This is a genomic window from Mycolicibacterium psychrotolerans, from assembly GCF_010729305.1.
Classification (GTDB): Bacteria; Actinomycetota; Actinomycetes; order Mycobacteriales; family Mycobacteriaceae; genus Mycobacterium; species Mycobacterium psychrotolerans.
In genome coordinates, this window is record NZ_AP022574.1 from 5,564,001 (window position 1) to 5,732,362 (window position 168,362).

Below are 168,362 nucleotides of genomic sequence, written 5' to 3' on the forward strand. Positions count from 1 at the left end.
GCGCACCAGCACCATCGAGTGCTCCTGCAGGTTGTGGCCCTCGCCCGGGATGTAGGCGGTGACCTCGACCGCGCTGGTCAGTCGCACACGCGCGACCTTGCGAAGTGCCGAGTTCGGCTTCTTCGGGGTCGTGGTGTAGACGCGGGTGCACACACCGCGACGCTGCGGGCTGCCCTTAAGCGCCGCGGTCTTCACCTTGGCGATCTTGTCGCGGCGACCCTTACGGACCAGCTGGTTGATGGTTGGCATGTACCGGCTTCCTGTGTTGCTTGCGTCTTCTTCTTTAAGTTTCGTGTCGCGGGCTACCCCGCATCCGGGCGTGTCGCATGCGGCCGCCGCGTGAATCTCGGAGTAATTTCCAAGGCGCCCGCGGCGCGTTGACATGCAAAGTGGCCCGGCGTGCAGGCGTGCTTGTGACTCAGTCAAGCCTCAAGCGCCTTATCTGCCAGGCACGACGATCCACGATACCAGGGCCGCGGACCTCGACAAAACCCGCTGACCTGCGCAACTGCCGCTGTGACCCGTCATCGGTGCCGCATACCGGCGGCGAGCCGCATCACCATGTCGCTGAACACCGCGTCGGCGTCGAGGCCGCTCATCACCCCGGTCATCTCCAGCAGCACGAACCCGTGCATGGCAGACCAGAACTCCAGCGCGGCGTAGAACGCCGACTCCGCGTCCAGGCCGTAGGCCGACAACACCGCGATCACCGGAGCGGCTGCGGCGTGCGTGGCCTCGGTGAACTCCGGGTCGTCGCCGCCGAGCGGCATCCGGGTGAACGCCGAGTACCGGCCCGGGTGGTGGTGCGCGTAGCTGCGGTAGGCGCCGGCCATCACCATCACCGCGTCATCGGGCGTGCGGCCCTGGCCGACGGTGTTGAGCATGTCGATGATGTCGCCGACCACCCGCATCCGCACCGAGCGGCGCAAATCGTCGAGGCTGTGCACGTGGTTGTACAGCGACGGACCCTTGGTGCCGAGTTGATTGGCCAGCGCGTTGATGGTCAGCGCGTCCCAGCCCTCGCGGTCCAGGAACGTCAGCGCGGCGTTGACGATGGCCCCGCGGCTCAGCTTCGCCGTGCGCGGCGGCCGAGTTGCCATCTCGTGGGTCCCCCTTCGCCGCGGCCGACCCGACGCTACGAGGGTCGACGAGAGACTCTAGTTCACCCGCTCCTGGCTGAGCTGCGCGAGTTGGCCGACGATCGTGCACAGATCGGGCAGCGTCTCGGAGTTCATCGTCTGGATCGACCACGTGATGACATCGCCACCCTTGGCCACGTAGATGCTGCACGCCGAGTCGTCGAAGGCCTTGAAACCCTTGTTCCCGTCGATCGAGAGCTCGGTCAGCGTGCGGCCGGCCTGCTGCTCGAGTTCGCGTTCGGTGTCCATGTCGCTGCCGCGGTACCACCACGTCGAGATGCCCATGCCGGCGCCCACGTTGCCGACCATCGTGTTCTCCTGCCAGAAGCACCCGGCATCGCTGACCACGGCGGGGGTGAACAGGTTCGACCCCGCAGCCTTGGCCACGTCGGCGTCGGAAATGCCATTGCAGTCCACGCTGCGGAACCCGCCACCGGCCGAGCCGGAGCCGGCGTCGGCGGACGGCTCGGCCGGGCGCTCCGGGCCGGAACAGCCGGCCAGGGTCAGCGCCAGGCACAACCCGGCGAACATGCGGACGGCCGTCATCTCACATGTCCGAGCGCAGGGTCGCCGTGAGGAGCTTCTGCGCGTCGACGCACGGGTCGCCCGTCTTCTGTCCGCGGTACTGCACCCACCAGCTGAGCACTCCGGTGCCCGCGGCAGCGGTGGCCGAGCACGCGACGCCGGTGACGTCGCGGCGCGCGGAGAACGCCTGATGCCGCTCCACGACGGTGTCCTTGACGACGGCGCCGCGCCGCGCCGCCAGGTCGTGTTCGCGCGCGAGGTTGCCGGTGTCGAACCACGAGAACGTCACGTCGATGGTGCCGGCGCCGGGCCGGGACAGGATGTACTGGCACACCGCACCGCTGTAGGGCCGGACCACCTCGGCCGCGCCGAGCGTCGCCTGCACGGTGCTGTCGTCGAGCAGCCCGCAGCGGTCGTCGACGTAGCCGTAGGTGCGGTCCGGGTCGGGGACGGTCCCGTCCTCCCGCTGCGCCATGCCTTCGACGGTCTGCGCGCAGCCCCCAGCGGTCGCGGCCCCCAGGACAGCAACGATGAGGACTTCGAGGACACGTCGGCGCATCGCAGCTCACGGTACCCAGCACAACTCGCTGTGGCGACTCGTCCGACGTCGTAGGCTGCCGGTGTGACCACAACGGGACGAGTGCTGGCCGCGTGCGTGCTGACGATGTCCGCGGTGCTGGCGGTGAGCCCGTCGGCTCAGGCCAAGAACGGTGACACCCACATCACCGGCCAGGGCGTCTCCCGCACCATCGACTGCAACAACGCGACGCTGATCGTGGTCGGGACCGGCAATCAGATCACCGCGCTCGGAACCTGCTGGGCGGTGACCGTGCAGGGCTCCTCGAACGTCATCGTGGCCGACAACGTCATCAACGACGTCACGGTGTACGGCTACGACCAGACGGTGTTCTACAAGAACGGCGCGCCCATCGTCTGGGACCGCGGCCGTGAACTCGGGATGACAAACCGCATCGATCGGGTACCCGCCTAGCGTGTATCGCCTTCGACTACTGGGCGGTGTCGCTGTCGCGGCGCTGTCAGCAGCTACGTTCGGACTCTCCGCGTGCGGGTCCACCAGTTCCGACACCGACAGGCCGACGGCCACGGCCGGCTCCTCCGGAGCGCAGGTCGAGATCGGCAACACGATCAACTACGGATCGTTCGGCACGACGGCCGACATCGACTGCGCCGACGGCAAATCCCTGAACGTGGGCGGCTCGAACAACACGCTGACCGTGACGGGCACCTGCGCGAACGTCAACATCGGCGGGGCCGACAACAAGATCACCTTCGACCGCGTCGACGCCGAACTGTCGGTGGTGGGGCTGAACAACACCGTCACCTACCGTGACGGCGACCCGAAGGTCAACGACACCGGCAACAACAACACCATCAGCAAGGGGTAGGTCGCTGCCCGACTTCGCGGCGGCGTTTCACGCGATCGCGGGTCGTTTCCGACACAGGAAGATCAAGTCGACGGCCTTCGACGAGAACAACGGACACGCGCCGTTCAACGCCTCCGGTGTGGTACCGGTCGGTCCTGGCCGGTTCGTGTTCATCGACAACAACGACCCGACAGCCGTCTTCGAGTTGGCGCTCGACACCCATGACGAAGAGGCAGAACGGATTTCGCGGCGCCCCCTTGCCGGCATCCCCGAGGGCCAGTTGCGCGATCCCGAAGGGCTGACGCGCATCGACAGCGACGGCGAGATCTTCCTCATCATCACCTCCTCGCTCTGTGTGTCCGAGGCAGGGCACCGAGTCAGTGACGGACTGGTCCGGGTCCGCTACACCCACCACGGTGACCTTCCCGCGGAAGGCATGCACGGATTCCGCGATTGGCTGCTGCGCCTCATGCCTTCGCTGGCCGCGGCAGGCCGGCGCACCCCCGACGACGGCGGGTTGAACATCGAAGGCCTCGCCTGGGATCCGCGCACCCGCACACTGCTGTTCGGCGTGCGGGCACCCAACGCACCCGGAGCCGCCACCGTGATCCGGATTCCCGTCGACCCGGTTCGTGGTCCGTGGACGGTGCCGTCGCTCGGCGCGCCGTCGGCAGTGCAGATCCGTCTCCCCCGGTCCACCGCGGCGCAAGGTATCCGCGACCTGTCCTACGACGAACAGACCGGAGACTTCCTGGTGCTGCTCGGGCGCTCCATCAGCTCGGGCGACGATCCATTTCAGCTCGGCACATGGAGCGGCGCCGGCGATCAGGTCGAACTACTCGACGTCACCTTCCACCGATCGATGAAGCCCGAGGGCGTCGCCGCGTTCTCCCGCGGCGGCGACCGAAAACTCCTGATCGTAGACGACCGAGGCGGCTACGCGGTCTGTGATCTCCCCGCGGGTGGTCAGTAGAAATAGAGGTTGGAACCGGGCAGCTCCTGATGCACCCTGGCCCTGCCGCCCGGAGTGAGGTCGAGCCCGAACTTCGCCATCTCCGTCGTCCGCGCGCTGACCAGATTGAAATAGCCGGTGTAGGCGAACCGGCCCGGCGGATTCGCCGGATCGGTCACCGGCACGGGGACCGGGGCGATCGTGAACTCTTCGGCGTGCTGGCCGTTGCTCGGCGCGCAGGTGTAGAGATACTTGTGCCCCTGCGGGGTGACCTGCGACGCGCTCGCGTGCAGATTCCGGCTGAAAGCCTTGCTGGCCAACGACTTTCCGGTCCCGAGGTCGTCGAGAGCCCATAGGTCGGCCGGATCGTTGTCGTCCTTGAGCGGTTGGTGGTAGACCTCGAGGTTCGCCGGGGTGGGTGCGCCGGGCGGAATCGACTCGGTGTTGCTCGCATGCAGGCACGCACTCGTGTCGTGCTTGAGGATGTAGACGGGATCGGCCGGGCCCGGCAGACCCGTGGCCATGTATCCGGCCGATTCGGCCAGTCGCAGTTGCTGCCGCACCAAGTCGATTTCCGTGACGACGTCGGGGACGCCGAATCCCGTCAGCAGTGCCTGCATCTCGTTGATCAGGGGCCGAAGGACGGTCTGCTGGTTCTCGCGGCTGAAGACTGTGTCGCGGTAGGCCCGGATCTGGTCGAACAACTGCTTCCGGCGTGCGTCGTCATTGCGCACCAGTTGGGCGATCACGCCGTCACGGCCCAACTTGAACGGCATGCCGGGCTGCAGTGTCTGGTCGATCCCCCAGGGGATCATCTTGAACCTGATGTCGCCCACATCCGGTGCCGCGACGGCGGTGACGTCGTTGTAGAGGTAGGTGTTGTTGGTGTTGTCGGCGTAGCCGTCCCAGTGCTTGAGGAAGAACTCCATCGCGAAGATCTTGAGGAACTGACCCATGTCGAACACCTGGTCGACACCCGCGAGGCCGTTCGCCTTGATGTGAGCGCACGCGAATGTGAGATCGGCTTTGTCCTCGAATTTGGACAGCGCCTCCACGCCGATGAAGTCGAGTCTCTCCTCGACGAGATCGTCGTGGTGCTCGAGCTCGTACAGGTTGCCCTTCATGTTGCCGTTGAAGTTGCGCTCGATGTAGCGCTTCATCACCGGCTCGGCGTTGACGTAGACACCCGGGGCGTTGACGCCGCCGGCGCCCTGACCGATCGGCGTTCCGTTGACGAACACGCGGGCGTAGTTGCAGCGTGAATGGGGCAGCCCCGCCATGCCCAGCAATCGGTAGCCGAGCGTTTGTTTGATGTAGGACCTGTCCTGGATGGAGTTGTTGAGTGTGACGTAGCGCGACCCGATCAGGGCCTCGATGCCGGCCACGTTGGCGTCGCCCAGTCTGCCGAAGTCGACATGCAGGCAGGGCTTGTCGCTGTCGATCGAGCCGCAGAACGACTTCTTCTTGACCCCCACGTCGGTGAACGTGGTCGCAGCCGGGAATCTCGTGCCGGATATCTCGACCGAGGCGGCCTTGCGCCAGGTGTACCTGGCGCCGTCGGTGAATTCGAAGTTGCAGCGACCTCCCTTGGGCTCCTCGTTTCGCAACGCATCCCACTCCGCCGCAGCCATCGTGATCTTGATCGTGATCACATTGTCGATCGCGTAGAACGAATCGAGCGCTTGTTGCTGCAGAGCAGTCATGGTCACGTCTCCCGGTGCGTCGCGGCGTTCCCTCAGGGTGCGACGGGGCATTCCGCTGCGCGTGAGTAGGACGCTACTCGCTTTCCGCAGCCATCGGGCCCGGACCGGGCAGGTATGGCGTCGTCGTCGCCGCGCTTGCCCCGTGGCGCCCCGCGCCGCCGGCGAAACGTGCTGCGCCCTCCAGGGATTCGGCAGCCACCCGGGACATGCTGCCAAACTCGACGTCCATGGCGTCGGCTTCCGACATCCCCCACTGGGTCAGCGCCGACATCCGGTCGTTGCGCAGACACAGCTGCGGGAGCCGGGCCAACTCCGCGGCGAGTTCCTGGGCGCGGGCGCGCGCCTCCCCCGTCGGGACGACCCGGTTGGCGAGCCCGATGGCCAACGCCTCCTCGGCGGCGACGGCCCGTCCGGTCAGGATCAGGTCCATCGCCCGGCTGTGTCCGATCAGCCGCGGCAGCCGTACGGTGCCGCCGTCGATCAACGGCACGCCCCACCGCCGGCAGAAGACTCCCATGACGGCGTCCTCCTCGATCACCCGCAGGTCGCACCACAGCGCCAGCTCGAGGCCGCCTGCCACCGCGTAGCCGCTCACCGCGGCGATGACGGGTTTGGACAGCGCCATCCTGCTCGGCCCCATCGGACCCGGACCGCTGCGGTGCACAGCATTCGACTCCGGGGTGCCGAAGGCCTTGAGGTCCGCGCCCGCGCAGAAGGTTCCGTTGTCACCCCACAGCACGGCCACCGACGCGGAGTCGTCCTTGTCGAACGCGTCGAACGCCGCGTACAGCTCGGCGGCGGCCGGGCCGTTGACCGCGTTGCGGGCCTGCGGCCGATCCATGATCACCGTGGTGACCGGACCGTTCTTCTCGACCCGCACTCCTGCGCTTGAAGTCATCGCGCCTCCATCATCTCGTCGTCGCGCCGCGCGGCCAGTTCCGCGGCGAAGTCGTGATATGCCGCGCGCAGCGCGGCGCCCGGCCAGCCCGCCGGCAGCAGCTCCTCCGGGAGTACCGGGTCGGTGCGCAGGTGCCGCACGATGCCCGCGGCGGCGACGAACCGGCCGGGAACATCTGCGGCAGCGGTGATCTCGGCGAGAAGATCGTCACCGGCCGCGCTCCAGCTCGGCAGATCCCACAGCGCACCGGCCAGTCCCGCCGGATCGTCGTCGTGCACCCGCATCACCCGGGTGTGTCCGGCCACCTCGCCGGGCAGTTCGACGTCGAGGTTGGCCGGACGCAGCCACACCCCCTCGCGCAGCTCGCCGAACCTACTGTCCTGCAACGTACTTCGCATTGACGCGCGAGTGCGCGCGTCGTTGCCGACGCTGGTGACCACGACCGCGGTCCACGACCCGTCCCAGTGCCGGGTGCGCGGATCGAGGGCGGCGTCCTGCCTGCGCTGCCGCGCCAGCAGCCGGTCGGAGAGACGGTAGCCGTCGTCGGAGCGGACGAGGTCGCCGGAGCTGACCATCCGGGTCAGCGCCACCCGCACCGTCGGCTCTTTGAGATCGAAATCCGCGGTGAGTCTGAGCAGTTCGCCAGCGGTTGCCCACGCCGGGTGGGCGCCGAGCAGCACGCTCAGCACCACCGAGCGCGCCGTCATCCGCCTCACCGGCTGCGGCACCTACACCCCCGAGGTGGCGCGGCCGTGGTCACCGAACGGCTCGTCGCGGCGGCGCACCGCCTCCCGGAAGCCGTGCTCGCGCGCCTCGGCGACGAACGCGTGCCCCTCGGGCGTGTGCCGTGCCACGCCGTCGAACACCGTGGAGATCATCGCGCTGTTGGCCACCCCCTGGTTGTAGAGCGCGCTGTTCAGGGCGAGCTTGACCATGATCAGTTGGTTCACCGGCACCGCCGCGATCCGCTCCACGAGGCGCTCGGTGCGCTCGTCGAGATCCTCGGGCGCCGGCGCCTCGACCGCCAGCCCCCACTCGGCGGCCTGCGCACCGGTGATGCAGTCACCGGTCAGCAGAAGGCGTTTCGCACGCTGATCGCCGATCCGGTGCGCCCACAGACCCGCCGCAGGCACACCCCACACCCGGGTGGGCGGGTAACCGAACTTCGCATCCGATGCGGCGATGACCTGATCGGCGTGCAGCGCGATGTCGGTGCCACCGGCCACGCAGTACCCGTGGATCTTGACCACCGTCGGCTTGTCGGCGCGCATCAGGCTGGAGAACCCGCGGACGAACCGGCTCATCATCTGGTAGTCGATCATCGGGTCCCACGGCTGATCGGGCAGGTGGTTGATCGCCTGAGTCTTTCCCGACAGCACGGTGTCGCGGTAGGGGCTTCCGCCGCCCGCCGACGACGAGCCCTCGGCATAGGCCGACAGGTCGAAGCCCGCGCAGAATCCGGCGCCGCGGCCCGACACGAGGATCACGTGCACGTTGGGGTCGAGGTCGGCGCGCTCGACGAGCGCCGACAACTCCAGCGGGGTGTCGGCGACGATCGCGTTGCCCTTCTCGGGGCGGTTGAAGGTGATCCGCGCGACCCGGTCCGTGACCTCATAGGTCATCGTCTTCAGATCGTCGAAGTCGACGGGCCTGATCGCGTGCGTCATGCGCTCACCTTTCCTTCCGCGAGCAGACACAAAGTCGCACGCAGTTGCGAGAATTCGTGCGAGTTCGCGTCTGCTCGGCGGGAGAGGTGGGCGCGGGTCATGCCTTGACCATCGCGCGCTCGAGGATCGGCGCGAGATCCAGGCCGGTGGGCAGCGTGCCGAACGCCCCGCCCCACTGGCCACCCATCCGGGTCGCCAGGAACGCCTCGGCGACCGCGGGATGGCCGTGCCTGACCAGCAAGGAACCCTGCAGCGCGAGCGCGATGTCCTCGGCCACCTGGCGGGCACGGTACTGGATCGACTCGAGATCGCCGAGCTGCGGCCGCAGCGCGCCGACGTGCGCGTCGAGCCGCGCGTCATGACCGGTGGTGATGGCGAGCTCATCGAACAGGACGTCGATGCACTCCGGCCGAGTCATCATGGCGCGCAACGCATCCAGCGCGCTGACGTTACCGGAGCCCTCCCAGATGCCCATCAGCGGCGCCTCCCGGTACAGCCTTGGCATGCCCGAGTCCTCCACGTAGCCGTTTCCACCGAGGCACTCCATCGCCTCGGCGGCGTGCGGTGTGGCGCGCTTGCACACCCAGTACTTGGCGGCCGCCAATCCGATTCTGCGCAGCAAGGTTTCGCGCTCGTCTCCGCGCACGGCGTGATCGGTGGCGCCGGCCATCCGCATCGCGAGCATCGTGGCCGCCTCCGCCTCGACCGCCAGATCGGCCAACACGTTGCGCATCAGAGGCTGATCGATCAGGTAGGCGCCGAACGCCTTTCGGTGCTGGGCATGGTGGATGGCGCGCATCAGGCCATTGCGCATGCTGGTCGCACTGCCCAGCGTGCAGTCCAGCCTGGTGAGATTGACCATCTCGATGATGGTGGGCACACCGCGCCCCTCCTCGCCCACCAGCCACGCCGTCGCGCCGTCGTACTCCACCTCGCTCGAGGCGTTGGCGTGGTTGCCCAGCTTGTCCTTGAGCCGCTGCAGGAACATGCGGTTGCGGCTGCCGTCGGGCAGGATGCGCGGCAGCAGGAAGCAGCTCAGGCCTCCCCCTTTCCCGTCGCTTCGCTCGCCCCGGTCCCGCGCCTGCGCGAGCACCAGGAAGATGTCGCACATCGGCGCCGAGGTGAACCACTTGTGACCACGCAGCGAGTAGGTACCGTCGCCGTTCGGGGTGGCCTCGGTGGTGCCGGCGCGGACGTCGGACCCACCCTGCTTCTCGGTCATCGACATGCCCGCGGTGATGCCGGCCTTCGTGGTGGGCACGGCGAGGTGCGGGTCGTAGCTGCGGCTGGTCAGCAGCGGCTCGTAGACCGCGGCCAGCTCGGGGTTGTGCCGCAACGCCGGGACGACGGCGTAGGTCATCGAGATCGGGCAGATGTGCCCGGGCTCCGGCGTCCACACCGAGGTCTTCGCGGCCCGCACGACGTGTGCACCGGGGCGGTCATCCGCCCAGGGCGCGGCGTGCAGGCCGTGGCCGACGGCGACGCTCATCAGCTCGTGGTAGGCGGGGTCGAACTCGATCTCGTCGATCCGGTGCCCGTTCCGGTCGTGGGTGTGCAGCACCGGCCGGTTCCGGTCGGCCAGCTCGCCCCAGCGCTGGGCCCGGGTCGAGCCGCCGAGCGCCCCCAGTTCGTGGACCTCGTCGGCGCCCCACTGACCGCCCTCGCGGATCAGGGCCTCGGCGAGGACTGGCGAGGCCGCCGGGTTGAAGTTCTCCAGTGGAGGGACCTGGTTGGTGACGACATGGGTGTCCATGCCGACCACTGTTACATTTACGCGACGGTCACACAAGATCTGTAACAGAAACCATGTCGGCCGCACGGCGGCGGCGCGCCTCGAACCGCTTCAGGGCGAGGATCACCACTGCGGCGAGCACCCAGCCCAACAGAAGATCGACCACGTAATGCTCGGCGCTGTAGACGAGCGTGAAGGCCATGACCAAGGGATAGGCCACCAGCAGCGGGCGCCACCAGCGCTGGACACGGGTCCAGAGGAAGGCCGCCAGCGCCGCGGACATGCCGGCGTGCAGGGACGGGATGGCCGCCACCAGGTTGACGCTGGCCTGCCCCTGGTCGAGCAGAGCGGTGGCCGAGTGCAGATTCAACTTGCCCCACCCACGCCCGACAATCCGCTCCACCCAGTCGTGCGCGCCATCCTGGGTGGACTGCATGGCGCCGAGCAGACCGCCGTCGGGCACGCCGCGGGCAGAACGGAACATGCAGCCCGGCCCCGACGGGCCGTCGGCGACGTCACCGGGCGTGCACCGGGCGGCGGCCCACGGCGGGGCAGCGGGCAGCAGCGCGTAGATCAACAGCGCCGTGAAATTGAGCCCGACGAACAACCGGACGAAGGCTTTCCATTCCTCGCGGTCCCGCAGCCACAACACACCGGCGATCACGTACGGGAGGATGAAGAACGACATGTAGACACTGCTGATCACCACCTCCCACCAGGGCGGAGACGGCAGTTTGAGGCGTTCCTGCAACCACACGGTCGGCATGGCACCGAAGAAGATCGCGCGATCGGCGTCCGCCTGCCAGTGCCACAGGGTTGGCCGTCCGATCAGCGTGGCCGCTCCCCTGCTCAGGTCGTAGGCGATGAGCACGAGCGCGAACGGCAGCCAGTCGCGGACCACCTGGAACACGCGCCGGCCCTGCCCGATGCTCGCCGCGATCAGCCCGGTGCAGATATAGACCAACAGCAGCTCTCGGTTGAACGCGAAACCGTCGGTGACGGTGCGCCAGACCACCACCGTCGCCCAGACCGCTACCGCGACCCAGCGTGCGATCCGCAACCGGCGCGCCCGCGTCGGCGGCGACGGGACGTCGGTATCGTGCGTCAGCGCAATCGACGACTGGTCAATTGCGGACACATAAGCCTCTCGACGCAGGAAAAGGGGAGGATTCCCGGCGTAAGCCTAATTAACCGTGCGGCCACCCGCCGTTCAACCTCGGTTCGGCTACGAAAGTGTGACCGTCGCGAGTCCCGTCGTCAGCGCAGATGCTCCCGCAGGAACGCGATGTCGTCCTTGCGTCCCTCGTCGGCCGTCTCGCAGATCACCGGGGCGCCGGCCGCCGAGACCACGGCCACCAGCAGCTGCGGATCGATCTGGCCGGTGCCGAAGTTGGCGTGCCGGTCGGCCCCGGACCCTGCCGCGTCTCTGGAGTCGTTGCAGTGCACCAGGTCGATGCGTCCGGTGATCGCCTTGATCCGTTCGACCGCGTCGATCAGCGCCTCGCCCGCCGCCCATGCGTGACAGGTGTCCAGGCAGAACCCGATGCCCTTGTCCCCGATGTGGTCCCACAGCCGTGCGATCGTGTCGAAATGCCGCGCCATCGCGTGGTCACCGCCCGCGGTGTTCTCCAGATACACCGGCACATCGGTCTCCAGGTAGTCCAGCGCCTTGGCCCAGCGCTCGAAGCCTGCCTGCATGTCGTTGTCGTCGGCGTGGCCGCCGTGCACGATCACCGCGGTGGCGCCGACGTCGGCCGCCGCGTCGCACGTGTCCTGCAGGATCTTGCGCGACGGAATGCGGACCCGGTTGTTGGCCGATGCCACGTTGATCAGATACGGCGCGTGCACGTAGATGGGGGTCGACGACGCCTTGAGCGCGTCGGCGTCATCCCGCGGCTTCGGCTTCTTCCAGCTCTGCGGGTTGCCGAGGAAGAACTGGAGAACGTCGGCGCCGTCGGCCTGCGCCGCGGCCAGAGGGTCGTCACCGTGGACATGGGATCCGATCAGCACGCCGCCAGTTTAGGCGCTGCGCCCGACAGCGATCGGAGCGTGGGGTTTTACTCCCGCAGCCGCGCGGTCACGGCCGCGAGCACCGGTTCCGCCGCGTCGAGGAACACCCCGAAATGCGTCTGGTCGACGATCACGTCGAGTGTCGCCCCGTGTGCGCCCAGTGCGGCGACGTCGGCGCGCACGTGCGGCACGATCCACTCCTGGGAGCCGACGTAGTAGGTGGCGCTGCAGGCGATGGACGCCGGGTCGACGTACCTCGTCGGGCACATCGACCCGGTGACCGCCGCCGCCACCGCGCGTGCGTCGTTGCCGTCCTCGAGCATCGTTCGCACCGCGGGATCGGTGATGCCGAACGCCTCCCAGACGCGGGCCCAGTCGCCGTCGCGCAACATCGCGGCGAAGCGGACCAGGATCCGATCCACCTCCTCCTCGTGGGCGTGCATCGCGTACGCGCCGACCACGAGGCGTTCGACCCGCTGCGGGTACCGGGCGGCCAGATTGACCGCCAGCCACCCGCCCCGGGAGTAACCCCACACGGTGGCCCGCCGTACGCCCTCGGCATCGAGCACGGCGACCAGATCCGCCGTGACGCTCGCGGGACGGTAGGCGTCCGGCTCCTGGGGTCGGTCGCTTGCGCCGTGCCCGAGAGGGTCGATGGCGATCACCCGCCAGTCGCGGGCCAGGGTGTCGACGTAACCGAAGTCCTTCCAGTGCCGGGCCGCCAGCAGGGTCCCCGGGACGAGGACGAGCGGCGGGCCGTCGCCGTCGACGGTGTAGTGGATGCGCAAGCCCCGCGACGTCGTCTGCACATCACCGAGTGTGGGGCGCGATACCCCGAAAGGGGTAAGGAACAGTCATGGCGTCGCAGACGGAGTACGACCTGGTGGTCATCGGCTCGGGACCGGGCGGGCAGAAAGCGGCAGTGGCCGCGTCCAAGCTGGGTAAGTCCGTCGCGGTCATCGAACGGGGCTGGATGCTGGGCGGCGTCTGCGTGAACACCGGCACGATCCCGTCGAAGACGCTGCGCGAGGCGGTCATCTACCTGACCGGAATGAACCAGCGCGAGCTGTACGGCACCAGCTACCGGGTCAAGGACAACATCACCACCGAGGACCTGCACATGCGTACCTCGCACGTCATCACCCGGGAGATCGACGTCGTCCGCAGCCAGCTGATACGCAACAAGATCGACCTGTTCACCGGCCACGGCCGCTTCGTCGACCCACACACCGTGGTGGTCGAGAACGAGAACGACAGTGAGCACACCACCGTCAGCGGCGAGCACATCGTGATCGCCACCGGCACCAAACCCGCACGGCCGGACGGCATCGAGTTCGACGACGAGCACGTGCTCGACTCCGACGGAATCCTCGGGTTGAAGAAGGTGCCGACGTCGATGGTCGTCGTCGGAGCGGGCGTCGTCGGGATCGAGTACGCGTCGATCTTCGCCGCGCTCGGCACGAAGGTCACCGTCGTCGAGAAGCGGCCCTCCATGCTCGACTTCGTCGACTCGGAGATCGTCGAGGCGCTGACCTTTCACCTGCGCGATCTGGCGGTCACGTTCCGGTTCGGTGAGGAGGTGACGGGCGTGGAGATCGGCGACGAGTCGACGTTGACGACGCTGGCCTCCGGGAAACAGATCGCCGCCGACACCGTGATGTACTCGGCCGGCCGCCAAGGCCTCACCGACACGTTGGATCTGAAGGCCGCCGGACTCGAGGCCGACAAGAGGGGGCGTTTGGACGTCGGTGACGATTTCCGCACCGCCGTCGAGCACATCTTCGCCGTCGGCGACGTCATCGGATTTCCCGCGCTGGCGGCCACCTCGATGGATCAGGGCCGGCTCGCCGCGTACCACGCGTTCGACGAGCCTGCGAATGACATGACCGCCCTGCAACCGATCGGGATCTACACCATCCCCGAGGTCTCCTACGTCGGCGCCACCGAAGCCGAGCTGACGGAGCAGTCCATCCCGTACGAGTTCGGGGTGGCCCGCTACCGCGAACTCGCCCGCGGTCAGATCGCCGGCGACTCCCACGGCATGCTCAAGCTTCTGGTGTCGACCGAGGACCGCACGCTGCTCGGCGTCCACATCTTCGGCACGAACGCCACCGAGCTCATCCATATCGGGCAGGCGGTGATGGGGTGCGGCGGCACGGTCGACTACCTCGTCGACGCCGTGCTCAACTATCCGACGTTCTCCGAGGCTTACAAGGTGGCGGCGCTGGACGTGACCAACAAGCTGCGCGCGGTCGAAGAGTTCCGGAAATAGAAAGAACCCCCACTCCCGAGACCGGGAGCGGGGGTTCTTCCCTTACGAACTAGCGGTAGTCCGAGTAACCGTAGTCATCCAGCGGCACCGCAGCGCCGGTGGCCTGACCGAAGTCCGGGCTGTAGTACTGATCCTCGTAGGACGGGATCGTGTACGCCGCGGCGCGGGCCTCTTCGGTCGGCTGAACCTGGATGTTGCGGTACCGGTTGATGCCGGTGCCGGCCGGGATCAGCTTGCCGATGATCACGTTCTCCTTCAGACCCTGCAGCTTGTCGCTGCGGCAGTTGATCGCCGCATCGGTCAGCACGCGGGTGGTCTCCTGGAACGACGCCGCCGACAGCCACGAATCCGTGGCCAGCGACGCCTTCGTGATACCCATCAGCACCGGACGACCCGCCGCGGGCTCGTTGCCCTCGGCGACCACCCGACGGTTCTCCGTCTCGAACTCGCCACGCTCGGTCAGCGAGCCGGGCAGGAACTCCGTCGCACCCGAATCGATGATCGTGACGCGACGCAGCATCTGCCGGACGATGACCTCGATGTGCTTGTCGTGGATCGACACACCCTGAGCGCGGTACACCTCCTGGACCTCCTTGACGAGGTGGATCTGCACCTCGCGGGGACCCTGGACGCGCAGCACCTCGTGCGGGTCGGCCGAGCCTTCCATCAGCTGCTGGCCCACCTCGACGTGGTCGCCGTCGGTCAGCAGTCGCTCGGAGCCGTCCTCGTGCTTGAACACCTTCAGGCGCTGACGACGGGAGAGCTTGTCGTACACGACCTCCTCGCCCCCGTCGTCGGGAACGATGGTGATCTTGTAGAACTTGTCGCTCTCCTCCAGGCGGATCCGCCCGCTGACGTCGGCGATCGGGGCGCGGTTGCGGGGCACGCGGGCCTCGAACAGCTCCTGCACGCGGGGCAGACCACCGACGATGTCCTGGCCACCGGTGACACCACCCTGGTGGAAGGTACGCATCGTCAGCTGCGTGCCGGGCTCACCGATCGACTGCGCGGCCACGATGCCGACGGCCTCGCCGATGTCGACCAGCTTGCCGGTCGCCATCGAACGGCCATAGCACATGGCGCACACGCCGGTGCCCGTCGTGCATGTCAGCACCGACCGGACCTTGACCTCGGTGATCCCGGCGGCCAACAGCGCATCGATGGCCGGGTCACCCAGGTCGTGACCACGCTCGACGACGACGTTGCCGTCGGCGTCGACCGCGTCGGTCGCCAGGGTGCGGGCGTAGGCCGAGGTCTCGATGTGCTGATCGCGCACCAAGGTGCCGTCGTCCTGCTTCTCGGCCAGCGTGACGTTGATGCCGCGCTCGGTCTCGCAGTCGTTCTCGCGAACGATGACGTCCTGCGACACGTCCACCAGACGGCGGGTCAGGTAACCCGAGTCGGCGGTACGCAGCGCGGTGTCGGCCAGACCCTTACGGGCGCCGTGGGTGTTGATGAAGTACTCCAGCACCGTCAGGCCCTCGCGGAACGAGGACTTGATCGGACGCGGGATGAACTCACCCTTCGGGTTCGTCACCAGGCCCTTCATGCCGGCCAGGGTGCGGGTCTGGGTGAGGTTGCCCGTCGCGCCGGACTTCACGATCGTGATGATCGGGTTGTCCTCGGGGTAGTACTCCTCCAGCGCCTTACCGACCTCTTCGGTCGCGTCCTGCCAGATCTTGACCAGGGCCTCGTTGCGCTCGTCGTGGTTGAGCGCGCCGCGCTGGTACTTCTTCTCGATCCCGTCGGCTTCCTTCTCGTACCGGTCGAGGATCTCTTGCTTCTGCGGCGGCACCAGCACGTCGGCCATCGAGACCGTCACCCCGGAACGCGTGGCCCAGTGGAAGCCGGCGTCCTTGAGCTTGTCGACGGTCTGCGCGACGACGATCATCGGGTAGCGCTCGGCCAGATCGTTGATGATCCGGGCCTGCACCTTCTTGTGCATCTGCTCGTTGACGAACGGATAGCCCTTCGGCAGCAGCTCGTTGAACAGCACACGGCCCAGCGTGGTGTCGGCGGTCCAGGCGTCGCCCGGGGTCCAGCCGTTCTCGAACAGCTGCGCCTCGAGGTCGACCGGCGGACGCTGCTGCGTCAGCCGCACCCGGATCTTCGCCCGCACCGACAGCGCGCCGCGGTCGAGCGCCATGATGGCCTCGGCCGGCGAGCTGTACACCCCGGACTCCGGCTGATCCTTGGCGGCCGGCGTGTAGTGGCCGGTGTCGCCCTCGATCTCGGTGGTCAGGAAGTACAGGCCGGTCACCATGTCCAGACGCGGCATGGCCAACGGGCGGCCCGACGCCGGAGACAGGATGTTGTTCGACGACAGCATCAGGATGCGCGCCTCGGCCTGCGCCTCCGCGCTCAACGGGAGGTGCACGGCCATCTGGTCACCGTCGAAGTCGGCGTTGAACGCCTCACAGACCAGCGGGTGCAGCTGGATGGCCTTGCCCTCCACCAGCTGCGGCTCGAAGGCCTGGATCCCCAAACGGTGGAGTGTCGGTGCCCTATTGAGCAGCACGGGGTGCTCACCGATGACCTCTTCGAGGACGTCCCACACCTGCGGACGCTGACGCTCCACCATCCGCTTGGCGCTCTTGATGTTCTGCGCGTGGTTCAGGTCGACCAGGCGCTTCATCACGAACGGCTTGAACAGCTCCAAGGCCATCAGCTTCGGCAGACCGCACTGGTGCAGCTTGAGCTGCGGGCCGACCACGATGACCGAACGGCCCGAGTAGTCGACGCGCTTGCCGAGCAGGTTCTGGCGGAAGCGGCCCTGCTTGCCCTTGAGCAGATCGGAAAGCGACTTCAGCGGACGGTTGCCCGGCCCGGTAACGGGCCTGCCCCGACGTCCGTTGTCGAACAGGGCGTCGACCGACTCCTGCAGCATCCGCTTCTCGTTGTTGACGATGATCTCGGGGGCACCGAGGTCGATCAGTCGCTTGAGCCGGTTGTTGCGGTTGATGACGCGGCGGTACAGGTCGTTCAGGTCCGAGGTGGCGAACCGGCCACCGTCGAGCTGCACCATCGGCCGCAGCTCCGGCGGGATCACCGGAACCGCGTCGAGCACCATGCCCATCGGCGAGTTGGCATTGGTCTGGAACGCTGCGACGACCTTGAGTCGCTTGAGCGCGCGCAGCTTCTTCTGCCCCTTGCCGTTCTTGATGGTGTCGCGCAGCGACTCGGCTTCGGCGTCGATGTCGAAGCTCTCGATGAGCTTCTTGATCGACTCCGCGCCCATGGCACCGGTGAAGTACTCGCCGTAGCGGTCCTGCAGCTCGCGGTAGAGCAGCTCGTCGACGATCAGCTGCTTGGGAGCCAGCTTGGTGAACGTCGTCCAGATCTCGTCGAGCCGGTCGAGCTCACGCTGGGTCCGATCGCGCAGCTGACGCATCTCGCGCTCGCCACCGTCGCGCACCTTGCGCTTGACGTCGGACTTGGCGCCCTCGTCCTCGAGCTCCTTCATGTCGGCTTCGAGCTTCTGGGCCCGCGCCTCCAGGTCGGCGTCGCGCTGATCCTCGATCGCCTTGCGCTCGACAGCCATCTCCGCCTCGAGGGTGGAGAGCTCGTTGTGCCGCATCTCGTCGTCGACCGCCGTGATGACGTAGGCCGCGAAGTAGATGATCTTCTCGAGATCCTTCGGCGCCAGGTCGAGCAGGTAGCCCAACCGCGACGGCACACCCTTGAAGTACCAGATGTGCGTGACCGGCGCGGCCAGCTCGATGTGGCCCATCCGCTCACGACGCACTTTGGCGCGGGTCACCTCGACGCCGCAGCGCTCGCAGATGATGCCCTTGAAGCGGACGCGCTTGTACTTACCGCAGTAGCACTCCCAGTCGCGAGTCGGTCCGAAGATCTTCTCGCAGAACAGACCGTCCTTCTCGGGCTTGAGCGTGCGGTAGTTGATGGTCTCCGGCTTCTTGACCTCGCCGTAGGACCAGTTACGGATGTCGTCCGCGGTGGCCAGACCGATGCGGAGTTCATCGAAGAAGTTGACGTCTAACACGTAACTCCCTTTCCCCTTTCGGGACTAGAAACTTGAAACAGGCCGGTGGACGAGGTTTCTAGGCAAGATCCTCGACGGACGCGGATTCGTTGCGCGACAAGTTGATTCCCAGGTTCGCAGCAGCGCGCTCCAGGTCCTCGTCGTCGCCGTCGCGCATCTCGATCGCGGCGCCGTCGGACGACAGCACCTCGACGTTGAGGCACAGCGACTGCAGCTCCTTGAGAAGCACCTTGAACGACTCCGGGATGCCCGGCTCGGGGATGTTCTCGCCCTTGACGATCGCCTCGTAGACCTTGACGCGCCCGACGGTGTCGTCGGACTTGATCGTCAAGAGCTCCTGCAGCGTGTACGCCGCGCCGTAGGCCTGCATGGCCCAGCACTCCATCTCACCGAAACGCTGACCGCCGAACTGCGCCTTACCGCCCAGCGGCTGCTGGGTGATCATCGAGTACGGACCGGTCGAGCGGGCGTGGATCTTGTCGTCGACCAGGTGGTGCAGCTTCAGGATGTACATGTAGCCGACCGTCACCGGGTACGGGAACGGCTCACCACTGCGTCCGTCGAACAACTGGGACTTGCCCTCCGCGTTCACCATGACGTCACCGTCGCGGTTCGGCAGCGTCGAGCCGAGCAGACCCTCCAGCTCGCCCTCGCGGGCACCGTCGAACACCGGGGTGGCGACGATGCTGTCGGCCGGAGCCGACTTCAGGTCCTCCGGCAAGCTGGCCGCCCACTCCGGGCTGCCCTCGATGTTCCAGCCGGCCTTGGCGACCCACCCGAGGTGGGTTTCCAGGATCTGGCCGATGTTCATACGACGGGGCACACCGTGGGTGTTCAGGATGATGTCCACCGGCGTGCCGTCGGGCATGAACGGCATGTCCTCGACGGGCAGGATCTTCCCGATGACGCCCTTGTTGCCGTGGCGTCCGGCGAGCTTGTCGCCGTCGGAGATCTTGCGCTTCTGGGCCACGTAGACGCGGACCAGCTCGTTGACGCCGGCGGGCAGCTCGTCGTCGTCCTCGCGGGAGAACACCCGGATGCCGATGACCTTGCCGGACTCACCGTGCGGCACCTTGAGCGACGTGTCGCGGACCTCGCGGGCCTTCTCGCCGAAGATGGCACGCAGCAGACGCTCCTCCGGGGTCAGCTCGGTCTCGCCCTTCGGGGTGACCTTGCCGACCAGGATGTCGCCGTCGCGGACCTCGGCGCCGATACGGATGATGCCGCGCTCGTCGAGATCGGCCAGCACCTCATCGGAGACGTTCGGGATGTCCCGGGTGATCTCCTCGGCGCCCAGCTTGGTGTCGCGGGCATCGATCTCGTGCTCCTCGATGTGGATCGAGGTCAGCACGTCCTCTTCGACCAGGCGGTTGGAGAGGATGATCGCGTCCTCGTAGTTGTGCCCCTCCCACGGCATGACGGCGACGAGCAGGTTCTTGCCCAGCGCCATCTCGCCGTTCTCGGTGCACGGACCATCCGCGAGAACCTGCCCGGACTCCACCCTTTGCCCGGCGTCCACGATCGGACGCTGGTTGGCGCACGTGCCGTGGTTGGACCGCGCGAACTTGCGCATCCGGTAGGTGTGCCGGGTGCCGTCGTCGGCCATCACGGTGATGTAGTCGGCGGACACCTCCTCGATGACGCCGGCCTTGTCGGCGACGACGACGTCACCGGCGTCGATCGCGGCGCGCAGCTCCATTCCGGTGCCCACCAGCGGTGCCTCGCTGCGCACCAGCGGAACCGCCTGGCGCTGCATGTTGGCACCCATCAGGGCGCGGTTGGCGTCGTCGTGCTCGAGGAACGGGATCATCGCCGTCGCGACCGACACCATCTGGCGCGGCGAGACGTCCATGTAGTCGACCTCGGAGGCCGAGACGAACTCGACCTCGCCGCCCTTGCGTCGGACCAGCACGCGGTCCTCCACGAAGCGCTCGTCACCGTCGAGCGGCGAGTTGGCCTGTGCCACGACGTGGCGGTCCTCCTCGTCGGCGGTCAGGTAGTCGATCTGGTCGCTGACCCTGCCGTCGATGACCTTGCGGTACGGCGTCTCGATGAAGCCGAACGGGTTCACCCGCGCATACACCGACAGGGAGCCGATCAGGCCGATGTTCGGGCCTTCCGGCGTCTCGATCGGGCACATGCGGCCGTAGTGGCTGGAGTGCACGTCGCGGACCTCGAGTCCGGCGCGCTCACGGGACAGACCGCCGGGGCCCAGCGCCGAGAGGCGGCGCTTGTGGGTCAGACCCGACAGCGGGTTGTTCTGGTCCATGAACTGCGACAGCTGGCTGGTGCCGAAGAACTCCTTGATCGCCGCCACGACGGGACGGATGTTGATCAGGGTCTGCGGCGTGATCGCCTCGACGTCCTGCGTTGTCATGCGCTCACGCACGACACGCTCCATGCGCGACAGGCCGACCCGGATCTGGTTCTGGATCAGCTCGCCGACGGTGCGCAGGCGACGGTTGCCGAAGTGGTCGATGTCGTCCACCTCGACCGGCACCTCGACACCGCCGGGCACCGTCATCGAGGTCTGGCCGTCGTGCAGGCGGACCAGGTACTCGATGGTCGCGACGACGTCCTCTTCGGTCAGCGTCGACGTGGTGATCGGCTGGCCGGCGTTGAGGCCCAGCTTCTTGTTGACCTTGTACCGGCCCACGCGGGCCAGGTCGTAGCGCTTCTCCTTGAAGAACAGGTTCTCCAGCAGAGTCTGCGCGGACTCCTTGGTGGGGGGCTCGCCCGGGCGCAGCTTGCGGTAGATGTCCAGCAGCGCCTCGTCGGTGCCCGCCGTGTTGTCCTTCTCCAGCGTGCCCATCATGATCTCGGAGAAGCCGAAGCGCTCCACGATCTGATCGTTGGTCCAGCCGAGCGCCTTGAGCAGCACGGTGACCGGCTGACGGCGCTTGCGGTCGATGCGCACACCCACCGTGTCGCGCTTGTCGACGTCGAACTCCAGCCACGCGCCGCGGCCGGGGATCACCTTGACGCTGTGCAGCGTCTTCTCGGTGGACTTGTCGATGGTCTCGTCGAAGTACACGCCCGGCGAGCGGACCAGCTGGCTCACCACGACACGCTCGGTGCCGTTGATGATGAACGTGCCCTTCTCGGTCATCATCGGGAAGTCACCCATGAAGACCGTCTGGCTCTTGATCTCACCGGTGTTGTTGTTGATGAACTCGGCCGTGACGAACAGCGGTGCCGCGTACGTCATGTCCTTGTCCTTGCACTCGTCGACGGGTGCCTTCACCTCGTCGAAGCGCGGATCGGAGAAGGACAGCGACATCGAGCCCGAGAAGTCCTCGATCGGCGAGAGCTCTTCGAGCACTTCCTGCAGACCACCCTTGGGGTCCACATCGCCGCGGTCGACGGCGCGCTGGAACCAGCTCTCCGCGCCGATGAGCCACTCGAACGATTCGGTTTGGACGTCGAGAAGCCCGGGAACCTCGAGAGGCTCACGGAGTTTTGCGAAAGAAATCCTGTTTGGTGCTCCGGGAACGGAGTTGTTGGTGGCTACTGACTCGATCTGGCGGGACCCTGCCAAGATGCATCCTTCCAGCACCTCATGCGACCGTGGTTGCCGGTGGACACCGGACCGTCGTGCCGCGATTCTGCGTCGGTTCGGCTGGCTTCACGAGCCTCCCGGACGCACGGCACGCGTCTAGATCTCTGAGCAGGGCTCAGGCTAGAACCACGTGGTGGGTGCGGCGTGGAAAACCGAGATGGGCAGGATGCAGCCAGCGCAACGTCCAACAATAGCGCAGGACGGCAAATTCCTCAACATCCAGCGACAGACCACATGCCACGAAGGCGGGTCCGCTGGCTGGCGTCCTCATCCCGTGCAAACATGCTGGCCAATAGATTGGCCCGGTTTCGCCCTTCCGTCAAGAGATAACGCGGTGTTTGGTCACAGAACATCTGAAGAAATGTGAAAGAGGATGTGATCAGACGGCGAAGCGTGTGCGCGCGGCGGGCCGCTACGTCACAGGCGCACGGATGTATCCGTCAAACCTGATGTTGATTGCTGTAGATGCGCGCGACGACGCACCACGGCACAGTGGAAGCCCGGTGGCCCGGGCGGGTGTCAGCGGTCGCCGGCGACGGGGATGCGCCCGGTGGGCGCGTCATCCTCGGCCCGCTCGCGGTCGTAGTCGCGTACGGAGTGCTGGTTCGAGCCCTCGAGGTCGGCGCGGATGGCTTCCTGCGCGGCCGGCGGCAGCGTGTGCATGATCTCGCGCACGCGGGCCTGGCGGCGACCGACGGCCTTACGCTCGGGCATCCCCGGGGTGGCCATGACCTGCGGCGGCACACCCTCGATCTCCTCCGTGCCACCATCGTGGTGACCGGCGTCGACCATGGCCTGCTCTTCGGCCATCGTCGACTCGTCCTTCTCCTCGGACATGCCGATCGGGCCGATGCGTCGACCGTTGAGGAACTGCTTGACCACCGGCTCGTCGCTGGTCAGCAGCACCTCGCGCGGACCGAACATCACCAGGTGCTTACGGAACAGCATGCCCATGTTGTCGGGCACCGTGCGGGCGATGTTGATGTTGTGCGTGACGATCAGGATCGTGCAGTCGATCTGGGCGTTGATGTCGATCAGCAGCTGCGACAGATACGCGGTACGCACCGGGTCCAGACCCGAGTCGGGCTCGTCGCAGAGAATGATCTGCGGGTCCAGCACCAGCGACCGGGCCAGCCCCGCGCGCTTGCGCATACCGCCGGAGATCTCACCGGGGAACTTGTCCTCATCCCCGCCCAGACCCACCAGGTCCAGCTTCTCCATCACGATCTGGCGGATCTCGGATTCCTTCTTCTTCGTGTGCTCACGAAGCGGGAACGCGGTGTTGTCGTACAGGCTCATCGAGCCGAACAGCGCGCCGTCCTGGAACATCACACCGAACAGCGTGCGGATCTCGTAGAGCTCCTTGGCCGAGCACTCGATGATGTTGGTGCCGTCGACGATGATCTTGCCCCGCTCCGGGCGCAGCAGTCCGATCAGCGACTTCAGGAACACCGACTTACCGGTACCCGACGGGCCGAGCAGCACACTGACCTCACCGGCAGGCAGGTCGAACGTGACGTCTTCCCAGATTCGCTGTGAGCCGAAGGACTTGGTCAATCCCTCAACCTGAATGCCAATGCCCACGCGAATTCCTCTCGCCAGTCCCAGACATGCTCGCCACAGGCTTCCCGCCTGTGGCTTGAGTCACTGTAACCTACCCGGTCACGCCGTAACACTCGGTCGGTGAAGCTGCCAGGACCCCTCTCCGGCACACCGGGCCCATAACGTAGCGCGGGGCTGGTCTGTTTGCCAGACCAGCCCCGCGGCTGACGTCGCCGTCACTGCGTTCCGGGTGCCGGAACGCCAACGGGAACTACTTGACGGTGACCGACGCGCCCGCGGCCTCGAGCTTGGCCTTGGCGTCGTCGGCGGCCTCCTTGGTGACCTTCTCGAGCAGCGGCTTGGGGGCGCTGTCGACCAGATCCTTGGCCTCCTTGAGGCCCAGGCCGGACACGATCTCGCGGACGACCTTGATGACGCCGATCTTCTTCTCGCCGGCGCCCTCGAGGATGACGTCGAACTCCGACTGCTCCTCGGCGGCCTCGGCGGGGGCACCGGCGGCGGGGCCGGCAGCGGCGACGGCGACCGGCGCCGCGGCGGTGACCTCGAAGGTCTCCTCGAACTTCTTGACGAACTCCGACAGCTCGAGCAGCGTCAGCTCCTTGAATGCCTCGAGCAGGTCGTCGGTGGAAAGCTTGGCCATGATGGTCCTTCCTTTGTTACTTCTGAGCTAGTGGGTGGTGAACTACGTGCGGAAGCCGCTACTGCGCTTCCTCAGCGGCCTTCTTCTCTTGCAGCGCGGCGGCCAGACGTGCGACCTGCGACGCCGGAGCGTTGAACAGACCGGCGGCCTTGGCCAGATTCGCCTTCATCGCGCCGGCCATCTTGGCCAGCAGCACCTCGCGCGACTCGAGGTCCGCGATGCGGTTGACCTCGTCGACGGACAGCGCGCGGCCGTCCATGTAGCCGCCCTTGATGACCAGCGCCTTGTTGTCCTTGGCGAAGGTCTTGATCGCCTTGGCGGCGTCGACGGCCTCGCCCTTGACGAACGCGATCGCGGTGGGCCCGACGAACAGCTCGTCGAGGCCTTCGATGCCCGCCTCCGCCGCGGCACGCTTGACCAGCGTGTTCTTGGCGACGGAGTAGGTGGCGGAATCACCGAGCGAACGGCGCAGGTCCTTGAGGTTGGCGACGGTCAGCCCGCGGTACTCGGTGACGAGCGTCGCCGAAGCCTCCTTGAACTGCTCGGCGATGTCGGCAACCGCGGTGGCCTTGTCAGCCTTGGCCATGCATGCCTCCTCGTGGTTGATTACGGTCGTTTCACCTCGACCGACCCGGGAAAGCACAACGCCCCGACGCAGACAGGTCGGGGCGCACACGTAGACGTACTAGCCTCGTCCTCCTGCGTAGGCCGCCGGGTATGACCCGGACCTTCGACCAATTTCTTGGTGACCGACGGTCTTCGGTGGAACCGAGCCAGGATAGCCTGCCGCCGCTCGATCAGCCAAAACGGCCGAGAGCGGCAGCGCCCACCAGCCCGGCGTCGCCGCCGAGCTGCGCAGGCACCACGGTGAGACCGGCCAGGAAATCCAGCCCGGCGTAGGTGCGCAGCGCCGCGCGCAGCGGGTCGAACAACAATGCGCCGGACTTCGCGACGCCGCCGCCGACGACGACCAGGTCCAGGTCGCACACCGCGGCCACCGACGCGATCATTCGGGCCAGGGCGTCCGCACCGCGCTCGAAGGCCTGCAGCGCCACCGGGTCCCCGCGAAGCGCGTCATCGGCGAGTTCCTTCGCACCGGCCTGCGGCGGCGGCTGCCATCCGTGGTCGCGGGCCCACCGGGCCAGGTGCGGTCCGGACGCCACCGTTTCGGCGCAGCCGCGCCCGCCACAGGTGCACGGCGCGCCGCCGGGGTCGACGACGACGTGCCCGACGTGACCCGCGTTGCCGGTGCGCCCGTGGTACGGCGTGCCGTCGAGCACCAGGCCGCCGCCGATGCCGGTGGACACCACCATGCCCAGCAGGAAGCGGGCGTCGCGGCCGGCGCCGCGCCACCACTCCCCCATCGCCATGCACAGGCCGTCGCCGCCCAGCCGGACCGGCAGTCCTGTCACCTCGGCCACTCGCGCGACGACGGGGAAACCGCGCCACTGCGGGATGTTGATGGGGCTGACGGTGCCGGCAGGCACGTCGATGGGCCCCGCGGATCCGACGCCGACGGCGGTCACGTCGGCGCCGCCGGTGGCGCGGACATCGGCGAGCAGCGCGGCGACCGCAGCCCACACGGTTTCGGCGTCACCGAGCGGGGTGGGGCGCTGCTCGTGGTGCGTGAGGGTGCCGTCGCCGTCGACGAGTCCCGCGGCGATCTTCGTTCCGCCGATGTCGAGGGCCAGGATCAGGGCGGCCATCAGTGGGTGTGGGTGTTGTCGGGCTGGCGGGGATCGCCGGGATGTTCGTAGCCGGGGGCGAGCCGCACGAGTTCGGCGCAGCGGGCGTCCAGCCAGCGACGGTAGGCGCGCCGTCGGGCCGACGCGCACAGATGTTCGGCGACAGCACTTTCCGGCATGCGGTCGGGGTGGCGGGCGTGGTAGTCGGCCACCTCGTCGACGTCGACCACCACACCCGCCGTGATGCGGGCGAACACCGCGCGCCCGACCGGGTCGGCGAGCGTGGCCGCGGCGACGCTGCCGACCTCCATGTGGGCCAGTGTGTCGGGCAGCAGTTCGGCGTGCGGTGGCGCCTCGGCGCCGCGCAGTGTCGCGGCCTCGCGGGCGACCACCCGTTCGGTCACCAGCACCTGGGTGAGCCAGCGCCGCAGCTGCCGTGCTTCACGGGTGCCCGGCCGGGGCAGCGCGTGCTCGGGCGCGCGGGCGCGCACCGCCTGTTCGCGGGCGTCCACCTCGACGATCGTGACCGGCTCGCCGGCGACGGTCGCCGCCACCCCCGCCCTCACCGCGTCACCTCGACCGACACCGCAGGGGTGTAGACCAGTTCGCCGGCGCAGGACACCCGGATCAGGGCCCACCAGCGCCCGGGCGGCGTCCACCGCGGCGGCGTCACGTCGAACCGGAGGTCCACCGAGCTGCGTGCCGGAAGCACGTCACCGATGATGTTGGGCGCCAACCAGTCCCAGGTCTCCCAGGGAGATATCACGTGCGCCTCGACGGCGAGGTCCGCGTGCGCGTCGGTGGCGACTGTCACCCGTAACGACGCGGTCCCGCCAGGCGCCAGCGTCACGGGCGCCGGCTCTGCCGCGATGCGCAACACCCGGTCGTCGTGACGACCCAGCGACACCAGACACACGTCCTCGACGGTCTGGTGCCAGGCCGCCGGGATCGCTGCGCCCGTGGCCGCCAGTTCGGCGCGCACGGGGTACCAGCCGGGCACCGCGGCTGCGGGGACCTCCACGTCGAGGACGGACTCGAGGTGCTCGCCGGGCGGCAGCACGAAGGGCAGCTCGGCCACGCCGAGTGTCCACTCCGGCGGCGTGACGATGCGCACCCTGCCGTGCAGCGCGGCGTCGGTCGCGTCGCTGGCGACGGTCAGCCGCAGTGACACCGGTCCGGCGTGCTCGAGCGCGAGACGGTGGGGATGCAGGTGGGCGACCGCGGGCAGCCCGCCCAGGGGTGCCGGTCCACGGTTGTGCAACCAGTAGCGACTGTAGAGCGGTTGAGCCGGTTCGGCGTCGGGCCCGAGCGGTTCACCGGCCGCGTCGAGCACCCTGGGCAGGTTCAATGAGGTTCGCAGCGTGGCGATTTCGTAGCCACCCAACTGCAGCGGATCGGTCGACGCCTCGAGGGGTTCTTCCACCAGGTCGAGGCGCTCCGACGCCGACACGGCGCGCAGCCCCGATTGCAGCGTGACCTGCGCGCTGCGGCCCAGCGTCTCGATCAACCGAATCGCGATGTCGTCGGTCGGTCCGACCCGTCGGGCACTGCCCTGCGCGGTGGGATTGCCCGCCCTCTTGATCGCGCCCACCGCGACGGCCCCGGCGGGGTGTACCTCGAGCAGCGATCCCCACGCGGGCAGGCCTCCGCTGCGCGGATCGTGGTGTGCGCGGACGGCGATCAGTTCGTTGTTGAATTCCGCGCTGCGCGCGGGCATCCCGAGATCGCGCCAGTCGCCGGCACCGGCGAGGACGGCGTAGTCGAAGGTGTGTGTCCAGTGCTGCAGCCCGAAGGCGGACCCGTCGGGCGCGGTGCGGCGTGGCGGGTCTATCCAGGTGCCCGACGGCCAGCCCGTGCAGGAGCGCATCAGCGACAGGTGCAGCGTGCCGTCGGTGTCGACGGCGAAGCCCGGCATGCCGCGGTTCACGACGGCCACGGTGTGGGAGGCGCACTCCTCCGCCACGTCCTGGTCGACGCCGATCTCGCCGTCGGCCAGGTCGGCGGCGAGCGCGGCGACCGCGGCCGCGGTGTCACCGTCGGCGCCCACCACCAGGACCGGGAGCGCTCGTGGCGCCCGCAGGTCGGCGCCGGGCACCCAGACGTCGCGCAGCGGTGCCGACGCGGGCACCCACACCCGGGGCGAGGCTGCGGGGACATCGAGAACCGTTGCGGTGAATGCGTTGTCGCCGATGCTGATCCGAACGTCGGGCAGGTTGGAGTCGACGGACAGATCGCCGTACCGGGGCGCGTCGGCGCTGCTGCAGGTCGCGGTCACCCCGGCCCTGCCGAGCGCGGCCATCAGCTCGCGGACCGCGGCGAGGAGCGGCGTGTCGGCGGCGGGCGGGATCACCACCTCGGCGACCGCGATCGCGCGCGCCGAGGTGCCGCGGAACCGGATCCGCGCGGTCGAGGAAAGGCCGAACCAGCCGTGGGCGGGGTTGTCGAGCGTGTGCGGGTGCACGGCCGTGTCGACCGACTCCGTCGAGCCCGGTTCGTGCAGAAGCGCGAAACCGCGCCCGATCACGGCGTTGCCCACCTCGCTGACCGGCATGGCGCCGGGAACCGGACACGGCCACCGCAGCCGCAGCAGCCGGTCCTCGCCGGTGAAGTCGTCGACGGTGGTGCGGCAGTCCAGCCGGTCGACGCCGTGCCACAGCGTGAGCGTCTGGGTGTAGCGCAGCACCCCGGTGATCTCCCCGGTGACGACCAGACGCTCCCCGATGTCGCTGCGGTACCTGGTCACCGTCGCCGGCGACTGCGCCGATGTGACGACCGGCCCTCGGGGCAGCAGGTGCCATGGCCCCTCCCCGGCGGTCGGGTGCGCGGAATACTCTTCGTAGACGGCGAGTTCGTTGCCGACCCGGTCTGCGGCGAGCAGTTCGCGACCGCAGGCCACCAGTGAGCTGACGCCCCCGCCGCGCGACGCGTCCACCGCGAGAGCGATGGTGCCGTTGGTGATGATATTGCCCGGCAATGCTTTCCAGGCCGTCGCTGCGTCACCCGACTCCAGCCGGTAGGACCGCCAGCCCAGCGAGGGGACGTCGCGCGCCAACCAGGTCAGCGAGTGGCCGCCGTGCTCGGCCACCACGGCCACCGGCGTGCCGTCGTCTTCGACGACGCGGCCGTGCCACGGCTGATCCAGGTGTACGGTGACCACGTCGGAACGGTTGTGCGCCAATGGGTTCCACACCACCACTGAGGCGTCGACGGCGTTGGAGAGCAGCGTGAGCGCGCGGTCGGCGATCCCGCGGCCGAGCTGCCACGCATCACGCCACCCGGTGAGCAGGTCCAGGTACACCTGGTCGGACTCCGAGCCGGTGATCGCGTCGTGGTGCGCGCCGTAGGCCAACTGCACCCAGGCCTTCGCGAGCGCCGCCTCCGGGTAGACGGCGCCGGTCAGTGCACCGGCGAACACCGCGAACCGCTCGGCGGCCAGGACGGCGTTCTCGGCGGCGCGGTTGGCCTGCTTGGTGTCGATGTAGGAGACGTCCTTTCCGGTGTAGATCGGGTTCATGTCGCGGGTCTGCGGCGAGGCCGCCACGCCCCGCGTCGCCGCGTCGGCGCGCACCGCGGCGAAGAACTCCCCGGGCACCGCGCACACGAACCGCGGCCAGGTGTAGCGGGCGTTCCAGTCGCGGTGGATGTCGGTGACCCACTTGTTGGGCGGGGTGTAATCGGTGCCGACGGGCAGCAGCACGTTGCGCGTCAGCGCGACCTTCTTCAGCTGGGTGAACAGCTCGTAGGTGGCCTCCTCGGCCTCGGCCAGCGTCGGGGCGGAGTCCATCCACCAGCCCGCCGCGTAGTGGGCGGGCATGTAGTGGGTGAGAAGCCCGCGGCCCGAGGGCGCCATCCACTCGAATTCGCTGGCGAACTGCATGCGTTCGGGATCGCCACCGTCGGCCATCGGTCCCCACTGGTGGTGCGGCCCGCGGGCCCATGAGCTCGACGTGAGGCCGGCGTCGGCGGCCATGCCCGGGAATTGCGGATCGTGGCCGAAGACGTCGAGCTGCCAGGCGGTCGCCGGCGACGCTCCCAGCACGTCACGCTGAAACCCGATGCCGGCCACGAAGTTCCGGATCGCCGTCTCCGGCCCGGTGAGGTTGGTGTTGGGCTCGTTGTAGGTGCCGCCCATGATCTCGACGCGGCCTTCGGCGAGGAACCTGCGCAGGTCGGCCCGCTCCTCGGGGTGTGTGTCCCAGAACGGTTTGAGGTAGTCGACCTCGGCCAGCACGAACTTGTACACCGGCTCCTGCCGGGCCATCTCGAGGTGCGCGCGGACGAGGTCGAAGCCGTTGGTCTGCCGGCACCGGCCGGGCGGATCCTCGGTCCACAGACTGGTGTAGGCGGCCTGAGTGTTCCACCACACCGGGTCGTAGTGGAAGTGGCTGACCATGAACATCGTCCAGCCCGGCTCGGCGACGACGAAGTCGAATTCGAGCGCGCTCTCACCGACGGTCGCGCGAGCCCGTCGGACGTGCCCGGCCTCCCGATCGGCGACCCGCACCGGAACCTCGATCGAACCGTCCCCCGGTTCGGTGGTCACCAGCCCCGGCGTGGTCAGCCCGGGTCCGTCCACCCGTACGGGACCCCTCGAGGTACTACCGCAGTAAGAGACCCGGACCAGCTGCAGTGCGTCGTCGGGCGGGCCGGAGAAAAGTTCCGTCGACTCCGCGGAAGTGACGTGCACAGGGCCACCCTACGGGCGCCGGTGCGACGATCGACGGGTTCCGCGCGATACGGAGGCACCTAGCGCAAGGGGCCGACGACGCGTTCGGCCGCGGCTGTCACCGCGCCGGTCTGCACCAAATCTGTGACGGCCGCGAGCTCCGGCGCCAGATAACGGTCCGGGCCCGGACCGGCGACGTGCTCGCGCACCAGCTCGATCACGGCGCCCGTGGCGGGGGACGGGGTGAGCGGGCTGCGCATGTCGATGCCTCGGGCAGCAGTGAAGACCTCGACGGCAAGCACGCGACCGAGTCCGTCGATCGCCCGTCGCAGCTTGCGCGCCGCGGACCAGCCCATCGACACGTGATCTTCCTGCATCGCCGAGGAGGGGATCGAGTCGGCGCTCGCCGGGACCGCCAACCGCTTGAGCTCTGACACCATCCCTGCCTGCGTGTACTGGGCGATCATGTGGCCACTGTCCACGCCGGGGTCGTGGGCCAGGAACGCGTTGAGTCCGTGGTTGCGGGCCACGTCCAGGAACCGGTCGGTGCGGCGCTCGCTGATACCCGCCAGATCAGCGACGGCGATGGCCAGGAAGTCGAGCACGTAGCCCACCGGCGCCCCGTGGAAGTTGCCGTTGGACTCGACGCGGCCGTCCAGGGTGACGACGGGATTGTCGATGACACTGGCCAATTCGCGCTCTGCGACGACTCGGGCGTGCGCGGCGGTGTCACGGCCCGCCCCGGCCACCTGCGGGGAGCAGCGCAGCGAATAGGCATCCTGGACCCGGGTGCAGTCAGGGGTCCGGTGGCTGGCGACGATCTTCGAATCAGCCAACAGTGCACGGATGTTCGCGGCGGACGCGACCTGTCCCGGATGGGGGCGCAGACGCTGCAGGTCCTCGGCGAAAACCCGGTCGGTGCCCAGCAGACCCTCGACGCTCATCGCCGCGGCGACGTCGGCGACCCGGAACAGGTTGTCCAGATCGGCGAGGGCGAGCACCAACTGACCGAGCATGCCGTCGGTACCGTTGATGAGCGCCAGTCCCTCTTTCTCGGCGAAGGTGACAGGCTGCAGACCGAGTGCGCCCAGAGCGTCCGCGGCTTCGTGCAGCGCGCCGTCACGGGTGCGCACGTGCCCCTCCCCCATGATGGCGAGCGCGACGTGCGCCAGTGGTGCGAGATCGCCCGAGCAACCCAGACTTCCGTACTCGTACACCACGGGGGTCAGCCCCGCCGACAGGAGGTTGGCGTAGGCCTCGGCCGTTTCTCGGCGCACTCCGGTGCGTCCGCTGGCAAGCGTCGACAAGCGCAACAGCATCATCGCGCGCACGACCTCGCGTTCCACCTCGGCGCCCGAGCCCGCGGCGTGCGAGCGAATGAGACTGCGCTGCAAGGCGGTACGCATGTCGAGCGGTATGTGTCGGGTGGCGAGCGCCCCGAATCCGGTCGACACCCCGTAGACCGGTGTCGGATCGGCGGCGAGTGCCTCGATGTGGCGGCGGCTCTCGTCGATCACCGTGACCGCATCGTCGGCGAGCGCGACGGGCGCGTCGGCCCGGGCGACCGCGACGACGTCGTCGAAGCTGACGGGGCCGATACCGACGGTGACTGTCATCTCGCAAATTTAGAGGCTGCGCAACGGCCTCCGGCCCGGCGCCGGCGACTTAGTGTCTCGGATCTGAGACACTGCTCGTCTCGAACCAGCCGTCGGGTCCGTGGCCCGACAATGCCGTGGTCAGCTCAAATGCGGCGGTGCGGACCGCACGCACCAGGTCCCCGTGGGATGCACGCGGGTGATCCTGGCGCCAGGTCACGCTGATGGCGGCGCAGGGCCGGCCCGAGTGGTCGAACGCGCAGGCCGCCACCGACTGCAGACCGGCGGTGACGAGTCCGATCTCCTCGGACCAACGTCGACGGCGCTCCGCGGCGAGGACCCGCCGGAGGTCGGGGAGCGTCGCCGGTCCCTGCCCTGTGCGGTTGACGAACCCACGGGCGGACGGGAAGAGGGCCCGCACCTGGGCGGCGGGCAGGTGCGCCAGGATCGAGCGGCCGTTGGCCGTCAGATGCGCCGGCAGCCGGACGCCGACATCGGTGACGAGCGTGACCGGGATCCTGGACACAGCGGGCTGTTCCTTGAGCAGGTAGAGGCTCTCGGCGCCGTGTAGCACGCCCAGGTGTGCGGTCTCCCCGACCTGGGCGACCAGGCGCCGCAACACCGGCCGGGCCAGCATCTCCAGCGGCTCATGCCGCAGGTAGGCCGAGCCGATCTCGAAGGCCGCCATGCCGAGTCCGTACGTGCGTCGGTCCGGGAAATGCACGACGAACCCGCGCGCGAGGAGCACGTCGAGCAGGTGGTAGGTCGACGATCGCGGAATCTTCAGGTCGCGGGATACCGCCACGCCCGACACCGGGCCCGGCTTACCGGCGAGGTACAGCAGCACGTCCAGCGCTCGGCCGACTGCCGGTGAAGTACTCGACATCGCTGGACCCTCCAGGTCTCGGATACGAGACACTAGCCGCTGAAATGGTATGGAGCAATAGCCTGCGGTCGGCTGTGCTGGTACCCATGACCACGACCTCTTCGGCCCGCCTGGTACGCGCCCCGCGCGGCAGTGAAATCAGTTGCAAAGGTTGGCAACAGGAAGCCGCGCTGCGGATGCTGATGAACAACCTCGATCCGGAGGTAGCTGAGCACCCCGACGAGCTGGTGGTGTACGGCGGCACCGGCCGAGCGGCCCGCAGCTGGGAGGCGTTCGATGCGATCGTCGCCACGCTGCGCACGCTCGAGGACGACGAGACCATGCTGGTGCAGTCCGGCAAGCCCGTCGGTGTGTTCCGCACGCACGAGTGGTCACCTCGTGTCTTGATCGCGAACTCGAATCTCGTTGGTGATTGGGCGAACTGGGAGAAGTTCCGTGAGCTCGAGGCGGCCGGCCTGACGATGTACGGCCAGATGACCGCGGGGTCCTGGATCTACATTGGTACCCAGGGCATCCTGCAGGGCACGTACGAGACGTTCGGGGCCGTGGCCCGCAAGCGCTTCGACGGCACACTGGCCGGCACCATCACACTGACTGCGGGTCTCGGCGGCATGGGCGGCGCACAGCCGCTGGCGGTCACCATGAACGACGGTGTCGCCATCTGCGTGGACTGCGATCCCAGCCGCATCGAGCGTCGCATCGAACATCGTTACCTGGACACCAGCGCCGAGTCGATCGACGAGGCCCTGCGGCTGGCGGTCGAGGCCAGAGATGCGAAGCGTCCGTTGTCGATCGGACTCCTCGGTAACGCCGCCGAGGTGTTCCCCGAGCTGTTGGATCGCGGCGCCCCCATCGACATCGTCACCGACCAGACCTCGGCGCACGACCCACTGTCCTACCTGCCGATCGGCGTTGCGTTCGACGACATGAAGAAGCTGGCAGACAAGGATGCGGCGTACTTCACCGAGCAGGCGCAGGTCTCGATGGCCAAGCACGTGGCCGCCATGGTCGGCTTCCAGGACAACGGCGCCGAGGTTTTCGACTACGGCAACTCGATTCGCGACGAGGCACGCAAGGCCGGGTACGACCGGGCCTTCGATTTCCCCGGGTTCGTGCCCGCCTACATCCGCCCCCAGTTCGAGGAGGGCCTCGGCCCGTTCCGCTGGGCAGCCCTGTCCGGCGACCCGAAGGACATCGAGGTCACCGACCGCGCCGTGATGGACCTGTTCCCGGACAACGAGCACCTGCACCGCTGGCTGCGCATGGCCGGCGAGAAGGTGGCCTACCAGGGCCTGCCGGCCCGCATCTGCTGGCTCGGCTACGGCGAACGGCACCTCGCGGGGCTCAAGTTCAACGAGTTGGTGGCGTCGGGGGCGGTGTCGGCACCCATCGTGATCGGCCGTGACCACCTCGACTCCGGATCGGTGGCGTCCCCCTACCGCGAGACCGAGGCCATGCTCGACGGCTCCGACGCCATCGCCGACTGGCCGCTGCTCAACGCGCTGGTGAACACCGCGTCCGGGGCCTCCTGGGTGTCGATCCACCACGGTGGCGGGGTCGGCATGGGTCGGTCGATCCATGCCGGTCAGGTGTGCGTCGCCGACGGATCGGCGCTCGCGGGCCGAAAGCTCGAGCGCGTGCTGACGAACGACCCCGGCATGGGCGTCATCCGCCACGTCGATGCCGGCTACGAGCACGCCATTCACGTCGCGGCCGAGCGCGGTGTGCGAATCCCGATGCGAGACAACCGATGACCTCGACGTCCTTCGATGGGCTGTGGGACTCGATCCTCGACGTGGGGCGCGATCCCGCCGGCGGCTACCGCAGGTTCGCCTGGACACATGCAGACCTGTCCCTGCGCGAGTGGTTCGCAGGCGAAGCTCGACGACGCGGCATGACCGTGGACGAGGACCGCAACGGCAACGTCTGGGCATGGTGGATGCCGCAGGGCTGGACCGGCGACCCGGTGGGTGCCTTCGTCACCGGATCACACCTGGATTCCGTTCCCGGTGGTGGTGCCTTCGACGGTCCCTTGGGAATCGTGTCGGCGTTCGCGGCGATCGATCTGCTCGTCGCACGCGGGGTGGACCCGCGAATCCCGGTGGCGGTCGTCGCGTTCTCCGATGAGGAGGGCGGACGATTCGGCGTGGCCTGCGTCGGCTCGCAGCTGTCCACCGGTGCCGTCACGCCCGAACGCGCACTCAATCTACGCGACGCCGACGGCACCACACTTGCCGACGCGCTGCGGGCGGCCGGCCGCAATCCCCACCACGTCGGTATCGACCCTGACCTCGTCTTGCGCGTCGGGGTCTACGTCGAATTGCACGTCGAGCAGGGCCGAGCACTTGATCTGGTGAATCGACCCGTCGCGGTCGCCTCGGCGATCTGGCCACACGGACGCTGGCGGTTCAGGTTCTGCGGGGAGGGCAACCACGCGGGCACCACCCGGCTGCTCGACCGGCGCGATCCGATGCTGACGTTCGCCTCGACGGTGCACGCCGCCCGCGGTCAGGCCATCAGCCACGAGGCGGTCGCCACGTTCGGCAAGCTGGCCGTGACGCCGAACGGCGCCAACGCGATCCCGTCGCAGCTCGAGGCCTGGCTCGACGCACGCGCCGCGGACGAGGACACGCTGGCGGCGATGGTCGAGGCGATCACGGCCGACGCCGAGGGATTCGCCCTCGAAGACTCGGTCTCGCTGCATGTTGCCGCCGAATCCGTCAGCCCTGCAGTGGTTTTCCCCGATCAGCCGCGGACCCGCATCATGCGCGCGCTCTCTTCGCTGGGAACCATCCCCGTACTCCCCACGGCCGCCGGGCACGATGCCGGGGTGCTGTCGGCGAAGGTACCCACCGCAATGCTGTTCGTGCGCAACCCGACCGGCGTTTCACACTCTCCGGACGAGTACGCAGAGATGGCTGACTGCAGAGTCGGTGCCCGAGCATTGGCCGACGTGATGGCCGATTGGGTGGCCGGATGAGCCCGACCTGGTGGTGTGAACACGCGTGGGTCGACGGCCGTGTCGTCGACGGTGCGCTGGTCACGGCGAGCAACGGCGTGATCGTCGCGATAGAGCCGGATCAACCTCCTGCCGGGAAACGGCTGCACGGCTTGGTGATTCCGGGGCTGGCCAACGCTCACTCCCATGCCTTTCACCGCGCGCTGCGAACCCACACCCAGCGTGGCGGCGGCTCCTTCTGGACGTGGCGCGATGCGATGTACCGGATCGCCGAGCGGCTCACCCCGCAGAACTATCTGGAGCTGGCTGCAGCGGTGTACGCCGAGATGGCACTGGCAGGCATCACCGCGGTCGGCGAATTCCACTACCTTCACCACGGTCCCGACGGTGTGCCGTACACCGATGCCAACGAGATGGGCCACGCGCTGGTGGCCGCGGCGGCCGCGGCGGGGATCCGGCTCACGCTGCTCGACGCGTGCTATCTGAGCGCCGGTCCTTCCGGTCAACCGCTCGACGGCCCACAGGTGCGGTTCGGCGACGGTGATGCCGACCGGTGGGCACAGCGAACAGACGCACTGCTGGTAGACACGAAGGGCGACGAGCACGTACTGATCGGTGCTGCAGTGCATTCCGTGCGCGCCGTGCCCGCCGATCAGCTCGAACGGGTGGCCTCCTGGGCCGATGCGCACTCTGCGCCGTTGCACGTGCACTCCAGCGAGCAGGTGGCCGAGGTCGAGCAGTGCCAGGCCGCGTATGGCTGCACCCCCACGGCACTGCTGGGCGAGCACGGTGCGCTCGGGCCGCGCACCACCGCCGTGCACGCGACACACCTGACCGATCAGGACATCGTCGACATGCATGCGAGCTCGACCGGAACGTGCTTCTGCCCGACCACGGAGCGTGATCTGGGTGATGGGATCGGCCCCGCTCCGGCACTGCTGGCCGGGCCAGGTCTGTTCAGCCTGGGCACCGACAGTCACGCGATGATCGACGTGCTCGAGGAAGCACGGGCCGTCGAACTCGACGAGAGACTCGCCGGTCGGCGCCGCGGCACGATCTCGGCCGCACGCCTGCTCGAGGCCGCGACGCGCTACGGCCATCAGGCGCTGGGCTGGGCGGACGCGGGGCGGCTCGAACCCGGCGCTCGAGCCGATCTGGTCGCCATCGACCTGGCTTCGGTGCGCACCGCAGGGGGAGGCGCCACCGCAGAGAACGTCGTGTTCGCTGCATCTGCCGCCGACGTCACGGACGTCATCGTCGACGGGCGTACCGTCGTCGCCGACCGGCACCACCGCGTCGAGGTCGGGCGCGCCCTGGACGACGTCATCGGACGGCTGTGGGAGAACACATGACAGTGCTCTACGACGATATCGGCGAACTCGTCACCAATGACCCGGCCGTCGGAGACGGTAGCCCTCTCGGGGTCCTCACCGACGCCGCCCTGTTGGTCGACGGCGATCGCATCGCGTGGGCGGGGCCGAAAAACGCTGCGCCCGCGGCGGATCGACGGGTCGACTGCCGAGGCGCGAGCGTGTTGCCCGGTTTCGTCGACAGCCACGCCCACCTGGTGTTCGCCGGCGACCGGTCGGCCGAGTTCGCAACAAGGATGAGCGGCGAGCCCTACGACGGCGGCGGCATCGCCACGACGGTGGCGGCCACCCGGGCCGCGCCCACCGAAGCGCTGGCCGCCAACGTGGCCAGGCTCGCCACCGAACTGCGCCGCAGCGGTGTGACGACGTTCGAGACGAAGAGTGGCTACGGCCTGACCACCGTCGACGAGCGGCGAAGTCTGGAGATCGGCCGCCGGTTCACCGCGGAGACGACGTTCCTCGGCGCGCACGTCGTGCCCCCCGACCACCGCGGCGACCGCGACGCCTATGTCCGGCTGGTCGCGGGCGACATGCTCGCGGCATGTCGGGAGCACGCTCGCTGGATCGACGTGTTCTGCGACCGTGGGGCTTTCGACGTCGACGAGGCCAGGTACATCCTGCAGGCCGGACTCGATGCGGATCTGACCCCCCGCTTGCACGCCGGCCAGCTCGCGCCTGGGGAGGGGATCCAGCTGGCGGTCGAACTCGGCGCGGCCTCGGTGGACCACTGCACCTACGCCACCGATGTCGACATCGCGGCGCTTGCGGCGGGCGGCACCGTCGCAACCCTTCTGCCGGGGGCTGAATTCTCCACGCGCGCAGACTGGCCCGATGCCCGCCGGTTTCTGGATGCCGGCGTCACCGTGGCGCTGGCCACCGACTGCAATCCCGGCAGCTCGTACACGACGAACATGGGCTTCTGCATCGCCGTGGCCGTGCGGGACATGGGCTTCACCCCCGCCGAGGCCGTCTGGTCCGCAACCGCGGGCGGCGCCAGAGCGCTGCGGCGCGACGACGTCGGCGCGCTTTCCACGGGGAGACGCGCGGATTTCATCCGGCTCGACGCTCCGTCCTACATCCACTTCGCCTACCGGCCCGGTGTTCCGATCATCGGCGACGTCGTCGTCGGCGGCGTCTCGATCTAGCGGGCGGCGCGGGCGATCCGCTCGGCCACGGTGCGCACCGCGTCGACGACTTCGGGCGGTTCCAGCACCTCGAAGTCGCAGCCGGGCATCGCCAGCCACGGCACCATCCGCTGCGGGTCGTCGGCCCCGGCGGTGAGGATGCAGGCGTCCGGTCCGTCCGGCTCGATGTGCACCGACGACGTCGGAAAGCATTGCGCCACAACATCGTGCGGTGCCGCATAGCGCACCCGTGCGACGTAGGGGTAGGGCGACGAGCTGATCGCCCGGCGCACGTAGGACGCGGCGTCGGGCGCCTCGCGCGGGGTGAACGTGGTGCCGTGCGCGCGCACGTCCGACATCCGGTCCAGCCGCAGGCTGCGCCAGTCCGACCGGTCCCGGTCGTAGCAGAGCAGATACCAGCGCCGGCCCGTCGTCACCAGGTGGTAGGGCTCGACGCGCCGGTGCGTGACGTTGCCGTGCAGGTCGACGTAGCCGGCGGTGACGTGCTCGTGGTCGCGGCCGGCCCGGGCGAGGGTCATCAGCACGTCGGGCTCGACGGGGGTCTCGGTGGGGGTGCCCAGTGTCACCGTCGTCTGGTGCACGGCTGCGACCTGCGAACGCAGCCGCGCGGGCATCACCTGGTCGAGTTTGGACAGAGCCCGCAGCGCCGACTCGCCCACTCCGGCGACGCTGCCGCCCGCCGCGACGCGCAGGCAGACCGCCATCGCGACCGCTTCGTCGGGGTCGAGAAGCAGCGGCGGCAGCGCGGCGCCGGCGCCGAGTCGGTATCCGCCGCCGACACCGGTGCTGGCGTGCACGGGATAGCCGAGCTCGCGCAGCCGGTCGACGTCACGGCGCACGCTGCGGGTGGTGACGCCGAGCCGCTCGGCCAGTTCCTCGCCGCTCCAGACGCGACGGGCCTGGAGCAGGCCGAGCAGTTGGAGGACCCGGCCGGTCGTTTCCGACATGCCGCCATCTTGCCCCACATTGAGGACAGGAACTGTCCGCATCGGGTGCGAGAGTGAGACCCATGAGCATCGATGTGGTGTCCGAATTGGCCGAGCAACTGGATCTGCACTGGCGGACCCAGCTGCGGCCCCGCCTGGACGGGCTCGGCGACGACGAGTACTTCTGGGAACCGGTGCCCGGCTGCTGGACCGTGCACCGCGACGGCGGTGTCGACTTCGATTTCCCGGCGCCGCAGCCCGAGCCGGTCACCACGATCGCCTGGCGGTTGGCCCACGTTATCGTCGGCGTGCTGGCGATGCGCTCGCACGCGCACTTCGGCGGACCGCCGGCCGATTACCAGAGCTGGTCCTACGCCACCGACGCCGCAACGGCGCTGGCTCAGCTCGACGACGCCTACCGGCGCTGGATCGACGGGGTGCGCAGCCTGGACACCGCGCGCCTCGCCGAGCCGGTCGGGCCCGCCGAGGGACCGTGGGCGCAGGCGCCGATGATCGCGCTCGTCCTTCACATCAACCGCGAAGTCATCCACCACGGAGCCGAGATCGCGCTGCTGCGCGATCTGTACACCCACACCCACCTGAAGGAGAGCTGACATGGCTGCCATGCCCCCACCCATCGCCGACGAACGAGCCGGTCTGCGCGAGTACCTCGCCGCGCAGCAGCATGCGTTCCACGCGATCGCGTTCGGGCTCACCGACGAGCAGGCTCGCGCCACCCCGTCAGTGAGCGCGTTGTCGATCGGCGGGCTGATCAAGCACGTCACCACCTGTCAGCGCGGCTGGATGGAACGCGTCGCCGCCGCACCGCAGGCCTGCGCGGACGACAGCCGGCCGATGGAAGAGCGGGCCGCCGACTGGGAGGACGAGTTCAGAATGCGCGAGGACGAGACGCTCGCCGACGTGCTGGCGGCGTTCGACGCCCAGAATGCCGAGACGATCCGGCTGGTCGAAACGGTCGATCTGGGCGCGGCGGTGCCCGTGCCGCAGAACGCGCCGTGGTTCCCCAAGGATGTGTCCGCGTGGTCGGTGCGGTGGGTGTTCTTCCACATGATCGAGGAGCTGGCGCGCCACGCCGGACAGGGCGACATCATCCGCGAGAGCATCGACGGCGCCACGCTGTACGAGCTGCTCGCCGGTGTCGAGGGCTGGCCGGAGACCGACTGGCTCAAGCCGTGGACGCCGGCGACGGCGTCGTGCTCACGCCGTAGTCAGCGCAGCACCAGCTGCAGCGCGTAGTCGACGACGACGTCGAGGTCGTCACCGAGGTGTCCGGCGAGCCACTGCTGGGCCAGCTCGGCCATCGCGCCGGTGTACATCGCGGCGCCGACCATGGCGGCGACGGGGTCGGTGCCGGGCTGTAGCCGCCAGCCCTCGGTGAGGACAGCCTCGCGCAGAAGGTCCTGGGTCGCGGCGCGGCGCGCTGTCAGCACCGGGTTCGCCCGCGCGTCGGTGAACAGGACGCGTCCGCGGCGGGGATCGGTGGAACTGAACTCCAGCACGGCGGTCATGCCTGCGCGGGTGCGCGCCCGCAGCGACTCTCCCGCCGACGTCATCGCGTCGCCCACCGCTTGGGCCAGTTCGCCGCTGACGCGGTCGTAGACCGCACCGAGCAGCTCGTCGAGGTCGGCGAAGCTCTCGTAGAAGTAGCGGGAGTTCAGTCCGCTCTCCCGGCACACCGAGCGCACCGCGAGCGCGGCCTCACCGCCGTCGCCGAAAAGGCGGTAGGCGGCGTCGACCAGCAGCTGGCGCCGCTCCGCGCGGCGGTCGGTGAGCGGGACGCCCGCCCACCGGGTGGGACTCGACACCCGGCCAGCCTAAGCCGCGCCGACCCGGTTCTGGTCACAACCGTCGCCAAACGGTATTCTGGCCACACCCGTGACCACATTGGAGGATGCGATGTTCCTACCGCACCAGCTCGTCGGCCAGATGCTCAACCAGCGGTTCGACCAGGACGTGCGGCGGCGCTTCTTCAAGGGCATGGAGTTCGCCGCGCCCGTCGGGGATCCCGGCTGGTTCGGCCCGGGCAGCGCGGTGTGGCACGTGCACTCCCACATGCACGCGCTGATCTTCGGCCTGCAGTGCGCGGCCTTCCTCGAGCGCCTCGATCCGTCGATCTACTGGATGGGCGTGCACCACTCCCGGCTGGTCCGCGACGACACACGCGACGACCCGATGCCGCAGATCGACCCGAGGGGTGCGCTGACCCGGCTCGGGCACTCGGTCGCGTTCTTCATCGGGACCGCCTACGGGTCGACCGAGACCGCCGAGCGGCTGGCCACCGCCGTGCGCTCGATGCACCACACCATCAAGGGCACCCGCCCCGACGGCGCGCGCTACGACGCCGACGATCCCGAATGGCTGCGGTGGAACTACGCGACCGTGGTGTGGGGTATCGCCACCGCGCACGAGCTCTATCATCCGAATCCGTTGCGCGGCAACAAGATCGATCGGTACTACGGCGAGTTCGTGCGTGTCGGGCACGCGCTGGGCGGCACCGACCTGCCTGCCACCAAGGCCGAGACGCTCGATTGCCTCAAGTCCTATCTGCCCAAGCTCGCCGTCACCTACGGCACCGCGATGGCCACCGGGCCGAATCTGCCCCTGCCGCAGGCCGCGCTGAACTGGGCCGTCCGCGACACCATGCCGTCGTGGGCGCAGGGGCTGATCCAGCACAGCAATCCGAACATCGTCGAGCGCACCGCCCGTCGCGCGCTGGTGTGGTCGATCATCAACGGCGTCCATCTCGCCTCGGGTGCGCCGCCGGAGTACGAGCAGGCGAAGGCGCGGGTCGCAGCAGGGACGACCGTGCCGCACACGCTGCCGACATACCGGCCCGGCACCGACCCGGTACGCACCCGCGAGGAACTCGAGGACGCCTTCGCCTGAGCCCCCGCGGCGCATGGGGCACTGTGACCCGATGCACACCTTTTTTCGCCGACCGGGGCTTTTTGGGACACTGCTGATATGAGCACCACGCGGAAAGCCGACAACAGCCAACATCGCGAGGTTGCCAGACTGGACCGGGTCCCGCTGCCGGTCGAGGCGGCCCGCGTCGGAGCCACCGGCTGGCAGCTCACCCGCACCGGCGCACGCGTCGTCGCGAAGCTGACCGGCCGCGGATCGCTGCAGCAGAAGATCGTCAAGCAGATCCCGCAGACCTTCGCCGATCTGGGCCCCACCTACGTGAAGTTCGGCCAGATCATCGCGTCGAGCCCGGGCGCCTTCGGGGAGCCGCTGAGCAGGGAGTTCCGCAGCCTCCTGGACCGGGTCCCGCCCGCGGACCCGAAGGAAGTCCACAAACTGTTCGTCGAGGACCTCGGCGACGACCCGGCCAACCTGTTCAAGACGTTCGACGAGACGCCTTTCGCGTCGGCGTCGATCGCGCAGGTGCACTACGCGACGCTGCACACCGGCGAGGAGGTGGTGGTGAAGATCCAGCGGCCCGGCATCCGCCGCCGGGTCGCCGCGGACCTTCAGATCCTCAAGCGCGGCGCCCGGCTGGTCGAGTTCGCCAAGCTCGGCCAGCGGCTGTCTGCGCAAGACGTTGTCGCCGACTTCGCCGACAACCTGGCCGAAGAAATGGATTTCCGGCTCGAGGCGCAGTCGATGGACGCGTGGGTGGCCCACATGCACGCCTCCCCGCTGGGTGCGAACATCCGGGTGCCCCAGGTGTACTGGGATCTGACCAGCGCGCGGGTGCTGACGATGGAACGCGTCCAGGGCACCCGCATCGACGATGTCGCCGCGATCCGCAAGAAGGGCTTCGACGGCACTGAGCTGGTCAAGGCGCTGCTGTTCAGTCTGTTCGAGGGCGGGCTGCGCCACGGCCTTTTCCACGGCGACCTGCACGCAGGCAACCTCTACGTCGACGACGACGGCAAGATCGTGTTCTTCGACTTCGGCATCATGGGTCGCATCGACCCCCGCACCCGCTGGCTGCTCCGCGAGCTGGTGTACGCGCTGCTGGTGAAGAAGGACCACGCCGCGGCCGGGAAGATCGTGGTGCTGATGGGCGCGGTCGGCACCGTCAAGCCGGAGGCGCAGGCCGCGAAGGATCTGGAGAAGTTCGCCACCCCGTTGACGATGACGTCGCTCGGGGATCTGAGCTACGCCGAGATCGGCAAGCAGCTCTCCGCGCTCGCCGAGGCCTACGACGTCAAGCTCCCCCGCGAGCTGGTGCTGATCGGCAAGCAGTTCCTCTACGTCGAGCGCTACATGAAGCTGCTCGCACCCACGTGGCAGATGATGAGCGACCCCGCGCTGACGGGCTACTTCGCCAACTTCATGGTGGAGGTATCTCGCGAACATTCTGAGGATCTGGACGCCTGATGCAGGTCCGCACCGGTACCGCGCCGTCGGGCGACATCGGCATCCACTACGAGGACATGGGTGATCCGAGCGACCCGGCCGTCATCCTGATCATGGGGCTGGGCGCGCAGATGATCTTTTGGCGCAACGGCTTCTGCGAGAAGCTGATCAACCAGGGCCTGCGGGTCATCCGCTTCGACAACCGCGACGTGGGACTGTCCGGCAAGCTACCCGGCCACCATTCCGGCGCCCCGCTGCTGCCCCGGATGGCGCGGTCGTTCGTCGGGCTGGCCAGCCCGGCGGCCTACACGCTCGAGGACATGGCCGACGACGCCGCGGCGCTGCTCGACCACCTCGACATCGACCGTGCGCACGTGGTCGGTGCGTCGATGGGCGGCATGATCGCCCAGGTGTTCGGGGCCCGCCACCACGCGCGCACCAAGAGCCTGGGCGTGATCTTCTCGAGCAACAACCAGGCGGCGCTGCCCCCACCCGGCCCGCAGCAGCTGCTCGCCGTCCTGGGCAAGCCCGCAGGCAGCGACCGCGACGCGATCGTCGACAACGCCGTCCGGGTGACCAAGATCATCGGCAGCCCGGGCTTTCCTCGCCCCGACGACGTGATCCGCGCCGAAGCCGTCGAGGGCTACGACCGGTCCTACTACCCGGCGGGCGTGGGCAGGCAGTTCGCGGCGATCCTCGGCAGCGGCAGCCTGCGCCGCTACAACCGGCAGACCACCGCGCCGACCGTGGTCATCCACGGCAAGGCCGACAAGCTGATGCGGCCTTCGGGCGGACGCGCCATCGCCCGCGCCATTCCCGGCGCGCGGCTGGTGCTGTTCGACGGCATGGGTCACGAACTGCCCGAACCGCTGTGGGACGACATCGTCGGCGAACTCGAGACGACCTTCACGCAGGCCGTGTGACCGGCGTCTCCGTCAATTCACAGTTTTCCGAAAAGACGTACCATGCGTGACGGGCACGCGTGACCGCCGTTTCAGGAGAACCTCTTCGGGCAGCGTCCCCAAGGAGCCACCCCATGGCCTCGACCAAAAAACAACTGAAGCCGCATTTCGACGACGTCCAGGCGCATTACGACCTGTCCGACGAGTTCTTCCGGCTGTTCCTGGATCCGTCGCAGATGTACAGCTGCGCGTACTTCGAGCGCGACGACATGACGCTCGAGGAGGCGCAGCGGGCCAAAGTCGACCTCGCGCTGGGCAAGCTGGGCCTCGAGCCGGGCATGACGCTGCTCGACGTCGGGTGCGGCTGGGGCTACACGATGATGCGGGCGATCGAGCGCTACGACGTCAACGTCATCGGGCTGACGCTGAGCGAGAACCAGAAGGCGCACGTCGAGCGGATCTTCGCCGAGTCGGACAGCCCGCGGACCAAGGAGGTGCGGCTCGAGGGATGGGAGAACTTCGACCAGCCCGTGGACCGCATCGTCTCGATCGGCGCCTTCGAACACTTCGGTAAGGACCGCTGGGACGACTTCTTCGCCACCGCCTACCGGGTGCTGCCCGACGACGGTGTGATGCTGCTGCACACCATCACGGCGCTGACGATCCCGCAGATGATCGAACGCGGCATCCCGCTGACGTTCTCGGTGGCGCGGTTCATCAAGTTCATCCTCACCGAGATCTTCCCCGGCGGGTACCTGCCGACCATCGAATTGGTCGGTGAGCACTCCGCCAAGGCCGGCTTCACGCTGACCCGCGAGCAGTCGCTGCAGCCCCACTACGCGCGCACGCTCGATCTCTGGTCGGCCGCGCTGCAGGAGCACAGGGACGAGGCGATCGCCGTGCAGTCCGAAGAGGTCTACGACCGATACATGCACTACCTGACCGGGTGCGCGGACTCGTTCCGCAAGGGATACACCGACGTCAACCAGTTCACCCTGGTCAAACAGCCCGCCTGAGCGGATTGGGTAGGGCGACCCGCCATTAGATAGGCTGGTCGCCCTAGAAGCGTGTTTGCAGCAAGGCAGGGCCGCGTTTCGGTACGGTCGTCGGAACCGCACCATCTCATGAAGCACACGAAGTAGAGGGACGTAGAGAGACATGTCTGACCAATCCACCGGCACGAAGGATCTGACACCTCATTTCGAGGACATTCAGGCTCACTACGACCTTTCGGACGACTTCTTCGGCGTGTTCCAGGATCCGACCCGCAAGTACAGCTGCGCCTTCTTCACCGGTCCTGAGGTCACACTCTCGGAAGCGCAGATCGCCAACGTCGACCAGCACCTCGACAGGCTCGATCTCAAGCCGGGCATGACCCTGCTCGAGGTCGGCTGCGGTTGGGGTCTGACGCTGCAGCGTGCGATGGAGAAGTACGACGTCAACGTCATCGGGCTGACGCTGTCGAAGAATCAGAAGGCCTATTGCGACCAGCTGCTCGGCAAGCTGGACACCAAGCGCACCTTCGACGTCCGGCTCGAGGGCTGGGAGCAGTTCCACTCCCCCGTCGACCGCATCGTCTCCATCGAGGCGTTCGAGCACTTCGGCAAGGACCGCTGGGACGACTTCTTCAAGACCTGTTACGAGATCCTGCCCGAGGACGGCCGGATGACCGTGCAGAGCAGCGTCGGCTATCACCCCTACGATCTGGCCGAGCGCGGCAAGAAGCTGACGTTCGAGCTGGCCCGGTTCGTGAAGTTCATGATCACCGAGATCTTCCCGGGTGGCCGGGTTCCGACCACCCAGATGATGGTCGAGCACGGCGAGAAGGCCGGCTTCGTGGTGCCCGAGACGCTGTCGCTGCGCAACCACTACATCAAGACCCTCGGCATCTGGGCGAGCCGGCTGGAGCAGCACAAGGACGAGGCGATCGCGGCCACCGACGAGGAGAACTACAACCGGTACATGAAGTACCTGACCGGTTGCCAGTACTACTTCATCGACGAGTCCATCGACGTCAGCCTGGTCACCTACCTCAAGTCCGGTGCCGCTGCCTGATCCACACGCGAAAACCCCCCGGAGCCTCGGCCCCGGGGGGTTTTTGTTAGCTGTGCTGCGTCGAGCGCACGCGCCGCCGAACGTGCCCGACATGGGCGTGGAGGGAATTTTCGTCGTTGCCCGCGCCGAGCGCGGTCTCTGGTGCTACGTTGCTGCGCGGGGGTGCTTCTCGGCCACCACTTCGGGGTTCACTGGGGGATGCGACCCCCGAAGTCCGGCCCGCGCACCTGGGCCCCCGTTCGTGGGGGGCGGCGGCTCGGTCAGGTCGGACGGTTGCGGCGGCCGAGAAGCACTCCTGGGAGGCCTACTCCTCCGCGCTCATGGTCGGATCCGGCTGGCGCCTACTCCTCCGTGCCGATGGTCGGATCCGGCTGGCGCCTACTCCTCCGTGCCGATGGTCGGATCCGGCTGGCGCCTACTCCTCCGCGAAGTTCCGGGTGACCGCCGGGTCGACCGGGATGCCCGGTCCGGTGGTCGTCGAGACGACGACCTTCTTCAGGTAGCGGCCCTTCGACGACGACGGCTTGGCGCGCAGGATCTCGTCGAGCGCGGCGCCGTAGTTCTCCACCAGCGACTTCTCGTCGAACGACGCCTTGCCGATGATGAAGTGCAGGTTGGCCTGCTTGTCGACGCGGAAGTTGATCTTGCCGCCCTTGATGTCCGCCACGGCCTTGGTGACGTCCGGGGTCACGGTGCCGGTCTTGGGGTTCGGCATCAGGCCGCGGGGGCCGAGGATCCGGGCGATGCGGCCGACCTTGGCCATCTGGTCGGGCGTGGCGATGGCGGCGTCGAAGTCGAGGAACCCGCCCTGGATCTTCTCGATCAGGTCGTCGCTGCCGACGACGTCAGCGCCGGCGGCCAGGGCCTGCTCGGCCTTGTCACCCACGGCGAACACCGCGACGCGGGCGGTCTTGCCGGTGCCGTGCGGCAGGTTCACGGTGCCGCGGACCATCTGGTCGGCCTTGCGCGGGTCGACGCCCAGCCGGATCGCGACCTCGACGGTGGCGTCCTGCTTCTTCGACGACGTCTCCTTGGCCAGCTTCGCGGCTTCCAGCGGCGTGTACAGCCGGGTCTTGTCGACCTTCTCGGCGGCTTCCTTGTACGTCTTGCTGTTCTTGCTCATTGGTGTCTCCTTGATTCAGAGGTTGTGGTTGGCGAGCCGATGCCAGCTCTCCCACGGACTACTTCGTTGATCCTGCACTCAGGGCGGTCCGCAGTGCGATTTCGCCGCCCTCACCGCAGTCTCGACGAGAGGACTACTCGACCGTGATTCCCATGGACCGGGCGGTGCCGGCGATGATCTTGGCGGCCTGATCGATGTCGTTGGCGTTCAGGTCTTCCTTCTTGGTCTCGGCGATCTCGCGCACCTGATCCCAGGTCACCTTGGCGACCTTGGTCTTGTGCGGCTCACCGGAACCCTTCGGCACACCGGCGGCCTTGAGCAGCAGCTTCGCGGCAGGCGGCGTCTTCAGGGCGAACGTGAAGGTGCGGTCTTCGTAGACCGTGATCTCCACGGGGATGACGTTGCCGCGCTGCGACTCGGTCGCCGCGTTGTAGGCCTTGCAGAACTCCATGATGTTCACGCCGTGCTGGCCGAGCGCGGGACCGACCGGCGGGGCGGGGTTGGCCTGCCCGGCCTGGATCTGCAGCTTGATCAGCCCGGCGACCTTCTTCTTCGGGGGCATGGTTGGGTGCGTTCCTTCTTCTTTCTCGTGGGCTTCCTCGCGGCCGAGGGGCCCTGCTTAAATCTTGGCGACCTGGTTGAAGGTCAGTTCGACGGGCGTCTCGCGGCCGAAGATCGACACGAGCACCTTGAGCTTCTGCTGCTCGGCGTTGACCTCGCTGATCGAGGCCGGCAGCGTCGCGAACGGGCCGTCCATCACGGTGACGGACTCGCCGACCTCGAAGTCGACCAGGATCTCGGGGCGCTCCATCGACGCCTCGGAGGACGCCGCGGCGCCCGCCGTGCTCTTGGCGGGCTTCTTCGCGGCAGCGGGCGGCAGCAGGAACTTCACCACGTCGTCGAGCGACAGCGGCGAGGGTCGCGAGGTCGCACCGACGAAGCCGGTCACCCCGGGGGTGTTGCGCACCGCGCCCCACGACTCGTCGTTGAGCTCCATGCGGACCAGGATGTAGCCGGGCAGCACCTTGCGGTTGACCTGCTTGCGCTGGCCGTTCTTGATCTCGGTGACCTCTTCGGTGGGCACCTCGACCTGGAAGATGTAGTCGCCGACGTCCAGGTTCTGCACGCGGGTCTCGAGGTTGGCCTTCACCTTGTTCTCGTAGCCGGCATAGGAGTGGATGACGTACCAGTCACCCGGCTTGAGGCGCAGCTCCTTCTTGAGCGCGACGGCCGGGTCTTCTTCCTCGTCGGGCTCCGGCGCCGGTGCGTCGGCTGGCTCTGCGGCGTCGTCGGACTCCGCGGCCTCGTCGGTGATCTCCAGCGGCGCATCCTCGACCGCTTCGGCCGGGGTGCTCTCGTCGAGGTGCTCGGCAGCCTCGTCAGCGATCACGACCGCCGGATCAGCCGCCTCGGCGCGCGCCTCGGACACGCTCGCGGCAGTGTCGCCGTCGAAGCTAGTCACGTGTCAGTCCTCTCTCAAATGTCATTGCGTGGCGTCGGCCGACCTCGGGTCAGCCGAACACCAGCGTCACGAGCTTGGCCAGGCCCAGGTCGACCCCGCCGATCAGCGCCACCATGAACACCAGGAACACGAGCACGACCGTGGTGTAGCTGACCATCTGCTTGCGGTTCGGCCAGATGACCTTGCGCAGCTCGGCGACGACTTCCTTCAGGTAATTGAAGATGAAGACGAACGGGTTGCGTGACGGTCCGTCCTTGGGCTTCTTGGCGGTCTTCTTCTTCGCCTTCGGACCCTTGCCGTCGTCCTTGCCGCCGGAGCTGTCGGTCTCGGGCGTCGTGTCGGTGTCCTCGGTATCGACCTCGGCCACCGCCCCACGCCGCGACCGCTTGCCGGTGGGTCGCAGCGGGCGTGTCACGACCGCGGTCTGCGCGCGCGCGTCACCGCCGTCGGTCTCCGCGCCGCTGTCGGTGCCTGCGGAGCTGGCACCGTCGCGCTCGTCGCTCACCGCGTGCTCCCTCGTGATCGTCCGGTGTGGTGGGTCACTGTCCAGTATCCAGAACCGGCCAGTGTGCCCACGTGTCGAGTATTCAGTTGAGCAGGGGCGACAGGACTTGAACCTGCAACCTGCGGTTTTGGAGACCGCTGCTCTGCCAGTTGAGCTACGCCCCTAGGAGGGTTCCCTGCAGGGCCCACACAATTCGCGCGCTCCCCGTTCGGTGACACAAGCCCGACGGACAGCGCGCTCAACTGGGAAAACCCCGAGGTCCGAGTGTAGCGTGCCGCGGGTCGGAGTTACTAATCCGTTCCCGCCGGCGCCGGCACCTGCTCGTCGGCGTCGTCGGCGCCTTCGTGGACGACCGGCTTGCGCATCACCTGTCCCGTCTCGGGATCCCATCCGGCCGAGATCGAGTTCTCGCCGCTGTGGCCCATCAGCGTCGTGAACGACTCCATGACCAGCTCGCCGTGCTGATCGATCAGGGTGTTGCGGGTGGTGACGATGTCCGCGCCGAAGCGTTCGTCGACGCTCTCGACGTACAGCGTTCCCTCGAGTTCGTCGCCCGCCTTGATCGGCCGGTAGAAGTGGAACCTCTGATCCACCTGAACGATCTGCAGGGTCTCGAAGCCGAGGTCGTTGTGTTGGAAGAAGTGCCGTTGGATCATCACCGCGAAGATCGACATGAACGTCGGGGGCGCGATCAGCGCCTCGTGGCCCGCCGCCCGCGCCGCCTCCAGGCTGTGGCTCGTCGCGTCGTTCGCCTTCACGGCGTTGGCATACTGGCGGATCTGCTCGTGACCCACGACGTACGGCTCGGGGTACTTCCAGACCATGCCTCTGATGTCGATTTTGAGTGCCATGACGTGGTCGCCTATGCCAGCTTGGCCGTCGCCACGGCCCTGCCGAAGATCTTCTTGCCGCCTGCGGTGGCGCTCAGCGCCAGGGTCACCGACTTCGTTTCGGGGTCAACGGATTTCACGCGTCCGTTGAACACGATCTCGGCGCCCTTGCCGTCGTTGGGCACCGGCACCACGGCGGTGAAGCGAACGTTGTACTCGGTGACGGCGGCCGGATCGCCCACCCAGGAGGTGACGTAGCCGCCACCGAGACCCATGGTCAGCATCCCGTGCGCGATCGCGGTGTCCAGGCCGACCTGCTTGGCGATGTCGTCGTCCCAGTGGATCGGGTTGAGGTCACCGGAGACTCCGGCGTAGTTGACCAGGTCCGCCCGGGTCAACGTGATGACCTTCTCGGGCAGTTGATCGCCGACCGTGACCGAACTGAACTCACGCAGTGCCATGGGAAAAGCCACTCTCTCCGTCTTCTTCACTACGCCCCGCAAGGGTGGTGTAGGACTCCTGTACGACCTCGCCGTTGCTGTTACTGACGATGTTCTTGGTGACGATGATGTCGGTGCCGTGGGCCGTGCGGACCGATTCGACCCACACGTCACAGTGCAGCGTGTCGCCGGCCTTGATGGGACGGACGAACTTGAGCGCCTGGTCGACCTGGACGATCTTCGCGTCCGTGATGCCGATGTTGGCGGCGGCGAACATCGCCGACTGCGCCTGATAGCCGAACACCGAGATGAAGGTCAGGGGCGCCAGCAGCGCGTCGTAGCCGAGATCGGCGGCGGCCTCCTCGTCGAAGAAGGCCGGGTCGTCGTTCTTGACGGCGGTCGCGTATTCGCGGATCTTCTCGCGTCCGACGACGTAATGGTCGGGATGGCGGTAGTGCAACCCGACGTACTCGTCCAAGAAAGACACGACTTATGAACCTACCTGGTCAGGCGCGGCGCGGCGCGCATCGACGGCGCCCGGCCCGATCGTGCCGCCTAGCGCGACTCTTTGTGGGCCTGGTGCTTACCGCAGTTCGGGCAGAACTTCTTGATCTCGAGGCGATCGGGATCGTTGCGGCGGTTCTTCTTGGTGATGTAGTTGCGGTGCTTGCACACCTCGCACGCCAAGGTGATCTTGGGCCGTACGTCGGTACTGGAGGCCACGGCAGTCGTCTCTTTCTTCTACGTCTCGTTAGTTCTTGTAGCGGTGGGGGGGCTCGATCCCCCGACCTCACGATTATGAGTCGTGCGCTCTAACCAGCTGAGCTACACCGCCCCGCGGACCGTGCAGCGGTCCACCGAGCCCCCTAACGGAATCGAACCGTTGACCTTTTCCTTACCATGGAAACGCTCTACCGACTGAGCTAAGGGGGCCTGTCTCGCGTACTCGGCGCATCGCCAAGCGACGAGCCTTAAAGAGGGTACATTCTCACCGATTGCGGCGCCAAACCGCTGGTCACTGTCGGCGCTCGACCGGCCGGTCCAGCTGACCGCCTACGCTGACCGGCATGGCCGACTCCGACCGCCTCTACTTCAAACAGCTGCTCTCCGGGCGCGATTTCGCCGCCGACGACATGATCGCCCAGCAGATGCGCAACTTCGCGTACCTGATCGGTGACCGGGAGACCGGCGACGCCGTCGTCGTGGATCCGGCCTACGCCGCGCAGGATCTGGTGGAGGTGCTGGAGAACGACGGCATGACCCTGTCGGGGGTGCTGGTCACCCACCATCATCCCGATCACGTGGGCGGTTCGATGATGGGTTTCGCGCTCAAGGGGCTCGCCGAATTGCTGGAACGGGTCAGCGTGCCCGTGCACGTCAACGTCGAGGAGGCCGAGTGGGTCTCTCGCGTCACCGGCATCGCGCCCAGCGAGCTGACCTCGCATCGGCACGGTGACACGGTCAGCGTCGGCGACATCGACATCGAACTGCTGCACACCCCCGGCCACACCCCGGGCAGCCAGTGCTTCCTGCTCGACGACCGACTGGTCGCCGGGGACACCCTGTTCCTCGACGGATGCGGGCGGACCGACTTCCCTGGCGGCAATGTGGACGACATGTTCCGCAGCCTGCAGGCGCTCGCTCAGCTGCCCGGCGATCCGACGGTGTTCCCGGGGCACTGGTACTCGACGCAGCCCAGCGCACCGCTGGCCGAGGTGCGCCGCACCAACTATGTCTACCGCGCCAGCAACCTCGACCAGTGGCGCACACTGATGGGCGCCTGACACATACGTCAATTGTGCGGAATCCGCGCTTTACTTAGCTGATCTGAGCGAATACCGAAGCCTTCGGCGAAATGATCGCCGCATTCCGAAGACAGCAAGCCCCCATCCTGGCAAACTCCTAAGACAGCGCTCACCGCTTGATCGCGTCGGGGGGTCCTCGTGAAGAACATCGCGCTGTGCTTCGACCAGTCCGGCAATCGGGGCAACGCTGCGGCGCTCGGTGAACTGCTCTCCCGCTCCGACCGACAGATCGTCTGGTCGCCGATCGGCACCACGGACAGCCGGCGCCCGGTGCGCAGCCTGCGGCGGCGGCGGGCCCGTGAGGTCGATGTGGCTCGTGCCCACGTGGTCGGGGCTTACGAGTTCCTCGCCGATCGGTGGGAGCCCGGCGACCGAGTGTTCGTATTCGGGGCGGGCCGCGGCGGGAACTGCGCGCGGGCCGTCACTCGACTGCTGGGCACCGTCGGCGTCCTGCCCGGCACCGGCGATGCTCCGGCGCCCGAACTGCGGGACTACGTGCTCGCCACCTACGCGCTGCCCCGGACCGCACGCGAGCCGGCCGACTGGCAGCGCGTGGGCCGACTCGCCGCCGCTCTGAGCGGACGTGCCGACGCGTCGGTCGGGGTCGACTACCTCGGGCTGTGGGACACCATCGGCGTGCCGGGCCTGCCGCGTCGGAACGGCCCCGACCCGCTCTCCCGGGTCCGCGCGGCGCGGCATGCGCTGGCGATCGACGCGCGGATGGCTCCTGTCCTGCTCGGCCACACCGGCCCCGAGGTGGAGGAGGTGTGGTTTCGCGGTGCGCACTGCGACATCACCCGCGGCAGGCACGCCTGCGCCCCGCTGTCGGACATCGCGCTGGACTGGGTGCTCGACGGCGCGATCACCGCGGGTATCCAGCTGGCCGCGACGGCCCGCCACCAGACACCGGCTCCCTGCGCCGTCGACGCGCTGGCCGGCAACAGCCACCCGGTCTCGCTGCGCCGCATTCCCGCCGGCGCCGCGGTGCACGCGAGCGTGGACTGCTACCTGCGGGCGCACCCCTCGTACTGGCGACGGCTTCCCGGCCGCATCGAGTGGGCCGATCCGGACTGGGTGGCGCGCGGCGAACGTCTGACGACTGCCCCGTCGCCGATCGAGACGTCCGCCGCGCAACCCGAACTGGCCTCGGCGTCGTAGCGCAACGCTACTTCCAGCCGGATCCGATCCCGCACTCCCAGAGCCCGAGTTTCGGAACCCCGTTGCCGTCATGGCGTTTCGGCTTGCTCGTCCGACGGGTGTGCCGCTCGGACCCTAGATCGTCTGCCGGCCGCCTTCTGGTGACGCGCATGGTGTCCTCCTTCGTCTGGAGCGCGGCGACCCCTCGTTTCGCCGCGCTGACAAGAACGCTAGGGACGCGCACGGTCGGCGTCGTGCGTAGTCGGCTACCTGTGTTGCGCGCCGCCGCCGCAATCCCGCCGAGGTAGTTTCCCGGGTCGCTTCGCTCCTGCCCGCCGGTGCCTTTCCCGGGTCGCTTCGCTCCTGCCCGCCGGTGCCTTTCCCGGGTCGCTTCGCTCCTGCCCGCCGGTGCCTTTCCCGGGTCGCTTCGCTCCTGCCCGCCGGTGCTAGGTTCGATCCGCCCGACCCACCGGCCCCAGGAGGCACCATGACCAGCACCGTCTCTTACGACCTCGTCGACTCCGTCGCCACCATCACCCTGGACGACGGCAAGGTCAACGTGCTGGGTCCGGCGATGCAGGCCGAAATCAACGAGGCGCTGGACCGGGCCGAGGCCGACAAGGCGAAGGCCGTCGTGCTGGCCGGCAACGCGCGCGTGTTCAGCGGCGGGTTCGACCTCGCGGTGTTCCAGTCCGGTGACGCCGCCGCGGCGCACGACATGCTCGCGGGCGGGTTCAGGCTCTCGGTGCGGACGCTGACGTTCCCGGTCCCGGTGATCATCGCGGCCACCGGACCGGCGATCGCGATGGGATCCTTCCTGCTGCTGTCCGCGGATCACCGCGTCGGAACGCCGAAGTCGCGCTGCCAGGCCATCGAGGTGGCCATCGGCATGACCATCCCCATCTCGGCGATCGAGATCATGCGGATGCGGCTGACCCCGGCGGCATTCGAGCGGGGCACCGCGCTGGCCGCGACCTTCGTCGGTGACGAGGCCATCGCCGGCGGCTGGCTCGACGAGATCGTCGAGGCCGACCAGGTCCTCGCCCGTGCCCAGCAGGTGGCGGCGGAGGCGGCGACGACGCTGCACGCCGGAGCGCATCTCGCGACCAAACTCAAGGCCCGCAAGCCCGCCCTGGACGCCATCCAGGCCGGAATCGACGGGCTGGCAACTGAATTCAGCCTGGGGTAACCACGTGACCCAGGTGCGAGGCCGAATCTGGCGACACGGCGAGCCCCAGGACGACTTCGTGTTCTCTGCGATCTCCGACTACCTGGCCACCGAGGGCAGCCTGGTGTGGTGTGACATCTACGATCCCGACCACGCCATCCTCTCCGACCTCGCCGAGGAACTGCATCTCAACGCGTGGGCCGTCGAAGACGCGCTCGCCGACGCGGAACGCACCAAGGCCGTCGTCTACCGCACCCACACGTTCTTCACCGTGTACGGCGTCACGATGAGCGGGGCGTCCGGCACCGCACCCGCCGACAGCCCGACGTCTCTGCTCGAGGTGCACAGGATTTCGGGTTTCGTGCTGCCGCGCGGGTTGATCACCGTCCGGCTGTCACCGCATTTCGACATCGACGAGGTGTCGCGCCGGTTCGACGAGCTCGGCGGTCAGGAGTACGGGGTGGGCGCGTTGGTCCACGGTCTGCTCGATGTGGTGGTCGACGGGCACTTCACCGCGGTGCAGGCGCTCGACGACGCGATCGAGAGCCTCGAAGACGATCTGTTCGCCGAGGAGACGCCGCGCAAAGGTCTGCAGCGCAAGACTTTTCAGCTGCGCAAAGATCTGGTGGCGCTGCGCCGGGTGGTGCTGCCGATGCGCGAGGTGGTCTCGGCGATCCAGCATCGCAGGCTCGACGCGAAGACAGCGCCGGAGCTGGACCCCGTCTACGCCGACCTGTACGACCACGTGCTGCGCGTCTCCGAGTGGACGGAGTCGCTGCGAGACATGGTCACCACGGTCTTCGAGACGAACCTGTCCCTGCAGGACGCGCGGTTGAACACCGTGATGAAGAAGCTGACCGGCTGGGCGGCCATCATCGCGGTGCCGACGGCGATCACCGGGTTCTACGGCCAGAACGTGGACTATCCCGGCATCGAGACCGTGGCAGGGTTTCTCACCAGCTCGGCGATCATCGTGGTGTTGGTGCTCGTCCTGTACGTGATGTTCAAGCGGCGGGACTGGCTGTAGCGTCCAGGGTTCCCAGGATGGTGCCGGCGCAGGAGTACGTCGCGGTGAACCCGTTGCGCCGCTCGGACACCACGCACGAGTCCCAGCCGGATCCCCAACCGCGGTACTTCAGCGTGAAAGCGCCGATGGTGCAGGAGAATCCGGGCACCCGGTCCCACGAAGCCGGATAGCCGGCGGCGGTCAGTCCCGCGACCAGACCCTGCTGCGCGGCGTCGCGCCAGTGTTCGGCGGCCACCGAGCGACCGGCGACGACGTTGTGCGCGAGCGTGATGTCGCCCGCGGCGAAGACGTTCTGCACCGAGGTGTGCATGTGTTCGTCCACGACGACACGGCCCTCACGGGTATCGAGCCCCGCCTCGACGGCCAGCCGCACGTCGGGACGGACACCGGTCGCGGCGACCACGAGCTCGCCCTCGACCTCCTCACCGGATGCGAGGGTCACCCCACCGTCCCCGACCGCCGCGGCGGGGGCCGACCCGACGAAGCGCACCCCGGCATCGGAGAGCATCTTCACCACGCGCTCGCCGACGTCGACGCCGAAGCGACGCGCCAGCGGCACCGTCTCGGGCGCGACCATCGTGGTGTCGACGCCGCACTCGGCCAGACAGGCCGCCGCCTCGCAGCCGATCAACCCGGCCCCGATCACCACCGCCGAGGGCGCGTGCCGCGCCGCCATCCGCAGCGCGACCGCGTCGGCGAACGAGCGCAGCGGCAGCGCCCGCTCCGCACCGGGCACTGTCAGCGGCACCGCGCGGGAACCGGAGGCCAGCACCAGGTGCCAGTACGGGTAGCGCATCCCGCCGGCGGTGACCACCTCCTGCGCCGCGAGGTCGATGCGGTCGACGGTGACGCCCAGGATCAGGTCGATGTCGTTGCGGTCGAACCAGCCCGCGCTGTGCAGGTCCAGATCAGCAGGCCGGCCGCACAGATACTGTTTGCTCAACGGCGGCTTGGCATAGGGCAGCGCCGGGTCGGCGGACAGGATGCGCACCGGGATGTGCCGGTGTCGTGCGCGGAACGTCTCGGCCGCGCTGACCCCCGCAGGACCACTGCCGATGGCGAGGAATCCCGGTGCCACCATGGGTCGTGGGTACCACGGGCGGGAGCACCCCAACCGCGGCCGGAGCAAACGGGTCAGGGTTTGGTCAGATCCGTTGAGCGCGACCGTCGGAGTGTGCGAGCATCGGCGCATGGAGCCAACCGGGGACCCTGAGGCCCGCATCCGCGACCTCGAACGTCCGCTCGCCGAGCAGGCCGGCGCCACCGAGATGGGCGCGACCGCGCCGATTCCGCCTCCTCCCTACGGTGCGCCCTACGGCATGCCGCCGACCGACCCCTACCAGGCCGCGTCCTCTTCGCAGTACGGCTCGCCCTACTACGCCCCGCCGCAGCAGGTCGTGCACAAACGCGGGCAGCCCGCGCTGTGGCTGATCCCGCTCGTCGTCGGCGTCGCCGTCGTCGCGGGCATCGTTGGTGTCGTCCTGTATTTCGTCGTCGGCAACTCCTCGACCACCGGGGTGTCCGGCGGGGGCGGTTCCGTCGCCGTGCCCACGATGCCGTCGATGCCTACCCTTCCGTCGATGCCCGCCCTTCCCTCGATGCCGTCGATTCCCGGCGTCGGCCCCACCGACGAGGTGCTCACCGTCGAGTCGGGTGGCTCGCTGTCGATCGGCGGCGTCGAAAGGAAGCAGACGGTGATCTGCAACCAGGGCACCGTGAGCATCAGCGGAATGAACAACACCATCGAGGTGCAGGGCTCCTGCGCGGCGGTGACGGTGTCGGGCATGGACAACACCGTCACGGTGGAATCGGCAGGCACCATCGGCGCGTCGGGCTTCGACAACAAGGTGACCTACCGCAGCGGGGAACCGCAGACCTCCCAGTCGGGCACGGGCAACGTCATCGAGCGCGGCTGAATCCAGCGCGACCGGTTCAGTCCGCGCGCGACAGAGCCGCGCGTGGACACTCCGCGATGGCCTGCTCGCCGAGTGCCTCCTGGTCGGCGGGCACCGGGTCGGCACTGACCACGGCGTAATCGTCGTCGTCGAGCGAGAAGATTTTCGGCGCGATCCGCACGCAGACGGCATTGCCCTCGCAGCGATCACGGTCGACTACCACCCGCATGGCTCCTCCTTGACGGCAGTTCGGACGGATCGGTGCAACCGGCCCGGGTCGTGAGCACCGGTGAGGCGCCGGTTCATGGCGGTGGCGATCCTGCCGGCTTGGATCTTGGCGTGTTCGGCGACAGGACCCTGGTACATCTGGTCGACGGTAGCGGTCCACAGGGCGAGCCAGCGCGTGAAATGCAGGGCGGACAAAGGTGTGCAGTCGTTGATGCGTCGATGGACCGTCAGCGCGTTGCGCCGGTACAGCCCGGCCCGGAACAGCACGGTCTCCCAGAAGTCGCACATGACGGGAAGGTGTTGTTCGAGGCCGCGGGAAGCGAGTTCGGCGAACGGCGGGGCGAGAACCTCGTCGCGGAAGGCTTCGTTGTAGAAGCGGCGCAGCAGCACTTCGATGTCCGTACGGGTGCCCAGATCACGAAGACCTGCGGCGGGCGCCCCGGAGTCAGCTGTGCAGTTCACCCGGGCACCGCGATGCGCTCGGTCTGAGAATGCCGCCGCGCGCTCGCCCAGGTGGCAGAGGGCAGCGTCCCGTTGCGCAGGGCCTTGCCGACGTTCGCCAGCACCCGGTGCAGGACGGCAGCGTGGGCGTCGCCGTTGTTCCGCAGATGAGCCAAACCGTGGTGGGTCAGATAGGCGCCGACGCGACGCTCGATCGGCCAGTTGGCGTAGGCGAGGCCGGTGAACTCGGATCCGAGGAAGCCCCAAGCGATCGCGTCGAGGTCGGACTCCGACAGCCCGCGCGGGCTTGCCTGATCGCTCTCCACCCTGGTGACCACCCGCAGTGGAACGGACTTCATTGTTCTCTCCTCATGCGCTGTTCGTTGTTCAGGCGCCTGCCAGCGCTGCGGCACCGCTGATGACCAAGGCGGCGATCTTCACCAGTTCCAAACCGACGTAGCTGTAGTGGACCCTCGACCGGCGGGTCGGCTGGCCGGCCTCGTGCGCAGCGGCGGGCCCGGCGAGAACCAAGTCGGAGCGCCGCGTCAGGCGCGGCCGCACCACCAGCAGTTGCGCGGCCAACACCACCACGACCACCGACACTGCGGCGATGACCGTCGGCGACGGCGGGTCTGCCACGAGGACGATCAGCAGGACCACGGCCAGGACGGCCTCGATGGTGTTCAGCGCGCGGAACACCAACCGCCCGATGCCCAACCCGATCTGCAGGGACACCCCGGGGGCGCGGAACTTCAGCGGCGCCTCGATGAACGAAATGCCGATCACCATGCCCAGCCACGTGAAGCAGACCGCGACGGCGACGGCGTGCGCGGTGCTCATGACGCGCTCCCGGCCGAGACCAGATGCGCAACACAGAGGTCCGGCTCGGCGAACGGAGTGAGGGCGTCGACGGTGATGGGTGCGTCCCACGCTTCCAGTGCGCCCTGCATGATTCCCAGGTGGATCGGGCAGATCACGTCTCTGCGAGTGTCGACCAGTTCGAGGAACGGACAGTTGCGCAGCCGAATCTCATCGGACTTCGTTGGCGCGGAGCCGTTTTCGGGGGCGAATCCCAGTTGGTCGAGCAGCCCGGTGAGGCGGTCGACGGCCTGACGGCGGCTGCGCGTGCGGGCGTGTCCTGCGACTCGCTCGGCGCTGGCGCGCCCTGCCGCCATGGCCCGCGCCGACGGCCGCGGCTGACGGGCGAGGGCGTCGGCGAGAATACCTGCCAGCATCTGGTAATCGCGGGGCCCCGCCGGATCCATGCCCGCGACCGCTCGAAACATCAGAGGCGGGCGTCCGGGCTTCGAGCGACCGACCTCGACCGCCTCGACCTGCCCGGCTTCCGACAGCGCATCGAGGTGGAAGCGCACGGTATTGGGGTGTATCCCCAATACGCCGGCGATCGCCGTGATACTCAGCGGGCCGTCGGCAGCCCGCAGCACCTTCAGCACCTCTGCGCGCCGCCCGGTCACGACTGCTCCCGGCCCTTCACGTCCACACACGGCTCTGCGATCACGTACGTCATGGCGCCGAGTTTACACAACTTTGATCTGTGAAAACTAGACCTTTCGACGATTTTCTCCAACACACGATTGGTTAAAGTGGTGAGGCACGCCTGCTCGTGACCGAGCATGCACCGAGGGAAGGATGATCATGCACAAGCTCTCCCTGGACGCCGTCGCTCGTGAACACCTCGAGAAGGCCGCCACGGCATCCACCGGTCGCAGCGCCGGCACCGTCTACGGCGGTCACGAACAGAAGCTGCGCCAGACGGTTCTCGGCCTGACCGCGGGCACATCGCTGGCCGAGCACGAGAACCCCGGCGAATCAACTCTTTTCGTGCTGAACGGCCGGGTGCGCCTCCATGCGGGCGACGACGCATGGGAGGGCCGCGCCGGCGACCTGCTGATCATCCCCCCGCAGCGGCACAGTCTCGAAGCCCTCGAGGACAGCGCCGTGTTGCTCACCGTCGCGAAGTAACGCTTTCCCTGGCTCGGAGCCTCGCCTCGCCGACCGCGCCCTTCGCGCAGTGGGCCGTGGGATAGGCCCTGATCACCGAGGGCAACGAGAGGCTCAGGGCGTATCCGGCGGTGTGCCGCCCCCGGGTGTCCGAGCCGGGCTCTATCGTGTGAGTTGATGCCGCTACACCTCCATCGGGCCGATCGCACCGATCTGCTCGCCGACGGTCTGGGTGCGATGCTGGCTGTACCACCCCCCGACCCGTTCGCCGAGGACCTCGTGCTGGTCTCGGCGCGCGGCACCGAACGGTGGCTGAGCCAGCGGCTCTCCCACGTCCTGGGTCGCGGCGAGGGCCAGGACGGGGTGTGCGCCGGCATCACCTTCCGCCATCCGCGCTCGCTCGTCGCCGAACTGACGGGCACCACCGACGACGATCCCTGGGCGCCCGACGCCATGGTGTGGCCGCTGCTCGGCGTCATCGACGACGCGCTCGATCAGCCGTGGTGCGCCACGCTGGCCGCGCACCTCGGCCACACCGAGCAGGGCGAGGAGAGGGAGCTGCGCCAGGGCAGGCGCTACGCCGTCGCCCGCCGGATCGCCGGCCTGTTCGCCTCCTACGCCCGGCAGCGTCCGCAGCTGCTCATCGACTGGGCCGAGGGCCGCACCGAGGCTCTCGACGCGGACCTGACATGGCAGCCTGAGCTCTACCGCGCGCTGCTCGCCCGGGTCGACGCCGATCCCCCGCCGGTCCGGCATGCCAAAGCCGTTTCGCGGCTGCAGGCCTCCGCCACCGACCTCCCGGGCCGGCTGTCGCTGTTCGGCCACACCCGGTTACCGCTCACCGAGATCGAACTGCTGCATGCGCTCAGCGCGCACCATGAGTTGCACCTGTGGTTACCGCACCCCAGCGACGATCTGTGGGCGGCGCTGAAACACAGTCACGGACCGGTGCCGCGACGCACCGACACGTCGCACCGCGCCGTGGGTCATCCGCTGCTCGCGACGCTCGGCCGCGATCTGCGCGAACTGCAGCGCGCCCTCCCGGCCACCCCGGCGTCGGACTCGTTCCTCGGCTCCGCCGATCGCCCGCCGACACTGCTCGGCTGGCTGCAGTCCGATATCGCGGCCAATACCGTTCACGCTCAGGGGCGTTCGTTCGACAGCGCCGATCGGTCGGTTCAGGTGCACAGCTGTCACGGTCCCGCGCGGCAGATCGACGTGCTGCGGGAGGTGCTGCTCGGTGTCCTCACCGATGACCCCACCCTCGAACCGCGCGACATCCTCGTCATGTGCCCCGACATCGAGACGTTCGCACCGCTGATCGTGGCCGGCTTCGGTCTCGGTGACGTCGTGACGGGCGCGCATCCCGCCCACCGGCTGCGCGTCAAGCTGGCCGATCGCGCGCTGACCCAGACCAACCCTCTGCTCGGCGTGGCCTCTCAACTGCTCGCCCTGGCCGGCGGCCGCGCCACCGCCAGCGAGGTGCTGAACCTCGCCGAGGCCGCCCCGGTCCGGTTCCGGTTCGGCTTCACCGACGACGACCTCGACGCCATCGGAGAATGGGTGCGGGAGGCCAACATCCGCTGGGGTTTCGACCGCGAGAACCGCCATCCCTATGGCGTGGACTTCGTGCAGAACACCTGGCGGTTCGGCATCGACCGGGTGCTGGCCGGGGTCGCGATGTCCGAGGACGCGCACGCCTGGCTGGACACCACACTGCCCCTCGACGACGTCGGCAGCAACCGGGTGGAGCTGGCCGGCCGGTTGGCCGAGTACATCGAGCTGCTCCGCGTCAGCGTCGAGAACCTCAGCGGCACGCAGACATTGCGGGCGCGGCTGACGGCGCTGCGCGCCGGGCTCGAGGTGCTCACCGCCGCACCGGACGCCGATGCGTGGCAGGGCGCCCAGGTCGACCGGGAGTTCGCCGACATCCTCGCCGACGCCGGCGCGCAGTCCGAGACGATGCTGCGCCTGGCCGACGTCAAGGCGCTGCTGGACCGTCACCTCGCCGGCCGGCCCACCCGCGCCAACTTCCGGACCGGCACGCTGACCGTCTGCACGATGGTGCCGATGCGCTCGGTGCCCCACCGGGTGGTGTGCCTGGTGGGTCTCGACGACGGGGTGTTCCCCCGCCAGGGCGTCACCGACGGCGACGACGCGCTCGCCCGCGATCCGATGACGGGGGAACGGGACAGCCGCTCCGAGGACCGCCAGTTGCTGCTCGATGCGATCGGCGCCGCCACCGAGCGACTGGTGATCACCTACACCGGCGCCAACGAGTACTCGGGTCAGCGTAAACCGCCGGCGGTGCCGCTCGTCGAACTGCTCGACGTACTCGACGTCACCACGCCACGACCGGTTCGCGAGTTCGTCCACATCCGGCATCCGTTGCAGCCCTTCGATGTTCGCAACGTCACGCCGGGGGCGCTGGGCACAGCGGCAGGTGAGCCGTTCACATTCGACACCACCGCGCTCACCGCCGCAAAGGTCGCGACCGCCGAGCGGACGGCCAAGCCGCCGCTGATCGGTGCGCCCCTGCCCATGCCGCCGCCCGACGACGTCGTGCTCGACGATCTGGTCGCCTTCTTCAAGGATCCGGTCAAAGGATTCTTCCGAGCTCTCGATTACACGCTGCCGTGGGACGTCGACGCCGTCGAGGACGGGATGCCCGTCGAGATCGACGCGCTGGCGGAGTGGAAGATCGGCGACCGGATGCTCGAGGACATCCTGCGCGGGATGACCCCGGCGCAGGCGCAGCAGGCCGAGTGGCGCCGCGGCTCCCTGCCGCCAGGGCGACTCGGCTGGCGGCAGGCGCAGGAGCTCGCGAATCGGGTCGCGGCACTGGCGGCCGCGGCCCAGCAGCATCGCACGCCCGCGCCGCGCGCGTTCGACGTCGACGTCGACGTCGGGGCCGGCCGCCGGGTGACGGGCACGGTGCCGCGGGTGCACGGCGAGCGCATGGTGGCCGTCACGTACTCCAAGCTGGACGGCAGGCATCTGCTCGAGTCGTGGATCCGGTTGGTGGCGTTGACCGCCCGCCATCCCGACCGGGACTGGACCGCGGTGTGCATCGGCCGGGCCAAGCGCGGCGACACGCCCCGGCAGCGGCTGCTCGGACCACCCGAGGACGCCACCGGGGTGCTCGCCGATCTCGTCGCGATGTACGACGAGGGGCGTCGTGCCCCGATTCCGTTGCCGCCCAAAACGTCCTACGCGTGGGCTGAGACCGACCACCACCGCGGCGCACCGGCGCGGGAGGCGGGCTGGAAGTGGAAGTCGGGGAAGTATCCCGGCGAGGACGCCGAACCCGCTCACGTCACCGTCTGGGGCCACGGCCTTCCGTTGGTGGACCTCGTCGCCGCGGGCCTGCCGGGCTACGCGGCGCGGCTGTGGTCCCCGATGCTGCGCGCCGAGAGGACCCTCGACTGATGGAACCGTTCGACCTGCTCGGTCCGCTGCCTGCGCCGCGCACCACCACGGTGCTGGAAGCCAGCGCGGGCACCGGGAAGACGTTCACCCTCGCCGGGCTGGTCACCCGCTATCTGGCCGAGGGGGTGGCGACGCTGGACCAGATGCTGCTGATCACGTTCGGCCGCGCGGCCAGCCAGGAACTGCGTGAGCGAGTCCGCGCCCAGATCCTCGACGCGCTGCTGGCTATGGGCGATCCGTCCCGTGCGGGCGACAACGCGTTGCTCGCCCACCTGGTGTCGGGCACGCCCGACGAGGTGGACGTGCGGCGGGAGCGGCTGCGCGACGCGCTGGCCGGATTCGACGCCGCCACCATCGCGACCACGCATCAGTTCTGCCAGCTGGTGCTCAGAAGCCTTGGGGTGGCCGGAGACACCGATTCCAGGATGCAGCTGGTGGAGAGCCTCGACGACGTGGTGTCCGACATCGTCGACGATCTGTACCTCGCGCATTTCGGCCAGGAACGCGACGCGCCGCTGCTGTCCTACGAGGCCGCGCTGCGCCTGGCGCGCGAGGTCGTCGGCGGCGCCCACACCGAACTGCGGCCGGTCGATCCGACGCCCGGCACGGACCCCGCGGTGCGGGTCGAGTTCGCGACCGCGGTCTGCGCGGAGCTGGAGAAGCGCAAACGCCGGCTCGGCATCCTGCACTACGACGACCTGCTGTCCCGGTTGGCCGAGGCCCTGGAAGCCGACGCCTCCCCCGCCCGCGCCCGGATGCGGCGGCGCTGGTCGATCGTCATGGTCGACGAGTTCCAGGACACCGACCCGGTGCAGTGGCAGGTGATCGACCGGGCATTCAGCGGGCACTCCACGGTGATCCTGATCGGCGACCCGAAGCAGGCGATCTACGCGTTCCGCGGCGGCGACATCGTCACCTACCTGCATGCCGCCGCGACGGCGGGCCACCAGCGCACGCTCGCCACCAACTACCGCAGCGACGGACCGCTGGTCGAGAGCCTGCAGGCGGTGATGCGCGATGCCCAGCTGGGCGACTCGCGCATCGTGGTGCGCCCGGTGGCCGCCGCGCACGCCGCGCACCGCCTCGCGGGCGCACCGCACAACGCGCCGTTCCGGCTGCGGGTGGTCACCCGCGACCAGTGCGGGGTCCGTCCGGACAAGGTCATCCCGATAGACCGGCTTCGTCGCCACATTCCCCGCGACATGGCCGCCGACATCGCCGCGCTGCTCGCCGGCGGCGCGACGTTCTGCGGTGAACCGCTCGTCCCCGGCGACATCGCGGTGATCGTGGAGAGCCACCGTGACGGCCGTGCCTGCTTCGAGGCGTTGACCGCCGCCAACATCCCGGCCGTCTACACCGGCGACTCCGATGTGTTCGCCTCCCCCGCCGCCGACGACTGGCTGTGCCTGCTCGAGGCCTTCGACCAGCCGCACCGGTCGGGCCTGGTGCGTGCGGCGGCCACCACGATGTTCTTCGGGGAGACGGCGCAAACCCTTGTCGCTCAAGGTGACCGATTGACTGACCGGATCACCGAGACGTTGCGCGGCTGGGCCGACCACGCCCGGGAACGCGGCGTGGCGGCGGTGTTCGAGGCGGCGCAGCGCGCCGGGATGGGCCAGCGGGTGCTGTCCTGGGTCGACGGTGAACGGCACATGACCGACCTGGCACACCTGACCCAGCTCTTGCAGGAGACCGCGCACCGTGAGCACTTCAGCCTGCCGGCGCTGCGGGACTGGCTGCGCACGCAACGCGAGGAACGCGGCGGTGCGATCGAACGCAGCCGCCGCCTCGACAGTGACGCCGCCGCCGTGCAGATCATGACCGTGTGGGTGAGCAAGGGCCTGCAGTTCCCGGTGGTGTATCTGCCGTTCGCGTTCAACCGCAACATCCAGACCCGCGACGTGGTGCTCTACCACGAAGGCGACACCCGCTGCCTGCACATCGGCGGCGAGCAGAGTCCCGACCACGACGACGTGCAGCGCCGCGGGCGCCGGGAGGCGGCCGGTGACGACGTCCGGCTCACCTATGTCGCGATGACGCGCGCGCAGTCGCAGGTGGTCGCGTGGTGGGCGCCGTCCAACGACGAGCCCAACGGCGGGCTGTCCCGGCTGCTGCGCGGGCGCGGGCCCGGCGAGGCGGTGGTGCCCGATCGCTGCGACCCGCCCCGGATCGACGACCCGGATGCGATGGCGCTGCTGCGGGCATGGGCCGAGGCCGGCGGACCGGTGCTCGAGGAATCGGTCATCGCACCACCGACAGACGTCGAGAAACCGCCTGTCCGAGATGATCTGGATGCGCGCCACTTCCACCGTCGCATCGACACCTCGTGGCGCCGGACCTCGTACTCGGGTCTGATCCGCGCGGCCGAGGAGGCTCCGGGGGTGTCGAGTGAGCCGGAGGTGACCGAGCTCGACGACGAGGTCGCCGACGTCCCGGTGGCCGAGTCCGGCAGCGAACCGGACCTCGGCGGCGCGGACCTGGCTTCCCCGATGGCCGACCTTCCGACCGGCGCCGCGTTCGGCACGCTGGTGCACGCGGTGCTGGAGACCGCGGACCCGTTCGCCGCTGACCTGGCGGCCGAACTCGAGACCCAGATCCGCCGGCATACGCTGTGGTGGCCCGTCGACGTCGCACCGGCCGACCTGGCCGCGGCGCTGGTCCCGATGCACGACACCCCGCTGGGGCCGTTGGCGCCCGGTGCCACCCTGCGGACGGTGGGGCTGCGGGATCGGTTGCGGGAGCTGGATTTCGAGTTCCCGCTCGCCGGTGGTGACCTGCGCGGTGCCGCGCCGGCGATCTCTCTGGCCGACGTAGGCGCGCTGCTGCGCGCGCATCTGCGGCCCGACGACCCGCTGTCCGGGTACGCGGCCCGGCTCTCGAGCGGCGCGCTGGCCGCCCAGTCACTCAGGGGTTATCTCACCGGGTCACTGGACGTGGTGCTGCGGATCGACGGCCGCTACCTGGTCGCCGACTACAAGACGAACTGGCTGGGTGAGCCGGGCGGCGCCCTGACCGCCGCCGACTACGGGCAGCCGCGGATGGCCGAGGCGATGCTGCACTCCGACTATCCGCTGCAGGCCCTGCTGTACTGCGTTGTGCTGCACCGTTTTCTGCGCTGGCGGCTGCCAGGCTACACGCCGGAGCGCCACCTCGGCGGGGTGCTGTACCTGTTCGTGCGCGGCATGTGCGGGCCTGCCACGCCGGTGGTCGACGGGCATCCGGCGGGGGTGTTCAGCTGGCGTCCGCCCGCGGAATTGATCGAGGCCGTGTCGAATCTGCTCGACGGCGCCGCCCGGTCGGAGACACTGGTGCGATGACGGACTCGCCGGCCCCCCGCGTCGCGGTGTACTTCGACTTCGACAACATCGTGATCAGTCGCTACGACCAGGTCAACGGCCGCAACTCGTTCCAGCGCGACCGGTCACGGGACGACGGCAACGGCGAGTTCGCCGAGAAACTCACGCGCGCCACCGTCGACGTCGGCGCGATCGTCGACTTCGCGTCGTCGTTCGGCACGCTCGTGCTCACCCGCGCCTACGCCGACTGGTCGTCGGCCATCAACGCGAACTACCGCGGCCAGCTGGTGGGCCGCGCGGTCGATCTGGTGCAGCTGTTCCCCGCGGCCGCGTACGGCAAGAACGGCGCCGACATCCGCCTCGCCGTCGACGCGGTCGAGGACATGTTCCGGCTCCCCGACCTGACCCACGTCGTGATCGTCGGCGGCGACTCGGACTACATCGCGCTGGCGCAGCGCTGCAAGCGGCTCGGCCGCTACGTCGTCGGCATCGGGGTCGCGGGCTCGTCCAGTCGCTCGCTGGCCGCGGCGTGCGACGAGTTCGTCACCTACGACGCGCTGCCCGGTGTGCCGGTGTTCGAACCCGACGAGCCGGCGGCCGATGCGGCGCCGAAGAAGCGCGGCCGCCGGACCAAGGCCCAGGACGACACCGAGGACGAGCCCGATCCGCTGGATGCGGCGACGGCACTGCTCACCCGGGCCCTGCACATCGGGCTGGAGAAGGACGACGTGGACTGGCTGCACAATTCGGCCGTCAAGGCCCAGATGAAGCGGATGGACCCGTCGTTCTCGGAGAAGTCGCTCGGCTACAAGTCGTTCAGTGAATTCCTGCGCTCGCACGACGACCTCGTCGAGCTCGACGAGAGTTCGACGGCCCGCCGGGTCCGGCTGCGGGGGGAATCGCCGTGACCGCGGCGACGCTCGACGCGTTCGACGAGCTGCTCGAACCCGCTGATGTCCATGTGGCACAGCGCCTCTCAGCATTGACGGGCGAGTCGGACCCGGCCGTTGCGCTGGCCGTGGCATTCGCGGTGCGGGCGGTGCGCGCAGGCTCGGTGTGCGTGGATCTGCGATCGGTCGCCCAGCAGGTCGGTCAACCCGAATTGCCCTGGCCCGCCCCGCAGAACTGGCTACGGGCCGTGCAGGCCAGCCCACTGGTGGACAAGCAGGTGCTGCACGTCATGTCCGATCCCACCGCCGACCTGCTCTACCTCGACCGCTACTGGCGCGAGGAGCAGCAGGTCCGCGACGACGTGCTGGCGCTGCTGGCCTCACCGCTGCCCGCCGCGGTCCCCGGCCTGCAACGGCTGTTCCCCGCGGGCTGGGAGGAGCAGCGTCGCGCCGCGGAAGTGGCTCTGGCGCAATCGCTCACGGTGCTGACGGGCGGGCCGGGCACGGGGAAGACGACCACGGTCGCGCGGCTGCTCGCCCTGCTGGCCGAGCAGGCCGCACTCGCGGGCCGGCCGCCGCTGCGCATCGCGCTGGCGGCGCCGACGGGCAAGGCGGCGGCGCGTCTGCTCGAGGCGGTGCGCGCGGAACTCGACAAGCTCGACGCGCAGGACCGCGACCGGCTTCCCGAGCTGACGGCCTCGACGTTGCACCGCCTGCTGCGGCCGCGGCCGGACAACGCGTCGCGCTTCCGGCACCACCGGGAGAACCGGCTGCCCCACGACGTGATCGTCGTCGACGAGACGTCGATGGTGTCGCTGACGCTGATGGCCCGGCTCCTCGAGGCGGTGCGTACCGACAGCCGGCTGATCCTGGTCGGCGACCCCGACCAGCTGGCCTCGGTGGAGGCGGGCGCGGTACTGGCCGACCTCGTCGACGGTCTGGGTGCCCGCACCGACGTGCGGATCGCGGCCCTGCAGACCTCGCATCGGTTCGGCGCGAGCATCGGCGCGCTGGCCTCGGCCATCCGCGACGGCGACGCCGACCGGGCGGTCGAGGTGCTGTGCGACGGCGGGGATCACATCGAGTGGCTGGCCGTCGACGACCCGGGCGAGCGGCTGCGCCCCGTGCTGCTGCCGCACGCGCTCCGCCTGCGGGAGGCCGCGATCCTCGGTGATGCGCGGGCGGCGGCCGGCACGCTCGACGAGCACCGGCTGTTGTGCGCCCACCGGCGCGGCCCGTCGGGCGTGGCGTACTGGAACCGTCAGGTCGAGAGGTGGCTCACCGAGGCGACCGGTGAGCCGATCTGGGCGGACTGGTATGCCGGAAGACCCGTGCTCGTGACGGCCAACGACTACGGGCGCAAGCTCTACAACGGCGATACCGGGGTGGCGGTCGTGCGGGGCGAGTCGCTGATCGTGGCGATCGGCGAGCAGGAGTTCGCCGCAGGCCGGCTATCCGACGTCGACACCATGCACGCGATGACGATCCACAAGAGCCAGGGCAGCCAGGCCGACGAGGTGACCGTGCTGCTGCCGGCCGAGGAGTCGCGGCTGCTGACCCGCGAGCTGTTCTACACCGCGGTCACCCGCGCGAAGAGGCGGGTGCGGGTGGTCGGCACGGAGGCCTCGGTGCGGGCGGCCGTCGCCCGCCGCGCGGTGCGTGCCTCCGGCCTGGCCCGCCGCCTGACCTGACGGGGTCACCTCCTCTCCGCGAGCGCGCGTGTTTGTACGCCGACGCGCCGCTCAGCGCGTGCATCGACGCGCGCTCGCGGCCCGCCACGACGCACTTTCTGCCAACGGTCGGTCAATTTCTGCCAGCCGAAATGAACCTGCGCAGCCGCCGGTTTCAGACGTCAGATCACCAAGATCAACCCACGAAGAAGGTCCGATCATGTTGAAGTACACCGTCACCACCGCCGCTGCGGCCGCGCTCACCGCCGGAGTTCTCGGCCTGGCCGCTCCCGCGCTGGCCGCCCCGACCGGCGGCAACGCCGCCGACACCATCAGCGCGCTCGAGGCTCAGGGCAACCGCGTCGTCGTGACCCGTCAGTCCAGCACGCCGCTGGACAAGGCGTCCGTCGTATCGGTCACGCGGGGTCCCGCCATCCCGCAGAGCGTGCCCTTCGCCACCTCGCAGGCCGACAACAGCCGCACAGTGCGCAACCAGACCGTGTACGTCACGGTCAAGTAACCCGCTCGCCGAATCAGGGGCGCCCTCGAACCGAGGGCGCCCCTATTTCGTGGAACCAGCTGTAACGGTGGGCCGCCAAAGCCACACCCTGCAGCAAGACAACGTCGTCGACACGAAGGAGCACGACCATGACCAAGACATCCGTCCTCGCGGGCATCGCCACCGGGCTGGCCTCTGCAGCGCTGAGCCTGGCCGGACCGGCCGCCGCCGCACCGACCGGCGCCGGTCAAGCAGACGCCACCATCATGGCGCTCGAGGACCAGGGCAACAGGGTGATCGTCACGCGTCTGTCCGGCACCCCGTTGCAGGACGCCTCGGTCGTCTCCATCACCCACGGCCCCGTCGTCCGTCAGGGCGTGCCGTTCGCCACCTCGCAGGGCGACAACTTCCGGTCGATCAGCAACCAGACGGTCTACGTCACCGTGAAGTGAGGGGCAACCGCTATGATCGTTGAGCCATGCGCGTTGACGGGCGGGACATCGTCGTCTCGGGGAGCCTGCTCCAACCACTGACCCGGCGCACCAACGACATTCTGCGGCTCGCGCTCTCGGGGGTCTTCCTCGTCGTCGTGATCACCAGCTCGCTGATCACCCGCAACGAATGGGAAGCGCTGGAACAGTCGATCTCCGAGATCGTCGGCGTGCTGAGCCCCACGCAGTCCAACACCGTCTATCTGATCTACGGCATCGCGATCCTCGCGCTGCCCTTCGTGATTCTGATCGGCCTGATCGTCGCGCGGCAGTGGAAACTGCTGGGCGCGTATGCCGCTGCGGGGGTCATCGCGATCCTGTTGCTGTCGATCACGGGCAACGGAATCGCGGCGCCGCAGTGGCATTTCGACCTCACCGAGCGCCTCGACACCGTGCTCTCGCAGTTCCTCGACGATCCGCGCTGGATCGGGATGCTCGCGGCCGTGCTGACGGTGTCGGGTCCGTGGCTGCCGGCGCGGTGGCGACGCTGGTGGTGGGCACTGCTGCTGGCGTTCGTGCCGATCCACCTGGTCGTGAGCGCTGTCGTGCCGGCGCGGTCGCTGCTCGGGCTGTCGGTCGGCTGGTTCGTCGGGGCGCTGGTGGTCCTGGTGGTCGGCACGCCGGCGCTCGAGGTCCCTCTCGACGGGGCGGCCCGCGCGATGGCGCGGCGCGGATTCCGGGTGACGGAGCTGCGCGTGGTCCGGCCGGCGGGACGAGGTCCCATGGTGCTGACGGCAACTCAGGACCGGGCCGTCGATCACGCCGATCCCGACGAGGGCGCCGCGGTCGTCGAACTGTACGGACCGCATCAGCGCGGCGGCGGCTTCCTGCGGCAGTTCTGGCGCAAGCTGCGGCTGCGCGACAGCGAGACCGCGCCGCTGCAGACCTCCATGCGCCGGGCGGTGGAACACCGCGCGTTGATGGCCATCGCAGTCGGCGACCTGGCGCTGTCGAACACCTCGCCGATCGCGGTGTCGGCACTCGAACGCGGCTGGACGCTGTACGCGCACCGGCCCGCACGGGGCACGCCGATCGACGCCTGCGTCGAGCACACCCCGGTCACCCGTGTCTGGGATGCGCTCGGAATCCTGCACAGTCAGCAGATCTCGCACGGCGATCTGCGCAGCAAGGAGATCACCGTCGTCGACGGCGCCCCGCAGTTCGGCGGGTTCACCCTGGCCGAATACGGTGCGTCCGAAGCGCATCTGCACAACGACATCGCGCAGCTACTCGTCACCACCACGGATCTGTACGGCGCCGAGAAGGCGGTGGCGGCGGCGATCACGGTGTTCGGCAACGACGCCGTCCTCGCCGCCTCCCGTCGGCTCACCAAAGCCGCGATGCACCAGGGTCTCCGGAACTCTGTGCGGGACGCGGGCACGGTGATGTCGACGGCGCGCGAGGAGGTCAAGCGCCAGACCGGCGCCGATCAGATCACCACCGCGACGATCACGCGCTTCACCCGCAGCCAGCTGATCCAGACGGTGCTGCTGGTCGCGCTCGTCTACGTCGCCTATCCGTTCATCAGCTCGGTGCCGGTGTTCTTCTCCGAACTGCGGTCGGCGAATTGGTGGTGGGCGGTCGCCGGGCTGGCGGTCTCGGCGCTGAAATACCTGGGTGCCGGCGCGGCGCTGTGGGCGTGCGCCGACGGCCTGGTCAGCTTCCGCAATCTTGCAATCATGCAGGTGGCCAACACGTTTGCCGCGACCACCACGCCTGCGGGCGTCGGCGGACTCGCGCTGAGCACCCGGTTCCTGCAGAAGGGCGGACTGGGCGCACTGCGGGCGACGACGGCGGTGGCACTGCAGCAGTCGGTGCAGGTGCTCACCCACATCACGCTGCTGATCGTCTTCAGCGCCGCGGCGGGCGCGTCGGCGAATCTGTCCCGTTTCGTGCCGGGCGCTACTGTGCTGTACCTGATAGCGGGCGCGGCGCTCGGCGCGGTCGGAGTGTTCCTGTTCGTCCCGAAGTTGCGCCGCTGGCTGGCCACCGCGGTGCGGCCGCGGCTCGAGGAGGTCATCGATGACCTCGTCGAGTTGGCCCGCGAACCGAAACGGCTTGCGTTGATCGTACTTGGCTGCGCCGCAACGACTCTCGGGGCAGCCCTGGCGCTATGGGCGAGCATCGAGGCGTTCGGCGGCAGCGCCAGCTTCGTCACCGTCACGATCGTGACGATGGTCGGCGGGACGCTGGCTTCGGCGGCGCCGACGCCCGGCGGGGTCGGCGCCGTGGAGGCCGCGCTGATCGGTGGTCTCGCCGCGTTCGGCGTGCCCGCCGCCGTCGCGGTGCCCTCGGTGCTGCTGTACCGGATCCTCACGTGCTGGTTGCCGGTGTTCATCGGCTGGCCGATCATGCGCTGGCTCACCCGCCGCGACATGATCTGAGCCTCGCGAACGTGCATTCGCTGTAGCCCCGCGACGCATTCCACGACAAGGAATGCACGTTCGCGGGTTGCGGTGTCGACGCCTCAGCAGGCCTGTCCGGCGAACACCGCGCCCGTGACGAGTGCGATCAGGATCGCGACGGTCGGCATCCCGCTGGACAGCGCGAGGACGACACCGGCGACGGCTGCGATAAGCACCGTCGTCATCAGAAAAGCGGCGACCCAGTTGATCTCGTGGGACGCGCGAACCGCGTGCGATGGCTCGACCTGCTGCGGGACCATCGCGCCCTCGCCGAATCCGACCATGTCCGCCCTTTCTGTGATTACGGACACACTATAACGCCGCCATGAGCTACATCACAGCAAAGGCAGCGATCTCGTGACCTACGAAGAAATCGAAAGCTGTACTAACAGAACTGTTCAGCGTGACTAATCGCACGATCGTGCGCGGGTACGGTGGTCGGCGGTGAGGTTCGGGAGGCTGGTCGCGCTGGCGGCCGTGGCGATGACGCTGGTGCAGTGCGCGCCGCCGCCGGATCCGACACCGCCGAGCCGATCATCCGCGCCGCGGCCCTCGACGGCGGCGTCCGCGCCGCCGCAACCCCCGACCGTCAGCCCGGTCACCGCCGCCGAACTCGGGGCGACCTGGCGGCCCGGCTGCCCGGTGGGCCCGGACGCGCTGCGCCGCGTCGAGCTGGACCACTGGGGCGTCGACGGGCGGCGCCACCGCGGCGAACTGGTCGTCAACGCCGACGTGGTGGACGCCGTCGTCGCCGTGTTCGCCGAGCTCACGGCCCTGCGCTTCCCGATCGAGAAGATGCAGAGCCCAGACCGCTACCCCGGCGCCGAGGACGAGCTGTCGATGCGGGACAACAACACCTCGGCCTACAACTGCCGCGGCATCCCGGGCTCGGACAGCTGGTCGCTGCACGCCTACGGACGTGCCGTGGACATCAACCCCCGCATCAACCCCTACCTCGATGCCCGCGGCCACTTCGAACCCGCCAACGGCGGCCCCTGGCTGGACCGCACCCGCACCGACCCGGGTATGTTCCACGACGGCGACCCGGCCGTCGAGGCCTTCACCGCGCGGGGCTGGCAGTGGGGCGGTCACTGGCGCACGCCGCTGGACTACCAGCACTTCGAATTGCGCTGAGGTCGTCACATCACGATTTCGTCAGATCGTGAACCCCCGCGAGGTTTCTTCCGTGTCGTAAATTTAGGCGCTTCTCGAGAACACGGGAGACAGAGCTGCTTCACCGTATCGCTTCGCTCGCTCTCGCCGCCCCACGCAGGATCGTGGGAGCGGCGGCGGCGCTCACCGTCGCGCTCGCGATCCTCGGCGTGCCGGTGGCCGCCGGCCTGTCCCCCAGCGGCTTCGCCGACCCCGGCTCCGAATCGGCGCGCGCGTCGCAGACACTGACCGAGAAGTTCGGTCAGGGCGACGTCGTGATGCTGATCGTGGTGTCCTCACCCGACGGTGTCGACAGCGCCGCCGCGCGCGACGCCGGGCAGCGCATCGCCGAGCGCGTCGCCGACCATCCGCACGTCGCGACCGTCTCGTCGGCCTGGACCACCCCACCCGCCGCCGCGGCGGACCTTATCAGCCGGGACCGCAGATCGGGGCTCGTCGTCGTGGGTATCACCGGCACCGAGGCCGAGCAGCAGACGTACACGAAGGAGATCGATCGGGACGCCACGCGCGACGTCCCCCCCGGCGTCACGGTGCGCACCGGCGGAACCGCGATGGTCAACGTGCAGATCACCGAGCACTCGCAGCGCGACCTGCTGTTGATGGAGGGCCTGGCGATTCCACTGAGCTTCCTGGTGCTGGTCTGGGTGTTCGGTGGGCTGCTGGCCGCGGCGCTGCCGGTGGCCATCGGCGTGATGGCGATCGTCGGGGCACTGGCGGTGCTGCGGGTAGTCAACTTCGCCACCGACGTGTCGATCTTCGCGCTGAACCTGGCCACCGCGATGGGCCTGGCCCTGGCCATCGACTACACACTGCTGATCCTGAGCCGCTACCGCGACGAGCTCGCCGGCGGCGCCGGCCGCACCGAGGCCGTGCGCCGCACCATGGCCACCGCCGGACGCACCGTGATCTTCTCCGCGACGACGGTCGCGCTGTCGATGTCGGTGATGGTGCTGTTCCCGATGCACTTCCTCAAGTCGTTCGCCTATGCGGGCGTGGCGACGGTCGCGTTCGCCGCGGCCGCCGCCGTCGTGGTCACCCCGGCCGCGCTGGTGCTGCTCGGCGACCGGCACGACTCGCTCGACGTGCGCCGGCTGGCCCGCCGGCTGCTGCGCAGGCCCGACCCGCAACCGGTGCCCGTCGAGCAGCGCTTCTGGTACCGGTGCGCGCAGACGGTGATGCGGCGCGCGCTGCCGCTGGGCCTCGCCGTGGTGGTCCTGCTGATCGTCGCGGGCCTGCCGTTCCTCGGCGTGCGGTGGGGCTTCCCCGACGACCGGGTGCTGCCTCAGTCGGCGTCGGCGCATCAGGTCGGCGACCAGCTGCGGCGCGACTTCGCCGACAACACCGACACCGCGGTCACCGTCGTCGTACCCGACACCCGCGGCCTCGGCCCGGCAGAGCTGTCCGCCTACGCCGGCGCACTGTCACGGGTGCCCGACGTGGTCGCCGTCTCCGCACCGACCGGCACGTACGTCGACGGCGTCGCCTCGGGCCCGCCGTCGGCACCGACCGGCGAGAAGGACGGCAGCGCGTTCCTCACCGTCGCCAGCAGCGCGCCGTTGTTCTCCGACGCGTCGGAGCGGCAACTCGACGGGCTGCACGCCGTGCCGGGGCCCGGCGGTCGCGCCGTCGAGATGACGGGCACCGCGCAGACCAACCGCGACAGCGTCGACGCGATCACCTCCACCCTGCCGCTGGTGCTCGGCCTGATCGCCGTCATCATGTTCGCGCTGCTGTTCCTTCTCACCGGCAGCATCGTCGTCCCGCTCAAAGCGCTTGTACTGAACGTCCTTTCGCTGACCGCGGCGTTCGGCGCGCTGGTGTGGGTGTTCCAGGACGGCCACCTGGGCGGGCTGGGCACCACCCCGACCGGCACGCTGGTCGCCAACATGCCAGTGCTGCTGTTCTGCATCGCCTTCGGCCTGTCGATGGACTACGAGGTGTTCCTCGTCGCTCGTATCCGTGAGTTCTGGCTCGCCACCGGGCAATCCGACGAGTCGGTGGCGCTGGGCATCGCCTACACCGGCCGCATCATCACCGCCGCGGCGTTGATCATGTCGATCTCGTTCGCGGCGCTAGTCGCGGCAAGCACGTCGGTGATGCGGATGTTCGGCCTCGGCCTGACGCTGGCCGTCCTCGTCGACGCGACGCTCGTGCGCATGGTCGCCGTGCCGGCGTTCATGCGCCTGATGGGGGGCTGGAACTGGTGGGCACCGCACTGGCTCAAGCGGATCCACCGCCGCCTCGGCCTCGAGGAGGCACCGGCGGCCCCGCCGCCACGAGAACCCACAGAACGGATATCACCATGAATACTGTCAGTGTCATCGCCGGCGTCCAGGGCGCCCTGCCGCCGCACCGCTACAGCCAGCAGGAGGTCACCGACGCGTTTCTCGCCGTGCCGGCGTTCGCCGGACTCGACGAGGTGGTGCGCGGTCTGCACGAACACGCCAAGGTCAAGGCGCGCCACTTCGTGCTGCCCCTCGACCGGTACCCGGCCCTGCAGGACTTCGGCGAGGCCAACGACATCTATCTCGAGCACGCCGTCGACCTCGGCTGCGAGGCGCTGGCCGCGGCGCTCGACGAAGCAGGCCTGCGCGCAAGCGATCTCGACCTGATCATCACCACGACGGTCACCGGCGTCGCGGTGCCGTCCCTGGACGCCCGCATCGCCGGGCGGCTCGGCCTGCGGCCCGACGTGCGCCGCGTCCCGCTGTTCGGGCTGGGGTGCGTCGCCGGGGCGGCGGGCATCGCGCGCATGCACGACTATCTGCGGGGGGCGCCCGGGCACACCGCCGCGCTGGTGTCGGTGGAACTGTGCTCGCTGACCTACCCGGCGGCAGAGCCGACGATGGCGAGTCTGGTGGGCAGCGCGCTGTTCGGGGACGGCGCGGCCGCGGTGGTCGCGGTCGGCGAGAATCGTGCCGAGCAGATGGACCCCGGGGGTCCCGCGGTGGTGGACACCCGCAGCCGGATGTACCCCGACTCGCTGGACACCATGGGGTGGCGGGTCGGCAGGAACGGCTTCGCGCTGATCCTGTCGGCCGAGCTGCCGGACCTGATCGACCGCTACCTCGCCGACGACATGTCCGCGTTCCTCGGCGGGCACGGCCTGGCTGTCGACGACATTGCCGCCTGGGTGTCGCATCCCGGCGGGCCGAAGGTGATCGAGGCGATCACCGCCGCGCTCGGCCTCGGCGACGACGCCCTGGAACTGACCTGGCGCTCGCTCGCCGAGGTCGGCAACCTGTCGTCGTCGTCGGTGCTGCACGTGCTGCGCGACACCATCGCCAAGAAGCCACCGACCGATCAGCCCGGGCTGCTGATGGCGATGGGGCCGGGCTTCTGCTCGGAGCTCGTCCTGCTGCGCTGGCGGTGAGAGGTGCTGGCCTATACGCTGCTGATCGCCGCGGTCGCCGCCGAGCGGATCGCCGAACTGGTTGTCTCGCAACGTAATCTGCGATGGAGCCGGGAGCGTGGCGGCGTGGAGTTCGGCGCCGGCCACTACCCGTCGATGGTGGTGCTGCACACCGCGCTGCTGATCGCCTGCCTGGTCGAGGCCGCGCACCGCGAGTTCCTGCCCGCGCTGGGGTGGCCGATGCTGGCGGTCGTGGCGGCTGCTCAGGGCCTGCGGTGGTGGTGCATCGCCACGCTCGGACCGCAGTGGAACACCCGGGTCGTCGTCGTGCCCGGCGGGGGCCGCGTCACGGCCGGCCCCTACCGGTACCTGCGTCACCCGAACTACGTGGCGGTCGTCGTGGAGGGCGTCGCGCTGCCGCTGGTGCACTCCGCGTGGATCACCGCGGTCGTCTTCACCGCACTCAACGCCGCGCTGCTGCGGACCCGGATCGCCTGTGAAGACCGGGCTTTGGAGCGGCTGCCGTGATCGACCTGCTGGTCGCGGGCGGCGGACCCGCGGGCCTGGCGACCGCGATCCACGCCGCGCGCCGCGGTCTGCAGACCGTGGTGATCGAGAAGCGCCCCGGTCCGCTCGACAAGGCATGCGGTGAGGGGCTGATGCCGCACGCGGTGCGCGAACTGGATCTGCTCGGCGCCCACCCCGCGGGTATCCCGTTCCGCGGCATCACCTACCTCGACGGCCGGCGCGCCGTCAACGCCGCCTTCGCGTCGGGGCCGGGCCTGGGCGTGCGCCGCACGGCGCTGCACCGGGCGCTCCTCGACGCCGCCGCCGCGGCCGGGGTGCGCATCGAGACCGGCACCGTGGGGGCCATCACCCAGGACGACGACGGCGTGTGCGTCAACGGAATTCGAGCGCGCTACCTGGCTGCCGCCGACGGGTTGCACTCCCCCGTCCGCGCCGGCCTGGGCCTGCACCGCCCCGGCCCGGCGATCCGCCGGTGGGGGTTCACCCGGCACGTCGGTGTCGCACCGTGGTCCGACTGTGTGGAGGTGTACTGGGCTCCGGACCCGGCGGCCGGGGAGGCGTACGTGACGCCCGTCGCCGCCGACTGCGTCGGGGTCGCGATCCTGAGTTCACGGCAGGGCGGTTTCGACGAGCACCTGGCCGCGTTCGGAGCGCTGCGCGACCGGCTCGCCGGCCACCCGCACGAACCCGACCGAGCGGCGGGACCGCTGCGGCAGCGGGTCGCACGCCGGGTGGCGGGCCGTGTCCTGCTGGTGGGCGACGCGGCCGGCTACGTCGACGCGCTGACCGGGGAGGGACTCGGGCTGTCGTTCGCGGCGGCCCGCGCGCTCGTCGACAGCGTCGCCGCCGACCGGCCGGCCGACTACGAACGGCGCTGGCGGCAGACCACCCGGCGCTACCGCCTGATGACCGCCGGGATCCTGCGGGCGAGCGGATCGCCGCTGCGGCCGCTCATCGTGCCCGCCGCCCGTGCGGCACCGCCGGTGTTCACCCGCATCGTGAACCTACTCGCCGAGTAGCACCGCGCCGTCGCGGTAGATCGAGATCGCGTTGCGTCCCTCGGATTTCGCGGCATAGAGCGCCTTGTCGGCGCGGTCGAGCAGCTCGCGCACCGCGGTGTCGGGATCCGCTTCGGTGAGCCGCCACGGCCGCAGCGTCGCCACGCCGACGCTGATCGTCACGGTGCCCGCGTCGGCGCCGCCGTGCGGGATCGCCAGCGAACGGATCGCCCGCACCAGCCCTTTGGCGAATCCGGACGCGTCGTCGCAGCCCGACAGCACGACCGCGAACTCCTCTCCGCCGTAGCGGGCGGCCACGCACACGCTGGGATCGGCCAGATGCGACAGCACCTCGGCGATGTGGCGGAGGCATTCGTCGCCGGCCTGGTGCCCGTAGAGATCGTTGAACGACTTGAAATGGTCGATGTCGATGAACAGCGCCGTCACCTGCTCACCGTCCTGGCCTGCCCGGCACCAGATCTCGGCCGCCCGCTGATCGAGCCCGCGCCGGTTGGCCAACCCGGTGAGCGGATCGGTGTTCGCCATGTCGGTCAGCGAGTCCTGCACCTGGCGTTCCAGCGTCACGTCCCGCATGATCGCGGCGGTGAGACCGTCGGCGGTCCGCCGGCTGTGCAGCACGTACCAGCCCCACGACCCGTCGGTGCGCCGGACGCGGAACGGTGCAGACGCCCCGGGATCCGAGGCCGGGAAGTCGGCGCGGGCCGCGCGATCGTCGGGGTGGACGTGGTCGAGCCAGCGCTCCTTGGTGATGGGGCCGTCGGGGATGTCGAGGATCTCGTGTCCCTCGCTGGCGCGGTGCAGCACGTTGCCTGCGGCGTCGACGAGGATCACCACGTCGCCGGTGAGTTCGGCGATCAGTTCGTAGGCCTTGTGGCTGGCGTCGTCGAGGGCGACGAGGCGCTCACGGTCCTCGAGTGCGGCGGCGACCAGCACCACCATCGTGAACGCGCCGAGCACGAACACCTGCGCGGAGATCATCGCCTGGCCGGAGTCGTCGAGCGACGCCGCGAACGGGCCGTAGCCGGCGAACGTGCTGCCGAGCACCAGGGCCGAGCCGATCGCCATCTCGGCGAACGCCGACGCGATGCCCGAGCGGATCAGCACCAGCAGCGCAGGCAGCCCGGTGAGGAACACCAGCACGAAGCTCGACTTCGTCGCCGACGCCGCACAGAGGCCGACGGTGACCGCGGTCATCGTGGTGAACCACGCCACCTCGCGCCAGGTGTGCCGGCGGGCGTAGTGCCGCCACCGCAGCATCAGCGGGACCAGGAACGCGATGCCGACGGCCTCGGTGAGGTACCAGGCCATCGCGGCGAAGGCCAGGGCACGCGGCTCCGTGCCGACCTCCCCGTTGACCGCCAGCCCGGCGACACCGATCGGGCTCGCCAGCACCGGGGCGAGCAACACGCCGTAGAACAGGAACCGCTGCCAGCTGCGCAGCGAGTCGCTCCGGCCGCTCACCCACTCCTGGTCTGAGTGCAGCATCACCGCGGCGAACACCACGGCGGTCAGCGTCGAGAGCACGCCGATCTCAGGGGAGAGCCCGAGCGCGAACCGGGCCGGGATGATCTGGATGGCCGCGAACGCGGCCAGGTACACCGGCCACTGCCGGCGCGGCGCCATCAGCAGCGCGACCAGCTGAGGCGCGACGGCGGGCCACACCATCGCGTAGGACCAACTGTCCAGGTACACCAGCCCGCGAACCAGGAAGCACAGCGCACCGACCGTCGCCGTCCAGCCCAGGAGCTGCGGCAGCGGGGGGATCGCGCGCCTCACCCCCGCCCAGCGGAGCGAGCCGGTCGTCATCAGGACAGTCAACCGCGTCAATAATCCGGTCGGCAATCCCCGGTGGCGATCTGTGCCGAAATTTTCCTCGTTCACAGCCCCGACCCATTCCCGAAACATGGGGTCGCCACAATGACGCCCGTGACAGACCTCGTGAAGGCCCCGTCCGGACAGTCCGCCCAGGTCAACGGCCAGGCCGGCCCGACCGGGCAGACCCGGACCGGCATGACCGCCGACGCGCTGGGTGCCGCGGTGTCCGACCACCTGGTGTACTCGATCGCGCGCCCGCCCGCGGTGCTGCAGGCCGAGCACTACTACCGCGCGCTGGCGCTGGCCGTCCGGGACCGCATGCAGAAACGCTGGATGGCGACCACGCAGGACTGGCTCGACCTGTCGGCGAAGGTCACCTGCTATCTGTCCGCGGAGTTCCTGATGGGCCCGCAGCTGGGCAACAACCTGCTCAACCTCGGTATCGAAGACGCCGCCCGGCAGGCGCTGGCCGATCTGGGTCAGGACCTCGACGTGATCCTCGACTGCGAGGGCGAGCCTGGCCTGGGCAACGGCGGCCTGGGCCGGCTGGCGGCCTGCTATCTGGATTCGCTGGCGACGCTGGAGCGGCCGTCGATCGGGTACGGCATCCGGTACGAGTTCGGCATCTTCACCCAGGAGATCGCCGAGGGCTGGCAGGTCGAGAAGACCGACAACTGGCTGGTGCACGGTAACCCGTGGGAGATCGACAAGCCCGACGCGAACTACTTCGTGAACTGGGGCGGGCACACCGAGCAGTACCAGGATGTGACGGGCCGGCTGCGGGTGCGCTGGGTGCCGCAGCGGGTGCTCAAGGGCGTCTCCTATGACACCCCGGTACAGGGCTACGGCGTCAACACGTGCAACACGCTGACGTTGTGGAGCGCGCGGGCGGTGGAGTCCTTCGCACTCGACGCGTTCAACACGGGCGACTTCTACAAGGCCGTCGACGAGGAGGTCGTCTCCGAGACGGTGTCGAAGGTGCTCTACCCCAACGACGAACCCGAGGCGGGCAAGCGGCTGCGGCTGCTGCAGCAGTACTTCTTCGTGACGTGCTCGCTGCAGGACATCCTCAACATCCATCTGCAGCGCGCGCACCTGCCGCTGAGCGCGCTGCCGGACAAATGGGCCATCCAGCTCAACGACACCCACCCGTCGATCGCGGTGGCCGAGCTGATGCGGCTGCTGATCGACGAGCACCAGCTGAGCTGGGACGAGGCGTGGGACCTCACCGTGCGCACGTTCGGCTACACGAACCACACGCTGCTGCCGGAGGCGCTGGAGACGTGGCCGCTGCGCATCCTCGGCGAGGCACTGCCGCGCCACCTCGAACTGATCTACGAGATCAACGAGCGCTTCCTCACCGAGGTGCGGGCCCGCTTCCCCGATGACGAGGCGCGGGTCGCGCGGATGTCGCTGATCGGCGAGGAGGGCGGCAGGAGCGTGCGGATGGCGCACCTGGCGACGGTCGGCAGCCACGCCGTCAACGGTGTCGCCGCACTGCACTCGGAGTTGCTGAAATCCAGTGTGCTCAAGGACTTCTACGAGTTGTGGCCGGAGCGCTTCGGCAACGTCACCAACGGCGTGACGCCGCGGCGGTTCCTGGCGCTGTCCAACCCGGGTCTGCGGGAGCTGCTCGACGAGACGATCGGCCCCGGCTGGCTGACCGACCTGGAGCGGCTGCACGGACTGGAGTCGTTCGTCGACGATCCGGCGTTCCGGGCGCGGTGGCGGGAGGTCAAGCGGGCCAACAAATCCCGGCTCGCTGAGTACGTCCATTCGACGACCGGCATCGAGCTCGACCCGACGTGGATGTTCGACGTGCAGGTCAAGCGGATCCACGAGTACAAGCGCCAGCATCTGATGGTGCTGCACATCGTGGCGCTCTACCACCGGCTCAAGACCAACCCGGGGCTGGCGATCCCGCCGCGGGCGTTCCTGTTCGGCGGCAAGGCCGCACCGGGCTACACCATGGCCAAGCGCATCATCAAGCTCATCACCGCCGTCGGCGCGACGGTCAACAACGACCCCGACGTCAACCGGTACATGAAGGTGGTGTTCCTGCCGAACTTCAACGTCAAGAACGCCCACTTGGTCTATCCGGCCGCCAACCTGTCCGAGCAGATCTCGACCGCAGGCAAGGAGGCGTCGGGCACCGGGAACATGAAGTTCATGATCAACGGCGCGCTGACGATCGGCACGCTCGACGGTGCGAACGTCGAGATCCGCCAGGAGGCGGGCGCGGAGAACTTCTTCTTGTTCGGGCTGACCGAGGATCAGGTCGAGGCGGTCAAGGCCGACGGGTACCGGCCGCAGAGCTTCGTCGAACGCGACCCGGAGCTGGCCGCGGTGCTCGAACTGCTCGCGGCGGGCACCTTCACCCACGGCGACACCGAGGTGCTGCGCCCGGTCGTCGACAACCTGATCCACCACGATCCGTTCCTGGTGCTCGCGGACTACCGCTCCTATGTCGACCGCCAGGCCGAGGTGTCGCGGGTGTGGCTCGACGATGACGTGTGGTCGCGGATGTCGATCCGCAACACCGCCCGCAGCGGCAAGTTCAGCTCCGACCGCGCGATCCGCGAGTACTGCGACGAGATCTGGGGCGTCGGCCCGATGTCGGTCGATCTCTAGCGATTTCGGCGTGCTTTTCGTCGCTCAGCGTCGACAAGCACGCCGAAATCGCACCGATCCGGACGGTCGCGCGCTCCGAATCCCTCGGTGACCACAACTTCGACCACGAACTCCCCGTCGGTGCGGCCGTGGCGCCGCGTGCTCGTCGTGCTGGCGGTGAGTCAGTTGATCGCGCCGCTGGTGGTCAGCGCGCTGGCCGGTGACTTCCTGCGCTCCGGCGCCACCAACGAAGCGTTGATCACGCCTGCGGGGTACGCGTTCGCGCTGTGGAGCGTGATCACGCTGCTGTGCGCGGCGACGGCGCTGGCGGTGTGGCGGTTCGGGTTGGGCTCCTCGTGGGAGACGAGCCTGCTGATCGACGCCTCGGTGGTGTTCGTCGGGTTCAGCGTCTGGCTCGCGGTGGCCGCGCAGAACTGGCTGTGGATCACCGTGGTGGTGTTCGCGGTGATGGTCGGTGCGCTCGTCCACATCATGCTGCTGCTGGTGCGCCGCCGCGGCGATCTGTCCTGCCCGCCGTGGCTGGCCACGCTGGCGACCGTCACGTTCGGTCTCTATCTCGGCTGGTCGTCGATCGCGGTGTTCGCCAACGTCGCAGCCGCGCTGATCGATTCCGGGGTGTCACCGGACGCCGCGCTGTGGCAGGGGGTGGTGCTGGTCGCGGCGGCGGGCTTCGCGGTGCTGCTGACGGTGACGCTGCGCGGGACGGTCGGATATGCGACCGGGGTGCTTTGGGCGCTGGTGGCGATCACGGTCGGCGCGGCCGGGCGCGACAGCGTGGTGCTCGCGGTGACGGCGGCAGTGGCCGCGCTGGTGGTTGCCGCGGCGACGGCGGGGGGCCGGCGCGTGTCCTAGCGCGCGAACCATCGCCGCCGTCCGGGACCGTCGGTGGGCTCAGGGGCGACCGGCTGAGCCGTCAGGCGACACAGCACGCCGAAGTGGTCCGACGGGAAGATCCTCGGCAGCGACGGCGCGATCGGTTCCCGACCGAGCAGCCGGATGTCGTCGGCCCTCCACGCCTGCGCTTTGACCAGGACCCGGTCGAATCGGACCTGGCGGTGCTTGTTCTTCATGTCGTACCGCATGTGGTTGATCGAGGTGTCCTCGGTGAATCCCGGGTCGTCCGGCCGCAGGTGCGGCCACACGTCCCGATACCGCGGGTCCAGGGCGCCGTTCTCGCCGTCGCGAATGTTGAAGTCGCCCAGTATCACGACATCGCCGTCGTCGCCGAATGCGCGCCACAGACTCGACATCTGGCGAGCTCGCAGCTGTCGTGCGTTCTTTCCGCTCTCGAGGTGGACGGACACGATCACCAGATCGCGTCCGTTCACGGTGAACTCACCCGCCAGGTACCCACGCGACAGGCGGCTGGGCAACCGTGTGTAGGTGCATCGGCGCACCGGGAGCCGGGAGAGCATGAGCATGCCGTAGTTGTCGTCGCCGACCACCGCGGCGCGGCGATAGCCCTCCCGTATCCACGGTTGCGCCAGGAACACCTCGAGCGCTGAACGGGTCACCTCCTGAAAGACCATGACATCGGGGGCTTCCCGGGAGAGCAGCTCGCCGATCGCGCGATAGCGCTGCTCGCGGTGAAGCCCGTTGAACCAGATGTTGAACGTCGCCACCGTCAGCTGGTGACATGCGGCGATTCCGTCGTCGTCCAGATCCCGCCATCGACCGGCGTCCGCGTCGAAGCGGCCCACGGGGACGAGCATGCGGCGCCGACGGAACAGATTCATCGCGCGTCCGCGTCGAGTCCGCTTTCCAGCGCACGCAGCAACGACAGCGCCGCGGCGATGTCGTACTCCTGCCCCGACGCATCGAGCGCATCACCGACCAGCCGCGCCCAGATGGCGCGCAGTCGCGCCAGGTTGTCGGCGGCCCGTCGGGTCGAGCGCAACACGATCTGCCTGCTGTCGGCGGGATCGGGCGACCGTCGCACCAGCCCCTTGGCCTCGAGGTTTCGCAGTGCCCGACTCATATTGCTTCGCTGCAGGCCGGTCGCGTCGGCGACGGCACTCGGGGCGACGTCGGGGTGGTGATCGAGGTAGCGCAGCACGACGATCTCGGTCGCAGACAGCTCCACGACCTCCGCATCGACGGCGGCCCGCGACCTGATCGCGCGCGCCACCGCCATCACGACGTCGGCGAGGTCCGCGAGCTGCTCGGCGCGGGGCGGGCGGGCTTGCACGATCCCACCCTACCTGATAGTTATGTATTGATAATTATTTGTTGATAACTAACCTGGGAGTTCGTATAACCGCCACCGTTGACACGACGGCGCGTCGCGCGACCGCACCGCAGATCACCGTCGGGCTGCTCGTCACACTGGCCCTGCTGTCGGCCGTCGCACCCTTCGCCACCGACCTCTACCTGCCCGCGTTCCCGCAGATGGTCGACGATCTGCACACCTCGCCGACCAACGTGCAGCTGACATTGACCGCGTTCCTGCTCGGCCTCGCGGCCGGTCAGCTCATCTTCGGGCCGCTCTCTGATCGCTTCGGCCGCGTCAAGCCCTTGGTGCTCGGTGCGGCGATCTGCGTCGTCGCCAGCGTGGTCGCCGTCCTCGCGCCGACCATCGAGGTGCTGGTGACGGCTCGGCTCGCGCAGGGGCTCACCGGCGCCGCGGGCATGGTGATCGGCCGTGCGATCATCTCCGACCTGGCCACCGGACGCGCCGCGGCTCGCGCGTTCAGCCTGATGATGATCGTCGGCGGCATCGCCCCGATCGCCGCGCCGCTGGCGGGTGGCTTCCTGGTGCAGCCGCTGGGCTGGCGCGGTGCGCTCGCGGTGATCCTGGCGCTCGTCGTCGCCATGCTCGTCGCCGCGCTCGTCGTGATCCGCGAGACCCACACCGGGGAACGTCGCGCCGCGCTGCGCGCCGAGAAGGCCTCAAAGGGTTCACCGCTGCGGGACCTGACCCGACGCGCCTACCTCGGTCATCTGGTGGCATTCGGCTTCGCGTTCGCGGTGATGATGGCCTACATCTCGGCGTCGCCGTTCGTCTACCAGACGATGATGGGCCTCACTTCGGCGCAGTACGGAGCGATGTTCGGCGTCAACGCCTTCGGGCTGCTGCTGATGAGCGCGACGAGCGCTCGCCTCACCGCGCGGGTCGAGCCGCGCCGGCTGGCCGGCGTCGGCCTCGCGGTCATCCTGGCGGCCGGCATCGCGGTGCTGGCGCTCGCGGTCGCCGGCGTTACCGCGGGCTGGCTCGCGCTGCCGCTGTTCTTCGCTGTCGCCGGCATGGGTCTGATCTTCGGCAACACGACTGCGCTGGCCTTGTCCGCTGCGCCGCGCGCCGCAGGCACCGCGTCGGCTCTGCTCGGTGCCACGCAGTTCGGGCTCGCAGCCGTGGTGTCGCCGCTGGTCGGTCTGGGCGGGGAGCACACCGCGACACCGCTGGGCATCGTGATGGTGTCCGCCGCGGCGATGGCCGGCCTCGGCTTCCTCACCGCCCGCCCCTGACCCGCCGAAACTGTATTCCGCGCGCCGAAATTCGCGAAAACGCCGCGTTGAATACAGTCTCGGCGCAAGAAAATCCGTGGCATCCCATCCCGGCGCTGTGCCACCCTCGCGGCGTGGTTGATGTCGAATCCTTCGAAACCGACGGCTACGTCAAGCTCGAGCAGGCCGCACCGCGCGCCGTCGCCGACGAGGCCCGCGAGCTGCTCTGGCTGCGGCTCGGCGTCTCGCAGGATCCCGCGACCTGGACGCAACCCGTGGTGTGGACCGCCGACCTGACCGGTGACGGACCGTTCGGCGAACTGGCCCGCAGCCCGGTACTGGCCGAAGCACTCGACGCGATCTGCGGCCAGGGCGGCTGGATGCCCCGCGGCGCGCTCGGCAACATCCCAGTCCGCTTTCCGGTGTCACCGGCGGCCGACGACCGCGGCTGGCACATCGACCTGAACACCCCCGGCGGCTCCGACGACACATGGTTCGTGACGAACCGGCCCCACACCCTGCTGGTGCTGACGCTGCTGTCGGAGGTGACGATCGACGACGCACCGACGCGCATCCGGGCCGGATCGCACCGCGACACCGCCCGTGTCCTCGGCGACGAGCCGCTGGACGCCGTGCAGGCGGGTGCACTCGTCGAGGCGGCCAGCGCGGCGCGGCCAGTGCACCACGCCACCGGCGCGCCCGGTGACATGTACCTCCTGCATCCGTTCACCGTGCACGCCGCCGACGAACACCGCGGCAGCACACCACGATTCATGTCCCAGGCACCGGTGCTGCTGACCCATCCGCTCACCACCTGACAACAGCTCGGTAACAACCCGGTCACCGGCCCGCGCGGCCCGCAGGCGGCGGCGCGGGCCCCGGATAGGTTCGCGCGCGTGGCCTCCTTCGGACGCCGGCTCCGTCGCGCCGGCACACGTGTCGTCCTCGCCGCGCTGCTCGCCGTCACCGCACTGACCGTCGGCCCGCACCCGCAGGCGCACGCGTTCTCCCGCGAAGGGTTGCCGATCGAGCAGCTCGATGTGCCGTCGCCGTCGATGGGGCGCACCATCCGCGTCGAATTCCAGGGCGGCGGGCCGCATTCGGTGCTACTGCTCGACGGGTTGCGCGCCCAGGACGACTTCAACGGGTGGGACATCAACACCTCCGCGTTCGAGTGGTTCTACGAGTCCGGCGTGTCGGTGATCATGCCTGTCGGTGGGCAGTCGAGCTTCTACGCCGACTGGTACCGACCGGCCAAGAACCGGAACGGGACGCTGACCTACAAGTGGGAGACGTTTCTGACCAACGAGCTGCCGACATGGCTGGCCGCCAACCGCGGGCAGGATCCGTTCGGCAACGCCGTTGTCGGGCTGTCCATGTCGGGCAGTGCCGCGTTGACGATGGCGGCCTACTATCCGCGTCAGTACAAGTTCGCGGCGTCGCTGTCGGGGTATCTGGCTCCGTCGCAGAAGTTCTGGCCGCCGCTCATCGACATCGCCATGCAGGACGCCGGCGGGTTCGATTCGTTCGACATGTGGGGTCCGTCCGGTTCACCGGCCTGGCTGCGGGCCGATCCGATGCTCAACATCAACCGGCTCGTCGCCAACCGCACCGCGCTGTGGATCTACTGCGGCAACGGGATTGCGTCCGACCTCGACACCGGTGCCGACCTGGGCATCAACCTCAGCGCCGGCTCTCTGGAGACGATCACGATCGCGACCAACAAGGAGTTCCGCGACAAGTACCTCGCCGCCGGGGGACGCAACGCGATCTTCAACTTCCCGCCCAACGGCACGCACAGCTGGGGGTACTGGGGTGCGCAGCTGCAGGCGATGAAGCCCGACATCGTGCGACTGCTGGCTCCCCCGCCGCCCCCGCCGCCGCCACCACCGCTGCCGGGAACCCGCCACCGCCGCCTGCCGCGCCGCCCGCGCCTGCGCCTCCGCCGCCGCGCTAGCTCCGGAAGTACGGGTCCAGCAGCGTCGACCACGCCTTGTCGAGCTGCTGCCACTCGTCGGCGCATCCGCCCGCGCGGTCCTCGGGCAGCTGACCGTCGGTGACCAGGTCGCCGTTGGCCTCGGGGTCGGACCCGTAGATCCAGCACTCCAGGTTGTAGACGCGCTGCTTGTCCAGCGAGTGCACGTCGGCCATGTCGTCGTCGGTGACATCGGTGTCGCCCGAAGCGTTGAACACCCGCGCGAAGTCCTTCACCGACTGCACCGACTCCGGGTCGGCTTTGCCGTCGTCGCCGGGCGTCAACAGGATGTACGCGGCAAGCTGATCGGCGACGTCCTCCTCCCGCCCGGTGACCGGCAGGTCGTACAGGGTGACCGCCATGTGTCCGACCTCGTGGAAGAACGTCGCCCATTCGGCGTTGATCGCGCTGGCCGCCGGATCGGGATCGCCTGCTTCGGTGAAGATCCGCTCGCTGTTGGCGGCGTCCTCGTAGCAGATCGTGACGGTCTTGGCGGTCGGGTCCCAGAAGGCGTTGGCTTCATCGCACTGCACCCCGAGCAGCGGGACGTCGTAGGGCAGCGCGAGCGTCTGGTTGACGTCGTCGGCCATGTCCTCGAGCACCTGGTTGTTCACCAGCAGGTCGCGGCCGGCGACCGCCTCGGGCGTCGTCGCATCCTCGTAGTCGACGATCATGGACCCGCTGGGCTCGCCAGCGGCCTTGTCCGCCTTGGGCGTCGGGGCGGCCGACGCTACCGGGGTGGACGACTCAGCAGACGGGGCTGCGTTCCCGCAACCTGCCGTCAGCAGTCCGATCACCGACAACGCCGCCACCAGCACACGCATGGTGGACACCGTCGCAGATTCGCCGGTGCCGCGGGGTCACTTCGAGTAATCGGTGCTCAGCCACCGTTGGGGACGCATGCGGATGACGACTGAGGTCTGCGTCAGGTTCTCGTCGGTGAACTGGTTACCGGCCTCCTCGCCGAGATAGCGCACCGCGAGAGCACGCACCTCGGCGTCCTCGGCGGGGCCGATACCGGTGACGTCGCCTTCGGCGCTGACGTAACGGTAGGGCGGCTGCTCGTCCTGCACAGTCAGCGTGAACCGGCCCGCATCGCGAATCAGCCTGTGTTTCACCGAATCCGCCTCGGTCCACAGCAGCACGTCGCCGCCGGGCTGGTAGCCGTACCAGATCGGCACCGCCAGCGGCGCCCTGCCCGGCCGCTCGACCGCCACGACGCCGACGTGCACGTCGGCCAGGTACTTCTCTCTCTCGATGCTGTTCATCGTCGCCATGGTCGTGCCAACGGCTGCGACGGCGGTCACATTCCCGCGGGCACCAGCTCGAAGATCGGAATGACGCGGTCGGTGCGTTACTCGTAGTCGCCGAAGCCCGGCGCCTGCTCGACGATCCTCGGATACAGCCGGTCGCGTTCCTCGCGAGGCAACTCCCGGGCGGTCACGGGCCGCGGCGGATCCGAGCCGATCTCCACGACCGCGTCCGGGTGGGCTCGAATGTTGAACGCCCAGGCCGGGTCTCGATCCCGCCCCGCGGCCGAGCCGACGACGTAGATCGCGCCGTCGATGTCGAAGTAGGCGATCGGGTTGATGCGTTGCTCGCCGCTCTTGGCGCCGGTTGAGGTCAACAGCAGCAGCGGGAAGCCCTCGAACTGGCCGCCCACCTTGCCGCCGTTGGCGCGGAACTCGTCGATGTTGCGTTGGTTGAAATCGCGTTCTTCACCCATCTGGTCGGCCACGTCCTCATGGTATGGCGGCAGGCGCCGCGCCGGACGAGGATGGCGGGCATGGATCACGTCACCTTCATCCCGACGACCGACCAGATGGCCTACACGTTCGGCGGCGCGGCTCCCGTCCTGCGGATCACGCCGCCGACGGTGATGACGCTGTGGACCGAGGACGCCTACGGCGGTCGCATCACGAGCGCCGCGGATGTCGCGACCACGGCGCTGGACACCGAGGATCTCAACCCGCAGACCGGCCCGTTCTGGATCGAAGGTGCCGAGCCCGGGGACACCCTGGTGGTCCATCTGGTCGACCTGACGCCTGCCCGCACCTGGGGCGCGTCCACGCTGATTCCGTTCTTCGGGGGCCTGACGAGTGTGCCGGTCAGCCCGACGCTGCAGGATCCGCTGCCGGAGCGGACCTACATCTACGAGTACGACTCCGCCACCGACACGGTGGCGTTCTCCGCGCACGGCAGCGACTTCGAGCTCGCGCTGCCCGCCAACCCGATGCTGGGCACCGTCGGCGTCGCCCCTGCGCGCCGCGAGGTGCGCACGTCGCTGGTGCCCGACGTGTTCGGCGGCAACATGGACACCCCGGAGATGACGGCGGGGGCGACCTGTTATCTGCGGGTCAACGTGCCCGGCGCGCTGTTCTCCCTCGGCGACGGGCACTACCGGCAGGGCGAGGGCGAATCCTGCGGCACCGCGGTCGAGGGCGCGATGAACGTGACCGCGATCATCGGGCTGGTGAAGGGGGGCGGTCCGGCGTGGCCGCGACTGGAGACCGACACGCATCTGATGTGCGTGGGTTCGGGCCGTCCGCTGGAGGAGGCGTGGCGCGCCGCGCAGGTCGAGATGATCACCTGGCTGGGTGAGCTCTACGGCCTCGACCGTCTCGACGCCTACCAGCTGCTGACCCAGATCTCGCTCGCACCGATCGCCAACGTGGTCGACACGAACTACAGTTCGGTGACCAAGATCGACAAGCGGCTGCTGCCGGCGGCCTCTGCCTTCGGTGGCGTTCATGCCGAGATGCGTTCGGCAGCAGCATCTTTCGGCACCATCACCTACTAGAGGGAGAACGCGCATGGATCTCGGGCTGACGGGGAAGCGCTTCGTGGTCACTGGCGGAACCCGCGGTATCGGCCGCGCCGTCGTGGAGGGCCTGCTCGCCGAGGGCGCCACGGTCGCCTACTGCGCGCGCACGCCCGAGGCGGTCGCCGCGACGCAGAAGGAACTGGAAGCCGACGGCGCGAGTGCCAAGGGTTCGGTGGTGGACGTCGCGGACTCAGCGGCGCTGACCGCGTGGGTGCACGCCACGGCCGAGGCGTTCGGCGGGCTCGACGGGGTGGTCGCGAACGTCAGCGCGCTGGCTATCCCGGAGTCGGCGGAGAACTGGCGCACGTCGTTCGAGGTCGACCTGATGGGCACGATCGGACTGGTCGACGCCGCGCTGCCGCATCTGCTGGCGTCGGAAGCCGGTTCGATCGTGACGATTTCGAGCGTGTCGGGCCGCGAGGTGGATTTCGCGGCCGGGCCGTACGGAACGATGAAGGCAGCGATCATCCACTACACGCAGGGCATGGCGCACAAGCTGGCCGCGCAGGGCGTCCGCGCCAACACCGTCAGCCCCGGCAACACCTACTTCCCCGGCGGGGTGTGGCCGACCATCGAGGCGGAGAACCCCGCGTTGTTCGCCGAGGCGCTCGCGCTGAACCCGACCGGCCGGATGGCCACCCCGCAGGAGATCGCCAACGCCGTGGTGTTCCTCAGCAGTGCCGCAGCCAGTTTCATCACCGGAGCCAACCTCGTGGTCGACGGCGCTCTGACCCGCGGCGTCCAGTTCTAGACGACCAGTCCGCGCAGCAGCACCGCCAGACCCCACTCGAACGCGTCGTCGGCGCGCTGCGGTTTGGGCGTGCCGGTCTCGAGTGCCGCGGCCAGTTCCGGTCCGACTTCGGGCCTGGCGCGCCACGGCTGGTCGGGGGCGGCGACGTCGAGCGCGGCGCCCAGCACGAACGAGTCCATCAGCGTGATCGCCCGCAGCGTGTCGGCGGGGTCGAAGCCACCGCGCCTGAGCGTGATCGCCAGCGCGTTGTACATCGTCATCGCCTGCGGGCTGTTGACGGCGTACTCGGTCAGCAGCGGGATCAGTTGCGGGTAGCGCGCGAAGCTGCGCCGGTAGGACCGCAGGATGTCGGCGACGACGTCGCGCCACGGCCGGGCCGGATCGTCGGCCGGGAGTTCGACCTCCGACATCGCCCGCTCCCGCAGCAACTCGACGACGTCGTCACGGCCGGCGACGTGGTTGTAGAGCGACGACGGCTGCACCCGCAGCGTGCGCGCGAGCCCGGCGATCGTGAACCCGCCGGTGGTCACCACCAGGTGGAGCGCGGCCTCGGCGATCCGGTCGGTCGACAGCAGCGGCGTGCGGGGTCGGCCCACGAGAACCTCCCCTCTTGCGCGCTCCGGTGACTCAGTTCACAATAAACGAAATTTATTCGTTTTAGGAGCGTGATGATCACTCTCACCGCCCCCGCCGCGCCGCCGCTGTCCCGTTCGACACCGTCGGACCGGCCGCCGTTGCGCGTCGGGCTCGTGCAGCACCGCTGGCGTGACGACGCCGGGGACCTGGCCAAGACCCTGCGCTCGGGCATCGACCAGGCCGCCGCCGAGGGCGCCGCCGTGGTGTTCCTGCCCGAGATCACGCTGCTGCGCTACCCCGCCGACCGTCCCGGCGGCGACGATGCTGCCGCGCTGACCGAGGACCTCGAGACCGGCCCGACGTTCACGCTCGCGGCCGAGGCCGCCACGGCCAACGGCATCTTCGTGCACGCCTCGCTCTACGAGCGGGCACCGGGCTCCGACGGGCTGGGCTTCAACACCGCGATCCTGGTCTCGCCCGACGGCACCCTCGTCGGCCGGACCCGCAAACTGCACATCCCGATCTCGGCGGGCTACTACGAGGACACCTACTTCCGGCCCGGTCCCGGTCCGGACGCCGACCCGTATCCGGTCCACGCACCCGACGGCCTGGGCGCCCGCCTCGGCATGCCCACATGCTGGGACGAGTGGTTCCCCGAAGTGGCGCGCAACTATTCGCTGGCCGGCGCCGAGATCGTCGTGTATCCGACCGCCATCGGCTCCGAGCCGGTCTTCCCCGACTTCGACACGCAGCCGCTGTGGCAGCAGGTCATCGTCGCCAACGGCATCAACAGCGGGCTGTTCATGGTGGTGCCCAACCGCACCGGCGACGAAGGCGCCCTGAGCTTCTACGGGTCGTCGTTCATCTCCGACCCGTACGGCCGGGTGCTGGTGCAGGCGCCACGCGACGAGGAGGCGGTGCTTGTGGCCGACCTCGATCTGGACCAACGGCGCGACTGGCTGGAACTGTTCCCGTTCCTGCTCACCCGCCGGCCCGACACCTACGCCGCACTCACCGAACCCGTTGACACGCAACGGCCCTACGGTGTCGGCCACGAGGCGACGGCGGTGGTCAAGTGAGCGCGACACTGTTCACCGGCGGGGTGGTGTGGACCGGCGGCGCGGACACCGACGCCGTGCTGGTCGTCGACGGCGTGGTCACCGCTCTCGGCGACGACGCGAGAAGACAAGGGGCGCAGGCGGCGACGGTCGACCTGGCCGACGGGTTCCTGATGCCGTCGTTCGGCGACGGGCACGCCCACCCGCTCTACGGCGGTCTGGAAGCGGTCGGTCCGGCGGTGCGGCCGTGCACCTCGGTCGACGAGATCGTGCTCGCCGTCAAGCAGTTCGCCGAGGAGCACCCCGACGAGGAGTGGATCGTCGGCGCCTCCTACGACGGCAGCCTGGCCCCCGGGGGGCTGTTCGACGCCCGCTGGCTCGACGCCGCGGTGCCGGACCGCCCGGTGGTGCTGCGGGCCTGGGATTACCACACGGTGTGGTGCAACACGGCCGCGCTGGAGCGGGCCGGCATCACCGCCGACACCCCCGACCCGGTGCTCGGCGAGATCCCGCGGCGCGACGACGGATCGGTGCTCGGCACGCTGCGGGAATGGGGCGCCACCGATCTCGTGATGGCGGTGATGCCCCCGCGTGACGAGCAGGTGCGGATCGCGGCGCTCGACACGGCCGCCGACTACTACCTGGCGCGCGGCGTCACGTGGGTGCAGGACGCGTGGGTGGAGCCCGCCGACGTCGCGACCTACGTCGAGGCGGCCCGCCGCGGCGCACTGCGGATGCGGTTCAACCTCGCCCTCTACGCCGATCCTCGCCACTTCGACAGCCAGGTCACGCATTTCGCCGAGCAGCGGCGCGCGATCGTCGACGCCGCGAACCCGCTGCTCACCGCGAACACCGTCAAGTTCTTCGCCGACGGGGTCGTCGAGAACGAGACCGGCGCTTTGCTGGCGCCGTACTGCTCCGGCCTGCACTCACACGGCATGCAGAACTGGGAGGGTGACTCGCTGGCCGAGGCGGCCCGCCAAGTCGACGACCTCGGTCTGCAGATCCACATCCACGCGATCGGCGACGCCGCGGTGCGCCAGGCCCTCGACGCGATCGAACACGTCGTCACCCGCAACGGTCCGCGGGACCGGCGGCCGGTGATCGCGCACTGTCAGCTGATCGACGACGCCGACCTGGCCCGGTTCGCCGCGCTCGGCGTCATCCCGAACATGCAGCCGCTGTGGGCGCAGCTCGACGCGTTGATGACGGTGCTGACGGTGCCGCGACTGGGCGTCGAGCGTGCGGACAAGCAGTACCCGATCCGCACTTTGGACACCTCCGGCGCGCCACTGAGCTTCGGCTCGGACTGGCCGGTGTCCTCCGGTGCTCCGCTGGACGGCATCGCGGTCGCGACGTCGCGGCGCACCTCCGACGGTGAACCCGAGGGCGGCTGGACGCCGCACGAGATCCTGCCCATCGAGCGCGCGCTGTCCGCGTATACCGCGGGGGTCGCGAATCAGGCGTTCGCCGATAACGATTGGGGCGTTCTCGCCCCCGGGGCGAGTGCCGACCTGGTATGGCTGGATCGCGACCCGCGGGCCGCCGCGCCACTGGACCTCCCCGCAGTGGCGATCCGCGCCACCTACCTGCGCGGCGTACCGGCCTATCGGGCCGAGAACGGAGCTGACTCATGACCGCCGAATACATCATGGGCCCCCACGAGGGCCACCTCAAACGGGCGCTGGGACTACCGTCGCTGGTGCTGTTCGGTCTGGTGTACATGGTGCCGTTGACGGTGTTCACCACCTACGGCATCGTCACCGAGACCTCGGGCGGCCGGCTGCCGCTGTCCTACGTGGTGACCACGATCGCGATGGTGTTCACCGCGCTGTCGTACGCCCGGATGGCCGCGGCCATCCCGGTGGCCGGGTCGGCCTACACCTATACGCAGCGCACGTTCGGCGCGCCCGTCGGGTTCCTGGCCGGCTGGTCGCTGCTCCTCGATTACCTGTTCCTGCCGATGCTGAACTATCTGGTGATCGGGCTCTATCTGAACGCGGCGGTGCCTGCGCTTCCCGAGTGGGTGATCGTGATCATCTCGATCGCGATCGTCACCGTGCTCAACATCGTCGGCATCGTGTCGGTGGCGCGGGCCAACTTCCTGATCATCGCGATCCAGGCGATCTTCATCGTCGTGTTCCTCGTGCTCGCGATCGTCAAGATCACCGGCTACGGCACGGTCGACCTGATGGCCCCGTTCACCGGCGACGGCTCGGCCGACGGCATGGGTCCGCTGCTGGCGGGCGCGGCCATCCTGTGTCTGTCGTTCCTGGGCTTCGACGCGGTGTCCACGCTGTCCGAGGAGGCCAAGGACTCGAGAAGGACCGTGCCGCAGGCGATCATGATCGCGACGATCGTCTCCGGGATCATCTTCATCGTGCTGTCCTACGTGTCGCACCTGGTGTTCCCGTCGCACGACTTCGCCGACGTCGACTCCGGCTCCCTGGACGTGATGGTGGCCGCGGGCGGCACGTTCCTCGACACGTTCTTCACCGCGGCCTACGTCGCCGGCGCGCTGGGTTCGGCGCTGACCTCGCAGGCGTCGGTGGCCCGCATCCTGTTCGCGATGGGCCGCGACGGCATCCTGCCGCGCAAGGTGTTCGGGCATGTGTCGGTCAAGTTCAGCACGCCGGTGTACGCGATCGCCGCGGTGAGCATCATCTCGCTGCTGGCCATCGTGATCGATCTCGCGACGCTGGCCTCCCTGGTCAGTTTCGGTGCGCTGGTGGCGTTCTCGGTGGTCAACCTGTCGGTGATCAAGCACTACTTCGTCGATCAGCGCGAGCGCAACGTCGTGCTCAACGTGGTGCTGCCGGCGATCGGCTTCCTGTTGACGGCGTGGCTGTGGACCAGCCTGTCCGGGCAGACCCTCGTCGTCGGATTGATCTGGCTTGCTGTCGGATTCGCCTGGCTCGCCGTGGTGACGCGGGGCTTCCGGCGCCCCACCCCCGTGCTCGACCTGGAAGAGACGGGTTCACTCGCCGAGAGCGACCGGACGCGCTGACTCCGCGCTCCACTGCGACCACGACCCGGGAAACAGCGCCGCGTCCACCCCGACCGACGCCAGCGCGGCGACGACGACGGACGCGGTGACCCCCGACCCGCAGTAGACGGCGGCCGCCGGCCCGGCCCCGTCGAACGCGCGGGTCAGGTCGTCGTGCGCCAGCAGGGTGCCGTCGCCGCGCAACAGGCTGGTGCTCGGCACGTTGCGCGCGCCGGGGATGTGGCCGGCCACCGGGTCGACGGGTTCGGTGTCGCCACGGAACCGCTCGGGCGTCCGCGCGTCGATCAGCACCGGGGCGTCGGCCGCCTCGTCGGCGGTGACGGCCCTCAGCGCGCCGGCGTACAGGTCGTCGAACGCCACCGTCACGTCACCGGGCTCGGGAACCACGGCCCCGGAGTGCATTTCGCCGGTCCAGGCCGCCAGCCCGCCGTCGAGGATCCGAACGTCGGGAATGCCCGCCGCGGTCAGCACCCACCATGCCCGTGCCGAGCCGGCACGGTTCCAGTCGTCGTAGACCACGACCGGCACCCCGGTGCGCACACCCCAGCGGCGGGCGGCGGCCTGCACGGACGACCCGGACGGCAGCGGATGCCTGCCGCGGCCGGTCACGCTGTGGTCGGAGAGGTCGTCGTCGAGGGACACGTACACCGCGCCGGGCAGATGACCGCGCTCGTAGGCGGCGCTGCCATCCGGCTCGGCCAGCGACCACCGCACGTCGAGCAGCGCGACGGGCTCACCGCGCTCGAGCATCCCGGCCAGTTCGCCTGCCGTGACGAACACCTTCCCGCGAGCGTGCACCAGCGGTAGCTCCCGGGGACCTTGCGCGACACTGGCTGCACGTTCGCGGTTCATCGCTGCACCGCCAGCGCCAGCACCTCGTCGGCCGAGGGCGGGCTCGACGGATGGAACGACAGGCACCACGGTTCGACGACGCGGTGGAACGCCTCCCCCTCGGTCGCCACGTAGAAGTTGCCGACCCGCAGGCGGCTGATGTCGTCGACGAGACCCCCCTTCGCACGCGCCATTTCGCGGGCCGTCTCGATCTGAGCGGGCGCGTTGAGCAGCCCGTAAAACTGGGTCGCCGCGTTGCCGGGGATGTTCAGGTTGAGCCCCTTGGGCGCCTGGGTCGCGAACACCAGCCCGAGCCCGTACTTGCGGGCCTGCGACGACAGAGCCAGCGTGCTGCGCGTGCATGCGGTGAAACCCCGTGCCGGAGCGAAGTTCTGGGCCTCGTCCATCACCAGCAGCCCGCCCAGCGGCCGGTCGCCGGCCGGGTGGCGTTTGATCCACGCGAACAGCGCCATTTGGAGCTGGTTGACGAAGCTCTGCCGCTGCTCGTCCGACGGCAGGCCGATCATGCTGATCACCGACACCCGCGCGCGGTAGCCCTCGGACGGGGTGAGCAGCACTCCCGGGTCGACGGGCATGCCGGCGCCGCCGAACAGCGGATCGTTGACCATCGCCGCGCGCAGGTTCTGTGACAGATCCGCCGCGATCTGATGCGCGCCTGCCATGTCGCTGATGTCCTCGGGCAGGTCGGCGAGCAGCCGGACGAATCCGGCCAGCGTCGGCTCGTCCGCTCTTCCATAGTGCTGCAACGCTTCTCGCAGCACCGCGCGGGCACGGGTGGCCTTCTGCGTCTTGCCGGTGATCAACGCCTGCGGTTCGAGCGCCGAGCACGCGGCCTCGACCGCCTCGAAGAACTCGTCGTGGTCGTCGACCACGCTGCCGAAGTCGGGCAGCGGCTGGAACGCCAGCGGACGGCCGCTGGTGCGCCGCGGGGTCCACACCGTCACCTCGGTGCTGCGCAGGTACTCCTCGGCGCGGGCGTCGTCGGCGCGCTCCCAGTCGTCGGGCTTCTGCGGCCAAGCCGTCCCCAGCCGGGACAGGTCGTTGTTCGGGTCGAGCACGATCGCGGACACCCCGCGCAGCGCGCACTCCTCGACCAGCCGGCGGATCAGCACGGTCTTACCCGAGCCGGAACCGGCGAAGATCGCGACGTGCTTGCGCAGCGCCGCGAGCGGAATCGACACCGGCTCCCCGCTGTGCAGGTCGCGGCCCAGTGGCACCTCGGTGTCGGGAACGTCGACGACGGGAGCCTCGTCGTGCGGCTCGCGTTCCGGCTCCTCCTCGAGCTCCGGCTCGGCCACCTCCTCGACCGTGCCGTCGCCGAGTGTGTCGGCCAGCAGCGCCATCCGGTGGGCCGGGCGGCGGGCCCGCAGCCAGCTCGCCAGCTGCGGATCGTCCTCGGCGAACAGGTCGCGCAACGCCGCCATCGTCCGGACGTCGTCTTCGGTGAGCGGCACGGTCCGGCCACCCCAGGCGTGGAACGCCGCGAGCTCCTCGGCGGTCTTCTTGCCGGTCGGCCACGGCGCGTTGCGCAGCAGGAACAGTTGCCTGCGGCCCGACCCCGGCCCGAATCCCGCTGCGGTGACGGCTTTTCGGACACGGCTGAGCGCGGCGCTGGCGTTGTCCGCCGCGACCGCGCGGAAAGCCCAGTGCCGTTCGTCCTCGGTCGCGCTGTCCAGCGTCTCGCGAAGCCGGGCGTGCAGCGTGACATGTGTGCCGGGCGGCGGATCGCACACGAACGTCTGCTCGCCGTCACGTTCGGCAATCCAGGCGGTGAGCGCCGCGCTGAGCAGTTCGGGCACTGTGACGTCCTCGCCGTCCGGCGCGACCGCCGCCGCGGGCACAGCGCGCCGGCGGTACTCGGCGAAGCGCCGGTCCAGCGCCGACGACACGGGCCCGGTCTCGTCGTCGGTGTCCTTGTCCCACAAAGATTCATCGGCGCGCAGGTGGTGCAGCTCGACGGCCTCGCCGTGCTTGAGGCATTCCCGCACGTGGGTGTCAGCGCGGATCAGCAGTTGCCGCGGCGTGTACGACGGCGCCTCCTCGAAGGCCTCCGGCGCGACCGGCCAACTCGGGTACGGCGGGGCGAAGCCGACCGAGGCGTAGCTCGCGGCGAACCGGCGCTCCAGGATGGCCCGGCCGATGTCGGCGGTCGGCAGCGGGGTGAGCACCCCGGTGACGCGGAAGCGGTCGGCGACACTGGCGGTCGCCGTGTCCCGGACGTGTTCCCACACCGCGGGCAGGCACGCCACCACCGGCACCGTGCGGCGCATCGTCTGCCGCACCGCCATCAGTCCGTGTGCCACCTGCTCGAGCACGATGTCCCCGTCGCCGGTGCCGGCCAGCGATTGGGCGATCAGTGTGTCGATCTGGTCGACGGCCAGCACCGCGGGCCCAGCCAGCGCGACCAGCCGGGCGAGGTCGCGCACGCATTCCTGTGCCGACGCCGGCGCCGCCCGCAGCCCCCACGGCCCGCGCTCCTCGGCGGTGAACTCCTCGCTGCCCTGCAGGAAGCCTTCGCCGATGTCGTGGGCCAGGAAGTCGTTCGAGGCCACCAGCACGAGGGCACGCAGCACCTGATGGCATTGCCGCACAGTCTCTTTCGCGGCCTTCGAGAGCGCCATGACGAAGCGGTACAGCGTCTCGGCGTCCAGGTCGTCGTCGCCGATGATCGCCCGGCGGTCCGCGCGCGACACGTGCGCGAGTGAGGACAGGTCCCACAGCACGTCTTTGAGTTGTGTCTCGTGCCGGCGGCCCGGCCGGCCGAGGCTTTCCAGGATGCCGCTGCGCACCGACTCCCAGAAACTGGCCGCGTCGAGCAGCTCGACGACGAAGAAGTAACCGCCCCCGTCCTGGACGCGTTCCCGGATCTGCCCCAGCAGGTGGGTCTTGCCCGATCCGGCCGGCCCGCGGATCACCACGCCGAGCGGCGTGGATGCCTCGTCGTGCAGCGCGTCGCCGAAGGCCGCCATCACGTCGTCGACGGCGGCCTCGTTGAGCCCGCTGACGTGGGTGGCCGCCTGCGGACGCCACAGGTCGTCGCTCGTCGGCGCCCATGTCAGCCGCAGGGAGGCCAGTGCGTCGCGCTGCGCGGTGTCCATCACGCGTCGATCGCGATCAGGTGCTTGGGCCGGTCACCGATCAGGACGGCCGCGGCGCGGTCCTCGTCGGTCAGCGTCTTCTGGTTCTCCTCCGGGATCACGCTGACCCCCGGCGTGCGGTGCAATGCGACAAGGGCGGCGTCGACGGCGTCGCGCGGGGCGTCGAGTTCGGCACGCAGCCGGCGCAGCGGCACCCACCCGCCAGGTCGTGGCGCCAGCTCGGTGTAGACCGCGCGGATGCGGTCCTCGACGCTGGCCGGGGTCTGCTCGCCGAAGACGTCGGCCAGGCTCAGGTCGGCGGCCTGCAGATAGCGGCCCAGCCCCGCGAGCACGGTCTGCAGTGCCTTCGCCGGGCCGGTGGCGCGCGGGGACGGCGCTGCGTCGACGAGGTCGCGGCACATTCGCCAACCGCGGTCGGTGAGCTCGTGGACGAAGCGGCTGCCCACCCGCTCGGAGGAGATCAGGCCCAGCCTGTTCAGCTTGTCGCGGCCGGGTTTGTCCAGCGCCGGGCCGAGCGCCGCCAGCTCCGGGTTGGGCACCGGCCGGGCCTGGGCCATCAGCACCAGCAGCACCGCCCGTTCCGTTCCTGTCAGCTCCCCCGGCGTCGCAGTCACTCTGCCAACTTAACGGGCTGCGGCAGGATGGCGTTCGGCATGGTTGACACCGAAGGCACCCCCGAGACGTCGCGGCGCCGCCACATCGTGCGGCTTGCGCTGTTCGCGGCGCTGCTCGCCGTGCTGTTCTACCTGACCGCCATCCAGCGCGTGATCGACGTCGAGGCGGTGCGCGACGCCATCGAGTCGGCGGGTCCGCTGGCCCCGCTGGCGTACGTGGCGGTGTCCTCGGTGCTCGGCGCACTGCTGGTGCCCGGCCCGCTGCTGGCCGGGGGCAGCGGGTTCCTGTTCGGCCCGGTGCTGGGTACGTTCGTGACGCTGGCCGCGACGGTCGGGTCGGCGGTGCTGACCAGCGTCGCGGGCCGGCGGGCCGGCCGGGACAGCGCCCGCGCGCTGCTCGGGCCCGACCGCGCCGCGAAGGTCGACGCGCTGATCCGCCGCGGCGGGCTGTGGGCGGTGGTCGGGCAGCGGTTCGTGCCGGGCATCAACGACGCGCTGGCGTCGTACGCGTTCGGCGCGTTCGGCGTCCCGGTGTGGCAGATGGCGGTGGGGGCGTTCATCGGCTCGGCGCCCAAGGCGTTCGCGTACACGGCACTGGGCTCGACCCTGGGGTCGTTCTCGGTGCCTCTGCTGATCGCCGCGATCGCGGTGTGGTGCGTGACGGCGGTCGCCGGTGCGTTCGCCGCGCACCGCGGCTGGCGGGCTTGGCGGTCCAAGCCGTGATCGTGTTGACCGACGAATTCCGCCACGCACTCGAGCTGCTCGGCGGCGGCGGTCACGTCTTCCTCACCGGCAAGGCCGGCACCGGCAAGTCGACGCTGATCCGCCGCTTCATGGCCGACACCGACCGCAGTGTCGTCGTGGTGGCGCCGACGGGGATCGCCGCGCTCAACGTCGACGGCTACACCATCCACCGCTTGTTCGGCTTCCGCACCACCACGACGCTCGAGGACATCCGCGGCGGCGACTACCGGCCCGGCCGCTTCACCAAGACGCTGGCCTCGCTGCAGACGCTGATCATCGACGAGGCGTCGATGGTGCGCGCCGACGTCTTCGACATGGTCGCCGCCGCGCTGGCCCGGTTCGGCCCCGCGCCGGGCACCCCGTTCGGGGGCGTGCAGATCGTGCTCGTCGGCGACCTCTACCAGTTGCCGCCAGTGGTCAGCGAGCACGAGGCGGGGTTCTTCAGCTCTACCTATGAGACGCCGTACTTCTTCTCCGCCCGCGCGTTCCGCCGCGACGATTTCCCGACCGTGTCGCTGACCACGGTCTTCCGCCAGCTCGGCGACGACCGGATGACGGCCATTCTCAACGAGATTCGCGAGGGCGTGCTGCTGGGGCACGCGCAGGAGCAGCTCAACGCTCGCGCCGACAAGGACTTCGTTCCGCCCGACGACGAGTTCTGGCTGACGCTCGCGCCGACGAACCGCCTGGTGACCGCACGCAACCGTCAGCAGCTCGAGCGGCTGCCCGGCGACGAATTCGTGCATCACGCCAAGGCTTCCGGGGATCTGAGCCTGTTCGACCCGCCGGTCGAGGAGACGCTGCGGTTCAAGGTCGGCGCCCAGGTGATGATGCTGAACAACGACCAGGGCGACCGCTGGATCAACGGAAGCATCGGTCGGGTGGTGGGGGTCGGGTACGACCGCTACGGCGCCGTCGTCGACGTCGAGTTCCAGGACGGCTCGTGCGCCGACGTCGCACCGTTCACCTGGGAGGCCACCCGGCCGGTGCTGGCGGGCGGGTCGCTGAGCCGGGAGGTGATCGGGTCCTACACGCAGTTGCCGTTCAAGCTGGCGTGGGCGATCACGATCCACAAGAGCCAGGGCCAGACGCTGGACCGCGTGGTCGTCGACCTGACCGGCGGCATGTTCTCCACCGGCCAGCTGTACGTCGCGCTGAGCCGGTGCACGTCGCTGGCCGGGCTGGTGCTGAAAAGGCCTGTGCTGCCGAAGGATCTGAAGACCGACCGGCGCATCGCCCGGTTCCTGCGCGAGGCGGGCGACGGCTCCGGGGCGCGGCGGTTCTGCGCGTTCGGGATGCTGACGGTCGGCGACGAGGGCCGGATGTCGCGGCCGCGGCCGGTGGAGCTCGCGGTCGCGTTCGACGACGGCACCGCGGTGACCACGCTGATCAACCCGCAGCGTGACCTGGCCGACGCGCGAACCGCCTACGGCATCACGGTGTCCGACGTGCTGCTGGCGCCCACGCTGCGCGAGGCGTGGGCGGTGATCGCGCCGATGCTCGCCGGGTTCACCCCGGTGGGCGCCGGGGTGGACGAGCAGCTCGGGCTGATGGACTTCGAGCTCAAGCGGCTGGGCTACGTCACCGCGATGCCGTTGGGCGTCGAGCTGCGCGGTACGCGGGTCACGGGGCGCACTGCGCTCGAGCGGGCCCGCGCGGCGCTGAAAGCCTTCCGCGTAAGCGACACCGCGGACGGGTCGACGGCGTTCGAGGAGCCGGACGCCGTGGAGGTCTCCGGACTTCTGGTCAGCCGGGACCCGACGGCGCCGACGCCCACGGCCGACCATCTGCCGGGGCTGTCGGCGCTGCTGCGGATCAGTCGCGACGTCGGCGCCGTCCTGCTCGGCGCGCAGCCGGCGCCGGGCGCGGCGTCGACCTGGGACGCCGCGGCGCGCCAGTCGGTGGCCGACCAGCTGCGCGCGGCGGCGTCGCGGGTGCGGCTCACCGACGACGTGCTCCACCGGCTGCGGGACGCAGAGTCCTTGCTCGGATGCGATATCGCAGGCGATATCGCATCTGCGGGTCGGCACGCCGCCGACGAGGCCCTCGTCCCGGGCGTGAGGATCTGCTTCACCGGCATCGCCCAGGATGAGGCTGGACGCATCGTGGACCGCGAGGAGATGGAACGGCTCGCGGTGTCGGCGGGGCTCGCACCGGTGAAGTCGGTGAGCAAGACCCGCTGCGACGTACTGGTGACGGCGGAGGCCGGCACGCAGTCGGGCAAGGCGCGCAAGGCCGTCGAGTACGGCAAGCCGGTGCTGACGGCCGACGAGTTCTTCGCCTGGCTCGCCGCCCGCCCCCGCTTGCCCGCAGAGTAGGGGCATCATGGCGAGCGTGTCCGTCTCTGCCGCCTTCGCCTCCGACAACGCCGCACCCGCGCACCCGGCGGCGCTGGAAGCCCTCGCACGAGCCAACGACGGACCGGCACCCTCCTACGGCGACGACGCCCTCACCGCCCAGGCCGCCGACGCGCTGCGCGAGGCGTTCGACTCCCCCGGCGCCGACGTGCTCTACGCGTTCACCGGCACCGCGGCCAACATCATCGCGCTCGCCTCGGCGGTGCAGCCGTGGCACGAGATCCTGTGCAGCGACGTCGCGCACGTGCTGCTCGACGAGGCGGGCGGCCCGGTGCGGCTCTCCGGCGCGCAACTGACCCGGCTGCCCAGCGTCGACGGCCTCATCGCCGTCGATGAACTCGACCGGCGAGTCGCTCGCCGCGGCCCGGTGCACCACTCCCAGCCGCGCATCGTCACCATCACCCAGTCGACCGAGAACGGCCGGGTGTGGCAGGCGCCCGACATCAAGGGCTTCGTCGACCACGCCCACGACCTCGGCCTGCTCGTCCATGTCGACGGTTCACGCGTGGCCAATGCCATTGCTGCCCAGCAGGTCTCGCCGATCGACGCGGTCGGCGACGCGGACATCGTCACCGTGGGCGGCACCAAGAACGGCATGCTGTTCGGCGACGCGATCCTGGTCCGCCGACCCGAGCACTTCGACGGAATCCACTTCGTGCAGAAGCAGATCGGCCATCTGGCCAGCAAGCACCGCTACGTCGCCGCCCAGTTCCTCGCGTTTCTCACCGACGACTTGTGGCTGCAGACGGCCGCGCACGCCAACGCGATGGCCCGCACGCTCGGCGACGGCCTGGAGTCGCTGGGCCTGCACCTGGCGTCGCCGGTCGAGGCCAACGAGGTGTTCGTGCGGCTGGATCCCCCCGAGCTCGAGCGGCTGTCCCGGTCCTACGCGGTGCACCAGCCCGACCTGGACGAGCCGGTGTGGCGGTTCGTCTGCTCGTGGGCGACCACCCGCGAGGACGTCGACGGCGCGCTCGCCGCGCTGCGGTAGCACTCAGTTGGGAAGACCCGACGCGTAGTTCTCCTTGACGACGTCGAGGTGCACCCAGCTGTCCACCGCGCCGACCCCGTCGAATTCCCTCACCACGTCCACGATGTCGACCAGCTGCGCGGACGAGAACGCGCGGACGGTGACGAGCAGGTCGTAGCGGCCGAGGACACGGGCGACGAAGATCACCGCCGCCATCTTCTGCAACGCCGCGACGACGGCGTCGTGCGGGCCGGTCAGCCGGATGCCCAGACCCAGCGCACTCTGCCGGTCCTGGCCCGAGTGCCGCACCACCGCACCGACGCGCACCACGTTGTTCTCGATCAGCCTCACCACCCGCCGGCGCGCCCCGGCGGGCGAAAGTCCCACGGCCGCAGCCAGATCGACATAGGACGCGCGCCCGTCGTCCTGAAGAGCGCGCAGCAGCCGACGGTCCACGTCGTCGACCGTGACGCCGACCTCACCGACGGGACCGATCACGTCGCGCACCACCTCGACGTAGCCGAGCGTGTCGACGCCCGCCACCCCGTCGAGGGCGCGCACCTCACCGATCGCGCGGTCGATCTCGGACATCGAGCCCGCGCGGATCTCGGCGACGAGCCCGTACGGCCCGCTGGTCAACGACAGGAACGCGACATCGCCCCGGCCGGCCAGCGCGCGGGCGATCGGCGCGGCGGGGCCCGCGACGACGACGCTGACGTGGGCGAGCGCCCCGCGCCCGAGCACCGCGGGGTGGACGACTCCGCGCACCACCACCTGTCCGCTGCTGATCAGCCGGTGCACCCGGGTGGCCGCGGCCGAGCGGGACAGGCCGATGGCGGCGGCGATGTCCAGATGCGTCAGCCGGCCGTCGTGTTCGAGCAGACCGATGATCGCGCCGTCCACGTCGTCCAAGATTTTTCCGCCCTTTCCTGCCGCCGCATGGTGCACCGATCGCACAGCTGATCGCCACCATAGACGGGATAGTCGCTAAACACCGGCAGATCGACACACGGAAACGCCTGGACGCTATCGAAGCGATTGCGCTCCCCTTTCAGCGCACCTACCGTTAGCTCCATCACATTCTCGGAGGACCAGAACATGCCTGTTGGACCCGTCGACGCGTCGATCACGCCCCGCTACGCCGGGCCCGCGACGTTCGCCCGGCTGCCCCGCCTCGATCAGGTGACGTGCGCCGACGTCGTCGTCGCCGGCATCCCGTTCGATTCCGGGGTGTCCTACCGGCCCGGCGCCCGGTTCGGCCCCACGCACGTCCGTGAGGCGTCGCGGCTGCTGCGGCCCTACAACCCGGCCATGGACGTGTCGCCGTTCGAGCTGGTGCAGGTCGCCGACGCGGGCGACATCGCGGTGAACCCCTTCAACATCGACGAGGCGATCGAAACCATCGAGGGCGCCGCCGCCGAGCTGACCGCCGACAACACCAAGCTGGTGACGATCGGCGGCGACCACACCATCGCGCTGCCGCTGCTGCGGGCGGCCGCCGCCAAGCACGGTCCCGTCGCGCTGGTGCACTTCGACGCGCACCTCGACACGTGGGACACGTATTTCGGTGCCGCGTACACCCACGGCACTCCGTTCCGCCGGGCGGTGGAGGAGGGCATCGTCGACACCGAGGCGCTCTCGCATGTCGGCACCCGTGGCCCGCTGTACGGCAAGAAGGACCTCGAGGACGACCGCCGCTTCGGTTTCGGCATCGTCACCTCGTCCGACGTCTACTACCAGGGCGTGCGGGAGGTCGTCGACAAGCTGCGCACCCGGGTGGGGTCGCGGCCGGTGTACGTGTCGATCGACATCGACGTGCTCGACCCCGCGCACGCGCCGGGGACGGGGACGCCCGAGGCCGGCGGCATGACCAGCCGCGAGCTGCTCGAGATCCTGCGCGGCTTCCGCGGACTGAACCTGGTGGGTGCCGACGTCGTCGAGGTGGCGCCGGCCTACGACCACGCGGAGATCACCGGGGTGGCCGCCTCGCACGTCGCCTACGACCTGGTGTCGTTGCTGGCGCTGGGCGCCGAGGACTGACCCGGTGCGGTAGGGTGGTGTCACGTCGGCCGGTTTTCTTGCGGCCGACGCGTCGTGAAACGCAAGCCATCGACAGTGGCGCCGGCTTCGCAGCCTGGCCGCCCCGCCTGATGGCCCGTGGACCAACACAGCTCGTGTCACGGCGATCGAAGGTGCCCACCGGCACTCTCGCCACCCCTGTGTTGAGGTACCGCGCGTGACACATCGCCGGCTCAGCACACTGATGCCTGGAAGGCACTCGACAGTTGAACAGCACCAAGACCTTCGCCGATCTCGGCGTTTCCCAACCCTTGATCGACGCGCTCACCGCGCGGGGAATCAGCTCTCCCTTCCCGATCCAGCAGGAGACCCTGCCCGACACCCTGGCCGGCCGTGACGTGCTCGGCCGGGGCAAGACCGGCAGCGGTAAGACGCTCGCCTTCTCGATTCCGCTGGTCAGCCGGCTCGCCGGCCGCAAGCGCCGTCCGTCGCATCCGTCCGGTCTCATCCTGGCGCCCACCCGCGAACTGGCGACCCAGATCTCGGCAGCCCTCGCGCCGCTGGCCGCTGTGAACAACCTCACGGTGACCACCATTTTCGGCGGTGTCTCCCAGCACCGGCAGGTGCAGGCACTGCGCGCGGGCGCCGACATCGTCGTCGCCTGCCCGGGCCGGCTCGAGGACCTGATGAAGCAGAAGCTGGTCAGCCTCGACAATGTGGCCGTCACCGTCATCGACGAGGCCGACCACATGGCCGATCTGGGCTTCCTGCCCGGCGTCACCCGCATCCTGGCCGCCACCCCGGCCGATGGTCAGCGGCTGCTGTTCTCCGCGACGCTGGACAACGGTGTGGACAAGCTGGTGAAGCGCTTCCTGCGCAACGAGGTGCTGCACTCGGTGGACAGCCCGGAGTCGCACGTTCCCGCGATGACCCACCACGTCTTCCACGTCGCCGGCCCGCAGGACAAGAAGGATCTCGTGCACCGGCTCGCCTCGGGCACCGGTCGGCGAATCCTGTTCATGCGCACCAAGCATCACGCCCGCAAGATGGCCAAGCAGCTCACCGATGCCGGTATCCCCTCAGTTGATCTGCACGGCAACCTTTCTCAGCCCGCACGCGACCGCAACCTGGCCGCGTTCAGCTCCGGTCAGGTCCGGGTGCTCGTCGCGACCGACATCGCCGCGCGCGGGGTGCATGTCGACGACATCGAGCTCGTGGTGCACATCGACCCGCCCGCCGAGCACAAGGCGTACCTGCACCGGTCGGGCCGCACGGCACGCGCCGGCAGCGCCGGCGATGTGGTGACCGTGGTCCTGCCCGAACAGCGCAGGGAGACACAAGCTTTGCTGCGCCGGGCCGGAATTCAGGTGGCCCCGCAGCAGGTGACCGCGAACTCTGACGCAGTGAGCAAGGTCGCCGGTGAGGTGGCGCCTTACCGGGCGCCTGAGCCTCGCGTTGTCGCCGCTCCGGCACCGCGGCCTTCAACACCGCGCCGGTCGGCCGGTTCGTCCGGATCCTCGCGGCGGCGTTCGCGTCGCCCGGCGGGTGCCGGCGGGCGGTCGTACCAGCGCTAGGCGCTGGTCTCGTGGTGCGGGTCGGCCACCGGTTTCGATTCCGGTGACCCGCGCTGCCGCAGGAAGATCGACAGCCCGACGATCGCGGCGACGGCGACGAACTCGCTCTGCCAGTTCTGCATCGACTCGAACCAGAACTGGGATGTGGTGACGTAGCGCCACACCGAGATCGCCGCCTCGCCGTGCTGGCGGCCCTCGTCGTTGTAGGCGGCGACGCCACCCACGGCGTGCAGCGCCCACGATGCGAAGAACAGTGCGAAGAACGCGATCGCCAGCGAGTACTCGTAGACGGTCAGCACCGCGCCGCCGTGGCGCACCGGCCACGGCGTCTTCGGTGTGATCGGGACCGTGTGCGGGTCGCGGTCCTGCGGCGCGTCGCTCTCCATCGGCTTGGACTCCGACGAACCGCGCTGGAACAGGAATGCCGTGAGCACGACGTACATGCCCATCTGCAGGAATTCCGATTCCCAGTTCTCGAACGTGGCCTCGACGAAATCCCCGGTCCGCAGGTAGCCGACCACCGACACCGTGTCCGTTGAACCGTGTTCGCGTTCTTCGGCGTTGTGGGCGGCCGTGCCAGACACCACCATGCTGGCGAAGAACACCGCGAACAGCCCCAGACAGGCCAGCAACAGACCGTTATCGCGGACCCAGCCCCGGCGTGCGTGCGTCACCTCTCCAGTATCGCCCCGTCGGCCGAATGTGCGGGTGCTCAGGCCTTGGAGTGCTCGGCCCGGAACGACACGGCGACCTCGTCGGCCACCTTCATCGCGCCCATCATCAGCGAGTACGGCTTGACCCCGAAGTCTTTGTGGCTGACCACCGCGTCGCAGGCCATCCGCCAGGTCTCCCCCAGGTCCTCGACACGCAGATCCACCGACCGGGGCCGGGAGCGGCCGTGGATCTCCAGCGTGCCGGACAGCCGGTAGCCGCCGTCGACGGCCGTCACCTCGTCGCTGGAGAAGCGGATCTGCGGATACCGCTTGGCGTCAAGGCTTTTCAACGCGTTGGAGCGGGCCAGTGCCTTCTCCACACCGGTCAGCCCTTTGACCCCGCCGTCGCCCCGCAGGACTTCGAGGGAGTCGACGTCGACGGTCAGCTCCACCGCGGACGGCTCGTCGCCCGACCACGTCACCGTCGCATGCCAGGCCGTCATCGCGATCGTCAGCCGGTGCCCCATCGCGGCGGCCGGGCCGGTGACCCCGGTGGTCAGCAGGAGTTCTCCGTGCGAGGGGTCCAGGGTCCACGCGGAGGCTGCCATCGCACGAATGTAGCCGTGTCAGTCGACGGGCGGATAGGGCAGTCCGAACTCGTCGGCCAGCAGGCTCTGCACGATGATCATCGCCGCCTGTGAACCCGAGGCGATCGCCCCGGCGATGTGCGGCTGCTGGGTGCACACGTCGCCGGCGGCGAAGACGCCGTGCGCGCTGGTGCGGTGGATGGTGTCGACGGCGAGCGGTTCGGTGCCCAGCGGCCCCGGGGTGCACGTCGCCCCCAGTTCGGCGGCCAGCGGAGAGCGCTGCCGCACGGGAGCCTCCACCAGCAGACCCTGCCGCGTCAGCCGGGTTCCGTCGGCGAACGCGATCTCGGTCAGTGCGCCGTCGGCGCCGATCAATCCGACCACCCGGCGATCGTCGACCTCGACGCCGGAGGCCTGCAGCACCCGGCGGTCGTCGAGGCTCAGCTCCGAGCGCCCGTCGGTCAGCAGCACCACGTCGTCGGTCCAGCCGCGCAGCATCAACGCCATGTGGACGCCCTGACTGCCCGAGGCCAGTGCCGCCAGGGGCTTGTCGCGCATCTCCCAGCCGTGACAGAAGGGGCACTGGAACACCGATCGGCCCCACAGCTCTTCCAGTCCGGGCAGCGACGGCGGGCAGTAGGCCATCCCCGACGCCAGCAGCACCCGCTTCGCCGAGATCGTGGCGCCGTCGGCGAGATCGAGCAGATAGCCGTTGTCGACGGCACGGCCGCGCGTCACCTCGGCGCGCCGATACTCGACGCTGGGATAGGCCGCCAGCTCGGCCCGCCCGGTCGCGTACAGGGCGTCGGGTGGCCGCTGATCGAAGCCGAGCAGCCCGCCGATCGCGGGTGCTGCCCGGTTGCTGGGGTCGTCGGCGTCGACGACGATCGTCGTGCGCCTGGCCCGGCCCAGCACCAGCGCCCCGCTCAACCCGGCGGCGCCACCGCCGATGACCGCACATTCCCATTCCACGGGGCCCTGATTCCCGCTCTGCGCGTGATTACGCCTGCGCAGGGGAGCGCTTCAGCCGATGTGACGCAATCACTAGCACGGCGGTCGACGCCATGAGCCACACGGCGAGCACCACATACGGGCCGGACCGCTGATGATCGGGGAAGTAGGTCGCCGAGTGGATCGCCGAGACGGCCGCGCCGCTGGGCAGCGCGTGGTTGAGGAAGGAGAACGGCTGTGGCAGCAGCGTCGCCGACACCGCGCCGCCCGAGGAGGTGTTGCCGAGCAGGATGAACACCAGCCAGGTCGGGATGATCGCCCAGCGGTGGATCATCACCAGCATCGCCGAGTTGAACATCGCGGCGACGCCGATCTGCGCGGACACCAGCGCCCACAGCACCGGGAACGGCGTGCTCAACGCGCCGAGCACCGGGCCGGCGACGGCGGCCAGGGTCGCCCCGCCGACCACCGCCAGCACCGCGAGGCAGCCCAGCCAGCGGCCCAGCGTCAACGTCTTGACGTTGGCGCGCAGCTGGAACATGGTCACGAACCCGAGGATCGTCGCGGCGATGATGAGGTAGAACGTCGCCAGCCCGGCGGGGTCGGCGGCGGGCAGCGGGTGCAGGTCGACGATCGTCAGCGCGAGCTGCCCCGAGGCCGCCTGGTCGATCTGGGTCAGGACGCGCGCCGACGACGGGTCGCTGGCACTGGAGATCAGCAGCTCGGGCGGGACGGCGGTGGTGTCGATGACCGCGGTGATCTCCTGCTCGCCCACCGCCTGCACCGCCGCGGCGCGGGTCGGATAGCGATGAGGCTCGAATTCTTGGGAGCGCTGCTGCATTTCGGCGAGCAGTTGCGGCGACGCGTCCCCCACGACGCCCACCGGAAGGTGGCGCGGGACCGGTCGGCCCAGCGCGATCGTGTAGGCGGCGACGAACGACGCGCCGAGCACCAGCGCGATACCGAGCACGGCGGCGACCTTGCGCAGTTCCAGCGGGATCGCCCGCAGGCGTGCCCTCACGCCGACGACGTCTGCCGCTGCGCGATCCGTTCCCGTTGGGGCACGACAACGTATTTCGGATCCTTCGTCGACGCGACGCCCGCCTCGAACACCCCGAACCGCTGCAGCGCACTGCCTGCGAGCAGCGCCGCCCCCGACGCCGCGACCGCCCACCGGCGGTTACCCGAAACCACGGCACCGAGGGCGCCGCCGACGGTCAAGATCTCCGACCACCGGCGCAGTGTGTGCGGCCGCCCGGTCGTGTAGGCCTCCCCGGCCAGTCCCAGCCGCTGCTCCATGGCGCGGGACGCGGCGACCTCCAGCGCCGCGCCGGCGACCGCCATCCGGCGGGCAGGCCCGCTCTGCGACACCGGTGCGGCGAGCATGCCCAGCCCGGCGCCGCTGGCCGCCGCCGACCCGGTGAAGACGAACGGCAGGTACGGGTGCGCCTCATGCCACGCCGGAACGGCTGTCTGCGACAACAACACTGCGGTGTAGGAAGCCACACCCGGTGCCACCGCGGCCGCCTCCAGCCCGGCCGGGCGCGCCGCCCAGGTCAGCAGTCGGCCCAGCCGGGAACGCCGCATTCGCCGCGGCATCAGTTCGGCGAGTGCCGCCACACCCGCGCCGGGGCCGTAGCCGCCGAGGATCCAGGTGCCCATGCTCATCGGCGAACTCGGCTTGGCCACCCGCAGCATGTGGTGGAACCGCTCGGGCCGGCCGAGATCGCCGATCAGGAAGTACATGCTGGCTAGCAGGCTCGCCAGCGCACCGAGGCGGGAGACGCGGCGCAGTTCGGTCCGCCCGGTCAGGTCGGCGCCGGCGGCCAGCATCGCCGACCCGGCCGAGAGGCCGCCGGAGAACAGGTACGCGGCGATCATCCAGTTCCACACCGGTGTCTTGAGGATCTGCCGGCCGTAGTAGGAGCGGAAGTCGGCCGGCGGCATCGCCATGTCCTCGCGCCCGCCGCGGCGGTGCCGGGTCTGCGCGTTGTGGTCCGATGCGCCTGTGTCGCTGAGCTTCTCGCGCATCAGGTGCGCTTCCCGACGAACGCCGACACCGCGATACCCACCAGCGCCGAGGCCGCCATTCCCGCGTACCGCCACATCGCGCCGGCGTCGCGGGTCGGCACCACCGGGTCGGGCGGCAGCCCGTACACCTCGGGGTCGTCGAGCAGCAGGAAGAACGCGCCGTCGCCGCCGACGCCGTCGTTCGGATCCTCGCCGTAGAGCCGCGCTTCGGTGACGCCGCGCTCGTGCAGCGCCTCGACCCGCTGCGCCGCCCGCTCCCGCAATTCGTCGAGGACGCCGAACTGGATGGAGTCCGTCGGGCATGCCTTGGCGCACGCCGGTTCGAGCCCATCGTGCAGCCGGTCGTAGCACAGCGTGCACTTCCACGCCCGGCCGTCGCCCTCGCGCCGCTCGATCACGCCGTACGGGCAGCCGGACACGCAGTATCCGCAGCCGTTGCAGATGTCCTGCTGCACTACGACAGTGGAGTACTCGGTGCGGAACAGCGCACCCGTGGGGCACACGTCCAGGCACCCGGCGTGGGTGCAGTGCTTGCAGACATCCGACGCCATCAGCCACCGGAAGTCGGGTAGCTCCCCCACCATCTCGATGGTCTTCTCGGTGATCTCGGGCATGCCCAGGTCGATCGGCTCGCGGCCCGGCTGCTCGATGAACGCCACGTGCCGCCAGGAGTTCGCGCCCAGGTTGCCGGTGTTGTCGAACGACATGCCGAGCAGGTTGAACCCGTCCCCCTCGCCCGAGACGGGCAAGTCGTTCCACTCCTTGCACGCCACCTCGCAGGCCTTGCAGCCGATGCACACCGACGTGTCGGTGAAGAAGCCCACCCGCGGCGGGTGCTCGTCGTAGCCCGCGTCGCCCGCCGGGTCGTGCAGCGGACCGTAGAAGCTGTTGCCACTCATGGCGTGTCCTCCGTGTGGTCGGGCGAGCGGTGGGTGGTGTCCAGATCGGTGCCGGTGGCCTTGGTGATGCCCGCCCGTTCGCGGTAGCCGGCGATGTAGGCCAGCAACTCGGGTCCGCGCGGGCGCCGGCCCGGCCGGATGTCGCACGTCGCGACCTTGCTCTCCTGGATGAACACGTTCGGGTCGACGACCACCCCGAGCAGGTCGTTGACCACGTCGCCGTCGATCAATCCCGAACTGCCCCAGTGGTAGGGCATCCACACCTGGTGCACCACGTGGTCGTCGATGCGCAGCGGCCGCATCCGTTCGGTGACGAAGACGCGCGCGTCGACTGCCGCGCGGCTGGTCACCACGTGCGCCCACTCCATGTGCTTCAGCCCGCGTTCGGCGGCCAGCGCCGCGGACACCTCGACGAACAGCCCGGGCTGCAGCTCGGCCAGGTACGGCAGCTGCCGGCTCATGCCGCCCGCCGTGTGGTGCTCGGTCAGCCGGGCCGCGGTGAACACGAACGGGAACACCTCGCCGTGCGCGTCCGGCCACGACGGGTTCGACGGATTGTCTTCTCGCCCATACACTTTGCGCGCCGGGTTGCCCTGCTGCTGGTACAGCGGATTGCGCACCGGCGACTCGTGCGGCTCGTAGTGGGTGGGCAGCGGACCGTCGAGCACGCCGTTGGGCGCGAACAGCCAGGCCTTGCCGTCGGCCTGCATCACGAACGGGTCGTCACCGCGCAGCGCCTCGACCCCGACGGCGTCGTCGGCCGGCCGGTAGTTCGGCGGCTTGTTCTTCTCGAAATCCGGTGTGTCGTAACCAGTCCACTCGCCCTTCTGGTCATCCCACCACACCAGCTTCTTGCGCTCACTCCACGGCCGGCCGGCCGGATCGGCCGACGCCCGGTTGTAGAGCACCCGGCGGTTCAGTGGCCACGTCCAGCCCCACTCGTTGTCGTAGGGCCCCTGCTCGGTGTGGGGCTTGCGGCGCGCTGCCTGGTTCACCTCGTCGGCGTACACGCCGCTGTAGATCCAGCAGCCGCACATCGTCGAACCGTCGGCCTTGAGTTCGGTGTAGCCGCTCACCGCCCGGCCGGTGGTGAGGTCGATGCCGCTGATCCGGCGCAGCACGTCGGCACCGTCGGGTTCGTCGCCGTCCATCCGGTAGTCCCACGCCAGGTCGAGAAGCGGGCGGTCCCGCTCATCCGTTGAGCCGGCCAGCTTTTCGCGCAGGATCCGGCCGAGGTGGTAGAAGAACCACAGCTCCGAGCGCGCGTCACCCGGCGGTTCGACGGCCTTCTCCCGCCACTGCAGCATCCGCTGGGTCTGGGTGAAAGTGCCCGCCTTCTCCACGTGCGAGGCCGCCGGGAACAGGAACACCTCGGTGCGGCACGTCTCGGGGGCTATCTCGCCGGTCTCGATCTCCGGCCCGTCCTTCCAGAACGTGGCGCTCTCGATCTCGACGAGGTCGCGCACCACCAGCCAGTCGAGGTTGGCCATGCCGAGCCGCTGCAGCTTGCCGTGCGCCGACCCGACCGCTGGGTTCTGGCCGAGCAGGAAGTAACCGAACACCTTGCCGTCGACCATGTCCATCACCGTGCGGTAGGTGCCGTGGTCGCCGTTGATGCGCGGCATGTAGTCGAAGCAGAAGTCGTTCTCGGGGGTGGCCGCGTCACCCCAGTACTCCTTGAGCAGCGACACCATGTAGGTATCGGCGTTGTGCCAGAAGCCTTTTTGGTTGCGGCTCTTGATCGAGTCGAGATAGTCGGCCAGCGTCTCCTGCCCGGCCCTGGGCATCGCGAGATACCCGGGCAGCAGGTTGAACAGCGTCGGCACGTCGGTGGAGCCCTGGATGCTGGCGTGCCCGCGCAGCGCGAACACCCCGCCCCCGGGACGGCCGATGTTGCCAAGCAGCAGCTGGATGATCGCGCCCGCCCGGATGTACTGCGCGCCCAGCGTGTGCTGGGTCCAGCCGACGCTGTACACCAAGGCGGCCGTCTTGTCCCGGCCCGACGCCGAGGTCCACCGGCGCGCCACGTCGAGGAACTGCTCGGCGGGCACCCCGCAGACCCGCTCGACCATCTCGGGGGTGTAGCGGGCGTAGTGCCGTTTGAGGATCTGGTACACACAGCGCGGGTCCTGCAGCGTCGGGTCGCTCGGGATGTCGGCCGCACCCTGGATCGGGGCGCCGCCGGAGCCCTGCTGGTCTGGTGACGCGTGTTCCTTGGCGGTCGCCCCGCCGCCCTCGGCGTCGGTGTTCTGGTACTGCCACGTCTCCGGGTCGTACGACGCGGTCGCCTCGTCGTAGCCCGAGAACAGGCCGCCGAGATCCTCGGCGTCCTGATAGTTCTCGTCGACCAGGAACGAGGCGTTGGTGTAGGCGGTGACGTACTCCCGGAATTCGAGTTCGTTGGACAGGATGTAGTTGATCACCCCGCCGAGGAACGCGATGTCACTACCCGCGCGCAGCGGCACGTGGCGGTCGGCCAGCGCACTCGTGCGGGTGAACCGCGGGTCGATGTGCACCACCTGCGTGCCGCGTGACTTCGCCTCCATCACCCACTGGAAGCCGACGGGATGAGCCTCGGCCATGTTCGAGCCCATGATGACGATGAAGTCGGAGTTGACGAGGTCCTGCTGGTAGTCCGTCGCCCCGCCGCGACCGAAGGAGGCTCCCAGACCGGGAACCGTTGCGCTGTGTCAAATACGCGCCTGGTTCTCGATCTGCAGGGCGCCCAGGGCGGTGAACAGCTTCTTGATCAGGTAGTTCTCTTCGTTGTCCAGCGTCGCCCCGCCCAGGCTGGCCAGCCCCATCGTGCGGCGCAGCGTGTTGCGGTCCTTGTCGAACTGCTGCCAGCCCTTCTCGCGGGCGTCGAGCACGCGGTCGGCGACCATGTCCATCGCCGTCTCGAGGTCCAGGTCCTGCCATTCGGTGGCGTACGGCGCGCGGTAGCGGATCGTCGTCAGCCGCTGCGGACCGGTCACCAGCTGCTTGCTGGCCGAGCCCTTGGGGCACAGCCTGCCGCGGGAGATGGGGCTGTCCGGGTTGCCCTCGATCTGGACGACCTTCTCGTCCTTGACGTACACCTTCTGTGCGCAGCCGACGGCGCAGAACGGGCACACCGAATGCGCGACGTGGTCGGCCTCGGCGGTGCGCGGGGTCAGTGTGAGCGAGCGCCGGGACTGGGCGGCCTTGCCGCGGCCCAGCTTGTCGTCACCGGTGAGCTGCCGGTACACCGGCCACGACTGGAACAGTCCCTTGAGGTCCACCCGTCACCCCTTTCCGGCTCCGATCCAACCGTCGGCGTCGCGCATTGGCAACCCGGCATACCCGCTAACGGCCCGGTCAACCGCACAACCTCAGGTACAAAGGGTGCATGCTCGAGATCAGCCTGATGACCTGGGGTGTGACGATCGGTCTGATCGTCGCGCTGCTCGCGGTGGACCTGATCCTGGCCGCGGTGCGCCCGCACCGCGTCGGTTTCCGCGAGGCCACCATCTGGTCGGTGTTCTACATCGCGGTCGCCATCGGGTTCGGCGTGTGGTTCATGGCCACCTACGGCACCGACTTCGGCACGCAGTACTTCGCCGGCTACATCGTCGAGAAGAGCCTGTCCGTCGACAACCTGTTCGTCTTCGTGATCATCATGGCGACGTTCGCGGTGCCCGAGGAGCATCAGCACAAGGTGCTGACCTTCGGGATCATCCTGGCGCTGATCATGCGCGCGATCTTCATCGCGATCGGCGCGACGCTGATCTCGATGTTCTCGTTCATGTTCCTGATCTTCGGGGCGCTGCTGATCTACACCGCCATCCAGCTGTTCCGGCATCGCAACGAGGACCCCGACGTCGAGAACAACATCATGATCCGGGCGACCCGACGGTTCGTGCCCATCAGCAACGAGTACGACGGCGGGAAGCTGTTCACCCACCGCGACGGCCGCCGGATGGCCACTCCGCTGCTGGCCGTGCTGATCGCGATCGGCAGCGTGGACCTGCTGTTCGCCCTGGACTCGATACCCGCGGTGTTCGGTGTGACCTCGGAGCCGTACATCGTGTTCACCGCCAACGCGTTCGCGCTGCTCGGGTTGCGGGCGCTGTTCTTCCTCGTCAAGGGCCTGCTGGACCGGCTCGTCTACCTGTCGACGGGGCTGTCGATCATCCTGGCGTTCATCGGCGTCAAGCTGATACTGCACTGGGCCCACGAGGACATCGACAAGCGGGTGCCCAAGGTGAACACGTATCTCAGTCTGGTCGTGATCCTGGTGATCCTCGTGGTCGTCACGGTCGCCAGCCTGATCAAGACCCGTAAGGACCCCAGCGCCAAGGCCCATCCCGGCTCGCTGCGCGCGACCCGCAAGGACCCCTCGGTCACCGAGCCAGGAAGCGCGACCCGTCGGGACGGCGCCGGGTGACACCGCGCGCGTCGAGCGCCTCGAGCAGGGGGATGGCGACGCGCCGGGTGGTGCCCAGCGCGCGTTTGGCTTCCGCGACAGTGAACGGCTGCGTCACGTCGGCCAGCGTCGCGGCCGCGCAGTCGTAGACGTCGGGCCCGAGCACCACGCCGTCGGCGATCCGCACCAGCCGGCCCGCCCGCACCGCCGCCGCGAGTTCCTTGGGTCCCAGTCGCAGTTCGGTCAGTGCGTCCGCCTCGGGCGCCCGGAACGGTGCGGCCGCCAGCCGGTCCTCCAGCGTCCGTACCGCCTTCTCGACGCGGTCGGGCAGCGACATCCCGGGCCGGCGGATACGCCCGTCGGCCACCTCGAGCCCGGTGCCGGCTGCCAGCGCCGACACCAATTCGAGCGCGGGCAGGCCCAATTCGCGGCGCAGCTCCTCCGCCGGCATGCCCGCGGCGATGTCGTTGCCCTCCGACCACCGCTGCACCGCCGCGGCCATCAGCTCGCGCCGCTGCGCCCACCACGCCTGATCGACCACCCACTCCCCCACCCGATCACCGACGGCGTCGAAACCCATGGCGCGCCGATCTTTCCAGCGTGCGCACACCGGCGGCCGAACCCGGCCGGTCGCGAGCTCGGCGGCACGGGCGCGGGCGTCGCCGCGGCGGCGCAACGCCGGCGGCGCCACGTCCAGCACCTCGACGCCCGCCGCGATGCGGTGTTCGCCGGGGTCGCGCAACAACCCGATGTCGCCGACCCGCAACGGCAGCGGCCGCGACAACCGCAGCCGCGCGCCGGATTCACCGAGCGGACGGACGTGGACCGGCACGCCGGTGGATCCGATGTGCAGCACCAGCCGTTCGTGCAGTTTTCCGCCTGCCCGCAGCGCGACGTCGATTTCCGCGGTGTCCCGCCACGCGCCCGGTGTGCGGATCGTGTCGCCACGCGCGATGCCGTGATGGTCGACGCCGCGCAGGTTCACCGCGACGCGGGCCACCGCGGCGACCTCGGTCCGGTCGCGGCCCAGGGACTGCACGCCGCGCACGGTGACGCGCCGCCCGTCGTGCAGCAGGTCGTCGCCGACGCGGATCGTGCCGGCCGCCAGCGTCCCCGTCACGACGGTGCCCGCGCCGCGCACGGTGAACGACCGGTCCACCCACAGCCGCACGTCGGCGTCGTGGTCCGGCACCGGTATCCGGTCGGTCAGGGCCACGAGTTCGGTTCGCACAGAATCGGTTTCGGTACCGAGCACGATCGGGGCGTCGGGCAGCCGGTCACGCACCTGCGCGATGGCGGGGCCGGGGTCGGCGAGGTCGGCCTTGCTGATCACGACGAGCAGGTTCCGGACGCCGAGCGCCTGCAGCGCGGCCAGGTGCTCCTCGGACTGGGGCATCCAGCCCTCGGTCGCGGCGACGACGAACACGACCGCCGGAACAGGGCCGACGCCCGCGAGCATGTTGCCGACGAACCGCTCATGCCCGGGCACGTCGACGAAGGCGATCTCGCGGCCGCCGATGGTGGTCCACGCGAAGCCGAGGTCGATGGTCAGGCCGCGGCGCTGCTCTTCGGCGAGCCGGTCGGGCCACATACCGGTGAGCCGGTGCACGAGTGTGGATTTGCCGTGATCGACGTGGCCTGCGGTGGCTACGACGTACATGTCGGCTCCGCCGACGGGGACGCACACGCACGCACCGCCTCGAGCAGCGCCGCGTCGTCCTCGGGGGCGACGGTGCGCAGGTCGAGCAGGCAGCGGCCGTCCTCGATGCGCCCGACTACCGCGTGGGCCCCTGTGCGCAGCGCGGCCGCGTAGTGCTCGGGCAGACTGATTGCAACGCTGGGCAATTCGACGTCAGGCGCGCCTCCGCCACCGACGGCCGCGACGCAGTCGACCACCTCGGCACCGGGCAGCTGCGCGGCCAGCGCCGCGGCCCGGGCACGCAGCGTGTCCACGTCGGCGCTCAGCGCCTGCGCGACGGGCGTGGGCGGCCCGGCCAGCGTGGCCTCCAGCGCGGCCAAGGTCATCTTGTCCACACGCAGCGCGCGGGCCGCAGGGTGGCGGCGCAGCCGGTCGATCAGCTCGGTCGAGCCGAACAGCAGCCCGGCCTGCGGGCCGCCGAGCAGCTTGTCCCCGCTGGCGGTGACGAGGTCAGCGCCGTGGCGCAGCACGGTGGTGGCGTCGGGCTCGTCGGGCAGCAGCGGGTGCGGGCTCAGCAGTCCCGAGCCGATGTCGACCACCAGCGGGGAGTCGAGCGTGGCGAGGTCGCGCACCGGCACCGTCGAGGTGAACCCGCTGACGTGGTAGTTCGACGGGTGCACCTTGAGCACGAAGCCGGTGTCGGGCCCGATCGCGTCGGCGTAGTCGCGCAGGTGCGTGCGGTTGGTGGTGCCGACCTCGCGGATCCGTGCGCCCGTCGACGTCATCAACTCGGGCAGCCGGAAGCCGTCGCCGATCTCGATCAGCTCGCCGCGGCTGACGATCATCTCCTTGCCGGGCGCGAGCGTCATCGCGGCCAGCAGCAGCGCGGCGGCGTTGTTGTTGACCACGTGCACGCCCTGCGCGGCGGGCACGGCGGCCGCCAGCGCGGCCAGCGCGCCGCGGCCGCGGCGGGCCCGGCGTCCGGTCGCGAGGTCGAACTCCACGTCGGTGGCGCCGCTGGCGGTGGTCACCGCGTCGATCGCGGCCTGCGACAGCGGCGCGCGGCCCAGGTTGGTGTGCACGACGACGCCGGTGGCGTTGATGACGGGCCGCAGCGTCGCGGCGCTTCGCGGTAACGCTGCGACGGCGTGGTCGGCGACCTGCTCGGGGTCGATCTCGCCGTCGCGCGCCCGCTGCTGCGCGTCGGCGACCACGGACTTGACCAGCGCACGCCCCAGCGCCCGGGTGGCCTCGACCAGTCGCGGGTCGGCGAGCACCGCGTCGGTGCGCGGCACCCGCCTGCGGGGGTCACTTCCCATGGCGATTTCGGCGTGGTTGTCTGCGCTCAGCGTCGATAACCACGCCGAAATCGAAGGGGAAGTGGCGGAGGCGGACGGGAATCGAACCCGCCAGCGACAGGAACTGCCACTCAGCGATTTTGAAGATCGGGCCGGTCACCAGACCGGATACGCCTCCCTGAGCCACCCGTCCATCATGGCAGGGCAGCATGGAGGTCGTGACTTCGCAACAGACCTACCGGCTCACCCAGTTCGCCCACGGCGGCGGCTGCGCCTGCAAGATCCCCCCTGGCGAGCTCGAAGAGGTGGTCCGCGGGCTGACGCACGCCGCGCCGGTGAATCCGGTCGGGGAGCTGCTGGTCGGTATCGAGGACGGCGACGACGCCGCCGCGGTGCGCATCGAGGGCGGAATCGCGCTGATCGCGACGACGGACTTCTTCACCCCGGTGGTGGACGACGCCTATGACTGGGGCCGGATCGCCGCGACCAATGCGCTCTCAGATGTGTACGCGATGGGCGGCAGGCCGGTCGTCGCGGTGAACCTGTTGGGCTGGCCGCGTGCGGTGCTGCCGTTCGAGCTGGCGGCCGAGGCCCTGCGCGGCGGGATGGACGTCTGTGTGCAGGCGGGTTGCCACCTGGCCGGCGGGCACAGCGTCGACGATCCGGAGCCGAAGTACGGCCTGGCGGTGACGGGCATCGCCGATCCGGACCGGCTGCTGCGCAACGACGCGGGCCGCCCCGGTGTGCCGCTGTCGCTGACCAAGCCGCTGGGCATCGGGGTGCTCAACAGCCGCCACAAGAACACCGGCGAGCGCTTCGAGGAGGCGATCGCGGTGATGACCACGCTGAACGCCCCGGCATCGGCCGCCGCACTCGAGGCCGGTGTCGAATGCGCCACGGATATCACGGGTTTCGGTCTGCTCGGACATCTGCACAAGCTGGCCCGCGCCAGCGGGGTGACCGCGGTCGTCGATGCGGCGGCTGTGCCCTACCTCGACGGGGCACGCGAGGCGCTGCGCGACGGGTACGTCAGCGGCGGCACCCGGCGCAACCTGGACTGGGTGAGACCGCACGTCGACCTGTCGGTCGGTGAGGGCGAGGCGCTGCTACTCGCCGACGCGCAGACCTCGGGCGGGCTGCTGATCGCCGGAGAGATCCCGGGTGCCCCGGTGATCGGGGAACTGATCCCACGCACCGAGCACACGATCATCGTCCGCTGACGCCCAAGGCATGCAGTACCGAGTCGACCACCCGGTCGAGGAAGGCTGTGCCGGTGTGCTCCCGGCGCCCGCAGAGCCGCCAGAACACCGGTGCGGCAATGAGATCCAGTACGTACTCGCTGTCCACGTCTGACGAGACTTCGCCGCGAGCGATCGCGGCGTCGATCACCGCCTGCCCGTAGCCACGGCGGGCGGCACCAAGGCGGTCGGTGAGGGCGGTCGCCAGGTCGGGATTGCGCATCGCCTCGGCGAGCAAGTCGGGCAGGATCCGCGACATCCGCGCGTCAGTCAGCCAGTCGTCGACGCCGGCCACCAGGGTCGCGACGTCGGCGGTCAGGTCACCCGAGGGGGTCGTCGCCGCCATCGGCACGCTGAGCCCGGTCACGACGTCCAGCACCATCTCCTGCTTCGACGGCCACCGGCGGTACAGCGCGGCCTTGCCGGCGCGAGCGCGGCGCGCGACCCCGTCCATCGAGAGCCTGCCGAACCCCACGTCAGCGAGCTCGTCGAGCACCGCCTCCACGATTCCGTCGGTCACCTGCGCACGCAGGTTCGCTTTCGTCACCATGGTGGGAATAGTATCCGAGGCGGAACCGTTCCGTCTCGTATGCCGAGAAGAGACGAACCCATGCCGACCGACGACCAACGCCGCGCGCAGACCGACCGCGTGACCGATGCGCTGCTCGACAGCCTGCGGCGCAACGACATGCGCGCCTTCGCCGACCAATGGGCGCCAGACGGGTTGATGGAGTTCCCATTCGCACCGCCCGGCTACCCCGTGCTGCGCAGTCGCGACGACGTCCGGGACTACGTCAAGGACTACAGCGCCACGCTGCGGATCGACACCGTGAACGAACTACGGCGCCACCACACGCTCGACCCGGACACAGTGATCCTCGAGTTCTCCGCCGAAGGTGTTGCTGTGCAATCGAACTCTCCCTACCACATGGACTACGTCGCGGTCATCACGGTCGGGACCGACGGTGTGCAGCGCTACCGCGACTACTGGAACTCCCTGGCCGCGGCAGCGGCCCTCGGTGGCGCCGACGCCTTGAGCACCGGCTTCAGGGGGCGTCATGAGTGACTCGGTCCTGGTCACCGGCGCGACCGGCAACACCGGCGCACACGTCGTCGCCGGCCTGCGTGAACGAAGTCATCGGGCCCGCGCGGCCAGCCGCCACCCCGATTCCGCCGATGCGGACGCCGTCGCGTTCGACTGGTCCGACGACGCGACGTTCGCACCCGCGCTGACCGGTGTGCGTGCGGTCTATGTGGTCGCTCCGGCGGGAGCCGCCGACCCGGTGCCGAGGGTGCGCCCTTTCCTCGAGACGGCCGCGGCGCGCGGCGTGCGCCGAGTCGTCCTGTTGAGCTCGTCGGCGGTCGCGCGGGGAGAGCCCGGTCTGGGCGAGATCCACGACCTGGTCACCGACCTCTTCGCCGAGCCCACTGTGCTGCGACCCTCGTGGTTCATGCAGAACTTCGTCGGGGACCATCCGCTGGCCGAGACCATCCGACGCGCACGGGAGATCGTCACGGCCACCGGCGACGGCCGGTTGGGGTTCATCGACGCCGCGGACATCGCCGCCACCGCCGTCGAAGCCCTGACCGCCACGGAGCCCGTCGGTGGGGACCTGGTGCTGACCGGTCCCGAGTCGCTGTCCTACCCCGAGGCCGCGGCGATCGTCTCGGAGGTCCTCGGGCGGCCGGTGCGCCATGTCGACGTGTCCACCGCCGAACTGGCGCGCCGCCTGACGGCGGCCGGATACTCGGCTGAGTTCTCGAGCATGCTGGCCGCGTTGGACGAGCGCATCCGCACCGGCGAACAGGATCTGGTCACCACGACCGTCCGCGACATCACCGGGCGCACACCGACATCACTGCGACACTTCCTTGCGGGGCACGCATCGCGCCTAGCATCATCGCCATGACCAGCCCGCATGCCACCTCCCTGCGCAACGGTGAGATCGTCGAGGAGAACGATCTCGGCTCGATCCGCCGCGTCACCGCGGACACCCTGCCGATCCTGTCCGGGCTGTCGATCAAACGCATCGTGATCAACCCCGGCGCGATGCGCACGCCGCACTGGCACGCCAACTGCAACGAACTGACGTACTGCATCTCGGGCACCTCGTTCGTCTCGGTGCTGGACAGCTACAGCCGGTTCTCGTCGTTCACCGTGAGCGCCGGCGACATGTTCCACATCGACTCCGGGTCGCTGCACCACATCGAGAACATCGGCGAGGAGCCCGCCGAGTTCGTGCTCGCGTTCCGCAGCGAGCGGCCGGAGGACTTCGGGCTGGCCGCGTCGTTCGGCGCGATGACCGACGCGGTCCTCGGCAACACCTACGACCTGCCCGCGTCCGATTTCACCGCGATGCGCCGGGACACCACCGACCGCAAACTGGCGCGGCGCACCGGCGACGCCGAGGTGCCCGCCACCGCCTGGTTCGACGATCCGCACAAATTCTCCGTCGAGGCGCAGAGCCCTGCGATCGGGGTGGCGGTCGGGTCGGCGCGCCTGGCGCGCGCGCAGTACTGGCCCGCGCTGAAGGACCTGTCGATGTACTCGCTGCGCATCCGCGAGGACGGTATGCGGGAACCACACTGGCATCCCGTCACCGCCGAGATGGGCTACGTCCACGAGGGTTCGGGCCGGATGACGGTGATGGATCCCGACGGCACCCTCGACACGTACCTGCTCGAGGAGGGTGACGTGTACTTCATCCCGCGGGCGTATCCACACCACATCGAGGTCGTCGACGCCTCCGACATCCACTTCGCGATCTTCTTCGACCAGCCGATGCCCGGCGACATCGGCTACCGCGCGTCGGCCAGCGCCTACTCGCGCGAGGTGCTCGCCGCGACGTTCAACATGCACATCGACGACCTGCCGGCGTTCCCGTTCACCAAGACCGACCCCCTGATCGTCAACCGCACCAATCCTCTGGACCCGTAGCTCGGCAGAGGATCCTTCTCCGTTTGGGTCCACCGCGCGCGGGTAGCCGCGCCGGGGAGCATCGAGGAGGACCCATGCGCGCAGCAGTACTGGAAGCGATCGGACAATCGCCGCGGTTCACGGACTTTCCCGACCCGACCGGCGACGACGTCGTCAGCGTGACGCTGGCCGGCTGCAGCCCCGTCGACCTCGCGCTGGCGTCGGGCGAGATGGGCTCGCCCGAAGTTCCCACGGTGGTCGGGAAGGAGGGCATCGGGGTCACCGCCGACAGGTACACGGGTGTACTTCGATTCTCCGCCAACGCCTTTCGGGTCGTTTGCGGAGCGCACCCGGATCGACCCGGAGAAGGCCTACCCCGTACCCGACGCCGTCGACGACGACACTGCGGTCGCGCTCGGCATCGCGGGACTCGCGGCATGGCTGCCGCTGACCCGTCACGCCGACGTCTCGGCCGGCCAGTCGGTGCTGATTCTGGGCGCCACCGGGGTGGTCGGCGCGATCGCGATCCAGGCCGCCCAGATCCTCGGCGCGGGCTATGTCGTGGGCGCCGGCCGTGACCCGGAGGCCCTGGAGAAGATCTGCGACCTGGGTGCCGACGCCACCGTGCAGCTCGGGGGCGACGACGACGTCGCCGCACTGCGGGCGGAGGCCGACGGCGGCTTCGACGTGGTGCTCGACCTGGTCTACGGCGATCCCTTCATCGCGGCGCTGCAGGCCACCGCGGTGGACGCCACGCTGATCACGGTCGGTCAGGGCGCCGGCGGCGCTCCGGCGGTCCCGTTCCACGCGCTGATGGGCCGCTCGCACGTCGGGCACCTCAACGACCTGATGCCGGCCCGGATCCTGCGGGAGGCCTACGACGAGCTCGTGAGCCTCTCCGCCGACGGCCGCATCCAGGTCGAGACCACCCGCTACCGCCTCGCGGACGCCGAACAGGCCTGGCAGGCCCAGGCCGACGGCCCGCACGTCAAGATCGGCATCGAGATCTGACTCACCCCACCCCCCGCGACCGCGCGTGTTCGTACGCCTCCGCTCGGCGTGTCGCGTACCGGAGCGCGCGCTCGCGAGAGACCAGAGCGCCAACAGTGCACACCTCCCTAGGATCGAAGCATGAACCTGCCCGGCACCCCGTGGTCGCAGTCGATGCGGCTCGAGGTCCCGATCGTCAACGCACCGATGGGCGGGGTGGCCGGCGGGGCGCTCGCCGCCGCGGTGTCGCGCGCGGGCGGCCTGGGCATGATCGGAATGGGTAGCGCCGCAACGACATCGATGCTGCACGAGCAACTCCTCCACGTCGAGGGTCTGGACCGGCCCTTCGGCATCGGCCTGATCGGATGGCGGGTCCGCGACGAACCCGCCCTGTTGACCACCGCGCTCGAGGCCACGCCGACCCTCCTGTCGGTGAGCTTCGGTGACGAATACTCCTGGGTCGTGCAGGCGCACGACGCGGGCTGTGTCACCGCGATCCAGGTCGCCGATCTCGACGCTGCGCTCCGCGCGGTCGATGCCGGGGTTGGCGTGCTGGTCGCTCGGGGCGCCGAAGGGGGCGGCCACGGTCAGCCCCGGGTCGCGACGTTGACCTTGCTCGCAAAGATACTCGACCGCGTAGAAGTCCCGGTGCTGGCCGCCGGCGGCATCGCGTCGGCGCGGGCGCTGGCCGCCGTGCTGGGCGCTGGTGCGGCGGGGGCCTGGATCGGCACGGCGTTCGCCACATGCCGGGAATCCCTGTTGCCGGATGGGGCACGTCAGGCGATGATCGCCGCCAACGCGACGGACACCATCACTACCCGCGCATTTGACGTCGCCTTCGGGTTTCCGTGGCCCGCGGACACACCGGAACGGTTGCTGCGCAACGCTTTCACCGACCGGTGGGACGGCCGCGAGCAGGAGATGGACCGCACCGCGACAGAGGCGCTGCACACCGCGATCGCCCGGCAGGACTACCGGATCGCACCCGTCAACGCCGGGCAGGGCGTCGGCGAGGTGACTGCCGTCGAATCGGTCGCAGCCGTCATCGCCCGATTGTGCGGGCGTCAGTCCACCGGCGGATAGATGAACTGCCGCCCATTTCCGTCGATCCGAGTAAGTTTCGTCACATTCCCGTCAGCGGGTTTCGAACCGTTCGCAATGGTGCATTCACAGTCCGCGAGCGCCTGAGCTTGTGTAGTTGCGTCGAGTTCGGCAACGCCATCTGCGCTGCCGCCTCCGCTCGTGATTCCCACTGACATTCCGCGTTCCCGAGAATTCGGTAATCCATCAATCGTCAACGACACCCGGGACGACTCGAATGACATCGATCCCGTTGTCACAGAAGGAGACAGAATGACAGAGCACGAGAAAGCCGACCAGGCCCGCAAGGGCCTGATCGACTCGGTGAAGGGCAAGGCAAAGGAGCTTGCCGGCGCAGTGACCGGCAACGACTCTCTGACCGCCGAAGGCCAACTCGAGCAGACGCAGGCCAACGAGCGCAAGCATGCGAACGCCGTCGAGGCGGTCGCCGACGCCGAGGCCGAGCAGGCCCGCGCTCAGGCTGCAGAGGCCCAGCAGCAGGGTGCACAGGAGCGCCGCGCGGTCAACGCAGAAGCAGCGGCCGCCGAAAATGCTGTGCAGGCACAGCAGAACGAGCAGAAGCGTGCAGCCGAGCGCGCCGCCGCCATGCGAGCCGCAGAGGAGAGGGCACAGGCCGATCTCGACGCGCAGCGCGCCGTGGAACACGCCAAGGCCGACGAGCAGGCGCAGGTCGCGGCCGCGGCACGAGAGGCCGCCGACGCCGTCGACGAGCAGGAGACCGTGGAGCACATCACCTCCAACGCCCACCGGGAAGCCGACCGGATCAGGGCGCGCGCCGCACACCTCACCAACGAAGCCGACCTGCCTTGAGCACCGGCGAGACACAGGAGCCATCGATGAGAATCACGAATATCCCCTTCGCCGTGCTGGGTCTCCAGTACAAGATCGCGCGGTTCCCGCTTCAGCTGATCGAGGACAGGGTGGTCGCGCGCTTGGACGCGGAGACCCCAGCACGCCTGTTCTACGAGCGCTCGCTGGGCATGCTGGATGCGGCCGTCGGCAACGTGCTGCGTGACTCGGAGCTCAAGACGCGTGGCGAAGCGCTCGCCGAGCGTAGTGACGCGCTCCGTCGTGCCGCCCGCCTTGATGCGGCAGCGGCGCGAAAGGAAGCGCGTGCCGCGGCCGACTTGACGTCGACTCTCGACAACGTTGCCGGGAAGAGCAAGCGGGCACGCGCATCGGCCAACCGCGATGTCCAGCAGGCGTGGACCGACGCCGAGGAGCGCAAGAACGGAGCAGCGCAGGCTGCCGGCGAGCGTGCAGAGGCAGGCAAGCACCAGGCAGACGAGGTCGCGGAACGCCGGACGAGCTCAATCAATGAGGCCAAACGCGTCGCGCAGGAGAATATCCGCGCCAACGAGAGTAAGGCCACTGCTGCTGCGCAGTCCCAGCTCGACGACGCCCAGGGGAAGCAGAGCGAGGCTGACCAACGCCGAGCTCAGGCAGAGCGAGTCGAGCAGTTGGCCGACGCCGAGAAGCAGAAGCGCCAGGCAGCGGCAGCACGCAAGTCCTGACACACGAACCACCTGATACGAAAGATCACCGCGTTCGGCAATATGCCGAGCGCGGTGATCTTTTCGGCGCCTTCCCCTCGCAGACCCGACGTGTTCACCTCATGGCGGCGGAGATGATGTCGCGAGCGCGATCGAGGATCGACGCGAACGGGCCGATGGCGAAGTTCAGCAAGGACGATTCGACCCCAGGATGCGGTCGGGTGGGGGCGATCGCCTGGGCGGCCTGCACCGCGGACACCATCCTCTTCAGGTCATCCGGGGCGAGCTCACGCTGAAGTCGATCGAACTCCTCGGCCTCCTCGCGTTCGGCGTGGTCGACCACAGTGGTCTTGAAGGCGATGAGCGCGTCCATGAACTCCTGCGAGTCGATGTCCATGTCCTCCAAGGCCGACAGCTGCTCTTTGGCGTCGCGCTCTTCGAGTAATCGGGCGTCGACGACGATGTCACCGCCGTCGATGTCCCGCCGCGCCCGGGGGTGGACGACCATCTCTTCAGCCGTCTCGTGTACGGCGAGCAGTTGTCGCAACTCGACGAATGCTTGCTCCCGCGCGGTCGATGCCGACGCATGTATCACGTCGTCGAACATGTCCTTGATCTGATTGTGCTGTCCTCGAAGGAATTCGACCACATCGTCGGTCGAATGTACGAACGTCTCCACCACGGCGAGTACCTCTGACTTCACAAACATCGGTTGTGGCGCCGCAGCTGCGCACCACTATGACGGGTTGCCGAAATAGGGCACGCCGAAACCTTCGAGTCAGAGTGAACAGACGAAAGCCCTCGCCACTGCAGAAGCGCAGTGACGAGGGCCATCGATGGCCGGGTCACCCGGCCGCGACGAAGGATCAGGCGTCGTCGTGGTGGCGGCTACCGGACTTGGCGATCCCGCGGCTCACCATGTAGCCGACGCTCAAGATCACCACGTAGAACCACGCACGGTCGGCACGGAAGTAGTCCTCATGGGAATCGGTGGTGCTGACGAGGAACGACGCGACGAGCACGCCGACGACCGCAACCACGTAAACGATGAATTCTGTTGTCTTGTAGGCGACCTTCGTCTCCGCACTTCGCCGAGCCGGCACGCGGTCATGCTTGTTCTCGACGGCGCTGTAGGCGGCGGGGCGGGGGGCTGCGGTGGGATTGTTCGTGGTCATATACGTACTCCTTGTGACAGCGGTCGACGTTTCGACCGGAATTGGGATGGTGCTGAAGACCCTTGCCGGGGTGCATTGACCCAAGGGCATGAGAAGTAGAATGCGCTGAGAGTGTCGAGGACGGGAGCGCCCGGCAATGGTCTGAATCCTTGGCGCCCGCTGTCGAGCGCTTTTCTAGGCCCAACATTGACGACCCTACCGATGGGTATCCGATTCGCCTAATTGACGCTTGAGGTTTAGAAAAGCAAAAAGTGGTTTCCGGAGAAGCGGTTTGACAAACCTTCCCGATGCAGGTGATGCGCGCGACGCCCTCTGTGCCTCACTCCAGGGTGGCCCAGAACCGATTGAGGGCGTCCGCGCCGCGGTGCGGGTCCTCCACCATCCACCAGTGCCCGAGCCCGTCGAGCACCTCCGTGCGCGCGCCGGCGCGGTCGGCCGCCCGCCTGCCCCCAGATCGCCGCCGTCTCGGGATTGCCGTGCACGAACACCGCCGTCCTGCCGCCGGCCTATCCTCGTCGGGGAGTGGCAGAGTGAAGCCATGACACGTACAACGACCGACCGGTCTCGCGTCCTGGTCACCGGCGCAGCTGGCTACGTCGGCAGTCACATCGTCAATCAGCTTCTCGCACAGGGTATCCCGTCCGCGCCGCGGTGCGCACGCCGGCCCGGGCCGACCAGGTCCGTCGCACCGTCGCCGCGGGCGGATTCGACGGGAGTGACGTCGAGTTCTCCTATGCCGACCTGGGTTCCGACGACGGCTGGGCGGACGCGGTGGCGGGAACACGGTTCGTCCAGCACGTCGCCTCCCCCTTCCCCGCCGACAATCCGCGCAACGAGGACGAGGTCATCGTGCCGGCGCGTGACAGCGCGCTGCGCGTGCTGAGGGCCGCCCGGGCAGCCGGGTGCGCCCGGGTGGTGATGACGTCGTCGTTCGCCGCGGTCGGCTACTCCCCCAAAGCCGATCAGCAATGGACGGAGAAGGACTGGACCGACCCCGCCGACGAGAACATCGCCTACATCCGTTCCAAGGCAATCGCCGAGCGGGCGGCCTGGGACTTCGCGGCGGCCGAGGGGCTCGAGCTGACGACCGTCGTGCCCGTCGGCATCTTCGGGCCGACGCTCGGACCGCACCTGTCGACCTCTGTGCAGATCGTGCGGTCGATGCTCACGGGCGAGGTGCAGCGTCTGCCGGCCCAGTACTTCGGCGTGGTGGACGTGCGGGACGTCGCCGACGCACACCTGCGGGCGATGACGGCCGGCAACGCCGCCGGCGAACGTTTCCTCGTGGTCGCCGACGAGCCGGCGATGACCTTCGGCGAGCTGGCGGGCATGCTCGGCGTCACCGTGCAGGACGATGCGCGCGACCTCGGCGAGCGGCCGCAGATCAGCAACGCCAAGGCCAAGGATCTGCTCGGGTGGCATCCACGCCCGGTCCAGGAGACGGTCGGCGACACCGCCCGCTCGCTGCACGACCTCGGGCTGATCTAGAAGCCGGACGCGATCAGGTTGACGACCGAGGCCACGATCACCGACCCGAACAGATACGACAGCAGGGCGTGTTTGAGGGCGGCGGCTCGCATCCGCGACGAGGTCAGGTTGGTGTCCGAGATCGCGAAGCTCATGCCGACGGCGTAGGCCACGTAGGCGAAGTCGCTGTAGCGAGGTGGTTCGTCGGTGTTGAAATCGATTCCCCCGACCGGTTTCTCGCGGAAGTAGATCTTGGCGTAGGTCAGTGCGTAGAGCGTGTGTACGGCGAACCACGAGATCACCACGCTGGCCACCGCGATGCCCGGCGCCAGCGCGGCGAAGTGGTCGGGCCGCGCCTTGGCCAGCAGCAGGCCGACGCCCACCAGGCTCGCCAGCGCCCCGCCGAGGATCAGCGCGAAGACGGTCTCGCGGCCCGGTTCCTCGAATTCGGCGTGGGACGCGGTCCGCTCCGCGTCGAACGGCCACAGCACCGACCAGGTCCACACCATGTAGGTGACGGCCAGCGCGTCCCAGCCGATCAGCACGGAGAACCAGCCGAACCGCACCGACGCGAGCGCCCCGGCGGTGACGCCGACGATCGTGGCCCCGATCAGGCGGACGACAGGGGTGTGTAACCGGGCCGGCGTCATCCGAGCAGTCAACCAGGCGCGGGGGCGTGAGCAAGCTCATCGACCCCTCAGCAGACCCTGCAATCCCGCTGGTCACACCCGTCACAGGATGCTGCGGAAACCTCGCGACACTCCCCTCCGGGCCGCAGCGGTGTCGCCGCCGTGCCCTATGTTGGGGCGTCCGGCCGGCATCGAGGGCAACGAGGAGGGTGAGTGGACGACCACGGGGGGCGATCGGCCGCTGACCTGCTCGAGCTGAACCGCGAACTACAGAGTTCGCCGACCGTCAGGCTGCTGTCCGCCACCAACCTGAGCCTGTACTCGACACTGATGGACCGTCACCTCTCGGCCGGGGTGGTCGCCGAGACCGAGTTGGTGGTCCGTCTCGAGCGCGACCTCATCGACCTCGGCGACGACCAGTCCGGGCTGGGGCTGATCAAAGCGTGGGCCAGTCAGGGCTGGCTGCACCGCATCGTGGAAACCAGAGCCGAGCGCCTCGATCAAACTATCTGCTACCTGACCCAGGACGCGCGCCGCGCGCTGGACTTCCTGCGCGGCATGCGCCGCCAGGACACGATCGCCACCGGCGGATCGATCAACGGCATCGCCGGCCGCCTCCGGCACGTGGCGCTCAGAGTCGGCAACGACCCCGCCCGCATCCGCAAGCACATCGAGAGCGAGATCGAGGCGCTGCGCCGTGAACTCGACGAACTCGACGCCGGCGAGCGCCCGGAACCCGACGTCACCGACGCCTATGACGAGGCCCGGGCGATCGCTCTGCAGATGGAACGCCTCATCACCGACATCGGCCAGTACGGCACGATGATCGAGCAGGCCACGGCCGCCCTCGATGAGCCCATCGACAGCAACGTCGAGTACCGCGACCGCCAGAGGCAGATGTACGCCGACTACCAGGCGGCGTGGGATTCGCAAGGCCGCGACAGCCACCGGGCGTTCCTGCGGATGATCAACGATCCCGACCAGCGCGCCGAGTTCGAGGCCGACGTGGCCGCCGTCGCCGAGGCACTGCCCCACCTCGATCCGGCGCTGCGCGCGGTGATGGCCGGGTTCTTCGAGCTCGTCGGCCACCAGATCGACGAGGTCGAACGCATCCAGCAGCGCTGCGCCCAGCGGGTCAAACGGTTCACCGCATTCGGCACCCTCGAGCAGAGCCGCGGCGTGGCCCGTCAGCTCAACGAGGCCATCGGCGCGGCCCGCACGCTGCTCAAGACCTCGCTCACCGATTCGCGGCTGGACCTCGAACTGCCCCTGGCCCGCCACGCGATCAGCTCCGTCGGCGCACTCAGCTTCAAGATCGGCGACCTGTCGAATCCCAAGCCCGCCAAGCCCGCCGGCGGCGAGGTCGACCTGGCCAGCTTCGCCGCGCTCACCACGCAGGTCGATGCGGCCGCGATGGCGGAGATGATCAACAGCGCACTGCCCCTGTCGCTTTCGCAGGCGGTGGCCAAGCTCGATAACGCCTACCTCGGCCACGTCATCGTGCTGTGGTCGTGGGCGCTCAAGCAGCCGAACGACGACACCGGCACGTCGACGACCGTCCGGTTCCGCTCCCTGGACGGCCGGGACCGCGAAATGGCGGTTCCCGAACTGTCTTTCACCGAACCGATCACCGCAGGAGTGGCCGCGTGAGCACCCATACAGAGGCCGACTTCGCCGCCTTTTCGCAGCTACCCCAGGTCGACCAGAGCGCCCGGCCCCCGCACCAGCGCCGGCCCCGGTTCGACGGCGACGTCTCCGAACTGCCCGACCGCGCCTGCTGGGCGCTGCAGCACCTGCTGACCCGGCGCTACATCAGCGCCGAATCCGACAGCGACATCTACGCCTGGGTGCTCGAATATCGCCAGCAGCTGTCGGTCCGGCTGTCCGAACTGGACCTGCTGCTGCGAGTGGTGGATGCCGGACTTGGAAACGACGGAGTCGCGTTCGTCGAACAGGCCCGTTACGAATCCGCCAAGGGCATCAAGCTTCTGCGGCGTGAGCCGCTGGGCACCTACGACTCGATCCTCGCGCTGCACCTTGCGCAGATGATGCGCGCCTCGGGCGGGCAGAGCGTGCTGATCTCCCGCGAGGAGATGCACGGACTGTTCTCCGGTGTGCTCAATGACGTCGACCGCGACGCGGTCACGTTCGCCGGGCGCATCGATGCCGCGATCGCCCGCCTGGCCGGTCTGGAGATCCTGCGGCGCAGCCGCGACGACGAGGACAGCTACACCATCAGCCCGGTGATCACGGCGGTGATGACCGCCAGTGTGATCACCGAACTGCAGCAACAGTTCGAGCTGCTGGCCAATGGCGGAACGAGCCCGCAGGAGACCGACCTTGACTGAGCAGTTCCACCTGTCCCGGCTGCAGGTGATCAACTGGGGCGTGTTCGACGGGTACCACTCGATCCGGTTCAGCGAGGGCGGGGCGCTGATCGCAGGCGCCTCGGGCAGTGGCAAATCCTCGCTGCTGGATGCCATTTCGCTCGGCTTCCTGCCGTTCAACCGGCGCAACTTCAACGCCTCGGGGGACAACACCGCCGCCGGGTCGAGCGCGGGCCGGCGCACCGTCGACAAGTACGTGCGCGGGGCGTGGGGTCAGCGCAGTGACGGCGGCACCAGCCGGGTGATGTATCTGCGCGGCGACGGGACGGCCTGGTCGGCGGTCGCGGTCACCTATGCCGGCGACTCGGGGCGGACCGTGACGGGCCTGGTGCTCAAGTGGCTGACCGGTGAGTCGCGCAACGACTCGTCGAGCCGGTTCGTGCTCGGCGACGGCGACCTCGGCATCGAGGACGTGTGCAACCGTTGGGCGGCCGGCCGTTTCGATACCGGGGTGTTCAAGGGGGACCGGGGCGAGCGAAGCGACGGGAAAGGCCAAGGCTGGCGGTTCACCACCAAGGTCGAATCCCAGTATCTGGCACAGCTGTACGCGACCATCGGCATCCGCGCGTCCGACGCCGCCCAGCAGTTGCTCGGCAAGGCGAAGTCGCTGAAGAGCGTCGGCGGCCTGGAACAGTTCGTCCGCGAGTTCATGCTCGACGAGCCCGACAGCCTGGCCCGGCTGCCCGAGGCGCTCAAGCAGATCGACCCGCTGGTCGAGGCCCGCGAACTGCTGGCGGTGGCGCAGAAGAAGCGCAAAATCCTCGGCGACATCGAGAAGATCCAGCAGCGCTACGCCTCGGAGTCGACCGATCTGGGCATCATCGACCTGGTCGACCTGCCGATGGTGCGCGCCTACACCGACCACGTCCGGCTCGCGCAGTGCCCGGCGCAGATCGCGCAGCTCGACACCACCGTCGACCAGCTCGACAACGAGTACGAGGACGTCACCCGCGCGCTGAATCTTGCTAAGGCGGAAGCGGATTCGCTCAACGCGCAGATCAGCGGCACCAGCGCGAACATCGGGCCGCTGCAGAGCCAGGTGACCGCCGCGGAAACCGAGGCCGAGCAGGTGTCGCGCCGCCGCGGCGCGTACGAAGACATGCTCGACGCACAGGACCTCGAGGTGCCCGACACCGCCGACGACTTCTGGAACCTGCGCGAAGACCTCCTCGCCCAGGCCACCGAGCTGCTGGCCAAGGTCGAACGCCACCGCGAGGCGTCGACCGATGCGGAGTACGCGCAGAAGGCGACTCGCATCGCGCGCGACGACGCCGCCAAGGAGCTCAAGCGCGTCGAGCACGTCGGGTCGGCGCTGCCGGAGTTCGCACTGATGATGCGCGAACAGATCTGCGCCGCAGTCGGTGTCGACGCCGCCGCGCTGCCCTACATCGCCGAGCTGATGGACCTGCGGCCCGACCAGACGCGGTGGCGCACCGCGGTGGAGAAGGTGCTGCGCGGTGTCGGGTTGCGGCTGATGGTGCCCGATCAGCACTGGACGGCGGTGCCGCAGTTCGTCAACGAGACCAACATGCGGGGGCGGCTGGCGCTACACCATGTGCGGGCCAAGATGCTGGGCGCCGATCCGGCGGATCCGGAACCGAACACGTTGGCGGGCAAGCTGTTCGCCGTCGACCCCGCGCATCCGTGCGCGGCCGAGGCCGTCGACGTCGTCGCAGCCGCCGGCGACCACATCTGCGTGGACACCCCCGAGGTGTTCGCGCGGTTCCGCCGCGCGGTCACCGACACCGGGCTGTACAAGGACTCCGACCGGCTGGCGATCAAGGACGACCGGCGCCCGCTCAAGCAGTCGGAGTACCTGTACCAGGGCGACGTGTCGGCGAAGATCAACGCGCTGACCGTTGACCTGGCCGCGGCCGAGGAGACCTACCAGAAGGCGCGCCGCACCGCCGACGACATCGCCGCGCAGCGCCAGCAGTGGCGCGACCGCGCGGCGGCGTGCAAGGCGATCTGCGAGCAGTTCCCGCAGTGGAGTCAGATCGACACCGAGACCGCCGACGGGCACGCCGATCGGCTGCGTGAGCAGTACGAGCTGCTGCTGGCCGACAACCCCGACATCGAGGCGCTCAATGCGCGCGCCGACGAATGCTGGTCGCAGATCCAGAAATTGATGACGCGGCGCGGCGCGATCCAGACCCGCCGCGACGACCTGGACGCGCGCCGGACGCGGCTGCTCGAGCTCTCCGAACGGCTGTCACCTGCGTTCGTGTCGGAGCCGTTGACCGAGCTGCTGGGCCGCTACGCCGGTCAGGTGCCGGTCGGGCTCGAGCTGCTCGATCCTGAGCCGCACCGCGACGCGCTGTTCTCTGCGATCAAGAAGGAGCGCGAACAGCTGCGGGAGAGCCGGCGCCGCTCCTACGACGAATTGGCCCGCATCCTCAATACGTTCGACACCGCGTTCCCCGACGCCATCCCGAACGACAGCGACAACTTCGACGAGCGGGTGCACGACTACGTCGCACTGTGCAGGCACATCGACGAGCGCGAGCTGCCCGAGGCGTACGAGCGGATGATGCGGCTGGTCACCGAGCAGGCGCCGGATGCGATCCTGACGCTGCACCGGGTGGCCGAGCAGGAGGCGCGGCGCATCGCCGAGCAGATCGAGCGCGTCAACACCGGTCTGGGCGCCGTGGAGTTCAACCGCGGCACCCGGCTGACGCTGCGGGCCACCCCGCGCAGCCTGACCGCGGTGTCGGAGCTGACGGAGATCGTGCGGGCCATCTCGCGCCGCATCGCCGAGGTGGGGCTCGGCGACAAGCAGGCGATCCTCGACCAGTACGCGGACATCCTGCGGCTACGTAACCGGCTGGCGTCGACGGCGCCCGAGGACAAGGCGTGGACGCGCGACGCGCTCGACGTCCGGAACCGGTTCACGTTCGACTGCGCGGAGTGGGACGTGGCGTCCGACGAGCTGATCCGCACGCACAGCAATGCCGGCGACAACTCCGGCGGCGAGCAGGAGAAGCTGATGGCGTTCTGCCTGGCGGGCGCGCTCAGCTTCAACCTGGCAGCGCCCGGCGGCGCGGGATCAGACGAAGCCAACCGGCCGGTGTTCGCGCAGCTGATGCTCGACGAGGCGTTCTCCAAGTCCGACCCGCAGTTCGCCCAGCAGGCGCTGCAGGCGTTCCGCAAGTTCGGTTTCCAGCTGGTGATCGTCGCGACGGTGCAGAACGCGACGACGATCCAGCCCTACATCGACAGCGTGGTGATGGTCAGCAAGACCGAGGCGACGGGCCGCAACGCGCGGCCCGTGGCGACGGTGGCCACCCGGTCGATCGAGGAGTTCACCGAGCTGCGTCACCAGATGCGGGCGGACGCGAAGGTCCCCGCGCTGGCGCGCTGAGCCCTACTGACCGGCCTCGATCGTGGCAACTCTTTCGAGTGCCTCAGGACCACAGATCTCTTGAATACTCACCGGCCCGCCGGCAGCCATATCGTCGACCCGGTGCTTGAGAACTCCTGAAGTCAGATAGGAGTACAGATCGGCACCTGGACACGATGTGGCCGCGAAATCTCGATGCCCTGCAAGCGTGTCCGTAGGAATGTTGAAGCGTTGCGCGGCCCAGGCAAAAACGAGGGCGGCACTGTCTAGCTGTGCAGAGGTCACGGCTTCTTGATCGAAGTCGCCCTCGCAGAGAACGAGGAAGTGTCCGGTCGGGTCATACTCCGTCGCCGTATCGCCAACGATGTCCGGCTCCCGCAAATGGTAGATGTTTCCATTACGGTCCACCCCGACGTGATACGCGATATCGATCCAGCCCCGTTCACGTTGGTGCAGTCGTTGGTGCTGGCGGAGACGTCCCGGGGCGTTGGCGTTGTCGCCCAACACTGCGCCCGTGTGGTGGAGAGTCATGCGGCTGAGCGTGTGCCTGACCCCGCCCGGCAAAGGGGGTTTTGCCCCCCACGCGTCGCGGCACAGCATGGTTCCTGACACGGGTACGACCGTTGTGGTTGCCACAGGCGTCGACGGCGGCACATAGGCGGGGACCGCATCGACGCTGCTGGTGGGGGCAGGGGGTGGAATCGATGTGGTGGACGACGCGGTGGGTGTTCCGGCATCGAGCCACCGCGGTACGACCCCGGCCGCGGCTGCCCCTACGCCGCCCGCTGCCGCGAGCCACAGCAGCCGTCGACGCCCGAGTCGGCCTCCACGACCTTCTTCATTCTCGGCAGGCGGCACGTCCACGGTCTCCAGAGTACGAAACATCGGCTGAGGATCGTGGCGCATTGACGCTCGCTTCCTCTCTCTGTCGCGGCAAGCTCTGTCGTTGCGTCTGTTACGCAATCGGCCAGCTGTCGCAGCCACTCGCAACAATCAACTCAGCGCGAAGTCCACCGCGGCCTGCGCGTGCAGCAGCGTCGTCGGGAACACCGGGACGGCGACGTCGTCGGCGCCGATCAGCAGTTCCACCTCGGTGCAGCCGAGGATCACGCCCTGCACCCCGGCCATGCGGTCGACGACGTCGCGGTAGACGGCTCGTGACTCGTCGCGAACGACGTTGTGGCACAGCTCGTCGTAGATGATGCGGCTGACCTCGCGGCGATCCTCGGCCTCAGGCGTGACGACCTCGACGCCGTACGCCGCGAACCGCGAGACGTAGAAGGACTGCTCCATCGTGAACGCGGTGGCCAGCAGACCCACCCGCGACAGGCCCGCAGCGGCCACGGCGCGCGCGGTGGTGTCCGCGATGTGGAGGAACGGGATCGCGACAGCATCCTCGATGGCCGCGGCGACGTAGTGCATGGTGTTCGTGCACAGCACGATGGCGTCAGCACCCGCGGCTTCGAGCCCGCACCCCGCATCGGTGAGCCGGCGAGCGACCGCGTCCCAGTCGCCGTCGAGCTTGAACTCCTCGATCTCGGCGAAGTCGACCGACGCGAGAAGGATTGGCGCGGAATGCAATCCGCCGAGGCGGTCAGCGAAGAGTTCGTTGATCAGTCGGTAGTAGTGGGCGGTGCTGACCCAGCTCATGCCGCCGATCAAGCCGAGTGTCTTCACCCAGACGATGCTACGAGCTGGAGAGACGCGTCGGCTCTGGTGGCACACGGCTCCCCCACCTGGCGACACCAGAGACCGACGCGTCCGGAAAAAGGCTCCGCTCAACCCCTCGCTGCGCGCGCCTTGACAGTCGTGTGAGGAAACCAACTGGATCGTACATAAACATCGTTGTTTATGAGAGACAACTAGGTTCTTGAAAAGGAAACGACTCGCGCAGCGCCGGAGCCGCCAATGCCCCGCATATACTTCGGCACAGTCACACCACCTGCACGAAATCCGACGCTGCCGAGGTCAGAGGGGGAACCCAATGGTCGAGCGGCTCGCGTCCGGCCGTCACCACCTCAGTCGCGACGAGGTTGCGGCCCACCAGAAGCAGCGGCTGTTCAAGGCACTCGCCGCGGTGATGACGGCGAACGGCTACAGCAACACGACCGTGGACGACGTCATCAAGGAGGCCAAGGTCTCCCGGGCCACGTTCTACCAGCATTTCGAGTCCAAGCAGGACCTCTTCATGGCCGGCTACGCCCGCATGCAGCGCCATGTCATCGACGACATCTTCGCGGTCCCCGCGGCCGGCACGCCGATGCAGCGTTTCGCCGCCATGCTCGAGCGGTACCTGGGCTTCATCGCACTCGATTCGGCCACCTCGCGGCTCTATCTGCTCGAGGTGTACGCGGCAGGCCCGGACGCCATGCGCCGGCGGATCGAACTGCAGCAGGAGTTCGTCGCCGGCGTCGTGGAGATCTTCGACGCCCGCAGCGATGCCGACCGCTTCGCGTGCGAGGCGCTCGTCGCGGCGATATCGACAATGGTGACCCACGCCCTCACCACAAGCGACTCGGTGACCGGGCTGTACAAGCCCCTCCTCGATTACACCGAGCGCGTGATCGGCCCCGCCGATGACCATTGAGTTGACCGGCCTGCGGGAGCGCAAGAAGTGGCAGACCCGCCAGGCGATCCGGCGGGAAGCATTGCGGCTGTTCACGGAGCAGGGATTCGCGAACACCACGGTCGAGCAGATCGCCGAGGCGGCCGACGTCTCCCCGCGGACGTTCTACCGCTACTTCGGCGTGAAGGAGGCGGTTCTGATCTCCGCCGACCACTCACCGCTGATCGTGGCGGCCTTCGTCGCTGCGCCCCGGCATCTGACGCCCGTCGCTGCGTATCAGTACGCAGTCTCAGAGGTGTTCGGCTCGCTGTCGGACGAGGACCGGGAGGACGACCTCATCGGGCAGCAACTGCTGTACCAGGTACCCGAGGCGCACGGATTGATCTACGCCGAGTTCATCAAGCTGATCAACCTCATCACCGACGCACTGCAGGAGCGTCCCGACGCACCGGCCGACGAGGCTGAACGGTGCGTGCTGGCCGGCGCGATGGTCGGCGTGATCTTCGGCGCGGCGCACAACACACCTCTGCCCGACGAGGCCGTCCCGCACGCGCTGTCGATCCTCGACGGCAAACTGTCTACGTGACCCAAGCCGTGAGCTCGACCTGGGCGCCGCTGCGCTCGCCGGTCTTCCGGGCGCTGTGGATCGCGCAACTGGTCTCGAATCTGGGCACCTGGATGCAGACCGTCGGCGCGCAGTGGATGCTCGTCGAGGATCCCCGGGCCGCCGTACTGGTCCCGCTGGTGCAGACCGCGACGACGCTGCCGGTCATGCTGCTGGCCTTGCCGTCGGGTGTGCTGGCCGACCTGATCGACCGGCGCCGGCTGCTGATCGCCACGCAGGGCGCGATGGCCGTAGGGGTGGCGTTCCTCGCCACACTGACGGGTTTCGGGCTGACGACGCCCGCGGTGCTGCTGATCGTGCTGTTCGTCATCGGCTGCGGACAGGCGCTGACCGCGCCGGCCTGGCAGGCCATCCAGCCCGATCTGGTTCCGCCGCAGCAGATTCCGGCCGCCGCGGCACTTGGCAGCATGAGCATGAACGGCGCCCGGGCGATCGGGCCCGCGATTGCCGGCGCGCTGGTGTCGCTGGCCGGGCCGACGCTGGTGTTCGCGCTCAACGCGGTGTCGTTCATCGGGATCGTGGCCGTGCTGATTTGGTGGCGCCGCCCTCCGATCGAGAACAACTTCCCGCCGGAGCGCGCGTTGGCGGCGTTGAGCGCCGGTGGCCGCTACATCCGGAGCTCGCCGGTCGTGCGGCGCATCCTGCTGCGCACGGCGCTGTTCATCGGCCCGGCCAGCGCGCTGTGGGGGCTGCTGCCGGTGATCGCGGCCGACCAGCTGGGTCTGTCGTCGTCCGGATACGGCCTGCTGCTCGGCGCGCTGGGCGTCGGCGCACTGCTCGGGGCGCTGGCGTTGTCACGGATACGGTCCCGGTTCGGGCAGAACACGCTGCTGACGCTCGGAGCCGGCGGCTTCGCGGTCGCGACGGCGGTGCTCGCGCTGGTGCACAGCTTCGCGGCGGTGCTCGCTGCGCTGGTGGTCGGCGGCGCGGCGTGGCTGTTGTCGCTGTCGACGCTGAACGCGTCGATGCAGCTGAGCCTGCCGGGCTGGGTGCGGGCCCGCGGGCTGTCGGTGTACCAGCTGATCTTCATGGGCGGGCAAGCGCTGGGCTCGGTGGTGTGGGGCGTACTAGCCGGGGCCACCAGCAGCGTGAACAGCCTGCTCGTCAGCGTCGGCCTGCTGGCGGCATGCGGGGTGTCGCTGCTGTGGTGGCCGCTGCACAGGAGCACCGGGAACCTCGACCTGACGCCGTCGTCGCACTGGCCGGAGCCGACGCTGGTGTTCGAGCCCGAGCCGCTCGACGGTCCCGTGCTGGTGCTGACGTCCTACCGGGTTTCGCCGGAGAACGAGGAGGCGTTCGTCGCGGCGATGGCGGTGCTCGGCCGGTCGCGCCAGCGCACGGGCGCGGCGCAGTGGCGGCTGTTCCGCAGCGTCGAGGAGGAGTCGACCTACGTCGAGACGTTCGTGGTGCGCTCGTGGGGCGAGCACATGCATCAGCACTACACACGGCTGACGGGTCAGGACCAGCTCATCGAACTGAACGTCGAGAAGTACACCGACGGCCAGGCGCTGTCGCGGCACTACCTCGCGGTCCGCGACTCAGGCTGAGTCGTGTCGCACGTTGCCGGCCGGCTCGTGAACATCCGCGGAGACCAACGCAAGACGGCCGCGGGCGAGGTCGATCGGAGGTATCCATCCGTGTTTCGGTTCATGCCCAGATGAGCACGTTCGGGCACGAATCGTCCACCTCGCGCAAGCACGTGTAGCCAATGCCCGCCAATCCGCGGAACAGTCCGACGTTGAACCGAGATGCCACCTGCGCGTTCCACCGGTAGTCACCACTGACCGACTTCCTCCGCAATACGGCCGACAACCGGCGGGACGCGAGTTGGCGCAGGTCGTCGCGGCCCAGTGTCGTGCTCGCTTGTCGCAGCAGTTCCACACTGCCCAGTGCACCGCAACACAATGTGTCCGTGTGCCCTGGCCAAGCCAGCGACGCCCCGCGCAGAGCCGCCTCGATGTCGGTGTGCACGGTTCCACGCATCTCAGGCGCGCCCATCTCGGCGATTCCGAGGCGCGCCAGACCTATGCCGACCGCACCGTGGCACCATTGAGACCGCCAGTGCGGCTCGCTCAGGCCCGGGTCGAGCCAGTCACTGCGGTCGCCGTCGAAGTTGTATCTCTCAACGTCGAGACACTCCGCGGCAGCAGCGGCGAAGTCCTCACGGTGCGCCGCCTCGGCAAGGGCCGACATCGCGTAGGCGTAGCCAGACGCGCCGTGGGATATTCCGTTCAGTACCTGGCTGTTGTTGCCGCTGGGCCAGCTTCGCCGGCCCAGCGGCCCACGACGTTCCTGAGTGAGCAGGTGAGTACCGCAGGCGACAGCGCGTTGAAGCACTTCATGCTCGCCCGTCTCGCGATGCAGGCACAGAAGACTCAGGATGGCGCCGGCGCTGCCGCCGATGACATCGAGTTGCACATCAGTGGCGATGAGATCGTCCGACATCAACCGCGCTGCGCGGAGAGCATCATCGAGTAGGCCATCATCGGCCGACAACCGGGACACGCAGGTCAAGCCGTAGACGATGGAACCCAACCCTGTCGCACCTCCGATGCCCATCACCCTGGCGACATGCGCGGCGATCGGGCCACCGATCTCGGCGCGCACATGAGCAAGGGCTGCCGAGGCCAATTCCGCGAAGCGGTCGTCACCGGTGACGGCGGAGTATGCAGCCAGGAATGTGGCGATTCCGCACGTGCCGTTGTAGAAGTCGTGACCGAGCACCGCGAGTTGCGATGCATCGATGTCAGGCAGCCAGCCCACACCGACCCAGGCTGCGCCCCCGCACTCGCGGACCGCGTGATCGGCGATCTGCTCGGCTACCGCGGCAGCTTCACGAGCGAAGGCCGACTGTGGCAACGCTTGATCGTGATCGATCAGGGCCCACGACCCTGACGGCCTATCCGACGTTGGTGCCGTCGCATCAGGTGACGTCTGCCGGATGATCTCGACCTGCCAGGCGATCTCACGGTCGGAAAGGGAACGAAGACGGTCGCGACCGCATCGCACACCGTCGGTCTTCGACGTGAACATCGGCACATTCAATTCGAGAAGGGCTCTGCGCTCGGACCTCTGCCGCGACCACGTCTCTTCAGATGCAGTCTCGGGGTCGGACAACCTCGAGACGAAATCGGCTTGGCTGGACCACAGGACGCCATCGTCCATCAAACGGTCGTCCCTCAATCGCTGCAGGAGCATTGAGTAGAACTGCGTGGGCCTCGGGACGGTTCGGACGTCGAGCTCCGCGAATCCGTCGAAAAGTCGCGGACCCACGTCACGGAGATACGCGGCGTACGTGCGGAAACCTTCCACGAAGTCCTCGACGTGCCCGGCCAGTCCGATGTGGCGATCAGGTCTCAACAGGGGAAGGTTGGTCGGTATCGGTACGGCGCCCGAACGAACGCATGGCCGCATCGTGTCGGCGTTCATGTCCTGCCACATCAGTGCTTTCCCCGTCGGCCATTCCGAGGCGATTCCACCGGCAGTGCGTACACCGTTCGCAGTGCTTGCGTAGGAGGGGAGCATCCCGACGGAAGCAACCGACCGCGCGATCATCTCCCGTGCGGCTTCGTACGCCTGCGATCCAGGAGATGTTGATCGAATCACTGCTCCTTGGAGGAGAGTCTCTACATCGATCGGCACCGGATGGCTGCCTGCAGCAATCACGTTCTCGTGGTGGATGTCGCTGGCTCCGAAACAGTGGAGGAGCGCCAGCCATGCGCCGGCGCGGCAATAGAACTCTCGGCAATCTCGTTCGGAGTCGCAGGGCCTGTGTTCGATGAATTCCGCCCAACCGTAGTCACCCATCGAGGCGACGGCCGCGGCGCGCAGGAGCAGTGGTGCATCGTGATTGAGCCGCTCGATCACGCCTCGCCAGGCTGCGTCGAGTTCGAGATTCCTGGGCTTGTACACCACTCTCGAACCGTCTGCGAATTCGAGGCGGAGCACAGAACGACCTCCGCGGTGCACGTCGGAATCAACGCCGTGTAGGTGGATGACCTGGAGGTCGCGGTCTCGGCGGAGGAGGTCGTGTTGCATCCGCGGAAGGTCGGCATCGAGGCGAAGGAGGAATTCGCGAGATGTGTTGAGCCACTGCCGCGTCAGACATGCGACAAGCCGCAACAACACTGGCTTTTCCTGGAAGAGATCGATCAGTCCGCCCGACTGCATCCTCAGGACGAAGTCACGATAGGTCGCGGACGAGTCGACGAAGCCGTCGTACAGGGGGGCGGCGCACAGGGTGCAGAGCCGGTTCAGAAGAAGCCCGGCCAAGTCCTGGCGCGCCGAGGTCGCGAGTCGGCCGCTTACGGAAGCATCCACCGAATGCCGAAGCCGTGCGGCAGCGGCTCTGGCGAGGGGCGACAAGATGTGCCCGAACGGATACCGAGTAACCCCTACGAAAGACGGTGACGAGGTGTTGTGCAACGCGACCTGAATCCACTCGGCGTCGGTGGACCATTGTGGCATGGGCACCGAGGAACACCGATGCGGTCCTGCGAAACGCGCACGTACATCTGCTAGGGAGTAGCCGTCACGCCTCAGGCGTCGTTCGAACAGCTCCCAGTCACCGCTGCTGCTTGAACGGCACCACGCTGCAATTTTTTTCGCTGCAACATCGTCACCGGAGACCGAGGCTCGAACGGACACGAAGTCGTCGGACAGCAATTCGTCGATGGTCGCGGCCCGCGTTGCCAGATCTGGAGCAAAAAGATTCAAGGCGTCCTAGTCCTTGGACACATCAGATGCAGCAGGGGTAGTACGCGTCCGTCTGATACGTGTAAGACAGCGCGGACTCCTCTGCCGCTGCCTCCAGTTCCGCATCGGTGACGCCAAGCCGGTGCACGGTTTCGCGCGTCCGCCACATCAGCGTTGCTTCGCTCATTCTTTCTCTCCTGTCGTGCTCGGCTGTATTGGACCAGGTGACGTAGACGGGAAGAGATCCCAAATCGGAAAAGGCAGTGAGCGCGCCGGCTGTTGCGCAGGAGCCGGTTGCGGTCTTTCCTGCTCCGTCGGGATGCCAGGCCACTGCACTTCTCCACCGGGTGGCGGCCATTGTTCCCTGGGTAGAGGCTCAGCCCATTCCCCGTTCGGTAACTGGAAGTGGCCGTTCTTCTCGACGAGGGTCGTGGGCACGTAGCACCCCGGCCCCATGGGAACCATCATGCAGTCTCGTTCTGCGGCTTGAGTGTTGCCGAGATAAAGGCATGCAACGTTCCCAGCGGTGGTGAGGTAACACTGACGTTCGAGTTGGCTCTGCGCCAGCGGGCATGGGCCTGATGCGACCGCCGCCCCGACGACGGTCATCCAACACGCGATTGCGTTTCGCGTCCTCACGATGAACTCGTTTCTCGGCCGGGGTGAGGACACAACTCCTCGTAATCCTTCTGGTGTTGAACCCAGCTGTCCCACTGTTGTTGGGTCGGGTTGACGGTCAGTTTTCTGCAGAGTGCCTCACGGACGTCGCTGGGACCCGGCCACAGTCGGAGGTCGCCCTCTGCGCTGGCGGAAACGATCAAAGTGTCGTCTGAACTGACAGCGACGCTTCGGACCCAATCTTGATGCCCTTCCAGCGGCGTGTCCTCGGGTGGCACTCCCATGATGTCCCAGACCCGGACGATCCCGCCCCCTCCGCCGGCAGCGATCCAGGGAACACGGTGCAGCACAGCGAGGCTGTACACGGCACTCTGGTCTCGATAAAGAGGTTTGGGAATCTCACTGCGTCGGTTCATGTCCCACACACGGATGGTGCCATCGCTGTTGCCCGAGACGAGCTTGCTGTCATCAACGAAATCGACCGCGAGCACGGTCTGACCTGAAGCGCCCCGCAGAGGTTCTCCGTCCGCGCGGCGCGCATGGACGTCCCATATCTGTACCAGGTTCTGCGGATCGCCGAATCGATCATTCCCGGAGCCGGTGGCGAGGTAAGCACCGTCGGGGCTGAACGCGACACTCCACACTTGATAAGGCACCACGGCCCCCGCGGTGTTCGTCGTCTGCGCCGACATCACGTCCAGGAGGCGCAGACTGTCGGCGTCCCATAACCGAACCAATCCGTCGAAGCCGCCTGCGGCGATGTACTTCTCGGCGGGGTCTACGGCCACACCGGTCATACGCGGTTGCATGAAGACGGGCATTCCCTCACGTCGCGGGCCTATGTCAAGTTTTGTGGCACTTCCTGTTTCGGTGTTCCACACCAGCACCTGACCGTCGTTTGACACGCTGACTATGCGATCGCCATTCGCGTAGTAGGCCAAACGGTTGATCGCGTGCTGCGCATCGCCTGGTGCTGCCGGCTGTCCCAGTGTGCTGATCAAGGCGGCAGTCCTGGTGTCCCACAGCTTGACTGTGCCGTCTACGCCTCCGGAAGCCACTTTGGTGTTGTCGGGGCTGAAGTCGACTGCGTTGACCGATTCACCCTGATTGGCCGGTATCGACAAGCCGAACACCGCGTTCCAGATGCGCACCGTGCCGTCAAGGCTGCCGGACACGATTCGGGTCCCGTCTTGGGTGAAGGCCACCGACGACACGGCGCCATCGTGGCCTCGAAAAGTATCACCCAGCCCCGTCAGCGATGTCGCGTCCCAGACTTTGACGGCGCTGTCATCCCCGCCAGAGACGATCCGGCTGTTGTCAGCGCTGAACGCCAAGCTGTTCACGACAGCTGGGTGGGCGCGCCGGGTCGCCATCGGCTTCAGGCTGTGCCCGTCCAGGAGATCGATGCTCCCTCCATACCCGCCGACCACCAGGCGTTCACCGCTGTTGTCGAATGCCACACTCGTGATGGGGTAACCCTGCCGCTCACCATCAACGCCCATGTTGCTGCCCCACGCGACCAGTGTCTGGCCCGAGTCGGCAGCCACCAGCCTGACTCCGTAGCCATTGGCCACCGCGACCACATCAGCTGTCGGGCTGAACGACACGCTCTTCGCCACAGGCGCTGAGCCCGCATCTGAACCCGGCACGGTGGCGATCGTTCTGCCGGTCGATACACTCCATATCCGCACGGTGCGTTGGCTGTCTCCCGTTGCGATCCACTGTCCCCCGTGCCCAAAGGACACGGTGCTCACCGATCCTGGATGCTGCATCAGCGTCCCGATACGGTTGCCGCTCGCAACGTCGAGAACCTGGAGACTGCCGTCATTTCCGCCCGCGGCGATCCGTCTGCTGCTGGGGTCGAAGGCGAGCGCTCCGATCTGTCCGGGCCCCGCCAGGTTCAACGGTGGCAGGGGAGCTCCCGTCCGCGCGTCCCACATTCGCAGTGTCTTCTCATTGCTCCCCGACGCGATCAGTTCTCCGTCTGGGCTGACGGCCACGGCCTTGACGGGCAGCAGTTCATCACCGTCGGGCCGGTGCGGATTCTGCATGATCTTGGAGGTACTGGCAGAGCCGACAACGACGGGGTAGAGAGTCTCATCGGAGTCTCCGGCTCCCGCAAGGCTCCGGCCAACCAGCAGTCGCTGTAGTCCTTCGGTGTCGACAGCCTTCGACAAGTCGATCCGAGCTTCGGCGATCAACTTCTGAGCAATGGCTTCACGCTGACTGTCCTTGGCGTCGTGCCGCGATCTGAACGCCACACCGGCCCCCAGGACAGCGACGAGGGTGACGACCACGAGAAGCGCGACCAAACCGAGCCGTTTGGTGCGCACACGGGCCCGTTTAGCCCGTTCGGAACCCTCACTGGCAGCAAGGAATTCCCTGGCGCTGTCGTTCAAGTCGACCCTGGTGGTCAGCAAACGTCCTTTGTGAGCTGGGTCGAAAGTCGCGCCGGTATCGACGATCGCCTTCGTGAGCGGGAGACCCAGCAAGAGGACTGCAGGATCTCGGCCATTGGCTTCCCAGTCCTGGGCGGACATCTCCACCACACGACGTGTCCGCAGCGCGGTGACCTCTGCATCGATTTCTTTGTTCAATGGGCGCCAATTGACCAGGAAGGCGTCGTGCGACACCGTGATCGATGTCGTCTTACCGTCGACTTCCGTTGTCAGCAGTCGCCGCTCGAGGAATGGTCTCAGGCTTACCTCGGGATCCGGTGATTCCTCCAGAATCAGTCTCCGCTTACTCGGTCGGCCATGCTCATCGATGGTGACCAGATTGAGCAACTCGTCGATCACCTCGTCTGGCGACTTTCCGGTGACCTCACAGGCGGTCGCCAACGCTTCATCAGCCTGGCGCTGCAATGCGCCTTGGACGCCACCGATCTCGTCGTATCGACGATGGGTCAGCACGTCGCCGCGGCCCGCGTCCGCGACGAGCTGTTCGAGGGTGAAGGCCAGTAACGGCAGCGCGTCGCCGGTACCGGTGTCTCCGATCAGGCGGGTGACGAGATCATCCTCGAAGCTCAATCCCGCCACCGCGGCGGGTTCCTCGATCACCGCGCGTAAGGCGTCGGTTCCGAGGGGACGCACTTGATAGATGCGGGTTCGGACGTTCATCAGGTCGGGGTCTTTGCCGAGTGCGTCCACATATTCGGAGCGCATCGTCGCGAGCACCTGGACGGGTCCGCCGAGCGCCGGGGCCAGCGCTGTGACGAACTTCGACCGCTCGTCGGGGCCCGTCTGCGTCAAGAGCTCCTCGAATTGGTCGATGACGACCAAGAGCTTGGTGCGGGCGGGTGCTGCGGCGGCGAGAAGCACGTCGTCCGCGACAGTCTTCAGCCCGTAATGCTCCAGATCGTTGCGCAGGGAATGAGTATCGACGGGAATGTTGCGTGCAAGGGCAAATTCTGCGACGACGCGGCTGAGGTTCTCCAGTGGGTCGGTACCCGGAACGAATGGTGGCAGTGCCAGCCAGTAGTCTTCCCCGGCGACTCGAGGCAGGACGCCGGCCCGGACCAGCGATGACTTCCCGCTTCCCGAGGCGCCGACGACCAGCAGAATGGCGGGTTGCGCCCGCTCGGACGATCGGAGCCGCTTCGTGAGAGAGACGATCTCGCGTGTGCGCCCGAAGAACACGCGATGATCACCGAGTTCGAACGCACGCAAGCCGGGATACGGGGGCTTGCCGTCGGGCCATCCCCATCCGCCACCGCCGGCGATCACCTTCAGGCGTGAACGCAGAGCCGCACACGCGGCGTCGGGGTCTTTGACGGCATCGACACCCTGGATCGTCTCCAACATCTTGTGTTGCACGGCGTTGCCACCCACGCTCACCGGAAGGAGCTGAACGCCGAGTGCCATCGACGCGCCGATTTCGGCCGCACACCATATGGAACCGACATAGTTCGGCGACACCACGCAGACGACGGCATCTGCCCAACGGAGTCGCTCGAACAGGCGCCGCTCCCAGTCAGTACCGACGGCGAGCCCGTCATCCAGGTCCGTATCGAGAAAGAGGCGGTGGCCGTCCTGTTCCAACCACGCGAAGATCTGCTGGGCCCAGTCGTTGTCGGCGCTGTTGTGGCTGATGAATACGTTCGCCATGTGCGGCACTACCCCCCAACGACGTGGCCGTCATTGCCGCCGCGGTAGATGTTCATCCACCCCACGACACCGACGTAGCTGTCGGTACGTAGATACGATTGTGACGCCGGATGCGGACAGAAAACCCAGTAATCGACTACTCGACTCGAGTCATACCTTTTCTGGCCTCGATAGGTACTTCCCGTCGGTCCTTTTTCCGCGAAGGGCATTTTCTCCACCTCTCGGCCGTCGATGCGAATCGACCCGGCAGGAATCGAGTAGTCGGATACGCAGTCGCGGCCCCATCGCCCGTTCTAGCCTTTCGGTGAGTAGTGAAGCCGGACGCACGGGCGCCTCAGCACACCGTCGACGTTCGCGTGACACAAAGGGGGTGGGGCGGCGATGACAAGATTCATGCCGATGCTTGCCGGATCTTATGAATTCTCGTCGCGATTCGGCATGCGGCCGGGAGGAATGCATCGCGGTGTTGACTTCGCCGCGATGGAGAAGACGAAGATATTCGCCGCGCAGGCGGGCTCAGTCGTCTTCATCGGCCGGGCTGACGGGTTCGGACAATGGATCGTGATCGACCATCCCGCCGAGGCCGGCGGTGGAACAACGGTCTACGGCCACATGTGGGACGCACATGCGACTGGCCTCCGGAACGGTGATCGCGTCCACGCAGGTCAACACATTGCCTTCGTCGGCAACAACGGGCAATCCACAGGCGCGCACCTGCACTTCGAGGTGCATCCGACCGTGTGGCGAGCGGGATCCCAGATTGATCCCTTGCCGTGGCTTGCCGGCGCGTCAGAGCCGGACACGGCGACAGCACAGCACGTAGGGGAGGCAACCATGCCGAAATCGGACCACGACATGCTCTGCGAGATCTACGCCCTGCTGACCGCCCCGCTACCCAGCCGGTCGATCTACCGCTCCAACGATCAACCGGTCGACACATGGCGCGGCATGCTGCTCAACGTCGACGGCATGGCTCACGAGGCGTACATCGAGCGTGAAGCGCTGCTGGGTTATCAGCCGGCGGTCGAACTCGTGCGCCGGTGCGCCGACCACAGTGTGGACGGCGTCGCGCGGGAACGCGCTGCCTTCATCCTGGACAAGATCGACCGACCGGAACGCACTGCAGGGACCGACAGCACTCCGGTCGACCAGCAGGTCTCAGCGACGACGGCCAAGAAGAAGCCCAGAGCGACTCGCAAGGCGACTCGCTGATGGACGCGCAAGACCGCCTCGATCCGTCGCGAGCGTGGCCGTGAAGAACATCGTGATGTGCCTGGACGGCACCAACAATCAGCTACGGGCAGCCGACAACACCAACGTCGTTCGGCTACTCAACATGCTGGACTTGTCCGACCCCAGCAGGCAGGTGGCGTATTACGACCCAGGCGTAGGCACCTTCAGCTCACCGTCCGCCTGGTCGCCGCCCGCCCGCGTACTGTCGCGCTACGCCGGTCTGATGTTCGGCGCGGGTCTTCGGCAGAACCTGGGCGAGGCCTACTCGTACATCACGTCGACCTACGAGTCGGGTGACCATATCTTCGTGTTCGGCTTCAGCCGAGGCGCCTACACCGCACGGGCCCTCACGGGCTTGCTCGAGGTCTTCGGTATCTTTCGGCGCGGATCAGAAACTCTCATTCCGTACGCGGTCAGCGCCTACGCCAAGCAGCAGCGTCACGATGACCCGACCTTTTTCGAAGGTCTGCGCGTCTACGCAGAAACGCACAGCGTCAACCGCTTTGGGCACGCTCCGGTTCACTTCGTGGGGATCTGGGACACCGTGAAGTCAGCAGGCACTTTGACGCGTCAGCTCAGGTGGCCCTACACCCGCCAACTTCCGCACGCGACCACCATCCGTCACGCAGTGGCCATCGACGAGAGACGCCGGCCCTTCGCGCCTTATCTCGTCGAGTATCCGAAGCCCAACCACCTCAATGCGGTCAAGAATCAGGACCTACTGGAAGTCTGGTTCGCCGGGGTGCATTCCGATGTCGGTGGCGTATTCGCCGCCGGCACCAGACTTTCGGACATCCCCTTGAAATGGATGGCCGACGAAGCTGTCCTTCGCGGTCTGCTGGTCCGTCCTCGCGCTTACGCACAGATGTCCGCGCTTTCAGGTGTCGACCCGACCGGAGACCACCACGTGATGCCCCGGTACTGGGACCTTCTCGGACCCGGCCGACGCACCGTTCCCGCGACCGCGCTCATCCACGCCAGTGTGCGGGAAAGAGTTGCCAAGGACCCCGCTTACGGGGCACGGCTCCCCGACGTGCCCCACTACGTATGCGACGACTGGCGACGGCCACGCCCTTATCCGCCGCCCTGATGGGCGCGGCTCAGGAGCGAGCGGCGAGGACCTCACGGAGCTGCAGGTTCGCCTCGCCACACGTACACAACCGGAGGGACGGCATGGTGAGCATCATTGATGAGCCGACAGTGGCCGGCGTATCACGTCCTGGGGTCGCCGGACCCGTCCATGAGGTCTGGCCGTCGCCAGCGAGCACGCGGTGAGCACCGCGGGCGTCATCGAGCCGCCGGTCTTCGACGCTGAGCCGGACTGGCGCTTTCCTCTTCGAGTGGGCTGCCTTCCCGGCATCGATGTCACCACACTTCATGCTGGCCATGGTGACAACGGTGGCGCTGAAGTGCCGCTGCGAGTGATGACGCTCGGCGTGACTGGTCTGAGCTGCGACATCATCGTGGTCCAAGGAGAGTCCGAGCTACGCAGCCTGAGGGAAGCCACAACGGTGTCGGCCAATTTCGTCCTCCTACTTGGCCACGGCGTCCGCGGAATCGACGGCGCGCTGGCCGTTGCCGCGTCGCGGAGCGTCGGAGCCATTGGTTACGCCAGAGCGGATGTCGCCCTCGATCGCGTCTTCGGCTTCATCCGCGAATTGACCCGTGGAGCCACTATCGAGGATGCGCTGCGCGCCTCGGGTCCCTATGCTCTGGAGGGAAACTCCGACGCGCTGGCCGTTGCGCCGCTCGAAGCGTTTCTGCGAAATGTGGCTGCCACAGCACGTGTCGCCGGGATCGACCTCGATTCTCCCCGACCGTCAGTGCCGGCGTACACCGAGGGACGACCGCGCTCGTCGGATCCTCGCGGTCCAGTGTCGTTTCCCGGGCCCGGTGCCATGCTGCCGCCGCCGCGCGTCCCACCGACACGACTCCCCCCCTCGACACTGCACGACCTGGTCGGCAGCACCGAGGCGTACCAACGATGGGTCCGTCAGCCGGGCGGTGCGGCGATCGCGGCGGCACTGGCTGGTGATCAATCGGTCATCGAGTCACTCGATCGCCATCACGCCGGTGCCGCCGGCGTCAGCAGGTTCCTGCAAACTGCCCTTCATCGGCGCCACGCCGACGGCACTCTCGGCCCCCGCATCGGATCCGGCTTCCTCCGAAACCAGCCGATGATGGTGGTGGTCGGCATCGGCCCCCTCGGCCCTACCCGGTTGGTGGCCGACGTCGCACTCGACGAAACACAACTCGGAGACCCTGGACCGTCCGGTTGGGAACTGGAGATCACGCTGAAGCCGGAGACAGGTGACATCGCTCGGCGACCCCTGCACCTCCCGGTCAGCGGCTCGACCGCCGACGCGATGTTTCCGCTCGACATCGAGCCGACGGTTACACAGTGGCGCGGCCGCCTCACCGTGTGGCACCGCTCGCGAGCCATCCAGAGCGCCGTGTTGTCCGGACCTGTCCTCGACAGCGACACCGATTCACAAGCAGGGCAACAACTCAGTCTCATCGTCGATGGCGAATTCCACCCGATGGCGGGGCTCGATACGCACTCCGCCGGCGGAGCCACCGTCGAACTCGACGCCAAGCCGGCTGTCTACTCCAGTTCCGGGGACTTTCTCATCGAGCCACGCGAAGAGGAAATGCGCAACGCCAGCAGTCGCATCGCCACCAAACTCGGGGAGATGGCTGTCGAACTCGACGAGGTTGCCGACCTGAACGATCCGCGCGCCCGTACGCTTCTCGAATACCTGGCGGTGCAGGGCTTCCTGCTGCTGCGAGCGATGTTCCCCAACCAACAGCAACGCGATGCGGTCAGACGCGAGAAGTTCCTCCAGGCCATCCGCCTCAGCGACGCTGCTCCGGAACTCCCCTACGAGTTCATCTACGACTTGCCGAGTCCCTCCGAGGACTTCACCCTGTGCACGGAATGGACCGACGGCATCAGCACCGGCGTCTGCCCACGGTGCCATCTCACCGACGCCGTCAACGGCGGAACCCTGTGCCCGTTGGGCTTCTGGGGATTGAGCAAGGTGATCGAACGGCACAACGCGGTAGGCAACGCGGAGCGGCAAGCACAAGCGCGACTGCGCCGAGGCGACATCGCCGGACGCACACCGGTTCCACTGAAACGAGCAGCGGTAGCACTCAGTGTCAAGGCCGACCGGGCGCCGAGGGGCGCCCCGGAGACCTACATTCCACCGTCGCGCAGGATCTCCCAGGCCCTGGAGGATGCGGGGCTTCCGTTCGACGGACCCATCACCGATTGGAAAGCCTGGCGGACTGTCATCACCGGACATCAACCTGACCTGCTCATCGTGCTGGGCCACGCACGATTCGACGACCGTCGCGGCGAATGGAGCATGCAGATCGGAGCCGACAGCGATCTGCATCTGACGCAGATCGAGGAGGGATGCGTCGATACCACGTCAGATAATCCCGGTCCGGTGGTCTTCCTGTTCGGATGCCTGACGGCGTCCGAGGGAGCCGAACAGGCAACCTTTGCCCGAATGTTCCGTGAGCACCGAGCATCTGTGGTCGTCGGGACGACGTCAACGGTGCTCGGCCGGCAGGCCGGTCCGGTCGCTGCCCAACTCGTCGCCGCGGTCAAATCCGCTGCAGGTCTTCAGCCGCTCGGCGAACTGTTGCGGCGGGCACGCGCGAGCGGGCTCGCCGAGGGGTCGCTGATGGCCATGGCGCTCAACGCCTTCGGGGACGCCGATTATCGCCTCACCGTCTGAGAGGAACCGAGATGTTCTCTGTCGAAATGCTGCCGGCCGGTCACGGTGACTGCTTGTGGATCGAATACGGCGATCCCGTGCGCCGCGTACTCGTCGACGGTGGCCCCTACTACAGCTACAAGCATCTGCGGGCCAGGATCGAACGGCTCGATCCGACAGACCGACATTTCGAACTGCTGATCATCACCCATGTCGATGCAGACCACATCGAGGGGATCTTGCGGCTCCTGCAGGAAAGGCATCTGGGTGTGACCTTCGACGACGTGTGGTTCAACGGCACGCGCCAGATCAACGCCGCTTTGGATGACGGTGACCTGCTCGACGAACGGCAGGGCGAATACCTCCAGGCAGTGCTCACCCACTCCGGACAGCGGTGGAATGGCGCCTTCGACGGCGAAGCCATCTTCGTCCCCCCAGATGGCGAGTTGCCGACAGCCACTCTGGCCGGCGGGGCCCGCGTGCATGTTGTGTCGCCGACAGGCAGCGAATTGAAAGCCCTCGGCGCGCGGTGGGTCGACATCGTCGCCAAGGAGGGATTCGCCACCGGAGACACGGACACGGCGCTGACCAAGCTGGCTGAGCAGAAGCGCCTTCAACCGGTCGACACCTTGGGCGACGAGCCGGCTCCGGACGTCCTCGGCGAGTCCGACGACCCTCCGGGGAGCGATTCGTCTGTCGCCAACGGCAGCAGCATCGCGGTCATCCTGGACTACGACGGTCACCGCATCTTGCTTTCCGGTGACGCGTTCCCCGGCGTCCTGGTGGACGCGCTGGGTCGTTACCCCGGCGGCACACCGGTCGATGTGGCGTTGTTCAAGCTGCCGCATCACGGGAGCATCCGGAACATGACCGACGAAATGATCGAAGCCGTTGCCTGTGAGCGGTTCGCGATCTCCAGTAACGGCAAGTACTTCGGTCATCCCAACGCCCGCGCGATCGATACCCTGCTCAATGCGCTGCCCGCCGACTGCGATCCGCAATTGTGGTTCAACTACCTTTCCGAGCAGACCAAGCCCTGGTGTGATCCGCAGCGACAGGAAGCGAAGAAGTACACGGCCAAGCACCCTTCCGATGAAGGCGATCACGGGATCACAGTTGCTATCCATTAGGCCTACCGAACGCGCAAGGCATCGGTTCAGCGGCCAGGTCATTCCCTGGTGACTCCAGCCGGCCAGATGATCCGCACGTCGCGGGAAAGGCTGCGGGCGTGCTCCACGATGTCGGCAGTGCCGCCTTCACCGCGTGCGGCCCGGCCGTCCCAGACCGCAACGAGAACATCGCTGAGATCGGCGATTAGCCGGCCGGCAGCGTGATACGCCGGCGCGCTCGGCGCCGGGAACGTCAGCTCGGTCCTATCGGACGCTGCCGAGAGCAGTTGCCGGTAGCGAGTCGCATCCGGGCCATGAAACGTCGTCGCGTATCCCGCGGATGGAAGGACAACGTGAAGTTTCCCGCCGGCAGCGAGGACTTCGGTGGCGAAGAGTTGGTCAGCACCGGCGGCGAGGCAGCTGTATCCGATGAACGAGTCGTACGGGGAAAGCACGTCGCGAATGCCTTGGGTGATGAAGTCGATCGCTGAGGCGGGAAGGGTTCGGTGGCCGGTGACCCCGATCCGCGTCATATCCGGCCGTTTTCACCAGCGTCCAGTAGTGCATGCCCATCGGCGTCAACTGGCAGCCGGCGGAATTCATGGCGGCGTAGTACATGTGCTGCTCGCCGACCGGCTCGAGCAGCAGACAGGCGCGGAACTTCTGCAGGCCGGCAAAATTTGCTCGTTGGGGTGACGTTCCTTCTGGTTGCTTGGCTCGTAGGTGGGGTCGAGCTGATAAATATGGTGGGGGGTGGGGAACCATTCGATCATTTTTCGCATGATGTGCAGTGGCACGCGTGGGTTGCACGTCCGGATGTCGTGCAGCCGGTCGATGTTGGCTTTGATGGTGGGCCGCTGATCCCATGCCCCAAAGGATTCCGACAACGCGGCATACAGCCCAGCCACGTTGACGTGGCCGAGAACGTCGGCAGCACCTGCGTCGAGCGCGCCCTGCAGGTACACGGAGAACTCACCGCGGGCATCGGCCGTTTCCATCGAGACCTGATCGCCGCGACTGGCGGTGAGCACCGCCAAACCGGTGCGCAGGTTCGCAAGACCGCTGCCGAGAGCCTCCACAGTGGTCGCCCCGCCCGAGAAGCAGCAGTCCAGAATCACAGTGACTTCCGATACTGCGCTTGCGTTGATGGTCGCCATGATGTCTGAGAATTGCAGGCCCGGTGTCATGGGTGTGCCGTCCGAGGTCACCAGCGTGACTCCGCCGCCGGCGGTTTGCGCCCCATGACCGGCGAAGTACAGCAGCGCGAAGTCGACGCCAGGCGAAAGCAGTTGCACGATCATCTGCTGCAGGCCCTCGCGGGGAATCGCCTCGGCCGCGTCGCGCGCCACGGCAAGTCGGCAATCCATATTCGGGCTGCCGTCCTCGTTCCTGGCCAGCAACGGGTGCAGTGCGGCGGCGTCGTTGGCGCAGCCGTACAGCGGAGCGAAGTTCTCATAGTGATTGATGCCGACCAGTAGCGCTCGCTTCATGAAGTGCCCCCTGTGGTGCGATGGTGCTTCTTCGATCCTGCCGCGCAGCGGCTTCTTTCGGCAGGTTTTCGACCGCAGGTTCAGCAGACGCCGGGCTAGGCCGACTTATGTACCACTCCTCTGGATGATCGCTTCTCTCAGTCGATGGAGGTCAGGAGCAGCCGCGAGCCCATGCCGACGGTGTAAGCCAGCCCGTCGGCGTATGCGTTGTAGAGACGCTGTAGGCAGCGCAATTCCCACAGCGTTTCCAAGGACACCCAGGCAATGTCGCGGGCCTTCTCGATGCTCCAGGAGCTGACCAGATGAGCGACAGGACTGAGGTGGTCATCGACGGCCTGCTCCAATTCGCAAAGAAATGATCGGCGGATCTCTCCTTCGGCCGCGGCGAGCAAGTCGTTGACTCTGTCGTAGTCCTCACGCAGCCCTGGACTGGTCGGATTCCGTCCGTGTGCGATGCAGGTGTTGATTACTGCAATCGGCAAGTCGTGTTCGATATGCGCGTTCATGCCGGCAAGGGCGAATTGGATCGGCAGCACGCCGCGCCGGGCTCGCATCGCGAACAAGGGCTCCCAGGCCGCAGGCGGCCGGTCACCGGCGTCGTACGCGTCGAACCACAAGCTGGCGAAGCGGACCGTCATGTCGGACATGAATGCGTCGTCCCGAAAGAATGCACCGGAATCGAGCCGTTCACCGATCTGGCGAGTCACTCGCAGGTAGACATCGTTGAAAACATGAGCACCATCAGGGCGCGGCGTCTCAGCAGCGATTTGTTGCATGCGGGCCGCCACCTGGGCCACGGTCGACACCGTCATGTCTTGATCACAGCAGATTTGCGCATCGCTCGCAGACGTTGGGCACTAAGCGCTCTTCCTTACTGCACTGGCCGGTACTGACACAGAGATGTCGAACCTTCCAAGAAGACTCCAAGCCTGGATCACAAAGATAGTTCACACCGATGAGCCAGAACCGCAAGAAGGGCGCCTGTGATGAGACTCCGCGCACTCCCCCGCTTCGTCCTGCTGATGACTGTGCCTGCTTGCGGCCTGACCGCTTGTGGGGCCCGCGGAGTGCAAGCTGAGAACTTTGTCCGGGCATTGGCACACGAGATAAGCGCTGTGGACGGGTCGCTGGACGAGCGTGCCGTAACGACGCGGATCAACGGCATGTACTCGCAGCTCGGAAACACGAGTGATGAGAAGAAGGAGATCCTCCTCGAAACTGCATGCCAGGCGAAGGATCGGTGGGACCTCTCGCACGTCAGCTCCCTGGACGATGCCGCGAACTGGGTGGCCGGTAGAAGCGGGGCACCGGCAGTCAAGGCTCGTCTGCTCCTTTGGGATCTGAACGAGCTACAGAACGAGCCCACGCTGGCTGGAACCGGATCGCTCACCATAGATGCGGTGTGCGCCGCGGCCTGAGTAGAACGGGCAAAATTTCTCCGTCTATCGGACGGCGACGTTCGAAGTCCTTCAACTCCTTCGCATGAATGGATCCGCCATGCCTTGCGGCACATCGATTGCGCCGAGAAGGCCACGTCCGTGCGCCTCTCCCGCGAATGCCAATCGCTGGTGCACGTCGGACACGCGGATTATTCTCGTGTGGCGGCATACCACGGGGGGAAGACGCACATGCAGACAGGTCAGCGCAGGGATCGGCGCGACAGTCGACGCGGCAAGTGAACGATGCCTCGCATCTTCCTGAGCCACTCGCGTCGTGATAATCGGCAGGCGATTGCCCTGCGGCAGTGGCTCATCGAGCAGAACCCTCCGCTAGCCGAAGAAATCTACCTCGACCTCGACGCCGACACGGGGATTCAGGGTGGTCAGCGGTGGAAGGAGGCGTTGCGTCAGGCCAGCAGCCGCTGCGAGGCGGTGATATGCCTACTGTCCCCGAATTGGGAGGACTCGCCGGAGTGCCGGACCGAGTACCGATTCGCTGAGTACCTGAACAAGCGCATCTTCACTGTGCTGATCGCACCTCTCGCCGGCGATGACCCCACCCGGGAATGGCAACAGATCGACCTGTGCAGCGCCGGCTCCGTCACCAACATCGCGGTGGACGACGGCGGATTCGTGAACTTCTCGTCGGAGGGTCTTCACCGGCTGCGCCAAGGCATCATCGGATCCGGCATTGCGGCCGACTCCTTCGGGTGGCCCCCCGCCGACGACCCGCGGCGCGCGCCGTATCGCGGCTGGGAACCGCTCGAGGCCGCCGACGCGGCGATCTTCTTCGGGCGCGACGCCGAGATACTCCGGGGGCTGGACGCACTGCGGCGTATGCGCCGCACCAAGGTGGAGACCGTTTTCGCGATTCTGGGTCCGTCCGGCACCGGGAAGTCGTCCTTTCTGCGCGCCGGTCTCTTACCCCGAGTGATCCGTGACGACCGCGAGTTCGTCGTGCTCGACATCGTGCGACCTCAATCCAGCGTTCTGACCGGAGACACCGGTCTGGCCCGCGCCATCCACGCAGCACGGTCGCGATTGGATCTAACCGACCCGACCCTCGGGGCGATCAAGCAGGCGTGTACCGCAGCAGGCGTAGGCGCGCTCGAAGCACTGCTCCGCGAGATCCAACACGCAGCGAGCGCCAGACTGCTCGTCGAAAAAGGGGAACTGCCACTTCCCACCGTGGTGCTGCCCGTTGATCAGGCTGAGGAATTGTTCAGCGTCGACGCCGGTCCCGAGGCACAACGATTCTTGGACTTGATCGCTGCACTCGGTACCGCAAGCGGCGACGCCACCAACGGCGGTGGCCTCGGACTGATCGTGGCGCTGACGATCCGCACCGACCGCTACGTTGCTCTGCAGACCGCGCCTCAGCTCAGCGCGCTGCACACCATCGTATTCGATGAGCTCAAACCGATGCCGCGCACGCAATTCAAAGAGGTGATCACCGGGCCGGCAGAACGAGCGACTCAAGGCGGCTATCCCCTGCTTATCGATGAAGCTCTGGTCAATCAGCTACTCGAGGACTGCACCGAAGGCGCCGACACGCTGCCGCTGCTGGCGCTCACGCTCGCTCGTCTCTACGAAGACTATGCCGACACGGGAGCCGGCAACGCCACGGTCCGAACACTGACACTGGCGCACTACGAGTCGATGGGTGGGATGCGTAGCGTCGTGGGCTCTGAGATCGACAAGCTGCTGTCCGGGGATAGCCGTACCCGAGCTGCTGAATATCGTTCTTTGCGTTCAGCATTCGTACCCTGGTTGACGACGGTGAACCCGGAGAACGATCAACCGGTTCGACGCTTGGCGCGGTGGGCGGACCTACCAGAAGACAGCCGGCCGCTCATCGAGAAGTTCGTCAGAGCCCGCCTGCTGATGCGCGACGATCGCGCGGGTGAGATCACCGTTGAAGTGGCCCTGGAAAGTCTGCTGCGTCAATGGGACGAACTGGCGGTGTGGTTGTCGGACGCCCGCGAACAACTCAAGGCTGCCGACTCTCTGGGAACTGCTGCCCATGCTTGGCGCAGCAACGACCGTGACGACGCCTGGCTGCTGCAGGAACTCGACTCGCCGAAGCCCAGACCCTCGCCCGCGACAGTAATTTTCGCGAGCGCCTTTCGGGTATCCGCGACTACCTCGATGCCTCGCAGGAACGTGAGGACAAGGACGAGGAAGCTCAGAGGCGACTGCGGGAAGCGAAAGTCTTGGCCGCCCAGAAGTTGGCTGCTACTGAAGCGGCGGCGCGCGAGCAAGCACAGGCCCATGCCGCGGTGTTACGGAAGCGTTCGCGTGTGCTGCGTGCCGTGCTGGCGATCACGCTGGTCGTGGCCATCGTCGCGGCTGCCGGGTTCTTCGCAGCCGTTTCGGCCTCGCACCGCGCGAACTCGGCGACCCACGACGCGGTAGCGCTACGACTCACTGCTGAGGGGCAAGCCATCCTCGCTGGGATCAGCCCCGGTGGAGACACCCGGGCGTTGCAGGAAATCCTTGCCGCACCGAGGGTCTCGCCGGCCGCCGACCAGAGCGCACAACTGCTGGCGATCACCTCCCGGAGCGACACCGACAAGATCATCGAGCAGAATGCCGAAGTCACCAGTGCGGCCTTCGATCCGACCGGCGACCGCCTTGTCACGGGCAGCGCTGACTCGACCGTGCGACTGTGGGATGCCCACACGGGCCGACTCATCGAAGAACCGCTCACCGGCCACACCGCCGCTATCCGCAGTGTCGCATTCAGCCCAGACGGTCACCGCATCGCCTCCGGGGGTGACGACCACACACTCCGCATCTGGAATGCCGACACCGGCACACCAGTCGGGCGCCCGTTGAGTGGCCACACCGACGCGGTCCGCAGTGTCGCTTTCAGTCCAGACGGTCACCGGATCGCTTCTGGAAGCCAGGACGCGACGGTTCGGGTGTGGAACGCCGACAATGGCGAACCGATCGGTGCTCCCCTCGACACAGTGATTCAGTGTGGAGCGTCGGGTACAACAATGACGGAAGCCTACTCGCCTCCGCCAGCGGCGATGGCACGATCAGGCTGTGGGACAGCACTTCACGCTCCCCCATCGGTGAGCCGCTCAGAGGACACGACGGGGCTGTGCGATCCGTGGCGTTCAGCCCCGATGGGCGCCGCCTGGTCTCGGGCAGCGCCGACAGAACGATTCGTTTGTGGAACGTCGCGGACAGGCAACAGATAGGCACGCCGCTCGTGGGTCACACTGACATCGTCCGGTCGGTGGCATTCAGTCCCGATGGTCACCGCATCGTCTCCGCCAGCCGTGACAAGACGGTTCGGCTATGGAACGCCGATGATGGGACCGCAATCGCCGGCCCGTTGACGGGTCACGTCGAACCCGTCTCCAGTGCCGCGTTCGACCGAACCGGCGAGCGCATCGTGTCAGCCAGTGATGACCGCAGCTTCCGTATCTGGACAAGCTACCCCGATGCGCCTGTCGGGATGGCGCTCACCGGCCACAGCGGTCCCGTCCGCAGCGTGGCACTGAGCACTGACGGCCGCCGGGTGGCCTCCGGCGGCGACGACCGAACCGTGCGGGTGTGGGACGCCGACAGCGGAAAACAGATCGGGAGACCCTCCATGGCCACACCGATGCAGTCAACACGGTGGCATTCAGCCCAGACGGGCACCGCATCGCCTCAGGCGCCGGCACCGGCGACGAAACCGTGCGCATCTGGAACGCTGACACAGGGCAACTGATCGGCAAACCTCTGGCGGGCCACACCGATGCCGTGTACAGCGTGGCGTTCAGCCCAGACGGCCACCGCCTGGTCTCCGGCGGCGCCGACCACACGCTCCTTCTGTGGAACGCCGACACTGGGCAGCGTATCGGTGATCCGCTTGTCGGGCACGAAAGTGTCGTCCGGTGTGGCATTCAGCCCCGACGGCAAGCACATCGCGTCCGGCGGTGATGACGGTACCGTGCGGGTTTGGGACGCCGACAACGGTGAACCGATCGGCCCGCCGCTGCGCCATGACGACATCGTTCGCAGCGTGGCGTTCAGCCCTGACGGGCACCACATCGTGTCCGCCGGATTCGACAAGGTGCTGCGTTTCTGGGATACCGACTCACATGATCCCGTCGGCACGATGCGCACCACCGACTGGATCTTCAGCATCGCATACGGACCCAGTGACGACCGTCTCGTGACGGGCAGCGTCGACCACGGTGTGCGATTCTGGAACAACGACTCCGGCGAGCCGATGGGACCTCCCGTCGTAGCACCTGACGAGGTTTACAGTGTCGCATTCAGCGCCGACGGACAGCGCATTGCCTCCGGCGGCAAAGATGCGACCGTATGGGTGTGGCCGGGACCGGCAGCCTGGCCGGAATTGTTGTGCAGCAAACTGACTGCCAATCCCAGCCACCACCAGTGGGATGACTGGGTGTCTCGCGACATCGACTACGAGCCGGTCTGCCACGACCTTCCTGTGGCCTCAGACGACCATTGATTGGCGCAGTGGGCGCTGTCAACTGTCACCCCACCGGTCATTGTTGAAGGTAGCGGCCGCAGGATATGTCCTGCTCAGGCCCTGTGACATACCTCCTGAGTATGGACGTGGTGAAACTCTGCGTATTCCACGAGGAGACGGCCGGGAAAACGAGTAGGGACTACGCGCGACGTCACGTTGGCCGGCTCATAGCTTTGAGGCATGCAGGTCCAGTAGGGCCAAGCGTTCGAATACTTTGAGCAGGAGCACTGAAATGACTGAATTGGCAACACGTCCGAACGTCTCGCCCCGAGTCCAGCCCGAGGAAGTCCCGGTCACCACAGCACCGGCGCAGCCGCCGACGCTGATCACCGAGCAGCAGGTCCTCATCGGTTCGGCTGCAGCACTGACAAGCCCCCGGGTCCGGCGCAACCTCCGGAGCACGGTTCGATCGCTGTTCGTGCGCGCCGAGACGACCGAAGGACCTGCCCGGCGGCGTAGATACCCGAAGCACTACGACTTCATCGAGGATGCGGCGATGTCGCGGATGATGGACCGGCTGTAGGAGGTAGAGCGCGAGTCAATTCACCGATGCACCGTCCGTGCCGACGTCGAGTATCTTGCCGGCGCGTTGGTCGACATAGCGCGTGACGGCTTGTTGGCCCGCCCCGAAGACAACGGCGGACAAGAAGGTCGCCGGCCATGTCGTCGGTACAGCTACGGTGAGAACTCCAGATCCCAGAACCGCCTGGCCGATCACGGCGACCAGGGGACCGAAGACGATCTTGAGCAAGGCTTGCTGAAGAGGCAGATTGAAAGGACCGAAGTCGGTGGGGATCTTGGCGATTGCTGGTATCGCCGTGAACAGCGCACCGACAGCCCCGAAGAGCATCACCGTCACCAGCGGGACCCAGGCGGTGCCGTGCCAATCTGCAGGCGAAGTGATGACGTTTACTTGGGGAAGCAACCATTGGGCAACGGCAATGAGGACCGCGAACAGCCCGCTGAACGCTGAGGCGATGAGAAGCCGGTTCCGAAAGTAGCGGGCCTGTTGTTGATTGCCGTCGGCAAGGTGGTGTGAGGCTCGGAGAACCTCCGCAATGCACGCGCGCAGCGGCGCCAACGGCGGGTCACCTCCCGCTACCGTCGCTGACCGAAGGCGATCGAGCAGCATCAGCCGTGGATCGTCACCGGCGAGGTGTCTCCTGCCATAAGCGAGGACTGCTGCAGCGCGTGCACCTATGTCACCGTCGGGCAGCAGGTACACGGTGCGTTCCTCGGCTTCGCGCAGGGCTGCCCATGCGCGTTCGACCTCTGTTCCCCACCACCATTTCGCCACACCGACGTCGGCTGTCGCCGCATCCTCGGCGGCGTCGAGCAGGACCTCGACGGTTCGAACGCGGCTTTCATCGTGCCGACCGTCGTGTTTGAGGCGTTCCAGTTCGCCCTGTAGCGCGAGGACGCGGCGAAAGACACTCTGCCTCCAGGGAGCGCTGTGCTCTTTCTCGGCCGGATGTCGAGGCCGCCGAGGGGGCATCTCAGCGGTCTCCGCCTCGGCAGGGCCAGGCGATGTGCTCGGCGCCGGACTCAGGGATCGGTTCGCAGGAGTCGACGCCTGGCCTGTCGCCCGTCCCCCCACGGTGCGCCACGCCCGCGGATGGGAAGTACTCATGCGCCCTGGAGTCGGGCTGCGACGTCGAATTGGAAGAGCTGATCCCAGTTGCTCCACGTGCCCGGCAAGAGGAACAACGTGCAACCTTGTGGGGCGGTCCGCCGAATCACGCTCGTGGCGTGGTCTACAGCGGTCATTCCGCCCCAGAGGGCGAAGCGCGGGTCAGCGTACATCCCATGGGCCTGGGTAGCGACGAACTTCACCGCATCGAAGATCAGCCAGATCACCGAGCGCAATGCGAACAATGTCTGGAAGGGATTGAGGAAGGCGCCGATGACATTGTCGTTGCCCGTAGTGATGGCCCCCGCGAGCGGCCGTAGGACGCCGTGGAGGTTCTGGTCGACCGGATCATCACCGGCGTCGGCCTCGCCGGTGAGAATGCGACCCGGCAGGGTCACCAACATCCGGATCAGGAAGGCCGCAAAATCCACCGTCAGTTCAGCTTTGGCCAAGATCTCGTACAGCACGAACAGTAGTCCCCGCGCACGGGGATACCAGTCCCCAGTCACACTGTAGGACCAGTAGCGGTCGCGAACCCATTCCGGTTGCGGCGTTTTCGAGATTCCCTCCCCGTCATCGTTGCCGAGCAGGGAGCCTTCGGCCGGCATGCAGGGGTCACCGAAGGTGGTTACGCCTGCCACGAACTGCCGCCAGTCCGACGGCAATGCGTTCAGGCTTTTGCATACCGAGACTCCGCCCATCGAGTATCCGATCAGCCAGATAGGCGTGCCCGCCATCGCCCGGTACAGCCGGATGAATTCATCGCGGAACTGGTCGGTTGCCTTCTCGAAGCTGTGTGCCTCCGGTGGATTGAGGAAGGCGCGTGAGTCAGCCCAGACACCCTGGATCGGGTACCGGCCCCAGTCGGCGGGATGGCGGCATCCGGAGGGACAAATGCACCAATTGCTCTGCGGAAGGCGAGATCCGCGATGCCAAGGTCCTCCGCTCGGGCGAGGCGCATTCCACCGGCCATGCGCGCCAGGAGATCGGGATCGTTGTTGATGAACTTCGCGAGTTCCTTCACCGCTGCTGCAGTCTCGTCGGTGTACTGCTCGTCTTCCTTGACTCCGAGCGCCTTCGCGTGGCTGTTGGCCGGGAAGGCCGCCAGCATGCGTCGCTCGATCTTCGTGACCTCGGCACTACTGTCTCCCGGCCATATCCGATCCAATTCCCAGACGCATCCCTGGCCATTATCGACCCCTCGTTGTCGGATTATTTGCCATCGCTTCGATCCTTCGTTGGTCCGCGCCTCACGCGTGGTGCAGGACTCGTCTCAGCTGGTCTTCTTGGCCGGCTTTTGGCATGTGGCTTCCTGGTCGCCGCACTGGCCGCGGTTTTCTTCGCCGGCGTCTTTTGGCCGGATTTTCTTCGGGGTACCTTCTTGGCCGCGGCCTTTCTGGGAGCCGTTGAGCCGTTCGGTGTGGTGGACAGACCTCGCGTGGTCAGTGCCTCGAGCATGGTCGAGAGCTCGTCGAGCTGATGGCGTAGGTCGGTAGCGAAGCAGCCGATTTCGTGGAGGTAATCCACCACAGTGTTGCCGCCGAGTTGTCGCCAACCGTTTCCGCCGGGTCCTCGCAACTGATCCCAGATCTCCTCCAATAGTTGACGATCGGATCGAGGATTGGGCTCCGGAAGCAGCTTGGGCGGCAGAACAGGGTCGGGATCCGGTTCGGGCGCGGGCATGGGTTGCTCCCCGGGGAAGACCGCGTCGTCCAGATCCTTTTGGACCTCACCGCGGAACCAGTCCATCGACAGGTTTCCTGGATCCCATTTGCCCTGAGCGGAACCGGCGT

146 protein-coding genes, 4 tRNA genes and 4 pseudogenes (1 of these 154 only partly in view) are annotated in these 168,362 nt (G+C 68.4%); 76 read left to right on the forward strand and 78 right to left on the reverse strand.

All coding sequences use genetic code 11. From position 1 onward, the window contains the following. The 4 genes from rpsL to G6N45_RS26855 form a co-directional block, all read right to left on the reverse strand. Positions 1-249 carry the 5' portion of a 30S ribosomal protein S12 gene (rpsL, locus tag G6N45_RS26840; protein WP_003929602.1) on the reverse strand. 126 nt of this gene lie to the left of the window's left edge, so only the first 249 of its 375 coding nucleotides appear in the window; its start codon is at positions 247-249; the stop codon falls past the left edge of the window. Positions 250-524: 275 nt separating this feature from the next. Beyond that, positions 525-1,100 (reverse strand): TetR/AcrR family transcriptional regulator, encoded by a 576-nt coding sequence (locus G6N45_RS26845; RefSeq protein ID WP_163727145.1) that lies wholly within the window; start codon positions 1,098-1,100, stop codon positions 525-527. A gap of 57 nt (positions 1,101-1,157) precedes the next feature. Continuing rightward, complete coding sequence (locus G6N45_RS26850; protein WP_163727149.1) at positions 1,158-1,685, reverse strand: DUF3558 domain-containing protein; 528 nt, start codon at positions 1,683-1,685, stop codon at positions 1,158-1,160. A gap of 1 nt (position 1,686) precedes the next feature. Continuing rightward, positions 1,687-2,223: a DUF3558 domain-containing protein gene (locus G6N45_RS26855; RefSeq protein WP_163727151.1), complete on the reverse strand. Its 537-nt coding sequence runs from the start codon at positions 2,221-2,223 to the stop codon at positions 1,687-1,689. Between the two features lie 105 nt (positions 2,224-2,328). On the opposite strand from G6N45_RS26855, the gene G6N45_RS26860 reads away from it, so the two are divergent. From G6N45_RS26860 to G6N45_RS26870, 3 genes are all read left to right on the forward strand, one after another. Then, the gene (locus G6N45_RS26860) at positions 2,329-2,655 is read left to right on the forward strand and encodes a DUF3060 domain-containing protein (RefSeq protein WP_163729147.1); all 327 of its coding nucleotides are present in this window, start codon (positions 2,329-2,331) and stop codon (positions 2,653-2,655) included. Between the two features lie 19 nt (positions 2,656-2,674). Then, positions 2,675-3,070, forward strand: a complete 396-nt coding sequence (locus G6N45_RS26865) for a DUF3060 domain-containing protein (protein WP_156395043.1) — start codon at positions 2,675-2,677, stop codon at positions 3,068-3,070. Positions 3,071-3,215: 145 nt separating this feature from the next. Further along, positions 3,216-4,022: a DUF3616 domain-containing protein gene (locus G6N45_RS26870; protein ID WP_246228807.1), complete on the forward strand. Its 807-nt coding sequence runs from the start codon at positions 3,216-3,218 to the stop codon at positions 4,020-4,022. Here the strand turns inward: G6N45_RS26870 and G6N45_RS26875 are convergent. The 8 genes from G6N45_RS26875 to G6N45_RS26910 all read right to left on the reverse strand — a co-directional run bounded on the left by G6N45_RS26875 (position 4,016) and on the right by G6N45_RS26910 (position 12,820). After that, positions 4,016-5,704, reverse strand: a complete 1,689-nt coding sequence (locus G6N45_RS26875; protein WP_163727153.1) for a CotH kinase family protein — start codon at positions 5,702-5,704, stop codon at positions 4,016-4,018. The two genes, G6N45_RS26870 and G6N45_RS26875, sit on opposite strands and share 7 nt — an antisense overlap. A gap of 73 nt (positions 5,705-5,777) precedes the next feature. Continuing rightward, positions 5,778-6,602: a crotonase/enoyl-CoA hydratase family protein gene (locus tag G6N45_RS26880; protein WP_179965249.1), complete on the reverse strand. Its 825-nt coding sequence runs from the start codon at positions 6,600-6,602 to the stop codon at positions 5,778-5,780. Next, positions 6,599-7,309 (reverse strand): PaaX family transcriptional regulator C-terminal domain-containing protein, encoded by a 711-nt coding sequence (locus G6N45_RS26885; protein ID WP_163727156.1) that lies wholly within the window; start codon positions 7,307-7,309, stop codon positions 6,599-6,601. The genes G6N45_RS26880 and G6N45_RS26885 overlap by 4 nt, the downstream gene beginning before the upstream one ends. Positions 7,310-7,330: 21 nt before the next feature. Continuing rightward, positions 7,331-8,269 carry a crotonase/enoyl-CoA hydratase family protein gene (locus G6N45_RS26890; protein ID WP_163727161.1) on the reverse strand — a complete coding sequence of 313 codons (939 nt, stop codon included), beginning with the start codon at positions 8,267-8,269 and terminating at the stop codon, positions 7,331-7,333. Between the two features lie 97 nt (positions 8,270-8,366). Beyond that, positions 8,367-10,022 (reverse strand): acyl-CoA dehydrogenase family protein, encoded by a 1,656-nt coding sequence (locus G6N45_RS26895; RefSeq protein WP_163727164.1) that lies wholly within the window; start codon positions 10,020-10,022, stop codon positions 8,367-8,369. Positions 10,023-10,050: 28 nt separating this feature from the next. Next, positions 10,051-11,139, reverse strand: coding sequence for a phosphatase PAP2 family protein (locus G6N45_RS26900; protein ID WP_163727167.1), 1,089 nt, complete (start codon positions 11,137-11,139; stop codon positions 10,051-10,053). A gap of 119 nt (positions 11,140-11,258) precedes the next feature. After that, complete coding sequence (locus G6N45_RS26905) at positions 11,259-12,011, reverse strand: deoxyribonuclease IV (RefSeq protein ID WP_163727170.1); 753 nt, start codon at positions 12,009-12,011, stop codon at positions 11,259-11,261. Positions 12,012-12,058: 47 nt separating this feature from the next. Next, the gene (locus G6N45_RS26910; RefSeq protein WP_163727173.1) at positions 12,059-12,820 is read right to left on the reverse strand and encodes an alpha/beta fold hydrolase; all 762 of its coding nucleotides are present in this window, start codon (positions 12,818-12,820) and stop codon (positions 12,059-12,061) included. Positions 12,821-12,867: 47 nt separating this feature from the next. On the opposite strand from G6N45_RS26910, the gene sthA reads away from it, so the two are divergent. Beyond that, positions 12,868-14,283 carry a Si-specific NAD(P)(+) transhydrogenase gene (gene sthA, locus G6N45_RS26915; RefSeq protein ID WP_163727176.1) on the forward strand — a complete coding sequence of 472 codons (1,416 nt, stop codon included), beginning with the start codon at positions 12,868-12,870 and terminating at the stop codon, positions 14,281-14,283. A 49-nt stretch (positions 14,284-14,332) separates the two neighbouring features. Here the strand turns inward: sthA and G6N45_RS26920 are convergent, their stop codons facing one another. The 10 genes from G6N45_RS26920 to G6N45_RS26965 all read right to left on the reverse strand — a co-directional run bounded on the left by G6N45_RS26920 (position 14,333) and on the right by G6N45_RS26965 (position 32,880). After that, a complete protein-coding gene (locus G6N45_RS26920) occupies positions 14,333-18,286 on the reverse strand; it encodes a DNA-directed RNA polymerase subunit beta' (protein WP_163727179.1) in 3,954 nt (1,317 codons plus the stop codon). A 58-nt stretch (positions 18,287-18,344) separates the two neighbouring features. After that, positions 18,345-21,842: a DNA-directed RNA polymerase subunit beta gene (rpoB, locus tag G6N45_RS26925; protein WP_163727181.1), complete on the reverse strand. Its 3,498-nt coding sequence runs from the start codon at positions 21,840-21,842 to the stop codon at positions 18,345-18,347. A gap of 522 nt (positions 21,843-22,364) precedes the next feature. Continuing rightward, positions 22,365-23,429, reverse strand: coding sequence for an ABC transporter ATP-binding protein (locus G6N45_RS26930; RefSeq protein WP_163727183.1), 1,065 nt, complete (start codon positions 23,427-23,429; stop codon positions 22,365-22,367). Positions 23,430-23,658: 229 nt separating this feature from the next. Then, positions 23,659-24,048 (reverse strand): 50S ribosomal protein L7/L12, encoded by a 390-nt coding sequence (gene rplL, locus G6N45_RS26935; RefSeq protein WP_057151172.1) that lies wholly within the window; start codon positions 24,046-24,048, stop codon positions 23,659-23,661. Between the two features lie 58 nt (positions 24,049-24,106). Further along, positions 24,107-24,634 (reverse strand): 50S ribosomal protein L10, encoded by a 528-nt coding sequence (rplJ, locus tag G6N45_RS26940; protein ID WP_057151173.1) that lies wholly within the window; start codon positions 24,632-24,634, stop codon positions 24,107-24,109. 211 nt (positions 24,635-24,845) lie between these two features. Beyond that, positions 24,846-25,754, reverse strand: a complete 909-nt coding sequence (locus G6N45_RS26945; RefSeq protein WP_163727187.1) for an ROK family protein — start codon at positions 25,752-25,754, stop codon at positions 24,846-24,848. Beyond that, complete coding sequence (locus tag G6N45_RS26950) at positions 25,754-26,299, reverse strand: DUF7158 domain-containing protein (protein WP_163727190.1); 546 nt, start codon at positions 26,297-26,299, stop codon at positions 25,754-25,756. The genes G6N45_RS26945 and G6N45_RS26950 overlap by 1 nt, the downstream gene beginning before the upstream one ends. Continuing rightward, a complete protein-coding gene (locus G6N45_RS26955; protein WP_163727193.1) occupies positions 26,296-30,420 on the reverse strand; it encodes a glycoside hydrolase family 38 N-terminal domain-containing protein in 4,125 nt (1,374 codons plus the stop codon). The genes G6N45_RS26950 and G6N45_RS26955 overlap by 4 nt, the downstream gene beginning before the upstream one ends. Positions 30,421-30,479: 59 nt before the next feature. Then, a complete protein-coding gene (hutH, locus tag G6N45_RS26960) occupies positions 30,480-32,015 on the reverse strand; it encodes a histidine ammonia-lyase (protein WP_163727196.1) in 1,536 nt (511 codons plus the stop codon). A gap of 49 nt (positions 32,016-32,064) precedes the next feature. Next, positions 32,065-32,880, reverse strand: coding sequence for an IclR family transcriptional regulator (locus G6N45_RS26965; RefSeq protein WP_163727199.1), 816 nt, complete (start codon positions 32,878-32,880; stop codon positions 32,065-32,067). An 86-nt stretch (positions 32,881-32,966) separates the two neighbouring features. Here G6N45_RS26965 and hutU point away from each other — a divergent pair, with 86 nt between their 5' ends. From hutU to hutI, 4 genes are read left to right on the forward strand one after another with little or no spacing between them, the layout of a single operon-like run. Beyond that, positions 32,967-34,634: a urocanate hydratase gene (gene hutU, locus G6N45_RS26970; RefSeq protein ID WP_163727204.1), complete on the forward strand. Its 1,668-nt coding sequence runs from the start codon at positions 32,967-32,969 to the stop codon at positions 34,632-34,634. Beyond that, the gene (locus tag G6N45_RS26975; protein WP_163727206.1) at positions 34,631-35,860 is read left to right on the forward strand and encodes an allantoate amidohydrolase; all 1,230 of its coding nucleotides are present in this window, start codon (positions 34,631-34,633) and stop codon (positions 35,858-35,860) included. Before hutU ends, G6N45_RS26975 begins: the two co-directional genes overlap by 4 nt. Continuing rightward, on the forward strand, positions 35,857-37,191 hold the full coding sequence (locus G6N45_RS26980; protein WP_163727209.1) for a formimidoylglutamate deiminase: 1,335 nt from the start codon (positions 35,857-35,859) through the stop codon (positions 37,189-37,191). Before G6N45_RS26975 ends, G6N45_RS26980 begins: the two co-directional genes overlap by 4 nt. Next, positions 37,188-38,354, forward strand: a complete 1,167-nt coding sequence (gene hutI, locus G6N45_RS26985) for an imidazolonepropionase (protein WP_163727212.1) — start codon at positions 37,188-37,190, stop codon at positions 38,352-38,354. The genes G6N45_RS26980 and hutI overlap by 4 nt, the downstream gene beginning before the upstream one ends. Here hutI and G6N45_RS26990 read toward each other — a convergent pair. Beyond that, positions 38,351-39,301 (reverse strand): helix-turn-helix transcriptional regulator, encoded by a 951-nt coding sequence (locus G6N45_RS26990; protein WP_163727215.1) that lies wholly within the window; start codon positions 39,299-39,301, stop codon positions 38,351-38,353. The genes hutI and G6N45_RS26990 overlap by 4 nt on opposite strands. Before the next feature lie 62 nt (positions 39,302-39,363). On the opposite strand from G6N45_RS26990, the gene G6N45_RS26995 reads away from it, so the two are divergent. Next, the gene (locus G6N45_RS26995; protein WP_057151182.1) at positions 39,364-39,894 is read left to right on the forward strand and encodes a DinB family protein; all 531 of its coding nucleotides are present in this window, start codon (positions 39,364-39,366) and stop codon (positions 39,892-39,894) included. A 1-nt stretch (position 39,895) separates the two neighbouring features. Further along, entirely contained in the window at positions 39,896-40,537 is a 642-nt protein-coding gene (locus G6N45_RS27000) for a DinB family protein (RefSeq protein ID WP_163727218.1), read from the forward strand. Here G6N45_RS27000 and G6N45_RS27005 read toward each other — a convergent pair. Further along, complete coding sequence (locus tag G6N45_RS27005; protein ID WP_163727221.1) at positions 40,510-41,106, reverse strand: TetR/AcrR family transcriptional regulator; 597 nt, start codon at positions 41,104-41,106, stop codon at positions 40,510-40,512. The genes G6N45_RS27000 and G6N45_RS27005 overlap by 28 nt on opposite strands. A gap of 91 nt (positions 41,107-41,197) precedes the next feature. Between G6N45_RS27005 and G6N45_RS27010 the strand changes: the two genes are divergently transcribed. From G6N45_RS27010 to G6N45_RS27030, 5 genes are all read left to right on the forward strand, one after another. Further along, the gene (locus G6N45_RS27010) at positions 41,198-42,187 is read left to right on the forward strand and encodes an oxygenase MpaB family protein (RefSeq protein ID WP_163729156.1); all 990 of its coding nucleotides are present in this window, start codon (positions 41,198-41,200) and stop codon (positions 42,185-42,187) included. 78 nt (positions 42,188-42,265) lie between these two features. Next, positions 42,266-43,630, forward strand: a complete 1,365-nt coding sequence (locus G6N45_RS27015; RefSeq protein WP_163727224.1) for an ABC1 kinase family protein — start codon at positions 42,266-42,268, stop codon at positions 43,628-43,630. After that, entirely contained in the window at positions 43,630-44,532 is a 903-nt protein-coding gene (locus G6N45_RS27020; RefSeq protein WP_163727227.1) for an alpha/beta fold hydrolase, read from the forward strand. The genes G6N45_RS27015 and G6N45_RS27020 overlap by 1 nt, the downstream gene beginning before the upstream one ends. 113 nt (positions 44,533-44,645) lie before the next feature. Continuing rightward, positions 44,646-45,527 (forward strand): cyclopropane mycolic acid synthase family methyltransferase, encoded by an 882-nt coding sequence (locus tag G6N45_RS27025; RefSeq protein WP_057151187.1) that lies wholly within the window; start codon positions 44,646-44,648, stop codon positions 45,525-45,527. Between the two features lie 142 nt (positions 45,528-45,669). Then, complete coding sequence (locus G6N45_RS27030) at positions 45,670-46,566, forward strand: cyclopropane mycolic acid synthase family methyltransferase (RefSeq protein ID WP_163727230.1); 897 nt, start codon at positions 45,670-45,672, stop codon at positions 46,564-46,566. A gap of 415 nt (positions 46,567-46,981) precedes the next feature. Here G6N45_RS27030 and rplA read toward each other — a convergent pair whose 3' ends face one another. From rplA to G6N45_RS27085, 11 genes are all read right to left on the reverse strand, one after another. Further along, positions 46,982-47,689 (reverse strand): 50S ribosomal protein L1, encoded by a 708-nt coding sequence (rplA, locus tag G6N45_RS27035; protein WP_057151194.1) that lies wholly within the window; start codon positions 47,687-47,689, stop codon positions 46,982-46,984. Between the two features lie 133 nt (positions 47,690-47,822). Next, positions 47,823-48,251, reverse strand: coding sequence for a 50S ribosomal protein L11 (gene rplK, locus G6N45_RS27040; RefSeq protein WP_163727234.1), 429 nt, complete (start codon positions 48,249-48,251; stop codon positions 47,823-47,825). Between the two features lie 57 nt (positions 48,252-48,308). After that, the gene (gene nusG / locus G6N45_RS27045) at positions 48,309-49,151 is read right to left on the reverse strand and encodes a transcription termination/antitermination protein NusG (RefSeq protein ID WP_163727238.1); all 843 of its coding nucleotides are present in this window, start codon (positions 49,149-49,151) and stop codon (positions 48,309-48,311) included. Positions 49,152-49,200: 49 nt separating this feature from the next. Beyond that, positions 49,201-49,656 (reverse strand): preprotein translocase subunit SecE, encoded by a 456-nt coding sequence (secE, locus tag G6N45_RS27050; protein WP_163727241.1) that lies wholly within the window; start codon positions 49,654-49,656, stop codon positions 49,201-49,203. A gap of 91 nt (positions 49,657-49,747) precedes the next feature. After that, positions 49,748-49,820: transfer RNA gene (locus G6N45_RS27055), tRNA-Trp, on the reverse strand. 126 nt (positions 49,821-49,946) lie between these two features. Further along, positions 49,947-50,507: a (3R)-hydroxyacyl-ACP dehydratase subunit HadC gene (gene hadC, locus G6N45_RS27060; protein ID WP_163727243.1), complete on the reverse strand. Its 561-nt coding sequence runs from the start codon at positions 50,505-50,507 to the stop codon at positions 49,947-49,949. An 11-nt stretch (positions 50,508-50,518) separates the two neighbouring features. Beyond that, a complete protein-coding gene (gene hadB / locus G6N45_RS27065; RefSeq protein WP_057151198.1) occupies positions 50,519-50,947 on the reverse strand; it encodes a (3R)-hydroxyacyl-ACP dehydratase subunit HadB in 429 nt (142 codons plus the stop codon). Continuing rightward, positions 50,934-51,413, reverse strand: a complete 480-nt coding sequence (gene hadA, locus G6N45_RS27070) for a (3R)-hydroxyacyl-ACP dehydratase subunit HadA (protein ID WP_057151199.1) — start codon at positions 51,411-51,413, stop codon at positions 50,934-50,936. The genes hadB and hadA overlap by 14 nt, the downstream gene beginning before the upstream one ends. 68 nt (positions 51,414-51,481) lie before the next feature. Next, complete coding sequence (gene rpmG / locus G6N45_RS27075) at positions 51,482-51,649, reverse strand: 50S ribosomal protein L33 (protein ID WP_003929651.1); 168 nt, start codon at positions 51,647-51,649, stop codon at positions 51,482-51,484. Positions 51,650-51,687: 38 nt separating this feature from the next. Beyond that, positions 51,688-51,761, reverse strand: a tRNA-Met gene (locus tag G6N45_RS27080). A gap of 25 nt (positions 51,762-51,786) precedes the next feature. Further along, positions 51,787-51,859, reverse strand: a tRNA-Thr gene (locus G6N45_RS27085). A gap of 134 nt (positions 51,860-51,993) precedes the next feature. On the opposite strand from G6N45_RS27085, the gene G6N45_RS27090 reads away from it, so the two are divergent. The 4 genes from G6N45_RS27090 (at position 51,994) to G6N45_RS27105 (ending at position 56,063) form a co-directional block, all read left to right on the forward strand. Next, entirely contained in the window at positions 51,994-52,710 is a 717-nt protein-coding gene (locus G6N45_RS27090; protein ID WP_163727246.1) for an MBL fold metallo-hydrolase, read from the forward strand. A 159-nt stretch (positions 52,711-52,869) separates the two neighbouring features. Continuing rightward, the gene (locus G6N45_RS27095) at positions 52,870-53,889 is read left to right on the forward strand and encodes a phospholipase effector Tle1 domain-containing protein (protein WP_163727249.1); all 1,020 of its coding nucleotides are present in this window, start codon (positions 52,870-52,872) and stop codon (positions 53,887-53,889) included. Between the two features lie 466 nt (positions 53,890-54,355). Then, positions 54,356-55,057 carry a crotonase/enoyl-CoA hydratase family protein gene (locus G6N45_RS27100; RefSeq protein ID WP_163727252.1) on the forward strand — a complete coding sequence of 234 codons (702 nt, stop codon included), beginning with the start codon at positions 54,356-54,358 and terminating at the stop codon, positions 55,055-55,057. A 4-nt stretch (positions 55,058-55,061) separates the two neighbouring features. Next, complete coding sequence (locus tag G6N45_RS27105; RefSeq protein WP_163727255.1) at positions 55,062-56,063, forward strand: magnesium transporter CorA family protein; 1,002 nt, start codon at positions 55,062-55,064, stop codon at positions 56,061-56,063. On the opposite strand, the gene G6N45_RS27110 is transcribed toward G6N45_RS27105, so the two are convergent. Continuing rightward, positions 56,041-57,144 carry an NAD(P)/FAD-dependent oxidoreductase gene (locus G6N45_RS27110; RefSeq protein ID WP_163727258.1) on the reverse strand — a complete coding sequence of 368 codons (1,104 nt, stop codon included), beginning with the start codon at positions 57,142-57,144 and terminating at the stop codon, positions 56,041-56,043. The two genes, G6N45_RS27105 and G6N45_RS27110, sit on opposite strands and share 23 nt — an antisense overlap. 109 nt (positions 57,145-57,253) lie before the next feature. On the opposite strand from G6N45_RS27110, the gene G6N45_RS27115 reads away from it, so the two are divergent. After that, on the forward strand, positions 57,254-57,979 hold the full coding sequence (locus G6N45_RS27115) for a DUF3060 domain-containing protein (protein WP_163727262.1): 726 nt from the start codon (positions 57,254-57,256) through the stop codon (positions 57,977-57,979). Between the two features lie 16 nt (positions 57,980-57,995). Here the strand turns inward: G6N45_RS27115 and G6N45_RS27120 are convergent, their stop codons facing one another. From G6N45_RS27120 to G6N45_RS27140, 5 genes are read right to left on the reverse strand one after another with little or no spacing between them, the layout of a single operon-like run. Further along, positions 57,996-58,187 (reverse strand): ferredoxin, encoded by a 192-nt coding sequence (locus G6N45_RS27120; RefSeq protein ID WP_057151206.1) that lies wholly within the window; start codon positions 58,185-58,187, stop codon positions 57,996-57,998. After that, positions 58,175-58,648, reverse strand: coding sequence for a group III truncated hemoglobin (locus tag G6N45_RS27125; RefSeq protein WP_246228808.1), 474 nt, complete (start codon positions 58,646-58,648; stop codon positions 58,175-58,177). The genes G6N45_RS27120 and G6N45_RS27125 overlap by 13 nt, the downstream gene beginning before the upstream one ends. Then, on the reverse strand, positions 58,645-58,986 hold the full coding sequence (locus G6N45_RS27130) for a hypothetical protein (RefSeq protein WP_163727265.1): 342 nt from the start codon (positions 58,984-58,986) through the stop codon (positions 58,645-58,647). The genes G6N45_RS27125 and G6N45_RS27130 overlap by 4 nt, the downstream gene beginning before the upstream one ends. Positions 58,987-59,014: 28 nt before the next feature. Continuing rightward, the gene (locus G6N45_RS27135) at positions 59,015-59,467 is read right to left on the reverse strand and encodes a hypothetical protein (protein WP_163727268.1); all 453 of its coding nucleotides are present in this window, start codon (positions 59,465-59,467) and stop codon (positions 59,015-59,017) included. Beyond that, positions 59,464-60,102 carry a helix-turn-helix transcriptional regulator gene (locus tag G6N45_RS27140; RefSeq protein WP_163727271.1) on the reverse strand — a complete coding sequence of 213 codons (639 nt, stop codon included), beginning with the start codon at positions 60,100-60,102 and terminating at the stop codon, positions 59,464-59,466. The genes G6N45_RS27135 and G6N45_RS27140 overlap by 4 nt, the downstream gene beginning before the upstream one ends. 181 nt (positions 60,103-60,283) lie before the next feature. On the opposite strand from G6N45_RS27140, the gene G6N45_RS27145 reads away from it, so the two are divergent. The 8 genes from G6N45_RS27145 to G6N45_RS27180 all read left to right on the forward strand — a co-directional run bounded on the left by G6N45_RS27145 (position 60,284) and on the right by G6N45_RS27180 (position 73,248). Further along, the gene (locus tag G6N45_RS27145; RefSeq protein WP_163727274.1) at positions 60,284-60,610 is read left to right on the forward strand and encodes a cupin domain-containing protein; all 327 of its coding nucleotides are present in this window, start codon (positions 60,284-60,286) and stop codon (positions 60,608-60,610) included. A 156-nt stretch (positions 60,611-60,766) separates the two neighbouring features. Then, positions 60,767-64,018, forward strand: coding sequence for an exodeoxyribonuclease V subunit gamma (recC, locus tag G6N45_RS27150; RefSeq protein ID WP_163727277.1), 3,252 nt, complete (start codon positions 60,767-60,769; stop codon positions 64,016-64,018). Next, complete coding sequence (recB, locus tag G6N45_RS27155) at positions 64,018-67,335, forward strand: exodeoxyribonuclease V subunit beta (RefSeq protein ID WP_163727288.1); 3,318 nt, start codon at positions 64,018-64,020, stop codon at positions 67,333-67,335. Before recC ends, recB begins: the two co-directional genes overlap by 1 nt. Beyond that, positions 67,332-68,222, forward strand: coding sequence for an NYN domain-containing protein (locus G6N45_RS27160; RefSeq protein ID WP_163727291.1), 891 nt, complete (start codon positions 67,332-67,334; stop codon positions 68,220-68,222). The genes recB and G6N45_RS27160 overlap by 4 nt, the downstream gene beginning before the upstream one ends. Then, a complete protein-coding gene (recD, locus tag G6N45_RS27165; RefSeq protein WP_163727294.1) occupies positions 68,219-69,895 on the forward strand; it encodes an exodeoxyribonuclease V subunit alpha in 1,677 nt (558 codons plus the stop codon). Before G6N45_RS27160 ends, recD begins: the two co-directional genes overlap by 4 nt. A gap of 199 nt (positions 69,896-70,094) precedes the next feature. Beyond that, a complete protein-coding gene (locus tag G6N45_RS27170; protein WP_163727296.1) occupies positions 70,095-70,394 on the forward strand; it encodes a hypothetical protein in 300 nt (99 codons plus the stop codon). Positions 70,395-70,522: 128 nt separating this feature from the next. Beyond that, positions 70,523-70,825, forward strand: a complete 303-nt coding sequence (locus G6N45_RS27175; protein WP_163727299.1) for a hypothetical protein — start codon at positions 70,523-70,525, stop codon at positions 70,823-70,825. 26 nt (positions 70,826-70,851) lie between these two features. Further along, positions 70,852-73,248, forward strand: a complete 2,397-nt coding sequence (locus G6N45_RS27180; protein ID WP_163727302.1) for a lysylphosphatidylglycerol synthase transmembrane domain-containing protein — start codon at positions 70,852-70,854, stop codon at positions 73,246-73,248. Between the two features lie 83 nt (positions 73,249-73,331). On the opposite strand, the gene G6N45_RS27185 is transcribed toward G6N45_RS27180, so the two are convergent. Beyond that, positions 73,332-73,553 (reverse strand): hypothetical protein, encoded by a 222-nt coding sequence (locus tag G6N45_RS27185; RefSeq protein ID WP_163719596.1) that lies wholly within the window; start codon positions 73,551-73,553, stop codon positions 73,332-73,334. A gap of 199 nt (positions 73,554-73,752) precedes the next feature. On the opposite strand from G6N45_RS27185, the gene G6N45_RS27190 reads away from it, so the two are divergent. The 5 genes from G6N45_RS27190 (at position 73,753) to G6N45_RS27210 (ending at position 79,341) form a co-directional block, all read left to right on the forward strand. Then, complete coding sequence (locus G6N45_RS27190; RefSeq protein ID WP_163729158.1) at positions 73,753-74,403, forward strand: M15 family metallopeptidase; 651 nt, start codon at positions 73,753-73,755, stop codon at positions 74,401-74,403. Between the two features lie 95 nt (positions 74,404-74,498). After that, the gene (locus G6N45_RS27195) at positions 74,499-76,748 is read left to right on the forward strand and encodes an MMPL family transporter (protein WP_163729162.1); all 2,250 of its coding nucleotides are present in this window, start codon (positions 74,499-74,501) and stop codon (positions 76,746-76,748) included. Beyond that, the gene (locus G6N45_RS27200) at positions 76,745-77,815 is read left to right on the forward strand and encodes a type III polyketide synthase (protein ID WP_163727305.1); all 1,071 of its coding nucleotides are present in this window, start codon (positions 76,745-76,747) and stop codon (positions 77,813-77,815) included. Before G6N45_RS27195 ends, G6N45_RS27200 begins: the two co-directional genes overlap by 4 nt. A gap of 3 nt (positions 77,816-77,818) precedes the next feature. Beyond that, positions 77,819-78,322, forward strand: coding sequence for an isoprenylcysteine carboxyl methyltransferase family protein (locus G6N45_RS27205; protein WP_163727308.1), 504 nt, complete (start codon positions 77,819-77,821; stop codon positions 78,320-78,322). Next, positions 78,319-79,341 carry an NAD(P)/FAD-dependent oxidoreductase gene (locus G6N45_RS27210; protein WP_163727310.1) on the forward strand — a complete coding sequence of 341 codons (1,023 nt, stop codon included), beginning with the start codon at positions 78,319-78,321 and terminating at the stop codon, positions 79,339-79,341. Before G6N45_RS27205 ends, G6N45_RS27210 begins: the two co-directional genes overlap by 4 nt. On the opposite strand, the gene G6N45_RS27215 is transcribed toward G6N45_RS27210, so the two are convergent. After that, positions 79,327-81,147 carry a sensor domain-containing diguanylate cyclase gene (locus G6N45_RS27215; protein ID WP_163727314.1) on the reverse strand — a complete coding sequence of 607 codons (1,821 nt, stop codon included), beginning with the start codon at positions 81,145-81,147 and terminating at the stop codon, positions 79,327-79,329. The genes G6N45_RS27210 and G6N45_RS27215 overlap by 15 nt on opposite strands. A 111-nt stretch (positions 81,148-81,258) precedes the next feature. On the opposite strand from G6N45_RS27215, the gene G6N45_RS27220 reads away from it, so the two are divergent. Next, a complete protein-coding gene (locus G6N45_RS27220) occupies positions 81,259-83,787 on the forward strand; it encodes a glycogen/starch/alpha-glucan phosphorylase (RefSeq protein WP_246228809.1) in 2,529 nt (842 codons plus the stop codon). 87 nt (positions 83,788-83,874) lie between these two features. Then, the gene (locus tag G6N45_RS27225) at positions 83,875-84,639 is read left to right on the forward strand and encodes a TspO-related membrane protein (protein WP_163727321.1); all 765 of its coding nucleotides are present in this window, start codon (positions 83,875-83,877) and stop codon (positions 84,637-84,639) included. Here the strand turns inward: G6N45_RS27225 and G6N45_RS27230 are convergent. Both G6N45_RS27230 and G6N45_RS27235 read right to left on the reverse strand, forming a co-directional pair. Further along, positions 84,636-85,523 carry an endonuclease/exonuclease/phosphatase family protein gene (locus G6N45_RS27230; protein WP_163727324.1) on the reverse strand — a complete coding sequence of 296 codons (888 nt, stop codon included), beginning with the start codon at positions 85,521-85,523 and terminating at the stop codon, positions 84,636-84,638. The two genes, G6N45_RS27225 and G6N45_RS27230, sit on opposite strands and share 4 nt — an antisense overlap. Beyond that, positions 85,520-85,975 (reverse strand): MarR family winged helix-turn-helix transcriptional regulator, encoded by a 456-nt coding sequence (locus G6N45_RS27235; RefSeq protein WP_163727327.1) that lies wholly within the window; start codon positions 85,973-85,975, stop codon positions 85,520-85,522. Before G6N45_RS27235 ends, G6N45_RS27230 begins: the two co-directional genes overlap by 4 nt. 41 nt (positions 85,976-86,016) lie before the next feature. Here G6N45_RS27235 and G6N45_RS27240 point away from each other — a divergent pair, with 41 nt between their 5' ends. From G6N45_RS27240 to G6N45_RS27250, 3 genes and pseudogenes are all read left to right on the forward strand, one after another. Beyond that, positions 86,017-87,252: a multidrug effflux MFS transporter gene (locus G6N45_RS27240; RefSeq protein WP_407664258.1), complete on the forward strand. Its 1,236-nt coding sequence runs from the start codon at positions 86,017-86,019 to the stop codon at positions 87,250-87,252. Between the two features lie 113 nt (positions 87,253-87,365). Further along, positions 87,366-88,049: a phytanoyl-CoA dioxygenase family protein gene (locus tag G6N45_RS27245; RefSeq protein ID WP_163727333.1), complete on the forward strand. Its 684-nt coding sequence runs from the start codon at positions 87,366-87,368 to the stop codon at positions 88,047-88,049. Between the two features lie 78 nt (positions 88,050-88,127). After that, a pseudogene (locus tag G6N45_RS27250) lies at positions 88,128-89,188 on the forward strand (esterase family protein). On the opposite strand, the gene G6N45_RS27255 reads toward G6N45_RS27250, so the two are convergent. The 3 genes from G6N45_RS27255 to G6N45_RS27265 form a co-directional block, all read right to left on the reverse strand. Beyond that, the gene (locus G6N45_RS27255) at positions 89,185-90,030 is read right to left on the reverse strand and encodes a DUF4344 domain-containing metallopeptidase (RefSeq protein ID WP_163729166.1); all 846 of its coding nucleotides are present in this window, start codon (positions 90,028-90,030) and stop codon (positions 89,185-89,187) included. The pseudogene G6N45_RS27250 and the gene G6N45_RS27255 overlap by 4 nt on opposite strands. Before the next feature lie 36 nt (positions 90,031-90,066). Beyond that, positions 90,067-90,483, reverse strand: coding sequence for a pyridoxamine 5'-phosphate oxidase family protein (locus G6N45_RS27260; protein ID WP_179965414.1), 417 nt, complete (start codon positions 90,481-90,483; stop codon positions 90,067-90,069). Between the two features lie 77 nt (positions 90,484-90,560). Further along, positions 90,561-90,932 (reverse strand): nitroreductase/quinone reductase family protein, encoded by a 372-nt coding sequence (locus G6N45_RS27265; protein WP_163729169.1) that lies wholly within the window; start codon positions 90,930-90,932, stop codon positions 90,561-90,563. Between the two features lie 60 nt (positions 90,933-90,992). On the opposite strand from G6N45_RS27265, the gene G6N45_RS27270 reads away from it, so the two are divergent. Then, entirely contained in the window at positions 90,993-92,006 is a 1,014-nt protein-coding gene (locus G6N45_RS27270) for an acetamidase/formamidase family protein (RefSeq protein WP_163727339.1), read from the forward strand. A gap of 13 nt (positions 92,007-92,019) precedes the next feature. Continuing rightward, positions 92,020-92,781: an SDR family NAD(P)-dependent oxidoreductase gene (locus G6N45_RS27275; RefSeq protein ID WP_163727342.1), complete on the forward strand. Its 762-nt coding sequence runs from the start codon at positions 92,020-92,022 to the stop codon at positions 92,779-92,781. On the opposite strand, the gene G6N45_RS27280 is transcribed toward G6N45_RS27275, so the two are convergent. After that, positions 92,778-93,377 carry a TetR/AcrR family transcriptional regulator C-terminal domain-containing protein gene (locus G6N45_RS27280; RefSeq protein WP_163727344.1) on the reverse strand — a complete coding sequence of 200 codons (600 nt, stop codon included), beginning with the start codon at positions 93,375-93,377 and terminating at the stop codon, positions 92,778-92,780. The two genes, G6N45_RS27275 and G6N45_RS27280, sit on opposite strands and share 4 nt — an antisense overlap. 72 nt (positions 93,378-93,449) lie before the next feature. On the opposite strand from G6N45_RS27280, the gene G6N45_RS27285 reads away from it, so the two are divergent. Genes G6N45_RS27285 through G6N45_RS27295 form a run of 3 tightly spaced genes read left to right on the forward strand, consistent with a single transcriptional unit; the run spans position 93,450 to position 97,422 of the window. Then, positions 93,450-94,436 (forward strand): nitrilase-related carbon-nitrogen hydrolase, encoded by a 987-nt coding sequence (locus G6N45_RS27285; RefSeq protein ID WP_163727347.1) that lies wholly within the window; start codon positions 93,450-93,452, stop codon positions 94,434-94,436. Beyond that, on the forward strand, positions 94,433-96,052 hold the full coding sequence (locus tag G6N45_RS27290) for an amidohydrolase (protein ID WP_163727350.1): 1,620 nt from the start codon (positions 94,433-94,435) through the stop codon (positions 96,050-96,052). Before G6N45_RS27285 ends, G6N45_RS27290 begins: the two co-directional genes overlap by 4 nt. Then, entirely contained in the window at positions 96,049-97,422 is a 1,374-nt protein-coding gene (locus G6N45_RS27295; protein WP_163727353.1) for an APC family permease, read from the forward strand. The genes G6N45_RS27290 and G6N45_RS27295 overlap by 4 nt, the downstream gene beginning before the upstream one ends. Here the strand turns inward: G6N45_RS27295 and G6N45_RS27300 are convergent. From G6N45_RS27300 to G6N45_RS27310, 3 genes are read right to left on the reverse strand one after another with little or no spacing between them, the layout of a single operon-like run. Continuing rightward, positions 97,393-98,274, reverse strand: a complete 882-nt coding sequence (locus G6N45_RS27300) for a sulfurtransferase (protein ID WP_163727356.1) — start codon at positions 98,272-98,274, stop codon at positions 97,393-97,395. The genes G6N45_RS27295 and G6N45_RS27300 overlap by 30 nt on opposite strands. Beyond that, the gene (locus G6N45_RS27305) at positions 98,271-101,372 is read right to left on the reverse strand and encodes a helicase HerA domain-containing protein (RefSeq protein ID WP_163727373.1); all 3,102 of its coding nucleotides are present in this window, start codon (positions 101,370-101,372) and stop codon (positions 98,271-98,273) included. Before G6N45_RS27305 ends, G6N45_RS27300 begins: the two co-directional genes overlap by 4 nt. After that, positions 101,372-101,986 carry a hypothetical protein gene (locus G6N45_RS27310; protein ID WP_163727376.1) on the reverse strand — a complete coding sequence of 205 codons (615 nt, stop codon included), beginning with the start codon at positions 101,984-101,986 and terminating at the stop codon, positions 101,372-101,374. The genes G6N45_RS27305 and G6N45_RS27310 overlap by 1 nt, the downstream gene beginning before the upstream one ends. A gap of 39 nt (positions 101,987-102,025) precedes the next feature. Between G6N45_RS27310 and G6N45_RS27315 the strand changes: the two genes are divergently transcribed. Genes G6N45_RS27315 through G6N45_RS27325 form a run of 3 tightly spaced genes read left to right on the forward strand, consistent with a single transcriptional unit; the run spans position 102,026 to position 106,078 of the window. After that, on the forward strand, positions 102,026-102,709 hold the full coding sequence (locus G6N45_RS27315; protein ID WP_163727379.1) for a TVP38/TMEM64 family protein: 684 nt from the start codon (positions 102,026-102,028) through the stop codon (positions 102,707-102,709). Beyond that, positions 102,709-105,048, forward strand: coding sequence for an AAA family ATPase (locus G6N45_RS27320; RefSeq protein WP_179965415.1), 2,340 nt, complete (start codon positions 102,709-102,711; stop codon positions 105,046-105,048). Before G6N45_RS27315 ends, G6N45_RS27320 begins: the two co-directional genes overlap by 1 nt. 7 nt (positions 105,049-105,055) lie before the next feature. Beyond that, on the forward strand, positions 105,056-106,078 hold the full coding sequence (locus G6N45_RS27325) for a threonine aldolase family protein (RefSeq protein WP_163727386.1): 1,023 nt from the start codon (positions 105,056-105,058) through the stop codon (positions 106,076-106,078). A gap of 3 nt (positions 106,079-106,081) precedes the next feature. Here the strand turns inward: G6N45_RS27325 and G6N45_RS27330 are convergent, their stop codons facing one another. Next, complete coding sequence (locus G6N45_RS27330) at positions 106,082-106,960, reverse strand: Lrp/AsnC family transcriptional regulator (RefSeq protein WP_246229212.1); 879 nt, start codon at positions 106,958-106,960, stop codon at positions 106,082-106,084. Between the two features lie 195 nt (positions 106,961-107,155). On the opposite strand from G6N45_RS27330, the gene speB reads away from it, so the two are divergent. Both speB and G6N45_RS27340 read left to right on the forward strand, forming a co-directional pair. Continuing rightward, positions 107,156-108,097: an agmatinase gene (gene speB, locus G6N45_RS27335; RefSeq protein WP_163727392.1), complete on the forward strand. Its 942-nt coding sequence runs from the start codon at positions 107,156-107,158 to the stop codon at positions 108,095-108,097. A gap of 245 nt (positions 108,098-108,342) precedes the next feature. Continuing rightward, on the forward strand, positions 108,343-109,650 hold the full coding sequence (locus G6N45_RS27340; RefSeq protein WP_163727396.1) for a DEAD/DEAH box helicase: 1,308 nt from the start codon (positions 108,343-108,345) through the stop codon (positions 109,648-109,650). Here the strand turns inward: G6N45_RS27340 and G6N45_RS27345 are convergent. Genes G6N45_RS27345 through fdh form a run of 7 tightly spaced genes read right to left on the reverse strand, consistent with a single transcriptional unit; the run spans position 109,647 to position 118,031 of the window. After that, on the reverse strand, positions 109,647-110,324 hold the full coding sequence (locus G6N45_RS27345; protein ID WP_163727399.1) for a DUF6766 family protein: 678 nt from the start codon (positions 110,322-110,324) through the stop codon (positions 109,647-109,649). The genes G6N45_RS27340 and G6N45_RS27345 overlap by 4 nt on opposite strands. A 38-nt stretch (positions 110,325-110,362) precedes the next feature. Further along, a complete protein-coding gene (locus G6N45_RS27350) occupies positions 110,363-110,911 on the reverse strand; it encodes a YceI family protein (RefSeq protein ID WP_163727402.1) in 549 nt (182 codons plus the stop codon). Between the two features lie 18 nt (positions 110,912-110,929). Further along, entirely contained in the window at positions 110,930-111,862 is a 933-nt protein-coding gene (locus G6N45_RS27355; protein WP_163727406.1) for an NAD(P)/FAD-dependent oxidoreductase, read from the reverse strand. A 28-nt stretch (positions 111,863-111,890) separates the two neighbouring features. Further along, entirely contained in the window at positions 111,891-112,862 is a 972-nt protein-coding gene (locus tag G6N45_RS27360) for a DUF3533 domain-containing protein (protein WP_246228810.1), read from the reverse strand. Beyond that, the gene (nrfD, locus tag G6N45_RS27365; RefSeq protein ID WP_163727410.1) at positions 112,859-113,872 is read right to left on the reverse strand and encodes an NrfD/PsrC family molybdoenzyme membrane anchor subunit; all 1,014 of its coding nucleotides are present in this window, start codon (positions 113,870-113,872) and stop codon (positions 112,859-112,861) included. Before nrfD ends, G6N45_RS27360 begins: the two co-directional genes overlap by 4 nt. Then, positions 113,872-114,771, reverse strand: a complete 900-nt coding sequence (locus tag G6N45_RS27370) for a 4Fe-4S dicluster domain-containing protein (protein ID WP_163727413.1) — start codon at positions 114,769-114,771, stop codon at positions 113,872-113,874. The genes nrfD and G6N45_RS27370 overlap by 1 nt, the downstream gene beginning before the upstream one ends. Beyond that, the gene (gene fdh, locus G6N45_RS27375) at positions 114,768-118,031 is read right to left on the reverse strand and encodes a formate dehydrogenase (RefSeq protein ID WP_220100588.1); all 3,264 of its coding nucleotides are present in this window, start codon (positions 118,029-118,031) and stop codon (positions 114,768-114,770) included. Before fdh ends, G6N45_RS27370 begins: the two co-directional genes overlap by 4 nt. 107 nt (positions 118,032-118,138) lie before the next feature. Here fdh and G6N45_RS27385 point away from each other — a divergent pair, with 107 nt between their 5' ends. Then, positions 118,139-119,176, forward strand: a complete 1,038-nt coding sequence (locus G6N45_RS27385; protein WP_163727419.1) for a TerC family protein — start codon at positions 118,139-118,141, stop codon at positions 119,174-119,176. Here the strand turns inward: G6N45_RS27385 and G6N45_RS27390 are convergent. The 3 genes from G6N45_RS27390 to G6N45_RS27400 all read right to left on the reverse strand — a co-directional run bounded on the left by G6N45_RS27390 (position 119,133) and on the right by G6N45_RS27400 (position 122,270). Then, positions 119,133-120,815 (reverse strand): selenocysteine-specific translation elongation factor, encoded by a 1,683-nt coding sequence (locus G6N45_RS27390; protein WP_163727423.1) that lies wholly within the window; start codon positions 120,813-120,815, stop codon positions 119,133-119,135. The genes G6N45_RS27385 and G6N45_RS27390 overlap by 44 nt on opposite strands. Beyond that, positions 120,803-122,113 carry an L-seryl-tRNA(Sec) selenium transferase gene (gene selA, locus G6N45_RS27395; RefSeq protein ID WP_163727427.1) on the reverse strand — a complete coding sequence of 437 codons (1,311 nt, stop codon included), beginning with the start codon at positions 122,111-122,113 and terminating at the stop codon, positions 120,803-120,805. The genes G6N45_RS27390 and selA overlap by 13 nt, the downstream gene beginning before the upstream one ends. A 62-nt stretch (positions 122,114-122,175) precedes the next feature. Beyond that, positions 122,176-122,270: transfer RNA gene (locus G6N45_RS27400), tRNA-Sec, on the reverse strand. Between the two features lie 31 nt (positions 122,271-122,301). On the opposite strand from G6N45_RS27400, the gene selD reads away from it, so the two are divergent. Continuing rightward, entirely contained in the window at positions 122,302-123,312 is a 1,011-nt protein-coding gene (selD, locus tag G6N45_RS27405; RefSeq protein WP_163727430.1) for a selenide, water dikinase SelD, read from the forward strand. On the opposite strand, the gene G6N45_RS27410 is transcribed toward selD, so the two are convergent. Next, positions 123,299-123,880, reverse strand: coding sequence for a TetR-like C-terminal domain-containing protein (locus G6N45_RS27410; RefSeq protein WP_163727433.1), 582 nt, complete (start codon positions 123,878-123,880; stop codon positions 123,299-123,301). The two genes, selD and G6N45_RS27410, sit on opposite strands and share 14 nt — an antisense overlap. 60 nt (positions 123,881-123,940) lie before the next feature. Here G6N45_RS27410 and G6N45_RS27415 point away from each other — a divergent pair, with 60 nt between their 5' ends. From G6N45_RS27415 to G6N45_RS27445, 7 genes are all read left to right on the forward strand, one after another. Further along, complete coding sequence (locus tag G6N45_RS27415) at positions 123,941-124,396, forward strand: nuclear transport factor 2 family protein (RefSeq protein ID WP_163727436.1); 456 nt, start codon at positions 123,941-123,943, stop codon at positions 124,394-124,396. Further along, the gene (locus G6N45_RS27420) at positions 124,389-125,240 is read left to right on the forward strand and encodes an NmrA family NAD(P)-binding protein (protein ID WP_163727440.1); all 852 of its coding nucleotides are present in this window, start codon (positions 124,389-124,391) and stop codon (positions 125,238-125,240) included. Before G6N45_RS27415 ends, G6N45_RS27420 begins: the two co-directional genes overlap by 8 nt. Next, entirely contained in the window at positions 125,237-126,268 is a 1,032-nt protein-coding gene (locus tag G6N45_RS27425; RefSeq protein ID WP_163727444.1) for a cupin domain-containing protein, read from the forward strand. The genes G6N45_RS27420 and G6N45_RS27425 overlap by 4 nt, the downstream gene beginning before the upstream one ends. Positions 126,269-126,547: 279 nt before the next feature. Then, complete coding sequence (locus G6N45_RS27430; protein ID WP_246228811.1) at positions 126,548-127,258, forward strand: quinone oxidoreductase family protein; 711 nt, start codon at positions 126,548-126,550, stop codon at positions 127,256-127,258. A 120-nt stretch (positions 127,259-127,378) separates the two neighbouring features. Further along, a complete protein-coding gene (locus G6N45_RS27435; protein ID WP_163727448.1) occupies positions 127,379-128,320 on the forward strand; it encodes an NAD(P)H-dependent flavin oxidoreductase in 942 nt (313 codons plus the stop codon). Between the two features lie 270 nt (positions 128,321-128,590). Further along, positions 128,591-129,148, forward strand: a complete 558-nt coding sequence (locus G6N45_RS27440) for a CsbD family protein (protein ID WP_163727451.1) — start codon at positions 128,591-128,593, stop codon at positions 129,146-129,148. Positions 129,149-129,174: 26 nt separating this feature from the next. Next, positions 129,175-129,852, forward strand: coding sequence for an IF2 family translation initiation factor (locus G6N45_RS27445; protein WP_163727455.1), 678 nt, complete (start codon positions 129,175-129,177; stop codon positions 129,850-129,852). Positions 129,853-129,946: 94 nt separating this feature from the next. On the opposite strand, the gene G6N45_RS27450 is transcribed toward G6N45_RS27445, so the two are convergent. From G6N45_RS27450 to G6N45_RS28185, 3 genes and pseudogenes are all read right to left on the reverse strand, one after another. Continuing rightward, a complete protein-coding gene (locus tag G6N45_RS27450; RefSeq protein WP_163727459.1) occupies positions 129,947-130,513 on the reverse strand; it encodes a hemerythrin domain-containing protein in 567 nt (188 codons plus the stop codon). A gap of 184 nt (positions 130,514-130,697) precedes the next feature. Then, complete coding sequence (locus tag G6N45_RS27455; protein ID WP_163727462.1) at positions 130,698-131,006, reverse strand: hypothetical protein; 309 nt, start codon at positions 131,004-131,006, stop codon at positions 130,698-130,700. Positions 131,007-131,325: 319 nt separating this feature from the next. Continuing rightward, positions 131,326-131,451 (reverse strand): annotated as a pseudogene (locus G6N45_RS28185) (alpha/beta hydrolase); the annotation flags it as partial. A 93-nt stretch (positions 131,452-131,544) separates the two neighbouring features. Here G6N45_RS28185 and G6N45_RS27465 point away from each other — a divergent pair. Next, positions 131,545-132,494 (forward strand): annotated as a pseudogene (locus G6N45_RS27465) (NAD-dependent epimerase/dehydratase family protein). Here the strand turns inward: G6N45_RS27465 and G6N45_RS27470 are convergent. Next, positions 132,491-133,123, reverse strand: a complete 633-nt coding sequence (locus tag G6N45_RS27470; RefSeq protein WP_163727465.1) for a DUF1345 domain-containing protein — start codon at positions 133,121-133,123, stop codon at positions 132,491-132,493. The pseudogene G6N45_RS27465 and the gene G6N45_RS27470 sit on opposite strands and share 4 nt — an antisense overlap. 192 nt (positions 133,124-133,315) lie before the next feature. Between G6N45_RS27470 and G6N45_RS27475 the strand changes: the two genes are divergently transcribed. From G6N45_RS27475 to G6N45_RS27485, 3 genes are read left to right on the forward strand one after another with little or no spacing between them, the layout of a single operon-like run. Next, positions 133,316-134,752 carry a DUF3375 domain-containing protein gene (locus G6N45_RS27475; RefSeq protein WP_163727468.1) on the forward strand — a complete coding sequence of 479 codons (1,437 nt, stop codon included), beginning with the start codon at positions 133,316-133,318 and terminating at the stop codon, positions 134,750-134,752. Then, positions 134,749-135,450, forward strand: a complete 702-nt coding sequence (locus G6N45_RS27480; protein ID WP_163727471.1) for a DUF4194 domain-containing protein — start codon at positions 134,749-134,751, stop codon at positions 135,448-135,450. Before G6N45_RS27475 ends, G6N45_RS27480 begins: the two co-directional genes overlap by 4 nt. Continuing rightward, positions 135,443-138,850, forward strand: a complete 3,408-nt coding sequence (locus tag G6N45_RS27485) for an ATP-binding protein (protein ID WP_163727474.1) — start codon at positions 135,443-135,445, stop codon at positions 138,848-138,850. Before G6N45_RS27480 ends, G6N45_RS27485 begins: the two co-directional genes overlap by 8 nt. A 3-nt stretch (positions 138,851-138,853) precedes the next feature. Here G6N45_RS27485 and G6N45_RS27490 read toward each other — a convergent pair whose 3' ends face one another. Both G6N45_RS27490 and G6N45_RS27495 read right to left on the reverse strand, forming a co-directional pair. Beyond that, positions 138,854-139,360 carry a peptidoglycan recognition protein family protein gene (locus G6N45_RS27490; RefSeq protein ID WP_246228812.1) on the reverse strand — a complete coding sequence of 169 codons (507 nt, stop codon included), beginning with the start codon at positions 139,358-139,360 and terminating at the stop codon, positions 138,854-138,856. 462 nt (positions 139,361-139,822) lie between these two features. Then, the gene (locus G6N45_RS27495) at positions 139,823-140,506 is read right to left on the reverse strand and encodes an aspartate/glutamate racemase family protein (RefSeq protein ID WP_163727478.1); all 684 of its coding nucleotides are present in this window, start codon (positions 140,504-140,506) and stop codon (positions 139,823-139,825) included. 307 nt (positions 140,507-140,813) lie between these two features. Between G6N45_RS27495 and G6N45_RS27500 the strand changes: the two genes are divergently transcribed. The 3 genes from G6N45_RS27500 to G6N45_RS27510 are packed head-to-tail and all read left to right on the forward strand — an operon-like array spanning position 140,814 to position 143,567. Further along, positions 140,814-141,416 carry a TetR/AcrR family transcriptional regulator gene (locus tag G6N45_RS27500; protein WP_163727482.1) on the forward strand — a complete coding sequence of 201 codons (603 nt, stop codon included), beginning with the start codon at positions 140,814-140,816 and terminating at the stop codon, positions 141,414-141,416. After that, positions 141,406-141,981, forward strand: a complete 576-nt coding sequence (locus G6N45_RS27505) for a TetR/AcrR family transcriptional regulator (protein ID WP_163727485.1) — start codon at positions 141,406-141,408, stop codon at positions 141,979-141,981. Before G6N45_RS27500 ends, G6N45_RS27505 begins: the two co-directional genes overlap by 11 nt. Further along, positions 141,978-143,567: an MFS transporter gene (locus tag G6N45_RS27510; RefSeq protein ID WP_163727488.1), complete on the forward strand. Its 1,590-nt coding sequence runs from the start codon at positions 141,978-141,980 to the stop codon at positions 143,565-143,567. The genes G6N45_RS27505 and G6N45_RS27510 overlap by 4 nt, the downstream gene beginning before the upstream one ends. A gap of 100 nt (positions 143,568-143,667) precedes the next feature. On the opposite strand, the gene G6N45_RS27515 is transcribed toward G6N45_RS27510, so the two are convergent. The 3 genes from G6N45_RS27515 to G6N45_RS27525 all read right to left on the reverse strand — a co-directional run bounded on the left by G6N45_RS27515 (position 143,668) and on the right by G6N45_RS27525 (position 151,439). Next, on the reverse strand, positions 143,668-146,736 hold the full coding sequence (locus G6N45_RS27515; protein ID WP_163727490.1) for a type 2 lanthipeptide synthetase LanM family protein: 3,069 nt from the start codon (positions 146,734-146,736) through the stop codon (positions 143,668-143,670). 22 nt (positions 146,737-146,758) lie between these two features. Beyond that, positions 146,759-147,073, reverse strand: a complete 315-nt coding sequence (locus tag G6N45_RS27520; protein ID WP_163727493.1) for a hypothetical protein — start codon at positions 147,071-147,073, stop codon at positions 146,759-146,761. Positions 147,074-147,350: 277 nt separating this feature from the next. Next, entirely contained in the window at positions 147,351-151,439 is a 4,089-nt protein-coding gene (locus tag G6N45_RS27525) for an nSTAND1 domain-containing NTPase (RefSeq protein ID WP_163727496.1), read from the reverse strand. Positions 151,440-151,832: 393 nt separating this feature from the next. Here G6N45_RS27525 and G6N45_RS27530 point away from each other — a divergent pair, with 393 nt between their 5' ends. From G6N45_RS27530 to G6N45_RS27545, 4 genes are all read left to right on the forward strand, one after another. Beyond that, positions 151,833-152,651, forward strand: a complete 819-nt coding sequence (locus tag G6N45_RS27530; protein WP_246228813.1) for a M23 family metallopeptidase — start codon at positions 151,833-151,835, stop codon at positions 152,649-152,651. Between the two features lie 40 nt (positions 152,652-152,691). Next, positions 152,692-153,762, forward strand: coding sequence for a T6SS phospholipase effector Tle1-like catalytic domain-containing protein (locus G6N45_RS27535; RefSeq protein WP_246228814.1), 1,071 nt, complete (start codon positions 152,692-152,694; stop codon positions 153,760-153,762). A 181-nt stretch (positions 153,763-153,943) separates the two neighbouring features. Continuing rightward, a complete protein-coding gene (locus tag G6N45_RS27540) occupies positions 153,944-156,421 on the forward strand; it encodes a hypothetical protein (protein ID WP_163727499.1) in 2,478 nt (825 codons plus the stop codon). A gap of 11 nt (positions 156,422-156,432) precedes the next feature. Beyond that, positions 156,433-157,530 (forward strand): ComEC/Rec2 family competence protein, encoded by a 1,098-nt coding sequence (locus G6N45_RS27545; RefSeq protein ID WP_246228815.1) that lies wholly within the window; start codon positions 156,433-156,435, stop codon positions 157,528-157,530. Between the two features lie 38 nt (positions 157,531-157,568). Here G6N45_RS27545 and G6N45_RS27550 read toward each other — a convergent pair whose 3' ends face one another. From G6N45_RS27550 to G6N45_RS27560, 3 genes are all read right to left on the reverse strand, one after another. After that, positions 157,569-158,042, reverse strand: a complete 474-nt coding sequence (locus tag G6N45_RS27550) for a hypothetical protein (protein WP_163719610.1) — start codon at positions 158,040-158,042, stop codon at positions 157,569-157,571. A gap of 66 nt (positions 158,043-158,108) precedes the next feature. After that, the gene (locus tag G6N45_RS27555; RefSeq protein WP_197746861.1) at positions 158,109-158,999 is read right to left on the reverse strand and encodes a caspase family protein; all 891 of its coding nucleotides are present in this window, start codon (positions 158,997-158,999) and stop codon (positions 158,109-158,111) included. A gap of 137 nt (positions 159,000-159,136) precedes the next feature. Beyond that, the gene (locus tag G6N45_RS27560; RefSeq protein WP_163719612.1) at positions 159,137-159,811 is read right to left on the reverse strand and encodes a DUF5995 family protein; all 675 of its coding nucleotides are present in this window, start codon (positions 159,809-159,811) and stop codon (positions 159,137-159,139) included. 303 nt (positions 159,812-160,114) lie between these two features. Here G6N45_RS27560 and G6N45_RS27565 point away from each other — a divergent pair, with 303 nt between their 5' ends. The 7 genes and pseudogenes from G6N45_RS27565 (at position 160,115) to G6N45_RS27595 (ending at position 165,462) form a co-directional block, all read left to right on the forward strand. After that, the gene (locus G6N45_RS27565; protein ID WP_163719614.1) at positions 160,115-160,417 is read left to right on the forward strand and encodes a hypothetical protein; all 303 of its coding nucleotides are present in this window, start codon (positions 160,115-160,117) and stop codon (positions 160,415-160,417) included. Positions 160,418-160,681: 264 nt separating this feature from the next. Beyond that, a complete protein-coding gene (locus G6N45_RS27570) occupies positions 160,682-162,853 on the forward strand; it encodes a toll/interleukin-1 receptor domain-containing protein (RefSeq protein ID WP_163727502.1) in 2,172 nt (723 codons plus the stop codon). Beyond that, a pseudogene (locus tag G6N45_RS28190) lies at positions 162,772-163,326 on the forward strand (WD40 repeat domain-containing protein); the annotation flags it as partial. The gene G6N45_RS27570 and the pseudogene G6N45_RS28190, both read left to right, overlap by 82 nt. A 230-nt stretch (positions 163,327-163,556) precedes the next feature. Next, positions 163,557-164,165 carry a WD40 repeat domain-containing protein gene (locus G6N45_RS27580; RefSeq protein WP_246229214.1) on the forward strand — a complete coding sequence of 203 codons (609 nt, stop codon included), beginning with the start codon at positions 163,557-163,559 and terminating at the stop codon, positions 164,163-164,165. Beyond that, positions 164,072-164,377: a WD40 repeat domain-containing protein gene (locus tag G6N45_RS27585; RefSeq protein ID WP_246228816.1), complete on the forward strand. Its 306-nt coding sequence runs from the start codon at positions 164,072-164,074 to the stop codon at positions 164,375-164,377. Before G6N45_RS27580 ends, G6N45_RS27585 begins: the two co-directional genes overlap by 94 nt. Further along, a complete protein-coding gene (locus G6N45_RS27590) occupies positions 164,334-164,918 on the forward strand; it encodes a WD40 repeat domain-containing protein (RefSeq protein WP_163727514.1) in 585 nt (194 codons plus the stop codon). Before G6N45_RS27585 ends, G6N45_RS27590 begins: the two co-directional genes overlap by 44 nt. 253 nt (positions 164,919-165,171) lie before the next feature. Beyond that, on the forward strand, positions 165,172-165,462 hold the full coding sequence (locus tag G6N45_RS27595; RefSeq protein WP_163719621.1) for a hypothetical protein: 291 nt from the start codon (positions 165,172-165,174) through the stop codon (positions 165,460-165,462). Positions 165,463-165,477: 15 nt separating this feature from the next. On the opposite strand, the gene G6N45_RS27600 is transcribed toward G6N45_RS27595, so the two are convergent. Both G6N45_RS27600 and G6N45_RS28200 read right to left on the reverse strand, forming a co-directional pair. Beyond that, positions 165,478-166,434 carry a hypothetical protein gene (locus tag G6N45_RS27600; RefSeq protein ID WP_163727517.1) on the reverse strand — a complete coding sequence of 319 codons (957 nt, stop codon included), beginning with the start codon at positions 166,432-166,434 and terminating at the stop codon, positions 165,478-165,480. Between the two features lie 131 nt (positions 166,435-166,565). Next, entirely contained in the window at positions 166,566-167,306 is a 741-nt protein-coding gene (locus G6N45_RS28200; protein WP_246228817.1) for a hypothetical protein, read from the reverse strand. Positions 167,307-167,392: 86 nt separating this feature from the next. Here G6N45_RS28200 and G6N45_RS28205 point away from each other — a divergent pair, with 86 nt between their 5' ends. Next, a complete protein-coding gene (locus tag G6N45_RS28205; protein ID WP_246228818.1) occupies positions 167,393-168,049 on the forward strand; it encodes a hypothetical protein in 657 nt (218 codons plus the stop codon). The last annotated feature ends 313 nt before the right edge of the window (positions 168,050-168,362 follow it).

Bases quoted from the DNA above. Each gene is read 5' to 3' on its own strand.
- G6N45_RS27500 (WP_163727482.1), top strand. From the start codon at position 140,814: ATGGTCGAGCGGCTCGCGTCCGGCCGTCACCACCTCAGTCGCGACGAG.
- G6N45_RS27390 (WP_163727423.1), bottom strand. From the start codon at position 120,815: ATGTACGTCGTAGCCACCGCAGGCCACGTCGATCACGGCAAATCCACA.
- G6N45_RS26965 (WP_163727199.1), bottom strand. From the start codon at position 32,880: ATGTCGAGTACTTCACCGGCAGTCGGCCGAGCGCTGGACGTGCTGCTG.
- G6N45_RS26875 (WP_163727153.1), bottom strand. From the start codon at position 5,704: ATGACTGCTCTGCAGCAACAAGCGCTCGATTCGTTCTACGCGATCGAC.
- G6N45_RS27175 (WP_163727299.1), top strand. From the start codon at position 70,523: ATGACCAAGACATCCGTCCTCGCGGGCATCGCCACCGGGCTGGCCTCT.
- G6N45_RS27370 (WP_163727413.1), bottom strand. From the start codon at position 114,771: ATGAGTGGCAACAGCTTCTACGGTCCGCTGCACGACCCGGCGGGCGAC.
- G6N45_RS27100 (WP_163727252.1), top strand. From the start codon at position 54,356: ATGACCAGCACCGTCTCTTACGACCTCGTCGACTCCGTCGCCACCATC.
- G6N45_RS27090 (WP_163727246.1), top strand. From the start codon at position 51,994: ATGGCCGACTCCGACCGCCTCTACTTCAAACAGCTGCTCTCCGGGCGC.
- G6N45_RS27215 (WP_163727314.1), bottom strand. From the start codon at position 81,147: ATGACGACCGGCTCGCTCCGCTGGGCGGGGGTGAGGCGCGCGATCCCC.
- G6N45_RS27550 (WP_163719610.1), bottom strand. From the start codon at position 158,042: ATGACGCGGATCGGGGTCACCGGCCACCGAACCCTTCCCGCCTCAGCG.
- G6N45_RS27230 (WP_163727324.1), bottom strand. From the start codon at position 85,523: ATGAATCTGTTCCGTCGGCGCCGCATGCTCGTCCCCGTGGGCCGCTTC.
- G6N45_RS27555 (WP_197746861.1), bottom strand. From the start codon at position 158,999: ATGAAGCGAGCGCTACTGGTCGGCATCAATCACTATGAGAACTTCGCT.
- G6N45_RS27435 (WP_163727448.1), top strand. From the start codon at position 127,379: ATGAACCTGCCCGGCACCCCGTGGTCGCAGTCGATGCGGCTCGAGGTC.
- hadC (WP_163727243.1), bottom strand. From the start codon at position 50,507: ATGGCACTCAAAATCGACATCAGAGGCATGGTCTGGAAGTACCCCGAG.
- G6N45_RS27570 (WP_163727502.1), top strand. From the start codon at position 160,682: ATGCCTCGCATCTTCCTGAGCCACTCGCGTCGTGATAATCGGCAGGCG.
- G6N45_RS27135 (WP_163727268.1), bottom strand. From the start codon at position 59,467: ATGAGCACCGCGCACGCCGTCGCCGTCGCGGTCTGCTTCACGTGGCTG.
- selA (WP_163727427.1), bottom strand. From the start codon at position 122,113: ATGGGAAGTGACCCCCGCAGGCGGGTGCCGCGCACCGACGCGGTGCTC.
- G6N45_RS27115 (WP_163727262.1), top strand. From the start codon at position 57,254: ATGGAGCCAACCGGGGACCCTGAGGCCCGCATCCGCGACCTCGAACGT.
- G6N45_RS27285 (WP_163727347.1), top strand. From the start codon at position 93,450: ATGATCACTCTCACCGCCCCCGCCGCGCCGCCGCTGTCCCGTTCGACA.
- G6N45_RS27130 (WP_163727265.1), bottom strand. From the start codon at position 58,986: ATGAAGTCCGTTCCACTGCGGGTGGTCACCAGGGTGGAGAGCGATCAG.
- G6N45_RS27385 (WP_163727419.1), top strand. From the start codon at position 118,139: ATGCTCGAGATCAGCCTGATGACCTGGGGTGTGACGATCGGTCTGATC.
- G6N45_RS27305 (WP_163727373.1), bottom strand. From the start codon at position 101,372: ATGGACACCGCGCAGCGCGACGCACTGGCCTCCCTGCGGCTGACATGG.
- G6N45_RS27000 (WP_163727218.1), top strand. From the start codon at position 39,896: ATGGCTGCCATGCCCCCACCCATCGCCGACGAACGAGCCGGTCTGCGC.
- G6N45_RS27220 (WP_246228809.1), top strand. From the start codon at position 81,259: ATGACGCCCGTGACAGACCTCGTGAAGGCCCCGTCCGGACAGTCCGCC.
- G6N45_RS26975 (WP_163727206.1), top strand. From the start codon at position 34,631: ATGACCTCGACGTCCTTCGATGGGCTGTGGGACTCGATCCTCGACGTG.
- G6N45_RS27600 (WP_163727517.1), bottom strand. From the start codon at position 166,434: ATGCCCCCTCGGCGGCCTCGACATCCGGCCGAGAAAGAGCACAGCGCT.
- G6N45_RS27445 (WP_163727455.1), top strand. From the start codon at position 129,175: ATGAGAATCACGAATATCCCCTTCGCCGTGCTGGGTCTCCAGTACAAG.
- G6N45_RS27595 (WP_163719621.1), top strand. From the start codon at position 165,172: ATGACTGAATTGGCAACACGTCCGAACGTCTCGCCCCGAGTCCAGCCC.
- G6N45_RS26895 (WP_163727164.1), bottom strand. From the start codon at position 10,022: ATGGACACCCATGTCGTCACCAACCAGGTCCCTCCACTGGAGAACTTC.
- hadB (WP_057151198.1), bottom strand. From the start codon at position 50,947: ATGGCACTGCGTGAGTTCAGTTCGGTCACGGTCGGCGATCAACTGCCC.
- G6N45_RS27185 (WP_163719596.1), bottom strand. From the start codon at position 73,553: ATGGTCGGATTCGGCGAGGGCGCGATGGTCCCGCAGCAGGTCGAGCCA.
- G6N45_RS28200 (WP_246228817.1), bottom strand. From the start codon at position 167,306: ATGGCGGGCACGCCTATCTGGCTGATCGGATACTCGATGGGCGGAGTC.
- G6N45_RS27015 (WP_163727224.1), top strand. From the start codon at position 42,266: ATGAGCACCACGCGGAAAGCCGACAACAGCCAACATCGCGAGGTTGCC.
- sthA (WP_163727176.1), top strand. From the start codon at position 12,868: ATGGCGTCGCAGACGGAGTACGACCTGGTGGTCATCGGCTCGGGACCG.
- nrfD (WP_163727410.1), bottom strand. From the start codon at position 113,872: ATGCGCGAGAAGCTCAGCGACACAGGCGCATCGGACCACAACGCGCAG.
- G6N45_RS26980 (WP_163727209.1), top strand. From the start codon at position 35,857: ATGAGCCCGACCTGGTGGTGTGAACACGCGTGGGTCGACGGCCGTGTC.
- G6N45_RS26880 (WP_179965249.1), bottom strand. From the start codon at position 6,602: ATGACTTCAAGCGCAGGAGTGCGGGTCGAGAAGAACGGTCCGGTCACC.
- G6N45_RS26990 (WP_163727215.1), bottom strand. From the start codon at position 39,301: ATGTCGGAAACGACCGGCCGGGTCCTCCAACTGCTCGGCCTGCTCCAG.
- G6N45_RS27120 (WP_057151206.1), bottom strand. From the start codon at position 58,187: ATGCGGGTGGTAGTCGACCGTGATCGCTGCGAGGGCAATGCCGTCTGC.
- G6N45_RS27030 (WP_163727230.1), top strand. From the start codon at position 45,670: ATGTCTGACCAATCCACCGGCACGAAGGATCTGACACCTCATTTCGAG.
- G6N45_RS27270 (WP_163727339.1), top strand. From the start codon at position 90,993: ATGGATCACGTCACCTTCATCCCGACGACCGACCAGATGGCCTACACG.
- G6N45_RS27505 (WP_163727485.1), top strand. From the start codon at position 141,406: ATGACCATTGAGTTGACCGGCCTGCGGGAGCGCAAGAAGTGGCAGACC.
- G6N45_RS26890 (WP_163727161.1), bottom strand. From the start codon at position 8,269: ATGACGCACGCGATCAGGCCCGTCGACTTCGACGATCTGAAGACGATG.
- G6N45_RS27110 (WP_163727258.1), bottom strand. From the start codon at position 57,144: ATGGTGGCACCGGGATTCCTCGCCATCGGCAGTGGTCCTGCGGGGGTC.
- G6N45_RS27160 (WP_163727291.1), top strand. From the start codon at position 67,332: ATGACGGACTCGCCGGCCCCCCGCGTCGCGGTGTACTTCGACTTCGAC.
- G6N45_RS27265 (WP_163729169.1), bottom strand. From the start codon at position 90,932: ATGGGTGAAGAACGCGATTTCAACCAACGCAACATCGACGAGTTCCGC.
- G6N45_RS26855 (WP_163727151.1), bottom strand. From the start codon at position 2,223: ATGCGCCGACGTGTCCTCGAAGTCCTCATCGTTGCTGTCCTGGGGGCC.
- rplK (WP_163727234.1), bottom strand. From the start codon at position 48,251: ATGCCCCCGAAGAAGAAGGTCGCCGGGCTGATCAAGCTGCAGATCCAG.
- G6N45_RS27190 (WP_163729158.1), top strand. From the start codon at position 73,753: ATGACGCTGGTGCAGTGCGCGCCGCCGCCGGATCCGACACCGCCGAGC.
- G6N45_RS27200 (WP_163727305.1), top strand. From the start codon at position 76,745: ATGAATACTGTCAGTGTCATCGCCGGCGTCCAGGGCGCCCTGCCGCCG.
- rplJ (WP_057151173.1), bottom strand. From the start codon at position 24,634: ATGGCCAAGGCTGACAAGGCCACCGCGGTTGCCGACATCGCCGAGCAG.
- G6N45_RS26995 (WP_057151182.1), top strand. From the start codon at position 39,364: ATGAGCATCGATGTGGTGTCCGAATTGGCCGAGCAACTGGATCTGCAC.
- G6N45_RS27145 (WP_163727274.1), top strand. From the start codon at position 60,284: ATGCACAAGCTCTCCCTGGACGCCGTCGCTCGTGAACACCTCGAGAAG.
- G6N45_RS27415 (WP_163727436.1), top strand. From the start codon at position 123,941: ATGCCGACCGACGACCAACGCCGCGCGCAGACCGACCGCGTGACCGAT.
- G6N45_RS27490 (WP_246228812.1), bottom strand. From the start codon at position 139,360: ATGACTCTCCACCACACGGGCGCAGTGTTGGGCGACAACGCCAACGCC.
- G6N45_RS27520 (WP_163727493.1), bottom strand. From the start codon at position 147,073: ATGGCCGCCACCCGGTGGAGAAGTGCAGTGGCCTGGCATCCCGACGGA.
- G6N45_RS27020 (WP_163727227.1), top strand. From the start codon at position 43,630: ATGCAGGTCCGCACCGGTACCGCGCCGTCGGGCGACATCGGCATCCAC.
- rplL (WP_057151172.1), bottom strand. From the start codon at position 24,048: ATGGCCAAGCTTTCCACCGACGACCTGCTCGAGGCATTCAAGGAGCTG.
- G6N45_RS27025 (WP_057151187.1), top strand. From the start codon at position 44,646: ATGGCCTCGACCAAAAAACAACTGAAGCCGCATTTCGACGACGTCCAG.
- G6N45_RS26845 (WP_163727145.1), bottom strand. From the start codon at position 1,100: ATGGCAACTCGGCCGCCGCGCACGGCGAAGCTGAGCCGCGGGGCCATC.
- G6N45_RS27300 (WP_163727356.1), bottom strand. From the start codon at position 98,274: ATGAACCGCGAACGTGCAGCCAGTGTCGCGCAAGGTCCCCGGGAGCTA.
- G6N45_RS27010 (WP_163729156.1), top strand. From the start codon at position 41,198: ATGTTCCTACCGCACCAGCTCGTCGGCCAGATGCTCAACCAGCGGTTC.
- hutH (WP_163727196.1), bottom strand. From the start codon at position 32,015: ATGACAGTCACCGTCGGTATCGGCCCCGTCAGCTTCGACGACGTCGTC.
- G6N45_RS27275 (WP_163727342.1), top strand. From the start codon at position 92,020: ATGGATCTCGGGCTGACGGGGAAGCGCTTCGTGGTCACTGGCGGAACC.
- G6N45_RS27170 (WP_163727296.1), top strand. From the start codon at position 70,095: ATGTTGAAGTACACCGTCACCACCGCCGCTGCGGCCGCGCTCACCGCC.
- G6N45_RS27260 (WP_179965414.1), bottom strand. From the start codon at position 90,483: ATGGCGACGATGAACAGCATCGAGAGAGAGAAGTACCTGGCCGACGTG.
- G6N45_RS26885 (WP_163727156.1), bottom strand. From the start codon at position 7,309: ATGACGGCGCGCTCGGTGGTGCTGAGCGTGCTGCTCGGCGCCCACCCG.
- G6N45_RS27180 (WP_163727302.1), top strand. From the start codon at position 70,852: ATGCGCGTTGACGGGCGGGACATCGTCGTCTCGGGGAGCCTGCTCCAA.
- hutU (WP_163727204.1), top strand. From the start codon at position 32,967: ATGACCACGACCTCTTCGGCCCGCCTGGTACGCGCCCCGCGCGGCAGT.
- G6N45_RS27255 (WP_163729166.1), bottom strand. From the start codon at position 90,030: ATGCGTGTGCTGGTGGCGGCGTTGTCGGTGATCGGACTGCTGACGGCA.
- G6N45_RS27410 (WP_163727433.1), bottom strand. From the start codon at position 123,880: ATGGTGACGAAAGCGAACCTGCGTGCGCAGGTGACCGACGGAATCGTG.
- G6N45_RS27560 (WP_163719612.1), bottom strand. From the start codon at position 159,811: ATGACGGTGTCGACCGTGGCCCAGGTGGCGGCCCGCATGCAACAAATC.
- rplA (WP_057151194.1), bottom strand. From the start codon at position 47,689: ATGAGCAAGAACAGCAAGACGTACAAGGAAGCCGCCGAGAAGGTCGAC.
- G6N45_RS26860 (WP_163729147.1), top strand. From the start codon at position 2,329: ATGTCCGCGGTGCTGGCGGTGAGCCCGTCGGCTCAGGCCAAGAACGGT.
- G6N45_RS27530 (WP_246228813.1), top strand. From the start codon at position 151,833: ATGCCGATGCTTGCCGGATCTTATGAATTCTCGTCGCGATTCGGCATG.
- G6N45_RS27325 (WP_163727386.1), top strand. From the start codon at position 105,056: ATGGCGAGCGTGTCCGTCTCTGCCGCCTTCGCCTCCGACAACGCCGCA.
- G6N45_RS27295 (WP_163727353.1), top strand. From the start codon at position 96,049: ATGACCGCCGAATACATCATGGGCCCCCACGAGGGCCACCTCAAACGG.
- recB (WP_163727288.1), top strand. From the start codon at position 64,018: ATGGAACCGTTCGACCTGCTCGGTCCGCTGCCTGCGCCGCGCACCACC.
- G6N45_RS27425 (WP_163727444.1), top strand. From the start codon at position 125,237: ATGACCAGCCCGCATGCCACCTCCCTGCGCAACGGTGAGATCGTCGAG.
- G6N45_RS27470 (WP_163727465.1), bottom strand. From the start codon at position 133,123: ATGACGCCGGCCCGGTTACACACCCCTGTCGTCCGCCTGATCGGGGCC.
- G6N45_RS26850 (WP_163727149.1), bottom strand. From the start codon at position 1,685: ATGACGGCCGTCCGCATGTTCGCCGGGTTGTGCCTGGCGCTGACCCTG.
- G6N45_RS27545 (WP_246228815.1), top strand. From the start codon at position 156,433: ATGTTCTCTGTCGAAATGCTGCCGGCCGGTCACGGTGACTGCTTGTGG.
- G6N45_RS27350 (WP_163727402.1), bottom strand. From the start codon at position 110,911: ATGGCAGCCTCCGCGTGGACCCTGGACCCCTCGCACGGAGAACTCCTG.
- G6N45_RS27455 (WP_163727462.1), bottom strand. From the start codon at position 131,006: ATGACCACGAACAATCCCACCGCAGCCCCCCGCCCCGCCGCCTACAGC.
- G6N45_RS27315 (WP_163727379.1), top strand. From the start codon at position 102,026: ATGGTTGACACCGAAGGCACCCCCGAGACGTCGCGGCGCCGCCACATC.
- hutI (WP_163727212.1), top strand. From the start codon at position 37,188: ATGACAGTGCTCTACGACGATATCGGCGAACTCGTCACCAATGACCCG.
- G6N45_RS27440 (WP_163727451.1), top strand. From the start codon at position 128,591: ATGACAGAGCACGAGAAAGCCGACCAGGCCCGCAAGGGCCTGATCGAC.
- G6N45_RS27525 (WP_163727496.1), bottom strand. From the start codon at position 151,439: ATGGCGAACGTATTCATCAGCCACAACAGCGCCGACAACGACTGGGCC.
- recC (WP_163727277.1), top strand. From the start codon at position 60,767: ATGCCGCTACACCTCCATCGGGCCGATCGCACCGATCTGCTCGCCGAC.
- speB (WP_163727392.1), top strand. From the start codon at position 107,156: ATGCCTGTTGGACCCGTCGACGCGTCGATCACGCCCCGCTACGCCGGG.
- selD (WP_163727430.1), top strand. From the start codon at position 122,302: ATGGAGGTCGTGACTTCGCAACAGACCTACCGGCTCACCCAGTTCGCC.
- G6N45_RS27420 (WP_163727440.1), top strand. From the start codon at position 124,389: ATGAGTGACTCGGTCCTGGTCACCGGCGCGACCGGCAACACCGGCGCA.
- G6N45_RS26945 (WP_163727187.1), bottom strand. From the start codon at position 25,754: ATGGCCGCCCTGATCCTGGCCCTCGACATCGGCGGAACGAAGATCGCC.